The following is a 200872-nucleotide window of genomic DNA, read 5'->3' on the forward strand; positions in this document are numbered from 1 at the left end:
GAATGCCACATGGCCTTCCACTTCCCCGTCATGCCCCGCATCTTCATGGCCGTACGCCGCGAATCCCGCTACCCCGTCTCCGAAATCCTCGCCAAAACCCCCGCCATCCCCGCCGGCTGCCAATGGGGCATCTTCCTGCGCAACCACGACGAACTCACCCTCGAAATGGTCACCGACGAAGAACGCGACTACATGTACGCGGAATACGCCAAAGACCCCCGCATGCGCGCCAACATCGGCATCCGCCGCCGCCTCGCCCCCCTCCTGGACAACGACCGCAACCAGATCGAACTCTTCACCGCACTCCTGCTCTCCCTGCCCGGATCACCGATCCTCTACTACGGCGACGAAATCGGCATGGGCGACAACATCTGGCTCGGCGACCGCGACGCCGTCCGCACCCCCATGCAATGGACCCCCGACCGCAACGCCGGCTTCTCCTCCTGCGACCCCGGACGCCTCTACCTCCCCACGATCATGGACCCCGTCTACGGCTACCAGGTCACCAACGTCGAAGCCTCCATGTCATCGCCCTCCTCCCTCCTGCACTGGACCCGCAGGATGATCGAGATCCGCAAACAGAACCCCGCCTTCGGCCTCGGCTCCTACACCGAACTCCCCTCCTCCAACCCGGCCGTCATCGCGTTCCTGCGCGAGTACAAAGACGACCTCGTCCTGTGCGTCCACAACTTCTCGCGCTTCGCCCAGCCCACCGAACTCGACCTCCAGACCTTCAACGGCCGCCACCCGGTCGAGCTGATCGGCGGGGTGCGCTTCCCGGCCATCGGCGAGCTGCCCTACCTGCTGACCCTGGCCGGACATGGCTTCTACTGGTTCCGACTGCGCAAGGATCCGGCGTAGGCTCCACCCCTGCTACTCCTGCGCGGGGCGGTTTCCACCGCCCCGCCCTGGGAACTCTCCCGCACGACCGGCACTCCCGCACTCACCCCTGTCCGCACCGCGGAAAGGACGCGACGCCATGTCGGAAGCCGTCACCCGCCCGGGCATCACCGCGGACGCGCTGCTCGCCTCGCTCGATCCGCTGCTGCGCGCGTGGCTGCCACGACAGCGATGGTTCGCGGGCAAAGGCCGCCCCATCACCGACTTCACGCTGATCTCAGCGACCGAACTCCTGCCGCCCACATCAGAGTTGGGCCTCCTGCACCTGCTCATTCAGGTACGCCAGCCACAGGTACCGGGGCAGGTCGGCGGCGAGCCCCCGCTGCTCGCCGACTGCTACCAACTCCTCCTCGGCGTACGGCGCGAACTGCCGCCACGGCTCGCTCCCGCGCTCATCGGGCATGTGGCACAGGGGCCGCTCGCCGGATTCACGGTCTACGAAGCGCTGCACGACGCACGCATGTCCGGGTTCCTGTTGGAGGCGCTGCGGATGCAGGCGCGCGTCGGCAAACTGCGCTTCGAGCGCGACCCGCGCAAGAACATAGGCGAAGACCTCGCACCGCGGGTTCTGGCCACCGAGCAGTCCAACTCCTCGCTCGTGTACGGGGACACGTTCATCCTGAAGCTGTTCCGCCGCATCGTGCCCGGAGTCAATCCCGACCTGGAGCTGCCCCTGATGCTGGCCCGCGAGCGGTGTACGCAGGTACCGGCCCCCGCCGCCTGGTTCCTGGCGGACGTCGGGGACGAGGCGAACGTCCTCGGTGTGCTCCAGCCCTACTTGAAGGGCACGGCCGACGGCTGGGAGCTCGCCCTGCGGGAGCTCGCGGCCGACCGGGACTTCAGCGGTGAGGCGAGAGCGCTCGGCCGCGCGACGGCCGAGGTGCATCTGGCACTCGCCCGCGCGCTGCCCACCGTCACCCTCGGCCGTGCCCAGGTGGAGTTGATCGCCGGGGGCATGGCCGACCGTCTCGACGCGGCGGCCAAGGCGGTGCCCGCCCTCCTTCCGTACGCCCCCGCCCTGCACACGACCTTCGAGGCGCTCGCCGACCTGGGGCGGGGAGAGGCGACCTGGACGGCCCAGCGCATCCACGGGGATCTGCACCTGGGGCAGTGCCTGCGCTCGCCCGCCGGGGAGTGGTCGCTCATCGACTTCGAGGGTGAGCCCTCACGCTCGCTGTCCGAGCGCAGGATGCCGCAGCCGGCGGTGCGGGACGTGGCGGGCATGCTGCGTTCCTTCGACTACGCGGCGCGCTCGCACGAACCCTGGGCGCCCAAGTGGGCGGGCGACTGCCGGGCGGCGTACTGCACGGGGTACGCGGAGGTCTCCGGCCGTGATCCGCGTACGGACCCGGTCCTGCTGCGTGCCTACGAGACGGACAAGGCGGTCTACGAAGTCCTCTACGAGGCCCGCCACCGCCCCGACTGGCTCCCTGTACCCCTCTCCGCGATCAAGCGGCTCGCCACGAACGGCCCCGCCACCAACGGGCCGGCGCCCGATACCCACTGACCCACCATCTCCGAGGAGACGCCTCCTGTGACCCCCCGCCCGCAGCCGCGCAAACCGTCCGCCGAGGCCAGCAAGAAGGGCAGGCGAAAGCCGGAGCCCGCCGGACGGACGCCGGAGGCGCCCCGCCAGACCCGGCAGAAGCAGGGGAAGACCGGCAGCCCCACGTCTCCCGTCCCCCCGGCCGACCGTGCCCGCCTCCTCGCGGGCACGCACCACGACCCGCACGGAGTGCTCGGCGCCCACGCCGTCCCCGACGGCATCGCCTTCCGCGCACTGCGGCCGTACGCGCGCTCCGTCACCGTCGTCGCCAAGGATCTGCGGGCCGAGCTGAAGCACGACGGGGACGGGTTCTTCTCCGGGGTGGTTCCGCTGCGGGAGATCCCCGAGGACTACCGGCTGCACGTCGCGTACGAGGAGGCCGAACTGGAGATCCACGACGCGTACCGGTTCCTGCCCTCGCTCGGCGAGTTCGACCTGCATCTGATCGGCGAGGGCCGGCACGAGCAGCTGTGGAAGGCGCTCGGGTCGCGCCCGATGGTGCACGAGGGGGCGACAGGGACGCGTTTCACGGTGTGGGCGCCCAACGCCCAAGGTGTGCGCGTGGTGGGGAACTTCAACTTCTGGGACGGCACCGGGTTCCCGATGCGCTCGCTCGGCGGCAGCGGCGTATGGGAGCTGTTCGTCCCGTCGGTCGGCGAGGGCGAGCTCTACAAGTACGAGATCACCCGGCCCGACGGCTCGAAGACGCTGCGCGCCGACCCGCTGGCCCGCCGCACGGAGACACCGCCCGCGAACTCCTCGATCGTGCACGAGTCGCACCACGACTGGCATGACGCTCAGTGGCTCGAGCGCAGAGCGGAGGTGCCCGTCCACCAGGCGCCGCTCTCCGTGTACGAGGTGCATCTGGCGTCCTGGCGACCGGGCCTGACGTACCGCCAGCTGGCCGAGCAACTGCCCGCCTATGTGGCCGACCTGGGGTTCACGCACGTCGAGCTGATGCCCGTCGCCGAGCACCCCTTCGGTGGCTCCTGGGGCTATCAGGTCACCGGTTTCTACGCGCCGACGGCCCGCCTCGGCACGCCCGACGACTTCAAGTTCCTCGTGGACGCGCTGCACAGAGCGGGCATCGGCGTCCTGATGGACTGGGTGCCCGCGCACTTCCCGCGCGACGACTGGGCGCTCGCGGAGTTCGACGGGCGCACGCTGTACGAGCACGAGGATCCGGGCCGTGCCGCGCACCCCGACTGGGGCACCCTGGAGTTCGACTACGGCCGCAAGGAGGTGCGCAACTTCCTTGTAGCGAACGCCACTTACTGGTGCGAGGAGTTCCACATCGACGGTCTGCGCGTCGATGCCGTCGCCTCGATGCTCTACCTCGACTACTCGCGCGAGGACGGCGAGTGGTCCCCGAACGTGCACGGTGGCCGCGAGAACCTCGACGCCGTCGCCTTCCTCCAGGAGATGAACGCCACCGTCTACCGCCGCGCCCCCGGCGTCGTCACGATCGCCGAGGAGTCCACGGCCTGGGACGGCGTGACCCGTGCGACGCACCTCGAAGGCCCGGGAGGCTTCGGAGGGCTCGGTTTCGGCCTGAAGTGGAACATGGGGTGGATGCACGACTCGCTCGACTACGTGTCGAAGGAGCCCGTGCACCGCAAGTTCCACCACAACGAGATGACGTTCTCGATGGTGTACGCGTACAGCGAGAACTACGTCCTGCCGATCTCGCACGACGAGGTCGTGCACGGCAAGCGGTCCCTGGTGTCGAAGATGCCCGGCGACTGGTGGCAGCAGCGCGCCAACCACCGCGCCTACCTGGGCTTCATGTGGGCCCACCCCGGCAAGCAGCTCATCTTCATGGGCCAGGAGTTCGCCCAGGGCGCCGAGTGGGCGGAGGGGCACGGCCCGGACTGGTGGCTGCTCGACCCCGCGTACGGGGCCGAGGCCGACCACAGAGGCGTACGCGATCTCGTGCGCGACCTGAACACCGTCTACCGCCGCGAGCCGTCGCTGTGGCAGCGCGACACGGACCCCGGCGGCTTCGCCTGGGTCGACGGCGACGCGGCGGAGGACAACGTCTTCGCGTTCCTGCGCTACGCCACCGAGGCCCCCGACGGCACGGGCGGCGCACCGCTCCTCGCCATCTCGCACTTCTCACCGGTGGTGCGGCACGAGTACCGCCTGGGCGTCCCCGGTGAGTTCACCGCATGGCGCGAGGTCCTGAACACGGACGCGGCCCGCTACGGCGGCGGCGACGTCACCAACCCGGACCCGATCAAGACCGAACCGGTGGCGTCGCACGGCCGCCCCGCGTCCCTGCGCCTCACCCTGCCGCCGCTGGCCACGGTGTGGCTTCGACCTGCTTGAGCGCCACCGGAAGATCCTGCGCGTGCAGGATGCCGAGCCGCTGCGTGGCCCGGGTCAGGGCCACGTAGAGGTCGCTCGTGCCGTAGCGGCCCGGCTCCACGACCAGGACCGTGTCGAACTCCAGGCCCTTCGCCTGACGCGGGTCGATCAGCACGACCGGCCGCGTCAGGTCCGGGGCCTCCCCGGCCGTCACACCGGGGAGCTTGGGGGCGAGCTCCTCATGCAGCTCGCGCGGGGCGATCACCGCGAGGCGGCCATCGTCCCGTGTCTCGGCCGCCACCGTGTCGGCCACGGCCGCGGCGAGGTCATCGGTGCGGTGCGCCCAGGGGAACACGCCCGTGGACCGCACCGAGCTCGGCGGCCGGAAGTCGGGGTGCTCGACGCGGGGCACCTCGGCGGCGACGTCCATGATCTCCACCGGCGTGCGGTAGTTGACGCCGAGCCGTGTGTACTCCCAGCGGTCCTCGACGTACGGGGAGAGGATCGTCTCCCAGGTGCCGCAGCCGCCGGCCTCCGCCGTCTGCGCGGGGTCGCCGACCAGCGTCATCGAACGCGTCGGACAGCGCCGCATGAGCAGCCGCCAGGCCATGGCGGAGAGTTCCTGCGCCTCGTCCACGATGATGTGCCCGAACGCCCAGGTCCGGTCCGCCGCCGCGCGCTCGGCGGCACTGCGGTGGTCGGCCTCCTCCTGGCGCTCGGCCATGCGCTCGGCGTCGATGATGTCGTGCGCGAGCAGGACCTCTGATTCCTCGTCGTCCTTGTCCTCGAACTCGTACGTACGTGAGGCGTACGAGACGTCGAGGACGCCCTGCGCGTAGGCGATCTGCTTGGCCCGCTCGGCCTCCGCCATCGCCTTAGCCGCGCTGTCGTCGCTGCCGAGCAGCTCGGCGGCCTCGTCGAGCAGCGGGACGTCGGAGGCCGTCCAGTCACCCCCGCGCGGACGCCGGATGAGCTCGGCGTCCTCGTCCGGCAGATGCGTCGGCTCTTCCAGGAAGTCCGCCAGGAAGCCCTGAGGGGTGAGCTGCGGCCACAACTCCTCGATGGCCGCGTGCACTTCGGGGCTCGCGGCGATCGCCTTGCCGAGCTGGGCGATGTCGTCGGGGCCGAGGAAGTTCGGGCCGCCGTACGGGTCGGCGCCGAGCCGCTCGGCCAGTTGCTCGGTGAGCATGTCGATGACGCGGAAGGCGAAGTGCGGTCGGCCGAGGTTGTGCGGGACGTCCGCCTCACGGGCGGCCTCGCGCGCTTCCTGCGCGATCGTCCAGTCCAGGACGAGGTCGCCGTCGTCGTGCTCGATGATCAGCGGGGCGCCGGGCTCGGGGGTCTGCTGCCGGTCGCGCAGGGCGGCGGCGAGCACGTCCGCCATCTCGGCGCGCCCCTTCAGCTCCGCGGCCTCGGGGGTGTCGGTGCCGGTGGCGCTGACGCCGGGGAACAGCTCGCCGACGGTCGAGAGGAGGACGCCCGTCTCACCGAGCGCGGGCAGGACCTCGCTGATGTAGCCGAGGAAGGCGGGGTTCGGGCCGACGATCAGGACCGCGCGCTTGGCGAGCAGCTGGCGGTGGGCGTAGAGGAGGAACGCGGCGCGGTGCAGCGCCACGACGGTCTTGCCGGTGCCGGGGCCGCCCTCGACGACGAGGACGCCCTGGTGCGGGGCGCGGATGATGCGGTCCTGCTCGGCCTGGATGGTCTGCACGATGTCGTGCATGCGCCCGGTGCGGGCCGAGTCGAGCGCGGCGAGGAGCACCTCGTCGGCGTCCGCGCCCTCGTGCCCGGTGCGGGTGGTGTCGCCGAGATCGAGGATCTCGTCGTGCAGGGCCGTGACGTCGCGGCCCTCTGTGGTGATGTGCCTGCGCCTGCGGAGCCCCATCGGCGTATGGCCGGTCGCGAGATAGAAGGGGCGTGCGACATCGGCACGCCAATCGATCACGAGTGGGGTGCGTTCGATGTCGGACGCACGGATTCCGATACGCCCGATGTGGTGATCACGGCCGTCGCGGAATTCGAGCCTGCCGAAGCAGAGCCCGTTCTCGCCCGCGTCGAAGGCGGCCAGCAGTCCGGACCGCTCGGCCACCAGGACGTCACGCTCAAGCCTGGCCTGCAGACCGTTGCCGACCTGCGACAACGATGCCCGCACGGCGGCCTGCGCCTCCTCGCGCAGCGCGTCGAGGCGCGCGTACAGCCCGGAGACGAATTGCTGCTCTTCCCGCAATTCCTCGGTTGACAATTCAGCCCCTCGCCAGTTACAGTGCTCGTATACAGATTCTCGCGATTCCGCCCTGCCCTAATGGGTCGGGAGTCGCGAAAGGATCTAATATACGCGAAGAAATGCCCCGGACGTCAATTCGTCCGGGGCATTTCTCTTTCTGCCCGCGTGTGACCGTGTGTGGCGGAACGCCTCTGTGGGAGCGCCTCTGTCAGAGCACCCCTGTCAGAGCGTCTCCGTCAGAGCACATCGGCCTCGGCGAGCTCGGCGAGCAGCTTGCGCTTGGGGCGCGCGCCGACCATGGACTTCACCGGCTCACCGCCCCGGAACACCAGCAGGGACGGCACGGAGAGAATGTTGTACGCGATCGCGGTCCGCGGACTGTGGTCCACGTCCACCTGCACGATCTTCAGCCGGTCCGCCTCCTCGCGCGCGATCTCGCCGAGCACCGGCGCGAGCTGGCGGCACGGGCCGCACCACTCCGCTCCGAACTCCACGAGCACCGGCCGTTCCGCCTTGAGCACCTCCCCCTCGAAGTCCGCGTCCGTCACCTCGGCCACACCGTCCGCCTTGACCATCGACATGCTTACGCTCCCTCTCCCTGAGCCCGTCGGTTCGTCAGCCCGTCAGCCGTCAGCTCGCACTGCGGGTCCGGGCCTCCCGGAACCGCCGCCTCGGCGCGCACGAGCTGCGCACCCACCTGTTCGCGCACCGCGCTCAACTCGCCGATCAGCGAGTCGAGTTCACTGAGTTTGCGGCGGTAGACGTCGAGTGACGCGGGGCAGGAGTCGCCCGCCGGATGCCCCGACCGCAGGCACTCCACGAACGGCCGCGTCTCCTCCAGATCGAACCCGAAGTCCTGCAAGGTCCTGATCTGCTCGAGGAGGCGTACGTCGTCCTCGTCGTAGGTGCGGTATCCTCCCCCAAGCTCTTAAGGAGCAGGGGGGACCCCCCTCCACTGCGACGAGCGGGCAGCAGCCCCCGTGACTCGTAGTACCGAAGGGTCCGCGTGGTGGTGCCGGCCCGCTCCGCAAGTTCGCCGATGCGCATGCGTACGACGGTAATCCTTGACGCAGGCGTCAAGGCCAGCGCAACGGGCGTCCTCCAGCATGCGCGGGGTGGCGAGCCTCGCGTGACGGGCCTCGCGTGGCGGGTCCTGTCAGCCCAGCTTCAGCACGCCGATGGCCTGGTCGGCCATCCCGGACTCGCCGAGGGCGTTCGGGTGGACCGGGACGAAGTTCGTACCGAACAGCACGGGCTCGATCCAGCGGGTGCCCAGCGGCTTGCAGGCGTCGTGGCCCTCCGACGCGGCGGCCATGTCGACGTACGTGGCACCCGTCTCGGACGCGGCGCGCTGCACGGCCTTGTTCAAGTGCGTCTGGAGGTCCCGCAGATAGGGGACGTCCCCCGTGGCGATCGGCATCTTGGCGAAGCACGTGGGGTCGGCCTCGGCCGGGACGATCCACGGGTAGCCGAGGACGCCGACGCGCGCGTGCGGGGCCTTGGCCTTCACCGCTCGCAGGGCGGTCTTCAGCGCCGGGTACGTACTGGCGTCGATCTCCTTGGTGAACTTGTCCCCGTTGGCGTCCTTGCAGGGGCTGCCCTTGCCGCCGGAGAGCACGCCGGCGCTGCCGCAGGCGAGGATCGCGCTGATGAAGGTGCTGTTGTCGTTGCCGCCGATGGTCAGCGTCACGAGATCGGTGTCGGCGGTGACGGCGTCGAGCTGCGGGGCGACACCGGGGTACTGCGACCCGGCGAAGTCCTTGGTCTGGGCCCCGCCGCAGGTCACGTCCTTGAGCTTGGCGCCGGTGCGCTTGGCCACGACGTGCGGGTAGTTGGCCGTCGAGCGCGCACAGAGGAGCGGCGCGGTCAGGTCGAGGGGCAGGACGCCGGATCCGGCGCTGTAGCTGTCGCCGAGGGCGACGTAGTCGAGCGGGTCACTGCCGGTTGCCTGGGCGGGCGCGGCGGCCAGGCCGAGGGTGGCGGTCGCGACGGCGGCGAGGGCTGCCGCCAGACGCAGGGCACGGGTGCGGATCGCCATCTGGAGTCTCCTTTGAATCCGATGAGTCCGGTGAAATCCGGTGAACCCGGTGGGGGGCAGTCCCGGAGAGGAGCTAACAGGCCACGAGCGCCAACGGCCTTACTGTGGGGGTGTTTTGGGCAGGCTTCAGCGACTTTTGGCGGTTCTCAGTGGTACAACGCTGAAGTTACTGGCAGGTTTGAATAACAGTCAACAGTTTGCGCACGGGCCCACCTAGATGGCGGAATCCTCACCCAACGCACCCTCACCCAGCGCACGCCGCACCCGCCCGCAGAATGCCTCCACCACACCCGGCATCGGCAACGCGCCCTCGGCGAACGTCACCTGTCCGTGCCGGTGACTCGGCGTGCGTGGCGGATCTTCAGCTTTCCGAAGCCCATGGCCCCGGAGATCCTGATCGTCGGCCCGCCGGGTCGGGAGTGCCGTCCGGGCTTGTAGTCGAAATCCTTCCACCCGGTGTTCAGACCCTCGACGTCGACACTCGCGTCGCGAGGCACCGTGATCCTGGCCCTGCCGGTGCCGAGCTGCAACTCGATGTCGATCACCGGGTGTTCGAGGACCGCCCGGGACAGATCCAGGTTCACCCTTCCGAACGCGGACTCGACCTTGAGGTGCCGGGACACCCGCCAGGCGCCGCGCCGGTGGATCCGTCCTCCGGCCGCGGCGATCGTGGACGTGGTGCCCGCGTCCTGTGCGGGAAGCGAGTCCAGAGCCGACTCCAGCTCGCTGTGCGCCTCGGCGGTCAGCGCCCGGTGGAGGCGTTCGTCCATCTCCTCGTGCGCGATGTGCCCTTCGGCGTACGCCTCCTGCAGGCGCCGCACCGCTGCGTCGCGGACGCCCTCGCTGATCCGTGGCGACGGTTTTTCCGGCATGGAGGTCACCGTCTCACTCTAAGGCGAAGCGGTGTCGTACAAACCGAAAAGGCGGGCAGGTCCGGCGCGATCACGTTGCTGATCGCGGCGGACCTGCCCGCCTTACAGGCCACCCGGTCGGTGACCGACGACGCTGAGCCGTCAGGAGCCGTCAGGAGTAGTCAGGAAGCCGTCAGGGACTTCTTCTCGCTGCCCTCAGGCTGCGACGGGACCGCGTCCGCGCTGCCGGACGCGGGCTCGAGCTCGGACTCGCCGTCGTCGAGCAGCGTCTTCTCGTCGAACGGCAGCCGTCCCGCGAGGACGTCGTCGACCCGCTGCCGGTCGACCTCCTTGGTCCACGTACCGATCAGGAGCGTCGCCACCGCGTTGCCCGCGAAGTTGGTCAGGGCGCGGGCCTCGCTCATGAAGCGGTCGACGCCGATGATCAGGCCGACGCCATCCACCAGGCCCGGCTTGTGCGACTGCAGACCACTCGCGAGGACCGCGATGCCGGAACCGGAGACACCCGCCGCGCCCTTGGACGCGATCATCATGAACAGGAGCAGGGAGATCTGCTCGCCGACGCCGAGCGGCTGGTCCATCGCCTCGGCGATGAAGAGCGACGACATGGTCAGGTAGATCATCGTGCCGTCGAGGTTGAAGGAGTAGCCCGTCGGGACGGTGATGCCGACGACCGGGCGGCTGACGCCCAGGTGTTCCATCTTCGCGATGAGCCGCGGAAGCGCGGACTCGGACGAGGAGGTGGACAGGATGAGCAGGAACTCGCGGCCCAGGTATTTCAGGAGCTTGAAGAGGTTGACGCCGGTCACCAGGCGCAGCAGCGTGCCGAGCACGAGCACGATGAACAGGGCGCAGGTGACGTAGAACCCGATCATGATCGTGGCAAGGGCCTTCAGGGCGTCCACGCCGGTCTCGCCGACCACCGCCGCCATCGCGCCGAACGCGCCGACCGGGGCGGCCCACATGATCATGCCGAGCACGCGGAAGACCAGCCGCTGGATGTGCCCGATGCCCCGCAGGATCGGCTCCCCGGAGCGGCCCATGGCCTGCAGCGCGAAGCCCACGAGCAGCGCGACGAGCAGCGTCTGGAGCACCTCACCCTGGGTGAAGGCGGAGACGATCGTCTTCGGGATGATGCCGAGCGCGAAGTCGACGAGCCCCTTGTCCGCCTCCTCGGCGGCGTCGTGGCCCGCGCCCTTCTCGGAGTCGGAGATGTCCATGCCCGAGCCCGGGTGCAGGATGTTGCCGACGACCAGTCCGATGGCGAGCGCGACGGCCGACATCGCGACGAAGTAGCCGAGCGCCAGACCACCGACCTTGCCGACCTTGGCGGCCTTGCGGACCGAGCCGACGCCCAGGACGATCGTGCAGAAGATGATGGGCGAGATCATCATCTTGATCAGGTTCACGAAGCCGGTGCCGAGCGGCTTGAGCTCCTTGGCGAAGTCGGGGAAGAGCAGTCCGACACCGATACCGAAGACCACGGCGATGATGACTGCGATGTACAGGTAGTGGGTGCGGTCCCGCTTGGCTGCGGGCGCAGGTGCCACCTGGCTGTCGGTGGTGTCGGCCACGAGGGCCCTCCTTGAACGACTACGTCGGCGTTTTCGGCCAGTGCGTGCGGCTCACGTCCTGGGCAGGCGAATCTCGGGTGACTATCTCTCGCCCTGTGAGGGCGGTCACCCTTACGTTCATTTAGTTCGTACTTATAGAGCGAGGCAGACTGGGCACCATGTCCCTCGCCCGCCCGCCCCGGCCCCGCAGCCTCGCCGGTCAGCTCTTCGCGATGCAGATCGTGCTCGTCACCTTCGTGGTGGCCGGGTGCGCCCTGTTCACGTTCCTGAGCGACCGGCACCAGGCCGAGGAGGGCGCGCGCCGCCAGGCCACGGCGGCGGCGCGGGCGGTCGCGGACTCCCCTTCGGTACGTGAGGCCGTACGTGGCCGAAATCCGACGAAGACCCTCCAGCCGTACGCGACCGACGTGCTGCGGCACACCGGGGTCGACTTCGTCACGATCATGGACCCGGACGGCATCCGCTGGACGCACCCCGACAAGGACCAGATCGGCGAGCGCTTCCTCGGCCACCGGGCAGAGGCCCTGCGAGGCCGGACCTTCACCGAGACGTACACGGGGACGCTGGGCCCGTCCGTGCGCGTGGTCACCCCGATCCTGGCCGACGACGGCAGCGGCCGCATCACCGGTCTGGTCAGCGCGGGCATCACCATCGAGGTGATCAGCCAGACGGCGCGCGAACAGCTGCTCACCCTGCTCGGCGTCGCGGCGGGCGCGCTCGCGCTCGGCGGCCTCGGCACGTACGTCATCAACGCCCGCCTGCGCCGCCACACCCACGGCATGAACGCCGCCGAGCTGAGCCGCATGCACGACTACCACGAGGCGGCGCTGCACGCGGTGCGCGAGGGGCTCCTGATGCTGGACGGGCAGCGGCGCATCGCCCTCATCAACGACGGAGGGCGCGAGCTGCTCGGCGTATCGGGCGACCTGGTCGGCCGCAACGTCGCCGAGCTGGGCCTGCCGGCGCCGCTGACGGGCGCGCTGCTCGCGGCCGAGCCCCGGGTGGACGAGCTGCACCTGACGGCGGACCGGGTGGTCGTGGTCAACACATCCCCCGTGTCGAGCGGTGAGCGCCGCGGCACGGTGGTCACCCTGCGGGATCACACGGAGCTCCAGGCCCTCACCGGTGAGCTGGACTCGGAGCGTGGCTTCACCCGCGCCCTGCGCTCGCAGGCCCACGAGGCGGCGAACCGCCTCCACACGGTGGTCTCCCTCATCGAGCTGGGCCGCGCCGACGAGGCGGTGGACTTCGCCACCGCCGAGCTGGAGCTCGCCCAGACGCTGACGGACCAGGTGGTCGCGGCGGTGAGCGAGCCGGTCCTTGCGGCCCTGCTCCTGGGCAAGGCGGCCCAGGCGAACGAACACGGCGTGGAGCTCGTCGTCTCCCCCGACAGCAGCATCGACGACGGCATGCTGCCCGCCGACCTGCCCGCGCGCGACCTGGTGACGGTCCTCGGCAACCTGATCGACAACGCGGTGGACGCGGCCCAGGGCTCGCCCGCGGCCCGCGTGACGGTGACGGCACACGCGGACGAGGCGGGGCTGACGCTGCGGGTGTCGGACACGGGCTCCGGCGTCGACCCCGCCCACACGGAGGCGGTCTTCCAGCGCGGCTGGTCGACGAAGGCCACGGCGGGGCGCGGCCTCGGCCTGGCCCTGGTCCACCAGACGGTGACGAAGCATGAGGGGACACTGACCGTGCGGGATTCGCCGGAGGGAGGCGCCGAGTTCGAAGTCCGCCTGAACTCGGCCGCTCCTGTCGCGGGCAGGCGTTCCGGGCAACGGAACAGACGGGCGGAACCGTCGATGCCGGGTGCACCCCCCTCGACGCCGGGTGCACAACCCTCGACGCCGGGTGCACACCCGTCAATGACGGATGCACAATCCTCGGCACCGGGAGCACACCCCTCGATGCCAGGTGCACAACCCTCGACGCCGGGTGCCGATGACGAGGCGTCCAGTACACCGGACGCAGCAAACGGAGGCACCAAGTGACCGAGCCGATCCGGGTTCTGGTCGTCGAGGACGACCCTGTCGCGGCCGACGCCCACGTCCTCTACGTGAACCGCATCCCCGGCTTCCACGCCGTGGGCAAGGCGCACAGCGCCGCCGAGGCGAAACGCGCCCTGGACCGCACAGAGGTGGACCTGCTCCTCCTTGACCTCCACCTTCCCGACGGCCACGGCCTCCAACTGGCCCGCACCCTGCGGGCCGCGGGCCACCGCGCGGACGTCATCGCCGTCACGTCGGCCCGCGATCTCACGGTCGTACGCGAGGGAGTCTCCCTCGGCGTCGTCCAGTACGTACTGAAGCCCTTCACTTTCGCCACCCTCCGCGACCGCCTCACCCGCTATGCCGAGTTCCGCACCGCGGCGGGCGAGGCCACCGGCCAGGACGAGGTGGACCGCGCCCTGGCCACCCTGCGCGCGCCGAGCCCCGCCGCCCTGCCCAAAGGGCTCAGCGGCCCGACCCTGGAGAGGGTGACCCGCACCCTGCGCGACGCGCCCCCCGAGGGCGTCACCGCCGCGGTCGCCGCCGAGACCGTGGGCATCTCCCGTATCACCGCGCGCCGCTACCTGGAGCACCTGGTCACCACGGGTCGCGCGTCGCGCACGCCGCAGTACGGCCACGTGGGCCGCCCCGAGTACGTGTACCGCTGGCTCGCGTCGGCCACCTGACGCTTCAACTTCCCGCCCCTATAAGCCGATTAGCAGCCCGCAGACTCATGGGTAACGCCCGGACGCCGCCTCCAATAACAACGTTGTCACGTTGATGACAAGGGGCGTTGCACGGGCATTGACCTTGCTCCGAGCCCGCCCTTACGTTCACCGGGCAGCCCCGCGTTGCCCCCTGCGTGGTAACCCAGCCGCGTCGGCCAGTAGGAGGTCGTGCCCGTGCGTCCCACCACCCCGCTGCTCCTCGCCACCGCCCTGGTCGCCGCCGGCACGCTCACCGCGTGCGGCGGGGGCTCCGGCGATGATCCGGACACCGTGAAGATCTCCTTCAAGCAGTCCACGGACAACCAGATCAAGGTCATGGACACCTATCTGGCGGACATCAAGAAGCAGTTCGAGAAGGAGAACCCCGGCAAGAAGGTGAAGCTGGTGCCGATCAAGGCGCCGGACTCCGAGTACTACACCAAGCTGCAGCAGATGATGCGCTCCCCGAAGACCGCGCCCGACCTGGTCTACGAGGACACCTTCCTCATCAACTCGGACATCACCAGCGGCTACCTGAAGCCGCTCGATCCCTATCTGAACAAGTGGAAGGACTGGGACCAGTTCATCTCCACGTCCAAGACGGCGGCGAAGGCGGCGGACGGCAAGACGTACGGCGTCCCGGACGGCACCGACACGCGCGGCCTCTGGTTCAGCAAGGGCATCTTCAAGAAGGCCGGGCTGCCCGCGAACTGGCAGCCGAAGTCGTGGGACGACATCCTGCGGACGGCGCGGACCATCAAGAAGAAGGTCCCTGGCGTCACGCCCCTGAACGTCTACACGGGCAAGCCCGCCGGTGAGGCGGCCACCATGCAGGGCATGGAGATGCTCCTGTACGGCACGGGGCAGAACCCGATGTACGACCCCAAGTCCAAGAAGTGGGTCACCGGCAGCCAGGGTTTCAAGGACTCCCTGGAGTTCGTCGAGACGGTCTACAAGGAGAAGCTCGGCCCTGACGTCACCGACGCCCTCGACCCGAACTTCGCCACCCGGGTCCGCGGCGAACTCCTCCCCGAGGACAAGCTCGGCATCAACCTCGACGGCTCCTGGCTGCCGCAGGACTGGGGCAAGGGCGCGGGTCACGAGTGGCCCGAGTGGTCGAAGAAGCTGGGCCTGGCGCACATGCCGACCCAGGACGGCGAGGCCCCCGGCAAGGTGAGCATGTCCGGCGGCTGGACCTGGGCGATCCCGTCCAAGGCCTCCAACCCCGACCTGGCCTTCCGGTTCATCGAGACGATGCAGACCAAGGCCAACGCCCAGAAGTGGTACGTGGCGAACTCGGGCATCGCGGTCCGCAAGGACGTGGCGGCCGACCCCGCGTACCTCAAGGCGCAGCCCGGTCTGAAGTTCTTCACCGACCTGGTGCCCTCGACGAACTACCGCCCGGCGTACCCGGCGTACCCGAAGGTCTCCACCGCGGTGCAGGAGGCCATGGAGAAGGTCACGACGGGCGACGGCTCCGTGGCCGACGCGGCCAGCGGATACGACGACGAGGTCAAGGCGGCGGCGGACGGCAAGGTCGTCGAGAAGTAGCCGACGCCGGTACGTGGAGAGGTGCGTGCGGGCGGCTGTCCGCACGCACCGCCCGCGCGGACAGCCGTCCGTACGCAAGAGATCCGCATGCAAGAGATCCGCATGCGAAGGATCCGTACGCAAGGGATCCCCCGCCTGCGGATCCCTACGCAAGGGAAGTGAGTGTCCCGAGGTGACCACCGCACCCCCCGCCGGGCCCGGCGACATCGCCAAGATCGCACCGGATCCGGGCGCCCCGCGCCCCGCGCGGCCCCCGTCCCGCGGCAAGCTGACGGGCCGGGCCCTGACCCGCGCGCTGCCCGTGTCCCCCGCCGTCGTCCTGCTCCTCCTCTTCCTCGCGGGACCGATCGGCTACTGCGCCTACATCGCCTTCACCGACCTCCAGCTCACCGGCCAGGCGGAGTCGAGCTTCGTCGGGTTCGACAACTTCCGTAAGGCCTTCGGCGACGAGGCGTTCCTCAACGCGGTGTGGCTGACCCTGGTCTTCACGGTCGTCTCGTCCCTCATCGGGCAGAACACCATCGGCCTCGCGCTCGCGTCCCTGATGCAGCGGGCGTCGAAGCCGGTCCGCACGCTCACCGGCGCGATCGTGATCACGGCGTGGGTGCTGCCCGAGGTGGTGGCGGCCTTCCTCCTGTACGCGTTCTTCCGCCGCGAGGGCACGCTCAACGCGGTCCTCGACTTCCTTCATCTCCCGTCCCAGAACTGGATGTACACGCTGCCGATCCTGGCGGTGTCGTTCGCCAACGTATGGCGGGGGACGGCGTTCTCGATGCTGGTCTACTCGGCGGCCCTGAACGAGATCCCCAAGGAGATCACCGAGGCGGCCGAGGTGGACGGCGCGGGCGGCTGGCGCCGCATGTGGCACATCACGCTCCCGATGATCCGCCGCTCCATCGGCACGAACCTGATGCTGAACACCCTCCAGACCCTCTCCGTCTTCGGTCTGATCTGGGTGATGACGCGAGGCGGTCCGGGAAACCGCAGCCAGACCCTCCCCCTGTTCATGTACGAACAGGCCTTCCAGAAGAGCATGATCGGGTACGGCACCGCGGTGGCGCTTCTGCTCCTGGTCGTCGGCTCACTCTTCTCCCTCGTCTATATGCGCCTGCTCCGCACGGAGGTCTGAGTGTCCGCCAACACCGTCAAGTCACCTGCTCGGAGCCTCAGTTCGCGCCGCACCGGCCGCCGTATCGCGGCGGACGCGGGGCTCCTCGTGGTCGCGGCCTCGTTCGTACTCCCCCTGGCCTGGGTGATCCTGTCGTCGCTCGACACCAAGGCCGACCTCAAGGTGAAGATCCCCGACGGCATCACCCTGGACAACTACGACGCGGTCCTGACCCCCGAGATCACCTTCACGCCCCTCCTCAACAGCCTGCTCCTGTGCGGCGGCGGCACCCTCCTGACGGTGGTCTGCGCGGCGCTCGCCGCGTACCCGCTCTCCCGCTTCAAGTCCCGCCTGAACCGCCCCTTCATGCTGACGATCCTCTTCGCGACGAGCCTGCCGATCACCGCGATCATGGTCCCGGTGTACGCGCTGTTCGTCCAGGTCGACCTGATCGACACGATGCAGGGCACGATCTTCTTCTTCGCCGCGTCCCAACTGCCCTTCGCCATCTGGCTGATGAAGAACTTCATGGACGGGGTCCCCAAGGAGTTGGAGGAGGCGGCGTGGACGGACGGCGCGTCGTCGTTCCAGTCCCTGCTGCGGATCGTGCTCCCCCTGATGGGCCCGGGGGTCGCGGTGGTGACGGTCTTCTCCTTCGTGATGATGTGGGGCAACTTCTTCGTCCCGTTCATGCTCCTGCTCTCGCCGGAGCAGATGCCCGCGTCGGTGAGCATCAATGACTTCTTCGGCAACAAGGGCACGGTCGTCTACGGGCAGTTGGCGGCGTTCTCGATCATCTACTCGACGCCGGTGATCCTCCTGTACGTCCTCATCTCGCGCCGCCTGGGCGGCGGCTTCGCGTTGGGAGGCGCGGTGAAGGGATGACCTGCCGCCCTCCAGCCGCCGGACCCGCTGGCTAGGATCACCGGGTCTGCGGGAGGGGCTGAGGGAGGACACATGCGGGGGCGTTTGCTGAACGGCCGGTACGAGTTGCTCGAGCGCATCGGCGCGGGCGGCATGGGAGAGGTGTGGCGGGCGCGGGACGAGAGCCTGGGCCGCGAGGTCGCGGTCAAGCTCTTCATGCCGTCGGCGTCGGCGTCCGCGGAAGCGGGCGAGGGCGAGCAGAAGCAGTCGCTGGCCCGCTTCCGGCAGGAGGCCCGCGCGGCGGCATCGCTCGACAGTCCGCACATCGTGGCCGTCCACGATCACGGAACGGACGGCAGCACCCCGTATCTGGTGATGGCCCTGGTGCAGGGCCGCTCGCTCGACCAGGTGCTGCGCGAAAGTGTCCGCGTATCCGTGGCGGACGCCCTGCGCTGGGCGGCGGACGTCTGCCGCGCCCTGGGCACGGCGCACTCGGCGGGTGTCGTGCACCGCGACATCAAGCCCGGCAACGTGATGATCGCGCAGGACGGCACCGCGAAGGTCGTCGACTTCGGCATCGCGACATTCGTGGAGCGGGCCGCGGGCGACTCGCGCCTCACGCGGACCGGGCAACTGCCGTTCGGCAGCGTGCCGTATCTGGCGCCGGAGCGGTTCCGCCAGGAGCCGGGCGACGGACGCACCGACCTGTACGCGCTCGGCTGCGTACTCTACGAACTCCTGGTCGGCCACCCGCCGTTCACCGGCACCGCGGCCGGCGTCATGTACAACCACGTCAACGACGCACCGCTGCGGCCGTCGCGGGCGCGGCCTGAGGTGACGGCGCCGGTGGAGCGCCTGGTCCTGGACCTGCTCGCGAAGGATCCCGCCGACCGGCCCGCGGATGCGGCGACGGTGATCGAGCGGATCCTGGCGGTGGTCCCGGAGCGGGCTCCGCAAGGATCAACGACTGAATCCTCCGCATACGACCCCGCGTACGACCCCTCATACGACCCATCGGAACCAGACGGCCCGGACGCTCCGGACGCTCCGAACGCTCCGGACGCTCCGGACGACGTACAGGACTCCGTCCCCGCCGCCACCCCGGCCGAGGACGCCCGCCCTCAACCGCCCGCCGTCCGCAAGGACCCCGCACCCCCGTCCGCACCCGGGTCTCGCCGCCGCTCCCGCAAGCGCCTGCTGATCCCCGCCGCCCTCGTCCTGGCGGTCGGCATCCCGACGGGCCTGGGCATACGCGCCCTCGCCGCACCCGACACGGAGTCCACGTCCGGCGCGAAGGACACCCCGGCCGTCTACGAGATCGGCGTAGCCCACAGCTACACCCACGTCGGTGCCAAGCGCTCCGACGCCGACCCGGACGAGTACGAGAAGTCGGAGTACGAGCAGTTCACGACGCAGCAGCTGCGCACGGTCAAGTCCGCCTTCGCCGAGACGCTCGGCGCGAAGAGCGGCAGCCGCTTCCGTCTCGTCCCTGTGTCCGCCGACCCCGACACGACGTCGCGCGAGCTTCTCGCCGAGCGCCCGGACATGCTCGCCGTCATCGGTGACACCGTCGACTTCTCCTGGGTGCACGACACGGACGAGGCTTTCCTGCCCGAGATCAGTACGTGCTACGACGTCGCCCACGCCGGGGGCGCGTTCGCGATCCCGGCCGACGAGGCGCGACAGGGCGAGGCGATGGCCGAGTACCTCCTGACGCGGACCGAGGCGCGCCGGGTGCTCGTGGCCGAGGACAAGATCTGGGCCAACCGCGAGGACGGAATCGGTACCGGGCTGCGCAGAGGTGGCGTCACCGCCGAGGCACTGGACACCGATCCCCGCGAGGTGAAGGCGTCGCGGATCCCCGCTCTCGTCGCCGGGGCACGGGCGGATGCGGTCGTGGTGCCCACCGGGTCGGACGCCACCGCATGGGCCAAGAGGCTCAGGGCCGACGGCTTCACCGGCCCCGTACTGACTCAGAGCGATCCCAAGGGCGTCTGCGAGGACTCGGAGGAGCGGGCGACGGCGGAAAAGACGGACAAGAAGATCCCCGACGGCGTCGTGCGCACCCGCAGCTACTCGGGCGAGCCCGACGACAACCCCTCGGCACGCGGAAACCAGGAGCTGTACGACGGCGCCCTGGCCCTGGCCACCGCACTCAAAGAACTCCCCACCGACGCCTCGGCCACCTCGGCCACCTCACTCTGGCACACCTTGGACCGCGAGATCCAGAACGTCTCCGTCAACGGCGTCCTCGGCGAGGTCTCCTTCGAGAAGCGGCGTTCGGCGCGGAATCGCCCGGTGTGGTTCGACCGCCGCGAGGACGCCCAGTGGTCCGAAATCGGCAAGGTGAAAGGGAAGTTCACGCCCACAAAGCAGTAAGTACCGCGTACCGGCTGTCAGCCCCTAGGAGACGATGGCGTCCCGGATCCGCGCGGCGACGTCGGCCGCTTCGTCCGAGGGCACGTCCAGAACACCGTTCTCGCTCATCAGGACGTGGAACTGCTGCTCGGCGTAAGGGACTCCGGGCGGCAGGGCGGCGATGTGCCAGTGAAGGTGACTGTTCCCTTGCTGGCTCCCCAAGGAGTAGAGATAGGTCCGCTCGGAGTCGACGACGTGCTCGACGGCAAGAGCGACTCTCCGCACGAAGAGCATGAGCCGCACATAGGCGGCTTCGTCCAACTCCCGCACGGCGTGCTCGACATGACCCTTCGGGGCGACGAGGACCTTCCCGGGAAGGGTGGGCCACCGATCGAGAAAGGCGATGTGATCGTCGTCCTCGTGGATGGTGTGATGCGGGTAGCCGGGATCCCCGGCAAGGAACGCACAGACGAAACAGGGCCCGCTGCGCGCCTGCTCCGTATAGGCCTCAAGGTCCATGGCTTTCCGTACGGTGCCCATGCGCACTCCTCACTTCACTACTTCGCTGACCCTGACTCGCCTCCAGAAGGGCCAACACTTGCACGTGCACTTCCACCCACCGGGGGTGTTCCGGGACGCACCGCTGAGCGAGGCGGTGTGGGCGCAGCTTTCGGAACCGCTGCGGGTTGCCGTCGCCCGGTCGGACGCGGAACGCCTGGAGCTCGAGCGATCACGTGTGGCCCCACGCCTGCGCCCGAAAATCACGGCCCCGGTGTACTCGGTGGCCCACCGCGTCGCCTCCTGGGAACGGCTCGTACGGCGCCTGGAACCCGGCCGGGCACAAAGTGAACCTTGCTACTTCATCATCGAGTACGGCAACGACCTCGAATCCCGGGATTCCCTGGCCAAGGTGATGGCCACACTCCCGCCGGAGGCACGTGGAGGTCCCTTGGGGCAGCTCCTGGCGGCCCTCGACGCCCGCTTCGACGCGGCGACGGCCCCGGACCCGGAAGGCTCGCTGCGCCCCTGGGTGCATCTACCGACGCGGCTGCCCGATGCGGACCTCGGCACGTGGTGGAAGCGCAAACCGCTGCGCGAACCCTGGGAGTGAATCGTTGCCCGGATTCACCGGGATAGGCACCTGACGCCCCAATGATCGTCAGATATCTCTCTGGTGCCACCGATCAGCGCCCACTAGCGTACTTAGCTCGCGCTAACTCTCACCCCCACCAGGAGCCGACAGTGAACCGCCCTCTCCGCCTAGCGACGTCCGCGCTCGCCGTATCCGCGGCTCTGCTGCTCTCCTCCTGCGGCAGCAGTGACGACGAGTCCAAGGACGGCGACAAGATCGCCGGAGCGGATAAGGGGAGCGGGGGGAAGTCACCTTCGCCCAGCGCGTCGGCCCAAGAGGACGCCGAGCGTCCGAAGATCGACCTGCCTTCAGACCTGAAGTACACCTTCGACTGGCCGAAGACGGGCAAGAAGGCCGATGACGCGATCTTGGCCGACAGTGAGCAGTCCATCCAGGCGGTTGACATGGCAATCGCCGAACAGGACCCGATGAACAAGGCGTACCGCTTCTACTACGAAGGGGAAGCTGCCGCTCAGACACAGAAGTTCATCAAGGCTTATGTCGACGCGAAGGCGCGCACCACCGGCGCCTACCGCTACTACAACCCGGAGATCTCGGGTGATGGCCACTCCGCGTCCCTCATGTACTGCGAGGACCAGAGCAAGGCCTACGACAAGTACCTCAAGAAGGACAAGGTCAACAAGACTCCCGCAACGAAGAACAGCTATGTCCTCTATGCCACCAAGCTGGAGAGGAACGAAGCGGGCGTCTGGGTCACCACGCAGATGAACTCGACTCGGGGGAGTGCCAAATGCCAGCCGTAAGAAGTCGCTTGAAAGTCCTTACCGTCACCGCCCTCGGCTGCGTGGTCCTTACAGCCGTTCCGGCGGCGGCTGACAATGAGATCGGTGGCGGAGCCCAGGATCCGGGGTCCGACAGCCATGCCTCCGGCAACGCCAAGGACGACGGAACCGTCTCGGCCGCTGCCTCCGGCATCGTCTACGACCGCTCCAAGAACGGCACCGGAGCCAAGACCGGCCCCGTGGCCCCCGCCACGAACTGGACCCCGCCCGCCTGCTGGTACGCCCCCAAGTACTCCCCCGCTCAGTTCAAGAAGCACGTCGAGCCGATCTGGCAGGCTGAATCGACCGGCTACCAGTGGGACTTGGAGCAAAAGAAGCGGTACGTGGACGGTGAGCCCTACAAGGACTTCAACCTGGACAAGGCCGGCAAGGGCTACTGGTGGACGTCCTTCTCCAACGACAGCTACCCGCCCGGCTGGGACGCCTGCAACAAGCCCACCTTCTGGGTAGACAAGGGCGACCCGCCCCCGGCCGACATCCCCGAAGCGATCACACCGGAGATGCTCGCCAAACTCGCGTACGCCGAAGTCCGCGTACCCGGCACCAAGGTGACCCTCGCCCCCGAGGGCGAGACGAAGGTCAACCTGCCGACCTGGGCCTGGCTGGACGGTGCGGAGTTCAAGCCGGTGTCGGTGACGGCCACCGTCCCCATCCTCGACATCCACGCGACCACCACCGCCGAGCCGATCTCCCTCAAGATCGACCCGGGCGCGAAGGATGCCGAGACCTACCCCGCCTCCGGGGTCTGCCCGATCGAGAACGGCAAGATCGGCGAACCGTACGCCAAGGGCAAGTCCGACCAGGACCCGCCCTGCGGCGTGAAGTACCTCCGCTCGTCAGGCGACGACTCGTACCCGCTCAAGGCAACGGTCACGTGGAAGATTCACTGGACCGGCACCGGAGTGGACGCACCGCAAGAGCTCCCCGACGGAGAGTTTGGCGCGGATCAGGACGTGGTGGTCCAGGAGATCCAGTCCATCAACCGATAGCCGACGGGGGCGCAACCGGACGCGCTGCTGGGCGGACACCGCTCCCCCAGCCCGCCCCCCGTAGCTTCGTACCAATCCGCAACCTCGTAGGAACGCACCGTAGTCGCCAGCCCCCCACCCCCATACCGTGTGCCCGTGCAACCCAGCCAACCGCCGCCGCACCAGCCCACACCCCCGTTCAACTTCCCCGCCGCCCGTCGCCTCCGTGAGGCCCTCGGGATGGCGCACGGGCATGTCGCCTACGGGATGCGGGCGAGCTACGGGCTCGCCCACATCACCCCCGAGACCATCTCCGCCTGGGAACGTGGGCTCGCCTCGCCCACCTCCGCCGAGCTCACCGCCCTCGCGGGGACCTTGTGGTGCTCTCCCGGTGAACTCATGGGCGCCGCCACGACATTGCGCGAACACCGGCTTGCGCGCGGACTTGCCCCGGAAGATGTCGCGCGGGGCTCCGGCGTCGAGATCCAGGCCTATCTGCACATGGAGGAGACCAACACCTGGCGCGGCAACGAGCGGCAGTCCGCCGCACTCGCCGAGGTGTTGCAGCTCCCCCTGCCCGACTTCATCGCCGTCACGGGGCGCGCCGACGAGCTCGCCGGTCTGCTGCGCAGCGCCGTGACCACCCGCTGGCAGGGGTACGTCCGGCCCGTCAGCAAGATGCTGCCCGTACGGAAGCGGCATCTGGAGGACGTGTTGCAGCAACTGCACGCCGACTACCAGTCGCGGATGGTCCGGACGCTCAGTTGGGGCGGCGGGGCCGGGGCCGATGCCTCGGGGAGTGCGGGGCGGGATTTCCTGGACAAGATCCTTGAGCACTTCTGGGCGCTGGTCCGGGGGGCCTGAGCACTTCTGGGCGCAAGTCCGGGGGGCCTGAGCACTTTTGGGCGCAGGTCCGGGGGAGGCGGCCAAGGGGTGAGACCCGGCCGTCCGCCGCCCAGTCCGACTCGCCCCTAGTGTTGTGACCGGGATGGTTCACCGTGATCGGATGACGGCTTACGGGACGAGCGCGTTCCGCGAAACGACTGGTATTACTGGTGCATGCAGGAAGAAACCGCGCGGTCCGCGATCGACACGTTCATCTCCGCGTTCAACGCCTCGGACGACAGCTATGTGACTGCGCTCCTCTCCCAGGCCCTGACCTCGGACGTGGTCTTCTGGGGGCCGTTGGGCCGCAGCGAAGGGATCGAGGCGGTCGAGCGGTTCGTGCTGGACATCCGGCGCCACCCGGCGGGGACCGGCACGATGGTGCGCTGCTCAGCGGTGGACATGCCTGACGAGTGGGCCCGGTACCAGTGGGTCTTCACCACGCCGGCTGGAGGCCCCCGTCTGGCGGGAACGGACGTCGTCCATCTGCGGCGGAGCCTCATCGACCAGGTCATCGTCTTCGCGGGGGAGATCGACCCGTCCGCCTCCTGAGTCATCCTTCTCCTGAACCGGCCGCCCCGTTCGGCCCTCCGGGGCTGCGGCTCGCGCTTCTTCCTGGCCCAGCCGAAGCCCGCCGTGCGCCGCATCCCGAGCGGGCCGAACTCGGTTCCCGCCGGCCGAGGCGAGCAGCGTCATCGCGCGCCGGTAGCGCACCGAGTTGGTGCTGCCCCGGCGCACGATCTGCTGTAACCGCTGCCCTTCCTGATCAGTTAGCCGGCGGACTCGAACGGGCTCTGCCATCCCGCCTCCACCCGTCGGACGGCCTGTCAGCTCACATCCAACGGGCCCGCCATCCAACCGTGTGAACCGAAACCCGGTGAACCATCCCGGTCAGAGCACTGGAAGTCAGAGCGCTAGAAGACCGACTCCGCCTCGTCCATCCGGTCCTTCGGCACCGTCTTCAGCTCGGTGACCGCCTCCGCGAGCGGCACCATCGTGATGTCCGTGCCCCGCAGCGCCGTCATCCGGCCGTAGTCGTCACGGTGCACCGCCTCCACCGCGTGCCAGCCGAAGCGGGTGGCGAGGACGCGGTCGTACGCGGTCGGGGTGCCGCCGCGCTGGACGTGGCCCAGGATGACCGGCTTGGCCTCCTTGCCGAGGCGGGTCTCCAGTTCGTACGCGAGTGCCGTACCGATGCCCTGGAAGCGCTCGTGGCCGAACTGGTCGATCGCGCCCACGCCGTAGTTCATGGTGCCTTCCTGCGGGTGCGCTCCCTCGGCCACGCAGATCACCGCGAACTTCTTGCCGCGCGAGAACCGCTCCTCGACCAGTTTGACCAGGTCAGCGGGGTCGAAGGGGCGCTCGGGGAGGCAGATGCCGTGGGCGCCGCCCGCCATGCCCGACTCCAGGGCGATCCAGCCCGCGTGGCGGCCCATGACCTCGACGACCATCACGCGCTGGTGGGACTCGGCGGTCGTCTTGAGGCGGTCCATCGCTTCCGTGGCCACGCCCACCGCCGTGTCGAAGCCGAACGTACGGTCCGTGGAGGAGATGTCGTTGTCGATCGTCTTCGGGACGCCCACCACCGGCAGGCCCGCGTCCGACAGCATCTTCGCGGCCGTGAGCGTGCCCTCGCCGCCGATGGGGATCAGGGCGTCGAAGCCGATCTCCTTGGCGAGCGCGGGCGCGTCCTCGCAGGCCGCGCGGAAGCGGTCGCGCTCCAGGCGCGAGGAGCCCAGAATCGTTCCGCCACGGGCCAGGATTCCACTGACCTCGTTGAGGCCCAGGGAGCGGTAGCGGCCGTCGAGCAGGCCCGCGTAACCGTCCTCGAAGCCGATGACCTCGTCGCCGTAATGCGTGACGGCTCGGTGCACGACCGACCGGATCACAGCGTTGAGGCCGGGGCAGTCGCCGCCTGCGGTGAGAATTCCGATGCGCATCGTGCTGTGTCTCCTGCTCGCTGTTGATGCGTGTGAGCCGGTCTGATTGTTCCATGGCCGGGAACCGGACGCCGCTCACCCGTCGAACGCCGCCTCCCGCCTCCCGTCCTCCGCCTCCCGTCTCCCGTCCCCCGCCTTCCGGCTCCCCTCCCCCGTCTCCCGTCCTCCGCCTGTCCGACTTCCGCCACAGAACCCTTCCCCTCCCACGGCTGCTCCGCCCGATCCTGGGGAGGAGGCCTTTGGGCCCGCTAAATGGGGGCCTTCGTCCGGCGGGCGACCTAGTCAGCCACAGAGGTATTGTCAAGAGGGCACGGCAACCATATCGGGTCATTTGTCCGGGGCTGAGGCCTTGAGGCCGAGAAGGCCTGGAGGTCCGGAGGCCTGGAGGCCTTGCAGCCCTGAGCCAGCGAAGAAGGGGAGAGCACGCGTGACGCGCAGCGTGTACGTGACCGGGATCGACCGGGGCGACGGCCGCCAGGTCATCGAGCTGGGAGTCATGGAGCTCCTGACGCGTCAGGTCGACCGGGTGGGGGTGTTCCGGCCGCTCGTCCACGACGGGCCCGACCGGCTCTTCGATCTCCTGCGCGCCCGCTACCGGCTCGCGCAGGACGCCGCGTCGGGGTACGGGATGGACTATCACGAGGCCTCCGCGATCCAGGCCGAGCAGGGCACCGACGAGCTCGTCTCCCAGCTCGTCGACCGTTTCCACCGGGTGGCCAGGGACTATGAAGTCGTCCTCGTGCTCGGGACCGACTTCGCCGACACCCAGCTCCCTGACGAGCTGTCCCTCAACGCCCGCCTCGCCAACGAGTTCGGCGCCTCGGTGATAGCCGTCGTCGGCGGCAAGAAGCAGACCGCCGAATCCGTCCGCGCCGAGACGCGCAACGCCTATCGCGCGTACGAGAGCCTGGGCTGCGACGTCCTGGCGATGGTCACCAACCGGGTGGCACCGGCCGACCGCGACGAGATCCACGAGGGCCTCGCGGGCAGCCTTCCCGTGCCCAGCTACGTCCTGCCGGACGAGCCCGCCCTCGCCGCCCCCACGGTCGCCCAGATCACCCACGCGCTCGGCGGCCGCGTCGTGCTCGGCGACGACGCGGGCCTGGCGCGTGACGCGCTCGACTTCGTCTTCGGCGGCGCGATGCTGCCGAACTTCCTGAACGCCCTGACCCCGGGCTGCCTCGTGGTCACCCCCGGCGACCGCGCCGACCTCGTCGTGGGCTCGCTCGCCGCGCACAACGCCGGTACGCCGCCCATCGCGGGCGTCCTGCTCACCCTCAACGAGCAGCCCGGCGAGGCGATCCTCAAGCTCGCCGACCGCCTCGCGCCCGGCACCCCCGTCATCGCCGTGACCGGTGGCTCCTTCCCGACCGCGGGCGAACTCTTCGCCCTGGAGGGGAAGTTGAACGCCGCCACCCCCCGCAAGGCGGAGACGGCCCTCGGGCTCTTCGAGCGGTACGTCGACACCGCGGGCCTGCGCAGCCGCGTACAGGCCCCCAGCAGTGACCGCGTCACGCCGATGATGTTCGAGCACAAGCTCCTGGAGCAGGCCCGCTCCGACAAGCGCCGCGTCGTCCTGCCCGAAGGCACCGAGGAGCGCGTCCTGCGCGCCGCCGATGTGCTCCTGCGCCGCGGCGTCTGCGATCTGACGCTCCTCGGTCCCATCGAGCAGATCCGCAAGAAGGCGGCCGACCTCGGCGTCGACCTCGCCGACTCGCAGCTCATCGACCCGCAGACCTCCGAGCTGCGGGACGCCTTCGCCACCGAGTACGCCGAGCTGCGCGCCCACAAGGGCGTCACCGTGGAGCTGGCGCACGACGTCGTCGCGGACGTGAACTACTTCGGCACGCTGATGGTGCAGGGAGGTTTCGCCGACGGCATGGTGTCGGGGTCCGTGCACTCCACGGCCGCCACCATCCGGCCCGCCTTCGAGATCATCAAGACGAAGCCCGAGGCCTCGATCGTCAGCTCCGTCTTCTTCATGTGCCTCGCCGACAAGGTGCTCGTCTACGGCGACTGCGCGGTGAACCCGGACCCCAACGCCGAGCAGCTCGCCGACATCGCCGTGCAGGCCGCCGCCACCGCCGAGCAGTTCGGCGTGGAGCCGCGGATCGCGATGCTCTCGTACTCGACGGGTACGTCGGGGTCGGGCGCCGACGTCGACAAGGTGCGCGAGGCGACCGAGCTGGTGCGGGAGAGCCGCGGCGATCTGAAGATCGAGGGGCCGATCCAGTACGACGCCGCCGTGGAGCCCTCGGTCGCGGCGACGAAGCTGCCGGAATCGGAGGTCGCGGGGCAGGCCAGCGTGCTGATCTTCCCGGACCTGAACACCGGCAACAACACGTACAAGGCCGTCCAGCGCTCGGCGGGCGCGATCGCCGTCGGTCCGGTACTCCAGGGCCTGCGCAAGCCGGTCAACGACCTGTCCCGCGGCGCCCTCGTCCAGGACATCGTCAACACCGTCGTCATCACCGCGATCCAGGCCCAGGGCCAGGGCCGGGCCGCCGTCCCCTCCGCATGACGCCTACAGAAAGCATTCCTCCCGTGAGCGCCACCCGCGTCCTCGTCCTCAACTCCGGCTCCTCGTCGGTGAAGTACCAGCTGCTCGACATGCGGGACGGCTCCCGTCTCGCGGTCGGCCTCGTCGAGCGCATCGGCGAGGAGACCTCGCGGCTCAAGCACACCCCGCTGACTGGTGGCGGCGGCGAGGAGCGTGAGCGCGAGGAGCCCATCGCCGACCACGAGGCGGCCCTGCGGGCGGTCTCCGCCGAGCTGAGCGCCGACGGACTCGGCCTCGACTCCCCCGATCTCGCCGCGATCGGCCACCGCGTCGTGCACGGCGGCCTGAAGTTCACGGAGCCGACGGTCATCACCGACGAGGTGCTCGCGGAGATCCAGCGGCTCGTCCCGGTGGCGCCGCTGCACAACCCGGCCAACATCACCGGCATCCGCACCGCCCAGGCCCTGCGCCCCGACCTCCCCCAGGTCGCGGTCTTCGACACGGCGTTCCACACGACGATGCCGGAGTCGGCGGCCCGCTACGCGATCGACGTGGCCACCGCCGACGAGCACCGCGTGCGGCGCTACGGCTTCCACGGGACGTCCCACGCGTACGTCTCCCGGAAGACCGCCTGGCTCCTGGGCAAGGCTCCCGAGGATGTCAACGTCATCGTGCTGCACCTGGGCAACGGCGCGTCCGCCAGCGCCGTGCGGGGCGGGCGCTGCGTGGAGACATCGATGGGGCTCACGCCGCTTGAGGGGCTCGTGATGGGTACCCGTTCCGGTGACGTGGATCCGGCGGTCGTCTTCCACCTGGCCCGCGTCGGCGGGATGTCGATCGACGAGGTCGACACCCTGCTCAACAAGAAGAGCGGCCTGGTCGGCCTCTGCGGCGACAACGACATGCGGGAGATCAGGCGCCGCATCGACGAGGGCGACGAGGCCGCGGCGCTCGCCTTCGACATCTACATCCACCGTCTGAAGAAGTACATCGGTGCCTACTACGCGGTGCTCGGCCGGGTGGACGCCATCGCGTTCACGGCGGGGGTCGGCGAGAACGCGGCGCCGGTGCGGGAGGCTGCGGTCGCGGGCCTCGAGGAGCTGGGGCTCGCGGTCGACGGAGCGCTCAACGCTGTACGTTCCGACGAGGCGCGGCTGATCTCGCCGGAGTACGCGCGGGTGGCGGTCGCCGTCGTCCCCACCGACGAGGAGCTGGAGATCGCGCGGCAGACCTACGCGCTGGTGGCGACCCTCGGCGACCCGTCATGACGGGACCCGTCAGCACCGCAACGCCTGAGCGCACTTCCGCCCATTTGTAGATTCCACCAGACGGAATATTCCGAAGCGAAACAAACCGATAGGATCGCCCCCATGCGCCGTTCCAAAATCGTCTGCACGCTGGGCCCCGCCGTCGACTCCGAAGAGCAGCTCGTCTCGCTGATCGAAGCCGGTATGAATGTGGCCCGCTTCAACTTCAGCCACGGCACGCACGCCGAGCACCAGGGCCGGTACGACCGCGTCCGTGCCGCTGCCGACAAGACCGGCCGTGCCGTCGGCGTCCTCGCCGACCTGCAGGGTCCGAAGATCCGCCTGGAGACCTTCGCCGAGGGACCCGTCGAGCTGGTGCGCGGTGACGAGTTCACCATCACCACCGAGGACGTCCCCGGTGACAAGTCCATCTGCGGCACCACCTACAAGGGTCTGCCCGGTGACGTCTCCAAGGGCGACCAGGTCCTCATCAACGACGGCAACGTCGAGCTGCGCGTCGTCGAGGTGGAGGGCCCGCGCGTCAAGACGATCGTCGTCGAGGGCGGTGTCATCTCCGACCACAAGGGCATCAACCTGCCCGGCGCGGCCGTGAACGTGCCCGCGCTCTCCGAGAAGGACGTCGAGGACCTGCGCTTCGCCCTGAAGATGGGCTGCGACATGGTCGCCCTGTCCTTCGTGCGCGACGCCGGCGACGTCAAGGACGTCCACAAGGTGATGGACGAGGAGGGCCGCCGGGTCCCCGTCATCGCCAAGGTGGAGAAGCCGCAGGCCGTCGACAACATGGAGGGCGTCGTCGCGGCCTTCGACGCCGTCATGGTCGCCCGTGGTGACCTGGCCGTCGAGTACCCGCTCGAGAAGGTCCCGATGGTGCAGAAGCGCCTCGTGGAGATGTGCCGCCGCAACGCCAAGCCGGTGATCGTCGCGACCCAGATGATGGAGTCGATGATCACCAACTCGCGCCCCACGCGCGCGGAGGCGTCCGATGTCGCCAACGCGATCCTGGACGGCGCGGACGCGGTCATGCTGTCCGCCGAGTCCTCCGTGGGCGCCTACCCGATCGAGACCGTCAAGACGATGTCGAAGATCGTCGTGGCGGCCGAGGAGGAGCTGCTCTCCAAGGGTCTGCAGCCGCTCGTGCCCGGCAAGAAGCCGCGTACGCAGGGTGGTTCGGTGGCCCGTGCCGCGTGCGAGATCGCGGACTTCCTGGGCGCCGAGGCGCTGATCGCCTTCACGCAGTCCGGTGACACGGCCCGCCGTCTGTCCCGCTACCGCGCGGCGCAGCCGATCCTGGCCTTCACCACCGACCAGGCGACCCGCAACCAGCTCACCCTGAGCTGGGGCGTGGACTCGTACGTCGTCCCGCACGTCGACAACACCGACGCGATGGTCGAGCTCGTCGACGCCGAGCTGATCAAGCTGAACCGCTTCAACAACGGCGACACCGTGGTCATGACCGCCGGTTCGCCCCCCGGTGTCCCCGGCACCACCAACATGGTCCGTGTGCACCACCTGGGCGGCTGACACGCCTTGATACGACACTGAGGGCGCCCCCTGGTTCAGGGGGCGCCCTCAGCGCTTTCTGCGGCTCCCGGTGTTCCGGTGTGCGGTGTCCCGGTGTCCGGCGTCCCGGTGAAGATCAGTCGGTGATCGACTGGTGCAGACCGGGGATGTGCAGGTTGCCGCCGAACTGACCGGCCTGCTTCACCTTCACGTCCGTGAAGTAGATCAGCGGGATGTTCAGGGGCGGCGGGTGCTCCGGGTCGAACGTGATCGGGATGAGTCCGAAGAGCTTGCCCGAGATGCTCTCGGTGTACATCGTCGTCTTCCCGCCCGTGATCGTGGACGTGGAACCCTTGGCGGCCTCGACGTGGTACTTCTTGCCGCTCGGGCCGTCGACGATCTGGTGCAGGTCGCCGATGTCCGTGCTGTCGACGACGTACTTCAAGGACTGCTTGGTCTCACCGTTGGGCATCGTCAGGTTCACGACGCCCTGGTAGTCCGCGCCCTTGAGCGTCAGCGAGCTGGCCTCCAGGTTCCACGGCTGGTTCGGGATCGGCGACGGCGTCTGCTCGGCGTCTCCGTCGACCTTCTTCTCGACCACGCACGGGAACGGCTTCTTGCCGTTCTCGTCCGGTGCCATCGGGTCCGCGGACTCCTCCGCCTTGGCCTTGTCGGCAGCCTCTTCAGCCGCCTTCTCAGCCTTCTCCTTGGCCTCCTGCTTGGCCTTGTCGACCGAGTCCTCGGCCTTGTCGGCACCGTCCTTGACGCCGTCCTTGACCCCGTCGAGGGTGTCGTCGACGGGCTTGGTGACGTCGTCGACCGTGTCCTTGACCGTGTCGTCGGAGGACTTGGAGGACCCCGAGGACTTGCTCTCCTCGGAGGCGGAGGGCGTCGGCGTGGGGTTCTCGGGCTTCTTCTCGTCGGGCGTGAAGATGTCCTTGAGCGCGTCACCGACACCCAGCGGGTCCAACGGGTTCTTGGTCTCGGAGGGCTCAGGCGCGGGCTCGTCCGCCTTGTCGCCGGTCTTGTCGTCCGAGGCGGACGACGACGGAGTCGGCTCGGCCTTGTCGCCGTCCGAACCCGCCTTGTCACCGGCGGAGGGCTTGGGCGTCGGCTCGGCGGTGGCCTTGCCCGAGTCGTCCTTGCCCGTCTTGTCGGCCTTCTCGGCGGCGTCCTTCTCCGCCTGCTCGGCCTTCTCCTTCTTCGCCTTCTCCTCGGCAGCCTTGTCGGCTTCCTTCTCAGCGTCCTTGGTGGCCTTGGAGGCGTCGTCCGGCGCCGTGACGCACGGGCCGTCCTGGAAGGGGTTCTTCGGCAGCGGCTTGGCCTGCGCGAGCTGGGGTGTGAGCCCCATGCCCATGAGGACGGCGGTCGGCATGGCCGCGATGGCTATCGCCTTGCCCGCGGGAACGTGCAGGCGAGTGAGGAGCGGCTTTCTGGGTGCCGCGTGGCGCGGCCCGGATCTCGCGCGGGGCTCACCCGCGGAGTCCAGTTGGTGCACCTCGTCAGCCGGCACGGTGCCTCCCGTTCGTCCCGTTGTCCGGGCTCGTTCCTGACAGATCGTCCGTAGTGCCGCTCACCCCGTTCGCGGCCCCCGCGGCCGCGGGCTCCGGCGCCCCGTTGTCGGAGCGGTCGGCTCCCCCGTCGGCACTGCCCTTCGCGGACGCCTTCGCGGGCTTGGCCGCCGCCCAGGAGATGCCGAGGGCACCGCCGAGCAGAGCGAGCAGGAAGCCGATGACGAAGCCGCCGAAGTTGGAGACGACCAGAGAGACCAGGGCGAGCAGAATCGCCGCGACACCCGCGAAGATCCGGGAATGCGGCTGGAACCACATGGTCAGGCCGAGCACGACAAGCAGGACGCCGATGATCAACGAGCCGGCACCGGCGGTCGTCGCCATCCGGATCGTCATCGTGCCGAGCGTGAGGTTCGCGTACGGGAAGTACATGATCGGGATGCCGCCGAGCAACGTCAGCAGGCCACCCCAGAACGGGCGCTGACCGCGCCACCCTCGGAACGATTGGCGCATCCGACCGAGCTTGTCGCCCAGTCCCACTTGCGCTTCGGCGCTCATGTCGTACAGCTCCTCGGGGAACGGCGTTGGTTCTGTGTGTGCTGCGGATTCGGGCACGGGGACGGTTTGAGGTCAAGATTCGTCGCGCCCCCGCGCCCAGCCGTGCTGCGCGACAAGTACCGCTGCTAAGGCATCAGTTGCCTCAGTAGCACTCGTGCTTGCCCTTCTTGACCGACATGCCCAGACCAGAGAGCTTGAAGGTGCCTGCGGTGGTCGCCCACGCACGCTGCTTGACGTCGGTGAACTTCACCTTGTCGGCCTGCTGCGCGAACGAATCCGGGGCGTACTTGTCACCCTTCGACGGGCCGGGACCCTTGGTGGTCCGGTCGACCGAAACGCCGATGTCCACGTTGGTGAACGTCGCGTCGGCCTTCAGGTCATCGGCGTCGATGTAAAGCTTCTTCGCCTCGACCTTCGGGCCGCCGTTGCCACCGGCCTTGAGGGTCATCGACACATCGCCGAAGACGGGGACCGGAACGACGACGGACTGGCAGAGGTTGGTGATCTCTGCCTCTTCGAGGCCGACGACGGCGACCGGGTGATTACCCGACTTACCGCTGTCAAGCGCCCCGTACTGGACGAAACCGGTACCGTCGAGCTGTTTGGCGGTCACCTTGAACTGCTGACCGGACACACTGAACGATGCCGCGAGTGCACCCTGCGAGAGGGCCACGCCTATCGCGGCAGTCGCCGCGACGCTCGGCACCATGACTACGGCGAACCGCTTCCATCTGGTTCCGCCACGAGCCACGGACTCCATGACTTTCCTCCTTCTCGGACGTACATCTCCGGCCCTGACTGCTCCCGTTCGGGCGGCTCAGTCGGGCAGGGATGGAAGAAGCGCTACGTCCTCGGGAAGGAGAGCGCCCGCATGGGAGGCGCGCAACTGCGCCACTCAGCACCGGCGATCACCCCCGAGCGACAACCACTGGTCGCACGCGACACGCACAACCTGCCGGACAGGCCCTGCCGGATGGCAGAGACCCCCCTGTCCAAGACCGGCGACGGGGTGCCTCCGGCCTGCTCGGTGGGGACCCAGAAACCCCGCTCCCGGCTGGCTTTCGGGCTGCGGGTCAAAGGACCGAGCGTCGCCGATCGTGGTGCATTCTCGGCCCCCGCACAAGGGGGTTCGTTACTGGCTAGTAACGGCCCGATAACCGAAGCACGACCGCGCGGTATCGGTCGGCCACAGACGGTGCATCCATGGGCAGGACCAGATCGGGATGTTGAAGGGCAGAACAGGACAGAAGACTGGCCTGGGCTTACTCCAAGTAACAGTGGCCGCGTTTACCAAGTTTTGGTAAAGCGCGGCCACTGGGACGCCTTGGCAGCAGATTTTCACTCGGGCATCACATGCCCCAGCGTTTAGGGACTGGTCAGCGGACGGGCCAGAAGGACGGGCCGGGTCAGCAGGACCAGATCCAGAGGACCCGATCCAGAGGACCCGATCCAGAGGACCCGATCAGACCGGACCAGGCCGGATCAGAAAAGCACCCGTGCGAGCTGCGTGCGCGCCGCGCTCACCCGCGGGTCGTCCGAGCCGACCACCTCGAGGAGTTCGAGCAGCCGCACACGCGCGGCGTCCCGGTCGTCGCCCGCCGTACGCCGGACCGCCTCGATGAGCCGCCCGAACGCGTCCTCCACATGACCGCCCACCAGATCCAGGTCGGCGGCGGCGATCTGCGCGGCCACGTCAGCGGGACGATCGGCGGCGTCCTTGCGGACCTGCTGGGCGTCCAGGTTCTGGACGCGTTGCAGCAGTTCGGCCTGGGCGAGGCCGAGCTTGGCCTCGGTGTTGCCCGGGTCGTCGTTCAGCACATTGCGGTACGCCTGGACGGCGCCGCCAAGGTCACCCGCGTCGAGCGCCTGGACGGCGGCTTCGAGCAGGGCGTCGTAAGGACCGGCCGGGACCTCGGCGACGGCGGCTTCCCGCTGCTCCCCGCTCTCGCCACCCTCCGCGTCCGGGTCGACGACGAGGCCGGTCAGACCGAAGCGCTCCTCGCCGACCTGGATCAGCTGGTCAAGGGTCTGGCGGATCTGCTCCACCGGGGCGGCGCCCTGGAAGAGCGGCAGGGCCTGCCCGGCCACCACCGCGAAGACAGCCGGGATCCCCTGGACCCCGAACTGCTGCATCAGCATCTGATTGGCGTCTACGTCGATCTTGGCGAGGACGAAGCGGCCGTTGTACTCCCGCGCGAGGCCTTCGAGCAGCGGGCTCAGCTGCTTGCACGGCTCGCACCACTCGGCCCAGAAGTCGATGACGACGGGCACTTCGCTGGAGCGCTGGAGGACCTCGCGCTCGAAGCCCGCCTCGTCGACGTCGATGACGAGGCTCGACGGAGAGACGCCGGAAACCGCGCCCCCGCCTTGCCTGGCCGCTTCGGCGCGGGCCTGCTCCGCCTTCGCCTTGGCCTCTTGGGCCGCCTTCACGGCGGCGAGGTCGACGACTCCGCTCATGGACATGTTCCGTGGCTGCATGAGTACATCCTCCCCCAAGCCGTACGGGAACCGCGCCCGTCCGAAGCCCCCCGCCGGATTGCGGGGCCGCGGACGGTCGTGGCGCCAAGGTCCCGAGGAGGACCGATGGTTGTCGGCGCGGGGTCCCCACCCCGTGCCGCGCTGCTTTTCGCTGTGGTTGTCGCTCTTCTGCTCTTCGCTCGCCGCGAAAGATGGTGGGCGTCGAGGAATTGCCGTTCGTCCCGCCCACATCTCTTTCGCTACGAGTCGTAGCGTAACTGCCGGGCGCGGTCGCGTGGGCGGCGGGCCCCTGCGAACTTCGGTGATCTGCCTCACGCGCCGTCGACCGCCACCGCTCTGGCCCATTCCGTACTGGCCGGTATGGTCACGGGATGCAGAGCCGCATCCCCCCTCCCGTCCGCACCGGCGGCCGCCCTCGCAACGCCGCGGCGGACACCGCGATCCTGGAGTCGACCCGCCAGGCCCTGGTCGAACTGGGCTGGTCCAAGCTGACCCTCGGCGACGTCGCCACGCGCGCGGGTGTCGCCAAGACGACGCTCTACCGGCGCTGGGCGGGCAAGAGCGAGCTGGTCGTGGACGCGGTGGCGGAACTGTTCGACGAGCTGGAGCTGCCGGACAGTGGCAGCCTGGCGGCGGACATCGAGGGAGTGGTACTCCAATTCGCGGCGCTGCTCGGCCGCCCCGAGACGAAGACCGCGCTGATGGCGGTGGTGGCCGAGTCGACGTCGGACGAACCTCTGCGGGAGCGGATCCGTACGTCGATCGTCGACCGCCAGAAGCGGCTTGTCCTCGCGGGGCGCAAGCGGGCCCAGGAACGGGGCGAACTTCCCCCCGAGCCCGACCCCGAGGCCGCGGGACGTACGGCCGACCTCATCTTCGACGTGATCGCGGGCGCGGTGGTGCACCGCGCCCTGGTCAGCGGAGAGCCGGTCGACGAGGACTGGGCCCGCCGCTTTACGTTGCTCTTGCTGGGCGGGTTGGCTGCGGCGGCGGCCCAGCCGTAACTGGCCGGGGGCCTTCAGCAGGGGGCCCTCCAGCAGGGGGCCTCCCGCTGCGGCTGCCGCTACGTTTCAACGGCCCTGTCCCACCGCTTCGCGGCGGATGTTTCCCGCCCACCCGCCCGATTGCCCCGGGTCATGTCGTGGCTGCCTCTGGTCGGCTGCTTCGCTGCGGGCTTCTCTTTCGCCGCTTCGCGGCAGGCTTCCCCGCCCACCCACCCGATTACCCGGGGTACTCGGGTGGGTGGGCGGGAGAAATCCGCCGCGAAGCGGCGGGACAGGGGGCGCCCCACCAGCCCGCAGGCAAAGGTCAGACCTGGTAGCGGTCCGCCGCGAAGAGGCGGAGGTTTTCGGCGACCCACGCCGACGTCCGCTTCAGGCCCTCCCCCAAGGACACCGACGGAGTCCACCCCGCCCAGTCCCTCGCCCGCGAGTTGTCCGAGAGCAGCCGCTGGACCTCGCTGCCCGAAGGGCGGAGACGGGACGGGTCGACGACCACCCTCGCCTCGCGGCCGGACGCCTCGATCAGCGCCTCCGCGAGATCCCCGATCGAAATCTCCTGCCCCACCCCCAGGTTCACCGCATGGCCGACGGCCGCCTCGCACGCCGCCAGCGCCATGAAGCCCCGCGCGGTGTCCGTCACGTACGTGAAGTCCCGCGTCGGGGAGAGCGAGCCCAGCTTGATCTCCCGGGCGCCGGAGTGCAGTTGGGCCAGGATCGTGGGGATCACCGCACGTGCCGACTGCCGGGGCCCGTACGTGTTGAAGGGGCGAACCACCGTCACCGGCAGCTCGAACGCGTGCCAGTGCGAGAGCGCCATCATGTCGGCGCCGATCTTCGAGGCGGAGTACGGAGACTGGGGCTGGAGCGGGTGGTCCTCCGAGATCGGGGCGGTCAGCGCCGTCCCGTACACCTCGCTCGTGGACGTGTGGACGAGCCGCCGCACCGAGTGCCGCCGACACGCCTCCGCGACGTTCTCCGTGCCGACGACGTTCGTCTGGACGTACGCCCCCGGGGAGTCGTACGAGTACGGGATCCCGATCAGCGCCGCCAGGTGGAAGACCGTGTCACAGCCCTCCACCGCGTCCATCACACGCCCCGCGTCCCGGACGTCACCCGCGAGCATCTCAACCCGCGGGTCCCCCATCAGATGGGCCAGATGCCCCTTCTCCGCGTACGGCTTGTAGTGCACGAAGGCGCGGACCTTCGCCCCCTGCTCCAGGAGCAGATCGACGAGCGTCGAGCCGATGAAGCCCTCGGCTCCGGTGACGAGGACGGTGCGACCGGCCCAGCTGAACGTCGTTCCCTTGTTGCTCATGCGTACTCCAAGTGCGAGAAGTGGGGTGTGTGGTGCGTCAGTTGGATGACTCGTTCGGCGAGCAGGTCCGCCGCCCGCGCGTGCGGGCCCGGATCCGCAGCCCCGCTCATCGCGGCGAGCCGCGCCGGATCGGCGAGCAGGGGCCCGACAAGCTCCGCGAGCCGCGCCGCCGTCGTCTCGCCGTCGGGAAGGAGCAGTCCCGCGCCCGCGTCGGACAGGACGCGCGCGTTGTGGGTCTGGTGGTCGCCCGGCGCGTGCGGGTAGGGGACGAGGACGGCGGGGACCCCGGTGGCGGCGAGTTCGGCCACGGTCGCCGAGCCCGCACGGCAGACCACCAGGTCGGCTGCGGCGTACGCGAGGTCCATCCGGTCGAGGTAGGGGACGGCACGGGCGATCCCCTCCGCGCCCGCCTCCACCAGACGCCGCCGTGTCTCGTCGAGCGCGGCGGGCCCCGTCTTGATCAGGAGCTGTACGTCCCCGCGGTGCCGCCAGCGTGCCGCGAGCCCCACGGCCGCCTCGGTGAGCCGGGCCGCGCCGAGACTGCCGCCGTTGAAGAGCAGCATCCGGGCCGCCTCCGGAACCCCGAACTCCCGGCGGGCCTCGGCCCGCAGCGCGCCCCGGTCGAGCGCGGCGAGCGGCGCCGCGATGGGCATTCCGGTGGTGTGGGCCCGCTCCCCGCCCGGCAGGTGTTCTCGACTGCGGTCGAAGGCCACCGCGATGTTCGGGGTGAGGCGGGCCGCGAAACGGTTGGCGCGGCCGGGGACGGCGTTGGACTCGTGGATGAGGCTCGGCAGCCCGGCCATCCTTGCGCCGACGATGACGGGAGCGCTGGGGTAGCCGCCCATCCCGACGGCGACCTGCGCGCCCTGCTCCCGCAGGATCGCCCGGCACTGGGCGCCCGACTTCACCAGGGCGGCGGGCAGGAGGAACCGCTTGGCGCCGAGCGACGGGTCGAACGGGATCATGTCGACGGTGTGGAGCCGGTACCCGGCGTCCGGTATCAACCGGGTCTCGAGCCCCCGCCGCGTACCGACGAAGGAGACGACCGCGTCCGGCACGGCGCGCCGCAGGGCGTCGGCGAGGGCGAGCCCGGGATAGATGTGTCCACCGGTGCCGCCCGCGCCGATGACGACGGAGAGAGGGGCAGCGGCCCCTGTCCCGGGAGACCGCCTATCGGGTCGCGTATCGGGTCGCATATCGGGTGTTCGCATGGCAATGGAGCATTACGAGCAGGTCTAAGAGGGTTTTAAGAGCAGCGTTTGGCACCTTTGGCCCATGAGCTTCACGAGCAGGCCGGGCCCACCCCTGACCGGCGGCGGCGCCCCGCCGGCCAAGGTCCTGGTCGTCGACGACGATCCCGAGGTCCGCGCGGCGGTCGAGGACGCCCTCACGATCGAGGGGCACGTGGTCCGCGGCGCCGCCGACGGGCAGCGCGCGCTCAGCGCCATCGCCCGGTGGGAGCCGGACCTCGTGGTCCTTGACGTGATGATGCCCGTCATGGACGGCCTCGCCGTCTGCCGCCAGATGCGCGCCATCGGCGACCGCACACCGGTCCTCGTCCTCACCGCACTCGGCTCCGTCAGCGAACGTGTCGACGGCCTCGACGCGGGCGCCGACGACTATCTGGTGAAGCCCTTCGCCCTCGACGAACTCGTCGCCCGTGTCCGCGCCCTCCTACGCCGAGCCGCCCCGGAGCCGCACTCCCCCGCCGACGGCGACGACCTCGTGTACGCCGATCTCGTCCTCGACCCCGCGACCCGCACCGGCCGCCGCGGCCACCGCGCGGTCGAGTTCAGCCGCACCGAGTTCGCCCTGCTCGAACTGCTCCTGCGCAACGCGGGCCGGGTGCTTCCGCGCGAGCTCATCCAGGAGTCGGTCTGGGGGCGCGACTTCGGGCCCGACTCCAACTCCCTTGCCGTGTACGTCGGTTACCTGCGCCGCAAACTGGAGTCGGGCGGCGAACCACGCCTGGTGCACACCGTGCACGGCGTCGGCTACCGGCTCGGCAGCCCGTGAGCGCCCGGCGCAGGCTCGGCGCCCGGTGGCGGCGCAGGCGTCCGCTGCGCACCCGGCTCGCGCTCGCCGCCGCGGCGGCCGTCGCGCTCGTCGCGGTCGGGGTGTGCGTGGCCGCGTTCCTCGTCATCCGCTACAAGCTCTACCAGCAGCTCGACCAGAACCTCGCCCAGTCGGCGACCCTCATCGCCCAGCAGCGGAACTACGACAACGATCCGGGGGTCCTGACGGGCGAGTGCCGCTTCCTCGGCGCCCCCGCCTGCTCGCAGATCGTCCCCACCGACCCCGCGAACGACCCGTCGAAGCCGTATCTGCTCCCGGTCACCGACTCCACCCGGAAGGTCGCGAGCGGCGACGCGGCGCCGTACTACACGAGCCTGACGCTGCGCGGGAAGCCGACCCGGATGTACACCACCACCTACGGCAAGGGCGACGCCGTGCAGGTCGCCCTGCGCGCCGACATCGCGGAGCGCGGAGTACGCCAGGCGGCAGGGCTGCTCTCCGCGGTGGGCGGCGCCGGAGTGCTCCTTTCGGGGCTCGGCGGCTACTGGGTCTCGCGCACCGGCCTCGCCCCGGTCGCCCGCCTCACCGCCACGGCGGAGCGCATCACGGCGACCCGCGACGCCCGCCACCGCATCGAGCTGCCGCCGGGCCCCGCGGGCCGCGAGGACCGCGAGGACGAGGTGACGCGCCTGGCCGCCTCGTTCAACGCGATGCTGGCCGAGCTGGAGAAGTCGGTCACCGCACAACGCCGCCTGGTCGCCGACGCCTCGCACGAGCTGCGCACTCCGCTGACGGCACTGCGTACGAACGCCGAACTCCTCGCCCGCGCGGACCGGTTGAGCGACGAACAGCGCGAGCGGGCGTCAGGGGCCCTCTCCCGCCAGCTCCGCGAAGTGACCGGCATGGTCAACGACTTGATCGAACTGGCCCGCGACGAGGAGCCGCAGCCGCTCCTGGAGGAAGTGCGGCTCGCGCCCCTGGTCGCCCATGTCGTGGACGCGGCGCGCGGCCACTGGCCGCAGGTGCCCTTCACGCTGCACATGACGCCGGACACCGACGGCACGAGCATCCCCGGCGTCCCGGCGCGCCTGTCCCGCCTCGTCACCAACCTCCTGGACAACGCGGCCAAGTTCAGCCCGCCCGGCTCCCCCGTGGAGGTCTCCCTCACACCGGCCGCCCTGACGGTCCGCGACCACGGCCCCGGCATCGCGGAGGAGGACCTGCCGTACGTCTTCGACCGCTTCTACCGCGCCGAGAAGGCCCGCGCCCTGCCGGGCTCGGGCCTCGGCCTCGCGATGGCCCGCCAGATCGCCCACGCGCACGGAGCGGAGCTCTCGGCACAGAGGGCGCCGGGCGGGGGCGCGCTGTTCAGACTGACGCTGCCCGGCGAGAGGTCCTAGGGCCCTCCTGATGGATCTCCGTGGGAGAAGGAGCGGCGTTCGGTGCGTGCCATCGGCGTGCGGCGTGAAGGGTCATGTGGCGGAGTCACCTGTCCCTTTGCGCCGTGCGGCGAGGGTGCGTGCCGGGCGTCGCGACGCCGCGGAGATCCATCAGAAGGGCCCTAGTGGTTCTCAGCTGTTCTTCCAGGCGCAGCTGCCCAGCGTGGCCTTGCCCTTGGCGACGAGCCGGTCGGCCTCGTCGGCGGGCAGTACGCGCGTGTGCTTGCCGCGGCAGATGACCGTACGGTCGCCGTGTCCTGCCAGGTCGACCAGGATCTGGTCCCAGTGGCGGTACTGCACGTCGTGCCCGGAGTCCGCGTACGTACGCACCTTCGCCTTGCCGGGCAGTGCGTCCTGCCAGGTCTTGAGGGTCGCGGGCGGCACCGTGGTGTCCTTCTCGCCGCCGTAGAGGTACACGGGGGCGTCGAGCTTCTTCAGGTCCGGGCCCGGCCGACCGCAGTACAGCTTCTGCTCGTGCACCTGCGGCGCGGGGTCCGCCTGCTGGCCGCGCTGGTTGTAGGTGCGCGCGCCTTCCTCGTACGCCGTGTCGGCGAAGCCCGGTATCGACTTGACGGGGCTGTCGTCCGGGAACGCCCACCACTTGCGCGGGTCCTTGATGGAGTCCTTCACGGTGTCGGCGAGCTCGTCGTCGGACATCGAGCAGTACTCGGGCTTCGTGCCGTAGGGCGGCAGGGCCGCCGCGAGGTGCAGGGCCGAGACGCGGTCGGGGGCGCGGCCCGCGAGCTCCGCCGCGTAGGGGCCGCCGCCCGAGATCGCGATGACGCTCACGTCGTCCACGCCGAGCTTGTCGAGCACTTCGAGGGTGTCGTCGGCGAAGTCCGCCTTGCCGAGCTTCTTGTCGTACTCCGTGTCACCGAAGCCGTTGCGCTCGACGGAGATGAGGCGCAGGCCCAGGTCCTCGCGGGTCGTACGGAAGAAGTCCGTCATGTGCGCGGCTCGGGCGCTCGTGCCGGTCCCGCCTATGAAGAGGACGGGCTTGCCCTTCTTGTTCCCCGTGTCGGAGTAGTGCGCCGTCCGGCCGTTCGGGAGCTTCGCCGCGTGCACGGCGGGGCCGAGCGAGTCGAAGGTGTCCTGAACCTTCGGCTCGGGCGGCGGGCTCGCGCTCACCTCTCCGGAACCGGCCAGCATCAGCGCGCCGAGAAGCGTGGCCGAGGCGGCCCCGATGGCGATGGCGGCGGTGCGGGAGGGGCCGGACAGGCTCACGGGTGACACAGGGTGACTCCAGGGGCAGGGCGGGTCGACGGGCGGCGCCTACCCAGCCCCGTGTATCTGACACCCACAAATTTCGGCCGGGTTCCAAGAGGGCCCCGAAAAGGCCCCGCAGGGGCCTTTTCAGGGGTGCGGGGAATTGCGCGACCAGCCACGGCGGCCCGCGGATCCCCCCACCCCCGGAGCACCCGAACTAGAACCCAGGAGGCTCGGTGTAAATCCCCCACTCGTCCCGCAGGACACCGCAGATCTCCCCGAGAGTCGCCTCGGCCCGCACCGCCTCCAGCATGGGGGCGATCATGTTGGACCCATCGCGGGCAGCGGCGAGCATGGAGTCGAGCGAGGCCCGCACCCGCACTTCGTCCCGCGCCGAGCGGCGAGCACCCAGGACCTTGACCTGTTCCCGCTCCACCTCGTGAGAGACCCGCAGGATCTCCAGGTCGCCGGTGACGGAGCCGTGGTGGGCGTTGACGCCGACCACCCGCTTGTCGCCCTTCTCCAGGGACTGCTGGTACTGGAACGCCGACTCGGCGATCTCACCGGTGAACCAGCCGTCCTCGATGCCGCGCAGGATGCCGGAGGTGATGGGCCCGATGGGGTGCTCCCCGTTCGGATGCGCCCGGCGCCCCCGCTCCTTGATCTGCTCGAAGATCTTCTCGGCTTCGGCCTCGATGCGGTCGGTGAGCTGCTCCACGTACCAGGAGCCGCCGAGCGGGTCCGCCACGTTGGCGACGCCCGTCTCCTCCATGAGCACCTGCTGCGTGCGCAGCGCGATCTCGGCGGCCTGCTCGCTCGGCAGCGCGAGGGTCTCGTCGAGGGCGTTGGTGTGCAGGGAGTTCGTACCGCCGAGGACCGCGGAGAGGGCCTCCACAGCGGTGCGTACGACGTTGTTGTAGGGCTGCTGGGCCGTCAGCGAGACCCCCGCGGTCTGCGTGTGGAAGCGCAGCCACTGGGCCTTGTCGGTCTGCGCGCCGTACACGTCCCGCATCCAGCGGGCCCAGATCCGGCGGGCGGCGCGGAACTTGGCGATCTCCTCGAAGAAGTCCAGGTGCGCGTCGAAGAAGAAGCTGAGGCCGGACGCGAAGACATCCACGTCCATGCCGCGGCTCAGGCCGAGCTCGACGTACCCGAAGCCGTCCGCGAGGGTGTACGCGAGCTCCTGCGCGGCCGTCGCCCCGGCCTCGCGGATGTGGTAGCCGGAGACCGAAAGGGGCTTGTACGCGGGGATGTCCCGCGCGCAGTGCTCCATCAGGTCACCGATGAGACGCAGATGCGGCTCGGGCTGGAAGAGCCACTCCTTCTGCGCGATGTACTCCTTGAAGATGTCCGTCTGGAGCGTGCCGTTCAGGACGGCCGGGTCGACGCCCTGCCGCTCGGCGGCGACCAGATACATGCAGAAGACGGGGACGGCGGGTCCGGAGATCGTCATCGACGTCGTGACGTCACCGAGCGGGATGTCCTGGAACAGGACCTCCATGTCGGCGGCCGAGTCGATGGCGACCCCGCAGTGCCCGACCTCGCCGAGGGACTGCGGCTCGTCGGAGTCGCGGCCCATCAGGGTCGGCATGTCGAAGGCGACGGAGAGTCCGCCGCCGCCGGCGGCCAGGATCATCTTGTAGCGCTCGTTCGTCTGCTCGGCGTTGCCGAAGCCCGCGAACTGGCGGATGGTCCAGGTCCGGCCGCGATAGCCGGTGGGGTGGAGGCCGCGGGTGAAGGGGTACTCGCCGGGCCATCCGATCCGTTCGAATCCCTCATAGGCGTCCCCGGGCCGTGGCCCGTAGACGGGCTCGACCGGGTCGCCGGAGAGCGTGGTGAAATCCGCGTCGCGCTTCTTCGCGGTGTCGTACCGGGCCTGCCAGCGACGGCGGCCCTCCTCGATGGCGTCAGCGTCCATACCTTTGAATTTACTAGGACGTCCTAGTAAATGTCGATGGCTCACCGCCACGGACCTGTCCGTGGCGGTGGAGGTTACGCCTTCACGGTGGCCGGGGAGCCGTCGACGATCAGCGGCTCGACCTCGCGCACGACCTTGCGCTCGACGAAGAACGCGGCCGTCGGGATGGTGCCGGAGACGAGCACCCACAGGAGCTTGCCGAACGGCCACTTCGCCTTGGAGCCCAGGTCGAAGGCGAAGATCAGGTAGACGATGTAGAGGAGACCGTGGACCTGGGAGACGACCAGCGTCAGGCCCTCGCCCTTCTCGAAGCCGTACTTCGCCACCATGCAGGCGCACAGGATGAGGAGCATGACGGCGGTGACGTAAGCCATCACCCGGTAGCGGGTCAGCACGCTGGATTTCATGGCTACGAGCGTAACCGTCCGAAAAATCCCCGCGCCCGCGGGGAGCACATCATGCTTCCCGTGCTCCGCACCTGCGTGGCCGCGCCACCCCCGCGTCGGCGGGGGACAACCCGCTGACCCGCGAAAACGCCGGCGCGCCCGCTCAGCCCCTGTCCTCGAAGTCCTCCGCGGCCACCCGCAGCGGCCGCAGCATCGCGAAGATCTCCGCACACTCCTCGGCGTCGTACACCCCGAGCCCGAAGTCCATGGCCATCAGCTCGCGCGTGGCCTCCTCGACGACCTCGCGACCCTTCTCCGTGATGGAGGCGAGGGTGCCGCGCCCGTCGTTCGGGTTGGGGCGCTTGTCGACGAGGCCGGACTTGACCAGGCGGTCGACGGTGTTGGTGACGGACGTGGGGTGGACCATCAGACGCTCGCCGATCTTGGACATCGGCAACTCACCGGCCTGCGAGAACGTAAGCAGGACCAGCGCCTCGTACCGAGCGAAGGTCAGTCCGTACGGCTTGACGACCGCGTCGACCTCGGCGAGCAGGATCTGCTGCGCACGCATGATCGAGGTGATCGCGCCCATCGCCGGTACGGAACCCCAGCGCTGCTTCCAGAGTTCGTCGGCGCGGGCGATGGGATCGAAGGGAAGACTGAGCGGCTTCGGCACGCCAAAGACCTTACCCGCCGGTCACATGCTGGTCAGCCCCGTCTCGAAATTCGGTCGCCTGTTCCTGCGGGGCGGGGGATGCACCGGCAGGCGAAGGGCGTGTGGCGCGCGCCTCGGCGGCCAGGGCCAGGCAGCAGACCGTGCCGAGCACGCCCGACGCCGTGACGACGGTGCTCACCGCGAAGAACTCCGCCGCGAGCCCGGCGAGCGCCATCCCGACACCCTGGATCGTCATGAGCCCCGCCGTGTGCACGGTCATGGCCCGCCCGCGCAGCTCCTGCGGTACGGCGTCGACGAACCACCGGTCGACGCCCAGCGTGTACGCGGATCCGGCTCCGGCGAGCGCGAGGGCGAGCATCGCCCACAGGAGCCCCGGAGTGACGGCGTACACGGTGAGCGGGAGCAGCGTGACCGAGACGAGCGGCAGGGCGACGCGGGCCCGGGTGCTCGCCGAGAGCGCGGAGCCCGCGTACAGCTCCGCCGCGATCGTGCCGACCGGCAGCGCGCACATCAGGAGTCCGACGCCCGCGACCCCGACGCCGATCTGGTCGGCGTACGGAGCGGCGAGCGCCTCCGGGGCGACCATGAACATGGGCGGCGCCCACAGGAGCAGAAGCAGCGCCCGGATCCGCCGGTCGCCGAGCACCTGCCCGGCGCCGCTGAGCGAGTACCGCACAAGGGCGCTGCCGCCGCCCCCGCGCATGGGTCCTTGCTCCCTCCAGCACCGCAAGAGCAGGTCGGGAACACCGGAGGGAGGGACGGCGAGGATGACCGCGCCGCGCCCCCCCACGACGGTGAGCAGGACGCCGCCGAGTCCGAACCCGACGAGTACGGAGCTCTGCGAGACGATCCGGAGCAGGGAGCGCCCGAGGACGAACAGGTCACCGTCCCCGAGGATGTCGGTGAGGGTCGCCATCCGCGTCCCGTTGAACACGGGCGACACGACGGCGATGACACACCGCAGCGCGAGCAGTCCGAAGACGGGTGTGGCGGGCAGGGCCATGAGGGCGGCACACCCGCCGCACACCACGTCGCAGAGCACGAGCACCCGGCGCGGCGGATACCGGTCGGCGATCCCCGACAGCAGGGTCCCGCCCACGAGGTAGGGCAGCATCCCGAGCGCGAAGGTGAGCGCGCCGAGCAGCGGCGACCCGGTGAGCCCGTAGACGAGCACGGTGAGCGCGACCTCGCTGACGACGACGCCGAGCAGTGAGAAGGCGTGCGCGAGGAAGACGGCACGGAACTCGCGGATCTTGAAGAGGCGGAGGTAGCCGGTGGGTTCGGGGGTCGTGGGGTTCTCTTCGGGCATGTCCGCACCCTGCACGCGCGCGTGCCTCTCGCCCTAGAGTTTCGGCGACAGACGAATCATGGGGATCACGGGAATCGTGGGTGGGGGGGAGCCGTGCCGAACCGACTGCATTTCGGGCCCGATGATCTCCTGCGGTGCCGGTTCGCCGTCTCACCTCTGTGGGAGACGCAGGAAGCCGTGCGCACCCTCAAGCGGCCCGACCGACACGGCTACCACCCGCAGTGGCTGCGGCGGATCCGCGGGGCGAGCGCCGGGCTCGACCTCACGGCGCTGTGGCTGATGATGCCGCAGCGGGGCTACAGCCCGGACTTCATCGGCCCTCCCCCCATCGGCCCCGCCGCCACCTTCGAGGAGGAGATCGCGGCCGTGCGCGCGGCCACCCCCGAGGTCGCACGGGACGAGCTCGCACGGGGGCTCGCCTCTACCGCGGGGGCGGCCGAGTCGCCGCGGGGGCGCGCGCTGCTCGCCGATCCCGCACGCGCGGTACGGGATCTCGCCGACGCCATGGAAGCCGCCTGGCACACCCTCGTCGAGCCGGACTGGCCGCGGCTCCGGGCGCTCCTGGAGGCGGACATCGCCTTCCATTCGCGGCGGCTCGCGGAGGTCGGCCTCGGCACCCTTGTCGCCGAGCTCGACCCGCGGTTCACCTGGGACGCGGAGACCCTGACCGTCGCGCGGTCGGCCGACCATGTGCGGCATCTGGCGGGGCAGGGTCTCGTCCTGATGCCCAGCGTCTTCTGCTGGCCCGACGTGGTGGGCGGCCACGACCCGCCGTGGCAGCCGACGCTGGTCTATCCCGCACGCGGCATCGCCGGTCTCTGGACCGAGCCGAGCGAACGCACCTCCGAGGCGCTCGTACGGCTCCTGGGCCGGGGCAGGGCGTCCGTCCTCGCCGCGCTCACCGACCCGGCCGGCACATCGGCGCTCGCGCACCGCCTGGGACTCGCCCCGTCGTCCGTCTCCGCGCATCTGACCGCGCTGCGCGGCGCGGGGCTCCTTGTCTCGCGGCGGTACGGGCATCAGGTGCTCTACGAGCGGACCCCGCTGGGCATCGCGCTGGCGAGCGGAGGCGGGGGCGTCGGCGAAAACGGGGGCGAGGACGGCGGCGAAGGTCGCGGTGACGGTGGCGGCGGCATCTGACCATCTGACGGAGCCCGGTCCGGTCGGTCCGGTGTCGCAACCGAGGGCGATTAGACCGTTATGTAACGATTGCCCCTCACCGTCGCCCAAGGGGACCTGATGCACCGGCTGCTCCGCACGTTCACCGCACTCACGGCCCTGACGGCCCTCGGGCTCACGGCAGGGTGCTCATCCGACTCCGGCGCGCAGGGCGAGGAGAGGACGGCCGCCGAGGCAGGTCCCTCCACGGACGCCGCCAAGAAGACCCCGCAGGACGCTTTCTGGGTCGACCCCCAGAGCGCCGCGGCCCGGCAGGTCAGGCAGTGGGAGCGGGAGGGCCGCACCCAGGACGCCGACGCGCTGAAGCGGATCTCCGAGCAGCCCATGGCCGTGTGGCCCGCGGGCGACGACCCGGCCCCGGACATCAAGGCGGCCGTCGACGGCGCCTCGCAAGCCGACCGCACCGCCGTACTGGTCGCGTACAACATTCCGCACCGCGACTGCGGGCAGCACTCCGCGGGCGGCGCGCACAGCTCGGACTTCTACCGGCAGTGGATCGACACGTTCGCGGGCACCATCGGCGACAAGTCGGCCGTCGTCGTCCTGGAGCCGGACGCGATCCCGCACATCGCGGACGGCTGCACCCCCGCCGAGTACCACGCCGAGCGCTACCAGCTGCTCGCCGACGCCATCCAGCGGCTCAAGCGGCAGCCGCAGGTGAAGGTCTATCTGGACGCGGGCAACCCGGGCTGGATCACCCAGGCGAGCAAGCTCGCCGAACCGCTCAAGCAGGCCGGGATCGCACGGGCGGACGGCTTCTCGCTGAACGTGTCGAACTTCCAGGACGACGACACCATCAAGGCGTACGGCCGCGGTCTCTCGGGGGTCGTCGGCGGCAAGCACTTCGTGATGGACACCAGCCGCAACGGCAAGGGCCCGCTCGCCGGTGACCGTGCGGACGCCTGGTGCAATCCGCCGGGGCGCGGTCTGGGCACCCCACCCACGGACAAGACCGGTGAGGCGCTGCTCGACGCGGTCCTGTGGATCAAGCGGCCCGGCGACTCGGACGGACCGTGCAGGGGCGGCCCGGCGGCGGGCCAGTGGTGGCCCGACTACGCGCTCGGTCTCGCGCGCAACGCCAAGGCCACCTGACCGCCCGCCCGACCAGGGGCTGCTTCACCTGGATCCGCCCGGGGGCTACTTCACATGGATCCACTTCGCCTCCGACGACGCGCCGTCCTGGTCCGTCACGAACAGCATGTACCAGCCCGGCGGCACAAGGGCGGTGTCGCCCTTGGGCACGTCCACCGTCACCGAACCCTTGCCCTTGGTGAGGCCAAGCGCGATCGACCGCTGCTCGACGTCCGTCGTGTGCGTCACCGCGCTGGGACGCATCAGACGGGCCGACGCGATCTTCCCGGGACTCTTCGTACGGAACGTCGCGCGGCCGTCCGCCGCCAGCTGCTCCGGCCCTTCGCCAAGGACCGGACGGTTCTCGCCCGCCCTGTGCAGCGTGGGCGGCGTGAAGACCTCCATGCGCTGCTCGAAGTGGCCGAGCTTGGTGTTCTCCTGGTTGTCGAAGAGCGGGTCCGAGCCGAAGGTGACGACGCGTCCGTCGGGCAGGAGCAGCGCCTCCGAGTGGTAGTTGCGGCCCACCTCGGGGGACGCCGCCGCGCGGAAGCTGTTGGTCTTGGGGTCGTAGAACTGCGCCTTGTGGATGTTGCTCCCGCCGCGACCGCGGTAGTCCTTGGAGCCGTTGGACGTGAACACCGAGTCGTCCGGCAGGATCACGCTGTTCAGGTAGCGGGTGCCCTGCGGGAGTTCGGGCCCTGTCTTGAAGGCGGGGCTGTCCTGCTTGAGGTCCACGACGGCTGTGCGCTTGGTCGACTTGTCCGACTCCCCGACGCCTCCGCCGCCCATGATCATCACCTTCTGGTCCTGCGCCGGGGGCAGCAGGAGGGAGGCGGACGTCTCGGTCTGGTCGAGGTCGACGAGGCCGGGGATCTTGTCGAACTTGTTGGTCTTCAGGTCCCAGAGGCCGGGTTCACGGCCCTTGTCGGCGGGCCCGTAACCCGCGTTCGACGCCGGGTAGAAGAGCTTGCCGCCCTTGGTGAGGAAGAGCGCCGGGTAGGTCGGGAAGTAGCGCTTGGGGCCGTCGGTCCACTTCTTCGTCTTCGGGTCGTAGATCTCGTTGTCGCCCGGGTCGATCATGCCCACGTCGTCGAGTCCGGAGACCGCGAGCACCTTGCCGTCGTCGAGACCGACGAGCGTCGGATACCAGCGGGCCTTCTTCATCGGGTCCACGGGGACGTACTTCTCCGCCTTCGGGTCGAACTCGTACGCCGCCTTGATCCCCTGGAAGTCCTGCTTGTCCATGGTGATCTTCTCGGCGATCCCGTACGCGTTGTCCGCGTCCTTGCCCTTGAGGCCCTCGATCTCGTACTGCGCCGCCTTCTCGGTGATGAACTCCTCGCCCTCCCGGGCGCCTTCCACGAAGACACGTGCCTCGCTCGCCTTGACCTTCGTCTTCCAGGGGTTCATCGCACCGGACTTGGAGTACGTGATCTCGTAGTCCCGCTCGGCTCTGGGGACCTTGACGTCGAACTTGCTCACGTACTCGACGCCCGACGGCGAGCGGAAACGGGTGCCCTTCTTAAGGACGAGGGTCTTGTCGGGGTTCTCGTTCTTGACGCGCATCCCGCCGCCGGCATGGGTGAGCTCGCCGTCGAGGAGTTCGTAGCGCGCCGTGCCGCCCGCGACCAGGAGGCGGCCGTCGGGGAGTTGGGCGTGCCCCGAGCAGAAGAAGTCCTCCGGGGTCGCCACCTTCTTGAAGGTGTCCGTCTTCGGGTCCCAGAGGATCGTGTCGAACGACCCCTTGTCGAACTTCTTCTGCTCGTTCCCGGAGCCCGCGACGATCAGGACCTTGCCGGTGTGCAGGAGCGCGGCGTGGATGGCGTTGGTGCGGAACTCCTCGGGGATGCCGATCTGTTTCCAGGAGCCGTACTTCGCCTTGTAGCCGGGCTGGGCGATCTCGTACTCGTGGTACTTCTCCTCGGCGAAGGAGAGCGCCGCCGGGGCGTTGAGTCCTACGAGCAGCGTGCCCGCGCCGACGCCGAGGAGCGTCTTCCTGGTGCGCTGAGAGGGCCGGTAGGCCATGGGTCAGTTCCCTCCTGTCGTGGTACCGGTGGCGAACGCCGGCTCCGGCTCGCCCTCCGCGCCCTGGGCTCCCAGGCCTTCCGCGTCCTGCCTGCCGCGCTGCCGCGCCCGCCTGCGGGCCTCGCCGCGCGCCCTGCGCTCCCCGAGCAGCGAGAAGCTCCAGATCGCTATCGGGGCGAGCGCGATGACCATCGCCAGTACGGCCCAGGTACGCATCGCCACATGGGTGTGGCCGAGCACGAAGGAGGCCACGAGCGAACTGGCGAGCACCGCCGCCCAGAAGAGGTGGATGCGGAAGGTGAGCACCCGGTCGGGGCTCGCGTCGCCGCCCTTGGGGGTGACCACGAAGCGGCTCGGGCGGCGCAGGACGGCGGCGCCGAGCGACTTGGCGTAGATGGGGGCGGAGAGCGCGGACATCGCCATGCCCGCGAGGCCTCCGGAGCCCTCCGGTTCGTGCGGGGAGACGTTGTGGCGGCGGTTCCAGAGGTAGAGGCCCACCTGGAGCGCTGCCGCGTCGCTGTAGAGCATCAGCCAGACGGATGCGGCGACCTGCGTGCCGGACGCGCCGAACCAGAGGAACAGGACGCAGCTCAGCACGCCGAGCAGCCAGTTGACGGCCGTCATGGGGTAGTAGACGAGCATCATCGTGTACGAGAAGAGGCGTCCTGGCGGCATCGTGAACGGTGCCTTCCAGTACTGCTTGAAGAGCGTCTCGTACGTCCCTCGTGACCAGCGCATCTGCTGCGTGAAGAAGTCCGTCCAGGAGGCGGGCCCCTCACCGACGGCGAGCACGTCCGGGGTGTAGACCGACCGCCAGTGGCGCCTGGTGGCGGGGTTCTTGTGGCGGTGCAGCTCGAAGCCGGTCGCCATGTCCTCGGTGATGGAGTCGTACAGGCCGCCGACCTGACGGAGCGCCGTGATGCGTACGACGTTGTTGGTGCCGACGAACATGGGCGCGCGGTAGCGGTTGCCGGCGCGCTGGATCAGGGCGTGGAAGAGGAACTGCTGGGACTCGGCGGCCTTGGTGACGGGGCTGTCGTAGTTCCCGTACACCTGCGGCCCGACGACGAACGCCACGTCCTCGTCACGGAAGTAACCCATCATCCGTTCCAGGAAGTTGGGCAGCGGGACGTGGTCGGTGTCCACGGAGGCGAAGAAGTCGTAGTCGCAGCCGTGCATCGCGAGCCAGGCGTTGTAGTTGCCGTGCTTGGTGCGGGCCTTGTGGACGCCCTTCTCGCGGTTCCACTCGGGGACGCCATTGCGGGTGAAGTGGCGTACGCCGAGTTCGGCGCAGAGCGCCTTGGCCTCGCCGTCGTCGCCCTCGTCCAGGAGCCAGACGTCGAGGGGCCCTGTGTGGTGTATCCGCTTGGCGCCTTCGAGGGTGGCGCGGACCATGCTGAGGGGTTCCTTGCCAGGAACGTACGTCGTGAGGAACGCGACGCGGGTGCCGGGTTCGGGGGTGACCGGGATCGGGTCCCTCGCCATCATCGTCGCGTGGGCGATCGAGATGACGTTGACGAGCATGAACAGCTCGATCAGTCCGATGGCCACGAGCATCGTGATGTCGAGACCGATGAGCCAGCGGTCGGCGCCCTCGCGTTGTGTCCAGTGGGTCGGCCAGACGAGGTAGACGAGCAGGAGGCCGGTGAGGACGGGCGCGAGCGTCATCAGGATGACGGCCCGTATTCGGTGGGGCTCACTGGAGAGCAGCTTGGTGTACTGCACCCGATAGCGGCCTCCTTCGCCGCTGCCGCCGCTTTCGCCGCCTTCGCCGTCCGGCTCGGTGAGCGGTCCGGCGAGTGTGCTGTGGGTGTCGTAGTCGTAGCCCTCCGGCCGCACAGCGCCCTCCAGGTCGTGGGTGATCTGGGTCTGGCAGGTTCAGACACGAACAAGCCGATAACCTCACAAAAGGGGAGTTTCCTCGGCGTGTCGAACCAGATGCGTCCGTGCGAGCGGTTTTAGGGTGAACGGTTTGGCTGCGGTTGCGGGGTGGGGGTGCGGCTGCTGAGGGCGGCGGCAAGAAGAAAGCCCCCGCCTGATGAACTCGGCGGGGGCTCTTCGCGGTACGGGGGCGGCCACTCGGAGAGGGGCGGCCACCGGGATAGGTGTGGCTACTGGGAGAGGTGCGGCTGCCGGGAAAGGTGCGGCTACTGGGAGAGGTGCCGCTCCACCGTGTCGACCTTCGACGTCAACCCGTCGCTCACCCCGGGGCGGATGTCCGCCTTCATGACCACGGAGACACGCGGCGCCCGCGCCTCGACCGCGGCGACGGCACGCTTGACGACGTCCATCACCTCGTCCCACTCGCCCTCGATCGACGTGAACATCGCGTCCGTCCGGTTGGGCAGGCCCGACTCGCGGACGACGCGGACCGCGTCGGCGACGTACTCCCCCACGTCCTCGCCGACGCCGAGCGGCGTCACGGAAAAGGCGATGATCATGCGCCCACGACCCCTTCGCGGCGGGCGCGCGACGCGATCACCGCGGCCTCGGCCTCACCCTTCAGCTTCCGCTCGGCGAAGAAACCGCCGGTCGGCAGGACGGAGAGGACGAAGTAGAGGGCGGCCGTCTTCAGGTTCCACTTCGTACGGTTCCAGGCGTCGAGCCAGAAGAGCACGTACAGGACGAAGAGCACGCCGTGGACCATGCCCATCACCGGTACGGCGTTGAATTCCGTGGTCCGCTTGAGCACCGAGCAGACGATCAGGAGCAGGAAAGAGATGGCCTCGGGAGCCGAGACCAGGCGGAGGCGGCGGAGTGCGGAAGCGGTCTTGATGTCCACGGATCACCTTCGGAGGGAGGCGGGGCGAGGGGGCGGGGCCGCTCGACGGCGCAATTCGTCGATCTATCCATCTATCGATCTTGTGAATGCGCGCACAAGCGACCCCCATTGTGACATCGGGGCATTCTCGGGGTTCGCTCAGGGGCCGTTGCCCTGTTCCGACCCCATATCCGACGGCTACCGTCGATACGTGGCAACGTTCCGACTGCAAGGCAGCAGGGTGCTCGCCGTGGACATGTCCGGCGACGCCGTCAAGGCGAAGAACGGCTCGATGGTCGCGTACGACGGCCAGATGGCCTTCAAAAAGATGACGGGCGGCGGCGAGGGCATCCGGGGCATGGTGACCCGGCGCCTCACCGGCGAGCAGATGACGGTGATGGAGGTGAAGGGGCACGGCACGTGCTGGTTCGCCGACCGCGCCACCGAGATCAACCTCGTGGAGCTGCGCGGCGAGAAGCTCTTCGTCGAGGCAGGCAATCTCCTGTGCACGGACGCGGCCCTGCGCACCGGCACCCAGTTCACCGGCGTCCGCGGCGCCTCACAGGGCAACGGCCTGTTCACCACGACCGTCGAGGGCTCGGGCCAGGCGGCGATCATGTCCGATGGCCCGGCGGTGGTGCTGCGGGTCAGTCGGCAGTATCCGCTGACGGTGGACCCCGGGGCCTATGTGGCGCACCAGGGTGACCTCCGCCAGAACCTCCAGTCGGGCGTCACTTTCCGTACGTTGCTCGGCGAGGGCGGCGGCGAGGCCTTCCAGATCCGCTTCGAGGGCGAAGGACTCGTCTACGTCCAGCCCAGCGAGCGGACCACGATCGCGGGGGACGTCTGACATGCCCTTCCGAGAGATCAACTCGAAGATGGTCGAGGCGACCGTCCTCCCGGGCCAGCGGCTGTTCAGCCAGCGCGGCGCCATGCTCGCCTACAAGGGAGAGGTCGCGTTCACCCCCAACATCCAGGGCGGGCAGGGCGGCCTGGGCTCGATGATCGGGCGCAGGGTCGCCAACGAGGCGACGCCCCTGATGACCGTCGAGGGCAGCGGCACCGTCCTCTTCGGGCACGGCGGCCACCACATCCAGGTGATCAGCCTCTCCGGAGACACCCTCTACGTGGAGGCGGACCGGCTGCTCGCCTTCGACGGCACACTCCAGCAGGGCACGATGTTCATGGGCTCGCAGGGCGGCGTCATGGGCATGGTGCGCGGACAGGTCACCGGACAGGGCCTCTTCACGACCACCCTCAAGGGACAGGGCTCCGTCGCGGTCATGGCGCACGGCGGAGTCATCGAGGTGCCGATCACCCCGCAGCGCCCGGTCCATGTCGACCCGCAGGCATATGTGGCGCACCACGGCGACGTACGCAACAAGCTCTCCACGGCGCTCGGCTGGCGCGACATGGTGGGCCGCGGCTCGGGCGAGGCCTTCCAGCTCGAGCTGTCAGGAAGCGGTGCGGTGTACGTCCAGGCGTCGGAGGAGAAGCTATGAACCCCTCAATGCCCTCGGGTGCGCCCGCGCCCCTCGACCCGATGTCGCTGCCGAGCGACGACAGCGTGAACGCGTACACCTTCTGTGTGGAACTCAAGGGGAGCCAGTGGTTCCTGCAGAAGGGGAAGATGATCGCCTACTACGGGTCGATCGAGTTCAACGGCATCGGACACGGCCGCCTGGACCGCCTGGTGCGCACGAGTTTCCATTCGCCCCTGCACGCGAGCGACTGGGTCGTCGCCGACGGCCAGGGCAAGATGCTCCTCGCCGACCGGGCCTTCGACGTGAATTCGTACGACCTCGAAGACGGCAACCTGACCATTCGCTCGGGCAACCTCCTCGCTTTTCAGCCAACTCTCGCGCTCAAGCAATCCATCGTTCCTGGCTTCCTGACCCTGATCGGGACCGGCAAGTTCGTTGCCGCTTCGAACGGCCCCGTGGTGTTCATGGAGCCACCGATCCGGGTCGATCCACAGGCCCTGGTGGGCTGGGCCGACTGCCCTTCGCCCTGCCATCACTACGACCACGGATACCTGACCGGAGTCATCGGGGGCGTGCGGGCGCTGAGCGGGATCGGCGGGACATCCGGGGAGGAGCACCAGTTCGAGTTCGTGGGTGCGGGCACGGTGCTTCTGCAGTCCTCGGAGGCGCTCATGACCGAGCAGGCGACGGGTGCGGTGCCGCAGCAGGCGGGCGTGCCGGGCGGTCAGGGGACACCGGGGCAACGCGGCCAACCTGGTCAACACGGGCAGCAGCCAGGGCAACCGCGCCTTCCCGGACAACTGGGGGACCTCCAGCGTCGCTTCGGCCTGTGAGCGGTAGTCTGCGGAGTGTGACGGCGAACGTCTGTACCCCTCTGTCATCTGGGGGGCACGAGGCACGTGTCACACACCGACATTCGTTCACCTTTCAACTTCTTAGGTAGAATCGATTCCATGGAGACCGAGACGGCCCCGCAGTGGCTGACCAACGAGGAACAGTGCGCCTGGCGCACCCACGTGGAGGTCAACAGGATGCTGACATATCAGCTCGAGAAGGACCTCCAGCCGTTCAACCTGACCATGAACGACTACGACATCCTCGTGCATCTCTCCGAGACGGACGAGAAGCGGATGCGTATGAGCGATCTCGCGGCCGCCACGCTGCAGTCCAAGAGTCGGCTCTCCCACCAGATCACCCGAATGGAGAACGCGGGTCTGGTCCGCCGGGAGAACTGCGAGTCCGACCGGCGCGGGCTCTACACCGTCCTCACGGACGAGGGCATGGAGACCATGCAGCGGGTCGCCCCGCACCACGTCGACTCGGTCCGCCGGCACTTCGTCGACCTGATCTCACCCGAGGCACTCGGCGAACTCCACAAGGCCCTGACCCCGATCGCGGAACACCTCCGCGCCCAGCGGGGCAAGCCCTGACCCTCACCCTCACCGGGAAGCAGCGGCGGCCGGGACCCTGAGCTCGAAGAGCGCTCCCCCACCGGGAGCCTCCCGGACCGTGAGGGTCCCGCCGTGGCGCGCGGCGACATCGCGCGCGATGGCGAGACCCAGACCCGCCCCGCCGTCATCCCGGGTGCGGGCGTCGTCGAGGCGTACGAAGCGCTCGAAGATCCGGTCGCGCTCGCTCTCCGCCACGCCGTCCCCGTCATCGGAGACTTCAAGGACCGCCCACGTGCCGTCGGCGCGGGTGGTCACCGTGACATGCGAGCGGGCGTGGCGCTGCGCGTTGTTCACGAGGTTGCCGAGCACGCGTGACAGCTGGCTGCGGGAGCCGGTGACCTCGACGTTCGCCAGATCCGTGCGGACGTCGACACGATCCCGCGTCCGCTGCGAAAGCTCCTCGCGAGCAAGCGCCGCCAGGTCCACCTGCCCTCCGCCCGGCTTCTCACCGGCGTCCAGACGGGCGAGGAGGAGCAGATCGGCGGCCAGTTCCTGAAGTCGTACGGTGTCCTCGACCGCACCGTCCACGTCCAGCAACTCCGGGTGGGCCGCGCCCACTTCGAGCTGGGTGCGCAGCGAGGCGATGGGGCTGCGCAGTTCGTGCGAGGCGTCGGCCACGAAGCGGCGCTGGCGTTCCACCGACGTCTGCAGGGCGGCGAGCGTCTCGTTCGTGGTCGTGGCGAGACGGGCGATCTCGTCGTGCGTGTCCGGCTCGGGCACGCGGCGCGCGAGGTCCTCGGACGCGGTGATCGCCGCCATCTCGGCGCGGATCGCGTCCACCGGGCGCAGGGCGCGGCGCGTCACGAGCCAGGTCACCCCGGCGATGACGGCGAGCAGCAGCGGGAAGCCGATGAGCATGGACGTCAACGCCGTGGACACCGCGCTCTGCCGGGCGGCGAGCGAGGCGCCCGCGTAGACGGTGAGGTCGCCCTTGCTCTCGGTGTTCACCTTGACCGCGGCGAAGCGGTAGTCCGCCGTCTCGCCGTCGACGGTGGCGGAGCCGGTGGTGACGCGCGCCGGGTCCTCGGAGATCTCCCCGGGTTCGGGCGCCTCGCTCTCGTCGTCGTCATCGTCGTCGCCCTTGGGGGGCGTGGACGCAGGCCGGGGCTTGACGGCGTCGATTCCCGTGCCGCTGATGCGCTCCAGGTCGTCAGTGGCGGCGACGAGCCGTTTGTCGCTGTCGACGACCTGGACAGGCTGATCCTCGTCGTCGAGTTCCAGTTCGTCGTACGGAGCGCTCCCGGCGAGCCGCGAGGCCACCCCGCGGGCGCCCGACTCCGCCTGGCCGCTCGCCTGGTCGGTCAGATTGGCGCGCAGCGAGAGCAGCACGGCGGCTCCGGCGGCGACCAGCGCGATGGCGACGACAAGGGTGGCCGCTGTGGCGGCCCGGGCCCTCACAGAACTGAAGAAGCGCTTCATCGGGGGGTCTCCAGGCGGTAACCGGCGCCGCGCACGGTCTTGATGAGCGGCGCTCCGAGCTTGCGCCGCAGGGCGCTGATGTACACCTCGACGATGTTGGGGTCGCCCTCGTAGGCGAAGTCCCAGACGTGGTCGAGGATGTCGCCCTTGGAAACCACCTCCCCCACCCGCAGGACGAGCTGCTCAAGGACCGCGAACTCCTTGGCCGTGAGCGTCACTTCCCTGTCCTCGCCGCTCTCGCCGTCGTCGCCTTCTCCGCCGTCCCCGCCGCGGAAGACGCGGCGCGCGGCGGTGTCGACCTTGAGGTCGCCGAGAGTGTGGACGGGCGAAGGCCCGCCGTTGCCGCGGCGGCGCAGGAGCGCCTTCACGCGGGCCACGAGCACGACGTACGAGAAGGGCTTGGTGAGGTAGTCGTCGGCGCCCGTGTCGAGCCCCTCGGCCTCGTCGTACTCCCCGTCCTTGGCGGTCAGCATCAGGATCGGCACGTCGTGTCCCGCGGCTCGGAGGGTCGAGCAGACGCGGTAGCCGTTCATGCCGGGCAGCATGATGTCGAGGATGACCAGGTCGTACGTTCCCTCGCTCGCCCGGTGCAGTCCGTCGAGGCCGTCGTGCACGACGTCCACGGCGTAGCCCTCGGCGGTCAGGCCCTTGGCGAGGGACAACGCGAGACGCTTCTCGTCTTCCACGATCAACAGGCGCATGCGTTCAGGGTCGCAGAGCGAACCTGAAGAGTTCTTCAGGTGGCTTCAGCCTGGCTTCAGGGTCGTTCAGCCAGATTGGTTCTTGTCGAAAGCGAACGGCAGCGGCCCACCGGCCGCAGAGCCACCGACTCGGGAGGAACCCCTCATGAAGCGCAACATCGTCATCGCCACCGTCGCAGCCCTGGCCCTCGTCGGGGGCGGCACCGCGACAGCGCTCGCCAACAGCGGCGACGACGAGTCGTCGGCCGCCGCCGCCAAGAAGTCCAGCGTTCAGCTGAAGGACAACGACCGCGACAACGACCGGGACGACGACCGGTACGAGGACCGGGACGACGCCAAGGAGAACACCGTCGAGGTGAAGGCCGCCAAGGTGACGGCGGCCGACGCGATCAAGGCGGCACTGGCGAACCAGTCCGGCACAGCGGTCTCCGCCGAGCTGGACGACGAGGACAACGGCGGTCTGGTCTGGGACGTCGACGTGCTCGGCAAGGGCAGCACCTGGCACAGCGTGCAGGTCGACCCCGGTACGGGCAAGGTCCTTGGCTCGCACACCGAGCAGGACGATGACGGCGACGCGGGCCGCGTGGCCGCCGCCCTGAAGGGTGCGTCCACCTCGGCGGAGGACGCGGCGAAGGCCGCGGCCGCCAAGGGCACGGTGACCTCTGTGGACCTGGACGACGACGGTACGGCCGGGGCGTGGGAAGCGGAGACCTCCAACGCCAAGGGTGCGGAGTCCGACTGGAAGGTCGACCTGCAGTCGGGCAAGGTCACGGCTGACCGTTCCGACAGCCACGATGACTCGGACGACAACGACAACGACTCCGACTCCGACTCCGACGACTGATAGCCCCGTCCCCCCGGTGAGCGGGCCCCGCAGGGATCTCCCTGCGGGGCCCTCTCGCGTTGCGGGTGCACACTGAGCCGCCGCTTCGCGACGGAGAACGTCCGTCGTGAAGCGACGGCTCGTTCGTCGGTCTGCGGGGCCCGCCAGGCCTGTGCGCAAGCCGTCGATCCGCTTACTCCCCGGGGTGACCGGCCCCCCTCAGCCCGCCGTCAAGTTCTCGATCAGTTCGTCCGCCGCCGAGTACGGGTCCGTCTCCCCCGCCACGATCCGTTCCGCGAGGGCCGAGAGACGTGCGTGGCCGCGCAGGTCCCCGATCCGCTCCCGCAGGGCCGTCACCGCGATCGTCTCCACCTCGTGAGCGGCACGCGCGGCGCGCCGCTCGGCGAGTACACCCCGCTCCTCCATCCACGCCCGGTGCTTCTCCAGGGCCTCGACGACCTCGTCGATCCCCTCGCCCCGCGCGGCCACCGTCTTCACGATGGGCGGGCGCCAGTCACCGGCCGCGCGGGACTCCCCGAGTCCCAGCATGTGGTTCAGTTCGCGCGCGGTCGCGTCCGCGCCGTCCCGGTCCGCCTTGTTGACGACGTACACATCGCCGATCTCCAGGATCCCGGCCTTCGCCGCCTGGATCCCGTCGCCCATGCCGGGGGCGAGCAGCACCACCGACGTGTCCGCCTGCGAGGCGATCTCCACCTCGGACTGGCCCACTCCGACCGTCTCCACGAGGATGACGTCGCAGCCCGCCGCGTCCAGGACCCGGATCGCCTGCGGAGCCGACCACGCGAGGCCGCCGAGGTGGCCGCGCGTCGCCATGGAGCGGATGTAGACCCCGGGGTCGGACGCGTGCTCCGACATCCGGACCCGGTCGCCGAGCAGCGCGCCCCCGGAGAAGGGGGACGAGGGGTCGACGGCCAGGACGCCGACCCGCTTGCCCGTCCTGCGGTACGCGGACACGAGTGCCGACGTCGAAGTCGACTTGCCGACACCGGGGGATCCCGTGAGGCCCACCACGTACGCGTGGCCCGCCAGTGGGGCGAGCGCCGCCATGACCTCGCGGAGCTGCGGTGACGCCCCCTCCACCAGTGAGATCAGCCGGGCCACGGCCCGTGGCCTGCCCTCGCGGGCCTGTGCCACCAGGGAGGGGACGTCCTGCATGTCAGACAGCTCCGTTCCTAGACGTAGAGGTAGACGTACCCGCGCGAAGCGCGTCAGGCCTTCAGACCTTCAGACCTTCGCCACCTTCACGATCAGCGCGTCACCCTGCCCGCCGCCACCGCACAGCGCTGCCGCGCCCACGCCGCCGCCCCGCCGCTTCAGTTCCAGGGCGAGGTGCAGCACGACGCGTGCGCCGGACATCCCGATCGGATGACCCAGGGCGATGGCGCCGCCGTTGACGTTCACCTTTTCCGAGGAGACCCCGAGGTCCTTCATCGACTGCACCGCGACCGCGGCGAAGGCCTCGTTGATCTCGATCAGGTCGAGGTCCGCGACGCCGAGGCCCTCCTTCTTCAGGGCGTGCTGGATCGCGTTCGACGGCTGCGACTGGAGCGAGTTGTCCGGGCCCGCCACGTTGCCGTGTGCCCCGATCTCCGCGAGCCACGTCAGGCCGAGCTCCTCGGCCTTGGCCTTCGACATCACCACGACCGCCGCGGCGCCGTCGGAGATCTGCGAGGACGTGCCCGCCGTGATCGTGCCGTCCTTGGCGAAGGCCGGGCGCAGCTTGGCGAGGGACTCCGCGGTCGTCTCGGCGCGGATGCCCTCGTCCTTGGAGAACAGGACCGGGTCGCCCTTGCGCTGCGGGATCTCGACCGGGGTGATCTCGGCCTCGAAGGTGCCGTTCTTCTGCGCGGCGGCGGCCCGCTGGTGGGAGGCGGCGGCGATCTCGTCCTGCTCGGGGCGCCCGATGCCCAGGCGGGTGTTGTGCTTCTCCGTGGACTCGCCCATGGCGATGTTCTCGATGGAGTCGGTCAGGCCGTCGTACGCCATGGAGTCGAGCATCTCGATGGCGCCGTACTTGTAGCCCTCGCGCGACTTCGGAAGGAGGTGCGGCGCGTTCGTCATCGACTCCTGGCCGCCTGCGACGACGATGTCGAACTCGCCCGCGCGGATCAGCTGGTCGGCGAGCGCGATCGCGTCGAGCCCGGAGAGGCACACCTTGTTGACGGTGAGCGCGGGGACGTTCATGGGGATGCCCGCCTTGACGGCGGCCTGACGCGCCGGGATCTGCCCTGCCCCGGCCGTGAGGACCTGCCCCATGATCACGTACTGCACCTGGTCGCCGCCGATGCCGGCCCGGTCGAGCGCGGCCTTGATCGCGAACCCGCCCAGGTCCGCGCCGGAGAAGGACTTCAGGGAGCCGAGCAGGCGGCCCATGGGCGTTCGAGCGCCCGCGACGATCACTGAGGTGGTACCGGTCGTTCCAGACATGTGCCACGGCCCCTTGGGAGGAGGAGTTAATGAGGGTTTACTTGAATGTACTGAGCGGTACGCCGCGCGTCACCGGGCGCTCGGTGTGATCGCGCGCACGTTGCGTAATCACCGCCGGAAGGGCTGCACTTAGACCATGCTGACGCGAATCGATCACATCGGGATCGCCTGTTTCGACCTCGACAAGACCGTCGAGTTCTACCGGCAGACGTACGGCTTCACGGTGTTCCACACCGAAGTCAATGAGGAGCAGGGCGTGCGCGAGGCCATGCTCAAGATCAACGAGACGAGTGACGGCGGCGCCTCCTACCTGCAGCTCCTCGAACCCACTCGCGACGACTCCGCCGTGGGCAAGTGGCTGAAGAAGAACGGCGAGGGCGTGCACCACATCGCCTTCGGCACCGCGGACGTGGACGCCGACGCCGCCGCCGTAAAGGAAAAGGGCGTACGCGTCCTTTATGAGGAGCCCAGGATCGGGTCCATGGGATCCCGTATCACCTTCCTGCACCCCAAGGACTGTCACGGTGTACTGACCGAACTGGTCACCTCGGCAGCTCAGGAGTCACCGGAGCACTGACCTCCGCATACTTGGGCCGGTAAGGTTGGGGTCGGCCGTCCGAAGTATGGGCGGCCGGTCGTCCGTACGCTGGGCGACCGTTTGCCGGGGTCCGGGTTTCGGGGGACGAGCGTCAGGGCAGCGGCCCACACTCTGCTGTTGATCTGACACCATTCCCCATGAGCCCCGTTCGGCGGATGGACAGGGCTCTTACGAAGAGGCTTGCGACCAGAGTGGGGTATCCCCTGCTCGAACGAAGTTGAGAGCTTGGAGTGGGGTATCCCCTGCTCGATCGAAGTTGAGAGCTTGGAGTGGGGTATCCCCTGCTCGATCGAAGTTGAGAGCTTGGGGAAGGATGGGACCGCGCAGTGCGGGGCTACGAACGCCAAGAGAGCTCGCGGGCTGAGACGGACCATCTTTCGCGGTTCGAGGCCGAGATGGACCGGCTGAAGACCGAGCGAGAGAAGGCTGTTCAGCACGCCGAAGACCTCGGCTACCAGGTCGAGGTGTTGCGCGCCAAGCTTCACGAGGCGCGCCGCAACCTCGCGTCCCGCCCTGCCTACGACGGCGCGGACATCGGCTACCAGGCCGAGCAGCTGCTCCGCAATGCCCAGGTTCAGGCCGACCAGCTGCGCCAGGACGCCGAGCGGGAGCTGCGCGACGCCCGTGCGCAGACCCAGCGCATCCTCCAGGAGCACGCCGAGCAGCAGGCCAGGCTCCAGTCCGAGCTGCACTCCGAGGCGGTGTCGCGCCGTCAGCAGCTCGATCAGGAGCTGTCCGAGCGCCGCCAGACCGTCGAGTCGCACGTCAACGAGAACGTGGCGTGGGCCGAACAGCTCCGAGCGCGTACGGAACAGCAGGCGCGCCGCCTGCTCGACGAGTCGCGCGCCGAGGCCGACCAAGCCCTTGCCGCAGCCCGCGCCGAGGCCGAGCGCGTGACCGAAGAGGCCCGCCAGCGCCTGGCGAGCGATGCCGAGTCGGCCCGCGCCGAGGCCGAGGCGACCCTGCGCCGGGCCCGCGCGGACGCCGAGCGCCTCCTGAACGCCGCTTCCACGCAGGCGCAGGAAGCCACCGAGCACGCGGAGCAGTTGCGCTCCACCACCGCCACCGAGTCCGAGCAGGCGCGCCGCCAGGCGAGTGAGGCGAGCCGGGCCGCCGAGCAGCGCATGGCGGAGGCCGAGGCGGCTCTGCGCGAGGCGCGCGCCGAGGCCGACAAGGTCGTCGCCGAGGCGAAGGAAACCGCCTCCAAACAGCTGTCGGCCGCCGAAGGCGCCAACGAACAGCGCACGCGTACGGCCAAGGAGCAGGTCGCGCGCCTGGTCGGCGAAGCGACGAAGGAAGCCGAGGTCACCAAGGCCGAGGCCGAGCAGCTCGTCACCGACGCCAAGGCCGAGGCCGAGCAGCTGATCAAGGACGCCTCCGAGAAGGCGCGCACGATCACCGCCGAGGAGACGGCCGGCCAGCTCGCCAAGGCCGCCCGCACCGCGGAGGAAGTACTCGACAAGGCGTCCAAGGACGCCAAGGAGACGACCAGGACCGCCACCGAAGAGGCCGAGCGGATCCGCACCGAGGCCGAGACCGAGGCGGACCGGCTGCGCGCCGAGGCGCACGACATCGCCGAGGAGCTCAAGGGCACGGCGAAGGACGACACCAAGGAGTACCGCGCCAAGACCGTCGAGCTGCAGGAGGAGGCGCGCCGCCTGCGTGGCGAGGCCGAGCAGCTGCGGGCCGACGCGGTCACCGAGGGCGAGCGGATCCGCAGCGAGGCCAGGCGCGAGGCCGTCCAGCAGATCGAGGAGGCGGCCAAGTCCGCCGAGGAGCTGCTCGCCAAGGCGAAGGCCGACGGCGAGGAGCTCAAGACGGCGGCGACCGCCGAGAGCGACCGGGTCCGCTCCGAAGCCATCGAGCGCGCCACGACCCTGCGTAAACAGGCCGAGGAGACCCTGGAGCGCACCCGCGCGGAGGCCGAGCGGCACCGCGAGGAGGCCGCCGAGCAGGCCGAGACCACGAAGTCCGAGGCGCAGGAAGCCGCACGGGCCCTGCACGAGGAGACCGAGCGGGCCATAGCGGCACGTCAGGCCGAGGCCGCCGACGAGCTGGCCCGCCTGCGCACGGAGGCCGAGGAGCGTCTCGCCTCCGCCGAGCAGGCGCTGACCGAAGCCCGCGCCGAGGCCGAGCGCATCCGCAAGGAGGCGTCGGACGAGACGGACCGCCTCCGCACGGAGTCCGCCGAGCGGATCCGCACCCTTCAGTCGCAGGCCGAGACCGAGGCCGAGCGGCTGCGCACCGAGGCCGCCGCCGACGCGTCGCAGGCGCGCGCCGAGGGCGAGAACGTCGCCGTGCGACTGCGTTCGGACGCCGCCGCCGAGGCCGAGCGCCTCAAGACCGAGGCCCAGGAGTCCGCCGACCGTCTGCGCTCGGAGGCCGCAGCCGCCGCCGAGCGCGTGGGCGCGGAGGCCGCCGAGGCGCTGTCCGCCGCCCAGGAGGAGGCCGCGCGGCGTCGCCGGGAGGCCGAGGAGACCCTCAGCTCCGCGCGCGCGGAGGCCGACCAGGAGCGCGAGCGGGCCCGCGAGCAGAGCGAGGAACTGCTCGCCACCGCCCGCAAGCGCGTCGAAGAGGCCCAGGCCGAGGCCGTCCGCCTCGTCGAGGAGGCCGACCGCAGGGCGACCGAGATGGTCTCGAGCGCCGAGCAGACCGCGCAGTCCGTACGGGATTCCGTGTCGGGCATGCAGGAGTCGGCGCAGGAGGAGATCGCGGGCCTGCGCAGCGCCGCCGAGCACGCCGCGGAGCGTACGAGGACCGAGGCGCAGGAGGAGGCGGACCGCGTCCGCGCCGACGCCTACGCCGAGCGGGAGCGCGCCAACGAGGACGCGGGCCGCACCCGGCGCGAGGCGAACGAAGAGGCGGAGGCCGCCAAGTCGCTTGCCGAGCGCACCGTTTCGGAGGCGATCACGGAGGCCGAGCGGCTGCGCTCGGACGCTTCCGAGTACGCCCAGCGCTCGCGCACAGAAGCCTCGGACGCGATCGCGTCGGCCGAGCAGGACGCGTCCCGCACGCGGGCCGACGCCCGCGAGGACGCCAACCGCATCCGCAGCGACGCGGCGAGCCAGGCCGATCAGTTGATCGGCGAGGCGCGCAGCGAGGCGGAGCGGCTGCAGAACGAGACGATCGCGGAGGCCGAGCGGCTGCAGGCCGAGACGACCACCGAGGCCGAGCGGGTGCGCGCGGAGTCGGTGGCCAAGGCCGAGAAGCTCATCTCGGACGCGACGGGCGACGCCGAGCGGCTTCGCGCGGACGCCGCGGAGACGGTCGGTTCCGCCCAGCAGCACGCCGAGCGCATCCGGTCCGACGCCGAGCGCGTCAAGGCGGAGGCCGCCGCCGAGGCCGAGCGGCTCACGTCGCGGGCGCGGGACGAGGCCGAACACACCCTGGACGAGGCGCGCCAGGCGGCCAACAAGCGCCGCTCCGAGGCGGCCGAGCAGGTCGACACGCTCATCACCGAGGCGGTGGCCGAGGCCGAGAAGCTGACGGCCGACGCCCAGGAGAAGGCCCTCAAGGCCACCACGGACGCGGAGGCGCAGGCCGACACGATGGTCGGCGCGGCCCGTTCGGAGGCCGACCGGCTTGTCTCCGACGCCACGGTCGAGGGCAACTCCCTGGTGGAGAAGGCCCGTACGGACGCGGACGAACTGCTCGTCGGCGCCCGCAGGGACGCGACGGCCATAAGGGAGCGCTCCGAGGAGCAGCGCGACCGCCTCACCGCCGAGATCGAGGAGCTGCACGAGCGTGCGCGCCGCGAGTCCGCCGAGGCGATGAAGTCCGCGGGCGAGCGGTGTGACGCTCTGGTGAAGGCCGCGGAGGAACAGCTCGCCGAGGCCGAGGCGAAGGCCAAGGAGATGGTGTCGGACGCGAGTTCCGAGGCCGGCAAGGTGCGGATCTCCGCCGTGAAGCGGGCCGAGGCGCTGCTCAAGGAGGCCGAGACGAAGGTGGCCGAGCTGGTGCGCGACGCCGAGCGCGTCAAGGCGGAGGCGGAGGCCGAGGCCGAGCGGACGGTTGACGAGGGCAAACGCGAGCTGGAGGTCCTCGTCCGGCGCCGCGAGGACATCAACGCCGAGATTTCCCGTGTCCAGGACGTGTTGGAGGCGTTGGAGTCTTTTGAGGCCCCACCGATCGCCGGGGCGAAGGACGGTGGCGTCAAGGCCGGTGCGACGGCGGGTTCAACTCGATCGAGTGGCAAGCCGTCTGAGGGGTAGCCAAAGAACATCCGCCGTGCTTGTAGAGGACCTTCGGCACTGTCGCTGGCAAGTCCTCTGGCGGTTAGCCACTCAAAAGGGGTGTCATTCTCCAGATCAAACGGGCATCCGCTCGATGACACGCCGCTTTGACCCCTAGGATTCCCCCTATCACCTCACCGGTCTCATTCGACAGGAACCCCATGAGCGACACTTCCCCCTACGGCTTCGAGCTTGTGCGGCGTGGGTACGACCGCGCTCAGGTGGACGAACGTATCTCCAAGCTCGTCTCCGACCGTGACAGCGCTCTCGCTCGTATCACTGCTCTGGAAAAGCGCATTGAGGAGCTGCACCTCGAGACGCAGAACGCGCAGGCGCAGGTAGCCGACGCCGAACCGTCGTACGCGGGCCTCGGTGCCCGCGTCGAGAAGATCCTCCGCCTCGCCGAGGAGGAGGCGAAGGACCTGCGCGAGGAGGCCCGTCGCGCAGCCGAGCAGCACCGCGAGCTCGCCGAGTCGGCGGCCCAGCAGGTGCGTAACGACGCCGAGTCGTTCGCGGCCGAGCGCAAGGCCAAGGCGGAGGACGAAGGCGTCCGGATCGTCGAGAAGGCCAAGGGCGAGGCCGGCACGCTGCGCAGCGAGGCCCAGAAGGACGCGCAGCAGAAGCGCGAGGAGGCGGACGCCCTCTTCGAGGAGACCCGCGCCAAGGCCGCCCAGGCCGCGGCCGACTTCGAGACGAACCTCGCCAAGCGCCGTGAGCAGTCGGAGCGTGACCTGGCTTCGCGTCAGGCCAAGGCCGAGAAGCGTCTCGCGGAGATCGAGCACCGTGCGGAGCAGCTGCGCCTCGAGGCGGAGAAGCTGCGTACGGACGCCGAGCGTCGCGCCCGTCAGACGGTGGAGACCGCTCAGCGTCAGGCCGAGGACATCGTCGCCGACGCGAACGCCAAGGCCGACCGGATTCGCAGCGAATCCGAGCGGGAGCTCGCGGCGCTGACGAATCGTCGCGACTCGATCAACGCGCAGCTCACCAATGTGCGGGAGATGCTGGCCACGCTCACGGGTGCGGCCGTCGCCGCCGCGGGTACGCCCGCCGACGAGGAGCCTGTCTCCCGCGGGGTTCCGGCTCAGCAGACTCGCTGATGTCGTAGGGACCTGCGGACCGGTCGTGGCTGGTCGCGCAGCTCCCCGCGCCCCTTACGGGGAGCCCTCTGTCCAAGTGGCAGGGGGCTTCGTCCCGTTTTAGCGTGGCCGCATGATCGAGCTCGAGGGGCTGACCAAGCGGTACGGCGAGAAACTGGCCGTCAACGACCTCACCTTCACCGTGCACCCTGGTGTAGTCACCGGCTTCCTCGGGCCGAACGGCGCGGGCAAGTCCACGACGATGCGGATGATGCTCGGGCTCGACAACCCCACGGCGGGTGCCGCGCGGATCGACGGCAAGCGGTACGCCCAGCTGAAGGACCCGCTGAAGTACATCGGCGCCCTGCTCGACGCCAAGGCCATGCACGGCGGGCGCAGCGCCTTCAACCACCTCCTCTGCCTCGCGCAGAGCAACGGCATCCCGCGCACCCGCGTCCACGAGGTCCTCGACACCGTCGGCCTGACGCAGGTCGCCAAGAAGAAGGCCAAGGGCTTCTCGCTCGGCATGGGCCAGCGGCTCGGCATCGCGGGCGCGCTGCTCGGCGACCCCGAGATCCTGATGTTCGACGAGCCGGTCAACGGACTCGACCCCGAGGGCATCCACTGGATCCGGAACCTGATGAAGTCCCTCGCCTCGCAGGGCCGTACGGTCTTCGTCTCCTCCCACCTGATGAGCGAGATGGCGCTGACCGCCGAGCACCTCGTCGTCATCGGGCAGGGCCGGCTCCTCGCCGACACCTCCATGGCGGACTTCATCCGGCAGAACTCACGCAGTTACGTCCGGCTGCGCTCCCCGCAGCGCGAGCGCCTCCTGGACGTGCTGCACCAAGAGGGCATCACCGCCGTCGAGGCGGGCAACGGCACCCTCGAAGTCGACGGCACCCCCTCGGAGGATCTCGGCGAACTCGCCGCACGCCATCAGCTCGTACTCCATGAGCTCAGCCCCCAGCAGGCCTCGCTCGAAGAGGCCTTCATGCAGCTCACCGCGGAGTCGGTGGAGTACCACGCGCACACCGATCACGCCGACCGCGCGGCCCCTGGTGCCGCCCCGCCTCCCCCCGCGCAGGTCGAGGGCTGGGGCGGGAGCTGGCAGCAGAAGAGGAAGGGGTCCTGAGCGATGGCGGCGACACAGGTACTGAAGTCGGAGTGGACCAAGATCCGCTCGGTCTCGTCGACCGTGTGGACGCTGGGTCTGGCCCTGGTCGTCACGGTGGGGCTCGGCCTGTTGATCAGCATTCTGGCGAAGAACGACTACGACAGCCTCAACGCCCAGGACCGGCAGGTCTTCGACCCCACCTACACCAGCTTCGCCGGAATGAGCCTCGGCCAGCTCGCGATGATCGTCTTCGGTGTGCTCGTCGTCTCGAACGAGTACAGCACCGGCATGATCCGCACCTCGCTCTCCGCGGTGCCGCAGCGTGCGACGTTCATGACCGGCAAGGTCGTGGTCGCCACCGCGCTCTGCCTGGTGGTGGGGCTCGTCACGAGCTTCATCACGTTCTTCCTCGGGCAGGCGATGCTCGGCGAGCACAAGGCCATGATCGGCGATCCGGGCGTGCTGCGTGCGGTGATCGGCGGCGGGCTCTACATGACGCTGATCGCGATGTTCTCGATGGGCGTCGCCACGATGCTGCGCAGTCCCATGCTGTCGCTCGGCATCCTGATGCCGTTCTTCTTCCTGATCTCCAGCATCCTGGGCAACGTCTCGGCGACGAAGAAGATCGGCCGGTTCCTCCCCGACCAGGCGGGCAACAGGATCATGCAGGTGAAGACGCCGCTCGACGACGACGTCCCGTACGGGCCCTGGGGCGGCCTCGCCATCATGGTGGTCTGGGTCGCCGTCGCGCTGATCGGCGGCTATGTGCTGCTGAAGAAGCGAGACGCGTGACGCTCCGCTGAGGTGCGGCGCGGTGCAGTGCAGTGCGGTGCGGTGCGGTGCAGTGCGGTGCGGTGCAGTGCGGTGCAGTGCTGCCGGAAAGATGCAGCGCCCCCTCTCTTGGCTGGAACCGTCAGCTCCCCGTTATCCTCCTAACCCTTACGGGGGCGTGTGCCCCGACGTCCTGAACCATTCGATGGGTGCGGAGAATGATCGAGGCAGTCGGCCTGACGAAGCGCTACGGCGCCAAGACAGCCGTGTACAACCTTTCCTTTCAGGTGCGACCCGGCACGGTCACCGGCTTCCTGGGCCCGAACGGCTCCGGCAAGTCGACGACCATGCGCATGATCCTCGGGCTCGACCAACCCACCACGGGCCAGGTGACGATCGGCGGCTACCCGTACCGCAAGCTCCCCAACGCTCCCCGCCAGGTCGGCGCGCTGCTCGACGCCAAGGCGGTGCACGGCGGCAGGCACGCCCGCAACCACCTCCTGTGCCTCGCGCAGCTCTCCGGCATCCCGGCCCGCCGGGTCGACGAGGTGCTCGGCGTCGTGGGCCTCCAGGAAGTCGCGAAGAAGCGCTCCAAGGGCTTCTCGCTCGGCATGGGCCAGCGCCTGGGCATCGCCGCCGCGCTGCTCGGCGACCCGCAGGTGCTGCTCTTCGACGAGCCGGTCAACGGTCTCGACCCCGAGGGCATCCTCTGGGTGCGGAACCTGATGAAGTCGCTCGCGGCCGAGGGGCGCACCGTCTTCGTCTCCTCCCACCTGATGAGCGAGATGGCGCTCACCGCGGAGCACCTGATCGTGATCGGCCGTGGGCAGCTGCTCGCGGACATGAGCGTCAAGGACTTCATCTCGCACAACTCCGCCGACTTCGCCCGGGTGCGTACGCCGGACACCGACCCCAAGCAGCGCGAGAAGCTCTCGGCCGCGCTGACCGAGGCCGGCGGCCAGGTCATGCCCGAGCAGGACGGCGCGCTGCGCGTGACCGGCCTTCCGCTCCCCCGCATCAGCGACCTCGCGCACGGCGCGGACGTCCGCGTGTGGGAGCTCTCCCCGCACCAGGCCTCGCTGGAAGAGGCCTACATGCGGATGACGCAGGGTGCCGTCGACTACCGCTCGACGGTCGACCAGCGCGCGGGGCTGCAGCAGCCCGTACAGCAGATGCCGCCCGGTGCGATGCCGCAGCAGCCGATGCCGGTGGCCGGACAGGGCCAGCCCGGGTGGTACGCGCCGCCGCCGCCCCAGCAGGGCGGCCAGCCGTTCGCGATGCCGCAGGGCGCGCCCCAGGGCGCTCCCGGGGCTCCCGGCGCTCCTGAGGCCCCTGCCGCACCGCAGGGCACCCCCAATCCGTACGCGGCCGCCGCCCCGCAGGCGCCCGCCTCCGCCCCCGCTCCTCAGATGACCAAGCGCGACAGCGAGGACCCCCGATGACCACGCCTCCGACTCCGCAGCCGCAGGCGCAGCCCCAGCAGGCGTACGCACAGGCCGGCGCCCCCGTGCCGCAAGGTGGCCCGATGCCCCAGGGCGCCCCGATGGCTCCCCCGCCGGCCGCCCCCGCGCCGCCCTCCGCGTGGCAGCAGGCGATGAACAACGCCTACTCCTCGCCGATCCCGGTCAAGAAGACCCACCTCGGCAACGCCCTGGCCTCCGAGTGGACGAAGATCAAGTCGGTCCGCTCGACGATGTGGACCCTCGGCGTCTTCTTCCTCCTGGTCGTCGGCATCGGCCTGCTCGTGGCCGGGCAGACGCAGGACCGGGACTTCCAGGACGTGCCGTTCACGATCCCGGCGTTCTTCGGTCTCGTGCTCGGCCAGATCTGCCTGATCACGCTCGGCGTCCTGGTGACCTCGTCCGAGTACGGCACGGGCATGATCCGTACGACGTTCACGGCGTCGCCGCAGCGCTATCGCGTGTTGGCCGCCAAGATCCTGATCTTCTTCGTGATCGCCTTCGTCGTCTCGGCGGGATCGATCCTGCTCGTGGGCCTGATGACGTCGGGGATGCACAGCGGCCCCGAGGCGGGCGATGTCGCCTGGTCGGGCACGGTCCTCAAGGGCGGGCTCTACGTCTCGCTCCTGGGCGTCCTCGCGCTCGCGGCAGGATCGATGCTGCGCCACTCGGCGGGCGCGATCACCGCGATGCTCGGCGTGGTCCTGGTGCCCGCGATCCTGCCCGTGTTCCTGATGATCTCCGAGGGCACCCGGCCTTTCGGCGAGAAGATGATGGACTACAACGCCATCAACTCCCTCGCCAAGATTTTCGAGATGGACGGGGAGGGCGGCGGCACCTCGCAGCTGCTGCTGCTCGTCGGTGTGACGGTGGCCGCGATCGTCGGCGCCTTCGCCCTTCTGGAGAAGCGCGACGTATAGGCACAGCTCCGGGAACGGCCCAGGACAGGCGTCAGGAAGAGCCGTCAGTACCTGGGCGCGCTACGGGACCGCTGCACCCGCGAGGTGCGGCGGTCCTTCGCGTTCCAGCAGGCCTTGTGCCAGTGTCTGCGCTCGTCCACGCCCGAGTGTTCGGGCCAGGCCACCACATGCGCGATGCCGGACGGGATCTCCTGGTCGCAGCCGGGGCAGCGGTAGGTCTTGCCGGCCGCGCTCGCGCCCGCGACATGGCGCAGGCTCCACTCCTCGCCCTGCCAGCTCTCGGTGGACTGGAAGCCGCCGTAGCGGCCCGCCGGTTCCCCGTCCGTACGCGGGCTGTACTCTCCGCCGCCCTTCGGGCGGTTACGACGCGGGGACACGGGACACCTCACGGGATGTACGGGGACCAGGAGTGCGTCCAGCCTACGCGGCATGCGCGGCAGCGGGCGCATGTCACCAATCACCACAGATCCCCCCTGCATTTCGCAGAAAATCCGTCAATCTTCATGCCAAGCCGTGCCTTTGGCACGTGTCACGCGTTGTTGCCCGTAGGGGGAGTGCCTGCGTCGGCGCCAAGGAGGCAGGAGTGCGATGCGTGTAGGTAGTTTTGTTCTGGCCGCCCAGTTCCCGGGACAGGGGCAGGGGGAGGCGCTGCACCGTGCGGTGCGGTCCGCCGAGGTGGCCGAGGAGGCGGGCCTCGACTCCGTCTGGCTGGCCGAGCACCACTTCGTGCCGTACGGCACGTGCCCGTCCGCCGTGACCCTCGCCGCGCTGCTCCTCGGGCGTACGCGGCACATCCGCGTCGGCACCGCGGTGAGCGTGCTGCCGACCGTCCATCCTGTCGCCCTGGGCGAGCAGGCCGCGCTGCTGCATCTGACGTCCGGCGGGCGCTTCTCGCTCGGCGTGGGGCGCGGCGGGCCATGGGTGGACCTCGAAGTCTTCGGGGCCGGTCTCGACGCGTACGAGAAGGGGTTCCCGGAATCGCTCGACCTGCTGCTGCGGTGGCTGAGCGAGCCGCGGGTGGCGAGCGACGCGGACCGCTTCCCCTTCCGCGAGGTCACCGTGGTGCCACGGCCGCAGGAGGCGCTGGCGGGACCGGTCGATGACACCGGGGAGAGCAGGGACGGCCCGGAGGTGATCGTCGCCTGCACCTCACCGTCCAGCGTGCGCCTCGCGGCGGAACGCGGTCTGCCGATGCTGCTCGGCATGCATGTCGGCGACGAGGAGAAGGCCGAAATGGTGGCGTTGTGGCGGCGGCACGCGCGCGCCGCGGGGCGCACGCCGGATCAGGTCCACCGCGCTCCGCACGTGTCCGCCGGGGTCGCGCAGATCGCGGACCGGCGCCTGGACGCGACGGAGACGCTGCAGAAGGCGATGCCCGGGTGGCTGAAGCAGGGTCTTGACGCACATGTCACGGTCGACGGCCGTACGCGGGCGATGCGGGACCCGCTCGCGTACACCGAGCTGCTCTGCGGGATGCACCCGGTGGGCACCCCACAGTTGTGCGCAGACCGGATCGCGGCCACATCGGAGCGCACGGGGATCACCCGTTTCGCGCTCCTCGTCGAGGGCTCCGGCGATCTGGCGACGACGGAAGAGAACGTCCGAAGGCTCGGCGCCGAAGTGCTGCCCCAGCTCGGCTGAGCCGCTGAGGCGGGGAGCTGCCGCTCCGGTACCAGAACACCTCCCGCGTACGGAGCGGCAGCCCTGAACGTCAGCAGTCCCGCAGTGTGGGCGACTGGTTGAGCAGCTGGCCCCGGATCGAGGTGAACCGGGCGAGCCTGTCGTCCACAGACGCATCCAGCGGGAACACCGCCACACGGTGGCAGTTCTGGAATGCGAGACGCACTCCGAAGTGGCGCTGCAGAGCGCCGCGAATCGCGTCACTCGCGAGCGCCCGCAGGAGCTGGCCGCGCGCCTGCTCGTTGGGCGGAGGCGTCTGGTTGTCGGCGAACTCGCCGCCGTCGACCTTCAGCTGGGCCACCAGGGAGCTGATCATCTCCCATGCGTAAGGCAGGGAGGTCCGGACGCAGTCGACGAATTCCGCTTCATCGACCTCGCCTCGCTCGGCCTGTTCCAACAGCGCCGGTGAGACGTCGAGCGACATGGGTTCTCCTCTCGCGCCCCCGGGGAGCGGGGGCTCACGGACAGGGAAGGAGTCCGTACACGCAGAGTGCACGCGCGGCGACCTCCTGCTTATACGTTAAGCATCCGACCCGCACTGCACCAGGAGATTGGGAACATAACCGGCCAGGATCGAACAGGCCCATCGATGGAGGAATCGCGCGCACCACCTGGGGTCGAGTAGCGTTGCGCCCCATGCGTCTCGTCATTGCCCGATGCTCCGTGGATTACGCGGGCAGGCTCACAGCCCATCTCCCGTCGGCCCCCCGCCTGATCCTTGTAAAGGCGGACGGCAGTGTCTCGATCCACGCGGACGACCGGGCCTACAAACCTCTCAACTGGATGTCCCCGCCCTGCACCTTGAAGGAGGGGACCGGGGACGACGCGGGCGTCTGGACCGTCGTGAACAAGGGTGGCGAGAAACTCATCATCACGATGGAAGAGATCCTTCACGACTCCTCGCACGAGTTGGGCGTCGATCCCGGCCTCATCAAGGACGGCGTGGAAGCACACCTTCAGGAGCTGCTCGCCGACCGGATCGAGACGCTGGGCGAGGGCTATTCACTCATCCGGCGCGAGTACATGACGGCGATCGGCCCGGTGGACATCCTCTGCCGCGACGCCGACGGGCAGACCGTCGCCGTAGAGATCAAGCGACGCGGCGAGATCGACGGCGTCGAGCAACTCACCCGCTACCTCGAGCTGTTGAACCGCGACCCGCACCTGGCCCCCGTCAAGGGCATCTTCGCCGCCCAGGAGATCAAGCCCCAGGCCCGCGTGCTCGCCACGGACCGCGGCATCGGCTGCACCGTCCTGGACTACAACGCGATGCGCGGCATCGAGGACGACAAACTGCGGCTGTTCTAGGCGTTCCCGCACAGGGGTTCTTGTACGGAGAAGGGGGGCGGGTCCACCAGGACCCGGCCCCCTTCTGCGTACGTACCCGCGTCAGATCGTCGACGCCGAGTCGGACGCGCCGCCGCTCGTCACGGGGCTGCTCGCCGGACTGCTCGCGGGCCCGCTCGCCGAGTTCGACGTGTCCGCGGAGGACGGCGCGGAGTTCGACGACGGCGGATCCGGTGCGGGGTCCGAGGTCGGCGGGTCCGTCGTCGGCGGCGGGGTCGTCGGCGGCTTCGTCGTGGGCGGCTTGGTCGTGGGCGGCTTCGTCGTCGGGGGCTTCGTGGTCGGCGGCTTGGTCGTGGGCGGCTTCGTCGTCGGCTTGTCGCTCGGCTTGTCCGAGGTGTCGTCGGACGGCTTGCCGCTGTCGCTCGGCTCGTCCGACGGCGTGTCGCTGCCGCTCGGCTTCCCGTCGTCCGCGGTGCCGGGGATGTTGTCCGGGCCGTCGTCGTCCGGGCGGCTCGTCGAGTCCTTCGCCGGCTTGTCGGCGGTCAGGCCGGCGTCGTCCTGGTCCTCGCTCGCCGACTGTTCCGTCTTGACCTTGTCCGGCGGGTTGTCGTTCTTGTTGTCGGACGTCGCGCCGAGGGTCACCACGGTGCCGAGCACGGCGGCGAGGAGGGCTCCCGCGCCCGCTGCCACGAGGTTGCGCCGGGTGCCGTTGACGATGGAGCGGCGGGTCGGTGCCGGGCCCGCTCCCGCGGCGGGCGAGACATTGCGGGTGACCAGGGTCTCCGGCTCCGGGGGCGGTGTGGGCAGCGCGAACGCCGCCGGTACGCCGCCGGGGGGTGATGCCGACTCCTCATAGCGCGCCTCGGGCAGCTCTTCGCCCGCTGCCGGGCTCGCGGCGGGCAGCACGCCGCCCGAGCGGTCGGCGACCAGGGCGAGTGCCCTGCGGCCCGCGATCATGCCCCGCTTGTCGGCGAGCGCGCCGCGCAGGCCTACGGAGGCCTCCAGCTCGACGCGGGCCCGGTCGAGCTGGCCGCCGCAGAGCGCGAGGATGCCGAGCTCGTGGTGGAAGTACGCCTCTTCGGCGACCTCACCCGCGATCCGTGCCGCCTCCTGGCCCGAGCGCAGGGCACGCTCCCAGGCGCCCCAGTCGAGCCCTCCCGCGAAGGCCGGAGCGATCGTGCGGGCGAGCAGCACGGCGGCGCTGTCCTGCCCCGCCACAAGGACGCCGAGAGCCGCCAGTACCGCGTCCGCCTCGGCCACGACCCGCTCCGGGCCGACCGAGGGATGTCCCGCCCACCAGGCGTAGTGCTGGGCGGCGCCCTGGGCGCGCTCGGCGGTGTCGTCCGCGTACCCGGACGCCTCCAGCTGCGTACGCACACCGGCGGCGAGCCGGTAGTGCGAGCCGACCGCCGTGACGAGCGCGGCGGAGACCAGCTCGGCGAGGGCCGCGTCCGCGTGGGTGTCCCCCACGAGGGCGGGCAGATGCGCCTGGTGCGGCAGCTCACCGCCGAGCGCGACGGCGAACCGCAGGGTGGTGCGCGCCGACGGGCTCAGCCGCGATGCGAGCAGGGCCGCGGGCGCCGCGCCGTCGGCGAGCGAGGGCAGCGGAACCTCGCCGTCCTCGGCGCCGAAGGGCGCGTCGACGGGGGCGTCGTCGAAGTAGCCGTGCTCGTCGAAGGCGTTCGGGTCGGCGCGCAGCTGGTCGCGCTGGCGCAGCAGGGCGCCGGCCTGGACGAAGCGCAGGGGAAGCCCCTCCGACTCGAACCAGAGGTCGCCCGCCCAGTTCGCCTCGTCGTCGCTGAGGACGCGGCCGACGGCGCGCTCCAGGAGTTCGAGGCTGCCGCTGCGGCCCAGGCCGCCGAGGAAGACCTCTTCGAGGTGCGAGTCGGGTGAGGGCGCCGCGACGTCGGGGGTCGCGGAGATCAGGAAGGCGCACTCGGGTGTGGCGTCGAGCAGCTCTTCCAGGGCGGCGGCGCCGAACTCCAGGTCGTCGAGGACGACGACCGCGCCGATCTCGTGGACGAGTTCGAGCAGCAGGGCGCGGTCGGGGCGTTGCAGCGGGGCGTTGTAGACCACGCTGAAGAGGTCCTGGAGCACCTCGCCGGGCGTCTTGTGATACCCGGAGAGCCGGATGACGCCGTCCGGTGCGAGGTCGGCGCAGTCCTCGGCGACGGCGTTCAGGAGCGACGTGCGCCCCGATCCCGCGGGACCGGTGAGGCGCACCGAGCGCCCGCGTGCGAGCAGGCGCACGAGCCGCTCGCGCTCCTCCTGCCGCTCCAGGAGCGGCGTCCGGGGCAGTACGGGTCCCGGCGGCACGGGCGGTGCCGCGGCGCGGCGCAGCTCGGCGCGCTCGGCGTCGGTGCGCTTGACGGGTCGTGCGGGCCGTTCGCCCGGCGGGCAGGGTTCGATCTCGCTGCCGTCGACGGGGTTCACGGTGAGCAGGAAGTCGCCCGACACGAGCTGAACGGTGCGGGCGAGTGTGGGCGCGGGCTGCCCGAAGTCTGGTGTCAGAGGATCACGCGGTGATCGCGCGGGACGCGCCGAGTCGTGGTCGTCGATGATGTCGTCCTGGCCGTACTCTTCCGGTCCCCGGTTCATCGGGTCCATGGTCAAAGCCCCCCAGATGCGTTGTGTACACAGCCCCCTCCGGCCTTGTGCACACTGCGCTGTCGCTTCTGGTCCGGTGCCCCCGCTCGGGCGTCTGTCTTCGTCATGACGGTGGGCGACCGAACCCTAGACCTTTGCTCAGTATCTCCGAACGGGCGGGGTACCGCTCCGTCCGAGACGTCACAGTCTCGTGAGGATTGTGCGCGAGATGCGTTTCACACCCAGATCACCCAAGATCCACAGAGACGACCCATTGATCAGCTATTGCTCAGCTGCTGATCAGCTACTGCTCAGCTGTTGATCACTCATCGATCACACGCGCGTCGATCACACGCGAGGCAGTGATTCGACCCCGATGCCACCTTCGATGGCGAGGATCCGGTGCAGCCTGGTGGCCACGAGCAGACGCTGCATCTGGGGCGGCACACTGCGCAGCACGAGCCGGCGCCCGCACCGTCCCGCGCGTCGGTGGGCGCCCATGATGACGCCGAGTCCCGTGGCGTCCCACGAGTCGAGTTCGGACAGGTCGAGCACCAGGTCACCGGCTCCGTCGTCGACGGCCGAGTGCAGGACCGTTCGGGCGTCCGCCGCGCTGCGTACGTCGAGGCGTCCCCCGACGACCAGCTGGGCCTGGTCGCCCCTGATGTGCATATGCGCTCCCCGAGAGTGCTGAGTGTCGTGTGACGTCTGTTCCGTAAGTCGTCTGCGTATGTCACTGCAACTGACTGCCGCATGGGCAAGGAAGTTGCCGTCTGTAAGCGAACCGATACCGAATTCACTCCCAGGGGTGACCCCGCGGCTGAGGAGGAGTCGTCAGTGCTTGTAGAAGCCCTGCCCGCTCTTGCGACCGATGTCACCGGCGTCAACCATCCGGCGCATCAGCTCGGGCGGTGCGAACTTCTCGTCCTGGGACTCCGTGTAGATGTTGCTCGTGGCGTGCAGCAGGATGTCGACGCCCGTCAGGTCGGCGGTCGCGAGCGGTCCCATGGCGTGCCCGAAGCCGAGCTTGCAGGCGATGTCGATGTCCTCGGCGGTGGCGACGCCCGACTCGTAGAGCTTCGCGGCCTCGACGACGAGCGCCGAGATCAGACGGGTCGTCACAAAGCCCGCGACGTCGCGGTTCACGACGATGCAGGTCTTGCCGACGGACTCGGCGAACTCCCGCGTGCGGTCGAGGGTCTCGTCGCTCGTCTTGTAGCCGCGCACCAGTTCGCACAGCTGCATCATCGGCACCGGCGAGAAGAAGTGCGCGCCCACGACCCGCTCCGGACGCTCCGTCACGGCCGCGATCTTCGTGATCGGGATGGCAGAGGTGTTCGACGCGAGCACGGCGTCGTCACGCACGATCCTGTCGAGCGTACGGAAGATCTCGTGCTTGACCTCGAGCTTCTCGAAGACGGCCTCGACCACGATGTCCGCGTCGGCGACGGCGTCCATGTCGGTGCTCGTCGTGATGCGCCCGAGCGCCGACTCGGCGTCCTCGGCGGCCAGCTTGCCCTTGCTCACGAACTTGTCGTACGACGCCTTGATCCCGTCGGTGCCACGGGTCAGAGCCTCATCGGTGACGTCGCGCAGAACGACGTCCCAGCCCGCCTGGGCGGAGACCTGAGCGATGCCGGACCCCATGAGTCCGGCTCCGATGACGGCGAGCTTCCGTGCCACTTTTACGACTCCCCTACCGCTTATCACGCCTGGCTTACACGCTGTTTAGGTTTTTCCTTCCGGCGGACATTAGTCGCCGTGAGCGCGACTGTGTCGGCGAAGAGATGCGCGTCACGTCTCAAATGACGGACATCACACTGGTACGCGTCATTCGGCGTCGCGCACCGCGTAGTTGAGGACCTTCTCGCCGAGCAGGTCCTCCATCTCGTCGAGCAGCACGAGGGCATCACGTGACACTTCTGCCGGTTTGCGGCACTTGACCATCTCATCGCCGATCCAGGCCATGAGCGTGCTGTGGATCCAGGAGAGCTGACCTGCCATCAGGCCGGGCAGGGGGTCGCCTTCGGCGGCGTTCGTCTCCCCGGCGAGGGTCTTCGTGAGGTGGCCGAGCGCCTCCTGCTGGATCTCCCAGAGCCGGGAGCGCAGGGGGTGGGCCTCGGTGATGACCCTCATGAAGTCGGCCCAGCCCGGAAAGAGGCCGACGTGGGGCGATACGCCCTCGACGTCCGAGCGCAGCTCGCGCAGGACCGCGGCGGCGGCGGACTCCCCCGCGCGACGCCCCCGTACGTAACCGGAGAGCCGTTCGATGACGGCCTCGCCCCGGTCGAGGAAGAGGTCCTCCTTGACCGGGAAGTAGTTGTAGACCGTGTTCACGGAGACGTCAGCGGCCTCCGCGACCTCCGCGACGGTCACCGTGACGAAGCCGTGCTCCAGGAAGAGCCCCGTCGCGATGTCCGAGATCCGCTGCTTGGTCTGCCGCTTCTTGCGCTCCCTGAGTCCTTCAGCCATGGGTCCACCCTACGACCACTGGCTAGGGCGACTGAAAACTTGGAGTGGATTGAAAAGTTGGAGTCATTGCAAAATTTGAGAGACTCTGTTTTTGTGGTCGCCATGGCAATCATCAGCACGGCCGGGCTCACCCGGACCTTCCGGACCAAGCGCGGCACCGTCGAGGCCGTGCGCGGCATCGACCTGACCGTCGCGCCCGGCGAGATCCTCGGCTTCCTCGGACCGAACGGCGCGGGCAAGACGACGACGCTGCGCATGCTCACCACGCTCCTGGCGCCCACCGGCGGCGCGGCCACCGTCGCGGGCATCGACCTGGCCCGCGACCCGGCCGCCGTACGGCGCAAGATCGGTTACGTGGCCCAGTCCGGCGGCGTCGACCTCAACATCTCCCTGCGCGAGGAACTGGTCACCCAGGGCCGCCTCTACCGCCTGACCAAGCCGCAGGCCACCGCTCGCGCCGAGGAGTTGGCCGCCGACCTGGACCTCACCGACCTCCTCGACCGCACGTGCGCGACCCTCTCCGGCGGCCAGCGGCGGCGGCTCGACATCGCCATGGGCCTGATGCACCGGCCCGATGTGCTCTTCCTCGACGAACCGACCACGGGGCTCGACCCGGGCAGCAGGGCCGACCTGTGGGCGCTGGTGCGGCGGCTGCGCGACGACCACGGCACCACCGTCGTCCTGACCACGCACTACCTCGACGAGGCCGACGCGCTCTGCGATCGCCTCGTCGTCATCGACAAGGGCGTCGTGGTCGCCGAGGGCACGCCCGGCGCGCTCAAGCTCCGGTACGGCGGCTCCATCGACGCCTCGCTCCAGGACGCGTTCCTGGCCGTCACCGGGCGCGACCTCACCCCCAAGGACACGGCGCCGGTCGCCGTCTGAGCCCTCGACCCTCGACCCTCGACTCCCCAGGACCTCACCCATGTCTGCGTTTCTCTCCGACACCGCGCTGATCTTCGGGCGGTACGCCCGCCAGACCCTGCGCTCCAAGTTCCAGATCCTCTTCGGCGTCCTGATGCCGCTGCTCTATCTGCTCTTCTTCGGCCCGCTCCTGACCGACCTGCCGCTCGGCTCGCGCGGTGACTCCTGGCAGGTGCTCGTGCCGGGTCTGCTGCTCCAACTCGGCCTGTTCGGGGCCTCGTACAGCGGATTCGCGATCATCATCGAGAAGCAGTTCGGTGTGGTGGAGCGGATGCGGGTGACGCCGGTCAGCCGGCTCGCGCTGCTTCTGGGGCGGGTGCTCCGCGATGCCGTGCTGTTCGTCTTCCAGTCGGTGCTGCTCGTGCTCGCGGCCGTGGTGATGGGGCTGCGGGCGCCGCTCGCCGGCATCCTCATCGGCTTCGCGTTCGTGGGCGTCCTGACGGTCGTCCTCGCGTCCCTCTCGTACGCGCTGGCCCTGCTCGTCTCCAAGGCGCACGAGTTCGGCCCCGTCATCAACGCGGTCAGCATGCCCTCGATGCTGCTCTCCGGTCTGATGCTGCCGATGGCGCTCGCGCCGGGCTGGCTGGACGTGCTCTCGCACTTCATGCCGTTCCGCTATCTCGTGGACGCGGTGCGGGCCGCCTACGTGGGCCAGTACGCGAGTACGGCGATGCTGTACGGCGTCCTGATGGCCGCCGCTCTCACGCTCGGGTCCGTGACGGTGGGCACACGAGTCTTCCGGAAGGCGGGCGCGTAACTAGGCTGACCTCATGGTCAATCTGACGCGCATCTACACCAGGACCGGCGACCAGGGCACGACGGCCCTCGGCGACATGAGCCGGACCGCCAAGACCGATCTGCGGATCTCGGCGTACGCCGACGCCAACGAGGCCAACGCGGCCATCGGCACGGCGATCGCCCTCGGCCGGCTCGACGAAGAGGTCGTGAAGGTCCTGGTCCGGGTCCAGAACGACCTCTTCGACGTGGGCGCCGATCTGTCGACGCCGGTCGCCGAGAACCCGGAGTACCCGCCGCTGCGCGTCGAGCAGTTCTACATCGACAAGCTGGAGGCGGACTGCGACCGCTTCAACGGGGAGCTGGAGAAGCTGCGCAGCTTCATCTTGCCGGGGGGCACCGCGGGGGCCGCGCTGCTGCATCAGGCGTGCACGGTCGTGCGACGGGCCGAGCGGTCCACGTGGGCCGCGTTTGAGGTGCATGGCGAGGTCATGAACCCCTTGACGGCGACGTACCTGAACCGCCTCTCCGACCTCCTGTTCATCCTGGCCCGTACGGCCAACAAGGAGGTCGGAGACGTGCTGTGGGTTCCGGGCGGCGAGCGCTAGACCCCCACCCCGGTCCTGTCGGCAGGCGCCTTCTTCGGGAACACCGTGTACGTCCCCGCGATGATCACGTTGATGCCGATCAGCCACAGCATCCGCTGCTGCCACATCCGCAGCGAGTCGATGTCCCCGTCGCCCCCGACGTACCAGACCGCTCCCTGCAACAGCGCCATGGCGATCAGGGCGGCAAGCACCCAGCGGGCGGCGATCTTCCACTCGTGGACGGCGCGGGCCGTGCCGTACTTGGGGGTGGACGGCGGCGGGCCGCCCGCGAAGCGGTGAGCGACGCGGACGTCCACCCACTTGATCGTGTAGTGGCCCAGCGCGATGGAGTAGCCGATGTAGACGGCGGCCAGGCCGTGCTTCCAGTCGGGCTCCGCGCCGTTCTTCAGGTCGATCGCGGTGACGACGAAGAGGACGGCCTCCAGGATCGGCTCGCACAGCAGCACCGCGACACCGGCCCGCGGCATCTTCGCCGCGTAGCGCAGAGCGAGGCCGCCCGCCAGCAGCACCCAGAAGCCGACCTCGCAGATGATGATCAGTGTGACGATCACGGTTCGCTCCTCTCGGTCATCTCTCCAGGCTCCCGTCGGACCGGCCGCGGATCATCGTCGTCAGTGACGAAGTGGGACTGCATCCTTCGATGTAGGGCACAGTTCCTCCCCCAGGATCAGGCTTCACCCCGGCGCGCCGTGTTGGATGGACGCATGGCCCTGTCCCTCCCCCGCCCGCACCGCGTCGACGTTCAGATCTCCGTGGGCAGCGTGCTCGCCGGGCTCGCGCTGTGGGGGCTCGGGCTGTACACGCGGACGGGCGACGACTGGCTGCTCGGCGGCACCTGGGCGCTGATCCCCCTCTTCGTCCTCGCGGGTCTGGAGCTGCTGCGCAGGAGCAATCCGCAGACCGCCCTGGTCGTCGGCACGCTCGCACTGATCGCCGACCAGTTCACGGCGGGCAACCTGGCGTCCGTCCTGATGTTCACGGACATCATGTACGCGGCCGTGGTGTACGGGACTCCGGCCGCGGCCCGGCGCATCCCGGTCACCACGGGCCTGATCACGGTGGCGGTCACGATCGGGTTCCTGGCCTGGTCCAGGGATCCGCAGGCGATCCTCATCGGCGTCCTCACCGGCCTGGTCTCCTTCGCCCCCGCGACCACCGGCGTTCTCGTCCGCACCCACCGCGAGGCCGCCGTCGCCGCACGCCTGCGGGCCGAACAGACCGCGCTGCTCGCCGAGATGGACCGCGTGCAGGCCGTCACCGGCGAACGCGCGCGGATGGCCCGGGAGCTGCACGACATGGTCGCCAACCACCTCTCGGCGATCGCCATCCACTCCACGGCCGCGCTCTCCCTCGACGACCCGAAGACCACCAAGGACGCGCTCTCCGTCATCCGCGAGAACAGCGTCGAGGGTCTGGCCGAGATGCGCCGCCTCATCGGGATCCTCCGGGACTCCAGTGACGACCGGGAGCCCGCCGCCTCGCCCACCCTGGACGGCCTCGGCGCCCTGGTCGCCAACGCCCGTACCAATGGTCTGGACGTCACCCTCGACGACACCCGCGCCCCGGACGACTCCAAGCTCCCCGCCCCGGTCGAGCTCGCGGCGTACCGCATCATCCAGGAGTCCCTGACCAACGCCCTCAAGCACGCGTCGCCCGGCCTGGTGACGGTGACACTCACCCAGCGGCGGCACGCCCTCGAAGTCCGCGTGACCAGCCCCTACGGCTCCGCGTCCGGCCCCCGCGCGCCGGGGTCCGGAGCCGGCCTCGTCGGCATGCGGGAACGCACCGAACTCCTGGGCGGCGCCTTCGATTCGGGGCCCGAGAGCGGCGACGCCCTCCACGACGGGAAGATCTGGAACGTGCGCGCGACCCTGCCCATCGCCCCCTCAGACCTCGACCCCATTGACGAAGGAGTGACCGAATGATCCGCGTGCTCGTCGCCGAGGACCAGTCCGCCGTACGGGCGGGACTCGTCCTGATCCTGCGCAGCGCGCCGGACATCGAGGTGGTCGGCGAGGCGTCGGACGGCGAGGAAGCGGTGGCGCTCGCCCGTGAACTGCGGCCCGATCTGGTGCTCATGGACATCCAGATGCCCCGCCTGGACGGGGTGTCCGCGACCCGGCAGGTCGTCACCGAGGGGCTCTCGGACGTGCTCGTCCTGACCACCTTCGACCTCGACGAGTACGTCTTCGGCGCGCTGCGCGCGGGTGCCTCCGGGTTCCTCCTGAAGAACACCGAGGCCAAGGACCTGCTGGAGGCGGTCCGTACGGTCGGCCGCGGCGAGGGTCTGATCGCCCCGGCCGTCACACGGCGCCTGATCGCCGAGTTCGCCGCCCCGAAGACCATGAGGCGGCCGCGCCGCGAGAACGGACCCGATCCCGCCATCCTCGACACCCTCACCCGCCGCGAGCGCGAGGTGCTCGCCTGCCTCGGCGAAGGACTCTCGAACGCCGAGATCGCGGACCGTCTGACCATGGCGGAGGCGACGGTGAAGACCCACGTCAGCCGACTCCTCGGGAAGCTGGAGCTGCGCAGCAGGGTCCAAGCCGCGGTGCTCGCTCAGGAGTTGGGCGTGTGAGACCGGATCCTGTGCACCGCACCGGCGCGATCCGGCCAATGGTTCAGACCTCTTGACCGCTGGTCCAGACCTTTCTATTCTCACCGCACTGCGGTGAGCACTCCCCCACGTGTTCCACGTGCTCACGGGCGGCGCAGGGATCCACCCCTATGACCCCCCGGATCTCACCCGAGGAGCACACCTTGCGCACCTTGCGCTTCAGACACAGAGCCGTGGCAGGCCTCACCACCCTGCTGCTCCCGCTCGCCACCCTCGTCGCACTCGGCGGTCCCGCCGAAGCCGCGCCGGAAGCCGCCCCCGCGGCCACCGCCACGTACGCCAAGACCCAGGACTGGGGCAGCGGCTTCGAAGGCAAGTGGACCGTCAAGAACACCGGTACGACCTCCCTCAGCTCCTGGAACGTCGAGTGGGACTTCCCCACCGGCACGAAGGTGACCTCCGCCTGGGACGCCACCGTCACCAACTCCGGCAACCACTGGACCGCCAAGAACCTCGGCTGGAACGGGACGCTCGCCCCCGGCGCCTCGGTCTCCTTCGGGTTCAACGGCTCGGGCCCCGGCTCCCCCGCCAACTGCACGCTCAACGGAGGCAGTTGTGACGGCGGCAGCGTTCCCGGCGACAACCCGCCGTCGGCACCCGGCACTCCCAGCGCGTCCGACATCACCAACACCTCGGTGAAGCTCGCCTGGAAGGCGGCCACCGACGACAAGGGCGTCAAGAACTACGACGTCCTGCGCGACGGCTCCAAGGTCGCGACCGTGACCGGCACCTCGTACGCCGACAGCGGCCTGACCGCGGGCACCGACTACTCGTACACGGTCCAGGCCCGCGACACCGCGGACCAGACGGGACCGGCCTCCGGTGCCGTCAAGGTCCACACGACGGGCACCACCGACCCGGGCCCGGGCCCCGGTGACAAGGTCAAGCTCGGCTACTTCGCCCAGTGGGGCGTCTACGGCCGCAACTACCACGTGAAGAACATCGACACGTCGGCCTCCGCCTCCAAGATCACCCACATCAACTACGCCTTCGGCAACGTCCAGGGCGGCAAGTGCACCATCGGCGACTCCTACGCCGACTACGACAAGGCCTACACCGCCGACCAGTCGGTCGACGGCGTCGCCGACACCTGGGACCAGCCCCTGCGCGGCAACTTCAACCAGCTGCGCAAGCTCAAGGCCAAGCACCCGAACCTCAAGGTCCTCTGGTCCTTCGGCGGCTGGACCTGGTCCGGCGGCTTCACCGACGCGATGAAGAACCCGGCCGCCTTCGCCAAGTCCTGCCACGACCTGGTGGAGGACCCGCGCTGGGCCGACGTCTTCGACGGCATCGACCTGGACTGGGAGTACCCCAACGCCTGCGGCCTCACCTGTGACACCAGCGGCGCGGCAGCCATGAAGACCATGATGCAGGCGTTCCGCACCGAGTTCGGCAAGGACAACCTGGTCACGGCCGCCATCACCGCTGACGGCTCGAACGGCGGCAAGATCGACGCGGCCGACTACGGCGGCGCGTCGCAGTACGCGGACTGGTTCAACGTCATGACGTACGACTTCTTCGGCGGCTGGGACGCCAAGGGCCCGACCGCCCCGCACTCCCCGCTCACCTCCTACTCCGGCATCCCGAAGGAGGGCTTCAACTCCGCCGACGCGATCACGAAGCTGAAGGCGAAGGGCGTCCCCGCCGCCAAGCTCCTGCTCGGCATCGGCTTCTACGGCCGAGGCTGGACGGGCGTGACGCAGAAGGAGCCGGGCGGCACGGCCACCGGCGCGGCGCCCGGCACGTACGAGGCGGGCATCGAGGACTACAAGGTCCTGAAGAACAGCTGCCCGTCCAACGGCACCATCGCGGGTACGGCCTACGCCCACTGCGGCACCAACTGGTGGTCGTACGACACCCCTGCGACGGTCAAGAGCAAGATGGCCTGGTCGAAGCAGCAGGGCCTGGGAGGCGCGTTCTTCTGGGAGTTCAGCGGTGACACCGCGAACGGCGAGTTGGTCTCTGCCATCAATGACGGTCTGAAGTAACAGCCGTCCCGCACAGACGAAGCCGGGAAGACAAGTTCGCCCCTTGTCTTCCCGGCTTCTTCATCGCGTGATGCCGGTATACCGCCATGAGAACTACGCCACGTTGACGCGCTGCCCCGGAGGCGCCGCCTCCAGCCACGCCAGGAATCCCGTGAGCGCGTCCTCGCCCATCGCGAGCTCCAGGCGGACGCCGCGGTGCAGACAGCCGAGCACGATCGCGTCCGAGAGCAGCGCGAGCTCCTCCTCGCCGTCCGGAGCACGCCGGTCGACGACCTCGATGGCCGAGCGCTCCAGGGTCCGGCGCGGTCGGGGGGCGTACGAGAAGACGCGGTACCACTCGATCCGGTCGCCGTTGTAGCGGGCGACGCCGTACCCCCAGCCTTTGCCGGAGGTGTCGCCCTTCTCCGGGGCGTCCCAGCGCAGGCTGCAGTCGAAGGTGCCGCCGGAGCGCTGGATGAGCCGGCGCCTCAGTCCGAAGACGAAGAGCCCCACCAACACCAGAACGACCAACACGAGTCCGCACACGAGCAGAGTGAGGATCATCGGCACCGACCTCCTCGCCTCTTCGAAACGGACCAACAGAATTGCACCCGCATTGCCTCAGCCGCGACCCGGTCCGGATTGCTCCGGACCTGGCCGCGGCTGAGTCACGTCAACGCCGTCGCGCAGGTTTCAGCGCGACGAAACCGCCCGCAGTCGGACGTCCGCACGACGCTCGGCGGAGGCGTCTGCCTCCGACTTCGCGCGCTCGAGCGCCCGCTCCGCACGCTGTACATCGATCTCGTCCGACAGCTCGACGATCTCAGCAAGCAGTGACAGCTTGTTGTCCGCGAAGGAGACAAATCCTCCGTGGACGGCAGCGACGACAGTCTCGCCGTCACTCGTACGAATGGTCACCGGGCCCGATTCCAGCACACCGAGCAGCGGCTGGTGACCGGGCATGACGCCGATGTCGCCGGACGTGGTGCGCGCGACGACCAGGGTGGCCTCGCCGGACCAGACGCTACGGTCCGCGGCGACCAGCTCGACATGCAGCTCAGCAGCCAAGGGTGGCTCCTCGGGTCACCACCCGGCGGCTTCGCCGGGTGTTGGGTCAAATTCTAGTGGGCGTATCGGGAGGGGCGGGACGCGCCCACCCCTCCCGGGAGTCACAGACTCAGGAGACGCCGAGTTCCTTGGCGTTCGCCTTCAGGTCCTCGATGCCACCGCACATGAAGAACGCCTGCTCGGGGAAGTGGTCGTAGTCGCCGTCGATGATCGCGTTGAACGCGGTGATCGACTCGTCCAGCGGCACGTCCGAACCGTCAAGACCGGTGAACTGCTTGGCGGCGTGGGTGTTCTGCGACAGGAAGCGCTCGACGCGACGGGCGCGCTGAACGACCAGCTTGTCCTCTTCGCTGAGCTCGTCGATGCCGAGAATCGCGATGATGTCCTGGAGGTCCTTGTACTTCTGCAGGGTGCCCTTGACACGCATGGCGGTGTCGTAGTGGTCCTGCGCGATGTAGCGCGGGTCCAGGATGCGGGACGTCGAGTCCAGCGGGTCGACCGCCGGGTAGATGCCCTTCTCCGAGATCGGACGCGACAGCACGGTCGTCGCGTCGAGGTGCGCGAAGGTCGTGGCCGGGGCCGGGTCGGTCAGGTCGTCCGCGGGGACGTAGATCGCCTGCATCGAGGTGATCGAGTGACCACGCGTCGAGGTGATGCGCTCCTGGAGGAGGCCCATCTCGTCGGCCAGGTTCGGCTGGTAGCCCACCGCGGAGGGCATGCGGCCGAGCAGGGTCGAGACCTCGGAACCGGCCTGCGTGAAGCGGAAGATGTTGTCGATGAAGAACAGCACGTCCTGCTTCTGCACATCGCGGAAGTACTCCGCCATGGTCAGACCGGCGAGGGCGACGCGCAGACGCGTGCCCGGCGGCTCGTCCATCTGGCCGAAGACCAGGGCGGTCTTGTCCAGAACGCCCGACTCCTGCATCTCGTCGATGAGGTCGTTGCCCTCACGGGTGCGCTCGCCGACACCGGCGAACACGGAAACGCCCTCGTGCAGCTTGGCCACACGCATGATCATTTCCTGGATGAGGACGGTCTTGCCGACGCCCGCTCCACCGAACAGACCGATCTTTCCACCCTTGACGTACGGGGTGAGAAGGTCGACGACCTTCAGGCCGGTCTCGAACATCTCGGTCTTGGACTCGAGCTGGTCGAAGGCCGGGGCCTTGCGGTGGATCGGCCAGCGCTCGGTGACCTGAGCCTCCGCCTCCGGCTCGTTCAGGATCGCACCGAGGGTGTTGAACACCTTGCCCTTGGTGATGTCACCGACGGGGACGGTGATGCCCTCGCCCGTGTTGGTCACCGCGGCCTGACGGACCAGGCCGTCAGTGGGCTGCATGGAGATGGCGCGGACGATGCCGTCGCCGAGGTGCTGGGCGACCTCGAGCGTCAGCGTCTTCTTCTCGCCGTCCTTGGCCGGGTCGGCCACCTCGACGTGAAGCGCGTTGTAGATGTCCGGCATCGCGTCGACGGGGAACTCCACGTCGACGACCGGGCCGATCACCCGGGCGACGCGGCCCGTGGCAACGGCCGTATCAACAGTGGTCGTCATTACTTGTCACTCCCCGCAGAAGCGTCGGCCAGGGCACTGGAGCCACCGACGATCTCGCTGATTTCCTGGGTGATTTCGGCCTGGCGGGCCGCGTTGGCAGAACGGGTGAGAGCGTTGATCAGGTCACCCGCGTTGTCGGTCGCCGACTTCATCGCGCGGCGCGTGGCGGCGTGCTTGGAAGCAGCCGACTGGAGCAGCGCGTTGTAGATACGGCTCTCGACGTAGCGCGGCAGAAGGGCGTCGAGGACGTCCTCCGCCGACGGCTCGAAGTCGTACAGCGGGCGGGCCTGGTCCGTCGGGCCCGCCTCCTCCGCGACCTGCTCGAGGCTGAGCGGGAGCAGCCGGGAACCGGTCGCTTCCTGCGTCATCATCGAGATGAACTCGGTGTAGACGATGTGGAGTTCATCCACGCCGCCCTCGGCCGTGTCCGTCTCGATGGCCTCGATCAGGGGTGCGGCGATCGTCTTGGCGTCCGCGTAGGAAGGGGCATCGGTGAAGCCCGTCCACTGCCCGGAGATCTTCCGCTCACGGAAGTTGTAGTGCGCGATGCCACGGCGGCCGACGATGTACGTGTCGACCTCCTTGCCCTCGTCCTGCAACTTCTTGGTGAGCCTCTCCGCGGCCTTGATGGCGTTGGAGTTGAAGGCGCCGGCCAGGCCGCGGTCGCTCGAGAGGAGCAGCACAGCGGCCCGGGTCGGAGCCTCGGCCTCGGTGGTCAGCGGGTGCTTGTCGTTGGCACCCGTGGCCACCGCGGTGACCGCGCGGGTCAGCTCGGTCGCGTACGGCGTGGAGGCGGTCACCTTGCGCTGTGCCTTGACGACACGCGAGGCGGCGATCATCTCCATCGCCTTGGTGATCTTCTTGGTCGCGGTGACGGATTTGATGCGACGCTTGTAGACCCGGAGCTGGGCTCCCATGAGTCAGGTCCCTTCCGTCGTCACTTGGACGCGTCGACGGCAGCCGGAGCGTCCTCGCCGAGCAGCTTGCCGTCCGAGGTCTCGAACTGCTTCTTGAACTCGGCGACGGCGTCGGCGATGGCCGTGATCGTGTCGTCGGTCATCTTGCCGCCCTCCTTGATGGAGGTCATCAGGCCCTGCTCCTTGCGGTGCAGGTAGTCGAGCAGCTCGCGCTCGAAGCGCCGGATGTCGGCGACCGGTACCTCGTCCATGCGGCCCGTGGTGCCGGCCCAGATGGAGATGACCTGGTCCTCGGTGGCCATCGGCTGGTACTGAGCCTGCTTGAGCAGCTCGACCATGCGCGAACCGCGCTCGAGGGAGGCCTTCGACGCGGCGTCCAGGTCGGAACCGAAGGCGGCGAACGCCTCGAGCTCACGGAACTGGGCGAGGTCCACGCGGAGGCGGCCCGAAACCTGCTTCATCGCCTTGTGCTGCGCGGAACCACCGACACGGGAGACGGAGATACCGACGTTCAGCGCGGGGCGCTGACCGGCGTTGAAGAGGTCCGACTCCAGGAAGCACTGGCCGTCGGTGATGGAGATGACGTTGGTCGGAATGAACGCCGACACGTCGTTCGCCTTGGTCTCGACGATCGGCAGACCGGTCATCGAGCCCTTGCCCAGCTCGTCCGAGAGCTTCGCGCAGCGCTCGAGCAGACGCGAGTGCAGGTAGAAGACGTCACCCGGGTAGGCCTCGCGCCCCGGCGGGCGGCGGAGCAGCAGGGACACGGCGCGGTAGGCGTCGGCCTGCTTCGAGAGGTCGTCGAAGATGATGAGGACGTGCTTGCCCTCGTACATCCACTGCTGGCCGATGGCCGAACCGGTGTAGGGCGCCAGGTACTTGAAGCCCGCCGGGTCGGACGCCGGGGCGGCGACGATGGTCGTGTACTCAAGCGCGCCGGCCTCTTCGAGGGCACCGCGCACGGAGGCGATGGTGGAACCCTTCTGACCGACGGCGACGTAGATGCAGCGCACCTGCTTGTTCACGTCGCCCGAGCGCCAGTTGTCGCGCTGGTTGATGATCGTGTCGACGGCCAGGGCGGTCTTGCCCGTCTGGCGGTCGCCGATGATCAGCTGACGCTGGCCACGGCCGATCGGGGTCATCGCGTCGACGGCCTTGTAGCCGGTCTCCATCGGCTCGTGGACCGACTTGCGGTCCATGACCGTGGGGGCCTGCAGCTCGAGGGCGCGGCGGCCGGACGTCTCGATCTCGCCGAGGCCGTCGATCGGGGCGCCGAGCGGGTCGACGACGCGGCCGAGGTAGCCCTCGCCCACCGCGACGGACAGGACCTCGCCGGTACGGGTGACCGGCTGGCCCTCCTCGATGCCGCTGAACTCGCCGAGTACGACGGCGCCGATCTCGCGCTCCTCAAGGTTGAGGGCGAGACCGAGGGTGCCGTCCTCGAACTTCAGCAGCTCGTTGGCCATGGCCGAGGGGAGGCCCTCGACCTTCGCGATACCGTCACCGGCAACGGTGACCGAACCGACCTCCTCGCGCGAGGCCGCGTCCGGCTTGTACGCCTGGACAAAGTTCTCCAGTGCGTCCCGGATCTCCTCCGGCCGGATCGTGAGCTCCGCCATCTGGGTTCCCTGCTCTCCTTGTTGGGCCCGAAGTTTCACTTTGGGGGTCTGGGGACTCCCCCCAAGTAAGAGGTGAATCCTCTGCACGGCCCAACTAGGGCCGTAATGACAACGTTTTGAGTTACTACTAGCTCGCCATGCGGCGGTGCGCGTCCTCGAGTCGGTCCGCGATGCTGCCGTTGATGATCTCGTCGCCGACCTGCACCGTGATCCCGCCGAGGACCGCGGGGTCCACGTCGAGGTTCAGGTGCATCTGGCGGCCGTAGACCTTCGCGAGGGCGGCACCGAGGCGCTGCTTCTGCTGGTCCGAAAGCGGAACAGCCGAAGTGACGACGGCGACCATGCGGTTCCGGCGGTCCGCGGCAAGCTTGGACAGGGACTCGAGTCCCGCTTCCAGGCTACGTCCACGGGGCGCGGTCACAAGGCGCTCGACGAGCCGCTCCGTCACCGCGTCGGCCCGGCCGCCGAGCAGGCTGCGCAGCAGCTCGCTCTTGGCCGCGCCCGTGGCGGCGCGGTCGGTCAGCGCGGAACGCAGGGCGGTGTTCGAGGAGACGATCCGGCCGAACCGGAACAGCTCGTCCTCGACGTCGTCCAGCGCGCCGGACTTCTGCGCACCGGTCAGCTCGGCGAGGTTGGTGAGCTCCTCGAGGGCGTCCACCAGGTCGCGCGACTGCGACCAGCGCGAGCGGACCAGGCCGGCCACCAGGTCGGCGGTCTCGCCGCTGACCTGCCCGCCGAGCAGCCGCCCGGCGAGCTCGGCCTTGGCCTCGCCGGCCTGCGACGGGTCGGTCAGGACCCGGCGCAGTGAGACCTCGCGGTTGAACAGCGCGGTGACCTGGGCCAGCTCGTCCGCGAGCTGCCGCACGTCCACCGAGGTGTTGTCGATCAGCGCGTCAAGACGCTCGCGCGCGGCGGCCAGGGCCTCGCGGCTAGCTCCGTGGGCTGTCATCGAGCAGCCTCGGCCTTCTCCTCGAGGTCATCGAGGAAACGGTCGATCGTGCGGCTCTGCCGTGCGGAGTCCTCGAGGGACTCACCGACGAGCTTGCCGGCCAGGTCGGTGGCCAGCTGGCCCACGTCCTGACGCAGCGACTGCGCGGCGGCCTTGCGGTCGGCGGCGAGCTGCGCGTGACCTGCGGCCACGATCTCCTCGCGCTGCCGCTGGCCTTCGGCGCGCATCTCAGCGATGAGCGTGGCGCCCTGCTCCTGCGCCTCCTGGCGCAGACGCGCGGCCTCGTGCCGTGCCTCGGCGAGCTGAGCCTTGTACTGCTCAAGAACGCTCTGGGCCTCGGTCTGAGCGGCCTCGGCCTTCTCGATACCGCCTTCGATCGCCTCCCGGCGCTCTTCCAGAACCTTGTTGATGTTCGGGAGGAGCTTCTTCCAGAAGAAGAAGAAGACGATGGCGAAGGCGATGGCGCCGACGAGCAGCTCGGGGCCCGGCGGGATGAGCGGGCTCTGCTCTTCCTCGGCCGCCAGCTGAACCAGGTTGGCGATCACATCAATGCCTTTCGTCGAAAAGTGTCAGGTAGCTGTTCTTAGCGACCGAACACGAACGGCATGACGATGCCGATGAGGGCGAGCGCCTCACAGAAGGCGAAGCCGAGGATCTGGTTGGCGCGGATCAGGCCGGCAGCTTCGGGCTGACGGGCAAGGGCCTCGGTGCCCTTACCGAAGACGATGCCAACACCGATGCCGGGGCCGATCGCGGCGAGGCCGTAGCCGATGGAGCCGAGGGAGCCGGAGACGCCTGCGGCGAGTTCGAGGGTCGCGGACATGCCGTTACTTCCTTCTCTTTCATGGGCCGGTGGGGGTTGACCACCGGGCGATCTGGGGCTTGGAGGCCGGGTACTCAGTGGTGCTCGGCGAGAGCGCCCTGAATGTAAGTGCTGGCAAGGAGTACGAAGACGTACGCCTGGACCGCCTGCACGAAAAGCTCGAAGAGGATCATGGCCACGGTCATCACGAAGGAGACACCGGCAGCCGGGATCATGAAGCTGTTCAGCAGGTACCAGGAGGCGACGGTGAACATCACCAGCATCAGGTGACCCGCGAACATGTTGGCGAAGAGTCGCACCGCGTGCGTGAACGGACGCACAAGGAGGTTCGAGAAGAACTCGATGAACGACACCAGCCACTTGATCGGGCCGAGCGAGTTGTCGTAACCCGTGATGTTCTTCCAGCCGCCCACAAAGCCGTGGCGCTTGAAGGTCAGGGAAACCCAGATCACATATACGAGGACCGCGAGCACGACGGGGTACGCGATGATCGATGAGACTGGGAACTGGGCCAGCGGGATCACGGACCAGATGTTCATGATCCAGATGAAGAAGAACATCGAGACCATCAGGGGGACGTACTTCTCGCCCTCCTTCTTGCCCATCGTCTCGTAGACGATCCCACGGCGGACGAAGTCGTAGCCGGCCTCTGCGACCATCTGCAGCTTGCCCGGGACGACCTTGGCTTTGCCGAACGCCGCGTAGAAGAAGCTGACGACCACGAGCGTCGTCAGCAGCGCCAGCAGCATCACCTTGTTGAACTCGAACCCACCGACGGTGAAGATCGGCTGGAAGAGGAACGAGTGCAAGCCCGGGGAGGGGAAGCCACAGCCGTTGTCGGACATGATCCGACAGCTCCACTCAAAGGCGAGCTCAGTTTGGTCAGCACTCACCGCGGGCTCCTTCGGCGTGACGCATAGGTACGGCAACCTCGTTGTCGTGTCGGCGCGGCGCGCAGCCGCGATTCGGCACCAGACTGGTGTTTCGGATGTGGGCGCGGCGTTCGGGCATCGAGCTTCGCGATTGTGCAGGCGTCAGCTCGGATGCCCGCGCCAGCAGTGCCGCAGTTGGCACCGGACGATAGCAGCATCGAGAACGCGCATTTATCCCGGCCCTACCGTTCACTTCGACGACCCCGACTTCTCGGGCTTGTCGTGATTCGCGGAGTCGGGGTCAACGTAAAGGATCTTGGCTTTCATGAACGCGCGGGCCTGCGACGCCATCCACACGACGGTCGCGACCACGAGCCCCACGGCGAAAGCCTTGGGGTTGAACAACGTGGTGTCCTTGAAGAGACCCACAAAGACAAGAAGCAACAGGAGTTGGACGACGTAGAGCAGCAGTCCCATCATCTGGAACAGATGCGGGAGCGCCTTCGCCGTTCGCTGCAGTGCGAACATCCCGAGCCCCATGAAGGCGATGACGACCACTGTGCCGACGACAGCACCGAGTGCCCCCTTGCCACCCGCGACCACACCACTGACCACGGCGGTGATCGCACCGGCGGCAGCAGTGGGTACGGCGGACAGCAGGAGAGTTCGGGTGTCTTGAGACGGCATGGCGGCGCTCCGCTTACTGATGGGGGCAGGGTGTCGTCATGGACGAGCGTAGTCCGGGGTCGAGGGTGTACCTCGGGCCAATAGACCGTCGCACTACGGTCCTTCGGCTCTGTCCCCTGGTTTCGTGAACGGTATCACAAACTATTTGATGAGGTCTTTACCTCGTAGGTGTGCTGGCTGTCACACATGAGAGTTAATCCGCGCGTCTGTGCACGCAGCGCGGCAACTTGTCTGGTATTGGGCAAGTTTGACGCCACCGGTCAACTCGATGAACCGGCCTTGCGCCGATCTTCGAAGCGCGAGCGGGTGCCAACGGCGGTCGCTCCGTTGACGTCCGACCCGACCGGAGGGCGGTCGTCCGCCTCCGCGTCGGGCTCATCCGTCGCATCCGCCTCGTCGGTCGCGGACACGTCCGCCGCCGCTGCCTTGCGCCGCCGGTAACGCGGCGGCACGAAGGCCTCGGCCCAGCGCGGGATGTGCGGGGTGAACCGCGGCAGCATGAGCAGCACGAGACCCACCGCGCTCAGGGCGACGATCACGAACAGGATCCACATGCTGGCCGAGTGGACCGAGTAGGCCACCGTGCCGAAGCCGATGAGGGCCGACCAGAAGTACATGATCAGCACCGCACGGCTGTGGGAGTGGCCGATCTCCAGGAGGCGGTGGTGGAGGTGGCCGCGGTCGGCGGCGAACGGCGACTTGCCGTTCCACGTACGCCGGACGATCGCGAGGACCAGGTCGGCGAACGGGATCGCGATGATCGTCAGCGGCATCAGGAGCGGGATGAAGACCGGGAGCATCGCGTGCGTGGCATCGCGGGCGCCTCCGAAGTTCAGGCTCAGGGCGTCGCCGTCGATCTGCCCTGTGGCGGAGATCGCACCCGCCGCGAGGACCAGGCCGATCAGCATCGAGCCCGAGTCCCCCATGAAGATCCGGGCGGGATGGATGTTGTGCGGCAGGAAGCCCATGCACATGCCCATCAGGATCGCGGCGAAGAGCGTCGCGGGGGCCGCGGCCTCGATGCCGTACCCGTACCAGATGCGGTAGGCGTACAGGAAGAACGCGGTCGCCGCGATGCACACCATGCCCGCGGCGAGGCCGTCGAGGCCGTCCACGAAGTTCACCGCGTTGATGGTGATGACGACGAGCGCGACCGTCAGGAGCGTGCCCTGACCCTGGTCCAGGAGGACCATGCCGTAGCCGGGGACCGGGATCCACAGGATCGTCAGGCCCTGGAGGACCATGACACCCGCCGCGATCATCTGGCCGCCCAGCTTGATCAGGGCGTCGATCTCGAACTTGTCGTCGAGGACGCCGATGATCCAGATCAGCGCGGCACCGGAGAGCAGTGCGCGCGGTTCGTTCGACCGCTCGAAGACGTCACTCAGGTTCGGCAGATGGTCGGCGACCAGCAGACCGGCGCACAGCCCGAAGAACATCGCGATGCCGCCGAGCCGGGGCGTGGGCTCCCGGTGTACGTCGCGGGCGCGGATCTCCGGCATGGCGCCGGCCACGATCGCGAACTTCCGCACCGGGCCGGTCAGCAGATAAGTCACCGCGGCCGTGATGCAGAGCGTCAGGAGGTATTCACGCACGGGCTTCCCCACAGGTGTCGCTGGCCATCTCAGCCCCACACACTAGCTCTGCGCGCATATGGTTGGGGACTTCCGGGTAGCGACGATGGTTGCACGAGTACGTGCGGTTCCTTGACGCACCTGCCCCGGCCTAGGCGGGATACGGCGGAAATCTGCCCACCAGTTCACGCACTTCCTCTCTCACTTTCGAGTCCTTCACGTCTTTGGATTCATCACGCACCGCTTCGGCGACGAGCCCGGCGATCCGCACCATCTCCGCGTCCTTCATGCCCTGTGTGCTGACGGCGGCCGTCCCGAGCCGCAGTCCGCGGGCGTCGGCGCGGGGCAGGGCGCAGGTGTCCAGGACGAGGCCACGGGCGGCGAGCCTGCCCCGGGCTGTGTGCGCGTCGACGCCCAGGGGCGCGGGGTCGGCGAGGATCAGGTGTGTGTCGGTGCCGCCGGTGGTGATCGCGCAGCCCGCCGCGGCGAGGGATTCCGCCAGGATGCGGGCGTTCGCGACGACCTGATGGGCGTACGCGGTGAAGGCCGGGGTCTCCGCCTCGCCGAACGCGACGGCCTTCGCGGCGATCGTGTGCATCTGCGCGCCGCCCTGCGTGAAGGGGAACACGGCCCGGTCGATACGTGACGCGAGCTCGGCCCCGCACAGGATCAGGCCGCCGCGCGGGCCGCGGAGCACCTTGTGGGTCGTGGCGCACACGACGTCGGCGTACGGCACAGGGCTGGGGGCCGCTCCCCCGGCGATCAGGCCGAGCGGGTGGGCCGCGTCGGCGATGAGGTACGCGCCCACGTCGTCGGCGATGTCGCGGAAGGCCGCGTAGTCGATGTGCCGGGGGTAGGCGATGGAGCCGCAGACGATCGCCTTCGGCTGGTGCGAGCGGGCCAGGGACCGCACCTCGTCGTAGTCGATGAGGCCGCTGTCCGGGTCGATGCCGTAGCCCACGAAGTCGAACCAGCGCCCCGAGAAGTTCGCGGGCGAGCCGTGCGTGAGGTGGCCGCCGTACGGCAGGCCCATGGCCAGGACGGTGTCGCCGGGGCGCAGCAGGGCGGCGTACGCGGCGAGGACCGCGGAGGAGCCGGAGTGCGGCTGCACGTTGGCGTGCTCGGCGCCGAAGAGGGCCTTGGCGCGGTCGATGGCGATGCGCTCCGCGACGTCCACCAGCTCGCAGCCGCCGTGGTGGCGGGCGCCCGGATACCCCTCGGCGTACTTGTTGGCGAGGGGGGAGCCGAGGGCGGCGAGCACCGCGGGCGAGGTGAAGTTCTCGGCGGCGATGAGCTGGAGGCAGGACCCCTGCCGGTCCTGTTCGGCGAGGAGGATCTCCGCCATCTGGGGATCCGCGCGGCGCAGCGCGGCGAAGTCAGCGGGCGCCGTCGACGCGGCGGTGGGTGCGGTGCTGACCGGCATCTTCGGCTCCGGGCCTCGCGAGGGGTGAGGGTCCCTCCCAGGAGAGCCCCGTCAATGAGGGCCTCCCATGAGGGTCCCTTCAATGTAGGCCCGCCACACGGTGCCCGCGCGGTGTCGCGGACGGATGATCCGCCCATCGTGCAGAGAAAGGTTTACGCCTTGGCCCGCACGCCCGTCAGCGCCGTCACCACCGGATCGAGCGCCTCATTGATCTCGTCGCCCACCGAGCGGAAGAAGGGCAGCGGCGCCCCATAGGGGTCGTACACCTCGTCCGCCTCAGCCGTGGGCGCCAGGAGCCAGCCACGCAGCGCCGCGGCGGCCCGTACCAGCGCCCTGGCCCGCTCCACGACACCTCCGTCGGGGTCCGGCAGGGTCGCCGGGTCTATGGCCCGTACAAGGCGCGTGAACTCCTTGAGCGTGAAGGTGCGAAGCCCGGCCGAGTGGCCCATCGAGATGACCTGCGCCCGGTGGTCCCGGGTCGCCGTCAGGACGAGGTCCGCGCGGATGACGTGCTCGTCGAGGAGCTCGCGCCCTTTGAAGCCGGAGGCGTCCGCGCCGAAGTCCGCGAGCACCGCCTCGGCGTTGGTCTCCATGGGGGCGCCCTCGTGCCCCCACGTGCCCGCGCTCTCCACGATCAGGCCGCCGGTGAAGGGATCGCCCAGGCGGTCGGCCAGGGCATGCCTGGTCAGCCGCTCGGTGATCGGCGAGCGGCACACGTTGCCGGTGCTGACGTGGAGGATGCGGAACGAGTCGGGAGAAGCCGCTATGCCACGCCCCGTCTCAGGGGCTGTCAATTCGCCACCTCGAGGTCGGGTACCACCTTGCGGAGCTCCTCCGCGTCCAGGGCACCCGCGCGCAGCAGTACGGGCACCTTGCCGGTGACGTCCACGATCGAGGAGGGGATGATGCCGGGCGTCCTGCCGCCGTCCAGGTACACGGAGACGGAGTCGCCGAGCATCTCCTGAGCGGCGTCACAGTCCTCCGGGGAGGGGTGCCCGGTGAGGTTCGCCGACGAGACCGCCATGGGGCCGACCTCGGTGAGCAGTTCGATGGCGACGGGGTGCAGCGGCATCCGGATCGCGACGGTCCCACGGGTGTCCCCGAGGTCCCACTGGAGCGACGGCTGCTGCTTGGCGACCAGGGTCAGCGCACCGGGCCAGAAGGCGTCGACGAGCTCCCAGGCCGACTCGGAGAAGTCGGTGACCAGGCCGTGCAGGGTGTTCGGCGAGCCGATGAGGACGGGCGTGGGCATGTTGCGGCCCCGGCCCTTGGCGTCGAGCAGGTCGGCACACGCCTCCGGGGTGAAGGCGTCGGCACCGATGCCGTAGACGGTGTCGGTGGGCAGGACGACCAGCTCGCCACGGCGGACGGCCGACGCGGCCTCGCGCAGACCGGTCGTACGGTCGGTCGCGTCATTGGTGTCGTATCGCCGTGCCATCTAGCGGGCCTCCTCGTACACGAACTGCTGGCTTGAAGTGGGAGTGCTCACGGCATCGCCTTGCGGGCGGTCGCGAACCTCGGCCGGTTGTTGAGGTCGGGGTGATCGGCCGCGTCGGCCCAGCCCCGCTCCTCGGTGAAGATCCACGGCACCTGGCCGCCCTGGGTGTCGGCGTGCTCGATGACGACGACACCTCCGGGCCGCAGGAGGCGGTGTGCGGTGCGCTCGATGCCGCGGATCAGGTCGAGGCCGTCCTCGCCGGAGAAGAGCGAAAGTTGCGGGTCGTAGTCGCGGGCCTCGGGAGCCACGTACTCCCACTCGGTGAGCGGGATGTACGGCGGGTTCGAGACGACGAGGTCGACCTGGCCGTCGAGCTCGGGGAGGGCGTCACGCGCGTCGCCCTGGGAGAGCTTGACCCTGGATCCCTCGACGTTCTTGCGCGTCCACTTCAGGGCGTCCTCGGACAGCTCCACGGCGTACACCCGCGAGCGCGGGACCTCCTGGGCCATGGCGAGCGCGATGGCGCCGGAACCCGTGCAGAGGTCGACGATGAGCGGCTCGACGACGTCCATCGCGCGCACGGCGTCTATGGCCCACCCGACGACCGACTCGGTCTCCGGGCGCGGCACGAAGACACCGGGGCCGACCTGCAGTTCGAGGTAGCGGAAGAAGGCGCGCGCGGTGATGTGCTGGAGCGGCTCGCGGGCCTCACGGCGCGCGATCGTCTCCCAGTAGCGGGCGTCGAAGTCCGAGTCCTTGACGGAGTGCAGCTCGCCCCGCTTCACGCCGTGCACGAAGGCGGCGAGCTCCTCCGCGTCGTTGCGCGGCGAGGGCACGCCGGCGTCGGCCAGCCGCTGGGTGGCCTGGGCCACTTCCGCGAGCAGCAGGTTCACGCTGGTCCTCCGGGGCTGAGCTGAGCGATGGGCGGGTGCGGTCGGGTCTCAGGCTGCCGCGAGCTTGGCTGCCGAGTCCGCGTCGACGCAGGCCTGGATGACCGCGTCGAGGTCTCCGTCGAGCACCTGGTCCAAGTTGTACGCCTTGAAGCCGACGCGGTGGTCCGAGATCCGGTTTTCCGGGAAGTTGTACGTGCGGATCTTCTCGGAGCGGTCGACGGTGCGGACCTGGCTGCGGCGGGCGTCCGCGGCCTTGCTCTCCGCTTCCTCCTGCGCCGCGGCAAGGAGCCTGGAGCGCAGGATACGCATCGCCTGCTCCTTGTTCTGCAGCTGGCTCTTCTCGTTCTGGCAGGAGGCGACGACGCCGGTGGGCAGGTGCGTGATACGCACCGCGGAGTCGGTGGTGTTGACCGACTGGCCGCCGGGGCCCGACGAGCGGTAGACGTCGATGCGCAGGTCGTTGGCGAGGATCTCGACGTCGACCTCCTCGGCCTCGGGCGTCACCAGGACGCCGGCGGCGGAGGTGTGGATCCGGCCCTGCGACTCGGTCGAGGGCACGCGCTGCACGCGGTGCACGCCGCCCTCGTACTTCATCCGCGCCCAGACGCCCTGTCCCGGCTCGGTCGCGCCGTTGCCGCCCTTGGTCTTCACGGCGACCTGGACGTCCTTGTAGCCGCCCAGCTCGGACTCGGTGGCGTCGATGATCTCGGTCTTCCAGCCGACACGCTCCGCGTACCGCAGGTACATGCGCAGGAGGTCGCCCGCGAAGAGCGCCGACTCGTCGCCGCCCGCGCCCGCCTTGACCTCGAGGATGACGTCCTTGTCGTCGCTGGGGTCGCGGGGCACAAGGAGGAGCCGCAGCTTCTCGGTGATCTCCTCGCGCTGCTTCTCCATGTCCTTGACCTCGGCGGCGAACTCGGGGTCCTCCGCGGCCAGTTCACGGGCCGTCGCGATGTCCTCGCCGGTCTGCTTCCAGGCGCGGTACGTCGAGACGATCGGGGTCAGCTCGGCGTAGCGCTTGTTGAGCTTGCGCGCGTTGGCCTGGTCGGCGTGGACCGAGGGGTCCGCGAGCCTTGTCTCCAGATCGGCGTGCTCGCCGATCAGTTCCTCGACCGCCTCGAACATCGGGGTCTCCTGGTTTTCTGCGTTCCTACGCGAAGGTTCTACGCGAAAAATGGCTGCTGCGTCAGACGGCAAAGCGCCGGTCCCAACCGCCCCCTCCCGAGGGCGGCCGAAGACCGGCGCAGTGGCTCGCTACTTGTTGGCGGCGGCAGCCTTGCCGAAGCGGGCCTCGAAGCGGGCCACGCGGCCACCGGTGTCGAGGATCTTCTGCTTGCCCGTGTAGAACGGGTGGCACTCGGAGCAGACCTCGGCGCGGACGGTGCCGCTGGAGATCGTGCTGCGGGTGGTGAATTCGGCGCCACAGGTGCAGCTGACCTGGGTCTCGACGTACTCGGGGTGGATCTCGCGCTTCAAGGTGTCTCCTAGATTCGGGAGGGCTCCGGGTCGTACGCGCGGATTGCTCGTACGTGAACCGGGACCGACGTACCAGTCTGCCAGGACTGGCCGCATCTGCCCAAACCGGGGTGGGTTGCGTTCTATTCCCGGCGGGTCGCTGACGCCGCTGCCTGCTGCCGCCTGTCGCTGTCTGTCCGCTGCCTGTCGCTGTCCGCCGCTACTTCACGACGTCGCTCGCGTCGCCCTTGTCGCCCGCGGACTGCTCGGTGGCGGACTTGGGGATCGCCTTGTCGGCCTTGAGCGCCGCCCAGACCTGCTGGTCGGCCTTCTCCAGGGGCAGGACGCGGTTGGGGTCGTTGGGGTCGTACTGGATGGGCAGCGTGACCATCTTCATGTCGCCCGCCCCGATGCCCTTGAGCCCGCTCGCGAAGCCCGCGAGGCTCTTGACGTCGTTCAGGTCCGAGTCGGTGGTGATGGCGCTGGTCGCGTCGTTCGCCAGGTCGTAGAGCTTCTTCGGGTTGCTGAAGACGCCGACGTCCTTGACCTGCTTGATCAGGGCCTTGATGAAGGCCTGCTGCAGCTGGATGCGGCCGAGGTCGCTGCCGTCGCCGACGCCGTGCCGGGTGCGGACGAGGCCGAGGGCCTGCTCGCCGGTGAGCTGGTGCGTGCCCGCGTCGAGGTCCAGATGGCTGTCCTTGTCGTGGATGGCCTTCTTGGTGGTGATCCCGACGCCGCCGAGGGTGTTGATGAGCTTCTTGAAGCCCGTGAAGTCGACCTCCACGTAGTGGTCCATCCGGATGCCGGACATCTTCTCCACGGTCTTGACGGCGCAGGCGGGGCCGCCGACCTCGTACGCCGTGTTGAACATCTGGCGCTCGCCGCCCGGATCCGTCCGGTCGTCGTCCGTCTTGCACTCGGGGCGGGATATCAGCGTGTCGCGGGGTATCGAGACGACGCTCGCCGTCTTGTGGCCCTTGTTCACGTGCACGATCATCGCCGTGTCCGAGCGGGCGGCGCCCTCGTCCTTGCCGTACTTGGCGTTGTCGCCCGAGCGGGAGTCGGAGCCGAGGACGAGGATGTCCTGCGAGCCGTTGTCGATGTCCTTGGGGCGGTCCGTGCCGAGCGCCGCGTTGATGTCGACGCCCTTGATGTTGCCGTTGAGCTTGAAGTACACGAAGCCGAGGCCCGCACCACCGAGGACGACCACCGATGCCGCGGTCCACGCGGTGATGACGAGGACCTTGCGGCGCTTTTCGCGCGGCTTGCGACGCCGACCGCCACCGCCTCGGTGCCGCTTCGGTGCCGTATCCCCGGATGTGCTCTCGTCGCTCATGTGCTCCTCTGTCCTCGTCGGTCGGTTACCCCCTGCTTTCAGGGTCAGTCGCGAACAGTCGCGGTCTGTCGTTACTTGTCAGACGTGGAAACCGAAAGAAGGGTTGCACAGCCATTTATGTGCGCCCCGGCGCGCGCACGTGACGCATCGTGCACACCTTCCCCGCCTTTCTCGCCCCTCACCTGCGTTTTTCTCCGTCATGGGGCTACTGCCCGTGACCATAAGAATCTCTTAGGGGTGTGGCCAAGGTCATTCAGCGCCCCTTTCACACCCCACCCGCACCTCGCGCTCCCCGCAACGCAGAAGGCCGCCCCCGTCGCGAGACGGGAGCGGCCTTCTGTGTGACGCGAGGACTAGTCGTTGCCGTTGCCCGGCGTCGGTGTCGTCTTCGCGATCTGCATGAGGAATTCGGCGTTCGACTTCGTCTGCTTCATCTTGTCGAGGAGCAGCTCGATGGCCTGCTGCGAGTCGAGCGCGTGCAGCACCCGGCGCAGCTTCCAGACGATCGCGAGCTCTTCGCTGTTGAGCAGGATCTCTTCCTTACGGGTGGAGGACGCGTCGACGTCCACCGCCGGGAAGATGCGCTTGTCGGAGAGCTTCCGGTCGAGCTTGAGCTCCATGTTGCCGGTGCCCTTGAACTCCTCGAAGATCACCTCGTCCATGCGCGAACCGGTGTCGACGAGCGCGGTGGCGAGGATGGTCAGCGAGCCGCCGTCCTCGATGTTGCGCGCCGCACCGAAGAAGCGCTTCGGCGGGTAGAGCGCGGTCGAGTCGACACCACCGGACAGGATGCGCCCGGAGGCCGGGGCCGCCAGGTTGTACGCACGGCCCAGGCGGGTGATCGAGTCGAGGAGCACGACCACGTCGTGGCCCAGCTCGACGAGACGCTTGGCGCGCTCGATGGCCAGCTCGGCGACCGTCGTGTGGTCCTCGGCCGGACGGTCGAAGGTCGAGGAGATGACCTCGCCCTTCACCGACCGCTGCATGTCGGTGACCTCTTCCGGACGCTCGTCGACCAGGACGACCATCAGGTGGCACTCGGGGCTGTTGACGGTGATCGCGTTCGCGACCGCCTGCAGGATCATGGTCTTGCCGGTCTTCGGCGGGGCCACGATCAGGCCTCGCTGGCCCTTACCGATCGGTGCGACGAGGTCGATGATGCGGGTCGTCAGCACGCCCGGGTCGGTCTCCAGACGGAGCCGGTCCTGGGGGTAAAGGGGCGTCAGCTTGTTGAACTCCGGGCGCCCGCGCCCGGATTCGGCCGCCATGCCGTTCGCCGAGTCGAGGCGGACGAGCGCGTTGAACTTCTCGCGGCGCTCGCCGTCCTTGGGCTGACGGACGGCGCCGGTGACGTGGTCACCCTTGCGCAGACCGTTCTTGCGGACCTGGGCGAGCGACACGTACACGTCGTTCGGGCCCGGGAGGTAGCCCGACGTACGGATGAACGCGTAGTTGTCGAGGATGTCCAGGATGCCCGCGACGGGGATCAGTACGTCGTCGTCGGCGACCTGCGGCTCGCTGGCGCCGCCGAACTCGTCACGGCCGCGACGGCCACGGCGGTCGCGGTAGCGGCCACGGCGGCCGCGACGGCCGCTCCCGTCGTCGTCGAAGTCGTCCTGCGGTCCGTTGTCCCGCTGGTCCCGCTGCTGACGGTCGCCACGGTCCTGGCGGTCGCCACGGTCACCACGGTCCTGCCGGTCCTGGCGGCCGCCGCCCTGCTGGCGGTTGCCGCCCTGTCCCTGCTGGTCGTCGCCCTTGTTGCCACGGCGGTCGCGGTCGCGGCCACGGCCCTGGCGGTCACGGCCCTGGCGGTCGCGGCGGCCCTCGGCGTTGTTGTCGCCGGAACCCTCGCCCCTGGCCTCGGACGGCGCGTCCGTCCTGGCCTCGTTCTTGGCGTCGTTCTTGGCGTCGTTCTTGGCGTCGTTCTTCGGCTCGCTCTTCGCCTCGGCGGTGACCGTCTCGGGGCTGCCCGCGTCCGCGGTGGCACGGCGACGGCCGCGACGCTCGCCCTTGTCGGCACCCGCGGGCTGGCCCGGGATGTCGATCTGCTGCTGGGCGGCCTCTTCGGCCTTGGCCGGCTCGGCCGCGGCCTTGCTCGCCTTGGCGGCCTTCTCCGTGCTCGCTGCGGTGTCCTCGCCCGTCCGGGCCTTCGAGGTGGCGCGGCGCTTGGGCTTCGTCTCGGTTTCGGCGGACGAAGCGGACGCGGCACTCTTCGCGGGGCTGCCCCCGCCGGCCTGCGCCTCCTTGATGACCTCGATCAGCTGGCTCTTGCGCATCCGCGCGGTGCCCTTGATACCGAGGCCGGACGCGACCTGCTGCAGTTCCGCCAGCACCATGCCATCGAGGCCGGTGCCGCGGCGCCGCCGGGACCCGGCCGAAGCACCGGTGGCAGGCGCCGCAGAGGCGTCCGTCGCGGGCGTGTCGGCAGTCACGCCCATCAGATCGGTGGTGTCGCTCACGAAGGGTCCTTCCCTGGAGCGGACGTCGGCCTGTCTGGCTCGGCGACCGGTTGTGCTGTCCGGAGGTCCTCTGGTGTGTGGACCGTGCCGGGGCGGTGGTCCGCCAACGCGCGGCGGAAGAATTCACTGGTGATGGCGAGTCCCGGTGAGGTGTCACTCATGTGCGGTGTCACTCGACTCGGTCACGCCGGTTCCGGAGCGTGCTCGGCACCGCTCAGTGCGGAACACAGAGCAGTTTGGGAGGCTCCCGGAAGGATGGATGTCCCGGACGGGGACACGAAGCACCTCGCCATGGTGCGGTCGGGTGCAGACTTGAGGTTAACACTACCGGGTCCAACAAACATTCCCCCTCTCTAATCCGCCTATCGGGTGTCAAGGCGCGAGCGGCAGCACACTCGCGCCGGTCGCGTCGAGCGCAAGACGATTGGCCGCCCAGCCCTCGCCCGCGAGGCGTGCGACCTTGTCCGCCGCACTCTCATCCACCAGAGCGAGGACCGTGGGCCCCGCGCCGGAAATCGTTGCCGGGACACCGTCCGCGCGCAGGCGTTCCACCAGGGCGGCGCTCTCCGGCATGGCGGGCGCGCGGTACTCCTGGTGGAGCCGGTCCTCGGTTGCCGGAAGCAGCAGTTCGGGGCGCCTGGTCAGGGCCTCCACGAGCAGTGCGGCGCGGCCCGCGTTGGCGGCCGCGTCGACGTGCGGGACGGTGCGTGGGAGCAGTCCGCGCGCCGTCTCGGTGAGGACGGGCTTTCCGGGTACGAAGACCACCGGAACGACGGAACCGGCGGGTTCCATCCTGATCGCCCGCGCCGCTCCCCCGTCCATCCAGGAGAGCGTGAAACCGCCGAGCAGACAGGCGGCGACGTTGTCGGGGTGGCCCTCGATCTCCGTGGCGAGTTCGAGCAGGGCGTTGTCGTCGAGCCGGGCGTCACCGCCTATCGTCACGGCGCGCGCGGCGACGATGCCCGCACAGATGGCGGCGGACGAGGAGCCGAGGCCCCGGCCGTGCGGAATGCGGTTGGCGCAGACGATTTCGAGCCCGCGCGGCTGTCCGCCGAGCAGGTCGAAGGCGGTGCGCAGGGAACGTACAAGCAGATGCGACTCGTCGCGCGGGAGCGTCTCGCTGCCCTCACCTGCGATGTCGATGTTCAGTCCGGTGTCGGCCACCCGCACGACGACATCGTCGTACAGACCCAGCGACAGGCCCAGGGCGTCGAAGCCCGGGCCGAGGTTGGCGCTGGTGGCGGGGACGCGCACCCGGACGGCGGCGGCGCGGAACGCGGGACCGGCCATCGCTCGATGACTCTCCTTGAGCTGCGATCTTTTGAGGACTTGCCACGTGATGAGGCACTACCCGAAGGCCGCTCTGCGGCAGCACCGCGGCATATGCGGCGGGGCGGGTTCGGTACAGCCTATCGAAGGAAGGTTCTGTGGCGACATAGGGCGCACAGGAGGCGCACGATGCGTGTCGTAAGCCCCCTGTGCACCCCCTATGCGGGAGTTGCGGGATTTCCAGGCGGATATGCCCGCCGTTCAGCTGCGATTACCCCAGGTCATGCGAGACCGAGGCGCTCGGCCGCGGCGGCCGAGTCGACCGGGACCGTGACCGGCTGCGGAGCGCCCGCGACGGCCCAGTCCGGGTCCTTGAGGCCGTTTCCGGTGACGGTGCAGACGATGCGCTGCCCCTTGTCGACCTTGCCCTGCTCGGCCGCCTTCAGCAGACCGGCGACGGAAGCGGCCGACGCCGGCTCGACGAAGACACCCTCCTGGGACGCCAACAGCTTGTAGGCGCGCAGGATCTCACGGTCCGTCACCTCGTCGATGAAGCCGTCCGACTCGTCCCGCGCGTCGAGGGCGTACTGCCACGAAGCGGGGTTGCCGATGCGAATCGCGGTGGCGATGGTCGACGGGTCCTTGACGATCTCACCGCGCACGATGGGCGCGGAACCGGAAGCCTGGAAGCCCCACATGCGGGGAGTGCGCGACGAGATCGAGTCGGCGGCGTACTCCTTGTAGCCCTTCCAGTAGGCCGTGATGTTGCCCGCGTTGCCCACCGGCAGGACGTGGATGTCGGGGGCGTCACCGAGCGCGTCCACGATCTCGAACGCGGCCGTCTTCTGGCCCTCGATGCGGAACGGGTTGACCGAATTGACCAGCGCCACCGGGTAGTTCTCGGAGAGGGCGCGGGCGAGGTTCAGGCAGTCGTCGAAGTTGCCGTCGACCTGGAGGATCTTCGAGCCGTAGACGAGCGCCTGGCCCATCTTGCCGAGCGCGATCTTGCCCTGCGGCACGAGGACGGCGCAGACCATTCCCGCGCGTACGGCGTAGGCGGCGGCGGAGGCCGACGTGTTGCCGGTGGAGGCGCAGATGACGGCCTTGGCGCCCTCCTCCTTGGCCTTCGTGATCGCCATCGTCATGCCGCGGTCCTTGAAGGACCCGGTCGGGTTGGCGCCCTCGACCTTGAGATGGACCTCGCAGCCCGTGCGCTCGGAGAGCACCTGCGCGGGGACGAGCGGCGTGCCGCCCTCGCGGAGCGTCACGACCGGCGTCGTGTCGGAGACGGGAAGACGGTCCCGGTACTCCTCGATGATTCCGCGCCATTGGTGGGTCATTGCTGACTACTCCCCTTCAACCCGCATGATGCTGGCGACACCACGCACGGTGTCGAGATTCCGCAGCGCCTCGACGGTGCCGGTGAGGGCGGCGTCGGGCGCGCGGTGGGTGACGACGACGAGGGAGGCCTCGCCGTCCTTGCCCGTCTGACGGACCGTATCGATCGATACGCCGTGCTCGGCGAAGACCGTCGCGACCTGGGCGAGGACACCCGGCTTGTCGGCTACGTCGAGGCTGATGTGGTACCGCGTGACGACCGCGCCCATGGAGCTCACGGGCAGCTGGGTGTACGCGGATTCGCCGGGCCCGTTGGCCTCGGCGAGCTTGTTCCGGCAGACGGCCACGAGGTCGCCGAGAACGGCCGACGCGGTGGGGGCGCCGCCCGCGCCGGGACCGTAGAACATGAGCTGTCCGGCGGCCTCGGCCTCGACGAACACGGCGTTGTACGCCTCGCGGACCGACGCGAGCGGATGGCTGAGCGGAATCATCGCGGGGTGCACGCGCGCGGTGACGGAACCGCCGTCGGCGGCACGCTCACAGATGGCGAGCAGCTTGATGGTGCAGCCCATGCGCTTCGCGGACGCGAAGTCGGCGCCGGTCACCTCGGTCATGCCCTCGCGGTACACGTCGTCGAGGCGCACGCGCGTGTGGAAGGCGATACCGGCGAGGATCGCGGCCTTGGCGGCGGCGTCGAAGCCTTCGACGTCGGCGGTCGGGTCGGCCTCGGCATACCCGAGGGCGGTGGCCTCGTCGAGCGCTTCCTGGTACCCGGCACCCGTCGTGTCCATGGCGTCGAGGATGAAGTTGGTGGTGCCGTTGACGATCCCCAGGACCCGGTTGACCTTGTCGCCGACGAGGGACTCGCGCAGCGGACGGATCAGCGGGATCGCACCGGCGACGGCAGCCTCGTAATAGAGGTCACGGCCGTGCTCCTCGGCGGCGGCGTGCAGCGCGGCGCCGTCCTGGGCGATGAGCGCCTTGTTCGCGGAGACGACGGACGCGCCGTGCTCGAAGGCGGTGGTGATGAGGCCCTTGGCGGGCTCGATCCCCCCGATGACCTCGACGACGACATCAATGTCACCGCGTTTGACCAGCGCGGTGGCGTCGGTGGTGACGAGGGAGGGATCGATGCCCTCGCGCACCTTCGACGGGCGGCGGACGGCGACACCGGCGAGCTCCACCGGGGCGCCGATCCGGGCCGTGAGGTCGTCGGCGTGCGTCGTCATGATGCGCGCCACCTCTGAGCCGACAACCCCACAGCCCAGCAGCGCCACCTTCAGCGGACGCGTACGCATCATCCGACCTCACTTCTCCTACATCTACAGTGGGACCAGTCTCACCCACCGGATCGCGGTTTCTATCCACGGTCCGGATCGTGAGACATACATTTCACTGGCCGATACTCTGCCACGCGTTGTTTCTCGGTCGGTTTTTTCCTCAGCCGACATCGAGACGCAGGAGATCTTCCTCCGTCTCGCGCCGGACGATGACCCGCGCCCCACCGTCCCGCACGGCCACGACCGGCGGACGAAGGGCGTGGTTGTAGTTGCTCGCCATGGAACGGCAGTACGCACCGGTCGCGGGCACGGCGATCAGATCGCCGGGGGCGAGGTCGGCCGGAAGGAACGCGTCCTTCACCACGATGTCCCCGCTCTCGCAGTGCTTGCCGACGACGCGGACGAGCATGGGCTCGGCGTCGGACGTCCGCGAGACGAGCGCGACGCTGTACTCGGCGTCGTAGAGCGCGGTACGGATGTTGTCGGACATGCCGCCGTCGACGGAGACGTACGTACGCAGTCCTTCGAGCGGCTTGACGGTGCCGACCTCGTAGAGGGTGAAGGCGGTGGGCCCGACGATGGCGCGTCCCGGCTCGACGGAGATACGGGGAGTGCGCAGATTGGCGGCCTCGCACTCCCGCGTCACGATCTCGCCGAGCGCCTTGGCGATCTCGTGCGGCTCGCGGGGGTCGTCGTCGGAGGTGTAGGCGATGCCGAGCCCACCACCGAGGTCGATCTCGGGAAGCTCGACGCCGTGCTCGTCACGGATCTCGGCGAGCAGCTGCACCACGCGCCGCGCCGAGACCTCGAACCCGGCCATGTCGAAGATCTGCGACCCGATGTGCGAGTGCACTCCGGTGAGCTCCAGACCGTCGAGCTGCAGAGCCCGCCGCACGGCCTCGGCGGCCTGTCCCCCGGCGAGGGCGATGCCGAACTTCTGGTCCTCGTGGGCGGTGGCGATGAACTCGTGGGTGTGGGCCTCGACGCCGACGGTCACCCGGATCTGCACGCGCTGGCGGACACCCATCCTGTCGGCGATGTGCGCGACGCGCACGATCTCCTGGAAGGAGTCGAGAACGATGCGCCCGACACCGGCGGTGACCGCCCGCTCGATCTCGTCCTCGGTCTTGTTGTTGCCGTGGAAGGCGATGCGGTCGGCGGGCATACCGGCGTCGAGAGCGGTGGCGAGCTCACCAGCGCTGCACACGTCGAGGTTGAGCCCTTCCTCGTGCAGCCACCGGACGACGGCACGCGAGAGGAAGGCCTTACCGGCGTAGAACACGTCGGCGTCCGAGCCGAAGGCACCGCGCCAGGCGTGGCAGCGGGCGCGGAAGTCGGCCTCGTCGAGGAAGTAGGCGGGGGTACCGAACTCCTCGGCGAGCCGGGTCACCTCGATCCCGCCGACGGTGACGACACCGTCCGCGGAGCGATCGACGGTCTGCGACCAGACCTTGGGGTCGAGGGAGTTCAGATCGGCGGCCGGGGCGGTGTAGTGCCCTTCGGGCACTACGTCGGCGTGGCGGGGCCCGGCGGGGTGTGCGGAGCGGCTCATGTCGCGTTCGTCTCTCTCACTTCATTCACGTCTGTCTTCACGTGTCACAAGTACTCGGGGGCACTGATGCCGAGCAGGGACAGGCCGCCTGCCAGCACCGTCCCGGCGGCTTCGGCGAGCGCGAGCCGGGCGCGGTGGGCGGCCGAGGGTTTCTCGTCACCTGGCGGAAGGACGGCGGGCTGAAAGGCGAGGAAGGCATCGGCGGTGACGACGAGATGCCGGGCCAGACGGTCGGGGGCGCGGTGGTGGGCGGCGGCGGCGAGGACGCGGGGGTGGTCGGCGAGGGCGTCAAGCAGCTCCCGCGCCGCTGTTTCCTCTGTTCCCTCTCTTCCCGCTACGTCGCCGGGGGCGCCGGCGAAGCCGAGAGCGGCGGCGTTGCGGGTGAGGGCGCGGGTGCGGGAGTGGGCGTACCGCACGCGGAAGAGGGGGTTGCTCGCGCGCTGGAGCAGGTGCTCTTCGCTGATGCGGGGCCGGTCGTGGGCGGCCGGGTGCAGGAGGGCCCAGCGGGCGGCGTCGCGGCCGAGGAAGGTGGGGTCGGCCGGGGCGGGGACGGGGCGGAGGGTGGGGACGGAGGCGGGAGGCCGCCCGTGTCCGTCCACGTCGACGCCGAGGACGTCCCAGCCGGGGTCGGGGGCCTCGTCGCACGTGATGCGTACGTTCTGTGCGAGGGCGCCCTGGGAGATGAGGATGCGGCGGAGGGAGTCGGCGAGGACGGCGGCGCGGACTTCGCGGGGGAAGTGCAGGTGGGGGGCTCCGCTGTCGCCGGTGCTGCCGGACCCTGGGCGGGCGTGACCGTAGAGGTCGCCGCGGGTGAGGACGTCACGGACGAGGGCCGCGGAGGGGCTTCCGTCACTCCCCTGGCCACTACCCCGGTCGAGAGTGATGTTGAGGAAGCCGGGCCCGGTGATGTCGATGGCGGCGATGCCGGGCTCCCGGGCGAGCCGCGGGGACAGCACTTCGGCGACCTGGAGGGGCGTGCGCCCGGCGGCGCGGGCGACCTGCAGGGCGACGTTGGTGGCGTAGTCCCCGGACCCGCCGGGCCTGGGCCGTTCGACGACCACCCGCCGGGTCATGTCCACGTCACTCACGTCATCGAGGGCACTGAGCTCGCCGTCATCGACGGCACGGCGCATGGCGCGCAGCACGGTGCGGGAGAGCTCGACGGGGGTCACGGGTCAAGCGTATGGGAGGAGGGGGGTGGGGACGCGACCTGGTTTCCCGGATGGTCCGGGATGTGGACGGGGAGGGGGTCCGCGCGGTCACGGGGACGGCGGAACGGAGCAACCGGACCAGTGACTGCCGACTACTGCGGCACCGGGCGAATCAGCCGCCGGGTCGACCGGCGCGCTCAGCTTCTCCGGCGGCCCCACACTCATTGCCGAGGGCACCACGCGCGCCCCCGCCACCACCACTCCCGTTTTCCCTCAACTGCCGTACTATCTCGACCAGTTCGGAAGGTTCAAAGGGCTTCGCGAGAAACGCGTCCACGCCTACTTCGAGCCCGCTCTCGACCTCGTACTGAGTGCAGGCACTGACAATGACGATGGGCAGGTTCCGGGTCCGCGGATCGGAGCGCAGTCGGGCGGCCGTACGCAGCCCGTCAAGGCGGGGCATCACGACGTCGAGGGTGACGACATCGGGTCTGACCTGATTCACCACGTCCAGGCACTCGGCACCATCAGCCGCGGTCACCACCTCGAAGCCCTCCAGCTCGAGGTTGACCCTGATCAGTTGCCGGATGACCTTGTTGTCGTCCACAACAAGCACGCGGCCGGACACACCTGACACAACTCGAGAGTAGGTCCGCGCCCGCCGCCGCGTCCGGGTTTTCCCTACTTCCGTACCTTGCGGGGCGGCGGGAGATGGATCTGGTGCGGGTCAGGCGCGGGCCAGGCACGGGCCAGGCAGCGCAGTCGGGGGCGACCTCTGGGACGCAGGGGGCGGAAGCGACGACGCCGACGACGCCCCACAGCCACCGAGGTGCGGAAATACCTGTTCCTGGAGAGCCGTTCGGAGCTGGTAGGGTTCAACACGTCGCCGCGAAAGCAGCGCCGACACGCCCCCGTAGCTCAGGGGATAGAGCATCGGCCTCCGGAGCCGGGTGCGCAGGTTCGAATCCTGCCGGGGGCACCTTGTATGAGGTGTCCGAGGACCCCGTCACCAGCGGAAACGCTGAGAACGGGGTCTTCGCGTATGTGCGGGCGTGTGCGGACCTGTGCGGGCGGACGTCCGCCATGAAGGGCCGCTACGAAGGGCCGTCTTTCACGGTCGTGGTCCCATCCCGGTGAAGAGCGCTTCGAGGATCCCGTCGACGTACTCATGGCTCAGTGGTTCCTGTGTGATCAGGAACTGGAAGTACAGCGGACCGGACAGGATCGCCATCGCCCTGCGGCGCCTCGAAGGCGCCTGCCACGGCCACTACACCTTCCGCGCCATGGCAGGCCTCTTCGCCGGGGACGGCCTCACCGCCGACACCTCGGCACGCGACCTCTACATGGCCGAATCACTCCTGTGGCACCTGAACCAGCTCGAACCCCACACGCGCGTCGTGCTCGCGGCCCACAACGCCCACATCCAGAAGACGCCGATCGCCTTCGACGGTCACCTCACGGGGCTCCCGATGGGACAGCACCTGCACAACGCCCTCGGCGACGCGTACTTCGCCCTCGGGCTGACAAGCGCCACGGGGCACACGGCCGAGATGCACCGCGACGAGAAGGCTGCTTTCGGATTCACCATCGCCGACACCCCGCTGGGGCCGCCCGAGCCCGGAAGGATCGAAGCGGCCTTCGCCGACACCGGTCTCGGACTCGGCATGGCCGACCTCCACCATCGCTGATATCGCCGAAATCGCCCCGCGCTGAGGCTCACGTGTGAGCAACTTCCGCTGACCTGCCGAAGTCTGCCGAAGTCTGCCGAAAGAAGAGGTGACGCAGGCTCTTACCTCTCGACCAAGTCGCCGTTGCTCCAGGCGTAGACCTTGTCTCCCTTGACCGCCACCCGTAGCTGGTACTGCCCGGAACAGTCGGGCCGTCCGTCCTCGGCCCCCACGTCTTGTGGCCACCAGCTCGCTGCCAGCGTGGGCCCGTCGGAGAAGGCGCCTTCCGAGCAGCCCTTCTCACCGGTCAGCTTCAGCGGGGTGTCGGCGAGTGTGAAGCGCATGAGCTTGGCGTTGCCGGTGGTCTGCGCCTTGATCGTGATGTCCGTCGCGTCCTTGGGCACCCACTTGGGGAGCCGGAAGATGAGTTCACCGTCGGCGGACTCTCGGGCCTCGTGCTCGGTGGGGAACGTCTTGACGCGTTCGTGGAGCACATGGTCGTTGAACACGTCCGGGAAACCGTCGTTGTGTTCCTTCAGCACGGGCGTCACGGCCGAGCCGACGGCCCAGAGACCTACTACGCAGGCTGCGCTGATGATCAGAGTCTTTTTCTGCATACCCATCCAGGCCCGGTTAGGGGCCGCTCGCTTCCACGCCGACCGGGCGATCGTGTGTCGCCCCATGAGAGAGACGGGGACGGAGAGCAGGCGGTTCAGTCCCGCGGTCCAAGAACATCTTCCCTCGAACATCCTTCCTCGACCCTGATGTCGCTGACCCGTTGGTCACGTCAGCGAGTCGGTCGAGGGTGCCGTGCCAGGCGGGGTCCGCCCCCGGTCAGGGTTCGATGAGGCCCGCTCGGATCGCGTAACGCGTGAGTTCGAGGCGGTTGCGCAGGCCCAGTTTGTGCAGCAGGTTCGCGCGATGCCTGTGGACCGTCTTGATGCTGATGAAGAGCATCTCGGCGATCTCCTTGGAGGAGTGGCCCTCCGCCACGAGCTTGAGCACCTCCTCCTCGCGCGCCGTGAGGACCTGGTCGGGCGGCTCCTCGCCGTGGTGGACGCGGTCGAGGTAGTTGCGGATGAGGGCCGTGACCGCTCCCGGGTACAGGAACGGCTCGTCTCGCATCGCCGCCCTACAGGCGGCCACCAGGTCCCGATCGGCCACCGACTTCAGTACGTATCCGCTGGCGCCGGCCTTCAGCGCCTGGAAGAAGTACTGCTCGTTGTCGTGCATCGTCAGCATCAGGACGCGTACGCCCGGCTTCAGGGCGGCCAGTTCGCGTGCGGCCTGCAAGCCGGTCATCCGGGGCATCGCGATGTCCAGGACGGCCAGGTCGACCTCGTGCGTGCGGGCCAGCGCGACGGCCTCGGCGCCGTCCCCCGCCTCGGCGACGACTTCGAGGTCCCGCTCGCCGTCGAGGATCAGCCGGACTCCGCGACGTACCAGCGCGTGGTCGTCGGCGAGAAGGATGCGGGTCTTGTCCGGCTTCGACGCGTCGGCGGCTGTACTCATCAGTTCAGTGCTTCCCGGGCGTGGGAGTGAGGGTGGGGGTGGAGGTGGAGGTGGAGGTGGAGGTGGGGGCGATGGAGTCAGGGGCGGGGAGCGGGACCGTCAGCCGGACCCGCGTACCGGTGCCCGGCTCCGACGTGACGTCCAGCGATGCCCCGATGAGCAGAGCCCGTTCCCGCATCCCGCGGATTCCCGCGCCCTCGTGCGCGACCCCGGTCCCGCGGCCGTCGTCCGCGACGGTCAGCGCGACCGCGCCGCCGGTGCGGCAGAGGCTGAGCTCGACCTTGCCCGCCTCGGCGTGGCGGGCCGCGTTGGTCAGGGCCTCCTGGGCCACCCGGTACAGGACGAGTTCCGCCTGCTCGTCGAGTGGTGGCAGGTCCGGGTCGTAACGGCGCACCACCCGCAGTCCGGCGTGCGTGGCGAACTCGGTGGTCAGCGACGTCAGGGCGCTGATCAGACCGAGGTCGTCCAGTACGCCGGGACGCAGCCTGCGCACCAGACGGCGTACTTCGTCCAGGCTCCCCCGAGTGATCTCCTGCGCCTGCTGGAGCTCACCGCGCAGGGGTTCGTCCGCCTCGTCCGACGCCCTCTTCAGGGCGAGCAGGACCGCTGTCATGGTCTGGCCGACCTCGTCGTGGAGTTCCTGGGCGATGCGGCGCCGCTCGGATTCCTGCGCGAGGAGGACGCGGGCGCTGCTGGCGGCCCGTTCCTGTTCGAGCCGTTCCAGCATGGCGTTGAAGGTGCGGATCAGCTCGGCGGTCTCGCCGCGGCCCTGTTCCGGGAGGCGGTGTCCTGGGCGCAGCAGGTCGACGGTGGTCATCAGCCGGGTGAGCCGTTCCAGCGGGGCGAGGCCGATCCGTAGCAGGGCCGCGTTGGCGACCAGCATGACGGCCATGCCGACCACGAGGATGACCGCCTCGGTGAGGACCACCGGCACGGAGACGGTGACCGGCGCCCACAGCAGCAGCGCGGTGGCGCTTCCCAGCACTACCGCGTTGAGCGCGAAGATCCGCCAGAACAGGGACAACGGGTGGCGCCTTTCTCGTACGCGCTTGCATGCGTGCGCGCTTGCAAGCGTGCTCTCGTGCGCGCTTGCGGTCACTTGTTCTCGTACGCGTGCGGGCTCGTTTGTTCTCGTACGCGCGTGGGCTCACTTTGTTCTCGTACGCGCGTGATCTTTACCGGTTCGCCGTCCAGCCTGCCCGCTTCCCTTCCGTCCGTCGATGGGGTGCAATGCCCATTTTCCTGCTCCGGTCGGCCCACGGCCCGATGGGGTCCGGGGGACGGCAGAGATGGGTATCGCGCCCGATGGGTTTTACGCGGCGTACCGGCGACTGTGGGAGCGGAAGCCTGACGAAGGAAGGATCCGCCATGTCGCTCGACACCCGCACTCCCCCGGTCGAGGCCCGCCCCGAGCGTGTGACCCCGCGCGAGGCCCGCCGACTTCTGGAACACGAACGTGCCTCCCGGCTTGCGCAGCTCCAGGCCATGGGCGAGGCCGGGCAGGAGGCGCAGGCGCTGGAGGAGACGGATGAGGCGCAGGTGATGGCGGCGCAGAAGGACACCATCGAGCGGGTCCTCATCGAGATCGATGACGCGCTCGGCCGCGTCCAGGACGGCAGCTACGGGACGTGCCCGGGCTGCTCCAAGCCCATCCCCGTCGAGCGCCTGGAGATCCTGCCGTACACGCGGTTCTGCGTTCCCTGCCAGCGCAAAGCCTACTGACCAGCGCTCGCCTCTCCGCCCTGCCTGCCCCGTCTACCGCCCAGCCTGACTCGTCTACCGCCCTGCCTGACTCGTCTACCGCCCTGCCTGTCCCGTCTACCGCCCTGCCCGAGGGGTGAAGTGATGAACCATCAGCTCATCGACCTGTCGACCGACGACCTCGCCGCGCTCCGCGAGAACCTGCGCGAGCAGTTCCTGTTCCGCCAGGAACAACTGCAGCAGCTCTCCGCCTCCGCGATGACCCGCGCGGACACGCGCCTCGACCGGCACAGCGCCGCGAGGACCGAGGTCCGCGTCAAGCTCGCCGCCTCCGCCCGCATGGTCCTCGCCGACGTCGAGGCCGCTTTGGGGCGCATGGACAGCGGCGACTACGGCGCCTGCCACCTGTGCCGGCGGCCCATCGCCCGCGAGCGCCTGATGATCGTGCCGCAGGCCTGCTTCTGCGCCCGCTGCCAGCAGGTCCAAGGGGTCGACCGATGACCGGCATCGCCCTCGACCTGGGCAGCGCGCGGACCCGTGCCTGGACGTCAGGACGCCGGATGATCCTCGACGTTCCCACGGTGACGTTCCACGGCGGCGGTGCCGTGTACCCCATCCGGCGCGGCGCCATCGTCGACACCCCCGGGACCGCCCGCATGCTCGACCGGCTGCTCGGACACCGCCTGCCCCGCTTCGGCCGCCCCCTGCTCATCCTGACCGCACCCGTACTGGGCGGAGTCGCCTACCGTGCCGAAGCCCGCGTCGCCGTCCAGGTCCTGCGTCCGCGCACCGTTCTGACCATCCCCACCGCGCGAGCCGTGGCCGCCGCCGCGGACGCCGATCCGACCCGTCCCCTGCTCGTCGTGGACATCGGCGCCCACCTCACCGAGGTCGCGCTCCTCGCCGACGGCGCAGTGGTCGACGCCCGCCACACCGCCCTGGGAACGAGCGACGTGGACGGCGTGACCTCGTCCCCGTCCGCCCCGATCACCGACTGCGTCGTCGCGATGGTGACCGCGATGCTCCAACAGGACCGCACGCCCCGGACCCTCGAAGCCCTCCGGCGGGGCGCGCTGCTCGCCGGTGGGGGCGCTCTGCTCCCCGACGTCAGCTACGGCCTCACCGGGCAACTGCACGCTCCCGTCCAGTTGGTACCCGCCCCGCATACCGCCGCGGTGCGTGGCGCCGCGAAGCTTCTCCGGGCGGCGCGCGCCCATCCCTCCGCTACCGCAGGCACCGGCGGCACCTGAAGCACCGGGCACGCCGGGCACACCTGGCACAGGCCCCACCCCATCACCCGCGCTCAAGGAGAGATCCCGTGGCCGGCCCCGTACCTCCGGCACAGCCGCCCCCGCACGGCGAGCAGCCTTCGCACGGCGAGCGGCCCCCGCGCAGACCGCACACCCTGTCGTGGCGCTGGCGTCGCAATCCTCTGCGCCGCCCTACCGACCTCGTGCAGGCGTGGATCGCCGTCGGTCTGTTCCTCGCCGTCCTGACCGCCACCCCGGCCGCCGTCGTCCTGGTCGGTGACGCGGCCCGCCGTCACACCGAACAGACCGCCCGGCAGCAGGCGGACACCCGGCACCGCACCGACGCCGTCCTCGTCCATGACGCGCCCCGGCACCCCAAGCCCTGGTCGGCGGAGGTGCAGAAGGCCCGGTACCCGGCCACCGTCCGCTTCACCGACCGCAACGGACACATCCGTACCGCGGAAGCGGACGTCGAGCCCGCCCTGCCCGCCGGGAACACCGTCCCCGTATGGGTCAGCGACGAAGGAGAACTCACCGACCCGCCCCTGACCAAGAACGATGTCCGCGACCACACCAAGGGCTACGTCGTCCTGACCGCCATCGCCGTCCCCCTCATGGGCACCGCCGCCTATGTCTGCGCGCACCGCAGGCTGGAGCGGCGCAACCTCGCCCAATGGGGAGCAGCCTGGGCCCGTACCGGAAGGCCCTAGCTCCGGCGGATCGGCGGCAGCTCGTACGTTCCGTCGAAGACCGCGGCGCGGGGCGTGTACATCCGCAGGACCGGGCGGAAGCGTCCGGCGGGGGTGGGCAGCCAGTTCGCGGCCGTCTTGTCGTCGGCGGGGCGTTGCGGCTGGAGGTGGAGGGTGAGGGAGCCGTCGTCGTCGTAGCTCAGGCCCGGGGTGCGGTCGCCGACGGAGTAGCGGTCGATGGGGTTGGGGAACAGGTGGTACTCCGGCAGGTCGTACATCGTGATCGACCAGAACGCGTCCACGGGTGGCGGCTTCTCGAAGCGCAGCGTGTAGGCCTGCTCGCCCTCCAGGGGCTGTCCGTCACCGTCGTTCCACGTCATCGCGTACGCCGCTTCGTAGGCGTGGTTGCCCCACAGCGCGGTACGGGCCGATGTGGCGCGCACCATGCGGCCCGACTCCCGGTCGGTGCAGATCCATTGAGGATCTTTGAGCGTGCCGATCTCGAAGTGATCGGCGTTGTAGTCGAAGGCGTGATACGTCAGCTTCCAGCCGTTCTGCTCCGGGCTGTCCCCGTGAGTGGTCGCGTGCTCGACCTTCTCCTTGCCCGCGGCGAAGCCCGCGCGCAGGGCTTCGGCGAGCTCGGGCTCCGGTTGCGCGTAAGGACTCTGTGCCTCCAACAGGCCAAGCGGCGCGAACCGTTGTTGGTACGTCAGGTCGGCGGGCGCGGGCGGGAAGGCGGCCATCCTCGCCCGGAGTTTCTCGTAGAAGAGAAGCTCCGGTTCGCCGTCGGGGATGTAGGTGTGGGTCGGCAGCCCGTGGGACTCTCCGGATGCCGTCCAGTAGAGCTCCAGGTGTGTGTCTTCCTGGAGCTCGCGCACCGCCGCCACGTCGTCGGGCCCCGCGCAGGCCCAGCGGCCGACGATCGACGCCACCTCGGTCGGCACGGCGATGCGGGTGGCGCCCAGCGGGACCTCCTCGTCCCAGCCGGGCGGCGTGAGCAGGTAGCTGGCCGCACCGGTGCCGGTGGCGCGGCGGCCCACGTACGCGAAGTTGTTGGTCCACGCGTCCACGAACTGCAGGACGTAATAGCGGCCGTCCGTGTCCGGCACCGTCAGGAGCAGGGCGCCGCCGGAGAGGTCGAGCTGGGCGACTGAGTAGATGGTGTCGTTGTTGACGCTCACGAAGGGGTCGCCGGGGTCCGCCAGCTTGCTCGCGTGGCTGAACTCGTTGAACGGCGCGGGGGCCACCGAGCCCATGCCCTTGCGGGAGAAGCGGTCGACTTCGTCGAGGTTGCGCACCATCGGGTAGCCGTAGATGTACGCCTCTGCCGCCAGCGCCTGGAGATCGATCGTGCCGTCGGTCATGCCCGCCGCCTTCTCGTGATCAGCTCGGTCGCACTGCTCGTTCGTCGTTCGCGATCAAGGTTCTACGGACATCGTCGGGCCGCCGCGCCCCTCCTGCCACTCCTGCCGCTCACGCGGCGTGGCGCGGTCACTCCGGTGTGCCCGGCGGTTCCTGATCGCCGTAGCGGCGCTCGAACTTGGCCACCTGGCCCTCGGAGTCCACCACGCGGGCCCTGCCGGTGTAGAAGGGGTGGCTCTCGGAGGAGATCTCCACTTCCACCAGGGGGTACGTCTCGCCGTCGTCCCACTCGATGGTCTGGTCGCTCTCCGCGGTGGAGCGGGTGAGGAAGGCATAGCCCGCGGAGCGGTCCCGGAAGACCACGGGGCGGTAGTTGCTGTCCCTGTTCTTTTCCTGAGTCATTTCTCAAGGTTCGCCGGGTACGGGCGCCGGGGCGAGCCTTGGGGCTCCACGCGGGGTATTTCCGGTACCGAACAGGCCTCTTCCACCCACTCGCCTTATGCCCCGTGTCATCAGGGTGGGTGCCCTACACGGCAGGGGCGGCTAGGTCAGCCGGGGAGCAGGGGGTGGCCCATATGGCCGAGAGTCGGCCTACGCCGAGGATGCCCGCTTCTTCGCGGGCGCTCTCTTCGCGGGTGTCTTCTTCGCGGGTGCCTTCTTCGCCTGCGTTCTGCTCGCGGCCGCCTTCGACGTCGACTTCTTCGGCTCCGACTTCTTCGATGCCGAGGACTTCTTCGCCGTCGACTTCTTGCCCCCCACCTCCTTCGGCGCCGTCGCCGCAGCCCGCTTCCGTCCGCCCCTCGCCAGCGGTGTCACCTCCGCCTCTTTCTCCCCCTTCCCCCTCCCTCCCTTCTCTCCCTTCTCTCCCTTCTTCACCGCGCGCACGCTGTTCTCCAGCGCCGCCATCAGGTCGATCACCTTGCCCCCGCCCTCTTCCTCGGCCTCCCCGGCCGACTCCACCGGGCTCGTGCCGTCGGTCTTGGCGGCGATGAGTTCCTCCACCGCCGTGCGGTAGTCGTCGTGCAGGGAGGACAGTTCGACCTCCCCCAGCGTGTCCATCAGCGCGTCCGCCAGGTCCAGTTCCGCGTCCCGCACCTTGACCTGGGAATCCGGGGCCACCCCCTCCGACGTACGGATCTCGTCCGGCCACAGCAGCCCGTGCATCGCGATCACGTCGTCCACCACCCGCAGCATCCCGAGACGCTCCCGCCCCCGCAGCGCGAACCTGGCCACCGCCACCTTCTCGCTCCGCTTCAACGCCTCCCGCAGCAGCGTGTACGGCTTCGTCGCGGGCACCCCGTTGGCCGACAAGTAGTACGCCGTGTCCATCTGCATCGGATCGATCCGGTCCGACGGCACGAAGGCGACGATCTCGATCGTCTTGGCCGTCGGAATCGGCAGGGCCGCCAGATCCTCGTCCGTGATCGGGATGATCGAGCCGTCCGCGTCCTCGTACCCCTTGCCGATCTCGGCGGACGTCACCTCCCGCTCCTCCAGCTCGCACACCTTGCGATAGCGGATCCGGCCCCCGTCCTCCGTATGGATCTGCCGGAAGGAGACCGAGTGGTTCTCGGTGGCGTTCACGAGCTTGATCGGGATGCTGACCAAGCCGAAGGAGATCGCACCGTTCCATATGGATCGCACGTCAGGCACCTCTCCGCAGCAGCCGAGTGTCGAAATTCGGGTGGTTCGTCACCATTCGTGGGATTCTCATCGTATGACGCCGATCACCGACGTGGAGGGGCGGCGGCTGACCCTCAGCAACCTCGACAAGGTTCTGTACACCGCGTCCGGCTTCACCAAAGGCGAGATGCTGCACTACTACGCCAGTACGGCCGGGGCCCTGCTCACCCATCTCCGCAATCGGCCCCTCTCCTTCCTCCGCTTCCCGGACGGGCCGCACGGCCAGCACTTCTTCGCCAAGAACGTGCCGCCCGGCACCCCGACCTGGGTGCACACCGCCGACGTACCGCGCTCGCGCTCGGACGGGAACGCCCGGCAGGTCGTCGTGAACGATCTCGCCAGCCTGATGTGGGCCGCCAACCTCGTGACCGAGTTCCACACACCCCAGTGGCAGGCGGATGCCCCCGCCATGGCGGACCGGCTCGTCCTGGATCTGGACCCCGGCGCCCCCGCCACCATCGTCGAGTGCTGCCGGGCAGGCCTCTGGCTGCGCGAGCGCCTCCAGGCCGACGGCCTGCACGTCCACGCGAAGACCTCGGGCTCCAAGGGCCTGCATCTGCTCTGCCCCCTGGAGCCGACACCCTCCGAGCAGGTCACCGCGTACGCGAAGGAGCTCGCCAAGGAGGCAGAGGCCGAGCTGCCCGACCTTGTCGTCCACCGCATGACGCGCAGCCTGCGCCCCGGCAAGGTCTTCGTCGACTTCAGCCAGAACGCCGCCGCGAAGACGACCGCCACTCCCTACACCCTCCGCGCCCGCGAGGAACCGACCGTCTCGGCCCCCGTGACCTGGGAGGAGGTCGAGGCGTGCGGCGACCCGGCGGACCTCGTCTTCCTGGCCGGCGACATCGCGCCCCGCCTCAAGGAGTACGGGGACCTCCTGGGCCCGCTCACCGACCCGGACCGGGCCCGCCCCCTCCCCCGCACGGCCGGTTCATGATCACCCCGCCCCTCCGGGTCGCCCTCGCCGATTCCGTCACCGCGCTGCCGCAGGGCGGCGGATGGGGCTACGAGCCGAAGTTCGACGGCCACCGCCTGGTCGTCTTCGCCGACGGCCACCGCGTGCGGCTCCAGGCCCGCTCAGGCCGCCTCGTCACCACCGCGTTCCCCGATCTCGCCGAGGCCGCGAATCAGCTGCCCGGCGGAACCGTGCTCGACGGCGAGGTGGTCGTCTGGGCCGACGGCCGCATCGACTTCGGTGCTGTCCAGCGACGCGCCGCCGCCACCCGCCAGCACGCCACGCACCTCGCACGCACGCTCCCTGCTTCGTACGCCGCCTTCGATCTGCTCGCCGATCAGGGCGAGGACTGCCGCGCCCTGCCCTACGAGGAACGGCGCGCACGCCTCGTACGCATCCTCGAACCGCTCGGCCCGCCCCTACAGGCCGTACCGATGACGACCGACCGCGAAACGGCCCTGACCTGGTACGAGACCCTGCCCGCCACCGGCATCGAAGGGCTGGTGATCAAGCGGCTCGACGGTGCCTACCGGGGTGCGGCGCGCGCGTGGCTGAAGCTGCGGCACAGCGACACCCGGGACGCGGTGGTGGTCGGGTTCACCGGGAGCAGGGGCCGCCCGCAGGCGCTCGTGCTCGTCCTGCCGGGGGACGGCACTCCCGTGGTGTCGTCCCCGCTCGCCCCCGCGCTGCGGACGGCGGCCGTCGCCGCGCTGCCGGAGGCGAAGGGCGAAGGGACCGCGATCGCCATCGGGATCGGCGAGGTCAGCTATGCCGCCCTGCCTACGGAGCCGCCCGTGATGGTGGAGGTGCGGCAGAACACGACCCGGCACGCGACCGCGGTGGTCGTCCGCTTCCGCTGAGCTCACGCAGACGCCCGTCCAGGGGTGTGACCGGGGTCACCTCTAATCAAGTTTGACCAGAAGGGAAATCGAGCATACCTTTCTCCACGCAGCAAACTAGTCAAACTTGATCAGGAGTGTGCATGACCGTTCTGCCCGAGACCGGATACGTCCCGACCGACGAGGACCGCGCGAGCCTGGCCGCCTGGTTCGCCGAGTACGACGCACACAGCGCGAAGCGCGATGTGGAGCGCATGGCCGACCTGGCCGCCTTCCCGCTCAACCTGGTCAGCGACGACTCCGCGGGCGACGGGCGCTCCGCGCAGTGGGACCGGGAGCAGTTCGTCGCGACCATGACGCACGTGATGGGGGACGGGAGCGAGGACATCACCTTCGAGTCCACGCGCACGCCCGTCTTCCTCTCCCCCGCCATGGCCGTGGTCTTCACCGACTCGGTGATGACCGCGAACGGCGAGACCCAGCAGCTGCGGTACGCCGACATCCTGCTGAAGCGGGGCGGGGCCTGGGCGTTCCAGACCATGATCCAGGGCGGCTGGGGCGACAACCTCTGACGCCCCGGAGGCCGAACCCGGGGAAGGACTAGGCCCGCAGCCACGTACGCCGGTCGCGTGCCATCGCGTGCAGCGCCTCGACATCGGCCGGTTTCAGTACGCCGCCGATGCTCGCGATGGCCGCCACCTCCACGTCGCGCACGATCCGCACGTCACGCGGCGGGCCGGTGACGTCGAGGTCCGTCGACCCGGAGAGCGCGAGGACCGGGCGGATCTCGGCCGTCAGGGCGAAGGACGCCCGGTCCGCGTCGGCGCGGATCTCCCTCACGAGTGGACGCGGGTCCGCGCGGCCGACCGTCACCATCGGATCGGCGACGCGGACCCGCTGCTTGCGGGCGGCGAGCGTGTGCACGCTGAACAGTCCGCCCGGCCCGATCAGGAGGTGGTGGATGCGGGCGCCGCCCGGCAGCGGCACCGAGTGCAGGGTGTGCCAGCCCGCGCCTTCGAGGCCGTCGAGCACATCACCGATGGCCTGCTCGGCGACGAGCGCCCGCTGCCGCGGGTCGGCGCGTAATCGGCGGGCGGGGGCCGGGTCGCGGTCCAGGGCGATCAGGACAGCCTCGCCGGGGCGGTTCGGGGCCAGGTCGTCGTCCGGATGGAGGGCGAGGCGGGCCAGCTCGGCGGGGGTGGGGACGGGCGGCGGGCCGACCGAGTAGCCACCGGTCAGGAAGGGGGTGAGGGCGCGCAGGACGGCATCCCTGTGCTCCTCGCTCAGCAGATTCACGCGGGACGACTGCCTCTCGTACCACGCCAGGCTCCTGCCGTCCGCGAGGCAGACGTACAACCGCTCCTGCCCGTGCCGCCAGGCCGGTATGACGCGCAATCCGCTCATGCACCATCACCCCACCGCCCATGGGAGCAGCAAGGACATGCCTGGGGCAAGAAGCAGTGCGGTGCGGACGGAAGTGCGGACGGAAGTGCGGACGGAAGTTGAGCCATCCGTAACGGCACCGCCCGCGCAGTTATGGCCCGCTGTTACATAGTCGATGAATCGCCGCAATGGCGGACATCTAGCTTCAGAGGTGCCCCTTCCGTCGCTCCCCCGCGGCGACCAGCCGACGACCACCGTCCATTGGCCGCCGGCCACTGGCCCTCGGCTCCCGGCCGCCAGCCGTTAGGACCGCCCGTGAGCATCCACCGCCGCCGCGCCATCCTCCGCACCGCCGCCGTGACCGCCGCCGCCGGAAGCGCGCTCCTCATGCCGACCGTCTCCGCCGCCGTCGCCGCCGCCCCGGACTCACCGGCGCATGCCGAGGCCACGAGGGACACGAGAGACGCGAGGGACACGAAGGGCATGAAAGGCACGAAGGACACGCGGAACCTCGCGCCGGTCGCGCCCGCTACCCAGGTCGCACCCAAGGGCAGCGTCAAGGCGGGCACTGAAGGGTTCAACAGCGGCGACCCCGTATTCATCGCCGCCGGTGGCGCCATGGCGGCGGCCGGTGCGGCCGGTCTCGGGTACTCGATGCTGCGCCGCGGCCGCACCGACACCTGAGCCCGCTCCCGCCCCCACCCCCACCGCCCCGCTGGAGATGCACACCGCGGAGGGGCCCGCGCTGATGAAGAACGTGGCAAAGGTGAGAATGGGGGACAAGATCGAGGTGCCGCGAGCGGACGGGAAGTACCGCGACGTTCAAGGTGTACGAGATCGAGCAGAAGGTGCGCGAGATCGAGCAGGTGGACAAAAAGTACTTTCACACCCATAAGGTGTACGGGGCGACCGATCGACCCGAGCTGCGCCTGCTGACCTGTGGCGGCCCGATCAAGGACGGCCACCGCACCGACAACATCATTCTCTACGCCGACCTCGCGCCGTAGCCGAGCCGCCCCCGGGTCGCTCCGCCGGCAGGCAGGAGTGCAGTGCACCGCAGCCGTATCGCGCTCGCCGCGGGTCTCGTCGTGTCCGGGACCCTGCTGGCCGGTGGCTGCGGCGACCCGGGTGAGCTGCGCAGCGCGGGATCGACGCCCACCGCGGAGGCACCCACACGCCTGTGGCCGAAGCTGCCGCCTCCGTCGGCGCCCGCCGAGGACTACGGCACGATGGAGAGCGTGCCGGTCAAGGGCGTGGGCGTACCGGGCGGGGACCTGCACAAGGTGGATCCGGTCACCGTCGCCAAGGTCGATTTCGCCAAGAATCCGGGGATGTACAGCCGTTCGGACGCGGTCTACAAGGAGACCGCCCAGAAGCTGGCCGAATGCGAACCCGGACACGGCACCGGCACCGGTACTGGCACCGGCACCGGCCAACACGCCGCCGACGACGCCGCCGACAAGTGCCCCGTCCTCAACGCCTACTACCGCGACCTCACCGGTGACGGCAAGGACGACCTCATCGTCGGCATCCGGCTGACCCAAGGGCACGCCGAGAATCTCGACATCCGCGCCTATGCCGTGGAGAAGCAGAAGTTGACGCAGATCATGGAGATGGGGGACGCGGTGATCGGCGTCGAGCTCGCCGGGCACGAGGTGATCGTCCGCGCCGTCTCCGGCATGCCGGGGTACGAGTACCGCACCGTCTGGTCCTGGGACTCCCACCAGAAGACCATGCTGCCGACGACCGACGAGATCGTACGTTCCCCGAACGCGCCGTCGGGCAAGCCGTCGAGCAAGCCCTCCCGCAAGCCCGAGCCCGCGGCCGGCTTCCGCCCCGCACCCTCCACCTCCGGCGCCTCCTCGCCCTCGCCGTCCCCGAGCGAAAACCCATGAACCACAGGATGAGCCGATGAGCCACCGGCTGCCGCGCGGGCTTCGACCCCCCGCCTGGACGGCGACGCTGACCTGGAAGGCCGCGGTCTTCATCACCGTCATGTGCTGCGCGCTCGCCGCGCTGCTCGGCGCGCTCGTCCATGTCTCGGTGACCAACCAGACCGTGGGCCAGGCCCGCGACCACGCCCTCACCCGGCTCGACGACGCCACCGAGGCGTACGAGGCGGGCGACGACCTCGGCCCCGACGCGGGGGTCGACCCGGCGGGCCTTCCCGTGCGGCTGCGGCATCTCGCGGTGAGCGGGGAACGCGGGACGATGGTCGACACCCAGGAGTCCCGGCCGACGATGTGGGCCGCCGGACCCACCACGGACCGGCGCGCCATCGCCGTCCAGGTCGACTACTCCCAGGGCGCCCGCACCATCGACGGTCTCGACCGGGCCATCCTCGGCTCATCGGCGCTCGCGATCGGGGCGACGCTCCTGGTCGGGGCGTTCGCGGTGACGCGTGTGACGCGGCGCCTGCACCAGACGGCGAGAGTGGCTCGCCGGATCAGCACGGGCGACCTCGACGCCCGCGTGAACGATCCGCGCACCCGCGAGCCCGACCGCCGCCAGGACGAGGTGGCGGCGGTCTCCGGCGCCCTCGACACGATGGCGTCCTCGTTGCAGGGCAAGCTCCAGAGCGAGCAGCGGTTCACCGCGGACGTGGCGCACGAGCTGCGCACACCGCTGACCGGTCTGCACGCGGCGGCCGAGCTGTTGCCGCCGGGGCGCCCCACGGAGCTGGTGCGCGACCGGGTCGCCGCCCTGCGCACCCTCACCGAGGACCTTCTGGAGATCTCCCGGCTCGACGCGAAGAGCGAGCGCGTCGACCTGGACGACCACCGTCTCGCCCCACTGGCCGAGCGCGCGGCGCGGGGTTCGGGAGTCGGCGCCGAGCTGGTCGTCGTACGCGATGTCTGTGTGGTGACCGACCGGCGGCGCCTTGAGCGGGTGCTCGGAAATCTCATCGCCAACGCGGACAAGCACGGGCGGCGGCCCGTCGTGCTCACCGTCGACGGGCCGGTGGTCTCGGTGCGCGACCACGGCGACGGATACCCGGATTACCTGGTGGCACACGGGCCACAGCGGTTCCGTACGGAGGGGACGTCCCGGGGGCACGGGCTCGGTCTGACGATCGCGCTCGGCCAGACGGCGGTCCTCGGCGGGCGGCTCACGTTCGCGAACGCGGCGGACGGCGGGGCGGTGGCGACGCTGACGCTGCCGTACGACGAGTCGGCTCAGAGCGATGCCAGGGGTGCCGACGGGGCGGCTTGAGGGCGGCTCGAGGGGTGGTTTGACGCCGCGTGACCTTTTGCGCGCGCAGCGTGCCGATTTTAATGTGAATTGCGGCCTATGCCCCGAGTTCCACCACCTCAGTCCTCAAGGCCTGAAAGCCCCAAGGACCTCAAGGCGTCGGGACCTCAAGGCCTCAGGGCCGCATCGCATCCGCCTTTCCAGAGGAGACCCCGATGTCCCTTCGGCCCACCGCGACCGGCACCCGGCTCGGCATACTCGTCGCCGGCGGCGCACTCGCCGCCCTGACCCTCACCGCCCCCGCCGCCACCGCGGCCGACAGCACCAACAGCGCCGACAGCGCCAACAGCAACCCGCGCATCTACAAGGGCCGCGTCACCGCCAAGAACGGACTGCTGCTCCGCACCGCCCCCACCCGGGGCAGCCGCGTGGTCCGCAGCGTGCCGTACGGCAGGGTCGTCTCCATCTACTGCAAGACGACCGGCGACCACGTCAGCGGCAACAACCGCTGGTACCTGCTCACCAACGGCACCTGGGCATGGGGCGCCGCGCACTACATCTCCAACATCGGGCCCGCGCCGCGCTGGTGCTGACGCACCCCCAGCACACCGTGACATAAACGGACATCAAGGCCCATCGCTTGCTACGTTCCGGGCATGACCGGAACAGCAGCGGCGCCCCCGTCCGTCCCCGCTGTTCGCGTACCCCGGCGCCGTGGCACCGAAGTCGCCCTGACCGTCATGGCCGTCCTGCTCTCGGTCTACGGCTACTGCGACGTCGGCCTCGCCAAGAACGGCACCGTCCCGCCCGGCGCCGCCGGTTACGGCGCCGGGCTCGGCGTGCTCGCGCTCCTCGCCCATCTCGCGGTCCGCTTCCGCGCGCCGTACGCCGACCCGCTGCTCCTGCCGATCGCGGTGCTCCTCAACGGCCTGGGCCTCGTCCTGATCTACCGCCTCGACCTGGAGACCCCCGGCGACGAGGCGGCGCCCACGCAACTCGTCTGGTCCACCGTCGGCGTGGCGCTCTTCATCGGCGTCGTGCTCTTCCTGCGCGACCACAGGGTCCTCCAGCGGTACGCGTACATCTGCGTCGTCGCCGCGCTCGTCCTGATGATCGTGCCGATCTTCTTCCCGGCCGTGAACGGCGCCCGCATCTGGATCAGGATCGGCGGATTCTCCATCCAGCCGGGCGAGTTCGCGAAGATCCTGCTCGCGATCTTCTTCGCCAGCTACCTGGCCGCCAACCGCAACGCCCTCGCCTACACCGGCCGTACGGTCTGGAGACTGACGAAGCTCCAGCTGCCGACCGGGCGCGTGCTCGGGCCCATCGTCGCCATCTGGCTGCTCAGCGTCGGGGTCCTCGTCCTCGAACGGGACCTGGGCACCTCACTGCTCTTCTTCGGGCTCTTCGTGGTCCTGCTGTACGTCGCCACGGGGCGCACCGGGTGGATCGCGGTCGGCCTGGTGCTCGCCGGAGTCGGCGCGTTCGCGGTGGGCTCGCTCGAACCCCACGTGCACAGCCGTGTCGAGGACTGGCTGCACCCCTTCGCCTCCATCGACGCGGGCGACGGCCCCAACCAGCTCGCCCAGTCGCTCTTCGCGTTCGCCGCCGGCGGGATGCTCGGCACCGGGCTCGGGCTCGGGCACTCCATCCTCATCGGCTTCGCCGCCAAGTCCGACTTCATCCTGGCGACGGCGGGCGAGGAGCTCGGTCTCGCCGGTCTCGCAGCGATCTTCCTCCTCTACGCGCTCCTGGTGGAGCGCGGCTACCGGGCCGGGCTCGCCCTGCGGGACCCCTTCGGGCGGCTGCTCGCGGTGGGGCTCGCCTCGATCGTCGCGCTCCAGGTGTTCGTGATCGCGGGCGGGGTGAGCGGGCTCATTCCGCTGACCGGTATGGCGATGCCCTTCCTGGCGCAGGGCGGTTCGTCGGTCGTCACCAACTGGATCATCGTGGCGCTGCTCATCCGGATCAGCGATTCGGCGCGCGGCCAGCCCGCGGGACCCCTGAAGGAGGACGCGTGACCAGGTACATCCGCCATGCCGCCGCGTTCTGCGCGCTGCTCCTGATCGCCCTGCTCGTGAACGCGACCCGCGTCCAGGTCGTCCAGGCCGGGCGCTTCGACGACAACCCCGCCAACCGCCGCCAGGCCATCACCCGCTTCGGCCAGCCGCGCGGCGACATCATGGTCGACGGCCGCGAGATCACCGGGTCCAAGGACACCGGGGAGCAGCTCCGCTACGAACGGACGTACACGAACGGCCCGTTGTACGCCCCGGTGACCGGCTACGCCTCCCAGGTCTATGGCACCACCCTCCTGGAGAACGCCGAGGACGACATCCTCTCCGGCACCGATCCGATGCTCGCGCCGCTCCCGCTGTGGAACGACATCAGCCGCGCCCAGAACCCGGGCGGCAAGGTGCGGACCACCATCAAGGCGGCGGCGCAGCAGGCCGCGTACGCCGGGCTCGGCGGCAAGAAGGGCGCGGTGGCCGCGATCGAGCCGTCGACCGGGAAGATCCTCGCCCTGGTCAGCACCCCTTCGTACGATCCCGGGCGGCTCTCCGGCACCAGTGGGTCGGTGGCGGAGTCCTGGGCCTCGCTGAACGGCAGCTCAAGGAAGCCGATGCTGAACCGGGCGATCCGCCAGACGTACCCGCCCGGCTCCACGTTCAAGGTGGTGACGGCCGCGGCGGCGCTCGACGCGGGCACGGTCACGGACCTGGACGCCGCCACCAAGTCCCCCAACCCCTACACGCTGCCCGGCACGAGCACGCAGCTGACGAACGAGGTCGACGGCTGCACGAACGCGCCCCTGCGCTACGCCTTCGAGTGGTCCTGCAACACGGTCTTCGCCAAGCTGGGCGCGGACACCGGCCTGAGCGACATGCTGGGCACGGCACGGAACTTCGGCTTCAACGACACCAGCCTGAAGATCCCCTCGTCGGTGGCGGCGAGCAACTTCGACACGTCCATGGACGACGCGCAGCTCGCGCTCTCCTCGATCGGCCAGTACGACACGAGGGCGACGCCCCTGCAGATGGCGATGGTGTCGGCGGCGGTGGCCAACGGCGGCCAGGTCGAGTCCCCGCACCTGGTGGACGAGACCACGACCGACGACGGCGACGTGGTGGAGAACACCGGCACCGACTCCCTCCACCAGGCGATGAACCCGGCCACGGCGATGCAGTTGCGGGAGCTGATGACGGACGTGGTGGAGAAAGGAACCGGCGGCAACGCGGCGATCCCCGGCGCGACGGTCGGCGGCAAGACGGGCACGGCCCAGCACGGCATCGACAACTCCGGCACGCCGTACGCCTGGTTCATCTCCTGGGCCCAGAAGTCCGGCGAAGGGCAGCCGTCGGTGGCGGTGGCGGTGGTGGTCGAGGACGCGGCGGCGGACCGGGGCGACATCAGCGGCGGCGGGAGCGCGGCGCCGGTGGCGAAGGCCGTGATGGAGGCGGTGCTCGACGGGTCGTAGGACGGGCTGCCACCCCCATCACGTGGTCGGGGGGTTGTTGGGGGCTCGGGGTGTCGGGGGCTCGGGGTGGCGGAGGCTCGGGGTGGCGGAGGCTCGGGATGTCAGAGGTTCGGAGCGCCGCCCGAGGCGATCATGTTCTCGACCTCCGCCACCCGCTCCCCCTCCTCCGCCGCGAACCGCTCAGCGTCAAGCTTCTCGGCGATCTCCTCGTCCTGGGCCATCAACTGGTCGAGGTTGGCGTTGCCCATGTCGAAGACGCCCATGTCGACGTACGCCTCCTGCAGCCGCTTGCCCCACAGGCCGATGTCCTTGACGCACGGCACGATGCGGCTGAAGAGCAGCTGGCGGAAGAGGGCGAGGAACTCGGAGTTCTCGCTGTACTCCTCGGCCTCCGCCTTGGGGATGCCGAAGTTCTCCAGGACCTCGACGCCGCGCAGGCGGTCGCGCATCAAGTAGCAGCCCTCGATGACGAATTCCTCGCGCTCGCGCAGTTCCGCGTCGGAGAGCTGCTTGTAGTAGTCGCGCAGGGCCATGCGGCCGAAGGCCACGTGCCGGGCCTCGTCCTGCATGACGTACGCGAGAATCTGTTTCGGCAGCGGCTTGTCCGTCGTGTCGCGGATCATGCCGAAGGCGGCCAGCGCGAGGCCCTCGATGAGGACCTGCATGCCGAGGTAGGGCATGTCCCAGCGGGAGTCGCGCAGGGTGTCGCCGAGCAGCGCCTTGAGGTTGTCGTTGATCGGGTAGAGCATGCCGATCTTGTCGTGCAGGAAGCGGCTGTAGACCTCCGCGTGCCGTGCCTCGTCCATGGTCTGGGTCGCCGAGTAGAACTTGGCGTCCAGGTCGGGGACGGACTCCACGATGCGTGCCGCGCACACCATCGCGCCCTGCTCGCCGTGCAGGAACTGGCTGAACTGCCAGGAGGCGTAGTGCTTGCGCAGCTCGCCCTTGTCGCGGTCGGTCATCATCGCCCAGTGGCGGGTTCCGTAGAGCGATATGGACTCGTCGGGGGTGCCCAGGGGGTCGTACGGGTCGACCTCCAGGTCCCAGGCGATGCGCTTGGCACCGTCCCACTGCTTGTCCTTGCCCTTCTGGTAGAGGGCGAGCAGCCGGGCGCGGCCCTCGTCGTACTCCCAGCTGAAGCGGGCCGCGCCGCTCGCCGGTATCTGCCAGATGTTCTCGTCCGGGGCGTGCGTGTACAGCTCGTGCGTCGACACTGACGGCTCCTCAGAATTGGCCTCGGTCTGCTCCGTAATCGCCTGGTGATGTCCTGGTGCTGCTTTCGACTGCCTTGTACCGCTTGGTAATTGGCAGGCTCACACGTTCGTAGACGTGGGGTCAACAAGTCGTGCGCAAGGGATTGACGGCCTTGCTGACGGGCAGTCTCATAAGTCGTGACCGCCGGTAACTCTGACGACGAGGCAGGGGCAGAGCCATGACGACCACCACGGAGGACGCGGCGATCGAAGGGCTGCGGGACGCGCTGGGACTGCTCAAGGACCGGGAGCAGGTGGCCGAGCGGCTGCTCGATTCCTCCGCCAAGCACTCCTTCGACCCCGACAAGGAACTGGACTGGGAGGCACCGTTCGAGGAGGGCAAGTGGTTCTGGCCCCCGGAGCTGGTGTCCTTGTACGGCACGCCGATGTGGCAGCGGATGAGCGAGGAGCAGCGCATCGCGCTCTCCCAGCACGAGGCCGCCGCGCTCGCCTCACTCGGCATCTGGTTCGAACTGATCCTGATGCAGCTGCTCGTACGGCACATCTACGACAAGCCCGCCACGAGCTCCCACGTGCGGTACGCGCTGACGGAGATCGAGGACGAGTGCCGGCACTCGAAGATGTTCGCGCGCCTGATCACCCGCGGGGACACCCCGTACTACCCGGTCAGCACCGTGCACCGGAACCTCGGTCGCCTCTTCAAGACCATCTCGACGACACCCGGTTCGTTCACGGCGACGCTGCTCGGCGAGGAGATCCTCGACTGGATGCAGCGCCTGACGTTCCCGGACGAGCGCGTCCAGACCCTCGTGCGCGGCGTCACGCGGATCCACGTCGTGGAGGAGGCGCGCCATGTGCGGTACGCCCGTGAGGAGCTGCGGCGCCAGATGGTGACGGCACCGCGCTGGTCCCAGGAGTTCACCCGCCTCACCTCCGGCGAGTTCGCCCGCGTCTTCTCCGTCGCCTTCATCAACCCCGAGGTCTACACGAACGTGGGCCTGGACAGGCGGGAGGCCATGGCGCAGGTCAAGGCGAGTGCGCACCGCCGCGAGATCATGCAGACCGGAGCCAAGCGCCTGACGGACTTCCTGGACGACATCGGGGTGCTGCGGGGCGCCGGGCGGCGGCTGTGGAAGAGCTCGGGGCTGCTGGCGTAGCTGTCGTGGCGGTCGCAGCTGTCCTAGCTGTCTCTGCTGTCGGAGTGAAGAGGGTACGTAGGGTTCCGGCGCGTTTGTTCGACAGGGCGGATACGCTGCGAGGCATGACCTCGCCTGCTCCCACCCGCGCGTACCGGCGCCTCAGTGTCGAAGAGCGGCAGCGGCAGCTCAAGGAGGCCGCCCTGTCCCTCTTCGCGGTGCGCGCACCCGACGAGGTCTCCCTCGACGACGTCGCGGAGGCCGCCGGTGTCTCCCGGCCGCTCGTCTACCGCTACTTCCCGGGCGGCAAGCAGCAGTTGTACGAGGCCGCGCTGCGCTCCGCCGCCGACGAGCTGGAGCAGTGCTTCGACGAGCCTCCGGAGGGCCCGCTCACGCAGCGCCTCGCGAACGCCCTCGACCGCTATCTCGCCTTCGTCGACCAGCACGACGCGGGCTTCAGCGCGCTCCTCCAGGGCGGCAGCGTCGTGGAGACCTCGCGGACGACCGCCATCGTGGACGAGGTGCGCAGGACGGCCGCCGATCACATCCTGGCCCACCTGGAGGTCGTGGGCGCCACGGGCCCGCGCCTGAGGATGACCGTGCGGATGTGGATCACCTCCGTCGAGGCGGCGTCCCTGATCTGGCTCGACGAGGAGAAGCAGCCGTCGCTCGACGAACTGCGGGACTGGCTCGTCGAGCAGTTCATGGCGGTCCTGGTGGCCTCCGCGGGCCGCGACCCGCAGACGGCGGAGGCGGTACGGGGCGCACTGGCCATGGAGACGGCGGACGGCCCCGCGGGCTCGCTCGCCCGGCGTGTCCTTCCCGTAGTGAGCGACGCGGCGCACCTGCTGTGACGCCGGTGCTGTGACACTGGGCGGGTGAAGAGCGAAGACACCCCCTTCGTGGGTGGCCCCCTGGACGGCCGCGTACTGCCCATCCTGCTCGGCCCGACCGGCCACCCCCCGAAGGTGTACCGGGTCCCGGTGCCGGACGAGGCGGGCGGCCCGCCGACCGTGCTCGTGTACCGCCGGGTGGCCAAGGCCCCGGGGAGGCGGCTGGGGCTGCACCAGGGCTGGAAGTACGAGTACGACCCCGAGGGCGACAAGGCCGGGTCCGGCCTGAAGTGGCCGTGGTCGAAGCCGGGCGGGGCGAGCGCGGCGGACTGAGCGCGGCCGGGGCGGCAAGGGCGGCGCGCCGTGGGGCCCTGGACGAGTGACCGCATTGCGCCGCCCGCGCACCTTCCGGAGGCGGACCGCGCCGGGGCGGTCGATGCTCGCGGTGCGGGCGGACGTACCGCCGCGCTCGGGAGGTGATGGCATGTCAGGCAAGCTGCTGCGGTGGGTCGGTACGGGAGCCGCGGTCGGGGTGTTGCTGGCGACGGCGTCTCCGGCGTACGCCGTCCCGGAGCCCGACGGCACCACCGAACGCCCCGTCTCCGAGCTCCTGACAGACCTTCAGGAGCTGTACCGGAAGGCCGAGGAGTCGACGGAGACGTACAACGCGACCGCGGAGAGGCTCAAGGAGCAGCGCGCCGAGGTCACCCGCCTGAACGGCAGCCTGGCCCGCGCCCGCACATCGGTGCACGCCGGCAAGGGCGCGGCGGGCCGCTTCGCACGGCAGCAGTACCAGGGCACCACGGAGATCTCCCCCTACGTACGCCTGCTCCTGGCCCGCGACCCGCAGCAGGCCCTCGACCAGGGGCATGTGATCGGCCGCGTGGCGGCGGAGCGGGCGGCGACGGTGCGGCGTCTCGTCGGCGGCGAGAAGACGGCGGCCACGCTGGCGGCCACGGCCAAGAGCGCCCTCGCGGCCCAAGTCGCGCTCGCCGCCCAGCAGAAGGAGGAGCGGAACACGGTCAAGGGGCAGCTGAAGGAGGTCGAGGAACTGCTCGCCTCGCTGAGCACGGAGCAGCTCGCGGAGCTCGCGCGGGCGGAGGAGGAGGGGATGGCCGACGCGCAGCGGAAGTTCCTGGCATCGGGCAAGCTGAGCGCATCTCCCGAATCTCAGGGATCTCAGGGATCTTCGGGTTCTCCGGGTTCTCCGGGTTCTCCGGGTTCTCCGGGTTCCGCACCGTCGCGACCGCCGTCCAAGCGAGGGGATTCGGCGCTTGACTACGCCGTGCGGCAGATCGGCAAGCCGTACAAGTGGGGCGCGGAGGGACCCAAGTCCTTCGACTGCTCGGGGCTCACCTCAAAGGCATGGGCGAAGGCCGGGAAGACGATCCCGCGCACGTCGCAGGAGCAGTGGGCACAACTGCGGCGGGTCTCGCTGCGGAAGCTGCGCCCGGGTGACCTGATCGTCTACTTCCCCAAGGCCACGCACGTGGCGATCTACCTGGGCGACGGCATGGTGATCCAGGCCCCCCGCCCCGGTTCCCGGGTAAAGGTCTCCCCCATCGCGGCGAACCCCGTACTGGGAGCGGTACGTCCGGACCCCTCGGCGGAGCCGATGAAGGGCTACACCCCACCGAAGTTGCCTCGCGGGGCGATGAGGGGCGGGGACGCGGGGTATGGGCGGGCGGGAGCACCGAACGCTGGGCACGGGGCCTGAGGCACTGACCGGGCGCTCTGTCGGGGCCCCGCCCCGCCCCGGGTACGAACTAACCCGCAAGCCCCGCCAGGTACGCCCCCGTCTTCTCCGGCTCGTAGAAGAAGTTCTCGAAGTCCGCCGGGTCGTTGAAGCCGTTCGCGAAACGATCTGCCGCCGGCTGCAGTTGGCCCGCCGCGCCGATCAGGTTCAGGACGTGCTCCGGCGGCGGCGACAGCATCGCGTTCGTCCACTTGGTGGTGTGCTGAGCCGTCTCCCAGTAACCGTCGAACGTGGACTGCATCCAGGCCTCGTCGAACGGCTTGTCGCCGTGCGAGACGATCGACGCGAGGTACGACGCCGCGCACTTCGAGGCCGAGTTGGACCCCTGTCCCGTGATCGGGTCGTTGGCTACGACCACGTCGGCGACGCCGAGGACGAGGCCACCGCTCGGCAGCCGCCCGATCGGCTTGCGGACCGTCGGCGCGTAGCGGCCGGACAACGTGCCGCCCGCGTCCGTCAGTTCGACCTTGGTCGCCCGCGCGTACTCCCACGGCGTGAACTTCTCCATGAGCTCCAGCGTCAGCGCCAGGTGCTCGGAGGGGTCCTTGATCCCCTGGAAGACGTCGAGGGGGCCGCCGGGCAGGCCCTCCCAGAACAGGATGTCCGCGCGCCCGGTCGTCGTCAGCGTCGGCATGACGAAGAGCTCGCCCACGCCCGGCACCAGGTTGCACCGCACCGCTTCGAACTCGGGGTGCTCGGGCCGCGGCCCCATCCCGTGGACGTAGGAGACGGCCAGGGCGCGCTGCGGCACGTCGTAGGGGGAGCGCGAGGCATCCCGCTCGAACATCGAGACGAGCTCGCCCTTGCCCGCGGCGACGAGCACCAGGTCGTACGTGCGGGAGAAGTAGTCGAGGTCCGAGACCGCCGCGCCGTGGATGACCAGCTGGCCGCCCCGCTGCGCGAACGTCTCCATCCAGCCCGCCATCTTCACGCGCTGGTCGACGGACTGGGCGAATCCGTCCAGCTTGCCGACCCAGTCGATGACGCGGGACGAGTCGGGCCCGGCGACCGAGACGCCGACGCCCTCGATCTTCGGCGCCTGCGACTCCCAGAAGTTCAGCTGGAGGTCGCGCTCGTGCTGCAGCGCGGTGTGGAACATGCACTGCGTGGACATGACACGGCCGGACCGGACCTCGTCCGCCGTGCGGTTGGACATCAGGGTGACCTCGTACCCCTGCGACTGGAGTCCGAGAGCGATCTGGAGTCCGGCCTGACCGGCTCCGACGACGAGTATCTTCCGCATGCGGCTACTTCTCCTACGTGCTGGTACGTACTACTGATACGTACTGACGTGCTCAAGATCAGAAAGAGCTATTCAGGGGTTACGGCGAGGGCGTGGCCGACCAGCGAGAGCAGGGACTCGATCGCCGAGATCCGCTGCCTCGCGTCCATGATCAGCACCGGTATGTGCGCGGGGATCGTCAGCGCGTCGCGGACGTCCGCGGGCTCGAACTCCTCGGTGCCGTCGAAGTGGTTGACGGCCACGATGTACGGCAGACCGCAGCTCTCGAAGTAGTCGAGCGCGGGGAAGCAGTCGGCGAGCCTGCGGGTGTCGGCGAGGACGACGGCGCCGATCGCGCCGCGCACCAGGTCGTCCCACATGAACCAGAAGCGCTGCTGCCCCGGCGTACCGAAGAGGTAGAGCACGAGGTCGTCGTCGAGCGTGATCCGGCCGAAGTCCATGGCGACCGTGGTCGTGGTCTTGTCCGGGGTCGACGTGAGGTCGTCCGTGCCCTCGCTCGCCTGCGTCATCAACGCCTCCGTCTGGAGGGGTGTGATCTCGGAGACCGAGGTGACCAGGGTCGTCTTGCCGACGCCGAAACCGCCCGCCACCACGATCTTCGTCGCGATCGGGGCCCGGGTTCGGTCCGTCTGCCAGGCTTGCAGGTTCTCGTCCGGGTCGGGGCCCGGGTGGTGGAGGTCAGAGACGGCGGAGTCCACTGAGCACCCTTTCCAGCAGCGCGCGGTCCGGCTGTCCCGGGCCGTGGCCCGTGCCGTACACGCGGATCTTTCCCTGGTCTGCGAGGTCGCTGAGCAGTACGCGGACCACGCCGAGCGGCATCTTCAAAAGCGCGGCGATCTCCGCGACCGTACGCATACGGCGGCAGATCTCGACGATGGCCCGCATCTCGGGCATGACGCGGGCGATGGCGTCGCCCTGCGGCAGTTCGCGGCGCTCCTCGGGAGCCTCGAGAGCGGCCACGAACGTCTCGACGAGCAGGACGTGACCGAATCGGGTGCGCCCGCCGGTGAGCGAGTACGGGCGCACTCGGGCGGGTTTGCGGGCACCGCCGCGCTGGGGCAGCTTGCCGGGCTTACTGCTCATCGGACGCTCTCCATCGACTGGCGCAGTTCACTGCGGAGTTCGGGGGTGAGGACATGCCCGGCGCGGCCCACGAAGAGCGCCATGTGGTACGCGACGACGGTCATGTCGCAGTCCGGGGTGGCGTGCACACCGAGCAGCGAACCGTCGCTGATCGACATCACGAAGAGGCTGCCCTCCTCCATGGCGACGACGGTCTGCTTGACCGGCCCCGAGTCCATCAGCTTGGAAGCGCCGATGCAGAGGGAACCGACACCGGACACGATGGTGGCGAGGTCCGCGCTGGAGCCCTTGGGGCCCGAACTGTTGTCGACCGCCTGCTCGTTGTTGCGTGCGGGGTCGGAGGAGAGCAGGAGCAGTCCGTCGGAGGAGACCACGGCCACCGAAAGCAGCCCCGGCACATCCTCGACGAGGTTGGTGAGCAGCCAGTGCAGGTTGCGTGCTTCGCTGCTCAGGCCGAACCCGGCGGTTCTCTCACCGCGGGTGGAGGTACTGCTTCCGGTGGACGAACCGGGTGAGCGCATGGGCGCAGTCAACTACTTGCCTCCTCGACTGTGTCCCCCATGTTTTCTTCGGTCTTTCTGGTCTCTTTGGTTTCGTTGGGTTCGTTGGTTTCGTTGGTCTTTTGGGTCTCTGCGGTCTCGCCGTTGCGGTCGTTCAGTTCGGCCTCTACGTCGCGACGGCCGCTTATCGCTCCCTGGTGGAAGCCCCCCAGGCGCTTGCGCAGCGCTTCGGCGTCCACGGAGCCGCTGCGCGCCTTGGGCACGGTGGGCTCGGGTGCGGTGATCTTGGGTGTGCGCTTGGGGAGCCCCTTGTCGGTGACGCGCTCCCACTTGGGGGCGGGGGCGTCCTCGGAGGCCTCTTCGGGGGCGGGTACCGGCTCGGGGTCAAGGTCGGGCTCGGCTTCCGGCGCCTCCGCTTCCGGGGCCTCCGCTTCCGGAGCTTCCGGAGTCTCCGGGACCGGCGGAAGGACAAGCTCCATGGTCGTCTCGGGCGAAGTCTCGGGCTCGGCCTCAGGCTCAGCCTGGGCCTGCGCCTCGGCCTCGGGATCAGCCTCGGGCTCCGCTTCACGCACCGCCTGCTCCGCGGCCTCGATCAGCGGATCCACGCCTGAGGTCACCGCCGCGGCCTCCGCCGCACGTCCCGGCAGCACATTGGAGTTCGCCTCGGCCTCGGAGCCGGGCAGATGCAGCGCGGGGGCCGCACCGGCGACCGGAACACCCACCGGCGGCGTACCCACCGCGGGCGCCGCGGCGAGGATCGACTTCGGCAGGACCACGACGGCCGCGATGCCGCCCTGCTTCTGCTCGCGCAGCCGGACCCGCGCACCGTGCCGCGCGGCGAGCCGGGCCACGACATAGAGGCCGAGCCCGAGCCCGTCCCCGCTCTCCTGGTCGTACGCGTCGTCCGGACGGAACTGAGCCAGGCGGGTGTTGAGCTCGTCCATGCGGTCCGGTGTGACCCCTATGCCCTCGTCCTGCACGGAGAGCATGACCTCGCCGCTCTCCAGGAGCCAGCCGGAGACCTCGACGGAGGCGTCCGGCGGCGAGAACGAGGTCGCGTTCTCCAGGAGCTCGGCGACCAGGTGGCTGATGTCGTCCGCGGCGAAGCCCGCGACGTGCGCGTGCGGCGGCAGCGTGGCGATACGCACCCGCTCGTACCGCTCGATCTCACTCACGGCGGCGCGTACGACGTCGACCAGCGGGACCGGGCCCGGGTGCTGGTGGCCGTGCTCGGCCCCGGCGAGGACCAGGAGGTTCTCGCTGTGGCGGCGCATGACCGTGGCGAAGTGGTCGAGCTTGAAGAGCGTGGCGAGGCGGTCGGGGTCCTGCTCGCGGTCCTCCAGGTTCTCGATGACGGCGAGCTGCCGCTCGACCAGGCCCAGGGTGCGCAGGGCCAGGTTGACGAACGTGCCGTGGATGGACTGCCGCACCCGCTCCAAGTGGGCGGCGGCCTCGGCCAGTTCGGCGCGCAGCTTCTCGCGCTCGTCGGCCATGGACGTGCGCTGGCCGATGAGGTGCTTGCGGTCCGCTTCGAGCGTGGTCAGGCGCTCGGTGAGGGCCGCCGCGTGCTCGTGCAGCGCGTTGACGGACCGTACGACCTGGGCGAACTCGTCGTCGCGGCCCGTGAAGCGGATCGGCTCCTGGGGCGCGGGCTCGGTGGCGAGGCGGGCCGAGCCGATGCGCAGGACGGCGAGGGGACGGGTCAGGCTGCGGGCCATGCCCATGGAGACGCCGACCGCCACGAGCAGCGTGACGCCGATGAGCGCGACGCGGATCTCCAGGGCCGTCACGTCGTCGTCGCGCAGCTTGGCGAGGTCCTTGGTGCGCTGCACCGTGAGAGCGGACTCGGCGCCGCGCATCATCTCGATGCGGGCGGAGAGCGCGGTGTCGAGCTTCTTGCGGTCGTACCGCTGCTCGGCGGTGGAGAGCGTGGGCTGGTCGGTGAGGCGGGAGAGGTACTTCTCCGCCGTCGTCACCTCGTTGCCCGTGACCGTCGAGTCGTACGTGCTGCGGGCGCCGTCCGTGGCCGCGTCCCGGAAGTCGGCGATGGCCGCCTGTTCGCGCACGTGGGCCTGCTGGGCGGCGGCGCTGAGGCCGTCGCGGCGCTTGTTGTACGCGGAGGACTCGTCGACCACCGTGGTGGGCAGGCCGGTGATGGGGTCGAGGGCCGTGCTCGTCTCCGTGGAGCGCGGGACGGCGAGGGTGGCGAGGAGCAGGCCGCGGGCGCTTGCCGCCTGCTCGACGGCGTGGTCGAGGTCGGCGAGCGCGTAGGCGCCGGAGCCAGCGCGGGGCGGGGTCTTCTCGGCGAGTTCACGGGTGAGGCCGTGCAGTTCGGTGATGACCTTCGAGTACGCCGTGTGGGCTTCCAGAGCAGTGCTCTTGCCGGTGAGCGCCGCTCTGCGTACGGCGCCGATGCTGTCGAGCTCGGCGCGCAGGGACACCGGCCCGTCGGCCGTCCGCAACTCGGCGACCTGGCGGTCCACGCGGGCGCTGCGGCTCTCGGAGAGCCCTTTGCCCTGCGGGCGGCCCGCCGCGATGAACGAGGTAACCTCGTCGCGCTCGTCGGCCAGCGAGTGACCGAGGGACACGGCGTCCTGGGTCCGCTCGGCGAGGGTCACCAGGCTCTGCGCGTCACTCAGTTGCCCGGAGGCGGCGACGATCGCGGGCGCTCCGGCGCCGGCGATCGCGGCGGCCACGACGGCGACGGCGACGATCAGCCGATTGCGTACGCGCGCGGTGGGTTTGGAGTTGACGGACTTCACCGGCTGCACGGGCTTCGCGGGCTGCTGCACGGCCTGCGGCAGGGGCTTGGAAGGCTTCGCGGGGTCTGCGTCGACGGGCTGCGCGGCAGGCTTCTCCGTCTCCGCGGAGTTCGGCCCTGCCGTGTCCTGCCCTGCGGAGTTCTGCCCTGCCGAGTCCTGCCCCGCAGAGTTCTGCCCCGCGGGCTTCTCTCCGGCTGCGGGTCCTGTCACCGCAGCCGCCACGCCCTCTCCCGCCGCGCTCTCTCCCGCCGCGTGCTCGGGCGAACGCTCTGTAGGGGTGGTCGCGCCCGGCGTGGCCCCTTCAGGAGCCGTCTGCTTGCCCTTGCGCCCAGGCCGCATCTTCTGCACCGGTGCTCGCATTCTTGTTCTTCGTCTGCCCATGAGCCCGGGTGACGATCCGTCAACACACGCGCCCCCGGTACGGCTCCAGACCCTTCCAGTGCCGATGGGTGGCAGTCGTGCATCACATGCCTGGCCACCCGAAGGAGTGAACATCGGCGGGGAGTTGGCGAGCAAGTCCCGAAGTGGACCGAAAGTACCGGCCACGGCGAGCCGGTTGGACGCCGACCGCAGGCTTTGGCAGGATGCGCTGCCACACGCCGCCGGAAGTGATTATTCCGACCGAAATCCGGCGTCTGACCTGCCGGTCCGGGCCGATCCCCGCCCGCCGTCGACCGCTGGGCGGCCTTGTGAAGGCCTCGTGCAGACTGGCGGAATGCGTATCGAACTCGCCACCGAGCCCGGAGACCCCGCGCGCCCCAACGAGGACTATGCCGCGGTCATGCTTCCCGCATCCGGACAGGGCGGATCGCTCGCCCTTCTCGACGGGGTGACTCCGCCTGCCGGAGACGACGGCTGTCTGCATTCTGTCCCTTGGTTCACGGCGCGACTCGGGGGCGCACTGGGGGAACTGTCCGTTTCGCGACGGGATATGACGCTCACTGAGGTCCTCGCGGCGGCGATCGTGCGCACCGCGGACGCCCATGGTCAAACCTGTGACCTTTCTCACCCGCGTACGCCTCAGGCGACCGTGGTTCTGGTGCGCTGGGACGACGAACGGGTCGAGCACCTCGTCCTGTCCGACTCCGCGCTCCTGATCGCGGGCCCCGACGGCTCGGTCACACCGGTGCTCGACGAGCGCCTCGCGGAGCTGCCGCCGCGGATCCGCGAGATGCGCGACGCCGTCCGCGCACTGCCCCGCGGCTCCGCCGAACGCGAGGTCGCGGGCCGCGCGTACGGCGCCGCGGTCGAGGCCCTGCGGAACGCGGAGGACGGCTTCTTCACGGCGGCGGCGGACCCGTCGGCGGCGGCACGTGCGGTCACCGGCACGTCGCCCCGCGCGGAGGTGTCCGCGGTGGCGGCCCTGACGGACGGAGTCGGCCGCTGGGTGGAGACGTTCCGCGCGGGCGACTGGGCGGAATGCTTCGAGCTGCTGCGGAAGGACGGGCCGCAGCGCCTGGTGGACCGGGTTCGGGAGCTGGAGCGTGCGGACCCGGAGGGCGCGGCGTTCCCTCGGGGCAAGCGGCATGACGACGCGGCGGTCGTCTACGCGGAGTTGTGACCCGGGGTCCGTCCCGGCGAGAGTCCGGATCTCATCCGCGGGCGCGTCGCGGCTGGTGCGCGCCGTGACTGGTGCGCCTCACGGCTGGTCGCGCAGTTCCCCGCGCCCCTTCGGGGCTCGACGCCCCTCAGGACTCCGCGGACTCGTTCAGCTGACGCAACAAGCGCGCGAGCTCCGCCACCTCCGCCCGGTCCCACCCGGAGAGCTGCCGCACGTACCGCTCCCTGCGCCCCGCCCGCACCTCGCGGAACCGCGTCCCGCCCTCCTCGGTGAGGTGGACGAGCCAGGCCCGGCCGTCGGCGGGGTCGGGCTCGCGGGCGACGAGGCCCAGTTCCTCCAGGGCCCGCAGCTGCCGGCTCATCGTCGCCTTGCCGACGCCGATGTACGCGGCGAGGTGCGTGGCCCGCTGCGGACCCGAGTCGTCGAGGCAGACCAGGAGTCCGTACGCGGCGGGTTCCAGGTCGGGGTGGACCTGGCGCGCCATCTCCCCGGACGAGGCACGTGCCCGGCGCAGGAGCAGCGTCAGCTCCCGCTCCAGGGAGAGGAACTCACGGTCCACCAGCCTCTCCACGCCCCGCCGGTCCACGTCGGCTCGACCGTCGTTCACGTCGACCCCACCGTCGTTCTCGCCCTCGTGCACTTCAGCACCCATGGCACGCTTTCTTTCCGGATCATGCGAATTCTCCATCGCCGCAGCTCGGCCAGTATTTCGTAACGTCCGGTGCGACCGCGCCGAGGACGCCGCCGCAGGAGTAGACCAACGGCAGGCACAGGAACCCCTTCCCAGCCACGGGTCTACGTGCGTAGCGTCGTACGTGACATGTTCACACCACGAACCTGTCGACAGGTCCCCCCACGAGCTCCATCGAGCTCAACCGAGGCCTAACGGAGGCACGCACATGCCCGTGCACAGACCCGGAACACCCCGCCGCTCGCGTTGGTCAGCGGCCGGAATCCTGCTCTCAGTCCTCTCCGCCCTCTCCCTCCTCCTCACGCTGCCAGGCGCCGCACAGGCCGCCGGTGGTGACGACATACCGGCCCGCGGCACGGCCCGCATGGGCCAGGGCGTCATCGAGCACGACGGGCAGGGCAGTCTCCCGCCCGGTGGTGACGCCGTACAGACCGAAGGCGTCGACGTCAGCAGCCACCAGGGCAACGTCGCCTGGTCGACGCTCTGGAACAGCGGCGTGAAGTGGTCCTACGCGAAGGCCACCGAAGGCACGTACTACAAGAACCCCTACTTCGCCCAGCAGTACAACGGTTCGTACAACGCGGGCATGATCCGCGGCTCCTACCACTTCGCGACGCCCGACACGACGAGCGGCGCCACCCAGGCCAACTACTTCGTGGACAACGGCGGCGGCTGGTCGCGTGACGGCAAGACGCTGCCGGGCGCGCTCGACATCGAGTGGAACCCGTACGGGGCGGCCTGCTTCGGCAAGTCCCAGTCCGCGATGGTCACCTGGATCCGTGACTTCCTGAACCAGTACAAGGCGCGCACCGGACGCGACGCCGTGATCTACACGGCCACCAGCTGGTGGAAGGATTGCACCGGCAACTACGGGGGCTTCGCCGCCAACAACCCGCTCTGGATCGCCCGTTACGCCAGCGCCCCGGGTGAGCTGCCCGCCGGGTGGGGCGTCCAGACGATGTGGCAGTACACGTCGACGGGTCCGACGGTCGGCGACCACAACAAGTTCAACGGCGCCCTCGACCGGGTGCAGGCGCTCGCCAACGGCTGAGCCGACCCTCTCCGCGCACGCGCCTCTCACGCACGCGGGCCCGGGACCCCTCGCGGGGCCCCGGGCCTGCACGCACCGGCCACCTCCGTCACGCGGCGGCCGGAACCCTCACCTCGGCCTCGGTCAAGGCCAGTTCGAGCACCTGGCGGACGTCCGTCACCGGGTGCACGTCCAGCTTCTGCAGGATCTCGGCCGGGACGTCGTCCAGGTCGGCCTCGTTCCGCTTCGGGATGATCACCGTGGTGATCCCGGCGCGGTGCGCGGCGAGCAGCTTCTGCTTGACGCCGCCGATCGGCAGGACCCGCCCGGTCAGCGAGACCTCACCGGTCATGGCCACATCCGTACGGACGAGACGCCCGCTGAGCAGCGACGCGAGTGCGGTCGTCATGGTGACGCCCGCGCTCGGCCCGTCCTTGGGGACCGCGCCCGCCGGGAAGTGGATGTGCACGCCGCGTTCCTTCAGGTCGGCGACGGGCAGCTCCAGTTCGGCCCCGCGCGAGCGCAGGAAGGAGAGCGCGATCTGCGCGGACTCCTTCATCACGTCGCCGAGCTGACCGGTGAGGGTGAGTCCCGCGGCGCCGGTCTCCGGATCGGCGAGCGACGCCTCGACGAAGAGGACGTCACCTCCCGCGCCGGTGACCGCGAGCCCGGTCGCCACGCCCGGCACCGCCGTACGCCGCTCGGCCGGGTCCTGCGCCGACTCGGGCACGTGGTGCGGGCGCCCGATGAGACCGCGCAGATCGTCGTCGCCGACCGTGAACGGCAGCTCCTGCTCGCCCAGTTCGTGCTTGGCAGCGACCTTGCGCAGCAGCCGCGCGACGGACCGCTCCAGGTTCCGTACGCCCGCTTCCCGGGTGTACTCCCCCGCGAGCTTGCGCAGCGCGCTCTCGTCCAGGGTCACCTCGTCCGCCTTCAGGCCCGCCCGCTCCAGCTGGCGCGGGAGCAGGTGGTCGCGGGCGATGACGACCTTCTCGTCCTCGGTGTATCCGTCGAGGCGCACGAGCTCCATACGGTCGAGCAGTGCCTCGGGGATGGCTTCGATGACGTTCGCCGTGGCCAGGAACACCACGTCGCTCAGGTCGAGCTCGACCTCCAGGTAGTGGTCGCGGAAGGTGTGGTTCTGCGCCGGGTCGAGGACTTCGAGCAGGGCGGCGGCCGGGTCGCCGCGGAAGTCGGAGCCCACCTTGTCGATCTCGTCGAGGAGCACGACCGGGTTCATGGACCCGGCCTCCTTGATGGCCCGCACGATGCGTCCGGGCAGCGCCCCCACGTACGTACGACGGTGTCCGCGGATCTCCGCCTCGTCGCGTACGCCGCCGAGCGCGACCCGCACGAACTTGCGGCCCATGGCGTGCGCGACACTCTCGCCGAGCGAGGTCTTTCCGACGCCAGGCGGTCCGACGAGGGCGAGCACGGCGCCGCCCCGACGCCCGCCGACGACCCCGAGGCCGCGGTCGGCGCGCCGCTTGCGCACCGCGAGGTACTCGGTGATGCGCTCCTTCACGTCCTCCAGACCCGCGTGCTCGGCGTCGAGGATGTTCTGGGCGCCCTTGATGTCGTACTCGTCCTCGGTCCGCTCGTTCCAGGGGAGTTCGAGAACGGTGTCCAGCCAGGTCCTGATCCAGGAGCCCTCGGGCGACTGGTCGCTGGAGCGCTCCAGCTTGTCGACCTCCTTGAGGGCGGCCTCGCGGACGTTCTCCGGGAGGTCGGCCGCCTCGACGCGGGTGCGGTAGTCGTCGGACTCCTCGGCTGCGTCCTTGCTGTCCCCGTTGATCTCGCGCAGTTCCTTGCGCACGGCGTCGAGCTGGCGCCGCAGCAGGAACTCGCGCTGCTGCTTGTCGACGCCTTCCTGTACGTCCTTGGCGATGGACTCGGCGACGTCCTGCTCGGCGAGGTGCTCGCGCAGCTGCTCGGTGGCGAGCTTGAGGCGGGCGGTCGGGTCATCGGTCTCCAGGAGCTCGACCTTCTGCTCGGTGGAGAGGAAGGGGGAGTATCCGGAGTTGTCGGCAAGGGCGGAGACGTCGTCGATCTGCGTGACGCGGTCGACGACCTGCCAGGCGCCCCGCTTCTTCAGCCAGCTGGTGGCGAGAGCCTTGTACTCCTTGACCAGCTCGGAGACGGCGCCGGGCAGCGGATCGGGCACGGTCTCCTCGACCTTGAGCCCCTCCACCCAGAGCGCGGCACCGGGCCCGGTCGTCCCGGCGCCGATCCGCACCCGGGAACGGCCGCGGATGAGGGCGCCGGGGTCGCCGTCGGAGAGACGCCCGACCTGTTCGACGGTGCCGAGGACACCGGTCGCGGCGTACGTCCCGTCGATACGCGGAACAAGAAGGACCTGCGGCTTGCTGCTGCCAGTGGAGCGGGCCGCCGCCTGGGCCGCCTCGACGGCGGCGCGTACGTCGGTGTCGGACAGGTCGAACGGAACCACCATGCCGGGCAGGACAACCTCGTCGTCGAGCGGCAGCACGGGCAGCGTAAGTGGTGTGGACGCCTTGGACTCAGAAGTCATGATCTCCCCTTCGGCATTCAAGTTGAGCTATGTGGACTCAATGCTCATGAGTCCTTGAATGTTCCCCAAGGGGTGTTCGCTGTGAGCGATCACTTGAACGCGGGCGGGCGGCGCCGCAGCAGCGGCCACGTGGCGACACCGAGCGAGAGCGCGAGGAGATGGCCCCAGTTCGTCATCGGGTCCGTGAACGCGATCAGGTCGTCGAGCAGCATCCCGCCGAACCCGGCGAGCACGAGCCACCGCAGCCACGGCCTGAACAGTCCCGCCAGCGCGCCGACGCTCGCCGCGACGCCGAAGCTGATGCCGTAGTCGAGCCGGTGCAGCGAGCTGTCGGGAAGACGGCCCGCGAGGACCGAGAGACCGACCGGGACCTCGGTCGCGAGCGTGGCCACCATGTGGCCGAGCAGGAAGACGCCCGCCGTGCGCAGCGCGCCGATGCGGCGCTCCAGGGCCGTGAGGACCAGCAGGAAGCCGATGGCATACGGCGACGCGATGCCGCCCGCGATCCACAGCGCGCTGGCCACCAGGACGAGGAACGGCTCCTGCGTCAGGTGCGCGACGTCCGTACTGGAGTGCCGGTGCAGGGTCGAGATCAGGGACGGGTCCGCGTGCTGCGTCAGGAGTGACGTCGCGGCGAGGATCGCGGCGTAGCCGAAGGTGAAGGGCGTACCCGTGGGGGTCGGAAGGAGGCGCCAGGGGCGCGGGCGGCTGGCGCTCAGGCGGCTCAGGCCCAGGCTCGGGCGGCTCAGGCCCAGGCGTGGGCGGCTCAGGCGGTCCTGAGGGGCAGCGCCGTTCGCCGCCCGAGGCTCGGGGGCAGTCGTCTCGGCCGCCCCGGGCCCGTGCTCCCGCTGGCGCGGGATGCCGTCAAGGCCGGGCGGGGCGGTCTCCTCGGGCGCCTCGGGGGCAGCCTGCACACTCCGGTTCACGGTGAGGCGCTCCTTTTGTTCCGTCCGCCTTTGCATCCACCCTCGGCCGCCTTTTCGGGTGCTGTCCATGATCCGGGCCACGTGTAGCGCGAATCACATCAACCTCACAGGTCACAGATGCGTCCGCATCGGACCGCGCCGCGTTCCGAGTCTCCCCACGAGGCCGCGCCCGCACTCATACGCTGGCGGACATGCGCACCGACACCACAGCCCCCGTCGTCATCGACCGACGCGAGGGGCCGTACGGCGAGGTCGTGCTGCGGCGCCACGGAGCGCTTCTGCAGATCATCGCCAACGGCTGTTTCCTCATGGACACCTCGGACGGCCGCTCGGAGCGGCTGCTCGTCGACGCGGCGTACGACGCGCTCGACGGGCGTCCGGAGCCGGACATCCTCATCGGCGGTCTGGGCGTCGGTTTCTCCCTCGCCCACGCGGCGGCCGACCGGCGCTGGGGCCGTATCACCGTCGTGGAGCGCGAGCGGGCCGTCATCGACTGGCACCGTTCGGGAGCGGATGCCCCGCTGGCCGAGCTCTCCGGCGCCGCGCTCGCCGATCCGCGTACGGAGATCCTGCACACAGACCTCGTGGCCCATCTGTCCGGCGCCGACTCCTTCGACGGCACCAGGAAAACGTACGACGCCCTCTGTCTGGACATCGACAACGGCCCGGGCTGGACGGTGACGGAGGACAACAACTCCCTCTATTCTCCCGCCGGTCTGGCGGCCTGTCAGGCTCGCCTCAACCCCGGCGGAGTGCTCGCCGTGTGGTCCGCCCAGCCCTCGTCCGCTTTCGACGACGCTCTACGGAATGCCGGATTCCAGTCGGTACGGACGGAAGAGGTCACCGTTGCCCGAGGCGTACCCGACGTGGTTCATCTCGGCGTAAGCGCTGCGTAGCCGAGGTGCCTTCGCGACCCGTACCCTGCTGGTCGAACACAAGCGATCAGTGTCAGGGGCGGGCGATGGAGCAGACACACACCTCCCACAACGGTGCGACGGCGGCGATGCCAGGCGCCCAGCGCCGGGTTCTGGTGGTCGAGGACGACCCGACGATCGTCGACGCCATCGCCGCCCGGCTACGTGCCGAGGGTTTCGTAGTGCAAACAGCGGTGGACGGTCCTTCGGCGGTCGACACCGCACAGGCTTGGCAGCCCGATCTGCTGATCCTGGACATCATGCTGCCGGGCTTCGACGGGCTTGAAGTGTGCCGTCGGGTCCAGGCCCAGCGGCCGGTTCCGGTCCTCATGCTGACGGCTCGCGACGACGAGACGGACATGCTGGTCGGGCTCGGCGTCGGCGCCGACGACTACATGACCAAGCCGTTCTCCATGCGGGAGCTCGCGGCCCGCGTGCACGTCCTGCTGCGCAGGGTCGAGCGGGCCGCGCTCGCCGCGACCACGCCGCGCAGCGGGATCCTGCGGCTCGGCGAGCTGGAGATCGACCACGCTCAGCGCCGGGTCAGGGTCCGCAGCGAGGACGTACATCTGACGCCGACGGAGTTCGACCTGCTCGTCTGCCTGGCCAACACCCCGCGTGCGGTGCTCTCGCGCGAGCAGCTGCTCGCCGAGGTGTGGGACTGGGCGGACGCGTCGGGCACCCGGACCGTGGACAGCCACATCAAGGCGCTGCGCCGGAAGATCGGCGCCGAGCGGATCCGTACGGTGCACGGCGTGGGATACGCCCTGGAGACCCCGAACCCGTGAGGCGGGCCATCCGATGAGTGGGCCCTTCGGCGGCCTGCGGCCGTTCTCCATCAAGACCAAGCTCGGCACCCTGGTGGTCGTCTCGGTCTTCATCACCACAGGTCTGCTGATGGTGGCGATGAAGACGGAGACGGAGCTGCGCTTCATCACCGTCTTCTCGGTGATCGCCACGCTGCTGATCACGCAGTTCGTGGCGCACAGCCTCACGGCGCCCCTGGACGAGATGAACTCCGTGGCGCGCGCCGTCTCGCACGGCGACTACACGCGCCGGGTGCGCGGCGCCGACCGCCGGGACGAGCTGGGCGACGTGGCCACCACGATCAACCGCATGGCGGACGACCTGGAGGCCCAGGACCAGCAGCGCAAGGAACTGGTCGCCAACGTCTCGCACGAGCTGCGCACCCCCATCGCGGGCCTGCGCGCGGTCCTGGAGAACGTCGTCGACGGAGTCTCCGCCGCCGACCCGGAGACCATGCGTACGGCCCTGAAGCAGACGGAGCGCCTCGGGCGGCTCGTGGAGACCCTGCTCGACCTCTCCCGCCTGGACAACGGCGTCGTACCGCTGCGGGCCCGCCGCTTCGAGGTGTGGCCCTACCTGTCGGGCGTCCTGAAGGAGGCCAACATGGTGGCCTCCGCCCGCGCGGGCATCGCGTCGGGCTCCGGCAGCCACACGCGTACGGACGTGCATCTGCACCTGGACGTCACGCCGCCCGAGCTGACCGCGCACGCGGACGCGGAGCGGCTGCACCAGGTCGTGGCCAACCTCATCGACAACGCGGTCAAGCACAGCCCGCCGCACGGCCGCGTCACCGTACGCGCCCGGCGCGGCCTCTACCCCGAGTCCCTGGACCTGGAGGTCCTCGACGAGGGCCCCGGCATCCCGGAGTCGGAGTGGCACCGGGTCTTCGAGCGCTTCAACCGCGGCAGCCACGCCAACACCCCGCCGCAGGGACCCGGCAGCGACGGCGGCACCGGGCTCGGGCTCGCCATCGCGCGCTGGGCGGTCGATCTGCACGGCGGACACATCGGGGTGGCCGAATCCCCTCGCGGCTGCCGCATCCAGGTCACCCTTCCGGGCCAGCCCGAAGTGCGAAGTTGACGTAGGGTTCGAAAAGGAAGCGATTCGCGGGCGCATCGGAAGCGCGCTCGGGTGACGCAGCCGCGCCGGGCAGAGCCCGCGCGGCCATCTGGCGTTGCAGAACCTCGCTTGTTTCCCGCCATTTACGTCGCCGAAACCCTCCATCCAGTGTGACTTACGCGACGGATGACGGGGCCGGTCTGCACCTGGCGGCGATGGAGGCGTAGCCTTAATTCCCGCTGTCCATCACCTTGTGAAGCGGAAGAGGGCGGTTACCGCCGTGTCGTCACAGTCCCCCAGTAGCTCGAGCATCTCGACCGACCAAGACGGGCAAGGCAAGAGCCCTGCTGCGGCCTTCGGTCCCAATGAGTGGCTCGTCGACGAGATCTATCAGCAGTACCTCCAGGACCCGAATTCGGTCGACCGAGCCTGGTGGGACTTCTTCGCCGACTACAAGCCAGGAGCCGGCGCGACCGTCGCCGCCCCTCCGGCCAAGCCGGCGGGTGACGCGGCCGCGGGGGCCGCGGCCACCACGTCCCCCGCCGCACCCGCAGTCGCTCCGGCTGCGCCCGCCGCTCCGGCAGCCCCCGCGGCTCCGGCCGCGAAGCCCGCGGCAGCGGCCCCGGCCCCCGCCGCAAAGCCCGCAGTCGCGAAGCCCGCCGCCAAGGCGGAGCCCGCGACAGAGGCCCCGGCAGGACCTGAATACGTGACGCTGCGCGGCCCCGCCGCCGCGGTCGCGAAGAACATGAACGCCTCGGTGGAGGTCCCGACGGCCACGTCGGTCCGCGCCGTCCCGGTGAAGCTGCTCTTCGACAACCGCATCGTCATCAACAACCACCTCAAGCGCGCCCGCGGCGGGAAGATCTCCTTCACGCACCTCATCGGGTACGCGATGGTGCAGGCCATCAAGGCCATGCCGTCGATGAACTACTCCTTCGTGGAGAAGGACGGCAAGCCGACCCTGGTCAAGCCGGAGCACGTGAACTTCGGCCTCGCGATCGACCTGGTGAAGCCCAACGGCGACCGCCAGCTGGTCGTCGCGGGCATCAAGAAGGCCGAGACGCTGAACTTCTTCGAGTTCTGGCAGGCCTACGAGGACATCGTCCGTCGCGCCCGCGACAACAAGCTGACGATGGACGACTTCACCGGCGTCACGGTCTCGCTGACCAACCCCGGCGGCCTCGGCACCGTCCACTCGGTCCCCCGCCTGATGCCCGGACAGTCGGTCATCATGGGCGTCGGCTCGATGGACTACCCCGCGGAGTTCCAGGGCACGTCCCAGGACACCCTGAACAAGCTCGGCATCTCGAAGGTCATGACGCTCACGTCGACCTACGACCACCGGGTGATCCAGGGCGCCGCCTCCGGCGAGTTCCTGCGCATCGTCGCGAACCTACTGCTCGGCGAGTCCGAGTTCTACGACGAGATCTTCAAGGCGCTGCGCATCCCCTACGAGCCGGTCCGCTGGCTCAAGGACATCGACGCCTCGCACGACGACGACGTCACGAAGGCCGCCCGCGTCTTCGAGCTGATCCACTCCTACCGGGTGCGCGGCCACGTCATGGCCGACACGGACCCGCTGGAGTACAAGCAGCGCAAGCACCCCGACCTGGACATCACCGAGCACGGCCTCACCCTGTGGGACCTGGAGCGGGAGTTCGCGGTCGGCGGCTTCGCCGGCAAGTCGATGATGAAGCTGCGCGACGTCCTGGGCGTCCTGCGCGACTCGTACTGCCGCACCACCGGCATCGAGTTCATGCACATCCAGGACCCGAAGCAGCGCAAGTGGCTCCAGGACCGCATCGAGCGCACGCACGCCACGAAGCCCGAGCGCGAGGAGCAGCTGCGCATCCTGCGCAGGCTGAACGCCGCCGAGGCCTTCGAGACGTTCCTGCAGACGAAGTACGTCGGCCAGAAGCGCTTCTCCCTGGAGGGCGGCGAGTCCGTCATCCCGCTGCTCGACGCCGTCATCGACAGCGCCGCGGAGTCCCGCCTGGACGAGGTCGTCATCGGCATGGCCCACCGCGGCCGCCTCAACGTCCTCGCGAACATCGTGGGCAAGTCGTACGCCCAGATCTTCCGCGAGTTCGAGGGCAACATGGACCCCAAGTCCATGCACGGCTCCGGCGACGTGAAGTACCACCTGGGCGCCGAGGGCACCTTCACCGGCCTGGACGGCGAGCAGATCAACGTCTCCCTCGCCGCGAACCCGTCCCACCTGGAGACGGTCGACCCGATCATCGAGGGCATCGTCCGCGCCAAGCAGGACATCATCAACAAGGGCGGCACGGACTTCACGGTCCTGCCGGTCGCCCTGCACGGTGACGCGGCCTTCGCGGGCCAGGGTGTGGTCGCCGAGACGCTCAACATGTCGCAGCTGCGCGGCTACCGCACGGGCGGCACGGTCCACATCGTCATCAACAACCAGGTCGGCTTCACCGCCGCCCCGGAGTCGTCGCGCTCCTCCATGTACGCCACCGACGTGGCCCGCATGATCGAGGCGCCGATCTTCCACGTGAACGGCGACGACCCCGAGGCCGTCGTGCGCATCGCGCGCCTCGCCTTCGAGTTCCGCCAGGCGTTCAACAAGGATGTGGTCATCGACCTCATCTGCTACCGCCGCCGCGGCCACAACGAGTCGGACAACCCGGCGTTCACGCAGCCCCTGATGTACGACCTGATCGACAAGAAGCGCTCGGTGCGCAAGCTCTACACCGAGTCCCTCATCGGTCGCGGCGACATCACCCTGGAAGAGGCCGAGCAGGCCCTGCAGGACTTCCAGGGGCAGCTGGAGAAGGTCTTCACGGAGGTCCGCGAGGCCATCTCGCAGCCCGCCGAGGCCGAGGTCCCGGCACCCGAGGCCGAGTTCCCGGTGAACGTCGACACCTCCATCTCCCAGGAGGTCGTCAAGCGGATCGCCGAGTCCCAGGTCAACATCCCCGACCGGGTCACCGTCCACCCGCGCCTGCTGCCGCAACTGCAGCGCCGCATGTCGATGGTCGAGGAAGGCACGATCGACTGGGGCATGGGCGAGACCCTCGCCATCGGCTCGCTGCTCCTGGAGGGCACGCCGGTCCGGCTTTCGGGCCAGGACTCGCGCCGTGGCACGTTCGGCCAGCGTCACGCGGTCCTCATCGACCGTGAGACGGGCGAGGACTTCACGCCGCTCCTGTACCTCTCCGAGGACCAGGCGCGCTACAACGTCTACGACTCGCTCCTCTCCGAGTACGCGGTCATGGGCTTCGAGTACGGCTACTCGCTGGCCCGTCCCGAGTCCCTCGTGATGTGGGAGGCGCAGTTCGGCGACTTCGTCAACGGCGCGCAGACGGTGGTGGACGAGTACATCTCGGCCGCCGAGCAGAAGTGGAACCAGCACTCCGGCGTCACGCTGCTGCTGCCCCACGGCTACGAGGGCCAGGGCCCGGACCACTCGTCCGCCCGTATCGAGCGCTTCCTCCAGCTGTGCGCGCAGAACAACATGACGGTCGCGATGCCGACCCTGCCGTCGAACTACTTCCACCTCCTGCGGTGGCAGGTGCACAACCCGCACCACAAGCCGCTGGTGGTCTTCACCCCGAAGTCGATGCTGCGCCTCAAGGCGGCGGCCTCGAAGACGGAGGAGTTCACATCGGGTGGCTTCCGCCCGGTCATCGGCGACGACTCGGTCGAGGCGTCGGCGGTCCGCAAGGTCGTCTTCTGCTCCGGCAAGCTGTACTACGACCTCGAGGCCGACCGGAAGAAGCGCGAGGTCACGGACACCGCGATCATCCGCATCGAGCGCCTGTACCCGCTGCCGGGTGCCGAGCTCCAGGCGGAGATCGCCAAGTACCCGAACGCCGAGAAGTACCTGTGGGCGCAGGAGGAGCCGGCGAACCAGGGCGCATGGCCCTTCATCGCCCTCAACCTCATCGACCACCTGGACCTGGCGGTCGGCGCGGACATCCCGCACGGCGAGCGCCTGCGCCGCATCTCGCGGCCGCACGGCTCGTCCCCGGCGGTGGGTTCGAAGAAGCGCCACGAGCAGGAGCAGGAAGCGCTGCTGCGCGAGGTCTTCGAGGCGTAGGTCTCAGCGGTTCGTTCACACCGGTGGGCCCGGCCCCGAGTGCTTGTCACCCGGAGCCGGGCCCACCGGCGTACCGGCTTATCCTGGACGTACTCACCACTTCGACTGCATCGACCGACCCATCGCGGAGCCTGACTTGTACTTCACCGACCGTGGCATCGAGGAGCTTGAGAAGCGGCGCGGCGAGGAGGAGGTCACCTTCGAGTGGCTCGCCGAGCAGCTCCGCACCTTCGTGGACCTCAACCCCGACTTCGAGGTCCCGGTCGAGCGCCTCGCGACCTGGCTGGCCCGTCTGGACGACGAGGACGAGGACGAGTAGGACGGGCACGACGAGTAGGACGCGTCAGGGGCGGCGCCTCGCCGACGACGCCCGCATGATGTGGCCGCTCCTCGCTCAGCCCCGCTCGACACCGACACCGACCCCGACCCCGACCCCGGCCCCGGCCCCGGCCCCGGCCCCGGCGTCAGCCGCCCGCACTCTGTCGTACGCGAACCCCAGCGAACCGTGCACCATCAGCAGCGCGCCCGCCACGGCCCATCCCCCGCTGCGCCGCCGCACGGCCCACGCCGCCAGCGGCAGCCCGGCGGCCAGCTGCGCCACGGCGAGGGCGCGAGCCCTGGGGCCCCGCAGCCACGGCCCGAGGCGACCCCGCTCGACCACGTCAAGCTCCGCCCGGACCGCGTCCCGCCATCCGGACCACTCGATCTCCCGCACTCCCCGCACCGTCCGCGCCACCGCACGCAGCCGGTCCGCGGGCTCCCCGGGTCCGAGGCCGGTCGGCAGCGCCACTCCCGCCCGCGCCAGGACGGCGAGCAGGGCCAGGAGCCGGGCGCGGGCGTCGGCCTCCGTGTCGGGGCGTCCCAGGGGCTCCAGGGACTGCAGATCGAGGACGGGATCGAGGCCGAGCCGCGCGGCAAAGGTGCGCAGCGCCTCGTCCTCGCCGACGGGCGTCCCGTTCGCCAGCCATACGTATTCGACGGTGCGCCGGAAGCCCGCCGCGAGAGTGCAGCCGGAGCGGTCGGAGTCCCACCACAGCGCGAGCACCGGCCAGGTCGACCCGACGGCGAGCGCGGTGGCCCACCCCGCCAGCACCCGGTCCACCGGCTCGTCACCGTGCACCCAGGGCTTGCCCTCGGGCACGAGCACGCTCCACCCGCGCCCCGCAGGAGCGAGCAGCATCCGTTCGCGCAACAGGCGGGCGGCGGGCTCGACCCCATCGGGTTCGGCCCGGCAGAGCAGCAGCGCACCGGCGGCGGCACGCTCGGAGGCGGAAGCACGCTCGGAAGCATCGGACGACATGTCCCCACGCTAGATCAAATCACCATATTCAGCGCAGAGAGGTGACGGTGTCTTGACTTTCCATTTCCGCGATATATCGTGTATCTCAGAGACGCGATATGGCGCGTTGATCAGCTCACCCGAGGAGGTCGGCCCGATGTCAGAGTGGTCAGTCGCCGAGCCCAGGAAGCTCACGTTCGACGCCCCCGTGACGACACTCCACGTGCGCGTCGTCAACGGAACAGTGAACGTCGTGGGCACGGACGAAGTTTCCGCCCGGCTCGAGGTCTCCGAGATCGAAGGGCCGCCCCTGACGGTCACGCACGCGGACGGCACCTTGTCGGTGGTGTACGACGACCTGCCCTGGCGGGGCTTCCTCAAGTGGCTCGACCGCAAAGGCTGGCGCCGCAGCGTGGTGGTCTCCCTGGCCGTCCCCGCGGGCACCCGCGTCGAGGTGGGCGTGGTCGGGGCGAACGCCGTGGTCTCGGGGATCGAGGGGCGCACGGAGATCAAGGGCGTCACCGGCGACACGACCCTCGTCGGCCTCGCGGGCCCGGTCCGCGCCGACACGGTCTCGGGCAACCTGGAGGCCCAGGGCATCACGGGCGACCTGCGGTTCCACTCGGTCTCCGGTGACCTCACCGTCTTCGAGGGCGCGGGCTCCTCCGTTCGGGCCGAATCGGTGAGCGGCTCGATGATCGTGGACCTCGACCCGGCGGGTGCCCCGACCGACATCGGCCTGACGAACGTCTCGGGCGAGATCGCGATCCGGCTGCCCCATCCGACGGACGCGGACGTGGAGGCGAACACCGCGAGCGGCAACGTGTCCAACGCGTTCGAGGATCTGCGGGTCAGCGGCCAGTGGGGAGCGAAGAGGATCACCGGCCGCCTCGGCACGGGCAGCGGAAAGCTCAAGGCGACGACGGTCTCGGGGTCCATCGCGCTGCTGCGCAGGCCACCGACGGAGGAAGATCCATTCGACGAGGCCCCACCGGCCGCGTCCCCCAAGGACACTCCCCCGGCCGACGATGCCGCCCCGACCGACAAGAAGGTGCTCTGACATGGCCCCCGTGTTCGCCCACGGCCGACTGCGCCTGTATCTGCTGAAGCTCCTCGACGAGGCCCCGCGCCACGGCTATGAGGTGATCCGCCTCCTGGAGGAGCGTTTCCAGGGGCTCTACGCCCCCTCGGCGGGCACGGTCTACCCGCGCCTGGCGAAGCTGGAGGCCGAGGGCCTGGTCACGCACACCACAGAGGGCGGCCGCAAGGTGTACGCCATCACGGACGCGGGCCGCGCCGAACTGGCCGACCGCAGCGGCGAGCTGGCCGACCTGGAGCTGGAGATCCGCGACTCCGTCGCCGAGCTGGCCGCCGAGATCCGGGACGGCGTGCGGGGCGCGGCCGGTGAGCTCCGCCGCGAGATGCGGGAGGCCGCCAAGGAGGCGCGCGCGTCCGGCGGCGCGTCCGGCGCGTCCGAGGGCAGGAGCAGCGCCGGCTCCGGCAAGCCCTTCCCCGACCCCGCCGACTTCTTCGACGGCTCCTGGGGCGACAAGGAGGGCTGGCGCCAGGCCAAGGAGGAGTTCAAGCGCGCCAAGCAGGAGTGGAAGGAGCAGGCGCGACGCGCGAAGGACGAGACCCGCAGGGCCCGTGAGGACGCCCAGCGCGCTCGCCGCCAGGCCCAGGACGCGCAGGAGACCGCACGCGCCCAGGCGCAGGAGGAAGTGCAGCGCATCGCACGGCGCGTCCAGGACCAGGTGCAGGACCACTTCGCGCGGGGCGACTGGCCGACGGGGGTCCGCGAGGGGCTGACGGAACTGGCCAAGGAGTTCGGCGAGTTCGGCAAGGAGGCGGGCAAGGACTGGGGCCGCAAGGGGACGCGATCCACCACCGAGGAGCCCAAGTTCACGGGCGCCCGCGAGGACGAGGTCCCCACGGAGTACCTCCCGGACTGGGCCCAGGAGGACACCACCGGCAATCCGGCACGTGACCTGGACCGCCTCCTGGACCGCTTCCGGGACGACATCCGGGACGCGGCCCGGGACCACGGTGTGACGGAGGACCAACTCCGCGACACCCGGCGCCACTTGTCGTCGGCGGCGGCCCACATCGCCGCGACACTGCGCACGCCGAAGGCGTGACCCGGGCGCCCGACGGACCACGCGGGTCCGTCGGACCACCCGGGTCCGTCAAACCGCCCGCGCCCGTCGAACCGCCCGCGCCCGTCGGGCTAAGCGGCGCCCGCGCTGTCCGTACCGCCCACGCCACCCGTACCGCCCACGTCGCCCGCCCCGTAGAGCACCCTCTCCACCGACTCATGGGTCACCCCGTGGTCCGCGAGCACCTCGCTGACGGGGCCGGGGCAGACGGTCAGGGCGAACAGGATGTGCTCGTCGCCGATGTGCCGGTCCCGGCGGGCGGTGGCGATGCGCAGGGACTTCTCCAGGGTGTCCTTGGCCTCACGGGTGAAAGGCCGGCGCCCGGTCCAGCCGCGACCGGGCCGCCCGGCCTCGCGCCCGCCGCCCGCCAACGCGCCCACGCCATGGGCCTCCTCGACCCGGGAGACGATCTCGGACACGTCGATGCCGAGCCCGGCCAGCGCTTCCGTATCGGCCTGCGAGAGGCCCCCGCGGCGTCGCGCCTCGCCGAGCGCCTCCTCGATCGAGTCCCGGCGGCGCGTGGCCCCGAGCGAGGCCAGGGCGAAGGACGCCCGGCTCGCCTCGCGGTCGAGCAGCGCGAGCAGCATGTGCCCGTCGTCGACAGAGCCCGCACCCTCACCCTCGGCATGCTCGACCGCACCCTTGACCACGGCGCGGGCGTCCTTCGTGAACCGCTCGAACATCACTGCCTCCCGTACTTCTTGTGCACGGCCTGCCTACTGACTCCGAGCTCCGCGGCGATTCCCTGCCACGACCAGCCCTGCTGACGCGCACTGCGCACCTGCACGGCCTCCAACTGCTCCACCAGCCTCCGCAGTGCGGAGACGGCCCGCAGCCCGACTCGTGGATCGCGATCACCCGCGCGCTCGGCGAGATCCGTAGCTTCGGTCATGCATGTCAACTTACATTGACAACGGGGGCGCGTCAATCAAAGTTGACACCGAAGGGCGGCTTCAGAACTTCAGACCTCCACAGCTCCAGCCCTCCACAGCTCCACAGCTCCAGGCCTCCAGGCCTCCAGGCCTCCAGGCCTCCAGGCCTCCAGAGCTTCAGACCTCCAAAGCTTCAGACCTCCAGCACGATCTTTCCGAACTGCTCGCCGGACTCCATGCGTTCAAAGCCCTCCCGCGCCCGGTCCAGCGGAAGGACATCGTCGATGACGGGACGTACGCCCGTGGCGGCGCAGAAGGACAGCAGGTCCTCCAGTTCGTCCTTGGACCCCATCGTCGAACCGACGATCTTCAGCTCCAGGAAGAAGACCCGGGTCAGCTCCGCGTGCGAGGGACGGTCACCGCTGGTCGCACCCGAGATCACCACCGTGCCGCCCGGCTTGAGGGACTTGATGGAATGCGACCACGTCGCCGCCCCCACCGTCTCGATGACGGCGTCCACCCGCTGCGAAAGACGCGCACCGGATTCGACGGCCTCCACCGCGCCGAGTTCCAGGGCCCGCTTCCGCCTGGCCTCGTCACGGCTCGTGGCGAAGACCCGGAGCCCCGCCGCCTTGCCGAGCACGATCGCGGCCGTGGCGACGCCGCCACCGGCGCCCTGGACGAGGACGGAATCCCCGGGGCGCACACCGGCATTGGTGAAGAGCATGCGATAGGCGGTGAGCCACGCGGTCGGCAGACAGGCCGCCTCGGCGAAGGACAGCTCCGCGGGCTTCGGCAGCAGGTTCCACGTGGGCACGGAGACCTGCTCGGCGAACGTCCCCTGGTACTTCTCGGTGAGGATCGAGCGGCCCTCGCCGGGGTCGACCCCGTACCCGGTCTGGCCGACGACGGAGTGCAGGACGACCTCGTTGCCGTCCTGGTCGATGCCCGCGGCATCGCAGCCGAGGATCATCGGCAGCCTCCCCTCGGGGAGACCGACCCCGCGCAGGGACCACAGGTCGTGATGGTTGAGGGAGGCGGCCCGGACGTTCACGGTCGACCAGCCGGGCCTGGCATCGGGGGCGGGACGCTCCCCCAACTCAAGGCCACTGAGCGGCTGGTCACGGTCGATGCGGGCGGCGTAGGCGGCGAACATGAGGCGACGATAGGCCGCGGGCCTACCCGTACGTAACCACGCACGAATGTGACACGCGCCGCGCTCCACACCCACGTCCCACCACGCCCTGCCCTTGCCCTGCCCCTGCCCTGCCCCTGCCCCTGCCCCTGCCCCTGCGACGTGACACGCGCCGCGCCCCCGCCCCGTACACAACACGTGCGTACGAGACGGGGGCGTGGTCACATGGTCGAGCGCACCGCTCAGCGGCGGGCGACACCCTCCGCGCGGGCGGCAGCAGCCACCGCCGCGGTGACCGCCGGTGCGACCCTCTCGTCGAACGGCGAGGGAATCACGTAGTCGGCGGACAGCTCCTCGCCCACCACACTGGCCAGCGCCTCTGCCGCGGCGATCTTCATCGTCTCGGTGATGCGCGAGGCCCGCACCTGCAGCGCCCCCGCGAAGATGCCGGGGAAGGCGAGCACGTTGTTGATCTGGTTCGGGTAGTCCGAACGCCCCGTCGCGACGACCGCCGCGTACTTGTGGGCGATGTCCGGGTGCACCTCGGGGTTCGGGTTGGCCATGGCGAACACGAACGAGTTCGGCGCCATGGAGGCGACCGCGGGCTCGGGGACGGTGCCGCCCGAGACGCCGATGAACACGTCCGCACCAGCGAGCGCGCTCTCGAGCGAACCGCTGAGACCGGCCTTGTTGGTGATCTCCGCGAGCTCCCGCTTGACCGGCGTGAGGTCGTCCCGGTCCCGGCTCACGACGCCCTTGCGGTCCGTGACCGCCACATCGCCGAGGCCCGCCTCGAGCAGGAACTTGGCGATGGCGACACCGGCCGCGCCCGCGCCGGAGATCACGGCGCGCAGCTCGCCGAGCGTGCGCCCGGTCAGCCGCGCCGCGTTCCGCAGCGCGGCGAGCGTCACGACCGCCGTGCCGTGCTGGTCGTCGTGGAAGACGGGAATGTCGAGCCGCTCCTGGAGCTTGCGCTCGATCTCGAAGCAGCGCGGGGCCGAGATGTCCTCGAGGTTCACGCCGCCGAAGGACGGCGCGAGCCGCACGACGGTATCGACGATCTCGTCCGCGTCCGTCGTCGCGAGCGCGATCGGAACCGCGTCCACGCCGCCGAACTGCTTGAACAGGATGGCCTTGCCCTCCATCACGGGGAGGGAGGCCTCGGGACCGATGTCACCGAGACCGAGCACGGCCGTGCCGTCGGTGACCACGGCCACGACGTTCGACTTCCATGTGTAGTCGTTCACCAGCTCCGGCTGCTCGGCGATCGCGGTGCACACTTTCGCGACGCCGGGCGTGTACGCCAGGGACAGGTCGTCCTTGTCCCGCACCGGCACAGTGGCCTCAATGGCCATCTTGCCGCCACGGTGCAGCGCGAACGCCGGATCGAAGGGCTCTTCAGCGCCTTCGTGACCCGTATTGCTGTCGCTGCGAGGATTGACGATCTCCGCTGCCACTTGTCTTACCCCTTAAGTCTTAAATCATCAGTTGAGGGTGTCCACTCCTGGTTGAGAAGTGGGCGGGCACCGCGCCTGTGCCCCGCCTGTCGGCGGAGGGAGGTACAGACACGCGAGCGCGCCGCACACGCGCTCTGGGCCCCGGATGAGGGGTGTAACGCACCTTTCTACCTGACGGTGCCGGGGACGGGCGAGTGGGATTGGTTACCTGAGGTGCCCCTGGTCCTTGTAGTGATTCCACAAGAACGGAGCGGTCGCCCCACGAGAACGGACGACGGCGTCACGAGAACGGACGGCGGCGTCACAAGAACGAACGACGGCCCCATGCCCGGAATTTCCGAAGAGCGCACGCCTGCGGTCCACATCGCGAGATTGACCCAAGATTCACGGAAGATCTCATATAGCGGTACTTCGTTCCCCGCCGGTACGGCCCGGTTGTCCCGACCTGTCTGGGTTCCGTGATGACCCGTTATCCGATTTTGACATCTCCGGCACCCAGAATCGGACGGACCAAATGGCAAGATGCCGTCATCACACGAGGTCGCGACACCCGAAGGTGTGTGCACGACCACTCGGCAACTCCCTCATCCGCCGGAGGACCCTCATGACCGCACGCTCCATCTGTCGTACCACCGCAGGCAAGTCCGCGAAGTCCCGGACGGCCACGGTCGGCGCGATCGCGGTCGCCGGCGCGCTGCTGCTGTCCGGTTGCGGCGACCAGACCAAGAGCAAGGACGAAGGCGGCGAGAAGGTGAGCAACGCGCCGCTCGCCGACAAGCTCCCCAAGGACATCCGTGACGCCGGAGTCATCAAGGTCGGTTCCGACATCGCCTACCCGCCCGTCGAGTTCAAGGACAAGTCCGGCAAGACGGTCGGCATCGACCCCGACCTCGGCGAAGCGCTCGGCAAGCAGCTCGGCGTGGAGTTCCAGTTCGACAACGGCACCTTCGACACCCTCCTCGGCGGCCTGCGCTCCAAGCGCTACGACCTCGCGATGTCGGCCATGACCGACACCAAGAACCGCCAGGAAGGCGTCGACGAGGAGACCGGCAAGAAGATCGGCACCGGCGTCGACTTCGTCGACTACTTCACGGCGGGCGTCTCGATCTACACCAAGAAGGGCGACGACCAGGGCATCAAGACCTGGGCGGACCTCTGCGGCAAGAAGATCGTCGTCCAGCGCGGCACCGTCTCGCACGACCTGGCCAAGGCCGAGTCGAAGAAGTGCAAGAGCGGCAAGAAGATCGCCATCGAGTCCTTCGACAACGACCAGCAGGCCCAGACCCGACTGCGCTCCGGCGGCGCGGACGCGGGCTCGTCGGACTTCCCGGTCGCGGCGTACGCGGTGAAGACCTCCGGCGGCGGCAAGGACTTCGAGCTGGTCGGTGAGCAGGTCGAGGCTGCTCCGTACGGCATCGCGATCTCCAAGAAGAACGCCGAGCTGCGTGACGCGATCAAGGCCGCGCTCGACGCCATCATCAAGAACGGCGAGTACGACAAGATCATCTCGAAGTGGGGCGTCGAGGACGGCGCAGTCAAGGAAGCCAAGATCAACGGCGGCAAGTGACCGCGACTCGTCGCTGAAAGGCCACTCCTGTGACTACCGACATCTCCAAGAAGGGCCCGGAGGACACACCCCCGTCCTCCCGCCCTGAGGCCATCAAGGCCATCCCCGTCCGGCACTACGGCCGGTACGTCGCCGCGATCCTCGCCATCGGCGCGCTCGCCGCGATCGTCTACGCGTTCTCCCAGGGCGACATCAACTGGAACGCGATTCCGGACAACTTCTTCGACGACCGCATCCTGCGGGGCGTCAGGGAGACCCTGATCCTGACTGCCCTCTCGATGCTCATCGGCGTGGTCGGCGGCGTCCTGCTCTCCGTGATGCGGATGTCGAAGAACCCGGTGACGTCGTCGATCGCCTGGTTCTACATCTGGTTCTTCCGGGGTACGCCGGTCCTGGTCCAGCTCTTCGTCTGGTTCAACCTCGGTTTCGTCTTCGACTACGTGAACCTCGGCCCCGTCTACAAGGACGAGTGGTCGGACTTCATGACGCCGTTCCTGACGGCGCTGCTCGGCCTGGGTCTCAACGAGGCCGCGTACATGGCGGAGATCTGCCGCGCCGGCCTGCTCTCGGTCGACGAGGGCCAGACCGAGGCGTCGCACGCGCTCGGCATGAGCCACGGCAAGACGCTGCGCCGGATCGTGCTTCCGCAGGCGATGCGCGTGGTCGTGCCGCCGACGGGCAACGAAGTCATCAACATGCTGAAGACGACCTCGCTGGTCGCGGCCGTCCAGTACTACGAACTCCTGCGGTACGCCCAGGACATCGGCACCTCGTCCGGCGCGACGGTGGAGACCCTGCTGCTGGCCGCGTGCTGGTACCTGATCATGACGTCGATCCTCAGCGTCGGCCAGTACTACCTGGAGCGCTACTACGCGCGCGGTTCGTCGCGCACCCTGCCCGACACTCCGTTCCAGAAGATCAAGGCCAACATGCTGTCGCTCGGCAACCGCGCGGGAGGTGTGCGCTGATGACCACCGCCATGGTGAAGTCCGAGGGCGTTCACAAGTCCTTCGGCAACGTCGAAGTCCTCAAGGGCATCGACCTGGAGGTCAAGTCGGGCGAGGTCTTCTGCCTCATCGGCCCGTCCGGCTCCGGAAAGTCGACGTTCCTGCGCTGCATCAACCACCTGGAGAAGATCAACGCCGGGCGGCTCTACGTCGACGGCGAGCTGGTGGGCTACCGGCAGAAGGGGGACAAGCTGTACGAGCTCAAGGACAGCGAAGTCGCCCTCAAGCGCCGGGACATCGGCATGGTCTTCCAGCGCTTCAACCTCTTCCCGCACCTGACGGCCCTTGAGAACGTCATGGAGGCGCCGGTCCAGGTCAAGGGCGAGACGAAGACGGCGGCGAAGGCGCGCGCCGGGCAGCTTCTGGAGCGCGTCGGCCTGGCCGACAAGGCGAAGAGCTACCCCTCGCAGCTCTCGGGCGGCCAGCAGCAGCGTGTGGCCATCGCCCGCGCGCTCGCGATGGACCCGAAGCTGATGCTCTTCGACGAGCCGACGTCGGCGCTCGACCCGGAACTGGTCGGCGATGTCCTCGACGTCATGCGCGACCTCGCGGAGTCCGGCATGACGATGATCGTCGTCACGCACGAGATGGGCTTCGCGCGCGAGGTGGGCGACAGCCTGGTCTTCATGGACGAGGGCGTGGTGGTCGAGTCGGGCCACCCGCGCGAGGTCCTGACGAATCCGCAGCAGGAGCGGACGCAGTCGTTCCTGTCGAAGGTGCTGTAACGCGGACATGACAGGAGGGGCGGTACGGGTCTTGGACCCGTACCGCCCCTTTCGCGTCTAGGCGCTGCTTGAGTACGTACTACTCGCCTACGCGCGACTGGAGTGCGCGGTACTTGAGTGCGAGCTGCTTGCGAGCGCGCTACTTGAGGCCAAGCACCATCGCGTCCGAAGGCGACGACCACACCGTCCGCGCCTCACCGAAGCCCGCGTCGCGCAGCGTCCGCGCGTGCCACTCGGGCGGCGGGGTGTCGCCGTCCGCGTGCTCGCCGTAGATCTCGAAACGCTTGGCGGTGGGCCCGGCGAGGACCGGATCCTTGGCGGCGAGCTGCCACCAGTCCCTCCAGTCCAGGGCGCCGTCGGCCTTGGCCTGATCCATGCGGGCGTGCCGCTGGGCCCGGTCGGCCTCGTTCAGGCGGGGCGTCGCGGGGTCGGGCATGTGGTCGGCGTTCAGGAAGACGCCACCGTCCCGTACGACTCCGGCGAGCTGGCCGTAGAGGGTGGTGAGGGGGTCGCTGTGCAGCCAGTGCAGGGCGGTGGCGGTCAGAACGGCGTCGTACGAGTCGTACGGGAGCTGCGCCGTCCACTCAGGGTCCTTGAGGTCGGCGGTGACGAACGTGACCCGGTCGTCCCCGGCGAAAGTGCCCTCGGCGATGGCGAGGAGCGCGGGGTCGAGGTCGACGCCCGTGCTGACCGCGTTCGGGAACCTCTTGAGCAGCCGGTCCGTAATACTCCCCGTACCGCACGCGAGGTCGAGGACACGCGGCTCGGGGCCGACGACGGCTTCGACCATGTCCAGCATGACGCGGAACCGCTCCTCGCGGTCGGGCAGATACCACTCCTGCTGCCGGTCCCAGCTGTCCTGCCAGGCCCGCCAGTCGGTTCCGGACACCGTTTCCGTCATCAGAAGACCTCCCGTACGTAATACGCTCTCGTAATACCCTCGAAGTACGCGCAACCGTTACTCACGCACCTGACGAAGATAGCCCGCCCCGGTAAGGACTACAAGTGGAACTGGCCTATTACTCAGACTATGCAGTGCGTCTGGTCAACAGCGAGGAGCCGGGTCGCAACAAGGACACGCTGACGTCGGTCGATGCGGTCCGTGAGCTGTTCGGAGGCAGTTCCCAGGCGGCGCGTCGGGCCACGGACGCCGACGTCACCCGCTTCCGCTCGGTGCGGGCCCGGCTCAGGGCGGTCTTCGAGGCGGCCGACGGCGGCGACGAGACCCTGGCGGTCGACCTGCTGAACTCGCTGCTCATGGAGTTCCCGGTCAGCCCGCAGATCTCGGGGCACGGCGATCACGACGCCGAGGGGAAGCCGATGTGGCACATGCACTTGGCGGACCACCCGTCGAACGCGACCTCCGGGTACGCCGCGATCTCCGCGATGGGCCTCGCCTTCCACCTCACCGAGCACGGCGTCAACCGCCTCGGTCTGTGCGAGGCCGCGCCCTGCCGCAACGCCTATCTCGACACGTCGACAAACCGTTCCCGGCGCTACTGCTCGGACCGCTGCGCGACCCGCGCCAATGTCGCCGCCTACCGCGCCCGCAAGCGCTTGGAGACGGACCGGTCCGCCAGCACGGGCCGCGCGGCCGAGACGGCCCAGCGCAGCAGCGCGAACGGCGAGCGCTGACCGGGCGTGAACCGGGGCGGGCGGTAGCGGAACCAGACCTTCCCCAGGACGAGTTCCCCGGGCACCGTGCCGTAGTCCGTGCTGTCCCCTCCCGCGTAGGCGTTGTCCCCGAGCACCCACCAGCCGCCGTCGCGCCGCCCGGCGGCACGCTTGACGACCAACAGGTCCTGCTGGAACGGATGGCGGAGCACCACCACGTCACCCGGTCGGACCCGTGCGCCCCACTGCACCACCAGACGGTCCCCGTGGTACAGCGTGGGCACCATCGACGGGCCGGTCACCTCGGCCGCGCCCAACGGCAAGATGGCCCTTCTCCGTTCGCTCTCCTGCGACAGCTCCGGCATCACCGGCACCTCCCCGGTCCTATCCTCCACGAGTCCCAGTCTGGCCCTGGACTTTTGACCTAAGCCCATGGGGGCACTCGCGAAAACACGTCTCTCACGGAGTAATGTCCCACCTGAGAAGACGATCACGAGGAAGGACCGCTACATGCTTTCCCGCCTGTTCGCCCCCAAGGTAACGGTCAGCGCCCACTGTGACCTGCCCTGCGGCGTGTACGACCCGGCCCAGGCCCGCATCGAGGCGGAGTCGGTCAAGGCCGTCCAGGAGAAGATGGCCGCCAACGACGACGCGCAGTTCCAGACGCGCGCCATCGGCATCAAGGAGCAGCGCGCGGAGCTCGCCAAGCACCACGTGTCCGTGCTCTGGAGCGACTACTTCAAGCCCCCGCACTTCGAGAAGTACCCGGAGCTGCACCAGCTGGTCAACGACACCCTCAAGGCCCTCTCGGCCGCCAAGGGCTCGTCGGACCCGGCCACGGGCCAGAAGGCGCTGGACCTGATCGCCCGGATCGACGAGATCTTCTGGGAGACCAAGAAGGCCTGATCTCCGGCTGGGCGATCTGACCTGCGGTTTCGCTAGTCAGATCGCCCACCTGTCCGCACCCGGTCCGCAGGCCGCCGAGCACGGCGTCCATGACGGACCGGGTGCGGTCTTCTCTCAGCGACGGCAGACGAGGACGCCGCCGAGGCACGTGATTTCGAAGGTCCCGTGTTGGGCGATGTGATCAACGAGGATGGTGCGTGCCCGCTCGATCGTGGCCTCGAAGGGCACGTCGTGCTGGTCCGCCCAGGCCCGGTAGGAAGCCATATGCGCGATGACCGGCTCAGGATCGTCGACGGTGATGGTGCCGGGCAGTTCCATCCTCTCCACCCGCCCGAATTCCTCACCCAGGAAGGCCGGGGCCTTCTCCAGGGAGAAGCGGGCGCTGAGCGATATACGGGCCGGACCGCGTCCGATGCCGAGAACGTCGCCCGCAGCCCGCTGCCACAGGTCGTCGAGTTCCGCCTTGTCCCGGTCGCTGTTGGTGGAGGCGACCACCAGCCCGTCACCGGTGACAACGCGGGACAGTTCCCTGACCGCCCGTGGGATGTCAGAGACGTGGTAGAGCATGTGCAGCGCCAGGGCGGCGTCGACGCTCCCGGTCTCCAGCGGCAGGCGGGTGGCGTCCGCCACGGCAACCGGGCCGGGGACGTCGGCGAGGATGCCGGGGGCGATGTCCAGACCCAACAGGGCCAGATCGGGACGGTCCTCACGCAGCCGCTGGACGAACTTGCCGTTGCCGCAACCGACATCGACCACATGCCCGTGCACACCGCTCAGCTTCTCGGCGACGATGCCGGGCAGGTCGTAACGAGGCGCCTGCCACTGGTAGAGCGACTGGCGAGCGGCGAGATCCCGGTCGCTGCTGTAGGCGCTTCCCGCGAGGCGGCTCCGGTCGGTGACGGCGGCGGCGTGTGCGGCGGACAGTTCGGTCACGTCGGCAGCTCCGTGCTAGGGGCGGCGGGTGAGGCCGCGAGGACGGCCGTGTGGTGGAGTCGTTCACGCAGGTGTGCCGCCTGCGCGGCTCCACCGTACTGCGGCCCGCTCAGCTCCCGGCCCAGAGCGATGAGCCTGCGCACGATGCTGGCCGACATACGCTCCGGCGAGGAGTCGAGGACGAAGGCGAGCACCGCCTCTGTGCCGTCCAGATCACCCAGGAGCAGGTGGCCGCGGGCGAGATCGACATGGGCGGCGAACAGGTCACCCACCGATTGGTCGTCGTCCTCGGCGCTGCGGTAGAGCCGGATCGCGGTTTCCGCGCTGACGATGGCTTGCTGGACGTGCTCCCGCCCGCCCACCGCCAGGTAGCTCGTACCGGCGTACGTGAACTGCTTGGCAGCCGGGAAAGCGAAGACGCCTGACACCTCATCGAGACCCACCATCGCCTCGCGAGAGCGCTCGGCATCCGCCAGCGCGGCCACTACACCCACCCGGTCTCCCACTATGGCCAGCGCCCGCGCCTCCAGGCTCGCCAAACGAGCCCCGATGCTCCCGCCCGCCCGGTGCTGACGACCCGCCTGCGCCAGCCACGCCGCCTGCTCGTACCGCCCAGTCCAGTAGGCGATCAAGGACTCAACGGCTCGCACCCAGGCCAACATCCCTTCGTGGCCGGCGGCCTCGGCGCACGCCCGGGCAGTGCGAGCGTGTGTGGCCGCGGAGTCGTAGTCACCCAGGTCCAGGCACACATGAGCGGTCAGGCCGCACAGGCGGGAGGCCGCGACATACAAGTCAGTGGTCTGCCGAGGATGCTGCCGCCCGCGCAACAGCTCGAACACTCCGTTCCGCAACCGCTTGATCTCGACATACAGTTCCAGCAGCGGGTGACTGACGTAGCTACGGGCGAGCCGAGCGACATCGGCCTCCAACTGCTCTACGACGAACTCGTCGGCGTTGCGCTGCGCGATGAACCGGGCGAACTCCGCCGAGACCACCGCATCCACCGACACAGCCCCCACCACGGTGCGCGGACGCGCCATAGGCTGGGCGGGCAGCGTCTGTTGCGTATCTTCCGGGCCGCCGCCGTTCCGCCGACTCTTGCTGGCCACAACCGCTCGGTCGAGTTCCGTGACTTCGACACCGAACACCTGAGCCAGGTATGTGCGCGTGTACGGCACCGGGATGCGTACCTCGCGCTCGTAGCGCCCGATCTCTTTGCCAGTCTTGGTGGCGCGCCCCTCGATGGCGTTGAACTCGTCGGCCACACGTTGCTGAGACCAGCCACGCTCGGTACGCAGCCTGACGAGCAGCGCACCGATCCCCGTGTCGCTCATCCCCTCTCCCCGCAGCACGTGAAGTCTGGCCCCCATAGTGGCCCCTGACATGGCCCCCGTGCTGGCTCCCGACCCAAACGAGCGACAGCGGTTGGCTGTTGGCCATGCCCAGCAGACTGCCCGGCGAGCCGAACACCCTCGCACCGGACCAAGCCCTCGACGGCGCCGTCGAGCACGAATCGATGCTCTTCGACCGACGCCGGACCACACCAGGCGCCGCCCGCTCCTTCGTCGCCGAGACCCTTACCCAATGGGGTCGGACCGAACGTCTCGACGACATCCAGCTGTGCACCTCCGAACTCGCCACCAACGCCGTCCTGCACGGATCCCCTGCAAGCGGTCAGATCCTCGTACGCGTCGAACTGCACGCCACCGTGCTGCGCATCGGAGTGCACGACGGCGGCAACGGCACACCCACCAAGCGAGAGGCGCGGAGCACTGACGCCGAAGGCCGCGGCCTGCTCCTCGTATCCGCAGTGGCCGACCACTGGGGCGTGGAGGAACGCCATGGCCCCGGCAAGTGCGTCTGGGCGGCTTTCCACCACAGCACAGTGCCGACATGCTGACGCCGCCCATCATCGAGCAACGCATGCGCGCGGTCGCCGAAACCCTGCACCTCGCCCCGCCACCGCACCTCCGCCGGACATCGGGCCACGCCTCCGCCAGATCACCCCGACCGAGGTGGCCCTGCGCTTCGACGGCACCCCCTACCGAAGACGGATCCCCGCGGCCGCCCCTGGACCCTGCTCCTCGGCCGAGGGACCCCGGTAGCCCTTTTCCAGGGGCTCGACCCGCTCTCCCGCAGTGCCACGCCAGCAGAGGTCGACACCTACCCGGACCGCTCCATGCCCCGCCAGCGCCTCCTCTTCGGCCACACCCGAACCGAATGAACCTCAACCCACCCCAGGGGGACATCCCATGACGACCCACCCCGTTTCACCGAACACCGTCCTGGCCAACGCCCTCCACCATGCCGAGGACGTCCTGACCCCACGCATCCTGGCCACCCAGCCCCAGCGGATCGTGCTGGTCGTCGGCACCCAGATCAACGGCGCCCCGCACATCGGCACCTCGCTCGTCCAGTCACTCTCCTTCGCCATGGCCGCCCGCCTGCGTGACCGCTTCGGCGTCCCGACCGAGGTGCTGTTCAGTGCCCTAGACAACGCTCCCTACGACCTCACCACCGACCCGGTCAGCGGGCACCGCTACCAGCGCGCCTACGCCCAAGCCCTCGGCGACCGGGCCCTGACCGACCTCGTCGCCGCCCTGTACCAACCCCTGTTCACGGCTCTCTCCCGGCGCCTGGGGATCCCACACCGCATCGAGACCTACACCCACCAGCAGGCGAGCGAGCACTTCCGACGCACCTGGCTACGGCTCCTGCCCCGACTCGACACCGCCCGCTGGTGGCTCGCCCCCTCCACCGGCACTCCACACCTGCGTGTCCCCTGCCCGCACCCCGGCTGCGGCTGGGCCGAGAAGCACGCCGAGCGCACACGCGTCCAACTCACCGACCGCGAGGCCGCGCAAGTGACTACCGTATGCCTCCATCACGGCCCCTATCAGGCGACCATCACCCCCACCGCAGGCGCCTACCTGGACCTGGCCACTCTGTACCGCAACGCGGTCAAGGAACTCGCCCTGTCCAACCTTCACGGCACGCTGCACGTCATGGTCAAGGGCGGCGACTGGGTCTTCGGCTCCCACCTGGTCGACGAGGCCCTCCAAGCCGTCGGCCTCACCCGCGGACAGCTCCCGGCCCGCCTGTTCTGCCCCCAGGTCGTCACCGACACCGGCGCCAAGTTGTCCAAGTCGCTGATCCGCGAGGATCGCGCTTCTTTACCTGAGGGCGCGGCTGGCTGGATGCTCGATACCCGGCAGTGGCCCGGCACCATCGCCGAGTACACCGAGCAACTGCTGGCTATGACCGCTACGTTGCTGTCCGACCCCCGCCACTTCTTCCGCTCGTACTCGGCCGCCGAGATCGGCCGCATGATGACCGCACCGGCCCCCAGGAGCGTTCCCGCCCCATGACCGACACCACCGCCCGCGTCCACGAGCTCAACCTGTATCGCCAGTACTTCGACCTCGTCGCCGCGGGCACGAAGACCATCGAGGTGCGGGTGAAATACCCGCACCTCGGCGACCTCGCCCCAGGGGACACCATCCGCTTCCGGGTCAAAGGCACCGACGAGACCTGTGAGGTGAACGTTAAGCGCGTTGCCGAGTACCCCAGCTTCGAGGCTCTGCTCGACGGCGAGGGGCCGCCGAACGTCAACCCAACAGCCACGCGCGAGAAGCAGTTGGCCAACATCCGCGCTATCTACTCTCCTGAGAAGGAAGCCCTCGGCGCCCTCGCTATCGAGATCCAGCTATCGCGCTCATAGAGGTAGGACCGGGGCAGTACCACCGCTGCGGGCGCGAAGCGCGTCCAGAAGACCGCACCCGGCCCGCAGGGCGCCCCATACGGCGCCCATGACGGACCGGGTGCGGTCTTCGTTTCCGGGCCTCAAGTGGCTCTCCTGCTGAAGCTCAGCCGCTGGTCTTGGTGGCCCAGACGACGGAGCCCTGGTGGTGGAGGCGACAGCCCATAAATCAGTTGCCGCCCCGCACCACCCCCTGCTGCACTTGCCGTGCACCACCACCTGCCAGGCCCCTTCACCTGCCAGCCCCCTCACCTCCTCAAGGAGACGCAATGCGCCGTTTGTTCATGTCCAGCCAGAAGGGAATTGCCATCAACCCAGAGGACATGACACTCAGTGCATACGTCGAGCACGTACAACACCCTGAATTTGGGGATCCTGGCGCATGTTGACGCCGGTAAGACCAGCCTGACCGAGCGGCTTCTGCATGCTGCCGGGGTCATCGACGAGGTCGGTCGCGTCGATGCGGGGAACACCCAGACCGATTCGCTCGCCCTGGAGCGGCAGCGCGGAATCACGATCAAATCCGCCGTCGTCTCCTTCGCCGTGGACGACGTCACCGTCAATCTCATCGACACCCCCGGCCACCCGGACTTCATCGCCGAGGTGGAACGGGTTCTGAGCGTGCTCGACGGCGCCGTACTCGTCATTTCCGCGGTCGAAGGCGTCCAGGCGCAGACCCGCGTACTCATGAGGACGCTGAGGCGGCTCCGCATTCCCACGATCGTCTTCGTGAACAAGATCGACCGACGCGGCGCCCGATACGAGGATCTGCTGCGCGGCATCGCGGAGCGGCTCGTCCCGGGGAGCCCGGGCATCGTGCCCATGGGGACGGTCCGCGGCATCGGCGGCCGCGACGGGGCCTTCGTGCCCTTCGCCGCCGGCGACCCCGCCTTCACCGACCGCCTCGTCGACGTACTCGCCGCGCATGACGACGCCCTGCTCTCCTCGTACGTCGACGACGAGGCAGGCCTCTCCTACCGGCGGCTCCGCGCCGAACTCGGCACGCAGACCAAGCAGGCCCTGGTCCACCCGGTGTTCTTCGGTTCGGCCGCCACCGGCGCGGGCATCGGCGCACTCATGGCGGGCATCAGGGAGTTGCTGCCCTCCGAGGACGGTGGCCCGCGTGCCGACGATCCCGTGTCCGGCACCGTCTTCAAGGTCGAGCGCGGTGATGCCGGGGAGAAGATCGCGTACGTACGGATGTTCGCGGGGACGGTCCGCACGCGGGACCTGCTGCCGTTCGGCGGCGGGCGCGAGGGCAAGGTCACCGCGGTCAGCGTCTTCGACCGCGGGTCCGCCGCCTCGCGCGAGGGGGTCCGTGCGGGGCAGATCGGGAAGTTGTGGGGGCTCGGCGATGTCCGGATCGGCGATGTCCTTGGCGTACCGCGCGCGGAAGGCGGAGAGGGCGGTACGGGTCAGCACTTCTTCTCGCCGCCCACCCTGGAGACCGTCGTCGTCCCCACCCGCCCCGGCGACAAAGGCGCGCTGCATCTCGCGCTCGCCCAGCTCGCCGAGCAGGACCCGCTGATCAATCTGCGGCAGGACGACCTCCGCCAGGAGGTGTACGTATCGCTCTACGGCGAGGTCCAGAAGGAAGTCATCCAGGCGACCCTCCTCGATGAGTACGGTATCGACGTCGCGTTCCGCGAGACCACCACCATCTGCGTGGAGCGCGTGACGGGAAGCGGATCCGCGTACGAGATCATCGACAAGGACGACAACCCCTTCCTGGCCACCGTCGGGCTGCGCGTCGATCCCGGACCGCCGGATTCCGGCGTGGAGTTCCGTCTGGAGATCGAACTCGGTTCGATGCCGTACGCGTTCTTCCGTGCCGTCGAGGAGACCGTGCGTCAGACGCTGCTCCAGGGGGTCCACGGGTGGGAGGTCAGTGACTGCGTCGTCACCATGACGCACTCCGGTTACTGGCCGCGCCAGAGCCACGCGCACGGCACCTTCGACAAGAGCATGTCGAGCACGGCAGGGGACTTCCGACAGCTGACCCCGCTGGTCCTGCTGAGCGCGCTGCGCCGGGCGGGCACCGAGGTGCACGAGCCGCTGCACCGCTTCTGGCTCAGCGTCCCTGACGACGTGTTCGGGCAGCTGCTGCCCGCGCTCTCACGGCTGCGGGCGGTGCCGCACACCCAGCTGGCGCGCGGCACCTCGTACGTCGTCGAGGGCGAGATCCCCGCCGCCCGCGTGCACGAGCTGGAGCAGCTGCTGCCCTCGCTGACACGCGGCGAGGGCGAGCTGGAGTCCGCCTTCGAGCGGTACCAGTCGGTCCGGGGCGAGGCCCCGGACAGGCCGCGCACCGACCGCAATCCGCTCTGCCGCAAGGAGTATCTGCGGGAGGTGGCGGGTGTCCGGCGGTGAGGTGCTTTCGACCGACGCCGTGTCAGTCGCGGACCTCGGGGAGGCCGAGGGCGCGCATGCGGGCGGGGTCCACGAGGATGTTGAGTTCTACGATCCTGCCGTTCGAGATCGTGAACTCCATGACCGAGACGACCTGACCGTCCGGCACTCCGATCGCGCCGATACGGCCGTTGATGAACGCGAGCTCGATGGCCGGCGCCCCCTTCGAGAACATCGCGGCCTGCCCGGCCACCACCGCCGCGCCGCGCACCAGCTTCGAGAGCCCGGAGGCCAGTTCGCCGGTGTCGGCCCGCAGCACCACATCCGGGTCCAGCAGTTCGAGCAGCGCGTCGAAGTCGCCGCCCCGCGCGGCGGCGAGGAAGGCGCCGACGACTTCACGCTGACGTACGGGGTCGTTGTCGGGCGTGGGCGCCGAGCCCTGCACCCGGCGGCGGGCCCGGCTCGCCAGCTGCCGGGTCGCGGCCGGGGTGCGCTCCACGATGGGGGCGATCTCGTCGAAGGGCACGGCGAACATGTCGTGCAGCACGAAGGCGAGGCGTTCGGCGGGCGCAAGCGCCTCGAGCACGACGAGGAGCGCGAGCCCGACCGAGTCGGCGAGCAGCACCTCCTGCTCGGGGTCGACCACGTCTCCCCGGCTCACCACGGGGTCCGGCACATGTGTGTCCACCGAGAACGTCAGGGAGTCCTCGCGGCGCGACTGTCTCGTACGCAGCATGTCGAGGCAGATCCGGCCGACGACGGTCGTCAGCCAGCCTCCCAGATTCGCCACCTCAGTGGTGTCGGAGCGGCTGAGCCTGATCCAGGACTCCTGGACCGCGTCGTCGGACTCGCTGAGCGAGCCGAGCATGCGGTAGGCGACGGCCTTCAGGTGCGGGCGGTGCTCCTCGAAGCGGGCCGCCAGCTCATCGTCGTCGTTCCGGTTCGCCGGTGCTCCGTTACCGTCCATCTGTCACGTTCCCCCGTCGCGATACGTCGTTGAAGTGACGCACAGTTCGGCGCACTTGGAGGAAACAGTAATGAACACGCACTCCACACCGACCACCCGCATCCCGGAGGGGCACAGCGCATGAGCACGGAGACGGCAGGACCCCGCGCACCCGAGCAGCGCAAGCAGGACGTCCTGCGCCGCCTCGCCGACGACACCGACGCGTGGGTGGCGACGGCCGACGCCGCGAGCGGCACTCCGTACCTGATCCCGCTGTCCTTCCTCTGGGACGGCGAGAGCCTGCTGGTGGCCACTCCGGACGCCAGCGTGACCGGCCGCAATCTCCGGGCGTCCGGCCAGGCGCGGGTCGGCGTCGGGCCGACCCGTGACGTCGTCCTCATCGAAGGGGCCGTACGTGCCTTGGGCGAGGGCGAGTTGACCCCCGAGACCGGTGACGCCTTCGCCGAGAAGACGGGCTTCGACCCCCGCACGCTCGACACCGTGTACACCTACTTCCGCATCACCCCACAGCGGCTCCAGGCCTGGCGCGAGGCCGACGAGTTGGAGGGGCGGGAGTTGATGCTCGGCGGGCGGTGGACGGTTCGGTGAGGCTGCCGGGGCTTGTGTCTCAGCTCCGGTCGAGGACCGGCGCCAGGGCCTCCCGCAGGTCGTCGGGTCCCGTGTAGTGGAGCCCGATCATGCCGAGCGCGACCGCCGCCTCCACGTTCTCCTTGCGGTCGTCCACGAACAGGCAGCGCTCGGCGGGGATCCCTGACCGCTCCACGGCGATCTCGTAGATCCGGGGGTCCGGCTTGACGATGCCGACACCCGCGCTGCTGACCACGGTGTGCGCGAGGTCGGCGATGCCGAGCAGGGCCAGGTCGTCGTCGAGCCAGGGGGTCGCGTTCGTCACGAGCGCCACGTGCAGGTGCGCGCGTGCCTGCCGCAGCAGACCGACCACGGTGGCGTCCGCCGAGAACTTCGCCTCGGCGAGTGCGGTGCCGAGCGCGTGCCCGCGCTCGTACGGCACGCGGTCCGCGAGGCCGCGCGCGATCGCCTCCACCCACTCCTCCTTGCCGGTACGCCCGAGCATCAGCGGTAGATCGGTCTCGGGTGCGAAGGCGATCTCGGCGGTACTGCCGTGCGGGAGACCGGCGGCTCGTTCCATCTCCTCCATCTCCGACATGTCGTAGAAGCGGATCACGCCGTCGAGGTCGGAGAGGACGGCGTCGAACGGCAGCGGCGGCAGCACCGGCGGCGTCGGCGTCGGCCGGACCGGCGGGACCGGCCAGCTGAAGCGGAGCTTCTCCTTGGCGTGGGCGCCGATACGGCCGTAGAAGCGGATCGCGCCCTCGTTCCACGCGGGCGTCTGCCACTGGACCTCGGTGAGGCCGAGGGCTCGGGCCTCTGCCGCCACCGCGTCCGTCAGGAGCGGGCCGAGGCTCAGACCCCGGTGTCCGTCGCGCAGGAAGAGACAGTCCATGTGGAGGTACTCGGCGCCGTCCCAGGTGGAGATCTCCGGCGCGCACGTGGCATAGCCGACGACCTCGCCACCGGGCAGCTCGGCCACCAGACAGCGCAGGCGCGGCTCCGGCACCCCGAAGAGGAGGGCGTGCAGGCGCCGGTCGAGGCCGGGGGCGGGCGGTGTGCCCTTCTCGTACGCGGCGTGCTCGGCTACGAGTTCCACGATGCGGGGGAGGTCGGAGGGGAGGGCGTGGCGGACGCGGGGGGCTTCGCCGTGCTGTGCGGGCGATCCGTCGTGCTGTGTGGGCGACCCGCCGCTCTGCGCGCGCGATCCGTCGCTCTGGGCGCGTGACCCGCCGTGCTGTGTGGGCGATCCGTCGCTCTGAGCGCGTGACCCGCGGCCCTGCGCGCGTGACCCGCCGTGCTGTGTGGGCGATCCGTCGTACGTCATCGGAGATCCCCCTCGATGACATCCTGGCCCCACGCGGTGAGCCGCTCCGCGAGCGTCCCGGCCCCATCGAGCACGCACCGCACGTACGCGTCCCGCTCATGCGTGAGCACGGCGGCCTCCCACACGCAGGGCGCAAGACCGGCCCGCCCCGGACGCAGCCGTCCGGGGTCCCCGGCAGGCCCGGTGAAGACCGCGAGGTCCGACATGTACCCCTCGATCCAGCTCTGCACGAGGACATAGTCCCCGTCACCGCCCGCGTGCACGATCAGTACGGCGAGTCCGGCCGACCCACGGGCACGACCGAGCCCCAGGTGCGCCCCCGCGATCGCGAGCGCGGCCTCCTCGTCCCGCTCGGTCACCTTCCGCCCGGGCGCCTCGACGGCGTATGCCTTCACGAGATGCCCGCCGGCCTCGCGGACTCCCAGGGGCCGTGCGGCACGGGCGTGATGGCCGTCGGCGAGGGCCAGCAGTTGCTCGGCGTCGACGGCCGACGGAAGTGCGTCAAGCTCGGTCATGTCCATGAGCCCATGATGCAGATGTCCGCTGCTGCTTGTGATGCGGGTGTGCACTACTTCTCACTTCTCGCCGAGCACCCGCTTCACGTTGGCCCGCACCCGGGCCTGGTCCGCGCGCACGCCGTCGTACGCGTCCTTGTGGCGGGCCACATCGGCGCGCTGCTTCTCCCGGCGCACCGCCCACCACACACCGGCCGTGTTGTGCTCCCGCTTGCACTCGACGTCGGCGGTCGCCGTGGCCAGTTCCTTCTTGGTCCGGTCGGTGTTGCCGCCGTGGTCGTTCCCGCGGCCCCACGCCTTGTCCCCGAACGCGCCCCTCGGGGTCTTGTAGCGCTTGACGCCCTTGCTCTCCAAGCACTCGGACCAGGTGTCGAGAGCCTCGCGCACCCGCCTGTCCTTGGCGACCGCCTTGTCCAGGCTCTGGCGCCGCTGTGGGACGTACGTATACATGCGCGTCTTGTCCTGTACGCCTTCGGTGAGACGGTCGGCGCCCCTGCTCGCACAGCCGTCGGCGGGCTTGCCGCGCGATCCGTCCAGTGCCTTCTGCTCCTCCGCCGTCGCGGCGCGTCCCTCGGGCCGCGCGGGATCGGCCAGGGGCCGCTCCGGATCCCAGCCGTAGCCCCAGCGGCGGGCGCTGTCGAGGTCGAGCGACCCGTACGGATACGACGGCATCGCCACCGCGGTCATCTCGAATGAATTCGCCATCTTCGGCCACGCCGGATAGAGGGGAAAGTCCTCGAAGCCGAGCTTCCGCATGCAGTTCCGCGTCACGCGCGCCTGCGCCTCCGTGTGACGCCGGGTGTCGCGCGTACTGGCCTCGTAGCGGTCCAGGGGCAGTGCGGGGAGGTCTTTCTCCTCCTCCACGGAGAGCACAGAGGGAAGACCGGGATGACGGGGACCACGGGGATCATCCGGGCCTCCCCCGGGCGACTCGGCCCCGCATCCCGCGAGCCCCACCGCCACCAGCCCCGCAACAGCCCACCGCGTCATCCCCCGCAGCCTCATCACTCCGTCCCCTCCCCAGGCGACTCACGGACCGGAACCGGAACCGGCTCCAGAACCGGAACCGGAACCGTCGGACCATACATCCCGCCCGACTTCCGCCAGCAGCGATACGCGGCCGAGTTACGTCGATGTCCGCGTGCGCACGGAGAGCGTGGCCGGTTCCCACGGCCCCACGGAGTCTCCGTACGCATCGCGCTCACGCCTTCAGCGCCGTGTCCACCAGGGAACGCACCTCGTCCCCCGAGAGCCCTAGCTCCAGCGCGTCGGCGACGAACACCCGCACCCGTTCCCTCAGTTGGGCCCGCGCCTGCGCCGCCGCGCCGTCCACGACCGTCGCACCGCGCCCCCGCCGGAGCTCGATCAGACCCTCCTCGCGCAGCCGCTGGTAACCACGCAGCACCGTATGGACGTTGACCCCGAGGGAGTCGGCCAGCATGCGCGCGGCGGGCAGCCGTTCGCCCGGCCCCGCCGAGCCGTCGGCGACGGCGCGGCGCGCGCAGGCGGCGATCTGGTCGGCGAGGGGCACCGACGACGTCGCGTCGATCCGGAACAGCATGTCGTCAGCGCCGCCCGTCCTGGGGAGATGTCTCGCGCTCCACCAGCGCGTTGAGCAGCGCGGCGGCCGTCGCGGAGTCCTCTACGGTGACGGCGAAGTCGTTGCCGTTCGCCCGCCGCACGACCAGTGCCTCGCCCGACCGCATGATGACACCGGAGCGTCCGGGGGCGATGCGGTAACCCCAGCCGCCGTAGTCGGCGAAGGCGCTGATCTGTCGGCTGTCCGCGCGTTCTATGCGGTCGAGGCGCAGCTGGATGCGCGGCCACGGCACCAGCCCCGGCGACACCATGAGGCCCCGCCGGTCCACGGTGACGCAGGCCCGCGCGAAGGCGGCGATCAGGAGTCCGGGGACGAACAGGATCAGCGGCGCCAGCCAGCCGTCATCCGTCAGCCACAGGGTGACGATGCCCGCGACCGCCATCGCGACGCCCACCCCGCTCAGCATCCAGGAGCCCGTCCGCCGCACCCACCCGGCGACCTCGTCACGCCCCAAGTCGATCTGGGCGGCGTCCACTTGGCCGTCCGTGCCGAGCGGCGAACGCGCGTCGGGCAGCGGCACGCACCGCGAGAGCGCCGCCCCGACACCCGCCGCGAGGACGGCGATTCCGGCCGCGACGGCGAGGTGCCACATGGGGAACACGGGCGCCTCGCCGTCGGCGGTGCCACGGTTGACCACGAGGCTCGCGCCCATCGGCCAGGCCAGGAACGCGGAGGTCGCGTACACACCGGCGAGCAGCCCGCGCAGCCCGCGCCGATAGGTGACGAAGTCGCTCTTCAGCGCGAAGAAGACACTGATCGCGCCGAGCACGACGAACGTCCCGACGAGCATCGCGAGGAACCCACCGTGCCCGACATAGCCGTCCGCCTCCCCGTCACCGCCGAAGTGCCGGGCCAGCCGATCGGGCAGTTGGTCACGAACGGTCACGTACACAGCCAGGTCGGCGACGAGTCCGAGCACGAAGGGGAGCGCGACGAGCAGTACGACGCGGGCGCCCCCGGGGGCACGAACGTCACGGGCGCCGCGACGGGGCGAGCGATCAGCCATAGTCATAAAACCTCCATTGTTTGCATCCTAGTAGAACAATGAAGGCGTACGGAAGCGCATCGACTCGATCGTTGCCCCTCAGTCGTCGTCGGAACGCACCGGCGCGGGCTCCACCTCGAACGATTCAGGTTCCCCGCGTCCGCCGGATTCCCCACGTTCGCCGGATCCCCCGCGCTCGTCGGATTCCCCACGTTCGTCGCGTTCCCCGCGTTCGTCGCGTTCCCCACGCTCTTCGCGTTCCGCGGGTTCGTCAACGCACGCGTCGCACCGGGGGTTGTGGCACGGGCGGGGGACCCACACTGGGACGAACACCCCGAGCACCTTGCGCCGCTTGATGGCCGTGCCGACAGGCCGTCCGCAGCTCGCGCACACCGGCTCGCTCTGCGGGCGGGGGCCGGACCGGCGCCCATCGCTGCCCATGCGGCGAGGATATGGCGGGCGGCGCGGGCCGGATAGCCCGATCGCCGCCCAGTCCGTCAGCGCTTTCGGCGGTACGTCCGCACGACGACGCCGTTCCCGAAGACCCGGGACGCTTCCAGCGTGAACTCGCTGATCACACTCTCCACACCCGGCCCGGAGCCCGGCCCGGAACCCGCACCCGCACCCGCACCCGCACCGAACATCGGCATGCCGGACCCCAGAAGCACCGGGTACGTCTTGATGACCAGCTCGTCGACCTCGTCCCGCAGCTCCCCCGCGATCCTCGAACCACCGCACAGCCAGATGTCGAACCGGCTGTCCTCCTGCTTGAGTTCGCGGATCTTTCCGACCACATCGTCGGGGATGATCTCGACGTTCGGGTCGGGCGACTTGTCGAGGGTGCTGGATGCCACGTACTCGCGCAGGTGCCCGTACGGACTCGTGATGTCGGCGTCCAGGGCGAGCCGGTAGCTGCCCCGGCCCTGGACGACCGTGTCGAAGTGCTTGTTCTCCACGCCGTCGAGACCGAGCATCCGGCGGCCCTCGGTCGGGAGGGTCTCGGGGTATTCCGTCTTGAGGAACTCCAGGAACTCCTCGTCCACGAACGGCATGAAGGATTCCCCGTCACCGCTCAGGTCACCGATGAAGCCATCGATCGACACGGCGACGAAGTAGCTGAGCTTGCGCAAAGGGTCTCCTGACTCGGGCTGTCTCATTCATGTGACTCGGACTGCCTCATTCATGCTCGCGGGAGCGAACCCGCCGCGCGACGCCTCTCGGGGCCGGACCGACCCGCACACCTCTCTGCGCCGGGCCGACCCGCGCCACGCCCCTCGGAGCCGAACCAACCCGCGTCACACCCGGCGGATGCCCTCCGTGTCGAGCTCCCCCGCCACCACCTGCCGCGCGCACTCCGCGAGCCGCAGCCGGTTCGCCCGCGCATGCCGCCGCAGCGCCACGAAGGCGTCGTCGACCGAGCACTTCCACCGCTCGGCGAGCACCCCCTTCGCCTGTTCGATGGCGATCCGGCTGGTGAGGGCCTCCTGCAACTGACCGCGCTCCACCTCGCTGCGCTCCAGGGAACGCCGCTGAAGTATCGCGATCGTGGCGACATCCGCGAGGGCCTGTGCGAGCGCGATGTCGTCGGGGCCGAGAAACTGCGCCTTCGCCTGGAACAGATTCAGCGTGCCGAGGACCTGGTCGCCCTGTTGCAGGGGAAGTACCTGTGTCATCCCATAGCCCGCCGCCAACGCGCGCGACGCGAACTGCGGCCAGGTGGTGGTCGCTTCGAGTCCGCTGAGGGCGATGTTCGTATGCGCCGTGCCGGAGCGGTAGCAGTCCAGGCACGGCCCCTCTTCCTGCTGAAGGGCGAACAGATCGAGCACCCAGGCGTGCTCGCCGGACGCGGCGACGAGCCGCAACTCGCCCTTTGGGTCCGCCAACAGGACGCCCACCGACGAGACGCCGAGCAGTTCCACACAGCGAACGGCGAGGCTCTGCAGAAATTCGGCGACGTCGAAATCGCCGTTCAAGGAGTCGGCCACCTCCACGAACGCCTCCGCCAGAAGTCGTTCGCGGGATGTGTCGCCGGGCACGTCACGGATCACTTCGTGGGACATGAGCTCGCCCTCGCCCCTTCATTTGTGTCTGCTGACAACACACCAGTGCTGCGACAACTTTATGCGCATCAGCCGGTGTTGCCACAGTCCATGGCGAAAAGCCGGGGCTCCCGCCACATCGGCCACAAGCGCGGGCCGTCCGGCAGATCGATGGTCTTTCCAGTGAAGTGGAAGCCCAGCCGTGTGTACAGCTCGCGGCTACGGGTGTTGCTCGCCTCCAGATAGGCGTGCAGCCCTTCTCGGTCGCACCGTTCGAGCACGGCTTCGATCAGCGCCGAGCCGAGCCCCTCACCCTGCCGCCCGGGGCTCACACCGATCATGTGCAGATACTGGTGGGCCCGGTCGGTCGGGTGCGCCTCACCGGTGATCCGGCCGATCTCCTCGATCCGTACGTTGTCCGGGTCGACGGCCTCGCGGAGCTGCGCGGGCCCTTCTTCCCCGCCCTCGCCCTCGTCCTTGCCCTCGTCCTCATCGGCGGGGACGGACCACCACAGCGCGACGGCCATGCCGTCTTCCGTGATGTCGACGAACCCCTGGCTCAGCGCGAGGTCGAGGAAGGCCTCCATGAGAGCGCCGTGCGTGCGGCGGCGATGCCCCTCGTCGGGGAAGACCCAGCTGCTCACCGGATCGTTCAGGAACGCCTCGTCGAGCAACCGGACCACGTCCGCTCTGTCGCGCTCCCCTGCCCTCCGGATCGCTACGCCCACTGCCCGCCCCTTCGCCCCTCGATCACGCTCAACTGCGTGCGCCGCCCCGCCGGTCAACTCGGTGGCAGCCTAGGCGATCGGGCCCGGGCACACCGGCGAGCCCCGCACCCTGACCGGATCTCGGCGGATGCGGAGCTCGTCGGCTCTACGCGACCTTCCTGTTCAGCACGTCTTGTCGGGTAGGCCCCTTCTTCGCACGTTCAGGGGGAATAACTCCGCACTCACCCCTACGTACCCGTACATACATGCACGCTTCTGTGCGCACTTGCACGCACCTGTACGCACTTGCACCTCTCGTACGTTCAGTGCGTACGCCGCGTCACGAACTCCGCGAGCGCCAGCAGACCGCCCGCCTCCTCCGGGACCGGCACCGCGCGGGAGAGCTGGTTGAGCGCGCGGGACATCCGGTCGGCCGCGTGCATCAGCGCCCAGTCCCTGCCGCCCGCCGCCTCGACGGCGTGCGCCATGCGCTCCAGGTCACCGTCCTTCTCGGGCTCGGTCGGCGGCCGTCCGTACAGCTCGGCCAGTTCGGCGGCCGCCGGAGTGCCGGAGGCCAGCGCCGCGACCACCGGCAGGGACTTCTTGCGGGCCGCGAGATCGGCGCGGGCGGGCTTGCCGGTGTGCCCCGGATCGCCCCAGATGCCGATCACATCGTCTATGAGCTGGAAGGCGAGGCCCGCCTCACGGCCGAACCCGTCGAGCGCCTCCACCACACTCCACTCCGCGCCCGCGTACAGCGCACCCAGCGCACAGGCACAGCCGAGCAGCGCCCCCGTCTTGGCCTCGGCCATGGCGAGGCACTCGTCGAGCGTGACCTCGCCGGGCTCACGCCGTTCGAGGGCGCAGTCCGCCTGCTGGCCCGCGCAGAGCTCCACCACGCAGGCGGCGAGCCGGGCGGCCGCCGCCGGGGCCCCGGGGTGCGGGTCCTCGGCGAGCAGCTGTTGCGCGAGTGCCTGGAGGGCATCACCGGCCAGGATCGCGTCGGGTTCACCGAACACGGTCCATGCGGTGGGCCGGTGCCTGCGGGTGGTGTCGCGGTCGATGATGTCGTCGTGCAGCAGGGTGAAGTTGTGCGTCAGCTCCACTGCCGCCGCGGCCCGGACGGCCATGGCCTGCTCCCCGCCGAGCGCCCGCACAGCGGCTAGCACCAGCGCAGGCCTGATCGCCTTGCCCGCGTTCCCGGCCGCCGGTGCGCCGCCCGCGTGCTCCCAGCCGAAGTGGTAGCGCGCGATGCGGCGCATCGCTCCGGGCAGCGAGTCGATCGCCCGGCGCAGCTCGGGGTCGACGCACACCCGCACCGACGCGAGGATCTCCGCCGCTTCGGACGCTTCGTGGCCTTCGTGGCCATCTCGGTCTTCGCGCTCTTCGTGCTCCTCGTGCCCCTTGTGCTCTTCGGTGAGCCCCTGCTCGGCGGGGCCCCGCCCCATCTGCGTCATCTCCGTCATGTCCGTCGTCGTGTCCGTCATGGACTCACCCCGGGGAGGATCCGGACGGTGGCGTTTCCTGGGCCTGCGGGCGCGTACGGAAGGTGTCTACCCGGCGGCGCGCCCACAGACACCGGCTCACTGCCAGCGGCCGATCTCGACGTTCTCCAGGACGCCCAGCGCATCCGGCACCAACACCGCCGCGGAGTAGTAGGTCGACACGAGGTACGAGATGATCGCCTGCTCGCTGATCCCCATGAAACGCACGGACAGGCTCGGCTCGATCTCGTCCGGGATGCCGGTCTGGTGCAGGCCCACGACGCCCTGCTCCTCCTCGCCCGTACGCATGCAGATGATCGAGGTCGTGCGGGCCTCGCTGACCGGGATCTTGTTGCACGGGAAGATCGGCACCCCGCGCCAGGTGGGGATGCGGTTGCCTCCCATGTCGATGGTCTCCGGCACGAGCCCGCGCTTGTTGAGCTCGCGGCCGAACGCGGAGATCGCGCGCGGGTGGGCCAGGAAGAGCTTCGATCCCCGCCTGCGGCTGAGCAGCTCGTCCATGTCGTCCGGGCTCGGCACGCCGTCGTGCGGCTGGAGCCGCTGGTCGTACTCGCAGTTGTTGAGCAGCCCGAACTCGCGGTTGTTGATCAGCTCGTGCTCCTGGCGCTCCTTGAGTGCCTCGACCGTCAGCCGCAACTGCTGCTCGGTCTGGTTCATCGGCTGGTTGTAGAGGTCGGCCACGCGCGTGTGGACGCGCAGGACGGTCTGGGCGACGCTCAGTTCGTACTCGCGCGGCGCGGCGTCGTAGTCGACGTAGGTGCCCGGCAGTACGGCTTCGCCGACGTGTCCGGCGGAGAGGTCGATGGGCGCCTCACCGAACTTGTTCATCCGCTGGGCCGGGATGGACCGCAGTCGCTGCAGATGCTCGCGCAGTGAATCCGTACGCTCCGCGACCTGCTCCAGGTCCTGGCGGGGCAGGGTGAGCACGGTGCACGCGGTCACCGCGCGCGTCGTGTACTCCCAGATGGCCTCCGGGTCGAGCAGTGCCTGCTCGCCGAAGTAGGAACCGTCGGCGAGTGTGCCGAGGATCGCGTCGTCCCCGTAGGGACCGGTGCCGATCTTCTCGACCCTGCCGTGCGCGAGCAGGAACACCTCGTCGGCCTGGCTGCCGAAGGAGGTGATGACCGAGCCGGCGGCGAACTCCCGCTGCTGACAGCGCTGGGCCAGCTCCCCCAGCACCTCGGCGTCCCCGTAATCCCGCAGGACCGGCAGCTCGCTGAGCTCGGCGGGAATGACCTGCACGCGGTCTCCGGTCTTCACGAACGTCACCCGGCCGTCGCCGACCGAGTAACTCAACCTCCGGTTCACTCGATACGTACCGCCCTGCACCTGCACCCACGGCAGCGTCCGCAGGAGCCAGCGGGAGCTGATCTCCTGCATCTGCGGCGCGGACTTGGTGGTGGTGGCCAGATTCCGTGCGGCTGATGTGCCCAAGCTCTGTTGCGGCTCGGACTGCTCCGCACGGACCTCTTCGCCTACCGACATTGGCAATGCCCTCCCGATCAAGCGCTGATCTGCGCCGACAACACTTCCAGCACGCAGAGTGCGGGCGCCATTACACAAACGAGCGGGAATGGATCACGCGAGACGGGGCATTCGCCCGCGTACCAGGAGCGGGAGCCCCGACGGCGGGGAACTCCAAGATCCGTGCACCCGTTGAACAGGACACAACGACCGGTAGCCTCTGTACCGATATGCACCAATCCGCACCAATCCGTAGGAGACGGCAATGGCAGGCTTCCTGGATCGCGCCAAGGAACAGGCGCAGCGCGGACTCACCCAGGGCAAGCAGAAGATCGACGAGGTCCAGGCGCAGCGCACGGGCGGCGATCTCCTGAAGAAGCTGGGCGCGGCGTACTACGCGCAGCAGCACGGCACGGGCACCCCCCAGGACACCCAGCAGGCCCTGCAGGCCCTGGAGGCCCACATCGCCACGAACGGCGACGCGTTCCTGCACAGCGGCGACCAGCGCGGCTGACCGCTTCGGCTCGCACGGTGCCCGAACAACCATGGAATTGTTCCAAACGGCTGGTCCGGGCACCGTGGTTCGGGGTAAAAGCGGACGTACGAGATGGTCCGCGACCGGCGGCCGTCGCGCTCCGCAAAGGAGTCGGCCATGGCCCCACCCATGTCCGCGGGCACCTTCCTCGACGCTCTCAAGGACGAAGGTGTGACGGTCGTCGAAGTCGGCGACTGGCGTCACCACAACCGCAACCACAAGGGGCCGTGGGGCCCCGTGCACGGCGTCATGATCCACCACACGGTCACATCCGGCAGCGAGCGGACGGTGGAGATCTGTCGCGACGGGCACCCCTCACTGCCCGGCCCGCTCTGTCACGGCGTCATCACCAAGGACGGCCGCGTCCACCTCGTCGGGTACGGCCGCGCCAACCACGCGGGCATGGGCGACGACGACGTCCTGCGCGCGGTCATCGCCGAGAGGGCGCTCCCGCACGACAACGAGTCGAACACCGACGGGAACCCTCACTTCTACGGATTCGAGTGCGAGAACCTCGGCGACGGCGAGGATCCCTGGCCCGCGGCGCAACTGGAGGCGATCGAGAAGGTCTCGGCCGCCATCTGCCGCCACCACGGCTGGACCCAGCGCTCCGTGATCGGCCACCTGGAGTGGCAGCCGGGCAAGGTGGATCCCAAGGGCTTCACCATGAAGAGCATGCGGGGGCGCATCGAGGAGCGCCTCAAGTAGGCACACCGCGGCCGTGCCGGCCGGCGTGGTGCCGGGCAGAATGGCGGGGTGAGCACCACCCCGCCGACCAGACCGCGCCCGCGGCTCCCGTCCCCGCTCGAAGAGCTCCGGGACGACCGGTTCGCGCGGCACGGCGTCACTCTCACCCTCAAGCGGGACGACCTGATCCACCCGGATCTGCCGGGCAACAAGTACCGCAAGCTCTTCCTGAACCTGGACGCCGCCGTCGCAGCGGGCCACGAAGCCCTGCTGACCTTCGGCGGCGCCTACTCCAACCACCTCAGGGCGACCGCCGCGGCGGGCCGCCTCCTCGGCATGGACACCATCGGCGTGGTCCGCGGCGACGAACTCGCGAACCGCCCCCTGAACCCGTCACTGGCGCAATGCGCGGCCGACGGAATGCGCCTGCACTTCATCGACCGGTCGACCTACCGCAGGAAGACCGATCCGGAGGTCCTGGCCGCCCTCCTGAGTGCGACAGGCGCCAGGAACCCCTACGTCATCCCCGAAGGAGGCAGCAACTCCCTGGCCGTACAGGGCTGCACGGCCCTGGGCGAGGAGCTGCGCGGCCGCACCCACACGGCGGCCGTGGCCTGCGGCACCGGTGGCACCCTCGCCGGAATGGCCGCGGGCCTCGCCCCCGGCCAGCGCGCGCTCGGCATACCCGTGCTCAAGGGCGGCTTCCTCGGCCCCGAGATACGGGCACTGCAACAGCAGGCCCTCGGCGCCCCCACCGCCAACTGGCACCTGGACGAACGCTTCCACTTCGGCGGCTACGCCCGTACACCCCCCGAACTCACCGCCTTCGCAGACGACTTCGAGGACCGGCACGGCCTCCCCGTGGAGCGCGTCTACGTGGCCAAGCTCCTCTACGCGCTGACGGCCCTCTCCGAAGAGGGCACGTTCGCCCCCGGCACCGAGGTCACGGCGGTGATCACCGCGACGGATCCCGCGCCCCCTGCGGCTCAGCCGTCTCAGTCCTCGACCTCCCGGTAGGCCGCCGCCTCCTCCAGGTCCAGCTTCCGCAGCAGGGTCCGCATCATCTCGTCGTCGATGCGCCGCTCGTCCCGCATCTTCACGAACACCTCCCGCTCCGCGGCGATCGCCTCCCTGGTGAGCCTTCGGTACGTGCCGTCCGCGGACTCCCCCGTCACCGGGTTGGACTGACCGAGCCTCTCCCACACGGAGTTGCGCCGTCGCTCCAGGACGGTCCGCAGGCGGTCCTGGAGGGGCTGTGGGAGGCGATTGCGCTCGTCCTCCATGAGTTCGTCCACCCGCCGCTCCGCGGCCTGCGAGGCGGCGTTCTGCGCCTGCGCCTCCGCTAGCGTCTCCGCCTGCGTGTCCCGACCGGGCAGCTTCAGGACCCGGATCAGCCACGGCAACGAGAGTCCCTGCACGACCAGTGTGCCGATCACGGTGGTGAAGGTCAGGAACAGGACGAGGTTGCGCGCGGGGAACGGCTCCCCGTCGTCCATGACGAGCGGGATCGAGAAGGCGATCGCCAGCGACACCACACCGCGCATCCCGGCCCAGCTGACGATCAGCGGCCGCCGCCAGTCCATGTCGCGCTCCCGCTCCTTGATGCGCTTGGACAGGATCCGCGGCAGATAGGTGGCCGGATACGACCACGCGAAGCGCGCGAGCACGACGAAGAAGAAGACCCCCAGGGCGTACCAGGCGGCCTGTATGCCGCTGTACTCGCCGAGCCCCTTGAGCACGAGCGGCAGTTGCAGGCCGATGAGCGCGAAGACCGCCGACTCCAGGATGAACGCGACCACCTTCCACACGGCGGCCTCCTGGAGCCGCGTCTCGAAGTCGACCTCCCAGGAGCGGTGTCCGAGGAACAGCGCGACCACGACCACGGCGAGCACTCCGGAGGCGCCGACCTGCTCGGCCGCCGCGTACGCGACGAAGGGGATCAGCAAGGAGAGGGTGTTCTGCAGCATCGCCTCCTTCATGTGCCGGCGCAGCCAGTGGATCGGCACCATGAGGATCAGCCCGACACCCACCCCGCCGACCGAGGCCACCAGGAACTCCCAGATCCCGCCCGCCCAGCTCGCGCCCTCGCCGACCGCCGCCGCCAGAGCGACCTTGTAGGCGGTGATCGCGGTCGCGTCGTTCACCAGGGACTCGCCCTGCAGGATCGTGGTGATCCGCGAGGGCAGCCCCACCTTCCGCGCGACGGCCGTGGCCGCGACCGCGTCCGGCGGCGCGATCACCGCACCGAGGACCAGCGCGGCGGTCAGCGACAGATCGGGGATCAGCAGATACGCGAGCCAGCCGACGGCGACGGTCGCGAACAGCGTGTACCCGACCGAGAGCAGCGCCACGGGCCTGAGGTTGGCGCGCAGATCGAGGTACGAGCTCTCCAGGGCCGCGGTGTGCAGCAGGGGCGGCAGGATCAGCGGCAGCACGACGTGCGGGTCCAGGTGGTAGTCCGGGACCCCGGGCACGTACGCGGCGACCAGTCCCACCGCGACGAGCAGCAGCGGCGCGGGCACAGGTGTCCAGCGCGCGGCTCCGGCCACCGCCGCACTCGCCGCGATCAGTGCCACCAGGGGCAATACGTCCATGGGTCAGGCCCTCCGCGATGCGCGTTCCCGTCGTAACCTGGCAATCATGAACGAGTGCCCACATGTGGCGACGCTGCCGCACCCTGAGCCCGCCCCGCTGAGCGAGACCTGCCCGGAGTGCCTCGCGGTCGGCAGTCACCCGGTGCAACTGCGGCTCTGCCTGGACTGCGGGCACGTGGGCTGCTGCGACTCCTCGCCCTTCCGGCACGCGACGGCCCACTTCGAGGCCACCGGACACGCGGTGATGAGGACCTTCGAACCGGGCGAGAGCTGGCGTTGGTGCTTCGTGGACGGTTCGATCGTCTGAGGCCTGGGTACGTCAACCCGACGCCCGTACTCTCCAATTGGGACCGCGCGACCCCTAGCCACTCTCCGTACCCTTAGGCTTACTATGAGTGACAGCAACGGAGCGGGGTCCCCGGGACACGGAACTGGGGAGCGCGATAGCGTCACCGCTGAACTACGTGGTGCGTTACCCGTGTGACGCAGTCCGGACCGCCGGTCGACGGCGGACCTGGAGCCCCGAAAGTGCTTGTACCACCTTGGAGGTGAGGGTGTCCCAGATCGCAGGCGAGCCCGGGAATCAGGACTTCGTCGAGGTCCGCCTTCCGGCTGCGGGTGCCTACCTGTCGGTGCTGCGTACGGCCACGGCCGGTCTCGCGGCGCGTTTGGACTTCACTCTCGACGAGATCGAGGACCTCCGCATCGCGGTCGACGAGGCCTGCGCGATCCTGCTCCAGCAGGCCGTGCCCGGTTCGGTACTCAGCTGCGTCTTCCGACTCGTCGACGACTCCCTGGAGGTGACCGTCTCGGCTCCGACCACCGACGGCAGGGCCCCGGAGCGGGACACGTTCGCCTGGACCGTGCTGTCCGCTCTGGCGGGTCAGGTCGACTCCACCGTGGCCGAGGACAAGACCGTCTCGATCAGCCTCTACAAGAAGCGCGGCGCGGGACCCGGGCCGGCGTGAGGGACGGGGAGGGGCCGGTGCGGAACGAAGAGCGCGGCACACGAGATCTGCCCGGCGAGCGGGGAGATACGCCGATAGAGCCGACGAGGGGGCGCGCGGCTCCGGCGGAGTCGCCGCTCACGGGCATCCCCGAGCAGCAGGCCAGGCCACACCCGGAGGATCCGGAGCAGCCGGGTCCGCCGACTGTGGCTGACGCGTCGGAGCAGGCAGAGCCGACCGCCGAGAAGGAGCGCGCAAAGCCCTCCTTCCGGGGCGGCGGGCAACGGGCGGGATACATGAGCGATCACGGTGAGCAGCAGCACACCCGGCATAATCCGCAGGACCGCAGTGGTGCACGCGCGATGTTCATCGAGCTGCGCGAGCTGGAGAGCGGCAGCCCCCAGTACGCGGAGCTGCGCAACAAGCTGGTCCGCATGCACCTGCCGCTCGTCGAGCACCTGGCCCGCCGCTTCCGCAACCGCGGCGAGCCCCTCGACGATCTGACGCAGGTCGCCACCATCGGCCTGATCAAGTCCGTGGACCGCTTCGACCCGGAGCGCGGCGTGGAGTTCTCCACGTACGCGACACCCACGGTCGTCGGCGAGATCAAGCGGCACTTCCGCGACAAGGGCTGGGCGGTCAGGGTGCCGCGGCGCCTCCAGGAGCTGCGGCTCGCCCTGACCACGGCGACCGCCGAGCTGTCCCAGCTGCACGGCCGCTCCCCCACGGTGCACGAGCTCGCCCAGAAGCTGGCCATCTCCGAGGAGGAGGTCCTGGAGGGCCTGGAGTCGGCCAACGCGTACTCCACGCTCTCGCTCGACGTCCCGGACACGGACGATGAGTCGCCGGCGGTCGCGGACACCCTGGGCTCGGAGGACGAGGCCCTGGAGGGCGTCGAGTACAGGGAATCCCTCAAACCGCTCCTGGAAGACCTTCCACCGCGCGAGAAGCGCATTCTGCTGCTGCGGTTCTTCGGCAACATGACGCAGTCGCAGATCGCCCAGGAGGTCGGCATCTCCCAGATGCACGTCTCCCGGCTCCTCGCCCGCACACTCGCGCAGCTGCGCGAGAAGCTCCTCGTCGAGGAGTGACGAAGGAGCAGGCCACCCCTCCGGGCCTGCTCCTTCGGGATGTCTCGTGCGGGACGGCTACTTCACGTCGTCCTGTGCGTTCCCCGGCCCCCGGATGCCAAGGGCCTCGGTCGTGGCGGGGTTGACCAGCAGGACGAGCGCGGCCACCGCGACCGCGGCGAGCACGATGCCGGCCGGGATGGCCATGCTGTCGGCCTGCAGCAGCTGCCAGGCCACCGGAAGCGCCATGATCTGCGTGATGATGGCGGGCCCCCGGCTCCAGCCGCGGCGGAGCAGGAGACCGCGGGCGGCGAGCAGGGGCAGGAGCGCGAGGACGATCAGCGTGACGCCGCCCGTCGTGGCCTGTTCCGGGTTGTCGGGGTCACCCGCGAGGCCCATCACGAGCATGTAGACACCCGCAGCGATGAGTGCGACGCCCTCCAGCGCGGCGAGCGCCGCGGCGGCCGTCAGACGTCCGGGACGCGGGCCGGATTCCGGGGCTTGTGGGGTGGGGTTCCGCTCAGTGCTCACCCTTGCAGGGTAGCTGTGCGTGTCCGTGCTCCGGGCCCCGGTCCGCCCCCTCGGTCTAGGCCGGGTAAAGACCGCTAGGTACTCTGCTTCGCATGCGTGCACTTCTTGTGGTCAACCCAGCGGCAACCACCACCAGCGCGCGCACGCGTGACGTACTGATCCACGCGCTGGCGAGCGAGATGAAACTCGAGGCGGTCACCACGGAGTACCGCGGCCATGCCCGGGACCTCGGAAGACAGGCCGCGGAGAGCAAGGACATCGAGCTGGTCGTCGCCCTCGGTGGGGACGGCACGGTCAACGAGGTCGTCAACGGCCTGCTGCACGGGGGACCCGCCCCGGACCGCCTGCCCCGCCTCGCCGTCGTCCCCGGCGGCTCCACCAATGTCTTCGCCCGGGCCCTCGGTCTGCCCAACGACGCTGTGGAGGCGACGGGCGCTCTGCTCGACGCCCTGCGTGAGGGAAGCGAACGGACAGTGAGCCTGGGCCAGGTGTCGGGCACTCCCGGCACGGAGGACGAAGCCGTCCCCTCGCGCTGGTTCACCTTCGCCGCCGGATTCGGATTCGACGCGGGAGTGGTGGGCCGGGTCGAACAACAGAGGGAACGCGGGAAGCGGTCCACCCATGCGCTGTATTTGCGCCAGGTGCTCCGTCAGTTCATCGACGAGCCGCACCGCAGGCACGGAATGATCACGCTGGAACGGGCCGGCGAGGACCCGGTGACCGACCTCGTGCTCTCCATAGTCTGCAACACCTCTCCCTACACCTACCTGGGCAATCGCCCGATGTACGCGTCCCCGCAGGCCTCCTTCGACTCGGGTCTGGACGTGCTCGGTCTGAGCAAGCTCTCCACCACCGCGGTGGCCCGGTACGGGACCCAGCTCCTGACGTCGACGCCTGATCGCGGACCCCACGGCAAGCACGCGGTTACGCTCCATGACCTCACTGACTTCACCTTGCATTCGAAGGTGCCGCTGCCCCTCCAGATGGACGGCGACCACCTGGGGCTGCGCACGAGCGTGACGTTCACAGGCGTACGCCGTGCACTGCGTGTGATTGTGTGAGTGGAAGGGGCCAAAGTCCTTTCACTCGAACGTTTAGGCCAGGATCCACCCCATGGAAGTACGGCTGTGACCCAGTCGACACTGAGGAATCAAAAAAAACTTCCCGGAAGGGGTTGTATCCGCCGCCGAGGTTTGCGAATCTCTACATGGCGATCGGGACGGCCCGCAACATCGGCCCCACAGAAAGCCAGAACCCCCTCCTCAACACATAGGACATCGTCGCGTATGTGACGAAAGTCCCTTCCGTCGTCGAGGGATTCGTGAAAGCGTTCACATTCACAAGCAACTTGCATGTAATACCAAGGAGAGGTAGCAGCCATGGACTGGCGTCACAACGCCGTTTGCCGCGAGGAAGACCCCGAGCTCTTCTTCCCCATCGGCAACACCGGTCCTGCGCTGCTGCAGATCGAGGAAGCCAAGGCCGTCTGCCGCCGCTGCCCCGTCATGGAGCAGTGCCTGCAGTGGGCGCTCGAGTCCGGCCAGGACTCCGGCGTCTGGGGTGGCCTCAGCGAGGACGAGCGCCGCGCAATGAAGCGCCGCGCCGCTCGCAACCGTGCACGCCAGGCAAGTGCCTGACGCTCACGCCCCCTACGAGCCTTAGCCCGGCGGCGCGTACAGCGAGTACGCATCTCCCGCCCCCGAGCCGCAGCCGCGCAGGACCCCCGATGCGCAACGCAACGTGAGGAGTGAGCCCCGGACCATTTCGGTCCGGGGCTCACTGCTTTGTTGTGTGTGTACGTATGCGATCGGCGTTGTGTTGTGTACGTATGCGATCGGCCGTATCCCGGCGCTACTTGTCGCCGCGCACCGGGATGTCGAGGACGACCTGCGTGCCACGCTCCGGTGCCCGCACCATGTCGAACGTGCCGCCCATCTCGCCCTCGACCAGGGTGCGGACGATCTGCAGGCCGAGGTTGCCCGAGCGGTGCGGGTCGAAGCCCTCGGGCAGGCCGACGCCGTCGTCCTGGACCGTGATCAGGAGGCGGCCGTCCTTGCTGGTGGTGGCGCCGCGTACGGCGGAGACCTCGACCGTGCCGGTGTCGCCCTCCTGGAAGCCGTGTTCCAGGGCGTTCTGCAGAACCTCCGTGAGGACCATCGACAGCGGGGTCGCGACCTCGGCGTCCAGGATGCCGAAGCGTCCGGTGCGCCGGCCGGTGACCTTGCCGGGCGAGATCTCCGCCACCATCGCGAGAACACGGTCGGCGATCTCGTCGAACTCCACGCGCTCGTCCAGGTTCTGGGACAGCGTCTCGTGCACGATGGCGATGGAGCCCACGCGGCGTACGGCCTCTTCCAGTGCCTCGCGGCCGGTGGCGGAGTCGATGCGGCGTGCCTGCAGGCGAAGAAGGGCGGCAACCGTCTGGAGGTTGTTCTTCACCCGGTGGTGGATCTCCCGGATGGTCGCGTCCTTGGTGATCAATTCCCGCTCGCGTCGGCGCAGTTCAGTGACGTCGCGCAGGAGTACGAGCGAACCGATGCGCGGGCCCTTGGGCTTGAGCGGGATCGCGCGCAGCTGGATCACGCCGTCGCCGCCCTCGATCTCGAACTCGCGGGGCGCCCAGCCGCTGGCGACCTTGGCGAGCGCCTCGTCCACCGGACCGCGGGACGGGGCGAGTTCGGCGGTCGCCGTGCCGAGGTGGTGGCCGACCAGGTCGGCGGCGAGGCCGAGGCGGTGGTACGCGGAGAGCGCGTTCGGCGACGCGTACTGGACGATGCCGTCCGCGTCGAGCCGGAGCAGACCGTCGCCCACCCGAGGAGACGCGTCCATGTCGACCTGCTGGCCGGGGAACGGAAAGGATCCCGCGGCGATCATCTGGGCGAGGTCCGATGCCGACTGAAGGTAGGTCAGCTCCAGGCGTGAGGGGGTGCGCACGGTGAGCAGGTTCGTGTTGCGGGCGATGACACCCAGGACGCGCCCTTCCCTGCGTACGGGAATGGACTCGACCCGCACCGGGACCTCTTCACGCCACTCGGGGTCGCCCTCGCGCACGATGCGGCCCTCGTCCAGGGCGGCGTCGAGCAGCGGGCGGCGGCCGCGCGGGACGAGGTGGCCGACCATGTCGTCCTGGTAGGAGGTGGGGCCGGTGTTGGGCCGCATCTGCGCCACGGAGACATAGCGGGTGCCGTCGCGGGTCGGTACCCACAGCACGAGGTCGGCGAAGGAGAGGTCGGAGAGCAACTGCCACTCCGAGACCAGCAGGTGCAGCCACTCGAGATCGGAGTCACCGAGAGCGGTGTGCTGGCGTACGAGATCGTTCATGGAGGGCACGTGTGCGAGCGTACCTGGCAGGTCCGGCAGGCCCGCTCCGGGAGATTCCCGACGAGCCGCGGCGCCAGGGCGGGACCCTCAACCCACCCACGGCACCGCAGCCCTTCAGGAACACCGACCACCGGAATGTGCGGTACCAGGCGGTCGATCGGAGGATCCGACACGGTCAGGGCAGAGAGTGCCGGTTCCTCGGTCCGCCCTCCTGTGCGGGAAGGGCGGATGCTTTACCAACGCATTGTGGACTAGACCATTCACCTGTGTCTACGCGTCGGCAGATGTTTGTTGTTGTCTCTTTCTCTCACTTGTCGCCCGGCAGAGCTATACGTCGCGCGGCGGACTTATTCATGCCGCCCGAGCGGACTCACGCACGCCGCCCCGGCGGACTCACGCATCCGGCCAGACCCGCATGGCCATCTCGGCGACCGTTTCGAGCTCGCGTCGGGTCGCGCCGTCGCGGGACTGCTGGGACATGCCCTGGAGCACGGCTCCGGTGTAGCGGGCCAGGGCGGGGGCGTCGGCCCGAGGGGGGAGCTCGCCCGTGGCGACGGCGGCCCTGATGCGGGACTCGATGGAGCTGATGTTGGCGTTGCGACGATCGCGCAGGGCGGCGTCGATCTCCGGTGTCGCGCAGTTCGTCGCGGCGCAGATGACGAGGCAGCCGTGCGGGTGCCCGTCTTCCGTGTACTTGTCCGCGGCCTCGTGCAGCATGCGCGCCACTCCGCCGCGGACGGTCGGCTCCTCCTCGAACGCGCGCTCGCCGAAGGAGCCGTGCGTCTGCCCGTAGAGCAGCACGACCTCCTCGAACAGTGACTGCTTGTCACCGAAGGCCGCATACATGCTGGGGGCGCCGATACCCATGGCCCGGGTGAGATCCGTGACCGATGTCGCCTCGTACCCCTGCTCCCAGAAGGTCCGCAGCGCCTGCTCCAGCGCGGTCTCGCGGTCGAAGGAGCGGGGGCGTCCACGTTGTTTCGTCGCCATGGAGGGAATTGTATAGCGAGCGCTAGAAAAACGTCGCGGAGTGCGCTACGGTTTTTTCTGTAACGACCACTAGAGAAATAGGGGGCGGCTTCCATGGGCGCGCTTGCAGGGAAGACGGCACTGGTCACGGGCGGCAGCCGCGGCATCGGGCGGGGCATCGCCGAGCGGCTCGGGCGGGACGGCGCGCGGGTCGCCGTGCATTACGGCAGCAATGCGGCGGCGGCGAAGGAGACGGTCACGGCGATCGTGGCGGCCGGGGGCTCCGCCTTCGCGATCGGGACCGAGCTCGGGGTGCCAGGAGACGCGGCAGCGCTGTGGGAGGCGTTCGACGCGCACGCGGACGGTGTGGACATCCTGGTGAACAATGCGGGGATCGGCACGTCGCGGCCGTTCGCCGACGCGGACGAGGCGGAGTTCGACCGGCTGTTCGCGGTCAACGCCAAGGCGCCGTTCTTCATCGCCCAGCTCGGTGAGCGGCGGCTGCGCGACGGCGGGCGGATCATCAACATCTCGTCCGGCGTCTCGCAGGCGGCGGTCCTCCCGGAGATCCTGACGTACGCCATGACCAAGGGCGCCCTGGACGTCTTCACGCGGAATCTGTCCAAGGTCCTCGGGCCCCGCGGCATCACGGTCAACTCGGTGGCGCCGGGCATCGTGGACACGGACGTCAACGCCGAGTGGCTGCGCGGCGACGAGAACAAGGAGGCCTGGGCGGGCGCGGCGGCCATGTCGGCGCTCGGCCGGGTCGGCACCCCTGCGGACATAGCCGACGCCGTGGCCTTCCTCGCGTCGGACGACGGGCGCTGGGTGACCGGCCAGTGGATGGACGTGACGGGAGGCTCGCTGGCTTAGGGCACTGGGCGCTGAGCTCTGGACGCTGGGCACTGGGATGCGGCACTCGACGGGCGGGGACGGACCCCGGGAGTGCTCGACGGGCAGGGGGTGCTCGACGGGCGGGGGCGGGCTGGAGAGTCGAGCATGGAACGGGGGAACTTGAGCCCGGGAACCTGGGGCTCAGATGGGCCAGCTCTGCTAGATTGGTCTATACCACATTGCCCGTGGGTCCTCTCTCCAGACCCGTGAGTCCCCTCTCCAGATCGGCAGGCCCAGCGTGGAAGTTGTCATCGTCCCGGACGCCAAGGCAGGCGGCGAGCTCATCGCGGAGGCCATGGCCGCCTTGGTGCGCCGTAAGCCTGACGCCCTGCTCGGTGTCGCCACCGGATCCACTCCCCTGCCCATCTACGAAGCCCTTGCCGCCAAGGTCGGCTCCGGTGCCGTGGACGCCTCGCAGGCCCGGATCTGCCAGCTCGACGAGTACGTGGGGCTGCCCGCCGGGCACCCCGAGTCCTACCGCTCCGTGGTGCTGCGCGAGGTCGTCGAGCCCCTTGGGCTCAGCGAGAAGTCCTTCATGGGGCCCGACGGCAGCGCCGAGGACGTGCAGGCGGCGTGCGAGGCGTACGACGAGGCGCTCGCGGCGGCCGGCGGCGTGGACCTCCAGCTGCTCGGCATCGGCACGGACGGGCACATCGGATTCAACGAACCCTGCTCCTCGCTCGCCTCGCGTACGCGGATCAAGACGCTGACGGAGCAGACGCGGGTGGACAACGCGCGCTTCTTCGACGGGGACATCGAGCAGGTGCCGCATCACGTGATCACCCAGGGCATCGGGACGATCCTCGAGGCCCGGCACCTGGTGCTGCTCGCCACGGGTGAGGGCAAGGCGGATGCGGTGGCCGCGACGGTGGAGGGGCCTGTCGCCGCGGTGGTTCCGGCTTCGGCTCTGCAGCTGCATCCGCATGCGACTGTCGTCGTCGACGAGGCCGCGGCCTCCAAGCTGAAGCTCGGGGAGTACTTCCGGGCCACCTATGCGGCGAAGCCTGATTGGCAGGGGCTGTAAGCGGGCCCCCGGGCCTTACGCGGAGGTGGGGGGGGGGGGGGGGGGGGGGGGGGGGGGGGGGGGGGGGGGGGGGGGGGGGGGGTTGGGGGGGGGGGGGGGGTGTTGTGTGTTTCCTCTTTCTTCCTCTGC

General features: G+C 69.6%; 187 protein-coding genes, 1 tRNA gene and 3 pseudogenes. 91 read left to right on the top strand and 100 right to left on the bottom strand.

What is annotated here, in order from left to right:
* The 3 genes from ACZ5CR_RS11745 to glgB all read left to right on the top strand — a co-directional run.
* On the top strand, window positions 1-861 hold an 861-nt coding region (locus ACZ5CR_RS11745; RefSeq protein ID WP_468856234.1), incomplete at its 5' end, for an alpha-glucosidase C-terminal domain-containing protein.
* Between the two features lie 118 nt (window positions 862-979).
* Entirely contained in the window at window positions 980-2407 is a 1428-nt protein-coding gene (locus ACZ5CR_RS11750; RefSeq protein WP_468856236.1) for a maltokinase N-terminal cap-like domain-containing protein, read from the top strand.
* Window positions 2408-2434: 27 nt separating this feature from the next.
* A complete protein-coding gene (glgB, locus tag ACZ5CR_RS11755) occupies window positions 2435-4774 on the top strand; it encodes a 1,4-alpha-glucan branching enzyme (protein WP_468856239.1) in 2340 nt (779 codons plus the stop codon).
* On the opposite strand, the gene ACZ5CR_RS11760 is transcribed toward glgB, so the two are convergent.
* From ACZ5CR_RS11760 to ACZ5CR_RS11785, 6 genes and pseudogenes are all read right to left on the bottom strand, one after another.
* Window positions 4731-6995, bottom strand: coding sequence for a HelD family protein (locus ACZ5CR_RS11760; RefSeq protein ID WP_468856242.1), 2265 nt, complete (start codon window positions 6993-6995; stop codon window positions 4731-4733). The two genes, glgB and ACZ5CR_RS11760, sit on opposite strands and share 44 nt — an antisense overlap.
* A 218-nt stretch (window positions 6996-7213) precedes the next feature.
* Window positions 7214-7552 (bottom strand): thioredoxin, encoded by a 339-nt coding sequence (gene trxA / locus ACZ5CR_RS11765; RefSeq protein ID WP_468856881.1) that lies wholly within the window; start codon window positions 7550-7552, stop codon window positions 7214-7216.
* A gap of 8 nt (window positions 7553-7560) precedes the next feature.
* Window positions 7561-8024: pseudogene (locus tag ACZ5CR_RS11770) on the bottom strand (MerR family transcriptional regulator).
* Window positions 8025-8133: 109 nt separating this feature from the next.
* Window positions 8134-9015 (bottom strand): SGNH/GDSL hydrolase family protein, encoded by an 882-nt coding sequence (locus ACZ5CR_RS11775; protein WP_468856245.1) that lies wholly within the window; start codon window positions 9013-9015, stop codon window positions 8134-8136.
* Window positions 9016-9335: 320 nt separating this feature from the next.
* Window positions 9336-9887 (bottom strand): DUF1707 SHOCT-like domain-containing protein, encoded by a 552-nt coding sequence (locus ACZ5CR_RS11780; RefSeq protein WP_468856248.1) that lies wholly within the window; start codon window positions 9885-9887, stop codon window positions 9336-9338.
* A 161-nt stretch (window positions 9888-10048) separates the two neighbouring features.
* Window positions 10049-11437, bottom strand: coding sequence for a cation:dicarboxylate symporter family transporter (locus tag ACZ5CR_RS11785; protein WP_468856883.1), 1389 nt, complete (start codon window positions 11435-11437; stop codon window positions 10049-10051).
* A gap of 182 nt (window positions 11438-11619) precedes the next feature.
* On the opposite strand from ACZ5CR_RS11785, the gene ACZ5CR_RS11790 reads away from it, so the two are divergent.
* The 6 genes from ACZ5CR_RS11790 (at window position 11620) to ACZ5CR_RS11815 (ending at window position 20061) form a co-directional block, all read left to right on the top strand.
* Window positions 11620-13455 carry a sensor histidine kinase gene (locus ACZ5CR_RS11790; protein ID WP_468856250.1) on the top strand — a complete coding sequence of 612 codons (1836 nt, stop codon included), beginning with the start codon at window positions 11620-11622 and terminating at the stop codon, window positions 13453-13455.
* Window positions 13452-14138: a response regulator gene (locus ACZ5CR_RS11795; protein WP_468856253.1), complete on the top strand. Its 687-nt coding sequence runs from the start codon at window positions 13452-13454 to the stop codon at window positions 14136-14138. The genes ACZ5CR_RS11790 and ACZ5CR_RS11795 overlap by 4 nt, the downstream gene beginning before the upstream one ends.
* A 210-nt stretch (window positions 14139-14348) precedes the next feature.
* Window positions 14349-15710 carry an extracellular solute-binding protein gene (locus ACZ5CR_RS11800; RefSeq protein WP_468856255.1) on the top strand — a complete coding sequence of 454 codons (1362 nt, stop codon included), beginning with the start codon at window positions 14349-14351 and terminating at the stop codon, window positions 15708-15710.
* Between the two features lie 172 nt (window positions 15711-15882).
* Complete coding sequence (locus ACZ5CR_RS11805) at window positions 15883-16839, top strand: carbohydrate ABC transporter permease (RefSeq protein WP_468856258.1); 957 nt, start codon at window positions 15883-15885, stop codon at window positions 16837-16839.
* Complete coding sequence (locus ACZ5CR_RS11810; RefSeq protein ID WP_468856259.1) at window positions 16840-17703, top strand: carbohydrate ABC transporter permease; 864 nt, start codon at window positions 16840-16842, stop codon at window positions 17701-17703.
* Between the two features lie 72 nt (window positions 17704-17775).
* Window positions 17776-20061 (top strand): protein kinase domain-containing protein, encoded by a 2286-nt coding sequence (locus tag ACZ5CR_RS11815; RefSeq protein WP_468856261.1) that lies wholly within the window; start codon window positions 17776-17778, stop codon window positions 20059-20061.
* Window positions 20062-20085: 24 nt separating this feature from the next.
* Here the strand turns inward: ACZ5CR_RS11815 and ACZ5CR_RS11820 are convergent, their stop codons facing one another.
* Window positions 20086-20580: an HIT family protein gene (locus ACZ5CR_RS11820; RefSeq protein ID WP_468856263.1), complete on the bottom strand. Its 495-nt coding sequence runs from the start codon at window positions 20578-20580 to the stop codon at window positions 20086-20088.
* 85 nt (window positions 20581-20665) lie between these two features.
* Here ACZ5CR_RS11820 and ACZ5CR_RS11825 point away from each other — a divergent pair, with 85 nt between their 5' ends.
* The 5 genes from ACZ5CR_RS11825 (at window position 20666) to ACZ5CR_RS11845 (ending at window position 24380) form a co-directional block, all read left to right on the top strand.
* The gene (locus tag ACZ5CR_RS11825) at window positions 20666-21151 is read left to right on the top strand and encodes a hypothetical protein (protein ID WP_468856265.1); all 486 of its coding nucleotides are present in this window, start codon (window positions 20666-20668) and stop codon (window positions 21149-21151) included.
* A gap of 131 nt (window positions 21152-21282) precedes the next feature.
* Complete coding sequence (locus ACZ5CR_RS11830; RefSeq protein ID WP_468856267.1) at window positions 21283-21936, top strand: hypothetical protein; 654 nt, start codon at window positions 21283-21285, stop codon at window positions 21934-21936.
* Window positions 21924-22964, top strand: coding sequence for a hypothetical protein (locus ACZ5CR_RS11835; protein ID WP_468856269.1), 1041 nt, complete (start codon window positions 21924-21926; stop codon window positions 22962-22964). Before ACZ5CR_RS11830 ends, ACZ5CR_RS11835 begins: the two co-directional genes overlap by 13 nt.
* 219 nt (window positions 22965-23183) lie before the next feature.
* Window positions 23184-23807, top strand: a complete 624-nt coding sequence (locus ACZ5CR_RS11840; protein WP_468856886.1) for a helix-turn-helix domain-containing protein — start codon at window positions 23184-23186, stop codon at window positions 23805-23807.
* Between the two features lie 195 nt (window positions 23808-24002).
* Window positions 24003-24380 carry a nuclear transport factor 2 family protein gene (locus ACZ5CR_RS11845; protein ID WP_468856272.1) on the top strand — a complete coding sequence of 126 codons (378 nt, stop codon included), beginning with the start codon at window positions 24003-24005 and terminating at the stop codon, window positions 24378-24380.
* Window positions 24381-24488: 108 nt separating this feature from the next.
* Here ACZ5CR_RS11845 and ACZ5CR_RS11850 read toward each other — a convergent pair.
* Window positions 24489-24629 (bottom strand): annotated as a pseudogene (locus tag ACZ5CR_RS11850) (IS630 family transposase); the annotation flags it as partial.
* A 113-nt stretch (window positions 24630-24742) separates the two neighbouring features.
* On the bottom strand, window positions 24743-25768 hold the full coding sequence (locus tag ACZ5CR_RS11855) for a 6-phosphofructokinase (RefSeq protein WP_453531270.1): 1026 nt from the start codon (window positions 25766-25768) through the stop codon (window positions 24743-24745).
* 427 nt (window positions 25769-26195) lie between these two features.
* Here ACZ5CR_RS11855 and pta point away from each other — a divergent pair, with 427 nt between their 5' ends.
* From pta to pyk, 3 genes are all read left to right on the top strand, one after another.
* Window positions 26196-28289 carry a phosphate acetyltransferase gene (gene pta / locus ACZ5CR_RS11860; RefSeq protein WP_468856274.1) on the top strand — a complete coding sequence of 698 codons (2094 nt, stop codon included), beginning with the start codon at window positions 26196-26198 and terminating at the stop codon, window positions 28287-28289.
* A gap of 23 nt (window positions 28290-28312) precedes the next feature.
* Window positions 28313-29536, top strand: coding sequence for an acetate kinase (locus ACZ5CR_RS11865; RefSeq protein ID WP_468856276.1), 1224 nt, complete (start codon window positions 28313-28315; stop codon window positions 29534-29536).
* A gap of 102 nt (window positions 29537-29638) precedes the next feature.
* Window positions 29639-31057: a pyruvate kinase gene (gene pyk / locus ACZ5CR_RS11870; RefSeq protein WP_468856279.1), complete on the top strand. Its 1419-nt coding sequence runs from the start codon at window positions 29639-29641 to the stop codon at window positions 31055-31057.
* 115 nt (window positions 31058-31172) lie between these two features.
* Here the strand turns inward: pyk and ACZ5CR_RS11875 are convergent, their stop codons facing one another.
* The 4 genes from ACZ5CR_RS11875 to ACZ5CR_RS11890 form a co-directional block, all read right to left on the bottom strand.
* The gene (locus ACZ5CR_RS11875; RefSeq protein WP_468856281.1) at window positions 31173-32549 is read right to left on the bottom strand and encodes a hypothetical protein; all 1377 of its coding nucleotides are present in this window, start codon (window positions 32547-32549) and stop codon (window positions 31173-31175) included.
* On the bottom strand, window positions 32539-33105 hold the full coding sequence (locus tag ACZ5CR_RS11880) for a DUF6114 domain-containing protein (protein WP_468856282.1): 567 nt from the start codon (window positions 33103-33105) through the stop codon (window positions 32539-32541). Before ACZ5CR_RS11880 ends, ACZ5CR_RS11875 begins: the two co-directional genes overlap by 11 nt.
* A gap of 142 nt (window positions 33106-33247) precedes the next feature.
* The gene (locus tag ACZ5CR_RS11885; RefSeq protein WP_468856285.1) at window positions 33248-33865 is read right to left on the bottom strand and encodes a DUF6230 family protein; all 618 of its coding nucleotides are present in this window, start codon (window positions 33863-33865) and stop codon (window positions 33248-33250) included.
* Between the two features lie 722 nt (window positions 33866-34587).
* Window positions 34588-35583 (bottom strand): tetratricopeptide repeat protein, encoded by a 996-nt coding sequence (locus ACZ5CR_RS11890; RefSeq protein ID WP_468856287.1) that lies wholly within the window; start codon window positions 35581-35583, stop codon window positions 34588-34590.
* 371 nt (window positions 35584-35954) lie between these two features.
* Between ACZ5CR_RS11890 and ACZ5CR_RS11895 the strand changes: the two genes are divergently transcribed.
* Window positions 35955-36587 (top strand): TetR/AcrR family transcriptional regulator, encoded by a 633-nt coding sequence (locus tag ACZ5CR_RS11895; protein WP_468856289.1) that lies wholly within the window; start codon window positions 35955-35957, stop codon window positions 36585-36587.
* A gap of 304 nt (window positions 36588-36891) precedes the next feature.
* Here the strand turns inward: ACZ5CR_RS11895 and ACZ5CR_RS11900 are convergent, their stop codons facing one another.
* Entirely contained in the window at window positions 36892-37899 is a 1008-nt protein-coding gene (locus ACZ5CR_RS11900; RefSeq protein WP_468856292.1) for an SDR family NAD(P)-dependent oxidoreductase, read from the bottom strand.
* On the bottom strand, window positions 37896-39095 hold the full coding sequence (locus tag ACZ5CR_RS11905) for a UDP-N-acetylglucosamine--N-acetylmuramyl-(pentapeptide) pyrophosphoryl-undecaprenol N-acetylglucosamine transferase (RefSeq protein ID WP_468856888.1): 1200 nt from the start codon (window positions 39093-39095) through the stop codon (window positions 37896-37898). Before ACZ5CR_RS11905 ends, ACZ5CR_RS11900 begins: the two co-directional genes overlap by 4 nt.
* Before the next feature lie 79 nt (window positions 39096-39174).
* Here ACZ5CR_RS11905 and ACZ5CR_RS11910 point away from each other — a divergent pair, with 79 nt between their 5' ends.
* Both ACZ5CR_RS11910 and ACZ5CR_RS11915 read left to right on the top strand, forming a co-directional pair.
* A complete protein-coding gene (locus tag ACZ5CR_RS11910) occupies window positions 39175-39915 on the top strand; it encodes a response regulator transcription factor (protein WP_468856294.1) in 741 nt (246 codons plus the stop codon).
* On the top strand, window positions 39912-41315 hold the full coding sequence (locus ACZ5CR_RS11915; protein ID WP_468856297.1) for a sensor histidine kinase: 1404 nt from the start codon (window positions 39912-39914) through the stop codon (window positions 41313-41315). Before ACZ5CR_RS11910 ends, ACZ5CR_RS11915 begins: the two co-directional genes overlap by 4 nt.
* Before the next feature lie 171 nt (window positions 41316-41486).
* On the opposite strand, the gene ACZ5CR_RS11920 is transcribed toward ACZ5CR_RS11915, so the two are convergent.
* The 5 genes from ACZ5CR_RS11920 to ACZ5CR_RS11940 form a co-directional block, all read right to left on the bottom strand.
* Window positions 41487-42587 carry an alpha/beta fold hydrolase gene (locus ACZ5CR_RS11920; RefSeq protein ID WP_468856299.1) on the bottom strand — a complete coding sequence of 367 codons (1101 nt, stop codon included), beginning with the start codon at window positions 42585-42587 and terminating at the stop codon, window positions 41487-41489.
* A 190-nt stretch (window positions 42588-42777) separates the two neighbouring features.
* Entirely contained in the window at window positions 42778-44478 is a 1701-nt protein-coding gene (locus ACZ5CR_RS11925; RefSeq protein ID WP_468856301.1) for an acyl-CoA mutase large subunit family protein, read from the bottom strand.
* A gap of 74 nt (window positions 44479-44552) precedes the next feature.
* Window positions 44553-44885: a DUF3817 domain-containing protein gene (locus ACZ5CR_RS11930; RefSeq protein ID WP_468856303.1), complete on the bottom strand. Its 333-nt coding sequence runs from the start codon at window positions 44883-44885 to the stop codon at window positions 44553-44555.
* Window positions 44886-45027: 142 nt separating this feature from the next.
* The gene (locus ACZ5CR_RS11935; RefSeq protein WP_468856305.1) at window positions 45028-45540 is read right to left on the bottom strand and encodes a MarR family winged helix-turn-helix transcriptional regulator; all 513 of its coding nucleotides are present in this window, start codon (window positions 45538-45540) and stop codon (window positions 45028-45030) included.
* Between the two features lie 10 nt (window positions 45541-45550).
* Window positions 45551-46849 (bottom strand): MFS transporter, encoded by a 1299-nt coding sequence (locus tag ACZ5CR_RS11940; protein WP_468856308.1) that lies wholly within the window; start codon window positions 46847-46849, stop codon window positions 45551-45553.
* A 93-nt stretch (window positions 46850-46942) separates the two neighbouring features.
* On the opposite strand from ACZ5CR_RS11940, the gene ACZ5CR_RS11945 reads away from it, so the two are divergent.
* Both ACZ5CR_RS11945 and ACZ5CR_RS11950 read left to right on the top strand, forming a co-directional pair.
* A complete protein-coding gene (locus ACZ5CR_RS11945) occupies window positions 46943-47989 on the top strand; it encodes an ArsR/SmtB family transcription factor (protein ID WP_468856311.1) in 1047 nt (348 codons plus the stop codon).
* 99 nt (window positions 47990-48088) lie between these two features.
* Entirely contained in the window at window positions 48089-49120 is a 1032-nt protein-coding gene (locus tag ACZ5CR_RS11950; RefSeq protein WP_468856312.1) for a glycoside hydrolase family 6 protein, read from the top strand.
* Window positions 49121-49165: 45 nt separating this feature from the next.
* Here ACZ5CR_RS11950 and glxA read toward each other — a convergent pair whose 3' ends face one another.
* The 4 genes from glxA to ACZ5CR_RS11970 form a co-directional block, all read right to left on the bottom strand.
* Complete coding sequence (gene glxA / locus ACZ5CR_RS11955) at window positions 49166-51124, bottom strand: radical copper oxidase GlxA (protein ID WP_468856314.1); 1959 nt, start codon at window positions 51122-51124, stop codon at window positions 49166-49168.
* A 3-nt stretch (window positions 51125-51127) separates the two neighbouring features.
* Complete coding sequence (locus tag ACZ5CR_RS11960) at window positions 51128-52963, bottom strand: glycosyltransferase family 2 protein (protein WP_468856316.1); 1836 nt, start codon at window positions 52961-52963, stop codon at window positions 51128-51130.
* A 308-nt stretch (window positions 52964-53271) separates the two neighbouring features.
* The gene (locus ACZ5CR_RS11965; RefSeq protein ID WP_468856318.1) at window positions 53272-53565 is read right to left on the bottom strand and encodes an MTH1187 family thiamine-binding protein; all 294 of its coding nucleotides are present in this window, start codon (window positions 53563-53565) and stop codon (window positions 53272-53274) included.
* On the bottom strand, window positions 53562-53906 hold the full coding sequence (locus ACZ5CR_RS11970) for a DUF3817 domain-containing protein (RefSeq protein ID WP_389916646.1): 345 nt from the start codon (window positions 53904-53906) through the stop codon (window positions 53562-53564). The genes ACZ5CR_RS11965 and ACZ5CR_RS11970 overlap by 4 nt, the downstream gene beginning before the upstream one ends.
* Before the next feature lie 190 nt (window positions 53907-54096).
* Between ACZ5CR_RS11970 and ACZ5CR_RS11975 the strand changes: the two genes are divergently transcribed.
* The 4 genes from ACZ5CR_RS11975 to ACZ5CR_RS11990 all read left to right on the top strand — a co-directional run bounded on the left by ACZ5CR_RS11975 (window position 54097) and on the right by ACZ5CR_RS11990 (window position 56799).
* Window positions 54097-54735 carry an AIM24 family protein gene (locus ACZ5CR_RS11975; RefSeq protein WP_468856320.1) on the top strand — a complete coding sequence of 213 codons (639 nt, stop codon included), beginning with the start codon at window positions 54097-54099 and terminating at the stop codon, window positions 54733-54735.
* A 1-nt stretch (window position 54736) separates the two neighbouring features.
* Window positions 54737-55387 carry an AIM24 family protein gene (locus ACZ5CR_RS11980; protein WP_468856321.1) on the top strand — a complete coding sequence of 217 codons (651 nt, stop codon included), beginning with the start codon at window positions 54737-54739 and terminating at the stop codon, window positions 55385-55387.
* The gene (locus tag ACZ5CR_RS11985) at window positions 55384-56202 is read left to right on the top strand and encodes an AIM24 family protein (protein ID WP_468856322.1); all 819 of its coding nucleotides are present in this window, start codon (window positions 55384-55386) and stop codon (window positions 56200-56202) included. Before ACZ5CR_RS11980 ends, ACZ5CR_RS11985 begins: the two co-directional genes overlap by 4 nt.
* Before the next feature lie 120 nt (window positions 56203-56322).
* On the top strand, window positions 56323-56799 hold the full coding sequence (locus tag ACZ5CR_RS11990) for a MarR family winged helix-turn-helix transcriptional regulator (protein ID WP_389916641.1): 477 nt from the start codon (window positions 56323-56325) through the stop codon (window positions 56797-56799).
* Between the two features lie 9 nt (window positions 56800-56808).
* Here ACZ5CR_RS11990 and ACZ5CR_RS11995 read toward each other — a convergent pair whose 3' ends face one another.
* A complete protein-coding gene (locus tag ACZ5CR_RS11995; protein ID WP_468856326.1) occupies window positions 56809-58239 on the bottom strand; it encodes a sensor histidine kinase in 1431 nt (476 codons plus the stop codon).
* Complete coding sequence (locus tag ACZ5CR_RS12000) at window positions 58236-58940, bottom strand: response regulator transcription factor (protein WP_468856329.1); 705 nt, start codon at window positions 58938-58940, stop codon at window positions 58236-58238. The genes ACZ5CR_RS11995 and ACZ5CR_RS12000 overlap by 4 nt, the downstream gene beginning before the upstream one ends.
* A 145-nt stretch (window positions 58941-59085) precedes the next feature.
* On the opposite strand from ACZ5CR_RS12000, the gene ACZ5CR_RS12005 reads away from it, so the two are divergent.
* On the top strand, window positions 59086-59784 hold the full coding sequence (locus ACZ5CR_RS12005) for a PepSY domain-containing protein (RefSeq protein ID WP_468856332.1): 699 nt from the start codon (window positions 59086-59088) through the stop codon (window positions 59782-59784).
* 198 nt (window positions 59785-59982) lie between these two features.
* Here ACZ5CR_RS12005 and meaB read toward each other — a convergent pair whose 3' ends face one another.
* On the bottom strand, window positions 59983-60939 hold the full coding sequence (gene meaB / locus ACZ5CR_RS12010) for a methylmalonyl Co-A mutase-associated GTPase MeaB (RefSeq protein WP_468856334.1): 957 nt from the start codon (window positions 60937-60939) through the stop codon (window positions 59983-59985).
* Window positions 60940-61008: 69 nt separating this feature from the next.
* Window positions 61009-62211, bottom strand: coding sequence for an acetyl-CoA C-acetyltransferase (locus ACZ5CR_RS12015; protein WP_468856337.1), 1203 nt, complete (start codon window positions 62209-62211; stop codon window positions 61009-61011).
* A gap of 136 nt (window positions 62212-62347) precedes the next feature.
* On the opposite strand from ACZ5CR_RS12015, the gene mce reads away from it, so the two are divergent.
* The 7 genes from mce (at window position 62348) to ACZ5CR_RS12050 (ending at window position 72385) form a co-directional block, all read left to right on the top strand.
* The gene (mce, locus tag ACZ5CR_RS12020) at window positions 62348-62788 is read left to right on the top strand and encodes a methylmalonyl-CoA epimerase (RefSeq protein ID WP_389903076.1); all 441 of its coding nucleotides are present in this window, start codon (window positions 62348-62350) and stop codon (window positions 62786-62788) included.
* Between the two features lie 347 nt (window positions 62789-63135).
* A complete protein-coding gene (gene scy / locus ACZ5CR_RS12025; RefSeq protein WP_468856341.1) occupies window positions 63136-67020 on the top strand; it encodes a polarized growth protein Scy in 3885 nt (1294 codons plus the stop codon).
* A gap of 182 nt (window positions 67021-67202) precedes the next feature.
* Window positions 67203-68138, top strand: coding sequence for a coiled-coil domain-containing protein (locus tag ACZ5CR_RS12030; RefSeq protein WP_383282699.1), 936 nt, complete (start codon window positions 67203-67205; stop codon window positions 68136-68138).
* Between the two features lie 112 nt (window positions 68139-68250).
* On the top strand, window positions 68251-69252 hold the full coding sequence (locus ACZ5CR_RS12035; protein ID WP_468856344.1) for an ATP-binding cassette domain-containing protein: 1002 nt from the start codon (window positions 68251-68253) through the stop codon (window positions 69250-69252).
* Between the two features lie 3 nt (window positions 69253-69255).
* Window positions 69256-70026 carry an ABC transporter permease gene (locus ACZ5CR_RS12040; RefSeq protein WP_468856347.1) on the top strand — a complete coding sequence of 257 codons (771 nt, stop codon included), beginning with the start codon at window positions 69256-69258 and terminating at the stop codon, window positions 70024-70026.
* A gap of 197 nt (window positions 70027-70223) precedes the next feature.
* Complete coding sequence (locus tag ACZ5CR_RS12045; RefSeq protein WP_468856350.1) at window positions 70224-71447, top strand: ABC transporter ATP-binding protein; 1224 nt, start codon at window positions 70224-70226, stop codon at window positions 71445-71447.
* A 101-nt stretch (window positions 71448-71548) separates the two neighbouring features.
* On the top strand, window positions 71549-72385 hold the full coding sequence (locus tag ACZ5CR_RS12050) for an ABC transporter permease (protein WP_468856891.1): 837 nt from the start codon (window positions 71549-71551) through the stop codon (window positions 72383-72385).
* Window positions 72386-72429: 44 nt separating this feature from the next.
* On the opposite strand, the gene ACZ5CR_RS12055 is transcribed toward ACZ5CR_RS12050, so the two are convergent.
* Window positions 72430-72762, bottom strand: coding sequence for an ATP/GTP-binding protein (locus ACZ5CR_RS12055; protein ID WP_468856351.1), 333 nt, complete (start codon window positions 72760-72762; stop codon window positions 72430-72432).
* 211 nt (window positions 72763-72973) lie between these two features.
* Between ACZ5CR_RS12055 and ACZ5CR_RS12060 the strand changes: the two genes are divergently transcribed.
* Entirely contained in the window at window positions 72974-74026 is a 1053-nt protein-coding gene (locus ACZ5CR_RS12060) for an LLM class flavin-dependent oxidoreductase (RefSeq protein WP_468856352.1), read from the top strand.
* Window positions 74027-74096: 70 nt separating this feature from the next.
* Here the strand turns inward: ACZ5CR_RS12060 and ACZ5CR_RS12065 are convergent, their stop codons facing one another.
* A complete protein-coding gene (locus ACZ5CR_RS12065; RefSeq protein ID WP_361181384.1) occupies window positions 74097-74489 on the bottom strand; it encodes an SCO5389 family protein in 393 nt (130 codons plus the stop codon).
* 212 nt (window positions 74490-74701) lie between these two features.
* On the opposite strand from ACZ5CR_RS12065, the gene nucS reads away from it, so the two are divergent.
* On the top strand, window positions 74702-75373 hold the full coding sequence (nucS, locus tag ACZ5CR_RS12070) for an endonuclease NucS (RefSeq protein WP_409059715.1): 672 nt from the start codon (window positions 74702-74704) through the stop codon (window positions 75371-75373).
* Between the two features lie 81 nt (window positions 75374-75454).
* Here nucS and ACZ5CR_RS12075 read toward each other — a convergent pair whose 3' ends face one another.
* The 4 genes from ACZ5CR_RS12075 to ACZ5CR_RS12090 all read right to left on the bottom strand — a co-directional run bounded on the left by ACZ5CR_RS12075 (window position 75455) and on the right by ACZ5CR_RS12090 (window position 80410).
* Window positions 75455-77959: an ATP-binding protein gene (locus tag ACZ5CR_RS12075; protein ID WP_468856355.1), complete on the bottom strand. Its 2505-nt coding sequence runs from the start codon at window positions 77957-77959 to the stop codon at window positions 75455-75457.
* Window positions 77960-78286: 327 nt separating this feature from the next.
* Window positions 78287-78610 (bottom strand): STAS domain-containing protein, encoded by a 324-nt coding sequence (locus ACZ5CR_RS12080; protein WP_160507247.1) that lies wholly within the window; start codon window positions 78608-78610, stop codon window positions 78287-78289.
* 162 nt (window positions 78611-78772) lie between these two features.
* Window positions 78773-79621 carry a 3-hydroxyacyl-CoA dehydrogenase family protein gene (locus ACZ5CR_RS12085; protein WP_468856357.1) on the bottom strand — a complete coding sequence of 283 codons (849 nt, stop codon included), beginning with the start codon at window positions 79619-79621 and terminating at the stop codon, window positions 78773-78775.
* A 147-nt stretch (window positions 79622-79768) separates the two neighbouring features.
* Window positions 79769-80410 carry a TetR/AcrR family transcriptional regulator gene (locus tag ACZ5CR_RS12090; RefSeq protein ID WP_468856359.1) on the bottom strand — a complete coding sequence of 214 codons (642 nt, stop codon included), beginning with the start codon at window positions 80408-80410 and terminating at the stop codon, window positions 79769-79771.
* A gap of 102 nt (window positions 80411-80512) precedes the next feature.
* On the opposite strand from ACZ5CR_RS12090, the gene ACZ5CR_RS12095 reads away from it, so the two are divergent.
* Genes ACZ5CR_RS12095 through ACZ5CR_RS12105 form a run of 3 tightly spaced genes read left to right on the top strand, consistent with a single transcriptional unit; the run spans window position 80513 to window position 82677 of the window.
* Window positions 80513-81295, top strand: coding sequence for an ABC transporter ATP-binding protein (locus tag ACZ5CR_RS12095; RefSeq protein WP_468856361.1), 783 nt, complete (start codon window positions 80513-80515; stop codon window positions 81293-81295).
* A 40-nt stretch (window positions 81296-81335) separates the two neighbouring features.
* Entirely contained in the window at window positions 81336-82091 is a 756-nt protein-coding gene (locus ACZ5CR_RS12100) for an ABC transporter permease (RefSeq protein WP_468856363.1), read from the top strand.
* Window positions 82092-82104: 13 nt separating this feature from the next.
* Complete coding sequence (locus tag ACZ5CR_RS12105; protein ID WP_468856366.1) at window positions 82105-82677, top strand: cob(I)yrinic acid a,c-diamide adenosyltransferase; 573 nt, start codon at window positions 82105-82107, stop codon at window positions 82675-82677.
* Here ACZ5CR_RS12105 and ACZ5CR_RS12110 read toward each other — a convergent pair.
* Complete coding sequence (locus ACZ5CR_RS12110; protein ID WP_468856369.1) at window positions 82674-83228, bottom strand: hypothetical protein; 555 nt, start codon at window positions 83226-83228, stop codon at window positions 82674-82676. The two genes, ACZ5CR_RS12105 and ACZ5CR_RS12110, sit on opposite strands and share 4 nt — an antisense overlap.
* A 153-nt stretch (window positions 83229-83381) precedes the next feature.
* On the opposite strand from ACZ5CR_RS12110, the gene ACZ5CR_RS12115 reads away from it, so the two are divergent.
* The 3 genes from ACZ5CR_RS12115 (at window position 83382) to ACZ5CR_RS12125 (ending at window position 87282) form a co-directional block, all read left to right on the top strand.
* On the top strand, window positions 83382-84602 hold the full coding sequence (locus tag ACZ5CR_RS12115; RefSeq protein ID WP_468856370.1) for a sensor histidine kinase: 1221 nt from the start codon (window positions 83382-83384) through the stop codon (window positions 84600-84602).
* Window positions 84599-85255, top strand: a complete 657-nt coding sequence (locus ACZ5CR_RS12120; protein WP_468856371.1) for a response regulator — start codon at window positions 84599-84601, stop codon at window positions 85253-85255. Before ACZ5CR_RS12115 ends, ACZ5CR_RS12120 begins: the two co-directional genes overlap by 4 nt.
* A gap of 191 nt (window positions 85256-85446) precedes the next feature.
* Entirely contained in the window at window positions 85447-87282 is a 1836-nt protein-coding gene (locus tag ACZ5CR_RS12125) for a glycosyl hydrolase family 18 protein (protein ID WP_468856894.1), read from the top strand.
* Between the two features lie 93 nt (window positions 87283-87375).
* Here ACZ5CR_RS12125 and ACZ5CR_RS12130 read toward each other — a convergent pair whose 3' ends face one another.
* The 25 genes from ACZ5CR_RS12130 to ACZ5CR_RS12250 form a co-directional block, all read right to left on the bottom strand.
* Window positions 87376-87825, bottom strand: a complete 450-nt coding sequence (locus ACZ5CR_RS12130; RefSeq protein WP_468856373.1) for a DUF2550 domain-containing protein — start codon at window positions 87823-87825, stop codon at window positions 87376-87378.
* Between the two features lie 129 nt (window positions 87826-87954).
* A complete protein-coding gene (locus ACZ5CR_RS12135) occupies window positions 87955-88329 on the bottom strand; it encodes a F0F1 ATP synthase subunit epsilon (RefSeq protein ID WP_468856375.1) in 375 nt (124 codons plus the stop codon).
* Window positions 88330-88438: 109 nt separating this feature from the next.
* A complete protein-coding gene (gene atpD, locus ACZ5CR_RS12140) occupies window positions 88439-89881 on the bottom strand; it encodes a F0F1 ATP synthase subunit beta (RefSeq protein ID WP_468856377.1) in 1443 nt (480 codons plus the stop codon).
* Complete coding sequence (locus ACZ5CR_RS12145) at window positions 89881-90798, bottom strand: F0F1 ATP synthase subunit gamma (RefSeq protein ID WP_468856379.1); 918 nt, start codon at window positions 90796-90798, stop codon at window positions 89881-89883. Before ACZ5CR_RS12145 ends, atpD begins: the two co-directional genes overlap by 1 nt.
* Before the next feature lie 20 nt (window positions 90799-90818).
* Window positions 90819-92417: a F0F1 ATP synthase subunit alpha gene (atpA, locus tag ACZ5CR_RS12150; protein WP_468856382.1), complete on the bottom strand. Its 1599-nt coding sequence runs from the start codon at window positions 92415-92417 to the stop codon at window positions 90819-90821.
* A 127-nt stretch (window positions 92418-92544) separates the two neighbouring features.
* Window positions 92545-93366 (bottom strand): F0F1 ATP synthase subunit delta, encoded by an 822-nt coding sequence (locus ACZ5CR_RS12155; protein ID WP_468856383.1) that lies wholly within the window; start codon window positions 93364-93366, stop codon window positions 92545-92547.
* Entirely contained in the window at window positions 93363-93911 is a 549-nt protein-coding gene (locus ACZ5CR_RS12160; RefSeq protein ID WP_468856385.1) for a F0F1 ATP synthase subunit B, read from the bottom strand. Before ACZ5CR_RS12160 ends, ACZ5CR_RS12155 begins: the two co-directional genes overlap by 4 nt.
* 38 nt (window positions 93912-93949) lie before the next feature.
* Window positions 93950-94189, bottom strand: coding sequence for an ATP synthase F0 subunit C (atpE, locus tag ACZ5CR_RS12165; protein ID WP_361820963.1), 240 nt, complete (start codon window positions 94187-94189; stop codon window positions 93950-93952).
* Between the two features lie 74 nt (window positions 94190-94263).
* Complete coding sequence (atpB, locus tag ACZ5CR_RS12170; RefSeq protein ID WP_468856896.1) at window positions 94264-95034, bottom strand: F0F1 ATP synthase subunit A; 771 nt, start codon at window positions 95032-95034, stop codon at window positions 94264-94266.
* Between the two features lie 276 nt (window positions 95035-95310).
* A complete protein-coding gene (locus ACZ5CR_RS12175; RefSeq protein WP_468856388.1) occupies window positions 95311-95748 on the bottom strand; it encodes a hypothetical protein in 438 nt (145 codons plus the stop codon).
* Window positions 95749-96008: 260 nt separating this feature from the next.
* Window positions 96009-97343 (bottom strand): MraY family glycosyltransferase, encoded by a 1335-nt coding sequence (locus ACZ5CR_RS12180; RefSeq protein ID WP_468856390.1) that lies wholly within the window; start codon window positions 97341-97343, stop codon window positions 96009-96011.
* Between the two features lie 130 nt (window positions 97344-97473).
* Window positions 97474-98745 (bottom strand): serine hydroxymethyltransferase, encoded by a 1272-nt coding sequence (locus ACZ5CR_RS12185; RefSeq protein WP_468856392.1) that lies wholly within the window; start codon window positions 98743-98745, stop codon window positions 97474-97476.
* A gap of 152 nt (window positions 98746-98897) precedes the next feature.
* Window positions 98898-99539 carry an arsenate reductase/protein-tyrosine-phosphatase family protein gene (locus tag ACZ5CR_RS12190; protein WP_389903140.1) on the bottom strand — a complete coding sequence of 214 codons (642 nt, stop codon included), beginning with the start codon at window positions 99537-99539 and terminating at the stop codon, window positions 98898-98900.
* Window positions 99536-100183, bottom strand: a complete 648-nt coding sequence (locus tag ACZ5CR_RS12195) for an L-threonylcarbamoyladenylate synthase (protein WP_389903143.1) — start codon at window positions 100181-100183, stop codon at window positions 99536-99538. Before ACZ5CR_RS12195 ends, ACZ5CR_RS12190 begins: the two co-directional genes overlap by 4 nt.
* A gap of 47 nt (window positions 100184-100230) precedes the next feature.
* Window positions 100231-101076: a peptide chain release factor N(5)-glutamine methyltransferase gene (gene prmC / locus ACZ5CR_RS12200; RefSeq protein ID WP_383278520.1), complete on the bottom strand. Its 846-nt coding sequence runs from the start codon at window positions 101074-101076 to the stop codon at window positions 100231-100233.
* A gap of 48 nt (window positions 101077-101124) precedes the next feature.
* Window positions 101125-102201 carry a peptide chain release factor 1 gene (gene prfA, locus ACZ5CR_RS12205; protein ID WP_468856396.1) on the bottom strand — a complete coding sequence of 359 codons (1077 nt, stop codon included), beginning with the start codon at window positions 102199-102201 and terminating at the stop codon, window positions 101125-101127.
* A 129-nt stretch (window positions 102202-102330) separates the two neighbouring features.
* Entirely contained in the window at window positions 102331-102552 is a 222-nt protein-coding gene (gene rpmE, locus ACZ5CR_RS12210; RefSeq protein WP_249587748.1) for a 50S ribosomal protein L31, read from the bottom strand.
* 199 nt (window positions 102553-102751) lie between these two features.
* The gene (locus ACZ5CR_RS12215) at window positions 102752-103867 is read right to left on the bottom strand and encodes an LCP family protein (protein WP_468856400.1); all 1116 of its coding nucleotides are present in this window, start codon (window positions 103865-103867) and stop codon (window positions 102752-102754) included.
* A gap of 353 nt (window positions 103868-104220) precedes the next feature.
* A complete protein-coding gene (gene rho, locus ACZ5CR_RS12220; RefSeq protein WP_468856402.1) occupies window positions 104221-106326 on the bottom strand; it encodes a transcription termination factor Rho in 2106 nt (701 codons plus the stop codon).
* Window positions 106327-106698: 372 nt separating this feature from the next.
* The gene (thrB, locus tag ACZ5CR_RS12225) at window positions 106699-107616 is read right to left on the bottom strand and encodes a homoserine kinase (RefSeq protein WP_468856405.1); all 918 of its coding nucleotides are present in this window, start codon (window positions 107614-107616) and stop codon (window positions 106699-106701) included.
* A gap of 260 nt (window positions 107617-107876) precedes the next feature.
* Complete coding sequence (thrC, locus tag ACZ5CR_RS12230; protein ID WP_389903158.1) at window positions 107877-108935, bottom strand: threonine synthase; 1059 nt, start codon at window positions 108933-108935, stop codon at window positions 107877-107879.
* Between the two features lie 6 nt (window positions 108936-108941).
* Window positions 108942-110231: a homoserine dehydrogenase gene (locus ACZ5CR_RS12235; protein WP_468856899.1), complete on the bottom strand. Its 1290-nt coding sequence runs from the start codon at window positions 110229-110231 to the stop codon at window positions 108942-108944.
* Between the two features lie 142 nt (window positions 110232-110373).
* Window positions 110374-111765: a diaminopimelate decarboxylase gene (lysA, locus tag ACZ5CR_RS12240; RefSeq protein ID WP_468856407.1), complete on the bottom strand. Its 1392-nt coding sequence runs from the start codon at window positions 111763-111765 to the stop codon at window positions 110374-110376.
* 44 nt (window positions 111766-111809) lie between these two features.
* On the bottom strand, window positions 111810-112937 hold the full coding sequence (gene nrtL / locus ACZ5CR_RS12245) for an ArgS-related anticodon-binding protein NrtL (protein WP_468856410.1): 1128 nt from the start codon (window positions 112935-112937) through the stop codon (window positions 111810-111812).
* Between the two features lie 151 nt (window positions 112938-113088).
* The gene (locus ACZ5CR_RS12250; protein WP_468856413.1) at window positions 113089-113553 is read right to left on the bottom strand and encodes a response regulator; all 465 of its coding nucleotides are present in this window, start codon (window positions 113551-113553) and stop codon (window positions 113089-113091) included.
* Window positions 113554-113823: 270 nt separating this feature from the next.
* Between ACZ5CR_RS12250 and ACZ5CR_RS12255 the strand changes: the two genes are divergently transcribed.
* Window positions 113824-113895 (top strand) — tRNA-Arg (locus ACZ5CR_RS12255).
* Between the two features lie 208 nt (window positions 113896-114103).
* Window positions 114104-114604 (top strand): erythromycin esterase family protein, encoded by a 501-nt coding sequence (locus ACZ5CR_RS12260; protein ID WP_468856416.1) that lies wholly within the window; start codon window positions 114104-114106, stop codon window positions 114602-114604.
* Between the two features lie 101 nt (window positions 114605-114705).
* Here the strand turns inward: ACZ5CR_RS12260 and ACZ5CR_RS12265 are convergent, their stop codons facing one another.
* The 3 genes from ACZ5CR_RS12265 to ACZ5CR_RS12275 all read right to left on the bottom strand — a co-directional run bounded on the left by ACZ5CR_RS12265 (window position 114706) and on the right by ACZ5CR_RS12275 (window position 117119).
* On the bottom strand, window positions 114706-115200 hold the full coding sequence (locus tag ACZ5CR_RS12265) for a hypothetical protein (protein WP_468856419.1): 495 nt from the start codon (window positions 115198-115200) through the stop codon (window positions 114706-114708).
* 217 nt (window positions 115201-115417) lie between these two features.
* Window positions 115418-116095 (bottom strand): response regulator, encoded by a 678-nt coding sequence (locus tag ACZ5CR_RS12270; RefSeq protein WP_468856422.1) that lies wholly within the window; start codon window positions 116093-116095, stop codon window positions 115418-115420.
* A gap of 4 nt (window positions 116096-116099) precedes the next feature.
* A complete protein-coding gene (locus ACZ5CR_RS12275; protein WP_468856425.1) occupies window positions 116100-117119 on the bottom strand; it encodes a HAMP domain-containing sensor histidine kinase in 1020 nt (339 codons plus the stop codon).
* A gap of 344 nt (window positions 117120-117463) precedes the next feature.
* Between ACZ5CR_RS12275 and ACZ5CR_RS12280 the strand changes: the two genes are divergently transcribed.
* The 4 genes from ACZ5CR_RS12280 to ACZ5CR_RS12295 all read left to right on the top strand — a co-directional run bounded on the left by ACZ5CR_RS12280 (window position 117464) and on the right by ACZ5CR_RS12295 (window position 119756).
* Complete coding sequence (locus ACZ5CR_RS12280; RefSeq protein WP_468856427.1) at window positions 117464-117817, top strand: TraR/DksA family transcriptional regulator; 354 nt, start codon at window positions 117464-117466, stop codon at window positions 117815-117817.
* A 123-nt stretch (window positions 117818-117940) separates the two neighbouring features.
* Window positions 117941-118297, top strand: a complete 357-nt coding sequence (locus tag ACZ5CR_RS12285) for a TraR/DksA family transcriptional regulator (protein WP_468856430.1) — start codon at window positions 117941-117943, stop codon at window positions 118295-118297.
* The gene (locus ACZ5CR_RS12290) at window positions 118294-119046 is read left to right on the top strand and encodes a rod shape-determining protein (protein WP_468856432.1); all 753 of its coding nucleotides are present in this window, start codon (window positions 118294-118296) and stop codon (window positions 119044-119046) included. Before ACZ5CR_RS12285 ends, ACZ5CR_RS12290 begins: the two co-directional genes overlap by 4 nt.
* Before the next feature lie 68 nt (window positions 119047-119114).
* On the top strand, window positions 119115-119756 hold the full coding sequence (locus tag ACZ5CR_RS12295; RefSeq protein WP_468856435.1) for an Rv1733c family protein: 642 nt from the start codon (window positions 119115-119117) through the stop codon (window positions 119754-119756).
* On the opposite strand, the gene ACZ5CR_RS12300 is transcribed toward ACZ5CR_RS12295, so the two are convergent.
* The 3 genes from ACZ5CR_RS12300 to ku form a co-directional block, all read right to left on the bottom strand.
* Window positions 119753-121099 (bottom strand): DUF1254 domain-containing protein, encoded by a 1347-nt coding sequence (locus ACZ5CR_RS12300; protein WP_468856437.1) that lies wholly within the window; start codon window positions 121097-121099, stop codon window positions 119753-119755. The two genes, ACZ5CR_RS12295 and ACZ5CR_RS12300, sit on opposite strands and share 4 nt — an antisense overlap.
* Before the next feature lie 127 nt (window positions 121100-121226).
* Entirely contained in the window at window positions 121227-121499 is a 273-nt protein-coding gene (locus ACZ5CR_RS12305) for a type B 50S ribosomal protein L31 (protein WP_468856440.1), read from the bottom strand.
* 189 nt (window positions 121500-121688) lie between these two features.
* Complete coding sequence (gene ku / locus ACZ5CR_RS12310) at window positions 121689-122741, bottom strand: non-homologous end joining protein Ku (protein WP_468856443.1); 1053 nt, start codon at window positions 122739-122741, stop codon at window positions 121689-121691.
* Between the two features lie 73 nt (window positions 122742-122814).
* Between ku and ligD the strand changes: the two genes are divergently transcribed.
* The 3 genes from ligD to ACZ5CR_RS12325 all read left to right on the top strand — a co-directional run bounded on the left by ligD (window position 122815) and on the right by ACZ5CR_RS12325 (window position 125146).
* Window positions 122815-123717: a non-homologous end-joining DNA ligase gene (ligD, locus tag ACZ5CR_RS12315; RefSeq protein WP_468856446.1), complete on the top strand. Its 903-nt coding sequence runs from the start codon at window positions 122815-122817 to the stop codon at window positions 123715-123717.
* Complete coding sequence (locus ACZ5CR_RS12320; RefSeq protein ID WP_468856449.1) at window positions 123714-124595, top strand: ATP-dependent DNA ligase; 882 nt, start codon at window positions 123714-123716, stop codon at window positions 124593-124595. Before ligD ends, ACZ5CR_RS12320 begins: the two co-directional genes overlap by 4 nt.
* Window positions 124596-124717: 122 nt before the next feature.
* Entirely contained in the window at window positions 124718-125146 is a 429-nt protein-coding gene (locus ACZ5CR_RS12325; RefSeq protein WP_468856452.1) for a DUF4440 domain-containing protein, read from the top strand.
* A gap of 28 nt (window positions 125147-125174) precedes the next feature.
* On the opposite strand, the gene ACZ5CR_RS12330 is transcribed toward ACZ5CR_RS12325, so the two are convergent.
* The gene (locus ACZ5CR_RS12330; protein WP_468856455.1) at window positions 125175-125978 is read right to left on the bottom strand and encodes a nuclease-related domain-containing protein; all 804 of its coding nucleotides are present in this window, start codon (window positions 125976-125978) and stop codon (window positions 125175-125177) included.
* Between the two features lie 294 nt (window positions 125979-126272).
* On the opposite strand from ACZ5CR_RS12330, the gene ACZ5CR_RS12335 reads away from it, so the two are divergent.
* The 7 genes and pseudogenes from ACZ5CR_RS12335 (at window position 126273) to ACZ5CR_RS12365 (ending at window position 132627) form a co-directional block, all read left to right on the top strand.
* Complete coding sequence (locus tag ACZ5CR_RS12335) at window positions 126273-126641, top strand: hypothetical protein (protein ID WP_468856458.1); 369 nt, start codon at window positions 126273-126275, stop codon at window positions 126639-126641.
* A gap of 7 nt (window positions 126642-126648) precedes the next feature.
* A pseudogene (locus ACZ5CR_RS12340) lies at window positions 126649-126964 on the top strand (sortase domain-containing protein); the annotation flags it as partial.
* 42 nt (window positions 126965-127006) lie between these two features.
* On the top strand, window positions 127007-127852 hold the full coding sequence (locus ACZ5CR_RS12345; RefSeq protein ID WP_468856461.1) for a hypothetical protein: 846 nt from the start codon (window positions 127007-127009) through the stop codon (window positions 127850-127852).
* 16 nt (window positions 127853-127868) lie between these two features.
* Window positions 127869-129170, top strand: a complete 1302-nt coding sequence (locus tag ACZ5CR_RS12350; protein WP_468856464.1) for an ATP-binding protein — start codon at window positions 127869-127871, stop codon at window positions 129168-129170.
* A gap of 194 nt (window positions 129171-129364) precedes the next feature.
* Window positions 129365-129742 carry an SH3 domain-containing protein gene (locus ACZ5CR_RS12355; RefSeq protein WP_468856467.1) on the top strand — a complete coding sequence of 126 codons (378 nt, stop codon included), beginning with the start codon at window positions 129365-129367 and terminating at the stop codon, window positions 129740-129742.
* 63 nt (window positions 129743-129805) lie between these two features.
* Entirely contained in the window at window positions 129806-131170 is a 1365-nt protein-coding gene (locus ACZ5CR_RS12360) for an FtsW/RodA/SpoVE family cell cycle protein (RefSeq protein ID WP_468856470.1), read from the top strand.
* Window positions 131167-132627: a penicillin-binding transpeptidase domain-containing protein gene (locus ACZ5CR_RS12365; RefSeq protein ID WP_468856473.1), complete on the top strand. Its 1461-nt coding sequence runs from the start codon at window positions 131167-131169 to the stop codon at window positions 132625-132627. Before ACZ5CR_RS12360 ends, ACZ5CR_RS12365 begins: the two co-directional genes overlap by 4 nt.
* A 101-nt stretch (window positions 132628-132728) precedes the next feature.
* Here the strand turns inward: ACZ5CR_RS12365 and ACZ5CR_RS12370 are convergent, their stop codons facing one another.
* Window positions 132729-133841: a ferritin-like domain-containing protein gene (locus ACZ5CR_RS12370; RefSeq protein ID WP_468856476.1), complete on the bottom strand. Its 1113-nt coding sequence runs from the start codon at window positions 133839-133841 to the stop codon at window positions 132729-132731.
* Window positions 133842-134059: 218 nt separating this feature from the next.
* On the opposite strand from ACZ5CR_RS12370, the gene ACZ5CR_RS12375 reads away from it, so the two are divergent.
* The 4 genes from ACZ5CR_RS12375 to ACZ5CR_RS12390 all read left to right on the top strand — a co-directional run bounded on the left by ACZ5CR_RS12375 (window position 134060) and on the right by ACZ5CR_RS12390 (window position 137527).
* On the top strand, window positions 134060-134998 hold the full coding sequence (locus tag ACZ5CR_RS12375; RefSeq protein ID WP_468856479.1) for an AurF N-oxygenase family protein: 939 nt from the start codon (window positions 134060-134062) through the stop codon (window positions 134996-134998).
* Between the two features lie 104 nt (window positions 134999-135102).
* On the top strand, window positions 135103-135831 hold the full coding sequence (locus ACZ5CR_RS12380) for a TetR/AcrR family transcriptional regulator (protein ID WP_389903232.1): 729 nt from the start codon (window positions 135103-135105) through the stop codon (window positions 135829-135831).
* 24 nt (window positions 135832-135855) lie between these two features.
* Window positions 135856-136143, top strand: a complete 288-nt coding sequence (locus ACZ5CR_RS12385; RefSeq protein ID WP_468856483.1) for a hypothetical protein — start codon at window positions 135856-135858, stop codon at window positions 136141-136143.
* 151 nt (window positions 136144-136294) lie between these two features.
* Window positions 136295-137527 carry a C40 family peptidase gene (locus ACZ5CR_RS12390; protein WP_468856486.1) on the top strand — a complete coding sequence of 411 codons (1233 nt, stop codon included), beginning with the start codon at window positions 136295-136297 and terminating at the stop codon, window positions 137525-137527.
* 49 nt (window positions 137528-137576) lie between these two features.
* Here ACZ5CR_RS12390 and ACZ5CR_RS12395 read toward each other — a convergent pair whose 3' ends face one another.
* The 5 genes from ACZ5CR_RS12395 to ACZ5CR_RS12415 form a co-directional block, all read right to left on the bottom strand.
* Entirely contained in the window at window positions 137577-138809 is a 1233-nt protein-coding gene (locus ACZ5CR_RS12395) for a styrene monooxygenase/indole monooxygenase family protein (protein ID WP_468856488.1), read from the bottom strand.
* 68 nt (window positions 138810-138877) lie between these two features.
* A complete protein-coding gene (locus tag ACZ5CR_RS12400) occupies window positions 138878-139507 on the bottom strand; it encodes a GTP-binding protein (protein WP_468856490.1) in 630 nt (209 codons plus the stop codon).
* Complete coding sequence (locus tag ACZ5CR_RS12405) at window positions 139488-139892, bottom strand: DUF742 domain-containing protein (protein WP_468856493.1); 405 nt, start codon at window positions 139890-139892, stop codon at window positions 139488-139490. The genes ACZ5CR_RS12400 and ACZ5CR_RS12405 overlap by 20 nt, the downstream gene beginning before the upstream one ends.
* Window positions 139889-140425 carry a roadblock/LC7 domain-containing protein gene (locus ACZ5CR_RS12410; RefSeq protein ID WP_468856495.1) on the bottom strand — a complete coding sequence of 179 codons (537 nt, stop codon included), beginning with the start codon at window positions 140423-140425 and terminating at the stop codon, window positions 139889-139891. The genes ACZ5CR_RS12405 and ACZ5CR_RS12410 overlap by 4 nt, the downstream gene beginning before the upstream one ends.
* The gene (locus ACZ5CR_RS12415) at window positions 140422-143514 is read right to left on the bottom strand and encodes a sensor histidine kinase (protein WP_468856498.1); all 3093 of its coding nucleotides are present in this window, start codon (window positions 143512-143514) and stop codon (window positions 140422-140424) included. The genes ACZ5CR_RS12410 and ACZ5CR_RS12415 overlap by 4 nt, the downstream gene beginning before the upstream one ends.
* Window positions 143515-143869: 355 nt before the next feature.
* On the opposite strand from ACZ5CR_RS12415, the gene ACZ5CR_RS12420 reads away from it, so the two are divergent.
* A complete protein-coding gene (locus ACZ5CR_RS12420; protein WP_468856501.1) occupies window positions 143870-144715 on the top strand; it encodes a protein phosphatase 2C domain-containing protein in 846 nt (281 codons plus the stop codon).
* Window positions 144716-144842: 127 nt separating this feature from the next.
* Here the strand turns inward: ACZ5CR_RS12420 and ACZ5CR_RS12425 are convergent, their stop codons facing one another.
* Window positions 144843-145367, bottom strand: a complete 525-nt coding sequence (locus tag ACZ5CR_RS12425; protein WP_468856503.1) for a MarR family winged helix-turn-helix transcriptional regulator — start codon at window positions 145365-145367, stop codon at window positions 144843-144845.
* A gap of 247 nt (window positions 145368-145614) precedes the next feature.
* Between ACZ5CR_RS12425 and ACZ5CR_RS12430 the strand changes: the two genes are divergently transcribed.
* Window positions 145615-146457: a lysozyme gene (locus tag ACZ5CR_RS12430; protein ID WP_468856506.1), complete on the top strand. Its 843-nt coding sequence runs from the start codon at window positions 145615-145617 to the stop codon at window positions 146455-146457.
* 88 nt (window positions 146458-146545) lie between these two features.
* Here the strand turns inward: ACZ5CR_RS12430 and lon are convergent, their stop codons facing one another.
* Both lon and ACZ5CR_RS12440 read right to left on the bottom strand, forming a co-directional pair.
* A complete protein-coding gene (gene lon, locus ACZ5CR_RS12435) occupies window positions 146546-148966 on the bottom strand; it encodes an endopeptidase La (RefSeq protein WP_468856508.1) in 2421 nt (806 codons plus the stop codon).
* A gap of 89 nt (window positions 148967-149055) precedes the next feature.
* Entirely contained in the window at window positions 149056-149892 is an 837-nt protein-coding gene (locus ACZ5CR_RS12440; RefSeq protein ID WP_468856511.1) for a rhomboid-like protein, read from the bottom strand.
* A 191-nt stretch (window positions 149893-150083) separates the two neighbouring features.
* Here ACZ5CR_RS12440 and ACZ5CR_RS12445 point away from each other — a divergent pair, with 191 nt between their 5' ends.
* The 5 genes from ACZ5CR_RS12445 to ACZ5CR_RS12465 all read left to right on the top strand — a co-directional run bounded on the left by ACZ5CR_RS12445 (window position 150084) and on the right by ACZ5CR_RS12465 (window position 157054).
* Window positions 150084-150788 (top strand): spermidine synthase family protein, encoded by a 705-nt coding sequence (locus tag ACZ5CR_RS12445; protein ID WP_468856514.1) that lies wholly within the window; start codon window positions 150084-150086, stop codon window positions 150786-150788.
* A gap of 65 nt (window positions 150789-150853) precedes the next feature.
* Entirely contained in the window at window positions 150854-151594 is a 741-nt protein-coding gene (locus ACZ5CR_RS12450) for a response regulator transcription factor (RefSeq protein ID WP_468856517.1), read from the top strand.
* 13 nt (window positions 151595-151607) lie between these two features.
* A complete protein-coding gene (locus ACZ5CR_RS12455; RefSeq protein WP_389903260.1) occupies window positions 151608-152693 on the top strand; it encodes a HAMP domain-containing sensor histidine kinase in 1086 nt (361 codons plus the stop codon).
* 259 nt (window positions 152694-152952) lie between these two features.
* A complete protein-coding gene (locus ACZ5CR_RS12460; protein WP_468856521.1) occupies window positions 152953-156735 on the top strand; it encodes a multifunctional oxoglutarate decarboxylase/oxoglutarate dehydrogenase thiamine pyrophosphate-binding subunit/dihydrolipoyllysine-residue succinyltransferase subunit in 3783 nt (1260 codons plus the stop codon).
* A gap of 136 nt (window positions 156736-156871) precedes the next feature.
* On the top strand, window positions 156872-157054 hold the full coding sequence (locus tag ACZ5CR_RS12465) for a DUF6104 family protein (protein WP_003961784.1): 183 nt from the start codon (window positions 156872-156874) through the stop codon (window positions 157052-157054).
* A 75-nt stretch (window positions 157055-157129) separates the two neighbouring features.
* On the opposite strand, the gene ACZ5CR_RS12470 is transcribed toward ACZ5CR_RS12465, so the two are convergent.
* Window positions 157130-158035 (bottom strand): hypothetical protein, encoded by a 906-nt coding sequence (locus tag ACZ5CR_RS12470; protein ID WP_468856524.1) that lies wholly within the window; start codon window positions 158033-158035, stop codon window positions 157130-157132.
* Between the two features lie 136 nt (window positions 158036-158171).
* Here ACZ5CR_RS12470 and ACZ5CR_RS12475 point away from each other — a divergent pair, with 136 nt between their 5' ends.
* A complete protein-coding gene (locus ACZ5CR_RS12475) occupies window positions 158172-159074 on the top strand; it encodes a DUF4097 family beta strand repeat-containing protein (protein WP_468856527.1) in 903 nt (300 codons plus the stop codon).
* Between the two features lies 1 nt (window position 159075).
* Window positions 159076-160152 carry a PadR family transcriptional regulator gene (locus ACZ5CR_RS12480; protein ID WP_468856530.1) on the top strand — a complete coding sequence of 359 codons (1077 nt, stop codon included), beginning with the start codon at window positions 159076-159078 and terminating at the stop codon, window positions 160150-160152.
* An 89-nt stretch (window positions 160153-160241) separates the two neighbouring features.
* Here ACZ5CR_RS12480 and ACZ5CR_RS12485 read toward each other — a convergent pair whose 3' ends face one another.
* The 4 genes from ACZ5CR_RS12485 to ACZ5CR_RS12500 form a co-directional block, all read right to left on the bottom strand.
* Window positions 160242-160853, bottom strand: coding sequence for a Clp protease N-terminal domain-containing protein (locus ACZ5CR_RS12485; RefSeq protein ID WP_468856533.1), 612 nt, complete (start codon window positions 160851-160853; stop codon window positions 160242-160244).
* Window positions 160853-161062: a helix-turn-helix domain-containing protein gene (locus ACZ5CR_RS12490; protein ID WP_160507185.1), complete on the bottom strand. Its 210-nt coding sequence runs from the start codon at window positions 161060-161062 to the stop codon at window positions 160853-160855. The genes ACZ5CR_RS12485 and ACZ5CR_RS12490 overlap by 1 nt, the downstream gene beginning before the upstream one ends.
* Before the next feature lie 173 nt (window positions 161063-161235).
* Complete coding sequence (locus ACZ5CR_RS12495; protein WP_468856536.1) at window positions 161236-162198, bottom strand: zinc-binding dehydrogenase; 963 nt, start codon at window positions 162196-162198, stop codon at window positions 161236-161238.
* 221 nt (window positions 162199-162419) lie between these two features.
* Complete coding sequence (locus tag ACZ5CR_RS12500; RefSeq protein WP_468856538.1) at window positions 162420-163634, bottom strand: NAD(P)-dependent malic enzyme; 1215 nt, start codon at window positions 163632-163634, stop codon at window positions 162420-162422.
* A gap of 604 nt (window positions 163635-164238) precedes the next feature.
* On the opposite strand from ACZ5CR_RS12500, the gene ACZ5CR_RS12505 reads away from it, so the two are divergent.
* Genes ACZ5CR_RS12505 through ACZ5CR_RS12515 form a run of 3 tightly spaced genes read left to right on the top strand, consistent with a single transcriptional unit; the run spans window position 164239 to window position 166933 of the window.
* The gene (locus ACZ5CR_RS12505) at window positions 164239-165201 is read left to right on the top strand and encodes an ABC transporter substrate-binding protein (protein WP_468856540.1); all 963 of its coding nucleotides are present in this window, start codon (window positions 164239-164241) and stop codon (window positions 165199-165201) included.
* Window positions 165202-165230: 29 nt separating this feature from the next.
* The gene (locus ACZ5CR_RS12510; RefSeq protein ID WP_468856542.1) at window positions 165231-166169 is read left to right on the top strand and encodes an amino acid ABC transporter permease; all 939 of its coding nucleotides are present in this window, start codon (window positions 165231-165233) and stop codon (window positions 166167-166169) included.
* 11 nt (window positions 166170-166180) lie between these two features.
* A complete protein-coding gene (locus ACZ5CR_RS12515; protein WP_468856902.1) occupies window positions 166181-166933 on the top strand; it encodes an amino acid ABC transporter ATP-binding protein in 753 nt (250 codons plus the stop codon).
* Between the two features lie 139 nt (window positions 166934-167072).
* Here the strand turns inward: ACZ5CR_RS12515 and ACZ5CR_RS12520 are convergent, their stop codons facing one another.
* Window positions 167073-167834: a class I SAM-dependent methyltransferase gene (locus ACZ5CR_RS12520; protein WP_468856545.1), complete on the bottom strand. Its 762-nt coding sequence runs from the start codon at window positions 167832-167834 to the stop codon at window positions 167073-167075.
* Window positions 167835-167938: 104 nt separating this feature from the next.
* On the opposite strand from ACZ5CR_RS12520, the gene ACZ5CR_RS12525 reads away from it, so the two are divergent.
* The gene (locus ACZ5CR_RS12525; protein WP_468856547.1) at window positions 167939-168568 is read left to right on the top strand and encodes a CGNR zinc finger domain-containing protein; all 630 of its coding nucleotides are present in this window, start codon (window positions 167939-167941) and stop codon (window positions 168566-168568) included.
* On the opposite strand, the gene sodX is transcribed toward ACZ5CR_RS12525, so the two are convergent.
* Window positions 168472-168912 (bottom strand): nickel-type superoxide dismutase maturation protease, encoded by a 441-nt coding sequence (gene sodX, locus ACZ5CR_RS12530; RefSeq protein ID WP_468856905.1) that lies wholly within the window; start codon window positions 168910-168912, stop codon window positions 168472-168474. The two genes, ACZ5CR_RS12525 and sodX, sit on opposite strands and share 97 nt — an antisense overlap.
* A gap of 145 nt (window positions 168913-169057) precedes the next feature.
* Between sodX and sodN the strand changes: the two genes are divergently transcribed.
* Window positions 169058-169453: a superoxide dismutase, Ni gene (sodN, locus tag ACZ5CR_RS12535; protein WP_383284241.1), complete on the top strand. Its 396-nt coding sequence runs from the start codon at window positions 169058-169060 to the stop codon at window positions 169451-169453.
* Window positions 169454-169567: 114 nt separating this feature from the next.
* On the opposite strand, the gene ACZ5CR_RS12540 is transcribed toward sodN, so the two are convergent.
* Window positions 169568-170386, bottom strand: a complete 819-nt coding sequence (locus ACZ5CR_RS12540) for a class I SAM-dependent methyltransferase (RefSeq protein WP_468856550.1) — start codon at window positions 170384-170386, stop codon at window positions 169568-169570.
* A complete protein-coding gene (locus tag ACZ5CR_RS12545) occupies window positions 170383-171720 on the bottom strand; it encodes a helix-turn-helix transcriptional regulator (protein WP_468856553.1) in 1338 nt (445 codons plus the stop codon). Before ACZ5CR_RS12545 ends, ACZ5CR_RS12540 begins: the two co-directional genes overlap by 4 nt.
* A gap of 104 nt (window positions 171721-171824) precedes the next feature.
* Between ACZ5CR_RS12545 and ACZ5CR_RS12550 the strand changes: the two genes are divergently transcribed.
* From ACZ5CR_RS12550 to ACZ5CR_RS12565, 4 genes are all read left to right on the top strand, one after another.
* Window positions 171825-172286 carry an ATP-binding protein gene (locus ACZ5CR_RS12550; protein ID WP_468856556.1) on the top strand — a complete coding sequence of 154 codons (462 nt, stop codon included), beginning with the start codon at window positions 171825-171827 and terminating at the stop codon, window positions 172284-172286.
* A gap of 352 nt (window positions 172287-172638) precedes the next feature.
* Window positions 172639-173754: a hypothetical protein gene (locus ACZ5CR_RS12555; RefSeq protein WP_468856559.1), complete on the top strand. Its 1116-nt coding sequence runs from the start codon at window positions 172639-172641 to the stop codon at window positions 173752-173754.
* The gene (locus tag ACZ5CR_RS12560; protein ID WP_468856561.1) at window positions 173751-174107 is read left to right on the top strand and encodes an ASCH domain-containing protein; all 357 of its coding nucleotides are present in this window, start codon (window positions 173751-173753) and stop codon (window positions 174105-174107) included. Before ACZ5CR_RS12555 ends, ACZ5CR_RS12560 begins: the two co-directional genes overlap by 4 nt.
* A 399-nt stretch (window positions 174108-174506) precedes the next feature.
* Complete coding sequence (locus ACZ5CR_RS12565) at window positions 174507-176516, top strand: GTP-binding protein (RefSeq protein ID WP_468856908.1); 2010 nt, start codon at window positions 174507-174509, stop codon at window positions 176514-176516.
* Window positions 176517-176538: 22 nt separating this feature from the next.
* Here the strand turns inward: ACZ5CR_RS12565 and ACZ5CR_RS12570 are convergent, their stop codons facing one another.
* Complete coding sequence (locus ACZ5CR_RS12570) at window positions 176539-177462, bottom strand: sigma-70 family RNA polymerase sigma factor (RefSeq protein ID WP_468856563.1); 924 nt, start codon at window positions 177460-177462, stop codon at window positions 176539-176541.
* Between the two features lie 120 nt (window positions 177463-177582).
* Here ACZ5CR_RS12570 and ACZ5CR_RS12575 point away from each other — a divergent pair, with 120 nt between their 5' ends.
* Window positions 177583-178050, top strand: a complete 468-nt coding sequence (locus ACZ5CR_RS12575) for a pyridoxamine 5'-phosphate oxidase family protein (protein WP_468856565.1) — start codon at window positions 177583-177585, stop codon at window positions 178048-178050.
* A gap of 19 nt (window positions 178051-178069) precedes the next feature.
* On the opposite strand, the gene ACZ5CR_RS12580 is transcribed toward ACZ5CR_RS12575, so the two are convergent.
* The 10 genes from ACZ5CR_RS12580 to ACZ5CR_RS12625 form a co-directional block, all read right to left on the bottom strand.
* Complete coding sequence (locus tag ACZ5CR_RS12580) at window positions 178070-179356, bottom strand: HAD-IA family hydrolase (protein ID WP_468856567.1); 1287 nt, start codon at window positions 179354-179356, stop codon at window positions 178070-178072.
* A complete protein-coding gene (locus ACZ5CR_RS12585) occupies window positions 179353-179877 on the bottom strand; it encodes a hypothetical protein (protein ID WP_468856570.1) in 525 nt (174 codons plus the stop codon). Before ACZ5CR_RS12585 ends, ACZ5CR_RS12580 begins: the two co-directional genes overlap by 4 nt.
* Before the next feature lie 54 nt (window positions 179878-179931).
* The gene (locus ACZ5CR_RS12590; RefSeq protein ID WP_468856573.1) at window positions 179932-180735 is read right to left on the bottom strand and encodes a hypothetical protein; all 804 of its coding nucleotides are present in this window, start codon (window positions 180733-180735) and stop codon (window positions 179932-179934) included.
* A 337-nt stretch (window positions 180736-181072) separates the two neighbouring features.
* A complete protein-coding gene (locus tag ACZ5CR_RS12595; RefSeq protein WP_468856575.1) occupies window positions 181073-181432 on the bottom strand; it encodes a GntR family transcriptional regulator in 360 nt (119 codons plus the stop codon).
* Between the two features lie 4 nt (window positions 181433-181436).
* Window positions 181437-182483: a DUF1648 domain-containing protein gene (locus ACZ5CR_RS12600; protein WP_468856578.1), complete on the bottom strand. Its 1047-nt coding sequence runs from the start codon at window positions 182481-182483 to the stop codon at window positions 181437-181439.
* Between the two features lie 470 nt (window positions 182484-182953).
* Window positions 182954-183586 carry a dihydrofolate reductase family protein gene (locus tag ACZ5CR_RS12605; RefSeq protein ID WP_468856581.1) on the bottom strand — a complete coding sequence of 211 codons (633 nt, stop codon included), beginning with the start codon at window positions 183584-183586 and terminating at the stop codon, window positions 182954-182956.
* Window positions 183587-183751: 165 nt separating this feature from the next.
* The gene (locus ACZ5CR_RS12610; protein WP_468856584.1) at window positions 183752-184516 is read right to left on the bottom strand and encodes an ANTAR domain-containing protein; all 765 of its coding nucleotides are present in this window, start codon (window positions 184514-184516) and stop codon (window positions 183752-183754) included.
* Between the two features lie 68 nt (window positions 184517-184584).
* The gene (locus tag ACZ5CR_RS12615; RefSeq protein ID WP_468856588.1) at window positions 184585-185223 is read right to left on the bottom strand and encodes a GNAT family N-acetyltransferase; all 639 of its coding nucleotides are present in this window, start codon (window positions 185221-185223) and stop codon (window positions 184585-184587) included.
* 302 nt (window positions 185224-185525) lie between these two features.
* Window positions 185526-186689, bottom strand: coding sequence for a family 2 encapsulin nanocompartment cargo protein polyprenyl transferase (locus tag ACZ5CR_RS12620; RefSeq protein ID WP_468856590.1), 1164 nt, complete (start codon window positions 186687-186689; stop codon window positions 185526-185528).
* A 96-nt stretch (window positions 186690-186785) separates the two neighbouring features.
* Complete coding sequence (locus tag ACZ5CR_RS12625; protein WP_468856593.1) at window positions 186786-188192, bottom strand: family 2B encapsulin nanocompartment shell protein; 1407 nt, start codon at window positions 188190-188192, stop codon at window positions 186786-186788.
* Between the two features lie 244 nt (window positions 188193-188436).
* On the opposite strand from ACZ5CR_RS12625, the gene ACZ5CR_RS12630 reads away from it, so the two are divergent.
* The 3 genes from ACZ5CR_RS12630 (at window position 188437) to ACZ5CR_RS12640 (ending at window position 190410) form a co-directional block, all read left to right on the top strand.
* Complete coding sequence (locus tag ACZ5CR_RS12630; protein ID WP_468856596.1) at window positions 188437-188685, top strand: hypothetical protein; 249 nt, start codon at window positions 188437-188439, stop codon at window positions 188683-188685.
* A 138-nt stretch (window positions 188686-188823) separates the two neighbouring features.
* On the top strand, window positions 188824-189414 hold the full coding sequence (locus tag ACZ5CR_RS12635) for an N-acetylmuramoyl-L-alanine amidase (protein WP_468856599.1): 591 nt from the start codon (window positions 188824-188826) through the stop codon (window positions 189412-189414).
* A gap of 48 nt (window positions 189415-189462) precedes the next feature.
* Window positions 189463-190410 (top strand): 1-aminocyclopropane-1-carboxylate deaminase/D-cysteine desulfhydrase, encoded by a 948-nt coding sequence (locus ACZ5CR_RS12640; protein ID WP_468856602.1) that lies wholly within the window; start codon window positions 189463-189465, stop codon window positions 190408-190410.
* Here the strand turns inward: ACZ5CR_RS12640 and ACZ5CR_RS12645 are convergent.
* A complete protein-coding gene (locus ACZ5CR_RS12645; RefSeq protein ID WP_468856604.1) occupies window positions 190389-191987 on the bottom strand; it encodes a Na+/H+ antiporter in 1599 nt (532 codons plus the stop codon). The two genes, ACZ5CR_RS12640 and ACZ5CR_RS12645, sit on opposite strands and share 22 nt — an antisense overlap.
* A gap of 46 nt (window positions 191988-192033) precedes the next feature.
* Here ACZ5CR_RS12645 and ACZ5CR_RS12650 point away from each other — a divergent pair, with 46 nt between their 5' ends.
* The 3 genes from ACZ5CR_RS12650 (at window position 192034) to ACZ5CR_RS12660 (ending at window position 194025) form a co-directional block, all read left to right on the top strand.
* On the top strand, window positions 192034-192294 hold the full coding sequence (locus ACZ5CR_RS12650; protein WP_389903347.1) for a UBP-type zinc finger domain-containing protein: 261 nt from the start codon (window positions 192034-192036) through the stop codon (window positions 192292-192294).
* Window positions 192295-192541: 247 nt separating this feature from the next.
* A complete protein-coding gene (locus ACZ5CR_RS12655; RefSeq protein WP_356256223.1) occupies window positions 192542-192955 on the top strand; it encodes an ATP-binding protein in 414 nt (137 codons plus the stop codon).
* Window positions 192952-194025 carry an RNA polymerase sigma factor SigF gene (locus tag ACZ5CR_RS12660; RefSeq protein WP_468856607.1) on the top strand — a complete coding sequence of 358 codons (1074 nt, stop codon included), beginning with the start codon at window positions 192952-192954 and terminating at the stop codon, window positions 194023-194025. The genes ACZ5CR_RS12655 and ACZ5CR_RS12660 overlap by 4 nt, the downstream gene beginning before the upstream one ends.
* Window positions 194026-194082: 57 nt before the next feature.
* On the opposite strand, the gene ACZ5CR_RS12665 is transcribed toward ACZ5CR_RS12660, so the two are convergent.
* The gene (locus ACZ5CR_RS12665) at window positions 194083-194535 is read right to left on the bottom strand and encodes a hypothetical protein (protein ID WP_468856609.1); all 453 of its coding nucleotides are present in this window, start codon (window positions 194533-194535) and stop codon (window positions 194083-194085) included.
* A 92-nt stretch (window positions 194536-194627) separates the two neighbouring features.
* On the opposite strand from ACZ5CR_RS12665, the gene ACZ5CR_RS12670 reads away from it, so the two are divergent.
* Entirely contained in the window at window positions 194628-195596 is a 969-nt protein-coding gene (locus ACZ5CR_RS12670; RefSeq protein WP_389903354.1) for a diacylglycerol/lipid kinase family protein, read from the top strand.
* Window positions 195597-195914: 318 nt separating this feature from the next.
* A complete protein-coding gene (locus ACZ5CR_RS12675) occupies window positions 195915-196172 on the top strand; it encodes a WhiB family transcriptional regulator (protein ID WP_016639615.1) in 258 nt (85 codons plus the stop codon).
* A gap of 214 nt (window positions 196173-196386) precedes the next feature.
* Here ACZ5CR_RS12675 and ACZ5CR_RS12680 read toward each other — a convergent pair whose 3' ends face one another.
* Together ACZ5CR_RS12680 and ACZ5CR_RS12685 are read right to left on the bottom strand one after the other, a co-directional pair.
* On the bottom strand, window positions 196387-197856 hold the full coding sequence (locus tag ACZ5CR_RS12680) for a sensor histidine kinase (RefSeq protein ID WP_468856910.1): 1470 nt from the start codon (window positions 197854-197856) through the stop codon (window positions 196387-196389).
* Window positions 197857-198249: 393 nt separating this feature from the next.
* A complete protein-coding gene (locus ACZ5CR_RS12685) occupies window positions 198250-198846 on the bottom strand; it encodes a TetR/AcrR family transcriptional regulator (protein ID WP_468856611.1) in 597 nt (198 codons plus the stop codon).
* A 93-nt stretch (window positions 198847-198939) separates the two neighbouring features.
* On the opposite strand from ACZ5CR_RS12685, the gene ACZ5CR_RS12690 reads away from it, so the two are divergent.
* Window positions 198940-199698: an SDR family oxidoreductase gene (locus ACZ5CR_RS12690; protein WP_468856612.1), complete on the top strand. Its 759-nt coding sequence runs from the start codon at window positions 198940-198942 to the stop codon at window positions 199696-199698.
* 259 nt (window positions 199699-199957) lie between these two features.
* Complete coding sequence (nagB, locus tag ACZ5CR_RS12695; RefSeq protein WP_468856615.1) at window positions 199958-200743, top strand: glucosamine-6-phosphate deaminase; 786 nt, start codon at window positions 199958-199960, stop codon at window positions 200741-200743.
* The last annotated feature ends 129 nt before the right edge of the window (window positions 200744-200872 follow it).

This window comes from Streptomyces sp. NPDC031274 (assembly GCF_055570235.1).

Bases quoted from the DNA above. Each gene is read 5' to 3' on its own strand.
- ACZ5CR_RS11750 (WP_468856236.1), top strand. From the start codon at position 980: ATGTCGGAAGCCGTCACCCGCCCGGGCATCACCGCGGACGCGCTGCTC.
- trxA (WP_468856881.1), bottom strand. From the start codon at position 7,552: ATGGTCAAGGCGGACGGTGTGGCCGAGGTGACGGACGCGGACTTCGAG.
- ACZ5CR_RS11775 (WP_468856245.1), bottom strand. From the start codon at position 9,015: ATGGCGATCCGCACCCGTGCCCTGCGTCTGGCGGCAGCCCTCGCCGCC.
- ACZ5CR_RS11780 (WP_468856248.1), bottom strand. From the start codon at position 9,887: ATGCCGGAAAAACCGTCGCCACGGATCAGCGAGGGCGTCCGCGACGCA.
- ACZ5CR_RS11790 (WP_468856250.1), top strand. From the start codon at position 11,620: ATGTCCCTCGCCCGCCCGCCCCGGCCCCGCAGCCTCGCCGGTCAGCTC.
- ACZ5CR_RS11815 (WP_468856261.1), top strand. From the start codon at position 17,776: ATGCGGGGGCGTTTGCTGAACGGCCGGTACGAGTTGCTCGAGCGCATC.
- ACZ5CR_RS11820 (WP_468856263.1), bottom strand. From the start codon at position 20,580: ATGGGCACCGTACGGAAAGCCATGGACCTTGAGGCCTATACGGAGCAG.
- ACZ5CR_RS11835 (WP_468856269.1), top strand. From the start codon at position 21,924: ATGCCAGCCGTAAGAAGTCGCTTGAAAGTCCTTACCGTCACCGCCCTC.
- ACZ5CR_RS11840 (WP_468856886.1), top strand. From the start codon at position 23,184: ATGGCGCACGGGCATGTCGCCTACGGGATGCGGGCGAGCTACGGGCTC.
- ACZ5CR_RS11845 (WP_468856272.1), top strand. From the start codon at position 24,003: ATGCAGGAAGAAACCGCGCGGTCCGCGATCGACACGTTCATCTCCGCG.
- ACZ5CR_RS11855 (WP_453531270.1), bottom strand. From the start codon at position 25,768: ATGCGCATCGGAATTCTCACCGCAGGCGGCGACTGCCCCGGCCTCAAC.
- pyk (WP_468856279.1), top strand. From the start codon at position 29,639: ATGCGCCGTTCCAAAATCGTCTGCACGCTGGGCCCCGCCGTCGACTCC.
- ACZ5CR_RS11880 (WP_468856282.1), bottom strand. From the start codon at position 33,105: ATGAGCGCCGAAGCGCAAGTGGGACTGGGCGACAAGCTCGGTCGGATG.
- ACZ5CR_RS11885 (WP_468856285.1), bottom strand. From the start codon at position 33,865: ATGGAGTCCGTGGCTCGTGGCGGAACCAGATGGAAGCGGTTCGCCGTA.
- ACZ5CR_RS11890 (WP_468856287.1), bottom strand. From the start codon at position 35,583: ATGCAGCCACGGAACATGTCCATGAGCGGAGTCGTCGACCTCGCCGCC.
- ACZ5CR_RS11895 (WP_468856289.1), top strand. From the start codon at position 35,955: ATGCAGAGCCGCATCCCCCCTCCCGTCCGCACCGGCGGCCGCCCTCGC.
- ACZ5CR_RS11900 (WP_468856292.1), bottom strand. From the start codon at position 37,899: ATGAGCAACAAGGGAACGACGTTCAGCTGGGCCGGTCGCACCGTCCTC.
- ACZ5CR_RS11905 (WP_468856888.1), bottom strand. From the start codon at position 39,095: ATGCGACCCGATACGCGACCCGATAGGCGGTCTCCCGGGACAGGGGCC.
- ACZ5CR_RS11910 (WP_468856294.1), top strand. From the start codon at position 39,175: ATGAGCTTCACGAGCAGGCCGGGCCCACCCCTGACCGGCGGCGGCGCC.
- ACZ5CR_RS11925 (WP_468856301.1), bottom strand. From the start codon at position 44,478: ATGGACGCTGACGCCATCGAGGAGGGCCGCCGTCGCTGGCAGGCCCGG.
- ACZ5CR_RS11930 (WP_468856303.1), bottom strand. From the start codon at position 44,885: ATGAAATCCAGCGTGCTGACCCGCTACCGGGTGATGGCTTACGTCACC.
- ACZ5CR_RS11940 (WP_468856308.1), bottom strand. From the start codon at position 46,849: ATGCCCGAAGAGAACCCCACGACCCCCGAACCCACCGGCTACCTCCGC.
- ACZ5CR_RS11950 (WP_468856312.1), top strand. From the start codon at position 48,089: ATGCACCGGCTGCTCCGCACGTTCACCGCACTCACGGCCCTGACGGCC.
- glxA (WP_468856314.1), bottom strand. From the start codon at position 51,124: ATGGCCTACCGGCCCTCTCAGCGCACCAGGAAGACGCTCCTCGGCGTC.
- ACZ5CR_RS11965 (WP_468856318.1), bottom strand. From the start codon at position 53,565: ATGATCATCGCCTTTTCCGTGACGCCGCTCGGCGTCGGCGAGGACGTG.
- ACZ5CR_RS11980 (WP_468856321.1), top strand. From the start codon at position 54,737: ATGCCCTTCCGAGAGATCAACTCGAAGATGGTCGAGGCGACCGTCCTC.
- ACZ5CR_RS11985 (WP_468856322.1), top strand. From the start codon at position 55,384: ATGAACCCCTCAATGCCCTCGGGTGCGCCCGCGCCCCTCGACCCGATG.
- ACZ5CR_RS11990 (WP_389916641.1), top strand. From the start codon at position 56,323: ATGGAGACCGAGACGGCCCCGCAGTGGCTGACCAACGAGGAACAGTGC.
- ACZ5CR_RS11995 (WP_468856326.1), bottom strand. From the start codon at position 58,239: ATGAAGCGCTTCTTCAGTTCTGTGAGGGCCCGGGCCGCCACAGCGGCC.
- ACZ5CR_RS12000 (WP_468856329.1), bottom strand. From the start codon at position 58,940: ATGCGCCTGTTGATCGTGGAAGACGAGAAGCGTCTCGCGTTGTCCCTC.
- ACZ5CR_RS12005 (WP_468856332.1), top strand. From the start codon at position 59,086: ATGAAGCGCAACATCGTCATCGCCACCGTCGCAGCCCTGGCCCTCGTC.
- meaB (WP_468856334.1), bottom strand. From the start codon at position 60,939: ATGCAGGACGTCCCCTCCCTGGTGGCACAGGCCCGCGAGGGCAGGCCA.
- ACZ5CR_RS12015 (WP_468856337.1), bottom strand. From the start codon at position 62,211: ATGTCTGGAACGACCGGTACCACCTCAGTGATCGTCGCGGGCGCTCGA.
- mce (WP_389903076.1), top strand. From the start codon at position 62,348: ATGCTGACGCGAATCGATCACATCGGGATCGCCTGTTTCGACCTCGAC.
- ACZ5CR_RS12030 (WP_383282699.1), top strand. From the start codon at position 67,203: ATGAGCGACACTTCCCCCTACGGCTTCGAGCTTGTGCGGCGTGGGTAC.
- ACZ5CR_RS12035 (WP_468856344.1), top strand. From the start codon at position 68,251: ATGATCGAGCTCGAGGGGCTGACCAAGCGGTACGGCGAGAAACTGGCC.
- ACZ5CR_RS12040 (WP_468856347.1), top strand. From the start codon at position 69,256: ATGGCGGCGACACAGGTACTGAAGTCGGAGTGGACCAAGATCCGCTCG.
- ACZ5CR_RS12045 (WP_468856350.1), top strand. From the start codon at position 70,224: ATGATCGAGGCAGTCGGCCTGACGAAGCGCTACGGCGCCAAGACAGCC.
- ACZ5CR_RS12050 (WP_468856891.1), top strand. From the start codon at position 71,549: ATGGCTCCCCCGCCGGCCGCCCCCGCGCCGCCCTCCGCGTGGCAGCAG.
- ACZ5CR_RS12060 (WP_468856352.1), top strand. From the start codon at position 72,974: ATGCGTGTAGGTAGTTTTGTTCTGGCCGCCCAGTTCCCGGGACAGGGG.
- ACZ5CR_RS12065 (WP_361181384.1), bottom strand. From the start codon at position 74,489: ATGTCGCTCGACGTCTCACCGGCGCTGTTGGAACAGGCCGAGCGAGGC.
- nucS (WP_409059715.1), top strand. From the start codon at position 74,702: ATGCGTCTCGTCATTGCCCGATGCTCCGTGGATTACGCGGGCAGGCTC.
- ACZ5CR_RS12075 (WP_468856355.1), bottom strand. From the start codon at position 77,959: ATGGACCCGATGAACCGGGGACCGGAAGAGTACGGCCAGGACGACATC.
- ACZ5CR_RS12080 (WP_160507247.1), bottom strand. From the start codon at position 78,610: ATGCACATCAGGGGCGACCAGGCCCAGCTGGTCGTCGGGGGACGCCTC.
- ACZ5CR_RS12090 (WP_468856359.1), bottom strand. From the start codon at position 80,410: ATGGCTGAAGGACTCAGGGAGCGCAAGAAGCGGCAGACCAAGCAGCGG.
- ACZ5CR_RS12095 (WP_468856361.1), top strand. From the start codon at position 80,513: ATGGCAATCATCAGCACGGCCGGGCTCACCCGGACCTTCCGGACCAAG.
- ACZ5CR_RS12100 (WP_468856363.1), top strand. From the start codon at position 81,336: ATGTCTGCGTTTCTCTCCGACACCGCGCTGATCTTCGGGCGGTACGCC.
- ACZ5CR_RS12105 (WP_468856366.1), top strand. From the start codon at position 82,105: ATGGTCAATCTGACGCGCATCTACACCAGGACCGGCGACCAGGGCACG.
- ACZ5CR_RS12115 (WP_468856370.1), top strand. From the start codon at position 83,382: ATGGCCCTGTCCCTCCCCCGCCCGCACCGCGTCGACGTTCAGATCTCC.
- ACZ5CR_RS12120 (WP_468856371.1), top strand. From the start codon at position 84,599: ATGATCCGCGTGCTCGTCGCCGAGGACCAGTCCGCCGTACGGGCGGGA.
- ACZ5CR_RS12130 (WP_468856373.1), bottom strand. From the start codon at position 87,825: ATGATCCTCACTCTGCTCGTGTGCGGACTCGTGTTGGTCGTTCTGGTG.
- atpD (WP_468856377.1), bottom strand. From the start codon at position 89,881: ATGACGACCACTGTTGATACGGCCGTTGCCACGGGCCGCGTCGCCCGG.
- ACZ5CR_RS12145 (WP_468856379.1), bottom strand. From the start codon at position 90,798: ATGGGAGCCCAGCTCCGGGTCTACAAGCGTCGCATCAAATCCGTCACC.
- atpA (WP_468856382.1), bottom strand. From the start codon at position 92,417: ATGGCGGAGCTCACGATCCGGCCGGAGGAGATCCGGGACGCACTGGAG.
- ACZ5CR_RS12155 (WP_468856383.1), bottom strand. From the start codon at position 93,366: ATGACAGCCCACGGAGCTAGCCGCGAGGCCCTGGCCGCCGCGCGCGAG.
- atpE (WP_361820963.1), bottom strand. From the start codon at position 94,189: ATGTCCGCGACCCTCGAACTCGCCGCAGGCGTCTCCGGCTCCCTCGGC.
- atpB (WP_468856896.1), bottom strand. From the start codon at position 95,034: ATGTCCGACAACGGCTGTGGCTTCCCCTCCCCGGGCTTGCACTCGTTC.
- ACZ5CR_RS12175 (WP_468856388.1), bottom strand. From the start codon at position 95,748: ATGCCGTCTCAAGACACCCGAACTCTCCTGCTGTCCGCCGTACCCACT.
- ACZ5CR_RS12185 (WP_468856392.1), bottom strand. From the start codon at position 98,745: ATGCCGGTCAGCACCGCACCCACCGCCGCGTCGACGGCGCCCGCTGAC.
- ACZ5CR_RS12195 (WP_389903143.1), bottom strand. From the start codon at position 100,183: ATGGCACGGCGATACGACACCAATGACGCGACCGACCGTACGACCGGT.
- prfA (WP_468856396.1), bottom strand. From the start codon at position 102,201: ATGTTCGAGGCGGTCGAGGAACTGATCGGCGAGCACGCCGATCTGGAG.
- ACZ5CR_RS12215 (WP_468856400.1), bottom strand. From the start codon at position 103,867: ATGAGCGACGAGAGCACATCCGGGGATACGGCACCGAAGCGGCACCGA.
- thrB (WP_468856405.1), bottom strand. From the start codon at position 107,616: ATGGCCGGTCCCGCGTTCCGCGCCGCCGCCGTCCGGGTGCGCGTCCCC.
- thrC (WP_389903158.1), bottom strand. From the start codon at position 108,935: ATGACCCACCAATGGCGCGGAATCATCGAGGAGTACCGGGACCGTCTT.
- ACZ5CR_RS12235 (WP_468856899.1), bottom strand. From the start codon at position 110,231: ATGCGTACGCGTCCGCTGAAGGTGGCGCTGCTGGGCTGTGGGGTTGTC.
- lysA (WP_468856407.1), bottom strand. From the start codon at position 111,765: ATGAGCCGCTCCGCACACCCCGCCGGGCCCCGCCACGCCGACGTAGTG.
- ACZ5CR_RS12265 (WP_468856419.1), bottom strand. From the start codon at position 115,200: ATGCAGAAAAAGACTCTGATCATCAGCGCAGCCTGCGTAGTAGGTCTC.
- ACZ5CR_RS12270 (WP_468856422.1), bottom strand. From the start codon at position 116,095: ATGAGTACAGCCGCCGACGCGTCGAAGCCGGACAAGACCCGCATCCTT.
- ACZ5CR_RS12280 (WP_468856427.1), top strand. From the start codon at position 117,464: ATGTCGCTCGACACCCGCACTCCCCCGGTCGAGGCCCGCCCCGAGCGT.
- ACZ5CR_RS12285 (WP_468856430.1), top strand. From the start codon at position 117,941: ATGAACCATCAGCTCATCGACCTGTCGACCGACGACCTCGCCGCGCTC.
- ACZ5CR_RS12290 (WP_468856432.1), top strand. From the start codon at position 118,294: ATGACCGGCATCGCCCTCGACCTGGGCAGCGCGCGGACCCGTGCCTGG.
- ACZ5CR_RS12300 (WP_468856437.1), bottom strand. From the start codon at position 121,099: ATGACCGACGGCACGATCGATCTCCAGGCGCTGGCGGCAGAGGCGTAC.
- ACZ5CR_RS12305 (WP_468856440.1), bottom strand. From the start codon at position 121,499: ATGACTCAGGAAAAGAACAGGGACAGCAACTACCGCCCCGTGGTCTTC.
- ligD (WP_468856446.1), top strand. From the start codon at position 122,815: ATGACGCCGATCACCGACGTGGAGGGGCGGCGGCTGACCCTCAGCAAC.
- ACZ5CR_RS12320 (WP_468856449.1), top strand. From the start codon at position 123,714: ATGATCACCCCGCCCCTCCGGGTCGCCCTCGCCGATTCCGTCACCGCG.
- ACZ5CR_RS12325 (WP_468856452.1), top strand. From the start codon at position 124,718: ATGACCGTTCTGCCCGAGACCGGATACGTCCCGACCGACGAGGACCGC.
- ACZ5CR_RS12330 (WP_468856455.1), bottom strand. From the start codon at position 125,978: ATGAGCGGATTGCGCGTCATACCGGCCTGGCGGCACGGGCAGGAGCGG.
- ACZ5CR_RS12350 (WP_468856464.1), top strand. From the start codon at position 127,869: ATGAGCCACCGGCTGCCGCGCGGGCTTCGACCCCCCGCCTGGACGGCG.
- ACZ5CR_RS12355 (WP_468856467.1), top strand. From the start codon at position 129,365: ATGTCCCTTCGGCCCACCGCGACCGGCACCCGGCTCGGCATACTCGTC.
- ACZ5CR_RS12360 (WP_468856470.1), top strand. From the start codon at position 129,806: ATGACCGGAACAGCAGCGGCGCCCCCGTCCGTCCCCGCTGTTCGCGTA.
- ACZ5CR_RS12375 (WP_468856479.1), top strand. From the start codon at position 134,060: ATGACGACCACCACGGAGGACGCGGCGATCGAAGGGCTGCGGGACGCG.
- ACZ5CR_RS12380 (WP_389903232.1), top strand. From the start codon at position 135,103: ATGACCTCGCCTGCTCCCACCCGCGCGTACCGGCGCCTCAGTGTCGAA.
- ACZ5CR_RS12390 (WP_468856486.1), top strand. From the start codon at position 136,295: ATGTCAGGCAAGCTGCTGCGGTGGGTCGGTACGGGAGCCGCGGTCGGG.
- ACZ5CR_RS12395 (WP_468856488.1), bottom strand. From the start codon at position 138,809: ATGCGGAAGATACTCGTCGTCGGAGCCGGTCAGGCCGGACTCCAGATC.
- ACZ5CR_RS12405 (WP_468856493.1), bottom strand. From the start codon at position 139,892: ATGAGCAGTAAGCCCGGCAAGCTGCCCCAGCGCGGCGGTGCCCGCAAA.
- ACZ5CR_RS12415 (WP_468856498.1), bottom strand. From the start codon at position 143,514: ATGCGAGCACCGGTGCAGAAGATGCGGCCTGGGCGCAAGGGCAAGCAG.
- ACZ5CR_RS12420 (WP_468856501.1), top strand. From the start codon at position 143,870: ATGCGTATCGAACTCGCCACCGAGCCCGGAGACCCCGCGCGCCCCAAC.
- ACZ5CR_RS12425 (WP_468856503.1), bottom strand. From the start codon at position 145,367: ATGGGTGCTGAAGTGCACGAGGGCGAGAACGACGGTGGGGTCGACGTG.
- ACZ5CR_RS12430 (WP_468856506.1), top strand. From the start codon at position 145,615: ATGCCCGTGCACAGACCCGGAACACCCCGCCGCTCGCGTTGGTCAGCG.
- lon (WP_468856508.1), bottom strand. From the start codon at position 148,966: ATGACTTCTGAGTCCAAGGCGTCCACACCACTTACGCTGCCCGTGCTG.
- ACZ5CR_RS12445 (WP_468856514.1), top strand. From the start codon at position 150,084: ATGCGCACCGACACCACAGCCCCCGTCGTCATCGACCGACGCGAGGGG.
- ACZ5CR_RS12450 (WP_468856517.1), top strand. From the start codon at position 150,854: ATGGAGCAGACACACACCTCCCACAACGGTGCGACGGCGGCGATGCCA.
- ACZ5CR_RS12455 (WP_389903260.1), top strand. From the start codon at position 151,608: ATGAGTGGGCCCTTCGGCGGCCTGCGGCCGTTCTCCATCAAGACCAAG.
- ACZ5CR_RS12470 (WP_468856524.1), bottom strand. From the start codon at position 158,035: ATGTCGTCCGATGCTTCCGAGCGTGCTTCCGCCTCCGAGCGTGCCGCC.
- ACZ5CR_RS12475 (WP_468856527.1), top strand. From the start codon at position 158,172: ATGTCAGAGTGGTCAGTCGCCGAGCCCAGGAAGCTCACGTTCGACGCC.
- ACZ5CR_RS12480 (WP_468856530.1), top strand. From the start codon at position 159,076: ATGGCCCCCGTGTTCGCCCACGGCCGACTGCGCCTGTATCTGCTGAAG.
- ACZ5CR_RS12485 (WP_468856533.1), bottom strand. From the start codon at position 160,853: ATGTTCGAGCGGTTCACGAAGGACGCCCGCGCCGTGGTCAAGGGTGCG.
- ACZ5CR_RS12490 (WP_160507185.1), bottom strand. From the start codon at position 161,062: ATGACCGAAGCTACGGATCTCGCCGAGCGCGCGGGTGATCGCGATCCA.
- ACZ5CR_RS12495 (WP_468856536.1), bottom strand. From the start codon at position 162,198: ATGTTCGCCGCCTACGCCGCCCGCATCGACCGTGACCAGCCGCTCAGT.
- ACZ5CR_RS12505 (WP_468856540.1), top strand. From the start codon at position 164,239: ATGACCGCACGCTCCATCTGTCGTACCACCGCAGGCAAGTCCGCGAAG.
- ACZ5CR_RS12515 (WP_468856902.1), top strand. From the start codon at position 166,181: ATGGTGAAGTCCGAGGGCGTTCACAAGTCCTTCGGCAACGTCGAAGTC.
- ACZ5CR_RS12520 (WP_468856545.1), bottom strand. From the start codon at position 167,834: ATGACGGAAACGGTGTCCGGAACCGACTGGCGGGCCTGGCAGGACAGC.
- sodX (WP_468856905.1), bottom strand. From the start codon at position 168,912: ATGCCGGAGCTGTCGCAGGAGAGCGAACGGAGAAGGGCCATCTTGCCG.
- sodN (WP_383284241.1), top strand. From the start codon at position 169,058: ATGCTTTCCCGCCTGTTCGCCCCCAAGGTAACGGTCAGCGCCCACTGT.
- ACZ5CR_RS12545 (WP_468856553.1), bottom strand. From the start codon at position 171,720: ATGAGCGACACGGGGATCGGTGCGCTGCTCGTCAGGCTGCGTACCGAG.
- ACZ5CR_RS12550 (WP_468856556.1), top strand. From the start codon at position 171,825: ATGCCCAGCAGACTGCCCGGCGAGCCGAACACCCTCGCACCGGACCAA.
- ACZ5CR_RS12555 (WP_468856559.1), top strand. From the start codon at position 172,639: ATGACGACCCACCCCGTTTCACCGAACACCGTCCTGGCCAACGCCCTC.
- ACZ5CR_RS12560 (WP_468856561.1), top strand. From the start codon at position 173,751: ATGACCGACACCACCGCCCGCGTCCACGAGCTCAACCTGTATCGCCAG.
- ACZ5CR_RS12570 (WP_468856563.1), bottom strand. From the start codon at position 177,462: ATGGACGGTAACGGAGCACCGGCGAACCGGAACGACGACGATGAGCTG.
- ACZ5CR_RS12575 (WP_468856565.1), top strand. From the start codon at position 177,583: ATGAGCACGGAGACGGCAGGACCCCGCGCACCCGAGCAGCGCAAGCAG.
- ACZ5CR_RS12580 (WP_468856567.1), bottom strand. From the start codon at position 179,356: ATGACGTACGACGGATCGCCCACACAGCACGGCGGGTCACGCGCGCAG.
- ACZ5CR_RS12585 (WP_468856570.1), bottom strand. From the start codon at position 179,877: ATGGACATGACCGAGCTTGACGCACTTCCGTCGGCCGTCGACGCCGAG.
- ACZ5CR_RS12595 (WP_468856575.1), bottom strand. From the start codon at position 181,432: ATGCTGTTCCGGATCGACGCGACGTCGTCGGTGCCCCTCGCCGACCAG.
- ACZ5CR_RS12600 (WP_468856578.1), bottom strand. From the start codon at position 182,483: ATGACTATGGCTGATCGCTCGCCCCGTCGCGGCGCCCGTGACGTTCGT.
- ACZ5CR_RS12610 (WP_468856584.1), bottom strand. From the start codon at position 184,516: ATGTCCCACGAAGTGATCCGTGACGTGCCCGGCGACACATCCCGCGAA.
- ACZ5CR_RS12620 (WP_468856590.1), bottom strand. From the start codon at position 186,689: ATGACGGACACGACGACGGACATGACGGAGATGACGCAGATGGGGCGG.
- ACZ5CR_RS12625 (WP_468856593.1), bottom strand. From the start codon at position 188,192: ATGTCGGTAGGCGAAGAGGTCCGTGCGGAGCAGTCCGAGCCGCAACAG.
- ACZ5CR_RS12630 (WP_468856596.1), top strand. From the start codon at position 188,437: ATGGCAGGCTTCCTGGATCGCGCCAAGGAACAGGCGCAGCGCGGACTC.
- ACZ5CR_RS12635 (WP_468856599.1), top strand. From the start codon at position 188,824: ATGGCCCCACCCATGTCCGCGGGCACCTTCCTCGACGCTCTCAAGGAC.
- ACZ5CR_RS12645 (WP_468856604.1), bottom strand. From the start codon at position 191,987: ATGGACGTATTGCCCCTGGTGGCACTGATCGCGGCGAGTGCGGCGGTG.
- ACZ5CR_RS12650 (WP_389903347.1), top strand. From the start codon at position 192,034: ATGAACGAGTGCCCACATGTGGCGACGCTGCCGCACCCTGAGCCCGCC.
- ACZ5CR_RS12670 (WP_389903354.1), top strand. From the start codon at position 194,628: ATGCGTGCACTTCTTGTGGTCAACCCAGCGGCAACCACCACCAGCGCG.
- ACZ5CR_RS12675 (WP_016639615.1), top strand. From the start codon at position 195,915: ATGGACTGGCGTCACAACGCCGTTTGCCGCGAGGAAGACCCCGAGCTC.
- ACZ5CR_RS12680 (WP_468856910.1), bottom strand. From the start codon at position 197,856: ATGAACGATCTCGTACGCCAGCACACCGCTCTCGGTGACTCCGATCTC.
- ACZ5CR_RS12685 (WP_468856611.1), bottom strand. From the start codon at position 198,846: ATGGCGACGAAACAACGTGGACGCCCCCGCTCCTTCGACCGCGAGACC.
- ACZ5CR_RS12690 (WP_468856612.1), top strand. From the start codon at position 198,940: ATGGGCGCGCTTGCAGGGAAGACGGCACTGGTCACGGGCGGCAGCCGC.